General features: G+C 70.7%; 209 protein-coding genes, 1 tRNA gene and 1 pseudogene (2 of these 211 cut by a window edge). 89 read left to right on the top strand and 122 right to left on the bottom strand.

Annotation, left to right across the window (positions count from 1 at the left end):
* Positions 1-79: the beginning of a class II aldolase/adducin family protein gene (locus tag DOO78_RS00510; RefSeq protein ID WP_111467787.1), read on the bottom strand. The gene continues 716 nt to the left of window position 1, outside the view; the window shows 79 of its 795 coding nt (coding positions 1-79); the start codon lies at positions 77-79; its stop codon lies off the left edge, out of view.
* 138 nt (positions 80-217) lie between these two features.
* Between DOO78_RS00510 and DOO78_RS00515 the strand changes: the two genes are divergently transcribed.
* Together DOO78_RS00515 and DOO78_RS00520 are read left to right on the top strand one after the other, a co-directional pair.
* Positions 218-1,234 carry a TauD/TfdA family dioxygenase gene (locus DOO78_RS00515; RefSeq protein ID WP_111467788.1) on the top strand — a complete coding sequence of 339 codons (1,017 nt, stop codon included), beginning with the start codon at positions 218-220 and terminating at the stop codon, positions 1,232-1,234.
* Positions 1,235-1,504: 270 nt separating this feature from the next.
* Positions 1,505-1,879, top strand: a complete 375-nt coding sequence (locus DOO78_RS00520; protein ID WP_111467789.1) for a hypothetical protein — start codon at positions 1,505-1,507, stop codon at positions 1,877-1,879.
* Positions 1,880-1,888: 9 nt separating this feature from the next.
* On the opposite strand, the gene DOO78_RS00525 is transcribed toward DOO78_RS00520, so the two are convergent.
* A complete protein-coding gene (locus DOO78_RS00525) occupies positions 1,889-3,025 on the bottom strand; it encodes a CaiB/BaiF CoA transferase family protein (RefSeq protein WP_111467790.1) in 1,137 nt (378 codons plus the stop codon).
* Positions 3,026-3,196: 171 nt separating this feature from the next.
* On the opposite strand from DOO78_RS00525, the gene DOO78_RS00530 reads away from it, so the two are divergent.
* Together DOO78_RS00530 and DOO78_RS00535 are read left to right on the top strand one after the other, a co-directional pair.
* Complete coding sequence (locus DOO78_RS00530; protein ID WP_111467791.1) at positions 3,197-4,336, top strand: patatin-like phospholipase family protein; 1,140 nt, start codon at positions 3,197-3,199, stop codon at positions 4,334-4,336.
* Between the two features lie 384 nt (positions 4,337-4,720).
* Positions 4,721-4,797, top strand: a tRNA-Arg gene (locus DOO78_RS00535).
* A gap of 451 nt (positions 4,798-5,248) precedes the next feature.
* Here DOO78_RS00535 and DOO78_RS00540 read toward each other — a convergent pair.
* Positions 5,249-5,974 (bottom strand): integrase arm-type DNA-binding domain-containing protein, encoded by a 726-nt coding sequence (locus DOO78_RS00540; protein ID WP_111467792.1) that lies wholly within the window; start codon positions 5,972-5,974, stop codon positions 5,249-5,251.
* Between the two features lie 331 nt (positions 5,975-6,305).
* Between DOO78_RS00540 and DOO78_RS00545 the strand changes: the two genes are divergently transcribed.
* Positions 6,306-7,267 (top strand): IS630 family transposase gene (locus DOO78_RS00545; protein WP_111467793.1). Its coding sequence is split into 2 segments (ribosomal slippage): positions 6,306-6,657 and positions 6,657-7,267, totalling 963 coding nucleotides; the frame shifts between segments, so codons are not numbered across the junction.
* Positions 7,268-7,319: 52 nt separating this feature from the next.
* On the opposite strand, the gene rnk is transcribed toward DOO78_RS00545, so the two are convergent.
* The 13 genes from rnk to kdpF form a co-directional block, all read right to left on the bottom strand.
* Positions 7,320-7,748 (bottom strand): nucleoside diphosphate kinase regulator, encoded by a 429-nt coding sequence (gene rnk / locus DOO78_RS00550; RefSeq protein ID WP_111467794.1) that lies wholly within the window; start codon positions 7,746-7,748, stop codon positions 7,320-7,322.
* A 1,019-nt stretch (positions 7,749-8,767) separates the two neighbouring features.
* On the bottom strand, positions 8,768-8,980 hold the full coding sequence (locus DOO78_RS27020; protein WP_128079975.1) for a hypothetical protein: 213 nt from the start codon (positions 8,978-8,980) through the stop codon (positions 8,768-8,770).
* A 90-nt stretch (positions 8,981-9,070) separates the two neighbouring features.
* Positions 9,071-9,724 carry a LysR family substrate-binding domain-containing protein gene (locus DOO78_RS28555; protein WP_111467796.1) on the bottom strand — a complete coding sequence of 218 codons (654 nt, stop codon included), beginning with the start codon at positions 9,722-9,724 and terminating at the stop codon, positions 9,071-9,073.
* A gap of 353 nt (positions 9,725-10,077) precedes the next feature.
* Positions 10,078-10,206, bottom strand: coding sequence for a hypothetical protein (locus DOO78_RS28345; RefSeq protein WP_275298328.1), 129 nt, complete (start codon positions 10,204-10,206; stop codon positions 10,078-10,080).
* A gap of 30 nt (positions 10,207-10,236) precedes the next feature.
* On the bottom strand, positions 10,237-10,641 hold the full coding sequence (locus DOO78_RS27025) for a hypothetical protein (RefSeq protein ID WP_128079976.1): 405 nt from the start codon (positions 10,639-10,641) through the stop codon (positions 10,237-10,239).
* Positions 10,642-10,775: 134 nt separating this feature from the next.
* Positions 10,776-11,744 carry a magnesium and cobalt transport protein CorA gene (locus tag DOO78_RS00565; protein WP_111467797.1) on the bottom strand — a complete coding sequence of 323 codons (969 nt, stop codon included), beginning with the start codon at positions 11,742-11,744 and terminating at the stop codon, positions 10,776-10,778.
* A gap of 467 nt (positions 11,745-12,211) precedes the next feature.
* Entirely contained in the window at positions 12,212-12,964 is a 753-nt protein-coding gene (locus DOO78_RS00570) for a SpoIIAA family protein (protein WP_111467798.1), read from the bottom strand.
* Between the two features lie 44 nt (positions 12,965-13,008).
* Positions 13,009-13,728, bottom strand: coding sequence for a response regulator (locus DOO78_RS00575; protein WP_099957415.1), 720 nt, complete (start codon positions 13,726-13,728; stop codon positions 13,009-13,011).
* The gene (locus tag DOO78_RS00580; RefSeq protein WP_111467799.1) at positions 13,700-16,390 is read right to left on the bottom strand and encodes a sensor histidine kinase; all 2,691 of its coding nucleotides are present in this window, start codon (positions 16,388-16,390) and stop codon (positions 13,700-13,702) included. Before DOO78_RS00580 ends, DOO78_RS00575 begins: the two co-directional genes overlap by 29 nt.
* Positions 16,391-16,427: 37 nt before the next feature.
* Positions 16,428-18,512: a potassium-transporting ATPase subunit KdpB gene (kdpB, locus tag DOO78_RS00585; RefSeq protein WP_099957417.1), complete on the bottom strand. Its 2,085-nt coding sequence runs from the start codon at positions 18,510-18,512 to the stop codon at positions 16,428-16,430.
* Positions 18,513-18,527: 15 nt separating this feature from the next.
* Positions 18,528-19,208, bottom strand: a complete 681-nt coding sequence (gene kdpC / locus DOO78_RS00590) for a potassium-transporting ATPase subunit KdpC (RefSeq protein ID WP_111467800.1) — start codon at positions 19,206-19,208, stop codon at positions 18,528-18,530.
* A gap of 10 nt (positions 19,209-19,218) precedes the next feature.
* Complete coding sequence (gene kdpA, locus DOO78_RS00595) at positions 19,219-20,922, bottom strand: potassium-transporting ATPase subunit KdpA (RefSeq protein WP_111467801.1); 1,704 nt, start codon at positions 20,920-20,922, stop codon at positions 19,219-19,221.
* A gap of 130 nt (positions 20,923-21,052) precedes the next feature.
* The gene (kdpF, locus tag DOO78_RS00600) at positions 21,053-21,148 is read right to left on the bottom strand and encodes a K(+)-transporting ATPase subunit F (protein ID WP_206289431.1); all 96 of its coding nucleotides are present in this window, start codon (positions 21,146-21,148) and stop codon (positions 21,053-21,055) included.
* A 502-nt stretch (positions 21,149-21,650) separates the two neighbouring features.
* Here kdpF and DOO78_RS00605 point away from each other — a divergent pair.
* Entirely contained in the window at positions 21,651-22,547 is an 897-nt protein-coding gene (locus tag DOO78_RS00605; protein WP_111467802.1) for a LysR family transcriptional regulator, read from the top strand.
* Positions 22,548-22,726: 179 nt separating this feature from the next.
* Positions 22,727-23,965, top strand: coding sequence for an outer membrane beta-barrel protein (locus tag DOO78_RS00610; protein ID WP_111467803.1), 1,239 nt, complete (start codon positions 22,727-22,729; stop codon positions 23,963-23,965).
* 370 nt (positions 23,966-24,335) lie between these two features.
* Here DOO78_RS00610 and DOO78_RS00615 read toward each other — a convergent pair whose 3' ends face one another.
* The 33 genes from DOO78_RS00615 to DOO78_RS00770 form a co-directional block, all read right to left on the bottom strand.
* On the bottom strand, positions 24,336-24,560 hold the full coding sequence (locus DOO78_RS00615) for a DUF2274 domain-containing protein (RefSeq protein WP_099957423.1): 225 nt from the start codon (positions 24,558-24,560) through the stop codon (positions 24,336-24,338).
* A gap of 2 nt (positions 24,561-24,562) precedes the next feature.
* On the bottom strand, positions 24,563-25,783 hold the full coding sequence (locus DOO78_RS00620) for a TrbI/VirB10 family protein (protein ID WP_111467804.1): 1,221 nt from the start codon (positions 25,781-25,783) through the stop codon (positions 24,563-24,565).
* Positions 25,780-26,829 (bottom strand): P-type conjugative transfer protein TrbG, encoded by a 1,050-nt coding sequence (gene trbG, locus DOO78_RS00625; protein WP_111467805.1) that lies wholly within the window; start codon positions 26,827-26,829, stop codon positions 25,780-25,782. Before trbG ends, DOO78_RS00620 begins: the two co-directional genes overlap by 4 nt.
* The gene (gene trbF / locus DOO78_RS00630) at positions 26,826-27,509 is read right to left on the bottom strand and encodes a conjugal transfer protein TrbF (RefSeq protein ID WP_111467806.1); all 684 of its coding nucleotides are present in this window, start codon (positions 27,507-27,509) and stop codon (positions 26,826-26,828) included. The genes trbG and trbF overlap by 4 nt, the downstream gene beginning before the upstream one ends.
* Positions 27,509-28,864, bottom strand: coding sequence for a P-type conjugative transfer protein TrbL (trbL, locus tag DOO78_RS00635; RefSeq protein ID WP_111467807.1), 1,356 nt, complete (start codon positions 28,862-28,864; stop codon positions 27,509-27,511). Before trbL ends, trbF begins: the two co-directional genes overlap by 1 nt.
* Positions 28,865-28,868: 4 nt before the next feature.
* Positions 28,869-29,258, bottom strand: a complete 390-nt coding sequence (gene trbK-alt, locus DOO78_RS00640; RefSeq protein WP_099957428.1) for a putative entry exclusion protein TrbK-alt — start codon at positions 29,256-29,258, stop codon at positions 28,869-28,871.
* A 10-nt stretch (positions 29,259-29,268) separates the two neighbouring features.
* Entirely contained in the window at positions 29,269-30,045 is a 777-nt protein-coding gene (gene trbJ, locus DOO78_RS00645) for a P-type conjugative transfer protein TrbJ (protein WP_099957429.1), read from the bottom strand.
* Positions 30,042-32,498 carry a conjugal transfer protein TrbE gene (gene trbE / locus DOO78_RS00650; protein ID WP_111467808.1) on the bottom strand — a complete coding sequence of 819 codons (2,457 nt, stop codon included), beginning with the start codon at positions 32,496-32,498 and terminating at the stop codon, positions 30,042-30,044. The genes trbJ and trbE overlap by 4 nt, the downstream gene beginning before the upstream one ends.
* A 12-nt stretch (positions 32,499-32,510) precedes the next feature.
* Positions 32,511-32,792 carry a VirB3 family type IV secretion system protein gene (locus DOO78_RS00655; protein WP_099957431.1) on the bottom strand — a complete coding sequence of 94 codons (282 nt, stop codon included), beginning with the start codon at positions 32,790-32,792 and terminating at the stop codon, positions 32,511-32,513.
* Positions 32,792-33,124 (bottom strand): TrbC/VirB2 family protein, encoded by a 333-nt coding sequence (locus DOO78_RS00660; RefSeq protein WP_111467809.1) that lies wholly within the window; start codon positions 33,122-33,124, stop codon positions 32,792-32,794. Before DOO78_RS00660 ends, DOO78_RS00655 begins: the two co-directional genes overlap by 1 nt.
* Positions 33,121-34,056 carry a P-type conjugative transfer ATPase TrbB gene (gene trbB / locus DOO78_RS00665; protein ID WP_341538222.1) on the bottom strand — a complete coding sequence of 312 codons (936 nt, stop codon included), beginning with the start codon at positions 34,054-34,056 and terminating at the stop codon, positions 33,121-33,123. Before trbB ends, DOO78_RS00660 begins: the two co-directional genes overlap by 4 nt.
* A gap of 217 nt (positions 34,057-34,273) precedes the next feature.
* On the bottom strand, positions 34,274-34,708 hold the full coding sequence (locus DOO78_RS00670; protein WP_111467811.1) for a CopG family transcriptional regulator: 435 nt from the start codon (positions 34,706-34,708) through the stop codon (positions 34,274-34,276).
* 9 nt (positions 34,709-34,717) lie between these two features.
* Entirely contained in the window at positions 34,718-36,706 is a 1,989-nt protein-coding gene (locus DOO78_RS00675; protein WP_111467812.1) for a conjugal transfer protein TraG, read from the bottom strand.
* A 26-nt stretch (positions 36,707-36,732) separates the two neighbouring features.
* Positions 36,733-38,472: a relaxase/mobilization nuclease domain-containing protein gene (locus DOO78_RS00680; protein WP_111468214.1), complete on the bottom strand. Its 1,740-nt coding sequence runs from the start codon at positions 38,470-38,472 to the stop codon at positions 36,733-36,735.
* Between the two features lie 244 nt (positions 38,473-38,716).
* Positions 38,717-39,478, bottom strand: coding sequence for a lytic transglycosylase domain-containing protein (locus DOO78_RS00685; RefSeq protein WP_111467813.1), 762 nt, complete (start codon positions 39,476-39,478; stop codon positions 38,717-38,719).
* A 3-nt stretch (positions 39,479-39,481) separates the two neighbouring features.
* Positions 39,482-39,829: a DUF736 domain-containing protein gene (locus DOO78_RS00690; RefSeq protein WP_111467814.1), complete on the bottom strand. Its 348-nt coding sequence runs from the start codon at positions 39,827-39,829 to the stop codon at positions 39,482-39,484.
* 46 nt (positions 39,830-39,875) lie between these two features.
* On the bottom strand, positions 39,876-40,421 hold the full coding sequence (locus DOO78_RS00695; protein WP_099957439.1) for a S26 family signal peptidase: 546 nt from the start codon (positions 40,419-40,421) through the stop codon (positions 39,876-39,878).
* Positions 40,418-40,939 carry a DUF2840 domain-containing protein gene (locus tag DOO78_RS00700; RefSeq protein ID WP_111467815.1) on the bottom strand — a complete coding sequence of 174 codons (522 nt, stop codon included), beginning with the start codon at positions 40,937-40,939 and terminating at the stop codon, positions 40,418-40,420. The genes DOO78_RS00695 and DOO78_RS00700 overlap by 4 nt, the downstream gene beginning before the upstream one ends.
* Entirely contained in the window at positions 40,936-41,190 is a 255-nt protein-coding gene (locus DOO78_RS00705; protein ID WP_099957441.1) for a ribbon-helix-helix protein, read from the bottom strand. Before DOO78_RS00705 ends, DOO78_RS00700 begins: the two co-directional genes overlap by 4 nt.
* A complete protein-coding gene (gene parA / locus DOO78_RS00710) occupies positions 41,187-41,825 on the bottom strand; it encodes a ParA family partition ATPase (RefSeq protein ID WP_037455276.1) in 639 nt (212 codons plus the stop codon). Before parA ends, DOO78_RS00705 begins: the two co-directional genes overlap by 4 nt.
* A 208-nt stretch (positions 41,826-42,033) precedes the next feature.
* Positions 42,034-42,924, bottom strand: a complete 891-nt coding sequence (locus DOO78_RS00715) for a replication initiator protein A (protein ID WP_099957443.1) — start codon at positions 42,922-42,924, stop codon at positions 42,034-42,036.
* 9 nt (positions 42,925-42,933) lie between these two features.
* The gene (locus tag DOO78_RS00720; protein ID WP_099957444.1) at positions 42,934-43,212 is read right to left on the bottom strand and encodes a helix-turn-helix transcriptional regulator; all 279 of its coding nucleotides are present in this window, start codon (positions 43,210-43,212) and stop codon (positions 42,934-42,936) included.
* Between the two features lie 178 nt (positions 43,213-43,390).
* On the bottom strand, positions 43,391-43,933 hold the full coding sequence (locus DOO78_RS00725; RefSeq protein WP_207802738.1) for a DUF2285 domain-containing protein: 543 nt from the start codon (positions 43,931-43,933) through the stop codon (positions 43,391-43,393).
* Positions 43,821-44,273, bottom strand: a complete 453-nt coding sequence (locus DOO78_RS28010; protein ID WP_338068027.1) for a transcriptional regulator domain-containing protein — start codon at positions 44,271-44,273, stop codon at positions 43,821-43,823. Before DOO78_RS28010 ends, DOO78_RS00725 begins: the two co-directional genes overlap by 113 nt.
* Before the next feature lie 8 nt (positions 44,274-44,281).
* Positions 44,282-44,548, bottom strand: a complete 267-nt coding sequence (locus tag DOO78_RS00735; RefSeq protein ID WP_099957446.1) for a DNA -binding domain-containing protein — start codon at positions 44,546-44,548, stop codon at positions 44,282-44,284.
* Between the two features lie 120 nt (positions 44,549-44,668).
* Positions 44,669-44,911 carry a helix-turn-helix domain-containing protein gene (locus DOO78_RS00740; RefSeq protein WP_099957447.1) on the bottom strand — a complete coding sequence of 81 codons (243 nt, stop codon included), beginning with the start codon at positions 44,909-44,911 and terminating at the stop codon, positions 44,669-44,671.
* 185 nt (positions 44,912-45,096) lie between these two features.
* Complete coding sequence (locus tag DOO78_RS00745; protein ID WP_099957448.1) at positions 45,097-45,423, bottom strand: DUF736 domain-containing protein; 327 nt, start codon at positions 45,421-45,423, stop codon at positions 45,097-45,099.
* A gap of 563 nt (positions 45,424-45,986) precedes the next feature.
* Positions 45,987-46,430 carry a hypothetical protein gene (locus DOO78_RS00750; RefSeq protein WP_111467816.1) on the bottom strand — a complete coding sequence of 148 codons (444 nt, stop codon included), beginning with the start codon at positions 46,428-46,430 and terminating at the stop codon, positions 45,987-45,989.
* Positions 46,431-46,571: 141 nt separating this feature from the next.
* Positions 46,572-46,736 carry a hypothetical protein gene (locus DOO78_RS27275; protein ID WP_164712595.1) on the bottom strand — a complete coding sequence of 55 codons (165 nt, stop codon included), beginning with the start codon at positions 46,734-46,736 and terminating at the stop codon, positions 46,572-46,574.
* A gap of 283 nt (positions 46,737-47,019) precedes the next feature.
* On the bottom strand, positions 47,020-47,565 hold the full coding sequence (locus tag DOO78_RS00755) for a hypothetical protein (RefSeq protein WP_207802739.1): 546 nt from the start codon (positions 47,563-47,565) through the stop codon (positions 47,020-47,022).
* A gap of 43 nt (positions 47,566-47,608) precedes the next feature.
* The gene (locus DOO78_RS00760; RefSeq protein ID WP_099957450.1) at positions 47,609-48,532 is read right to left on the bottom strand and encodes a DUF2493 domain-containing protein; all 924 of its coding nucleotides are present in this window, start codon (positions 48,530-48,532) and stop codon (positions 47,609-47,611) included.
* Between the two features lie 307 nt (positions 48,533-48,839).
* On the bottom strand, positions 48,840-49,874 hold the full coding sequence (locus DOO78_RS00765; RefSeq protein WP_111467817.1) for a DUF7146 domain-containing protein: 1,035 nt from the start codon (positions 49,872-49,874) through the stop codon (positions 48,840-48,842).
* Entirely contained in the window at positions 49,874-54,199 is a 4,326-nt protein-coding gene (locus DOO78_RS00770; RefSeq protein ID WP_111467818.1) for a strawberry notch-like NTP hydrolase domain-containing protein, read from the bottom strand. The genes DOO78_RS00765 and DOO78_RS00770 overlap by 1 nt, the downstream gene beginning before the upstream one ends.
* Before the next feature lie 231 nt (positions 54,200-54,430).
* Here DOO78_RS00770 and DOO78_RS00775 point away from each other — a divergent pair, with 231 nt between their 5' ends.
* Positions 54,431-54,790, top strand: a complete 360-nt coding sequence (locus DOO78_RS00775) for a hypothetical protein (RefSeq protein ID WP_099957453.1) — start codon at positions 54,431-54,433, stop codon at positions 54,788-54,790.
* Positions 54,791-54,819: 29 nt separating this feature from the next.
* On the opposite strand, the gene DOO78_RS00780 is transcribed toward DOO78_RS00775, so the two are convergent.
* The 4 genes from DOO78_RS00780 to DOO78_RS00795 form a co-directional block, all read right to left on the bottom strand.
* Complete coding sequence (locus DOO78_RS00780) at positions 54,820-55,044, bottom strand: DUF6117 family protein (RefSeq protein ID WP_099957454.1); 225 nt, start codon at positions 55,042-55,044, stop codon at positions 54,820-54,822.
* Complete coding sequence (locus DOO78_RS00785) at positions 55,041-55,454, bottom strand: hypothetical protein (protein WP_099957455.1); 414 nt, start codon at positions 55,452-55,454, stop codon at positions 55,041-55,043. Before DOO78_RS00785 ends, DOO78_RS00780 begins: the two co-directional genes overlap by 4 nt.
* A 68-nt stretch (positions 55,455-55,522) precedes the next feature.
* Entirely contained in the window at positions 55,523-55,741 is a 219-nt protein-coding gene (locus DOO78_RS00790) for a hypothetical protein (RefSeq protein ID WP_099957456.1), read from the bottom strand.
* A 59-nt stretch (positions 55,742-55,800) separates the two neighbouring features.
* Positions 55,801-57,939 carry a ParB/RepB/Spo0J family partition protein gene (locus tag DOO78_RS00795; RefSeq protein ID WP_111467819.1) on the bottom strand — a complete coding sequence of 713 codons (2,139 nt, stop codon included), beginning with the start codon at positions 57,937-57,939 and terminating at the stop codon, positions 55,801-55,803.
* Between the two features lie 267 nt (positions 57,940-58,206).
* Here DOO78_RS00795 and DOO78_RS00800 point away from each other — a divergent pair, with 267 nt between their 5' ends.
* A complete protein-coding gene (locus DOO78_RS00800) occupies positions 58,207-58,500 on the top strand; it encodes a hypothetical protein (protein WP_099957458.1) in 294 nt (97 codons plus the stop codon).
* 40 nt (positions 58,501-58,540) lie between these two features.
* Here DOO78_RS00800 and DOO78_RS00805 read toward each other — a convergent pair whose 3' ends face one another.
* Together DOO78_RS00805 and DOO78_RS00810 are read right to left on the bottom strand one after the other, a co-directional pair.
* On the bottom strand, positions 58,541-58,921 hold the full coding sequence (locus DOO78_RS00805; RefSeq protein WP_099957459.1) for a DUF2958 domain-containing protein: 381 nt from the start codon (positions 58,919-58,921) through the stop codon (positions 58,541-58,543).
* A complete protein-coding gene (locus DOO78_RS00810; protein ID WP_111467820.1) occupies positions 58,918-59,877 on the bottom strand; it encodes an ArdC family protein in 960 nt (319 codons plus the stop codon). The genes DOO78_RS00805 and DOO78_RS00810 overlap by 4 nt, the downstream gene beginning before the upstream one ends.
* Positions 59,878-60,146: 269 nt before the next feature.
* On the opposite strand from DOO78_RS00810, the gene DOO78_RS00815 reads away from it, so the two are divergent.
* Complete coding sequence (locus DOO78_RS00815; protein ID WP_207802741.1) at positions 60,147-62,012, top strand: bifunctional diguanylate cyclase/phosphodiesterase; 1,866 nt, start codon at positions 60,147-60,149, stop codon at positions 62,010-62,012.
* A 21-nt stretch (positions 62,013-62,033) separates the two neighbouring features.
* Here DOO78_RS00815 and DOO78_RS00820 read toward each other — a convergent pair whose 3' ends face one another.
* The 6 genes from DOO78_RS00820 to DOO78_RS00845 all read right to left on the bottom strand — a co-directional run bounded on the left by DOO78_RS00820 (position 62,034) and on the right by DOO78_RS00845 (position 70,079).
* Complete coding sequence (locus DOO78_RS00820; protein ID WP_111467821.1) at positions 62,034-65,306, bottom strand: error-prone DNA polymerase; 3,273 nt, start codon at positions 65,304-65,306, stop codon at positions 62,034-62,036.
* On the bottom strand, positions 65,303-66,823 hold the full coding sequence (locus DOO78_RS00825; RefSeq protein WP_111467822.1) for a Y-family DNA polymerase: 1,521 nt from the start codon (positions 66,821-66,823) through the stop codon (positions 65,303-65,305). The genes DOO78_RS00820 and DOO78_RS00825 overlap by 4 nt, the downstream gene beginning before the upstream one ends.
* A complete protein-coding gene (locus DOO78_RS00830) occupies positions 66,738-67,490 on the bottom strand; it encodes an ImuA family protein (protein ID WP_111467823.1) in 753 nt (250 codons plus the stop codon). The genes DOO78_RS00825 and DOO78_RS00830 overlap by 86 nt, the downstream gene beginning before the upstream one ends.
* Before the next feature lie 139 nt (positions 67,491-67,629).
* Positions 67,630-68,208, bottom strand: coding sequence for a PIN domain-containing protein (locus DOO78_RS00835; RefSeq protein WP_111467824.1), 579 nt, complete (start codon positions 68,206-68,208; stop codon positions 67,630-67,632).
* Complete coding sequence (locus tag DOO78_RS00840; RefSeq protein ID WP_111467825.1) at positions 68,198-68,644, bottom strand: MerR family transcriptional regulator; 447 nt, start codon at positions 68,642-68,644, stop codon at positions 68,198-68,200. Before DOO78_RS00840 ends, DOO78_RS00835 begins: the two co-directional genes overlap by 11 nt.
* A 73-nt stretch (positions 68,645-68,717) precedes the next feature.
* Positions 68,718-70,079 carry a tyrosine-type recombinase/integrase gene (locus DOO78_RS00845; RefSeq protein WP_111467826.1) on the bottom strand — a complete coding sequence of 454 codons (1,362 nt, stop codon included), beginning with the start codon at positions 70,077-70,079 and terminating at the stop codon, positions 68,718-68,720.
* Positions 70,080-70,567: 488 nt separating this feature from the next.
* Here DOO78_RS00845 and DOO78_RS00850 point away from each other — a divergent pair, with 488 nt between their 5' ends.
* A complete protein-coding gene (locus DOO78_RS00850; protein WP_111467827.1) occupies positions 70,568-71,614 on the top strand; it encodes a pyridoxamine 5'-phosphate oxidase family protein in 1,047 nt (348 codons plus the stop codon).
* 14 nt (positions 71,615-71,628) lie between these two features.
* On the opposite strand, the gene DOO78_RS00855 is transcribed toward DOO78_RS00850, so the two are convergent.
* Positions 71,629-72,054 (bottom strand): cupin domain-containing protein, encoded by a 426-nt coding sequence (locus DOO78_RS00855; protein WP_165838654.1) that lies wholly within the window; start codon positions 72,052-72,054, stop codon positions 71,629-71,631.
* A gap of 218 nt (positions 72,055-72,272) precedes the next feature.
* Between DOO78_RS00855 and DOO78_RS00860 the strand changes: the two genes are divergently transcribed.
* The 21 genes from DOO78_RS00860 to DOO78_RS00955 all read left to right on the top strand — a co-directional run bounded on the left by DOO78_RS00860 (position 72,273) and on the right by DOO78_RS00955 (position 91,746).
* Complete coding sequence (locus DOO78_RS00860; protein ID WP_111467829.1) at positions 72,273-74,450, top strand: TonB-dependent siderophore receptor; 2,178 nt, start codon at positions 72,273-72,275, stop codon at positions 74,448-74,450.
* 5 nt (positions 74,451-74,455) lie between these two features.
* The gene (locus DOO78_RS00865) at positions 74,456-74,728 is read left to right on the top strand and encodes an iron transporter (protein WP_111467830.1); all 273 of its coding nucleotides are present in this window, start codon (positions 74,456-74,458) and stop codon (positions 74,726-74,728) included.
* Between the two features lie 20 nt (positions 74,729-74,748).
* On the top strand, positions 74,749-76,269 hold the full coding sequence (locus DOO78_RS27805) for a PepSY-associated TM helix domain-containing protein (protein ID WP_207802743.1): 1,521 nt from the start codon (positions 74,749-74,751) through the stop codon (positions 76,267-76,269).
* An 8-nt stretch (positions 76,270-76,277) separates the two neighbouring features.
* Positions 76,278-76,586 carry a DUF3325 domain-containing protein gene (locus DOO78_RS00875; RefSeq protein ID WP_207802744.1) on the top strand — a complete coding sequence of 103 codons (309 nt, stop codon included), beginning with the start codon at positions 76,278-76,280 and terminating at the stop codon, positions 76,584-76,586.
* Positions 76,587-76,677: 91 nt separating this feature from the next.
* Entirely contained in the window at positions 76,678-76,980 is a 303-nt protein-coding gene (locus DOO78_RS00880) for a FeoA family protein (protein WP_111467833.1), read from the top strand.
* 10 nt (positions 76,981-76,990) lie between these two features.
* A complete protein-coding gene (gene feoB, locus DOO78_RS00885) occupies positions 76,991-78,907 on the top strand; it encodes a ferrous iron transport protein B (RefSeq protein WP_111467834.1) in 1,917 nt (638 codons plus the stop codon).
* 132 nt (positions 78,908-79,039) lie between these two features.
* Positions 79,040-80,236, top strand: a complete 1,197-nt coding sequence (locus DOO78_RS00890; RefSeq protein ID WP_207802745.1) for a PepSY-associated TM helix domain-containing protein — start codon at positions 79,040-79,042, stop codon at positions 80,234-80,236.
* Entirely contained in the window at positions 80,233-80,406 is a 174-nt protein-coding gene (locus DOO78_RS27285) for a hypothetical protein (protein ID WP_165838655.1), read from the top strand. The genes DOO78_RS00890 and DOO78_RS27285 overlap by 4 nt, the downstream gene beginning before the upstream one ends.
* Before the next feature lie 382 nt (positions 80,407-80,788).
* Entirely contained in the window at positions 80,789-81,319 is a 531-nt protein-coding gene (locus tag DOO78_RS00895) for a hypothetical protein (RefSeq protein ID WP_111467835.1), read from the top strand.
* A 13-nt stretch (positions 81,320-81,332) separates the two neighbouring features.
* A complete protein-coding gene (locus DOO78_RS00900; protein ID WP_111467836.1) occupies positions 81,333-81,578 on the top strand; it encodes a hypothetical protein in 246 nt (81 codons plus the stop codon).
* A 93-nt stretch (positions 81,579-81,671) separates the two neighbouring features.
* The gene (locus tag DOO78_RS00905; protein WP_111467837.1) at positions 81,672-82,211 is read left to right on the top strand and encodes a hypothetical protein; all 540 of its coding nucleotides are present in this window, start codon (positions 81,672-81,674) and stop codon (positions 82,209-82,211) included.
* An 86-nt stretch (positions 82,212-82,297) separates the two neighbouring features.
* On the top strand, positions 82,298-82,528 hold the full coding sequence (locus DOO78_RS00910; RefSeq protein WP_111467838.1) for a hemin uptake protein HemP: 231 nt from the start codon (positions 82,298-82,300) through the stop codon (positions 82,526-82,528).
* 185 nt (positions 82,529-82,713) lie between these two features.
* Positions 82,714-85,008, top strand: a complete 2,295-nt coding sequence (locus tag DOO78_RS00915; protein ID WP_111467839.1) for a TonB-dependent hemoglobin/transferrin/lactoferrin family receptor — start codon at positions 82,714-82,716, stop codon at positions 85,006-85,008.
* Positions 85,009-85,031: 23 nt separating this feature from the next.
* Positions 85,032-86,066 carry a hemin-degrading factor gene (locus DOO78_RS00920; protein WP_111467840.1) on the top strand — a complete coding sequence of 345 codons (1,035 nt, stop codon included), beginning with the start codon at positions 85,032-85,034 and terminating at the stop codon, positions 86,064-86,066.
* The gene (locus tag DOO78_RS00925) at positions 86,063-86,956 is read left to right on the top strand and encodes a heme/hemin ABC transporter substrate-binding protein (RefSeq protein ID WP_165838656.1); all 894 of its coding nucleotides are present in this window, start codon (positions 86,063-86,065) and stop codon (positions 86,954-86,956) included. The genes DOO78_RS00920 and DOO78_RS00925 overlap by 4 nt, the downstream gene beginning before the upstream one ends.
* 168 nt (positions 86,957-87,124) lie before the next feature.
* A complete protein-coding gene (locus tag DOO78_RS00930) occupies positions 87,125-88,210 on the top strand; it encodes a FecCD family ABC transporter permease (RefSeq protein ID WP_111467841.1) in 1,086 nt (361 codons plus the stop codon).
* A complete protein-coding gene (locus tag DOO78_RS00935) occupies positions 88,207-88,995 on the top strand; it encodes a heme ABC transporter ATP-binding protein (RefSeq protein WP_111467842.1) in 789 nt (262 codons plus the stop codon). Before DOO78_RS00930 ends, DOO78_RS00935 begins: the two co-directional genes overlap by 4 nt.
* A gap of 183 nt (positions 88,996-89,178) precedes the next feature.
* Complete coding sequence (locus tag DOO78_RS00940) at positions 89,179-89,631, top strand: Tat pathway signal protein (protein ID WP_111467843.1); 453 nt, start codon at positions 89,179-89,181, stop codon at positions 89,629-89,631.
* 11 nt (positions 89,632-89,642) lie between these two features.
* The gene (locus DOO78_RS00945; RefSeq protein ID WP_111467844.1) at positions 89,643-90,365 is read left to right on the top strand and encodes a MotA/TolQ/ExbB proton channel family protein; all 723 of its coding nucleotides are present in this window, start codon (positions 89,643-89,645) and stop codon (positions 90,363-90,365) included.
* 11 nt (positions 90,366-90,376) lie between these two features.
* Positions 90,377-90,823: a protein TolR gene (gene tolR, locus DOO78_RS00950; RefSeq protein ID WP_111468218.1), complete on the top strand. Its 447-nt coding sequence runs from the start codon at positions 90,377-90,379 to the stop codon at positions 90,821-90,823.
* A 50-nt stretch (positions 90,824-90,873) separates the two neighbouring features.
* Positions 90,874-91,746, top strand: a complete 873-nt coding sequence (locus DOO78_RS00955; protein WP_111467845.1) for a TonB family protein — start codon at positions 90,874-90,876, stop codon at positions 91,744-91,746.
* Between the two features lie 153 nt (positions 91,747-91,899).
* On the opposite strand, the gene DOO78_RS00960 is transcribed toward DOO78_RS00955, so the two are convergent.
* Positions 91,900-92,928, bottom strand: coding sequence for an amidohydrolase family protein (locus DOO78_RS00960; RefSeq protein ID WP_111467846.1), 1,029 nt, complete (start codon positions 92,926-92,928; stop codon positions 91,900-91,902).
* A 128-nt stretch (positions 92,929-93,056) separates the two neighbouring features.
* Here DOO78_RS00960 and DOO78_RS00965 point away from each other — a divergent pair, with 128 nt between their 5' ends.
* A complete protein-coding gene (locus tag DOO78_RS00965; RefSeq protein WP_111468219.1) occupies positions 93,057-94,193 on the top strand; it encodes a CaiB/BaiF CoA transferase family protein in 1,137 nt (378 codons plus the stop codon).
* Between the two features lie 58 nt (positions 94,194-94,251).
* On the opposite strand, the gene DOO78_RS00970 is transcribed toward DOO78_RS00965, so the two are convergent.
* Both DOO78_RS00970 and DOO78_RS28350 read right to left on the bottom strand, forming a co-directional pair.
* Positions 94,252-95,136 carry an alpha/beta hydrolase gene (locus DOO78_RS00970; protein WP_165838657.1) on the bottom strand — a complete coding sequence of 295 codons (885 nt, stop codon included), beginning with the start codon at positions 95,134-95,136 and terminating at the stop codon, positions 94,252-94,254.
* A gap of 263 nt (positions 95,137-95,399) precedes the next feature.
* Positions 95,400-96,248: a peptidoglycan-binding domain-containing protein gene (locus DOO78_RS28350; protein WP_111467848.1), complete on the bottom strand. Its 849-nt coding sequence runs from the start codon at positions 96,246-96,248 to the stop codon at positions 95,400-95,402.
* Between the two features lie 264 nt (positions 96,249-96,512).
* Here DOO78_RS28350 and murJ point away from each other — a divergent pair, with 264 nt between their 5' ends.
* The 3 genes from murJ to DOO78_RS00990 all read left to right on the top strand — a co-directional run bounded on the left by murJ (position 96,513) and on the right by DOO78_RS00990 (position 101,409).
* The gene (gene murJ, locus DOO78_RS00980; protein WP_111467849.1) at positions 96,513-98,075 is read left to right on the top strand and encodes a murein biosynthesis integral membrane protein MurJ; all 1,563 of its coding nucleotides are present in this window, start codon (positions 96,513-96,515) and stop codon (positions 98,073-98,075) included.
* An 84-nt stretch (positions 98,076-98,159) separates the two neighbouring features.
* Positions 98,160-99,161, top strand: coding sequence for a tryptophan--tRNA ligase (trpS, locus tag DOO78_RS00985; protein ID WP_111467850.1), 1,002 nt, complete (start codon positions 98,160-98,162; stop codon positions 99,159-99,161).
* Positions 99,162-99,594: 433 nt separating this feature from the next.
* Positions 99,595-101,409: an ABC transporter ATP-binding protein gene (locus tag DOO78_RS00990; RefSeq protein WP_111467851.1), complete on the top strand. Its 1,815-nt coding sequence runs from the start codon at positions 99,595-99,597 to the stop codon at positions 101,407-101,409.
* A 23-nt stretch (positions 101,410-101,432) separates the two neighbouring features.
* Here the strand turns inward: DOO78_RS00990 and DOO78_RS00995 are convergent, their stop codons facing one another.
* The 8 genes from DOO78_RS00995 to DOO78_RS01030 form a co-directional block, all read right to left on the bottom strand.
* Positions 101,433-102,161, bottom strand: a complete 729-nt coding sequence (locus DOO78_RS00995; protein ID WP_111467852.1) for a M48 family metallopeptidase — start codon at positions 102,159-102,161, stop codon at positions 101,433-101,435.
* A 135-nt stretch (positions 102,162-102,296) separates the two neighbouring features.
* Positions 102,297-102,638, bottom strand: a complete 342-nt coding sequence (locus DOO78_RS01000) for a cupin domain-containing protein (RefSeq protein WP_111467853.1) — start codon at positions 102,636-102,638, stop codon at positions 102,297-102,299.
* The gene (locus tag DOO78_RS01005; protein WP_165838658.1) at positions 102,635-103,573 is read right to left on the bottom strand and encodes a dihydrodipicolinate synthase family protein; all 939 of its coding nucleotides are present in this window, start codon (positions 103,571-103,573) and stop codon (positions 102,635-102,637) included. The genes DOO78_RS01000 and DOO78_RS01005 overlap by 4 nt, the downstream gene beginning before the upstream one ends.
* 78 nt (positions 103,574-103,651) lie before the next feature.
* Positions 103,652-104,380: a CPBP family intramembrane glutamic endopeptidase gene (locus DOO78_RS01010; RefSeq protein WP_111467855.1), complete on the bottom strand. Its 729-nt coding sequence runs from the start codon at positions 104,378-104,380 to the stop codon at positions 103,652-103,654.
* A complete protein-coding gene (locus DOO78_RS01015) occupies positions 104,377-104,814 on the bottom strand; it encodes a YcgN family cysteine cluster protein (protein ID WP_408887556.1) in 438 nt (145 codons plus the stop codon). Before DOO78_RS01015 ends, DOO78_RS01010 begins: the two co-directional genes overlap by 4 nt.
* 148 nt (positions 104,815-104,962) lie before the next feature.
* Positions 104,963-105,778, bottom strand: coding sequence for a lipid-binding SYLF domain-containing protein (locus DOO78_RS01020; RefSeq protein WP_111467857.1), 816 nt, complete (start codon positions 105,776-105,778; stop codon positions 104,963-104,965).
* A gap of 141 nt (positions 105,779-105,919) precedes the next feature.
* The gene (locus DOO78_RS01025) at positions 105,920-106,558 is read right to left on the bottom strand and encodes a histidine phosphatase family protein (RefSeq protein ID WP_111467858.1); all 639 of its coding nucleotides are present in this window, start codon (positions 106,556-106,558) and stop codon (positions 105,920-105,922) included.
* 47 nt (positions 106,559-106,605) lie between these two features.
* Positions 106,606-107,577, bottom strand: coding sequence for a Bug family tripartite tricarboxylate transporter substrate binding protein (locus tag DOO78_RS01030; RefSeq protein WP_111467859.1), 972 nt, complete (start codon positions 107,575-107,577; stop codon positions 106,606-106,608).
* Positions 107,578-107,677: 100 nt separating this feature from the next.
* Here DOO78_RS01030 and DOO78_RS01035 point away from each other — a divergent pair, with 100 nt between their 5' ends.
* Positions 107,678-108,721, top strand: coding sequence for a TauD/TfdA family dioxygenase (locus tag DOO78_RS01035; protein ID WP_111467860.1), 1,044 nt, complete (start codon positions 107,678-107,680; stop codon positions 108,719-108,721).
* A 78-nt stretch (positions 108,722-108,799) separates the two neighbouring features.
* Here DOO78_RS01035 and DOO78_RS01040 read toward each other — a convergent pair whose 3' ends face one another.
* From DOO78_RS01040 to DOO78_RS01065, 6 genes are read right to left on the bottom strand one after another with little or no spacing between them, the layout of a single operon-like run.
* Positions 108,800-109,723, bottom strand: a complete 924-nt coding sequence (locus DOO78_RS01040; RefSeq protein ID WP_111467861.1) for an allantoinase PuuE — start codon at positions 109,721-109,723, stop codon at positions 108,800-108,802.
* Positions 109,724-109,746: 23 nt separating this feature from the next.
* A complete protein-coding gene (locus DOO78_RS01045; RefSeq protein WP_111467862.1) occupies positions 109,747-110,220 on the bottom strand; it encodes an ureidoglycolate lyase in 474 nt (157 codons plus the stop codon).
* 4 nt (positions 110,221-110,224) lie between these two features.
* The gene (locus DOO78_RS01050) at positions 110,225-111,046 is read right to left on the bottom strand and encodes an ABC transporter permease (protein WP_111468220.1); all 822 of its coding nucleotides are present in this window, start codon (positions 111,044-111,046) and stop codon (positions 110,225-110,227) included.
* On the bottom strand, positions 111,039-111,938 hold the full coding sequence (locus DOO78_RS01055; RefSeq protein ID WP_243634291.1) for an ABC transporter permease: 900 nt from the start codon (positions 111,936-111,938) through the stop codon (positions 111,039-111,041). The genes DOO78_RS01050 and DOO78_RS01055 overlap by 8 nt, the downstream gene beginning before the upstream one ends.
* Positions 111,935-112,969 carry an extracellular solute-binding protein gene (locus tag DOO78_RS01060; RefSeq protein ID WP_111467863.1) on the bottom strand — a complete coding sequence of 345 codons (1,035 nt, stop codon included), beginning with the start codon at positions 112,967-112,969 and terminating at the stop codon, positions 111,935-111,937. Before DOO78_RS01060 ends, DOO78_RS01055 begins: the two co-directional genes overlap by 4 nt.
* Before the next feature lies 1 nt (position 112,970).
* Positions 112,971-114,095 carry an ABC transporter ATP-binding protein gene (locus tag DOO78_RS01065; protein WP_207802746.1) on the bottom strand — a complete coding sequence of 375 codons (1,125 nt, stop codon included), beginning with the start codon at positions 114,093-114,095 and terminating at the stop codon, positions 112,971-112,973.
* A gap of 126 nt (positions 114,096-114,221) precedes the next feature.
* Here DOO78_RS01065 and DOO78_RS01070 point away from each other — a divergent pair, with 126 nt between their 5' ends.
* The 11 genes from DOO78_RS01070 (at position 114,222) to DOO78_RS01115 (ending at position 122,439) form a co-directional block, all read left to right on the top strand.
* Positions 114,222-115,136 (top strand): urease accessory protein UreD, encoded by a 915-nt coding sequence (locus tag DOO78_RS01070; protein ID WP_111467864.1) that lies wholly within the window; start codon positions 114,222-114,224, stop codon positions 115,134-115,136.
* Between the two features lie 42 nt (positions 115,137-115,178).
* Positions 115,179-115,481 carry an urease subunit gamma gene (locus tag DOO78_RS01075; RefSeq protein ID WP_111467865.1) on the top strand — a complete coding sequence of 101 codons (303 nt, stop codon included), beginning with the start codon at positions 115,179-115,181 and terminating at the stop codon, positions 115,479-115,481.
* On the top strand, positions 115,478-115,783 hold the full coding sequence (locus DOO78_RS01080) for an urease subunit beta (protein ID WP_111467866.1): 306 nt from the start codon (positions 115,478-115,480) through the stop codon (positions 115,781-115,783). Before DOO78_RS01075 ends, DOO78_RS01080 begins: the two co-directional genes overlap by 4 nt.
* Positions 115,783-117,495, top strand: coding sequence for an urease subunit alpha (gene ureC, locus DOO78_RS01085; protein ID WP_111467867.1), 1,713 nt, complete (start codon positions 115,783-115,785; stop codon positions 117,493-117,495). The genes DOO78_RS01080 and ureC overlap by 1 nt, the downstream gene beginning before the upstream one ends.
* 12 nt (positions 117,496-117,507) lie before the next feature.
* Positions 117,508-118,119 carry a hypothetical protein gene (locus DOO78_RS27030; RefSeq protein ID WP_128079978.1) on the top strand — a complete coding sequence of 204 codons (612 nt, stop codon included), beginning with the start codon at positions 117,508-117,510 and terminating at the stop codon, positions 118,117-118,119.
* A 32-nt stretch (positions 118,120-118,151) separates the two neighbouring features.
* A complete protein-coding gene (gene ureE, locus DOO78_RS01090) occupies positions 118,152-118,661 on the top strand; it encodes an urease accessory protein UreE (protein WP_341538223.1) in 510 nt (169 codons plus the stop codon).
* The gene (locus tag DOO78_RS01095) at positions 118,639-119,352 is read left to right on the top strand and encodes an urease accessory protein UreF (protein WP_111467869.1); all 714 of its coding nucleotides are present in this window, start codon (positions 118,639-118,641) and stop codon (positions 119,350-119,352) included. The genes ureE and DOO78_RS01095 overlap by 23 nt, the downstream gene beginning before the upstream one ends.
* Positions 119,349-119,972: an urease accessory protein UreG gene (gene ureG, locus DOO78_RS01100; protein WP_111467870.1), complete on the top strand. Its 624-nt coding sequence runs from the start codon at positions 119,349-119,351 to the stop codon at positions 119,970-119,972. The genes DOO78_RS01095 and ureG overlap by 4 nt, the downstream gene beginning before the upstream one ends.
* Positions 119,969-120,520 (top strand): HupE/UreJ family protein, encoded by a 552-nt coding sequence (locus tag DOO78_RS01105; RefSeq protein WP_207802748.1) that lies wholly within the window; start codon positions 119,969-119,971, stop codon positions 120,518-120,520. Before ureG ends, DOO78_RS01105 begins: the two co-directional genes overlap by 4 nt.
* 191 nt (positions 120,521-120,711) lie before the next feature.
* The gene (locus tag DOO78_RS01110) at positions 120,712-121,146 is read left to right on the top strand and encodes a hypothetical protein (RefSeq protein ID WP_128079979.1); all 435 of its coding nucleotides are present in this window, start codon (positions 120,712-120,714) and stop codon (positions 121,144-121,146) included.
* Positions 121,147-121,209: 63 nt separating this feature from the next.
* A complete protein-coding gene (locus tag DOO78_RS01115) occupies positions 121,210-122,439 on the top strand; it encodes an MFS transporter (protein ID WP_207802750.1) in 1,230 nt (409 codons plus the stop codon).
* A 39-nt stretch (positions 122,440-122,478) separates the two neighbouring features.
* Here the strand turns inward: DOO78_RS01115 and cynS are convergent, their stop codons facing one another.
* The 8 genes from cynS to gnd form a co-directional block, all read right to left on the bottom strand.
* Positions 122,479-122,925, bottom strand: a complete 447-nt coding sequence (gene cynS / locus DOO78_RS01120; protein ID WP_111467872.1) for a cyanase — start codon at positions 122,923-122,925, stop codon at positions 122,479-122,481.
* Positions 122,926-123,011: 86 nt separating this feature from the next.
* Positions 123,012-123,974 carry a Bug family tripartite tricarboxylate transporter substrate binding protein gene (locus DOO78_RS01125; RefSeq protein WP_111467873.1) on the bottom strand — a complete coding sequence of 321 codons (963 nt, stop codon included), beginning with the start codon at positions 123,972-123,974 and terminating at the stop codon, positions 123,012-123,014.
* Positions 123,974-124,423 carry an acyl-CoA thioesterase gene (locus DOO78_RS01130; RefSeq protein ID WP_165838659.1) on the bottom strand — a complete coding sequence of 150 codons (450 nt, stop codon included), beginning with the start codon at positions 124,421-124,423 and terminating at the stop codon, positions 123,974-123,976. The genes DOO78_RS01125 and DOO78_RS01130 overlap by 1 nt, the downstream gene beginning before the upstream one ends.
* A 64-nt stretch (positions 124,424-124,487) precedes the next feature.
* Positions 124,488-125,195: a ribonuclease activity regulator RraA gene (locus tag DOO78_RS01135; protein ID WP_111467875.1), complete on the bottom strand. Its 708-nt coding sequence runs from the start codon at positions 125,193-125,195 to the stop codon at positions 124,488-124,490.
* Between the two features lie 97 nt (positions 125,196-125,292).
* Positions 125,293-126,543, bottom strand: a complete 1,251-nt coding sequence (locus DOO78_RS01140) for a glycosyltransferase family 61 protein (RefSeq protein ID WP_165838660.1) — start codon at positions 126,541-126,543, stop codon at positions 125,293-125,295.
* Between the two features lie 320 nt (positions 126,544-126,863).
* A complete protein-coding gene (locus DOO78_RS01145) occupies positions 126,864-127,892 on the bottom strand; it encodes a glycosyltransferase family 4 protein (protein WP_128079980.1) in 1,029 nt (342 codons plus the stop codon).
* 40 nt (positions 127,893-127,932) lie between these two features.
* On the bottom strand, positions 127,933-128,439 hold the full coding sequence (locus DOO78_RS01150; protein ID WP_111467878.1) for a gluconokinase: 507 nt from the start codon (positions 128,437-128,439) through the stop codon (positions 127,933-127,935).
* Positions 128,440-128,449: 10 nt separating this feature from the next.
* Positions 128,450-129,442, bottom strand: a complete 993-nt coding sequence (gnd, locus tag DOO78_RS01155) for a phosphogluconate dehydrogenase (NAD(+)-dependent, decarboxylating) (protein ID WP_111467879.1) — start codon at positions 129,440-129,442, stop codon at positions 128,450-128,452.
* A gap of 142 nt (positions 129,443-129,584) precedes the next feature.
* Between gnd and DOO78_RS01160 the strand changes: the two genes are divergently transcribed.
* Entirely contained in the window at positions 129,585-130,973 is a 1,389-nt protein-coding gene (locus DOO78_RS01160; RefSeq protein WP_111467880.1) for an FAD binding domain-containing protein, read from the top strand.
* A gap of 29 nt (positions 130,974-131,002) precedes the next feature.
* On the top strand, positions 131,003-133,255 hold the full coding sequence (xdhB, locus tag DOO78_RS01165) for a xanthine dehydrogenase molybdopterin binding subunit (RefSeq protein WP_111467881.1): 2,253 nt from the start codon (positions 131,003-131,005) through the stop codon (positions 133,253-133,255).
* Between the two features lie 159 nt (positions 133,256-133,414).
* Here the strand turns inward: xdhB and DOO78_RS01170 are convergent, their stop codons facing one another.
* Positions 133,415-136,177 carry a [protein-PII] uridylyltransferase gene (locus tag DOO78_RS01170; protein WP_243634293.1) on the bottom strand — a complete coding sequence of 921 codons (2,763 nt, stop codon included), beginning with the start codon at positions 136,175-136,177 and terminating at the stop codon, positions 133,415-133,417.
* A gap of 83 nt (positions 136,178-136,260) precedes the next feature.
* Entirely contained in the window at positions 136,261-139,005 is a 2,745-nt protein-coding gene (gene mutS, locus DOO78_RS01175) for a DNA mismatch repair protein MutS (protein ID WP_111467883.1), read from the bottom strand.
* Between the two features lie 192 nt (positions 139,006-139,197).
* Between mutS and DOO78_RS01180 the strand changes: the two genes are divergently transcribed.
* The 3 genes from DOO78_RS01180 to DOO78_RS01190 are packed head-to-tail and all read left to right on the top strand — an operon-like array spanning position 139,198 to position 142,315.
* Entirely contained in the window at positions 139,198-141,510 is a 2,313-nt protein-coding gene (locus DOO78_RS01180; protein WP_111467884.1) for an NADP-dependent malic enzyme, read from the top strand.
* A gap of 32 nt (positions 141,511-141,542) precedes the next feature.
* Complete coding sequence (locus DOO78_RS01185; protein WP_111467885.1) at positions 141,543-142,007, top strand: DUF488 domain-containing protein; 465 nt, start codon at positions 141,543-141,545, stop codon at positions 142,005-142,007.
* 14 nt (positions 142,008-142,021) lie between these two features.
* Complete coding sequence (locus DOO78_RS01190) at positions 142,022-142,315, top strand: hypothetical protein (protein ID WP_111467886.1); 294 nt, start codon at positions 142,022-142,024, stop codon at positions 142,313-142,315.
* A 185-nt stretch (positions 142,316-142,500) separates the two neighbouring features.
* On the opposite strand, the gene DOO78_RS01195 is transcribed toward DOO78_RS01190, so the two are convergent.
* From DOO78_RS01195 to DOO78_RS01215, 5 genes are all read right to left on the bottom strand, one after another.
* Positions 142,501-143,535 carry an SAM-dependent methyltransferase gene (locus DOO78_RS01195; protein ID WP_111467887.1) on the bottom strand — a complete coding sequence of 345 codons (1,035 nt, stop codon included), beginning with the start codon at positions 143,533-143,535 and terminating at the stop codon, positions 142,501-142,503.
* Between the two features lie 211 nt (positions 143,536-143,746).
* Positions 143,747-144,715: a Bug family tripartite tricarboxylate transporter substrate binding protein gene (locus DOO78_RS01200; protein WP_111467888.1), complete on the bottom strand. Its 969-nt coding sequence runs from the start codon at positions 144,713-144,715 to the stop codon at positions 143,747-143,749.
* A gap of 213 nt (positions 144,716-144,928) precedes the next feature.
* Positions 144,929-145,840 (bottom strand): AEC family transporter, encoded by a 912-nt coding sequence (locus DOO78_RS01205; protein ID WP_111467889.1) that lies wholly within the window; start codon positions 145,838-145,840, stop codon positions 144,929-144,931.
* 161 nt (positions 145,841-146,001) lie between these two features.
* On the bottom strand, positions 146,002-146,493 hold the full coding sequence (locus DOO78_RS01210; protein WP_111467890.1) for a hypothetical protein: 492 nt from the start codon (positions 146,491-146,493) through the stop codon (positions 146,002-146,004).
* Positions 146,494-146,562: 69 nt separating this feature from the next.
* The gene (locus DOO78_RS01215; RefSeq protein ID WP_243634294.1) at positions 146,563-147,003 is read right to left on the bottom strand and encodes a bactofilin family protein; all 441 of its coding nucleotides are present in this window, start codon (positions 147,001-147,003) and stop codon (positions 146,563-146,565) included.
* 13 nt (positions 147,004-147,016) lie between these two features.
* On the opposite strand from DOO78_RS01215, the gene DOO78_RS27290 reads away from it, so the two are divergent.
* Complete coding sequence (locus DOO78_RS27290; protein WP_165838640.1) at positions 147,017-147,229, top strand: hypothetical protein; 213 nt, start codon at positions 147,017-147,019, stop codon at positions 147,227-147,229.
* Positions 147,230-147,354: 125 nt separating this feature from the next.
* On the opposite strand, the gene DOO78_RS01220 is transcribed toward DOO78_RS27290, so the two are convergent.
* Positions 147,355-147,972, bottom strand: coding sequence for an EI24 domain-containing protein (locus tag DOO78_RS01220; protein ID WP_243634295.1), 618 nt, complete (start codon positions 147,970-147,972; stop codon positions 147,355-147,357).
* A 228-nt stretch (positions 147,973-148,200) separates the two neighbouring features.
* Between DOO78_RS01220 and DOO78_RS01225 the strand changes: the two genes are divergently transcribed.
* The 5 genes from DOO78_RS01225 to DOO78_RS01245 all read left to right on the top strand — a co-directional run bounded on the left by DOO78_RS01225 (position 148,201) and on the right by DOO78_RS01245 (position 155,222).
* The gene (locus tag DOO78_RS01225; protein ID WP_111467892.1) at positions 148,201-149,217 is read left to right on the top strand and encodes an adenosine kinase; all 1,017 of its coding nucleotides are present in this window, start codon (positions 148,201-148,203) and stop codon (positions 149,215-149,217) included.
* 190 nt (positions 149,218-149,407) lie between these two features.
* Positions 149,408-151,237, top strand: coding sequence for a translational GTPase TypA (gene typA / locus DOO78_RS01230; protein ID WP_111467893.1), 1,830 nt, complete (start codon positions 149,408-149,410; stop codon positions 151,235-151,237).
* Positions 151,238-151,529: 292 nt separating this feature from the next.
* Complete coding sequence (locus DOO78_RS01235) at positions 151,530-152,735, top strand: HPP family protein (protein WP_111467894.1); 1,206 nt, start codon at positions 151,530-151,532, stop codon at positions 152,733-152,735.
* Positions 152,736-152,829: 94 nt separating this feature from the next.
* Positions 152,830-153,804 (top strand): NAD(P)H-dependent flavin oxidoreductase, encoded by a 975-nt coding sequence (locus tag DOO78_RS01240; protein ID WP_207802751.1) that lies wholly within the window; start codon positions 152,830-152,832, stop codon positions 153,802-153,804.
* Positions 153,801-155,222: an amidase gene (locus tag DOO78_RS01245; RefSeq protein WP_111467895.1), complete on the top strand. Its 1,422-nt coding sequence runs from the start codon at positions 153,801-153,803 to the stop codon at positions 155,220-155,222. The genes DOO78_RS01240 and DOO78_RS01245 overlap by 4 nt, the downstream gene beginning before the upstream one ends.
* Before the next feature lie 14 nt (positions 155,223-155,236).
* On the opposite strand, the gene DOO78_RS01250 is transcribed toward DOO78_RS01245, so the two are convergent.
* From DOO78_RS01250 to phnC, 5 genes are all read right to left on the bottom strand, one after another.
* Positions 155,237-156,253, bottom strand: a complete 1,017-nt coding sequence (locus DOO78_RS01250; RefSeq protein ID WP_165838661.1) for a Bug family tripartite tricarboxylate transporter substrate binding protein — start codon at positions 156,251-156,253, stop codon at positions 155,237-155,239.
* Positions 156,254-156,395: 142 nt separating this feature from the next.
* Complete coding sequence (phnE, locus tag DOO78_RS01255; protein WP_111467897.1) at positions 156,396-157,232, bottom strand: phosphonate ABC transporter, permease protein PhnE; 837 nt, start codon at positions 157,230-157,232, stop codon at positions 156,396-156,398.
* Positions 157,229-158,113 carry a phosphonate ABC transporter, permease protein PhnE gene (gene phnE / locus DOO78_RS01260; RefSeq protein ID WP_111467898.1) on the bottom strand — a complete coding sequence of 295 codons (885 nt, stop codon included), beginning with the start codon at positions 158,111-158,113 and terminating at the stop codon, positions 157,229-157,231. The genes phnE (DOO78_RS01255) and phnE (DOO78_RS01260) overlap by 4 nt, the downstream gene beginning before the upstream one ends.
* Positions 158,110-159,141, bottom strand: a complete 1,032-nt coding sequence (phnD, locus tag DOO78_RS01265) for a phosphate/phosphite/phosphonate ABC transporter substrate-binding protein (protein ID WP_111467899.1) — start codon at positions 159,139-159,141, stop codon at positions 158,110-158,112. The genes phnE (DOO78_RS01260) and phnD overlap by 4 nt, the downstream gene beginning before the upstream one ends.
* Before the next feature lie 32 nt (positions 159,142-159,173).
* Positions 159,174-159,974 carry a phosphonate ABC transporter ATP-binding protein gene (gene phnC, locus DOO78_RS01270; RefSeq protein WP_111467900.1) on the bottom strand — a complete coding sequence of 267 codons (801 nt, stop codon included), beginning with the start codon at positions 159,972-159,974 and terminating at the stop codon, positions 159,174-159,176.
* 234 nt (positions 159,975-160,208) lie between these two features.
* On the opposite strand from phnC, the gene DOO78_RS01275 reads away from it, so the two are divergent.
* From DOO78_RS01275 to DOO78_RS01310, 8 genes are all read left to right on the top strand, one after another.
* A complete protein-coding gene (locus DOO78_RS01275) occupies positions 160,209-161,354 on the top strand; it encodes a trypsin-like peptidase domain-containing protein (protein WP_111467901.1) in 1,146 nt (381 codons plus the stop codon).
* Positions 161,355-161,796: 442 nt separating this feature from the next.
* Positions 161,797-162,477 carry a winged helix-turn-helix domain-containing protein gene (locus tag DOO78_RS01280; protein ID WP_111467902.1) on the top strand — a complete coding sequence of 227 codons (681 nt, stop codon included), beginning with the start codon at positions 161,797-161,799 and terminating at the stop codon, positions 162,475-162,477.
* Positions 162,478-162,490: 13 nt separating this feature from the next.
* Complete coding sequence (locus DOO78_RS01285; protein ID WP_243634296.1) at positions 162,491-163,966, top strand: HAMP domain-containing sensor histidine kinase; 1,476 nt, start codon at positions 162,491-162,493, stop codon at positions 163,964-163,966.
* Between the two features lie 59 nt (positions 163,967-164,025).
* A complete protein-coding gene (locus DOO78_RS01290) occupies positions 164,026-164,286 on the top strand; it encodes a hypothetical protein (RefSeq protein WP_111467903.1) in 261 nt (86 codons plus the stop codon).
* 179 nt (positions 164,287-164,465) lie between these two features.
* Entirely contained in the window at positions 164,466-165,257 is a 792-nt protein-coding gene (locus DOO78_RS01295) for an enoyl-CoA hydratase/isomerase family protein (RefSeq protein WP_111467904.1), read from the top strand.
* A gap of 15 nt (positions 165,258-165,272) precedes the next feature.
* On the top strand, positions 165,273-166,163 hold the full coding sequence (locus tag DOO78_RS01300) for an amidohydrolase family protein (RefSeq protein ID WP_111467905.1): 891 nt from the start codon (positions 165,273-165,275) through the stop codon (positions 166,161-166,163).
* 28 nt (positions 166,164-166,191) lie between these two features.
* Positions 166,192-166,968 carry a class II aldolase/adducin family protein gene (locus DOO78_RS01305; RefSeq protein ID WP_207802752.1) on the top strand — a complete coding sequence of 259 codons (777 nt, stop codon included), beginning with the start codon at positions 166,192-166,194 and terminating at the stop codon, positions 166,966-166,968.
* 19 nt (positions 166,969-166,987) lie between these two features.
* On the top strand, positions 166,988-167,998 hold the full coding sequence (locus tag DOO78_RS01310) for a D-2-hydroxyacid dehydrogenase (RefSeq protein ID WP_111467907.1): 1,011 nt from the start codon (positions 166,988-166,990) through the stop codon (positions 167,996-167,998).
* 147 nt (positions 167,999-168,145) lie between these two features.
* On the opposite strand, the gene DOO78_RS01315 is transcribed toward DOO78_RS01310, so the two are convergent.
* The 3 genes from DOO78_RS01315 to DOO78_RS01325 form a co-directional block, all read right to left on the bottom strand.
* A complete protein-coding gene (locus DOO78_RS01315) occupies positions 168,146-169,840 on the bottom strand; it encodes a peroxidase family protein (protein ID WP_165838662.1) in 1,695 nt (564 codons plus the stop codon).
* Between the two features lie 163 nt (positions 169,841-170,003).
* A complete protein-coding gene (locus DOO78_RS01320; protein WP_111467909.1) occupies positions 170,004-172,022 on the bottom strand; it encodes a DUF4139 domain-containing protein in 2,019 nt (672 codons plus the stop codon).
* Between the two features lie 29 nt (positions 172,023-172,051).
* The gene (locus tag DOO78_RS01325; protein ID WP_165838663.1) at positions 172,052-173,191 is read right to left on the bottom strand and encodes a YbfB/YjiJ family MFS transporter; all 1,140 of its coding nucleotides are present in this window, start codon (positions 173,189-173,191) and stop codon (positions 172,052-172,054) included.
* Positions 173,192-173,380: 189 nt separating this feature from the next.
* Here DOO78_RS01325 and DOO78_RS01330 point away from each other — a divergent pair, with 189 nt between their 5' ends.
* Positions 173,381-174,538, top strand: coding sequence for a sensor histidine kinase (locus DOO78_RS01330; protein ID WP_165838664.1), 1,158 nt, complete (start codon positions 173,381-173,383; stop codon positions 174,536-174,538).
* 62 nt (positions 174,539-174,600) lie between these two features.
* Entirely contained in the window at positions 174,601-175,068 is a 468-nt protein-coding gene (locus DOO78_RS01335; RefSeq protein ID WP_165838665.1) for a DNA-binding transcriptional response regulator, read from the top strand.
* 247 nt (positions 175,069-175,315) lie between these two features.
* Here the strand turns inward: DOO78_RS01335 and fdxA are convergent, their stop codons facing one another.
* The 3 genes and pseudogenes from fdxA to DOO78_RS01350 all read right to left on the bottom strand — a co-directional run.
* A complete protein-coding gene (gene fdxA, locus DOO78_RS01340) occupies positions 175,316-175,648 on the bottom strand; it encodes a ferredoxin FdxA (protein ID WP_111467913.1) in 333 nt (110 codons plus the stop codon).
* A 95-nt stretch (positions 175,649-175,743) separates the two neighbouring features.
* A complete protein-coding gene (locus DOO78_RS01345) occupies positions 175,744-176,061 on the bottom strand; it encodes an RNA-binding S4 domain-containing protein (RefSeq protein WP_111467914.1) in 318 nt (105 codons plus the stop codon).
* Between the two features lie 736 nt (positions 176,062-176,797).
* Positions 176,798-179,272: pseudogene (locus DOO78_RS01350) on the bottom strand (helicase-related protein); the annotation flags it as partial.
* 256 nt (positions 179,273-179,528) lie between these two features.
* Here DOO78_RS01350 and DOO78_RS01355 point away from each other — a divergent pair.
* From DOO78_RS01355 to DOO78_RS01370, 4 genes are all read left to right on the top strand, one after another.
* Positions 179,529-180,683 carry an MFS transporter gene (locus tag DOO78_RS01355; protein WP_111467916.1) on the top strand — a complete coding sequence of 385 codons (1,155 nt, stop codon included), beginning with the start codon at positions 179,529-179,531 and terminating at the stop codon, positions 180,681-180,683.
* Between the two features lie 76 nt (positions 180,684-180,759).
* Positions 180,760-181,989 carry an SAM-dependent methyltransferase gene (locus DOO78_RS01360; RefSeq protein WP_111467917.1) on the top strand — a complete coding sequence of 410 codons (1,230 nt, stop codon included), beginning with the start codon at positions 180,760-180,762 and terminating at the stop codon, positions 181,987-181,989.
* Between the two features lie 405 nt (positions 181,990-182,394).
* Positions 182,395-185,103: an Ig-like domain-containing protein gene (locus DOO78_RS01365; RefSeq protein ID WP_111467918.1), complete on the top strand. Its 2,709-nt coding sequence runs from the start codon at positions 182,395-182,397 to the stop codon at positions 185,101-185,103.
* Positions 185,104-185,405: 302 nt separating this feature from the next.
* Positions 185,406-186,923 carry a replicative DNA helicase gene (locus tag DOO78_RS01370; protein ID WP_111467919.1) on the top strand — a complete coding sequence of 506 codons (1,518 nt, stop codon included), beginning with the start codon at positions 185,406-185,408 and terminating at the stop codon, positions 186,921-186,923.
* 67 nt (positions 186,924-186,990) lie between these two features.
* On the opposite strand, the gene DOO78_RS01375 is transcribed toward DOO78_RS01370, so the two are convergent.
* Positions 186,991-187,584 (bottom strand): hypothetical protein, encoded by a 594-nt coding sequence (locus tag DOO78_RS01375; RefSeq protein WP_128079981.1) that lies wholly within the window; start codon positions 187,582-187,584, stop codon positions 186,991-186,993.
* Positions 187,585-187,866: 282 nt separating this feature from the next.
* Between DOO78_RS01375 and alr the strand changes: the two genes are divergently transcribed.
* The 4 genes from alr to DOO78_RS01395 are packed head-to-tail and all read left to right on the top strand — an operon-like array spanning position 187,867 to position 190,932.
* Entirely contained in the window at positions 187,867-188,937 is a 1,071-nt protein-coding gene (gene alr / locus DOO78_RS01380) for an alanine racemase (RefSeq protein WP_111467921.1), read from the top strand.
* Positions 188,937-189,725 carry an MlaE family ABC transporter permease gene (locus tag DOO78_RS01385; RefSeq protein WP_111467922.1) on the top strand — a complete coding sequence of 263 codons (789 nt, stop codon included), beginning with the start codon at positions 188,937-188,939 and terminating at the stop codon, positions 189,723-189,725. Before alr ends, DOO78_RS01385 begins: the two co-directional genes overlap by 1 nt.
* 5 nt (positions 189,726-189,730) lie before the next feature.
* On the top strand, positions 189,731-190,543 hold the full coding sequence (locus tag DOO78_RS01390) for an ABC transporter ATP-binding protein (protein WP_111467923.1): 813 nt from the start codon (positions 189,731-189,733) through the stop codon (positions 190,541-190,543).
* A gap of 5 nt (positions 190,544-190,548) precedes the next feature.
* Complete coding sequence (locus tag DOO78_RS01395) at positions 190,549-190,932, top strand: hypothetical protein (protein WP_111467924.1); 384 nt, start codon at positions 190,549-190,551, stop codon at positions 190,930-190,932.
* 7 nt (positions 190,933-190,939) lie between these two features.
* Here DOO78_RS01395 and hrpB read toward each other — a convergent pair whose 3' ends face one another.
* Together hrpB and DOO78_RS01405 are read right to left on the bottom strand one after the other, a co-directional pair.
* Positions 190,940-193,456: an ATP-dependent helicase HrpB gene (hrpB, locus tag DOO78_RS01400; RefSeq protein WP_111467925.1), complete on the bottom strand. Its 2,517-nt coding sequence runs from the start codon at positions 193,454-193,456 to the stop codon at positions 190,940-190,942.
* Positions 193,457-193,528: 72 nt separating this feature from the next.
* The gene (locus DOO78_RS01405; protein WP_111467926.1) at positions 193,529-193,846 is read right to left on the bottom strand and encodes a hypothetical protein; all 318 of its coding nucleotides are present in this window, start codon (positions 193,844-193,846) and stop codon (positions 193,529-193,531) included.
* Between the two features lie 234 nt (positions 193,847-194,080).
* On the opposite strand from DOO78_RS01405, the gene DOO78_RS01410 reads away from it, so the two are divergent.
* The 11 genes from DOO78_RS01410 to DOO78_RS01460 all read left to right on the top strand — a co-directional run bounded on the left by DOO78_RS01410 (position 194,081) and on the right by DOO78_RS01460 (position 206,893).
* A complete protein-coding gene (locus DOO78_RS01410; protein WP_111467927.1) occupies positions 194,081-196,198 on the top strand; it encodes a protein-disulfide reductase DsbD family protein in 2,118 nt (705 codons plus the stop codon).
* A 72-nt stretch (positions 196,199-196,270) separates the two neighbouring features.
* Positions 196,271-197,212, top strand: coding sequence for a lysophospholipid acyltransferase family protein (locus DOO78_RS01415; RefSeq protein ID WP_111467928.1), 942 nt, complete (start codon positions 196,271-196,273; stop codon positions 197,210-197,212).
* A 209-nt stretch (positions 197,213-197,421) separates the two neighbouring features.
* Positions 197,422-198,819 (top strand): tRNA (N6-isopentenyl adenosine(37)-C2)-methylthiotransferase MiaB, encoded by a 1,398-nt coding sequence (gene miaB, locus DOO78_RS01420; RefSeq protein WP_111467929.1) that lies wholly within the window; start codon positions 197,422-197,424, stop codon positions 198,817-198,819.
* Positions 198,816-199,952 (top strand): PhoH family protein, encoded by a 1,137-nt coding sequence (locus tag DOO78_RS01425; RefSeq protein ID WP_111467930.1) that lies wholly within the window; start codon positions 198,816-198,818, stop codon positions 199,950-199,952. The genes miaB and DOO78_RS01425 overlap by 4 nt, the downstream gene beginning before the upstream one ends.
* Before the next feature lie 46 nt (positions 199,953-199,998).
* The gene (ybeY, locus tag DOO78_RS01430) at positions 199,999-200,520 is read left to right on the top strand and encodes an rRNA maturation RNase YbeY (RefSeq protein ID WP_243634298.1); all 522 of its coding nucleotides are present in this window, start codon (positions 199,999-200,001) and stop codon (positions 200,518-200,520) included.
* The gene (locus tag DOO78_RS01435; RefSeq protein WP_111467932.1) at positions 200,517-201,434 is read left to right on the top strand and encodes a hemolysin family protein; all 918 of its coding nucleotides are present in this window, start codon (positions 200,517-200,519) and stop codon (positions 201,432-201,434) included. Before ybeY ends, DOO78_RS01435 begins: the two co-directional genes overlap by 4 nt.
* Positions 201,435-201,494: 60 nt before the next feature.
* On the top strand, positions 201,495-201,932 hold the full coding sequence (locus DOO78_RS01440; RefSeq protein ID WP_111467933.1) for a hypothetical protein: 438 nt from the start codon (positions 201,495-201,497) through the stop codon (positions 201,930-201,932).
* A 169-nt stretch (positions 201,933-202,101) separates the two neighbouring features.
* Positions 202,102-204,489 carry a hybrid sensor histidine kinase/response regulator gene (locus DOO78_RS01445; RefSeq protein WP_111467934.1) on the top strand — a complete coding sequence of 796 codons (2,388 nt, stop codon included), beginning with the start codon at positions 202,102-202,104 and terminating at the stop codon, positions 204,487-204,489.
* Between the two features lie 47 nt (positions 204,490-204,536).
* On the top strand, positions 204,537-205,247 hold the full coding sequence (locus DOO78_RS01450; RefSeq protein ID WP_111467935.1) for an endonuclease III domain-containing protein: 711 nt from the start codon (positions 204,537-204,539) through the stop codon (positions 205,245-205,247).
* Positions 205,248-205,302: 55 nt separating this feature from the next.
* The gene (locus DOO78_RS01455) at positions 205,303-205,902 is read left to right on the top strand and encodes a class I SAM-dependent methyltransferase (protein WP_111467936.1); all 600 of its coding nucleotides are present in this window, start codon (positions 205,303-205,305) and stop codon (positions 205,900-205,902) included.
* A 103-nt stretch (positions 205,903-206,005) separates the two neighbouring features.
* The gene (locus tag DOO78_RS01460; protein WP_111467937.1) at positions 206,006-206,893 is read left to right on the top strand and encodes a TauD/TfdA dioxygenase family protein; all 888 of its coding nucleotides are present in this window, start codon (positions 206,006-206,008) and stop codon (positions 206,891-206,893) included.
* Between the two features lie 162 nt (positions 206,894-207,055).
* On the opposite strand, the gene DOO78_RS01465 is transcribed toward DOO78_RS01460, so the two are convergent.
* The 10 genes from DOO78_RS01465 to radA all read right to left on the bottom strand — a co-directional run bounded on the left by DOO78_RS01465 (position 207,056) and on the right by radA (position 218,669).
* Positions 207,056-207,807 (bottom strand): IS5 family transposase gene (locus DOO78_RS01465; RefSeq protein ID WP_111467938.1). Its coding sequence is split into 2 segments (ribosomal slippage): positions 207,056-207,477 and positions 207,477-207,807, totalling 753 coding nucleotides; the frame shifts between segments, so codons are not numbered across the junction.
* A 54-nt stretch (positions 207,808-207,861) separates the two neighbouring features.
* Positions 207,862-209,550, bottom strand: coding sequence for a N,N-dimethylformamidase beta subunit family domain-containing protein (locus DOO78_RS01470; RefSeq protein ID WP_111467939.1), 1,689 nt, complete (start codon positions 209,548-209,550; stop codon positions 207,862-207,864).
* 58 nt (positions 209,551-209,608) lie between these two features.
* Positions 209,609-211,207: an ABC transporter substrate-binding protein gene (locus tag DOO78_RS01475; RefSeq protein ID WP_111467940.1), complete on the bottom strand. Its 1,599-nt coding sequence runs from the start codon at positions 211,205-211,207 to the stop codon at positions 209,609-209,611.
* A gap of 159 nt (positions 211,208-211,366) precedes the next feature.
* Positions 211,367-212,353, bottom strand: coding sequence for an NAD(P)H-dependent glycerol-3-phosphate dehydrogenase (locus DOO78_RS01480; RefSeq protein WP_111468227.1), 987 nt, complete (start codon positions 212,351-212,353; stop codon positions 211,367-211,369).
* Positions 212,350-213,177: a 23S rRNA (adenine(2030)-N(6))-methyltransferase RlmJ gene (locus DOO78_RS01485; RefSeq protein WP_111467941.1), complete on the bottom strand. Its 828-nt coding sequence runs from the start codon at positions 213,175-213,177 to the stop codon at positions 212,350-212,352. Before DOO78_RS01485 ends, DOO78_RS01480 begins: the two co-directional genes overlap by 4 nt.
* Positions 213,178-213,188: 11 nt before the next feature.
* Positions 213,189-213,905, bottom strand: coding sequence for an SDR family NAD(P)-dependent oxidoreductase (locus tag DOO78_RS01490; RefSeq protein ID WP_111467942.1), 717 nt, complete (start codon positions 213,903-213,905; stop codon positions 213,189-213,191).
* On the bottom strand, positions 213,902-215,383 hold the full coding sequence (gene purF / locus DOO78_RS01495) for an amidophosphoribosyltransferase (RefSeq protein ID WP_111467943.1): 1,482 nt from the start codon (positions 215,381-215,383) through the stop codon (positions 213,902-213,904). The genes DOO78_RS01490 and purF overlap by 4 nt, the downstream gene beginning before the upstream one ends.
* Positions 215,384-215,390: 7 nt before the next feature.
* Complete coding sequence (locus DOO78_RS01500; protein WP_111467944.1) at positions 215,391-215,951, bottom strand: CvpA family protein; 561 nt, start codon at positions 215,949-215,951, stop codon at positions 215,391-215,393.
* 208 nt (positions 215,952-216,159) lie between these two features.
* Positions 216,160-217,086: a Bug family tripartite tricarboxylate transporter substrate binding protein gene (locus DOO78_RS01505; RefSeq protein WP_165838666.1), complete on the bottom strand. Its 927-nt coding sequence runs from the start codon at positions 217,084-217,086 to the stop codon at positions 216,160-216,162.
* Positions 217,087-217,211: 125 nt separating this feature from the next.
* The gene (radA, locus tag DOO78_RS01510) at positions 217,212-218,669 is read right to left on the bottom strand and encodes a DNA repair protein RadA (protein ID WP_111467946.1); all 1,458 of its coding nucleotides are present in this window, start codon (positions 218,667-218,669) and stop codon (positions 217,212-217,214) included.
* 133 nt (positions 218,670-218,802) lie between these two features.
* Between radA and DOO78_RS01515 the strand changes: the two genes are divergently transcribed.
* Positions 218,803-219,378 carry a tyrosine phosphatase family protein gene (locus tag DOO78_RS01515; protein ID WP_111467947.1) on the top strand — a complete coding sequence of 192 codons (576 nt, stop codon included), beginning with the start codon at positions 218,803-218,805 and terminating at the stop codon, positions 219,376-219,378.
* A 13-nt stretch (positions 219,379-219,391) separates the two neighbouring features.
* On the opposite strand, the gene DOO78_RS01520 is transcribed toward DOO78_RS01515, so the two are convergent.
* From DOO78_RS01520 to DOO78_RS01530, 3 genes are all read right to left on the bottom strand, one after another.
* Positions 219,392-221,581 carry a TonB-dependent siderophore receptor gene (locus DOO78_RS01520; protein ID WP_165838667.1) on the bottom strand — a complete coding sequence of 730 codons (2,190 nt, stop codon included), beginning with the start codon at positions 221,579-221,581 and terminating at the stop codon, positions 219,392-219,394.
* Positions 221,582-221,978: 397 nt separating this feature from the next.
* Positions 221,979-222,866: a TauD/TfdA dioxygenase family protein gene (locus tag DOO78_RS01525; protein WP_111467949.1), complete on the bottom strand. Its 888-nt coding sequence runs from the start codon at positions 222,864-222,866 to the stop codon at positions 221,979-221,981.
* A gap of 101 nt (positions 222,867-222,967) precedes the next feature.
* Positions 222,968-224,194, bottom strand: the 3' portion of a protein-coding gene (locus DOO78_RS01530; RefSeq protein WP_111467950.1) for an ABC transporter substrate-binding protein. Its footprint extends 108 nt past the window's final position; only the last 1,227 of its 1,335 coding nucleotides appear in the window; its start codon lies beyond the right edge, outside the window; the stop codon is at positions 222,968-222,970.

Genomic DNA, 224,194 nt, shown 5'->3' on the forward strand with positions numbered 1-224,194 from the left:
GGTCGAGCCGGGCCTGCCATTCGGCATCCGAGACGGAGGCGCGGATCGGGGCGATCCGCAGCGCGGCCTGCGACGTCATTCTCGGACCCTCCAGAGGCTTGCTTGCCGCCATTCAACCAGCCTTCCCGGAGGCTGCGAAGGGGGCGCCGCGAGAGGGGCGCGCGGGTTGCGCGGGGCGGGGAAGGGGCGGAAGCTGCCGCCAGAGGGAACGCATGCCATGACCGAACTCCTTCCCGTCACCGATGCCAGCGCCTGGCGCGGCGCCGAGATCGCCGGCGATCCCGGCTGGATCGACAGCCTGACCGCGGCCGAGGTGGAGGAGCTGGCGGCGGCGCTGCGCGGCGTGCAGGCGCGCGGCCTCGCCACCACCGCCATCACCCGGGCCGATTTCCCGCTGCCGGGGCTGGCGCCGCGCCTCGCCGCCTGGCTGCGCGAGGCGCAGACCGGCCGTGGCTTCTTCCTGCTGCGCGGCCTGCCGGCGGAGCGCTTCACCGAGGCGGAGCGGGAGGCGATCTTCTGGGGCCTCGGCACGCATCTCGGCACCGCGGTGTCGCAGAACTCGCATGGCGAGATGCTCGGCCATGTCTTCAACCAGGGCCGGGTCTACGGCTCGGCCAATACCCGCGGCTACCAGACCAAGGCGCGGCTGGATTTCCACACCGACCGCTGCGACCTGGTCGGGCTGCTCTGCCAGCGGCGGGCGAAATCCGGCGGCCTGTCCTCGGTGGTCAGCACCATGGCGGTGCATAACGAGATCCTGCGCCGGCGGCCGGACCTGCTGCCGATCCTCTATCACGGCTTCCACTATGCGGAGCGCGAGGCGGCGGACAATCCCTCGGGCGTGACGCCGCAGCCGATCCCGGTCTTCAGCCGGCACCAGGGCGTGCTCTCCTGCCGCTTCATCCGCAACCCGATCGAGACCGGGGCGCAGCGCCGCGGCGTGCCGCTGACCGCGGACGAGCAGGCGGCGCTGGAGACGATGTCGGAGCTCTCGGCGCGGCCGGACATGCGGCTCGACATGATGCTCGAGCCCGGCGAGATGCAGTTCTGCAACAACTACGTCACGACGCATGCCCGCACCGAGTTCGAGGATTGGCCGGAGCCGGAGCGGCGGCGGCTGATGGTGCGGCTCTGGCTGACGGTCACGCCGCGCCGGCCGTTGGCGCCCGATTTCGGCGAGCATGACGGCATCCCGGCGCGGCTGGCGCCGGAGACGGCGCCGCTGCCGGTGTGATGGCCGTGCGCATCGATGGCGCCACATCGATGCCCTCGGACGCCGGCGCCGCCTCCGGCGGCCTGGCTTCGCGGCAATAGGCCGCGGCGCCCATTCGGGCGCTCGGCCGGCCCTGCCGACCGCAAGCCAGGACTGATGCAAGCCGCCCCCGGCGCCATCCGTTGCGGCGGATGGTTATCAACAGGAAAGTCCGGCGCCGCGCGGCGCGGGCCTTGGGCGCCGGAATCGTTGCTCCTAGCCTGACGGGCGGAAGGCGGGGGGAGGGGCGGCATGACGGGCCGGGAGGAGGAGGTCCGCGACGATGGCTTGGCATCGCCCGCGCAGCCCGAACCCTATGTCAGCCCGGGGGAGGTCTTCGCGCGGGAATACCGCGCGGCGCGCGACTATTTCGAGATCGTGCCGCCCTTCTGCATCCAGGCGGAGGAGGACGGCAGCTACACGCTGCACCGCAAGGCCTTCCAATTCACGGCCCATGGCGGCGCCGCGGCGGCGACCCTCTGGGTGCCGGTCTCGCGTCACCCCGATCTGGAGGAGGCCGAGCGGCGCCTGCGGCATGTCTGCGGGCCGAAGCTCTACTACGACGGCAAGGGCCGCATCACCGGCGCGCCGCCGAGCTTCCAGGACTGGCTGGCGATGCCGCGCTGAGGCGCGGCCTCAGCGCCCCTTCGGCAGCGGCGCGCCGAGCGCGGCATTCGCCTCGCCCAGCGCCGGCGCCCCCTGCCGCACCGGCGGCCGCTCGCCATCGAAGGAGACCGGCAGGCCCACCCCCTCCAGCCCATAGCCCGGCATGGGCTGCATGATGCCGAGCGCCGCCGTCTGCGGATGCGCCACGACGGCGGCGAGGTCGTGGATCGGCGAGCAGGGGATGCCGGCGGCCTCCAGCGCCTCGCTCCACGCCTCGCTGCCGCGTCGGCGCATCTCCGCCTCCAGCAGCGGCAGCAGGATCTCGCGATGGGCGATGCGGTCGGCATTGGTGCGGAAGCGCGGGTCGCTGCCCCATTCCGGATGCCCGAGGACGGCGGCGAATTTGGCGAAGAGCCGGTCATTCGCCGCCGCCACGACGATCTCGCCATCCGCCGTGTCGAAAGCCTGGAAGACGATGAGCTTCGGGTTGCCCGTGCGGTGGCGCGGCGGCTGCCGCCTGCTCTCGTTGAAGCCGGCGACGTGCTGCGCCATCCAGCCGAGCCCGGTCTCGAAGAGCGAGGTGTCGACGGTGCAGCCCTCGCCCGTCTGGTGCCGGCGCTGCAGGGCGGCGAGGCAGCCGAGCGCCGCCCAGACGCCGGTGCCGAGATCGAGCACCTGCATGCCGACCCGGGCCGGCGGCGCCTCGGCCAGGCCGTTGACGCTGAACATGCCGGCGAAGGCCTGCACGATCGGCTCGTAGCCCGGCTTCAGCGCCATCGGCCCCTTGGCGCCGAAGGCGTGCAGGGAGCAGTAGATCAGCCGCGGGTTCAGCGCCCGCACCGCCTCGGCGCCGAGGCCGAACCCCTCCAGCGAGCCGGGGCGCATGTTCTGGATGAAGATGTCCTGGCCGCGCAGGAATTCCCGCAGCCAGGCCTGCGCCGCCTTGTCCTTCAGGTCGAGGGCGATGCTGCGCTTGTTGCGGTTCACCGCATGGAAGCTGCAGGCGATGCCGGCATGGAAGGGCGGGCCCCAGCCACGGGCGTCGTCGCCCTCGGGCCGCTCGACCTTCACCACCTCGGCGCCGAGCATGGCCAGGATCTCGCTGGCATAGGGGCCGGCCAGGTTCTGGCCGATCTCGAGCACCTTCACGCCCTGCAGCGGCAGCATGCCGGTCGTTCCTCCCCGATCGTCAGCGGCAGGCTCGGCCCGGCGGCCGCCCCGGTCAAGCGGCGGCCCGGCGCCTGCGCCGGTGCCTGGCCACGCCGTTCGTGGCATAGGAAGCCCGATGCAGCCGCGGGCGGCCACCGTCCGGCCCCGGGCTCCCGATGGAGGACCACCATGCCCGTCACCCCGATCGAGCACTGTGCCTTCGCGCGGATCGCGCTCGTGCTGCAGGGCGGCGGCGCGCTCGGCTCCTACCAGGCCGGGGTGTACCAGGCGCTGCACGAGGCGGGTCTGGAGCCGGACTGGCTGGCCGGCGTCTCCATCGGCGCCATCAACGCCACGATCATCGCCGGCAACCGCCGGGAGGACCGGCTGCCGCGGCTGCGGGAGTTCTGGGACCGGGTGACCCGGCGGCGGGCGCTGCCCGTGGTCTCGGAAGGCGACGACCTGCGGCGGCTGCGCAGCGTGCAGAGCGCCCTCGCCACCCTGGCCCTCGGCACGCCCGGCTTCTTCCGCCCGAACCCGATCAACCCCTGGCTGGCCCCGCGCGGCGCGCCGGAGGCCCTCGCCTTCTACGACACGGCGCCGCTGCGGGAGACCCTGGCGGATCTGGTGGACTGGTCGATGCTGGCCGAGGCGGGCGGGCATCCGCGGCTGGCGGTCGGGACCGTCAACATCCTGAGCGGCAATTTCCAGTATTTCGACACCGCCCGGACGGCGCTGACGCCGGCGCATGTGATGGCCTCGGGCGCCCTGCCGCCGGGCCTGCCGCCGGTGCGGATCGGCGGCGACTGGTACTGGGATGGCGGCCTCGTCTCCAACACCCCGTTGCAACACCTGCTCGAGGACGAGATGGACGACCGCAACACGCTGGTCTTCCAGGTGGATCTCTTCCCCGCCCGCGGCCCCTTGCCGCGCGACATGGAGGAGGTGCTGGGGCGCGAGAAGGACATCCGCTACTCCTCCCGCACCCGCATGAACACCGATGCCTATACCCGGCTGCGGCGCTGGCAGCTCCAGCTCAAGCGCGCCCTGGAGCGGGTGCCGGAGGCGGGCCTGACCGAGGAGGACCGGGCCATGCGGGCCCGCCTGGCGCGGCTGCCGCGGCTGGCGATCCTGCAGATGGTCTATCAGGCCAAGGCCTATGAGGGGCAGGCCAAGGATTACGAGTTCGGCTACGACACGATGCGCGACCATTGGCAGAGCGGCTACGAGGACACGCAGCGGACACTGGAGCGGCGGCAATGGCTGGAGCTGCCGCCGGAGGATCCGGGCATCGTCACCCATGACGTGCATCGGGACGATGCGCCCTGACCGGTGCCGGGGCCGCCACTGCGCAACTGCCTCGCGGAGGGGGCTTCCTTTAGGCGGCGAGCCGGGCTAGGAAGCGGCCAACGGACCCGTAGCTCAGCTGGATAGAGCGTTGCCCTCCGAAGGCTGATGTCAAGGGGAGCGTGGGGCGGAATTTCGAAGGAAGGGAAGAGAAAGCAAGGGGTTAGAGGAAACATAAAGCCCCTTGGAGATGGCCGATTTTGTCGCGTAAGCACCGCGTAAGCAGGCAGCGGGTTAAAATTGGCGGAAGATGGATACGTTGGCGGGCGCATGCGCGGCAGCTAGACGATCGATCTGAGAAGTGAGTTGAATGTCGCCGAATCCGTTGACCTCTGAAGGTCGGTCGGGCTAGGCGCTACAGTGATTGCACCCGTAGCTCAGCTGGATAGAGTGTCGGCCTCCGAAGCCGAAGGTCACAGGTTCGAATCCTGTCGGGTGCGCCAAGTACCGCCGTTAGCCGCCACGTTACGCCAAAGCCGCACTCCGGTGTCTGACCAAAATGGCAGATGTGCAAGTGGGTTAGTCGCGGCGGTTGGCGGGCTCCGAGTTCAATCGAAGCGGTACAGGGTAACGCCCTCGGTCGCATCCTCTAGGCTCTCCCCAGCCGCACGTCGTGCGGCGGCACCATTCGGGTCCACAGTGCTTGGCGGCTCTGACCGCAGTCCATCGATCAGAAACTCATATACGGCTTGGCCATCCGTTTGCGCGCTGTCGAAGAACTCTGCCAATATCCGCCTACCCACTAGCTCGAGTTTTAGGATGGCATGCCCCTGCGCTGGCATAGCTTCGATTTTGTAGGTGTTTGCGGCTTCCGGGCGCCGCCTCGGGTAGGTGGGGCTAATCTGACGCTCCGCCCGAGTATGGCGATCGATAACGGTGAACGGACCGTCTAGATCATCCTCGCCTAGAGCCGAGCGTTTGATACTCGGCGTCGCTGAGACGACGGCTACGAATATTATCTTTTGGCCGTCGAACCCCGTGCGCGGGATTGGCTTCTATAATTCCTGCCTCGACGGCGTAGGTCAGTATGCCGCTGAGAAGTCCGACAGTACGTGAGGCTGCTCCCACACCGCCTCGCACGATGGACTTGCCCCGCAATTTTCCTGTCTTGAAACTGCCGTTGGTTTTACCGGCTATGACATCCTTCAACACCTTATTGATATCCGCCTTGGTGAGGTCTTTCACCCGCCGCGTCCCGACCAACGGAATGATGTGACGGCGGATTCGACCGACGTCGCTGACGATGGTTGTCGGCTTCTTCGGGCGTCCACCCTTGCCCATAATCAAGCCGGCGTTCAGGTCCTCGAGATAGCGCCCGCACAGCTCCTTGACCGTTATGGCTTTATGATTGAGTTGCCGCTGTTCAGACGGATCTTCGCCACGCGCGATCTTGCCGAAGAGAACCCTTGCCTCGTGGCGCGCAAGCTCGGGCGTCCAGAAGCCATGCAACCCGATGGTGAATCGGCGGGAGCGGCCGGCGAACCTATAATGAATGACATAGCTGCGCTTGCCGGATGGATATATCCGAAGATCGAGGCCAGGCAGTTCGGTGTCCCAGATGAAGTAATCCGTCTCCCGCGCCTTGGCGGAGTCCGCGTTACGTTTTGTGAGTTTTGGCATGTGTGGCGAGCGGCTTTCCCTTGGCGAACGCGCCAAGGAAGCGCCGGGAATGGGGAGCAACGAAGTGTCCCTTACCCAATCAGAATCGTTGGCGAGATTCGCATTTAGTGTCAGCGTTTTAGACGGGATCGCGCGATCGCACTAACCCCAGGAGCCTGACTACATCCCCTCCGAAGGTGGAGGCCACACGTTCGAATCGTGTCGGGTGCGCCACGCCCCTCAGGGCTGGCGCAATGGGTTAGAGCGAAGCTCCCCAGTGTCGGCTAGAGCCATTCCCGGCGGTGTTGCGACGGGATAGTGGCTGGTGCGTTGACCAGTGAAGGAGCCAGCGATGCCTTCACCCTTGTCTATCGATCTGCGCGAGCGCGTCGTGGCGGCCGTGGTAGAGGGCGCTTCGTTTCATCGGGCGGCGGCGCGGTTCGGGGTGAGCGTGTCGAGCGCCAGCCGCTGGTCGCAGCGGTTTGCGCAGCAGGGCAACGTCGTCCCCAAACCGACGCACAGCGACGACAGCTTGCCGGCGATCGAGGCGCATGCGGATCTGATCCTCTCCCTCGACGAGGCACGGCCCGAACTCTTCCTGCGCGAGTTGCGCGACGCCCTGGCCGAGCAGGGCGTGCAGACCAGCACGAGCGGACTGTCCCGCTTCTTCGCCCGCCACGGCATCACCCGCAAAAAGGGGCGCTGTACGCAGCTGAGCAGGAGCGGGCCGACGTGAAGGCGGCGCGTGAGGCGTGGTTCGCGGCTCAGCCCGACCTCGATCCCGACAAGCTCGTCTTCCTCGACGAGACGGCGGCCGCCACCAACATGGCCCGCCACTACGGCCGCGCCCCGCGCGGCGAGCGCTGCCGGCTGCTCGTACCGCAGGGCCATTATAAAATGACCACCGTCACCGCCGCTCTGCGCACCACCGGCCTGTGCGCCCTCGATCTCGCGGATGGCGCCACCAACGGCCAGCGCTTTCGCGACTACGTCGCCAACCGCCTCGTCCCGGTGCTGCGGCCCGGCGACACCGTGATCCTCGACAACCTGCAAGCTCACAAGGTCAGCGGCATCCGCGAGCGGGTCGAGTCGGTCGGCGCGCGGCTACTCTACCTTCCGCCCTACAGCCCCGAGTTCAACCCGATCGAACAGATCTTCGCCAAGCTGAAAGGGCTGCTGCAGACCGCAGCCGCCCGCACCGTGCCTGACCTATGGGACGCCATCCGGCGGGCCTTCAGCCGCTTCACCCCAGACGAGTGCCGTAACTGCCTCGCAGCCGCCGGCTACGACGACGACTTGGCCATCGCTACGTAAGCGGGAACGGCTCTAAGACGGAAAGATTTCAGGCAGGTTCGTAAGTCCGCGATCAGCGACTTTTTGCTGTCGTGTCTCGTGCCGGTTGGATCACCTTTACGACGCTCAGCGTGCGTTCGTGTCCATCGCGATCTGGCCAGAGTATTGAGTCACCTTCGCGCAAGCCAATGAGCCCGGCGCCGACAGGAGTGATTACGGAGATCCGGTTCGCAGCAATATCGGCCTCGGCAGGGTAGACAAGTTCGACGGTACGACGGGTGCTGGTTGCCTGATCGACAAACTCGACCGTCGAACGCATGGTAACGACGTCAGGAGGAATGTCCTCGGCGGTGTGAATCCTGGCGCGTTCGATCTCGGCCATCAACAGGCGGCTAACATCTGACTGGCGGGCGTGGGCACGCATTCCGAGATCGGACAGCGCATCGGCTTCGGTGTCGATCATATGAATGGGAGGGCGCGCGGCAGCTTTAACAAGGGTCATGACGAAGGCTCGTAGTGTGAGGGTTGCGAACGCTGGCGAGGCGTGGCGGATCGGGCTATGCCCTTACCCCGAACCCAGCACGCGAACGTCCGGACCCGGGGCTAACAGCCCGACATGAGCTGGCACCCGCGATTGCAGAATCGGACGTGAGCCTTCGACGCTTGCATAACCAGGCGACCATGGGCTGCGGCCCTAGCCCCGTCAATCGCCCCGCGAGCCTCAGAGCGATGTGTTACGTAACCCGGTGAACCCGATTTGGCTGAGAACGGCGAGCGCACGGCCTTAGCTGACCAGCATTCTGAGTGCCGCGGAGCTGATCAGCATCAGGAGCAACATCGCGAAGACGTGATCCCACATGCAGAGGCTCGTACGCGAAACTGGCTGTCGCGTGACCAGCGCCACCCCAACGAGAACGAGCGCGGATGCAGCAAACATTAAATGCACGAAGAACAGGAAAAGAAAGGGCGGCCGATGATCGAGCGCAAAGGTTGGTGCGCAGAGTAGGAGGATCAATCCGACTTGCCCGCAAAACGCGCGGAGGTGTAACCGCGAGCGGCTATCCTGCTCACGCAACAACCTCATCCACCGGAATCGCGTGACCGCTTCCCACATGGTCGGCGAGTGCCCTATCATTGCTCCAAGGCTCGCCGGTCACGGCCGCGCGAGGCCAATGCAACGAACGGTAGCTCGACCGACATCAGGATGGCGTATGATCGGGCCAAACCGCGCAAATATTGCGTTAGGGCAGATTAGCTTCGTCTAAGATCTCCGCTTTCAGTCTTTCTCGTCCTGAGATCCTTTAAGCCGACCTCGATCTCCAGCTAGAGGTTCTTGTGGAGCCTCGGTTACCGACCGATCTTTGGCTTTGTTGATGAGCCGAGACTTAGAGAGCGTGTCGAGCTTCGCCATTATGCCTCGTGTGACTTGGCGTCGCCGTACGAACAACGCCACCAGCGACACGAGCAAAGCGAAGCGCGCGAGCATGAGGATCCAGTCGCCGACATCAGCGTGAAAGCTGTTCAACGCCATGGACGGCGACCAAGGAAGGAGCGCCCGCTTCGTTTCCCCGGGATCAGAACGTAGATGATCCCGAGCGCAAGAAACCAAAGCAAGGCGACCGCGCGCAACGGCGTCGCGGCCGCTGGTATATGATGAGCCGCCACGAGCAGGCCGATCAGGCCTGAGACGCCGATGATCTTAACGGCCGCGGAAAGAATGGTGAGGGGCGGCATCCTACAGCACCCTGGGCGAGGTCGGTGCAAAAGCCCTGATGAGCTGAAGGAAGCTCAGGCGGCGGCGCGCAGCATGGGTTGACGGGGCGATCACTCAAACGCTCCTTGACGGCCTTCGGCCTGGACATAGGCGAGCAGAACTGAGGCCTCTGGCGAGAGGGTCTCCGGCCGCCATATTGCGTAGACCGCAGCGTGAGGCTCCGGAGCGCTGATCGGTCGGTAGATGACGCCGGGATAATAAACGCCTAGTGCGCAAGAGCGTGTCAGCGCGATCCCGAACCCCAATCCTACGAGATGCATAAGAGTGTCGCGATGGACCTGGGTTGGAATGATCAACCGTGGCCGGCCTTCGAGTATTGTCGCTATTTCGTTCGCCGTGCGGATGACGCGCGTTTCATCGATCGCCATCAGAAACGTTTCGCATCTGAGTGCTTCGCGACGAAGGGCGTGGTGACCGGCGAGCCGATGACCCTCCGGCAAGGCCACTACGATCGTCTCGTTCCAGCAGTGCTCGGACACGATGGACGCTTTATTTACCCGCTCTTGTATGAAAGCGACGTTAATTGTTCCGCGCGCAACTTGATCGGCGATATCGTCGCCGTTACCCTCGACAAAACGTACATCTATTGCTGGTTCTGTTTTTTGAGCCGAGCGAGCACGTTTCGAAGTGGGCCATAGCTCAGGGAGGCGTCCAGTCCGATCCGAAGCGATGCCGATGTGCTGCCGCCGGTGAAATGACTGCAAGCGTCGCGCAGGCTATGTGAGAGCATCTTTTGAGGCCCACCGGAAGGGGCGGACAACTTGAGAAAGCGGCGACTTTTGCTTGGCTCAAACGTTGTAGGGCGTGTTCCAACTGGTCTATCCATACGTGGAATGCCTTCGGCTTTTTCGCTCGCGGGGACCGGCGGTCGGCGCTCCGGGCGAAGCAACAGGCGTGCTGCAATCAAGAGCGCGGCCAAGAAGATGATGAAGACGGACGCGCCAGACATTGGTCATTCCGTGAAACCGAGCGGACGGTCAATCGAAGCCGCGACGTTGATCGAAGTTCGCTTGCTCTCAGGTTGATCGCGGCTGCTCCAATCATTTTTGCGATTTTTTCAGGCGGAGCGTTCCTCCGATCCGCGGTCTTTTGTTGCTTTGCGCCTGTCCCGGCGGCTCGCCAGAAACAGCTTTACGCGGAGGTAGATGTTCAACCACAGCAACCCGCCGATGATGAGCAGAAGCATCAGGAGGCCTTCTGGATTCATCATTGTGCCTCATCGTGCTCCCCGCAGCAGAACATGGTTGCTGGCGCGCTGCGGGCGCGGAGACACCGATGATGGATTGGCGGGCGCCACGGTCCATCTCATTGCGTGCGAGGCCTCCTCGGAGGGAATGTGGAGAGGTGTCGCCGGGGAGCGCCTCGGTAGCTCGATCTGATCAAAGATGTGGCGACCGAGCACGAGCAAGGCGCTGCCCGCGCTCATGCCGACGAAGCCCAACGCCGCCAGAAGCATCTCAAAGGGCGTGGCTTCATGCAGCGGAAGCGCATGGACAAGTGCGTACAGGCGGCTCAACGCAAGTGCGGCAATGATCACGCCCAGCAAGCCCGCTAGTCGTAACCCTGCATTCCTTGCATCAGTTGCTGCGATTGGCATGCCGCCCTCCATGGTGGCGGCCATCCAACTAAAGGCACGATCATAAAGATTCGAGATCAGATTTTCGGGCTAGACGTAAAGATGGTGTATATATTCGCCTTACTTCCTAAGTCGGCAGCCATGAGGTATGCCGCGTCTTTGGCCTTAAGTAGTGTGGGCTATAGCCATCCAGTTTTTCGGAAGCGCCGGTATAGTGTCAGGCATATCACGGCGATGATCGACATAACCGCAGGGTAGCCATAGACGGAATGCAACTCGGGCATATGCTCGAAGTTCATCCCGTAAATGCCAGCCAAGGCAGTCGGCACGGCCAGGATCGCCGCCCATGCTGCCAGTTGGCGGGTGATGGCGCCAGTGCGTTGTTGCTCCATCAGATTGCTGAACTCGAAAACGGAAGTCAGCACCTCGCGGAGACCAGTGTTCATCGTCTCCACCCGCCGCACGTGATCCAGCACATCTCCGAAATAGTGGCGAGCCTCGGCATCGATGCAAGGATGGTTGGTCTGAGCTAACTTACGGGCCACCTCCTCCATGGGTATCAGGATGTGTCCAAAGCGAGTGAGCTGACGCCGAAGCGTGAATATTCGGGCGATCTCGGTTCGACCCAAGAAGGCGTCGAGGGTGTGCTGCTCCATAGCCGAGACTTCTTCCTCGAGCGACTCGACCAGTGGAATGTACCCGTCGACGATGAAATCCAGCACTGCGTGCAACACATAGTCCGTGCCTTGGCCGAGGAGATCTGGCGACTCTTCCAGGTGCTTGCGCAGCGGAAGGTGTGATCGGGTTGAGCCTTGCCGCACCGTGATGATGTGACTGTGACCGAGGAACACGGCGGTCTGTCCGTAGGCAATGACGCCGTCGTCCAGTTGCGCGGTGCGCGCGATCAGGAACAACTGATCGCCGTAGATATCGACCTTCGGCAACTGGCCGTCTTTGAGCGAGTCTTCTACCGCGAGTGGGTGAAGCTTGTAGAGGGCCTGTAACGCCATGACGTCCTCCGCGCATGGGTCCGACAAGCCTATCCAAACGAACTCGGAGCGATCCGTCGGGCAATCAACCCGTTCGCCGATGTCGACTTCGCGAACCCGACGACCGTCGCGGTAGAGATACGCTGCGATGACTGGCATCAGTCCTCTTTCTGTATGAGGAGGTGCGGCCCGAGCTTAGTCGCCTGACCTGCAGTCGTCATCGCGATGACCGGCGATTGTGTGCGGCTACAGCGCTTGTGACGTCGGGCTGATTGGCTCGCCGTGGTTCTAAGCGGCGCAGACATTGCGGTCGATGCCGGCTTGGGGAGCACCTCTGGTCGGGGCTTGACCTCGCTCTCGGCGGCCGGCGGTAAAATCATGTTCGACAGATTGGATGACTCGCCTCGACGTCTCGCGCAGCCAACTCGCGGCGCGTTGCATATCGCGCGGCGAGATCGAGATGAAGTCTCTTGACCGCTACATCTGAAGCGTTGGCTGCTAACTCCAGTTCCTGTGCCGCCCGGCGGGCGAAATATGCTTCGTCCGATACCGGATCGACGCTCCTCGCGTTGGTGCTCCGGACCGAGGAAGCAGTCTCCGATGGGCTGGCGGGGACGGGCTCTTCTTCAGCCGCCATGGCGACGCAGCCAGGCCCGTGCAGCCTCTTCGTCGCCAGCGGCGAAATGACGGGCTTCCATCTTGAGCAGCGGATCGAAGAGGTTGGTGAGGCGACTTATCCAGTCGGGCCCGCCGACGAGCGCATATCGCTCGATATGGCGTAACAGCCCGATCTTCAGTTCGAGCAGCCTCGTATCAACGAGCAGCGACGGCTCGAAGCCGTCATAGTGACGGACGATGCCGAGGAGGCGGCGACCGCCCCCGCCGCTGAACGCGGCCGAAAGCCTCTCGGCGAGATTGCGCGCATCCGCGCTGGTGATGCGCCCGTCGATCTCGAAGGTGAAAATATCGGAATCACCGTTCTCTAAGACCCGCAGGCTTTCAGGATGCGCGCAATCGACGTCACCGCGAACCCAGGCGAGGGCGTGCTCCCGACGATCGGGCGTATAGGACTGATACCTGACATAGGGCAGCAAGGCGTTTTCGATCCGGGCGGCGTTACGGATCCAAGCCTGGTCGCTGACGATGGCGATCCGTCCGAATTGTCTGAGCCGTGCCAAGTAGCGGAACGCATTGCCAAGATCGCTACGCCACGCCTCCGAGGACATGCCCTTGAAGTTGCGGACTTCCGCGAAGACATGGACGGTGTCGCCGCGCTCAAGCGCCGTATCAAGCTGCCGCATGGCGGTTTCGACGTCAGCTTTCTCGATACGGCCGTCGGTGGCCAACTCGATGACAGTTTCATTCTGATTTTCGGCCATGATCTGGTCCTTGCGGATTGTCGGATTGATCCGGTTGTTCAGGGTCAGCTATGACGTGCCTCGGCGGCCTCCAGGCCGGACAAGCGATATCCGACCTGCAATTCCGTCAGGAGGTGCTGGGGCTGCGACGGCTCCTCTTCGAGCTTTTGCCTGAGCTGCGCCATGTAGATGCGGAGGTAATGGGCGCGTTCCGAGTATCCGGGACCCCACACCTCCATAAGCAGTTGGCGGTGGGTTAGCACCTTGCCGTGGCCACGGACCAACGCCGTCAGAAGTCGAAACTCGTTGGGCGTGAGATGGACGGGTATGCCCGCGCGCGCAACTTCGTGCGTGGCAAGATTGATGGTGACCGACCCGAACTTGGCTACGGGCGACGCTGCGCCGCCGTTCGATACGGTGCCGGCGCGCCGCAGTTGTGCCCGCACTCGCGCCAGGAGTTCGGGCACGCCAAACGGCTTGACCAGATAGTCGTCGGCGCCGGCGTCAAGCGCCTCCACCTTTTCGGTTTCCTGCTCGCGCGCGGAGAGTACGAGAACGGGCGCTGACATCCAGCCGCGCACTTCCCGGATCAGCGTCTTGCCGTCGCCGTCGGGTAGTCCGAGATCGACGATCATCAGGTCGGGCTTGCGACTGCCCGCATTCAGCCGCGCCTCTTCGGCCGTCGCCGTCTCGAAGACATTCATGCCCTCTTTTTCCAGCGCCATGCGGATAAAGCGCCGAATATCGGCTTCGTCTTCAACGATCAGAATGCGCGGCTTGATCATGGATCGGTTCACTTTCGATCGCAGGCGGCGTCCCAAGCGGCAGTCGTATCTCGAACGCGGCTCCGTTTGGTTTGCGCTGTTCGGCTCGGATGCTTCCGCCGTGAGCCGTGATGATACTGCGGCAGAGCGCGAGCCCCAATCCAACGCCGGCGACCGACGACTCCTTCTGCCCACGCGCGAACGGCTCGAAGAGCATTTCCGGATCCCGCACGGGGAGCCCGGGGCCATTATCTTCAACGATAAGATACATGGTGTCCGCCGTAGCACCGGCCCGAACGTTTATCGTGCTATCGCGCGGGGTATACTTGGCGGCGTTGTCGAACAGATTGATCAGAACGCGCTCGATGAGCGTGGCATCGGCCTCTATGAGCGGAAGATCCGCCGGCAGATTGGTGCGAACCTTGCGAGGTTCGAGGATCGCGCGCGATTGTAACACGGCGCTGCCGACGATCTCGCTCAAGGAATTCCATTCCTTGTTGAGCCGCACGCCTTCGCTTTGCATGCGTGCCAGGTCGAGCAGGTTGGCAACGAGGCGCTTGAGCTCGTCAGCCTGAACCCGGATCGAGCGCGCCAGGTCACTGCGATCTTCGACTGGAAGCTCTTTGCGATGCTCGAGCGTCTCGGCCAGGCCGCGGATCGCGGTCAGCGGCGTCTTGAGGTCGTGCGATACGGCCGACAGCAGCGCGTTGCGGAGCTTCTCACCCTCCATCCGGACCAGGGTTTCCTGTGCGACTTCCATGAAGTGGATGCGCTCGAGCGTGAGGCCAATGGTCGAGCAGCAGGCATCAAGCAGACGGCGATCGTCCGGATCGTCGGGCAGCGGCGCGCCGACCGGCACGACCGCCAGCACTCCGCGCATGGCCATCGACGCTTTCAGGGGAAGGTACAGGGCGTGGGCGGCGCTCAAGGTCTGAGTGCCAAGGCCCGCTTGCTGTCCATGATCGAAAGCCCATTGTGCGGTCGATGTATCGACAAGGCCGGGGTCCTCGGTAGGCATCAAGCGCTCGTTCTTGTCGGGAACCAGGAGGATGATCCGCGCTTCGAACAGTGGTGTCAGCGCTTCCCGGCAAATTGCGACAACTTGGTCTATCTTGATCGCGCTTGAGAGGTCGCGGGCGATCCTGGCCAAGGCCGACGCCCTTCGTTCTCCGGCGCGGGCTACACGAGCTTCCGATCGGAGCCGCGCCGCGAGTTGGCTGATCACGACTGCGACTACCGTCATAAGCGCGAAAGTGAATATGTATTGCGTGTCGGTGACCGCGAACGAGAGCTTCGGCTCGACGAAGAAGAAGTCAAAGCAGCCTACCGAAAGCAGGGACGCCCACGCCCCAGCGAGGCGGCCGAGTCGCAAGGCGATGAACACGGTCGTCACCAGGAAAAGCATGACGACATTGGAAAGATCGAAAAAGCCTACGAGCTGGGAGGCGAGGAAGGTCGCCGCGCCGCATGCGAGCGTGGCGATGCCAAGCGCCGCGATCTGCGTCTGCGGCTCCTCCGGTATCCAACGAACTCGGCGGGTCGCCCGGACTTCGTCAACGCTCAGCAGCAGGAGCCCAATTTCCGGATTGGCGCGGGCAAGCCGTTCCTGCAATCGGCGTTTGAACGTAAATATGCGTCGGCGAGCTGTGTTTCCGATGATTAGCTTGGTGGCGTTGCGCTTTCGAGCATAGTCGAGGATCGCCTCGGTAATGTCTTGGCCAGGGACATTTGCAAATTCCGCGCCGGCTGATTGGGCCGTCTTCGCGATGACGAGCAGCGCCTCGCGGGATCGCGCGTCATTATTTTGATAGGGCTGATCGACGTGGACGACGATCCATTTGGCCTGAAGCCGCTGGGCGAGGCGCCCGGCTTCACGGACGAGCTTTTCCTGGGACCGATCCGCGCTGACGCAGACCATGAGCAATTCCTGCGTCGGCCAGACCGTCTTGATCGCGTGCGAGACGCGGTAGGTCCGGACATCGGCGTTGACCCGGTCGGCGACGCGGCGGAGCGCAAGCTCGCGTAGCGCGATCAGATTGCCGCGGCGGAAGAAGTTCTGACGCGCGCGCTCGATTGACACGGGCAAGTAGACCTTGCCGGCGTTCATGCGGGCGAGCAGATCGTCCGGCGGCAGGTCGACCAGCACGACATCGGTCGCGGAATCGAAAATGCGATCGGGAACGGTTTCACGGACGCGAATGCCGATAATGCCGCCGACGATGTCGTTGAGGCTGTCGAGGTGCTGTACGTTGAGCGCGGTGTAGACATCGACGCCGGCGTCGAGCAGCTCTTCGACATCTTGCCACCGCTTGGCATGGCGGCTGCCGGCGACGTTCGTGTGGGCAAGCTCGTCGACCACCAGCAGCTTGTAGTCGGACGCCAGGGCGCCATCGAGATCGAACTCGGTGACAGGCCTGCCATTACCCGGCAACGTCTTGCGCGGGAGAATGGCAAAGCCGTCGATCAGCGCCTCGGTTTCCTTGCGGCCGTGCGTCTCGACGATGCCGATCCCGACCCGCACGCCCTCATCCTGAGCCTGCCGCGCCGCTTGAAGCATCGCAAAGGTCTTCCCCACCCCAGCGCAGGCCCCGAAGAAAATCTTGAGTTGTCCGCGTTTGGAGTGCTCTGCGTTACCTCTTACGGCCTCCAGAAGAGCGTCCGGATCAGGTCGCTGATCGTTCATCGTCTACTGCCTCACGCCAGTGCCGCACGCCGTTCGTCTAAAAGAACGGCGTGAGCACGAGGTCGATGAGCTTTATACCTATAAATGGCACGATAATCCCGCCTAATCCGTAGATGAGCAGGTTGCGACCGAGAAGCCGCGCCGCCGGTTCGGCGCGATACTTCACCCCGCGTAGGGCGAGCGGGATTAGCACGACGATGATCAGCGCGTTGAAGATGACCGCAGAGAGAATCGCCGAGGCTGGGCTGTGCAGTCCCATCACGTTGAGCGCGGCGAGCGGCGGATAGGTCGCGACGAAGGCGGCGGGAATGATCGCGAAATACTTGGCCAGGTCGTTTGCGACGCTAAAGGTCGTGAGCGCGCCGCGCGTCATGATCATCTGCTTGCCGACTTCGACGACGCGCAGCAGCTTGGTTGGGTTGCTGTCGAGATCGACCATATTGCCGGCTTCCTTGGCCGCCTGCGTACCGCTGTTCATCGCGACGGCGACATCGGCTTGGGCGAGCGCGGGCGCGTCGTTGGTGCCGTCGCCGGTCATCGCGACGAGCCGTCCCTCAGCCTGGTACTGACGAATAAGCCGGAGCTTGTCCTCCGGCGTCGCCTCAGCCAAGTAATCGTCGACGCCGGCTTCGGCCGCGATGGTCGCTGCCGTCAACTGGTTGTCGCCGGTGATCATCACGGTCTTGATGCCCATCGCGCGAAGCTCGGCGAAGCGCTCCTTGATCCCGCCTTTGATGATGTCCTTGAGCTCGATCACGCCCAGGACATTGGTTCCGTCGCTAACGACGAGCGGTGTGCTGCCGCGGCGAGAAACTTCTTCGACGGTCGTGGTCACTTCCTTGGGGAAGACACCGCCCATCGCCTCGACATGGGCGCGGATCGCACTGGCCGCACCTTTCCGGATCTGGCGGCCGTCGATGTTGATGCCGCTCATTCGGGTTTGCGCGGTGAAACCGATTGTCTCCGCGCCCTGAAGCTCGCGGCCGCGGATGCCGAAAGCGTTTTTGGCCAGGATCACGATAGAGCGCCCTTCGGGCGTCTCGTCGGCAAGGGATGCGAGCTGCGCCGCGTCGGCCAGCGCGGGCTCTTTGATGCCGGGCGCGGGATGAAACTTCGTCGCCTCGCGATTGCCGAGCGTGATCGTGCCGGTCTTGTCGAGGAGGAGGACGTCGACATCACCCGCCGCCTCGATCGCGCGGCCAGAGGTGGCCAGCACATTGGCCTTCATCATCCGGCTCATACCGGCGATGCCCACGGCTGAGAGCAGTGCTCCGATCGTCGTCGGGATGAGGCAAACGAGAAGCGCAATGAGCACCGTGATCGTCACCACCGTGCCCGAGCCGTTGATGATCGTGCTGAAGCTAGAGAACGGCAGGAGGGTGACGCAGACGAGCAGGAAGATGATCGTGAGTGCCACCAATAGGATCGTCAGTGCGATCTCGTTGGGTGTCTTGCCACGCTTAGCGCCTTCGACCATCGCGATCATGCGATCGAGGAAGGCCTCGCCCGGCTTGGCAGTGACCTCGACAACAATCCAGTCCGAAAGCACGCGTGTGCCGCCCGTCACGGATGCGAAGTCGCCGCCTGCCTCGCGGATTACGGGGGCGGACTCGCCGGTGATTGCGGACTCATCCACCGAAGCTGCGCCTTGCAGCACTTCGCCGTCGGCCGGGATGATCTCGCCGGCCTCGACAAGCACGTATGCTCCCACACCCAATTCGTCGCTCGCCTGAGGCCAGGATTCGGCGTCACGTCGCGGCTCCTTGAGCATCCGAGCGAGAACGCGCTGGCGGGTGGCGCGCAGCGCATCGGCCTGCGCCTTGCCGCGCCCTTCCGCCATGGCCTCGGCAGCGTTGGCGAAAAGGACCGTGAACCAAAGCCATGCGGCGATCGCGAAGATGAAGGGAGCGGACGCCTCGCCCTTGCCGGTCACGGCCTGAATGAAAAGCAAAGTTGTGACGATGCTGCCGAGAAACACGACGAACATCACCGGGTTCTTGATCTGAACGCGCGGTGACAGCTTCTTGAAGGCTTCCGCGGCCACTGATGCCCACGGCACTTGCTTGACGTTTCCGCCGAGGACGGCGGCGCTCTGCGCCGTAGGAGTCTCTAGATCGGACATGATGCCACCTCGGTTTTATTGGGCAGCCGGACGGGCCGGCGCGGCAGCCGCGTCGAGCGCGAGATTGAGTGCAAGGACATTGACGCGTGGGTCGCCGAACAGACCGAACTGCGGTCGATCGACATTCTCATTGATCAGCGCCAGGACGCGGTCCACCGCCACCCCTCGGGCGCGAGCGACCCGCTGCGCCTGGATGTTGGCGTTGGCGATCGAGATATGCGGGTCGAGACCTGAGCCGGACGCGGTCACCGCGTCGACCGGAACGGCGGCGTTGGCCGCCAGTCCGTTCTCCTGACGGTAGGCGATGGCGCGCTGTTCGACCGCGGTGAGGAGCTTCTTGCTGAGGACACCCTGGTTGCTCGCGGCGCTGGCTCCAGCGTTATACGGCTGGTCGACCGTCTTGGAGGGGTCCTGCGGGTCGGGACCCGACGTGGCGCTTGGCCGACTATGGAAATATTCCGGGCGGGCGAAATATTGTCCGATCTGGCGAGACCCGATGGCCTGCCCGTTTCTCTCGATCAGGCTTCCCTGAGCCTGGCTCGGGAAGAGCAGATTGGCGACGCCGGTTGTCGCCAGCGGATAGGCCAGACCTGTCACCACCATGAATAGCAGGGCTGAAACGAGCACCGGCCGGGCGATGCCCTTGAAGGCGGAGGTGGCAGAGAGGTCGGCGGATGTCGATTGATCGTTGTGCATGGCGATGTCCTCAGAATGTCGTGCCAGACAGCATCAGCAGATGCTCGACGATCGGGCCGAGCGCGAGCGCGGGGAGGAAGGTCAGACCCCCGACCACCAACACCACGAACACGAGAAGCCCTGTGAACAGCGGCGTTGCGGTCGAGAGCGTCCCTGGGCCAGCCGGCACCGTCGTCTTCGCCGCCATCACGCCCGCGACCGCCAGCATCGGCAGCAAGGTCAGATAGCGCCCGACCAGCATCGCGAGCCCAATGGTTGTGTTGAAGAAGGGCGTGTTGGCGTTGAAGCCGGCGAAGGCCGAACCGTTGTTGGCGGTGCCCGAGGTATAGGCGTAGAGCACTTCGCTGAAACCGTGGGGCCCCATGTTGGCCAGACTGTCGACGGTGGAGGGCATGACGCATGCGAGCGCCGTGAAACCGAGGATGCTGAAGGCATGGGCCAGAACAGCCAGCATCACGAACTTCATCTCGCGCGCCTCGACCTTCTTGCCGAGGAATTCGGGCGTTCGCCCGATCATCATGCCGACCAGGAAGACGGTCAGAATTGCATAGGTGACGAGATTGATGAGGCCGACGCCATCGCCGCCGAACACGTTGTTGAGCATCATCTGGGCGATCGGGACGAGGCCGCCAAGCGGCGTCAGCGAGGCGTGCATCGAGTCGACCGATCCCGTCGTCGCCGCCGTCGTGGTGGTCACGAACAGGCTGGTCTGCGCGATGCCGAAGCGAAGTTCCTTACCCTCCATGTTGCCGCCGCCGAGCGTTGCGGTCTGCGCCTGATCAATTCCCAGCGGCGAGAGCATCGGATTGCCCGCATGCTCGGCGCCGTAGACCAGCGCTAGGAAACCGAGGAACATGACGAAGAAGGCGGCGAAGAACGACCAACCCTGCTTGCGGTTGGCGATCATCGATCCGAAGACGTAGGTCAGGGCCGACGGGATCAACAACATGCTCAGGATGTGCAGCGTGTTGGTGAGCGGTGTCGGGTTTTCAAACGGATGCGCGGCGTTCATGCCGAAGAAGCCACCGCCGTTGGTGCCGATGTGCTTGATGGTCTCGAGACTGGCCACCGGCCCGATGATGAGTTGCTGGCGAGCGCCTTCGAGCGTCGTGACCACCGTGTCGGCCGTCAGCGTCTGCGGCATGCCCTGCCACACATAGATGAGCGCAAGGACGAAGCAGAACGGGAGCAGCAGGCGGTAGGTGACGCGCGTGAAGTCGACCCAATAATTGCCGATGTCGCCGGCGCTCTTGCGGCTAAGGCCCCGGATGAAGCCGCCCGCGGCGGCAACGCCGGTCGCGGCGCTGACGGTCATCAGGAAGGTGATGACCGCCATCTGCGACAGGTTCGAGAGGCTCGTTTCGCCAGAATAGGCCTGCCAGTTGGTATTGGTGATGAACGAGGCGACGGTGTTGAACGCGAGGTCGGGTGTCTGCGAAGAGCGACCGAGCGAATCGCCGGGCAGAAGTTGCTGGATACGCAAAATCAGGTAGCCGAGCAGCATCATGGCGGCGTTGCTGAGGAGCAGCACCGCGCCATAGCGTTTCCAAGACATCGGCTCGGCGGGATCGACTCCCAGCAACCGGTAGGTGCCGCGCTCGATAATATTGTGTCCAGGCGCGGTGAAGATGCGCTTGAGCCACGGGCCAGTCACAAAGACGAGGCCCGTCATGATCGCCAGAACGACGATGAATTGATTCAGATCGTATCCCATCAGAGCCCCCTCAAATTCGATCGAGGGCCACGATGAACCCTGCTGTGATTGCGAAGAATCCGAGCGTTACCGCTACGAAGATGAGGTCGCCCATATTTGCCACCTGCCGGTTAGAATGGATCGTTGATGCTCAGAAGCGCTCAGGCTTCATGAGGGCGTAGAAAAGGTAGATGAAGAGGCCGACCGCGCAGGCGCCGGCCAGACCAATCATGAGGGTTTCGGTCACGAGGATTCTCCAAACAGCGCGACGACGCCGAAAGATCGTCTCTGCGTGCGCGAGCGCGGACGCACGCGGCTCAGTAGACGCGCAGATCTCGGCTTCTCGGCCAGAAAGTTGCTGAGCATTTTGGCTGCAGCTCCAGTTTAGTGTCAGTCTGCGGGACGCCTTTAAGACGTTGCACGTAAAGGCGGCGCTGAGTTTTTACGCCCGTGTATAAGGATGGCGTAAGGAAGCATGTCACAGCTACCGCCTGCGACGCTTCTTGGCCGGTCATGAATAGATGAATGCGAGTGAAGTAGAGTAGGCTTTCGAACTGGCGAATGAGGGCTGCGTCTTACGCGGTCTTTGCGGTCGCCCCCGAAACTCTACGCGATCCTTATGTCACGCGGGGTAAGCAGCTTCCTATAGCATCGCGTTCGACTCGACGCGTTCCAATCACAGGTAACGCCGAGATGCGCTGTAGCTTCCATCCCCGCCAACATCGCTGCACAGCTCGGCCCCTCCGGCGGTGAAGGCATTTGAGCTAGAACTTAGGCACATACGATACGTTGTGACGGCCGCCCGGTTTGGAAGCTTTCGCAAGGCATCCTCACGCCTTGGGGTGCGGGAGTCGACGATCAGTCGACAGGTCAGAAACTTGGAGGACGGGCTGGGCTCCAGCCTATTTCTTCGCAAGAGGTCGGGCGTTTCGCTAACGCAAGCTGGCTCGATTTTTGTCGAGCATGCCCAAGCCGCGCTGAACGAGATTGATCGCGCGGTAGGCGATGTCGGCACGATAGGTCGCGGCAGGTCCGGTACGGTTCGCGTCGGCCTGTCATCCCCGCTCGCAACCGGGTTTCTCGGGGAGCTCCTTATTCGCTTTTGTCGGCAGCATGAAGCGGTGCAGCTTGAGTTTGTGGAAGGCACACATACACAGCTCTTCGAGGACCTGGAGCGCGGCAATCTCGATATCGCGTTCATGGCCGCGCCGCTTGACACTGGAAGCCTCGCCACCAAACGGCTGTGGAGCGAGGATGTGTTCGTCGTCTTGCCGGAGAGTGATGCACTCACGAAGAAGAGCGAAATCGCGTGGAGTGACATCCGGCTGAAGCAGTTCCTGGTGACCGAAGCTACGCCGGGACGCGATATCGAAGCGTTCGTTTTCCGGCACCTCTCCTCTATTGGATATTCGCCACGGATACAGCGTGACCGGGTGTCGTCACAGACCCTGATGCAGTTGGTTGCGATTGGCAGGGGCATCTCGATAGCAAGCCAATCGGTCGCGGAGACGGCGTTCCCCGGCATCACCTATCGGAGGCTCGAAGGTTGTGCGGTGCCCTTCTCGGCGGTCTGGTCGACCGAGAACGACAACCCGCCCTTTCGTCGGCTGCTGAGCTTGACGTCCGGGCAAGCAGCTACTGCATAATGGTCGAAGCCGCCGTTCCTGAGTTCCATTACCGCCAGGCGGTCTAAGCGGCGTCAAACAGTGCCGATCCCTCCCAAATATATATGCGATCCTTACGTCCCAGCGTCAGATAAAGCGCCGACTTTATACGCGTAAAATTAGTGCTTCGCTGCATCTGCCCAATCAAATGGGGATGCAATATGCCCGGACCTGCCGATTTCTCTGCTATTCGCAAGTCGACGCCGCGACACAAACGGTGGTTGACATCGCCCTCGACCCTGGCTCTTGGAGTGGCGTGCGCTACGTTCTTCGGCGCGAGCGCGGCATATGCAGATCCGGTTCCGGCACCCAGTTTTGCTGGCCCCCTCGTCCCTAATCCTGACGCCATCGCGCTTGAGGCAGGACCGTTCGGTCAGGTTCTGGTGTCGGGCCAAGTGACGGGCATCGGCGTCGCGCAGACCAATGCAACGCACGCCGGCGGGATCGGCAACCGCGATGGCTTCGTCGATATCAGCAACGCGCAAGTCCAGTTTCAAACGACCCGGGGCCCGCTACAGTTCTATGTTCAGACGGGCATTTACTCCATCCCTTCGCTGGGTACGTCTTACCTGAAGGCGACCGAAGCGACAGAACAGCTTTTTGGTCCGGTTCCGGTGGCGTACGCGAAAGCGGTGATATCGCCCGAACTATCCGTGTCTGCCGGATTACTGCCGACGATGGTCGGCGCGGAGTCGACGTTCACCTTCCAAAACGTCAATATCGAGCGCGGCTTGCTGTGGAATCAGGAGCCGGCCATCAGCCGCGGCGTCCAAGTGAACTACGCCAAGGGAGCCGTCAGTGCGGCGGTCTCGCTTAACGACGGCTACTTTTCGGGAAAGCTGAACTGGCTCTCGGGCACGCTTTCCTACGCGTTTGATTCCTCGAATTCGCTGAGCTTCGTCGGCGCTGGTGCGCTATCGCGTAATGACAAATCCTCCTTCGCGACGCCTTTGGCGCAGAACAATAGCAGCATTTTCAATCTCATTTACACCCATACGAGCGGTCCGCTCACGCTGACGCCGTATCTCCAATACAGCCACGTTGGCCGCGATGATCAGCTCGGCATCAATCGTTCCGCCGATACCTACGGCGGGGCGCTGCTCGTTAAATACGCGATCGACAAGGAGTGGTCGCTCGGCGCGCGGGCTGAGTATCTGAAGACTAGCGGGGGAAGATGCGGATCGGACGCGTCGTGTGCGCCAACGAACTTGCTTTATGGTCCCGGAAGCAGTGCCTGGTCGCTGACCTTAACGCCGACTTATCAGAAAGGCATATTCTTCGCGCGAGGAGAGGTGTCGTACACTCGGATCGGGAACCTCGAGGCGGGCTTTGGCTTCGGTCGTGACTTCGATCGACGCGATCAGCTGCGCGCGCTGATCGAGACAGGCATACTTTTTTGAAGGCCGCACCGCGCTATCGCGCACGTGCGAGCTGATCGATGGGACCCGCGAACGCATAGTTGGCGCGATGATGGCAGCGAGCATTCATGATGCCGCATCTAGACGCGGAGTCGCGCCTGACGCTTCGGCGCTTCGCTACAAAACTCTGCGTCTCCTCTACTATTGGGCTATACGGCCGGGCGCATTATTTCCCAATGGTGTCGCTCGTGCTCTCGCTTTACTCGATCTGTAGCGCCGTCTTTGCAATCACGCTCCGTGAGAAATTCCTGAGGCGTGATGGGTTCAACCATTGGGACGAGGCGCTGTGGCTGCTTTTGGTTAGCACCGCTGTTCGCGTCATACACGGAATATACTGATGGGGTCGTCCCCGTCAGTCCGGAGCTGACTTCCTGGCGGCTGTGAACGCGCGATCGGTCGCGATGAAACGCTGCAACATCGGCGCTATGAGCTTGATCGGATCTGAAATGGTTTGCCCCTGTTCGCGCCCCAGGACCTCCGCGTAGAGCACCAAGTCGCGATGCAGCGAGGCCGGCAGTTCGAGCGACACCTTAACAGCCTTGTCTTCCAAGAGCGCGCCAAGCTTGAGCTTCGCCATGATCACCCTCCATATGGTTCGAGTACCAGATCCCGCGTCACGATCACCCTGACCGGGAAGCCCGGCCGGATCGTGAGCGTCGGAGCGACGTTAAGCTGGCGGCGAACGATCTGCTGACCGGCATCGTTGATCGTGTCCTGGCCACCATTGCGGATGGCTCGCAGCAGCCGGTCTTGATCATCGACGGCGAGTTCAGCACCGACGTTGAGGAGTGTGGACAGACCAGCGGCCCTGGCGAGATCCCACCAGTGGTAGTCCACGCCATCTTGAAGGCCGGCAAATCCTTGGGAGTCAGCTCCGGGTTGGCGTTCTAGCACGATCGAACGACCGTTCGGGAAAATCAGCCGGTTCCAGACCAAGAGCACGCGGCTCTGTCCGAATTGCACGCTGTTGTCGTACTGGCCCACGACGCGCGTGCCCTGCGGCACGAGAAGGATTCGCCCGGTCGGGCTGTCGTAGATGTTCTCGGTGACCTGCGCCGTGATCTGTCCAGGTAGATCGGAACGAATTCCGGTGATGAGCGCAGCCGAGATGACGGCGCCGGCTTGCAGAACGTTCGGAGACAGCGGCGCGACGACTCGATCGGGCGCCACCGTCCTGCGATCGGGCGCGGCATTGAGGAAGGCGTTCTGACGATCCTGGGCCGAAGGCGTTGCCGGCGGCGGCGCGAGCCCGAGGCTGGCGAGGTTTGGCGTCGGCGGAGGCACGACGGCCGGCGTTGTTGCGGGGGCACCGACGCGGGACTCCGACCCGGAGAACAGCCGGCTGGTCCGGGCGGTTTCGATTTCCTGAAGGCGCCGCTGCTCCTCTTGACTAAGCCCGGGATTCGGAGTCGCGATGCCAGGGGCCGGAACAGGCTGTCCGCCGTTCGCCGGGCTGAGCATCGGCCGGCCGAGATCGCCGGGAAGCGGTGGACCGAGCCGAGGAACACCGCTGTAATCGCGCGGCAGGCCCGCGAGCCCGTCAGCCGTCGAGCGATTCTCGGTCGAGTAGAGTTCCTCATTGGGTCGGCCGCTGTCGCGGGTTTGAAGCGCGTAGATCAAGGCGCCACCGAGGCCGAGGCTCGCGACGAGGCCCACGCCAGCCAGGACCTTGCGCGATAGCCGGGTGACGCGGGGTGGATCCGCGCGCAGCCGCATCGGCGCCGCGCTGGCCGGTTCGCCGGTCAACGGCTGCGCGTCGTCGTTGGGCGCATCCTCATTCCGGAGAGGGTTCTCGCTCACGAAGTCGGCCTCCCGTCGGTGCGTGTGATGCGAACGCGCCGCTGCCGATCGCCGGAACCAAATCGCAGTTCAGCGGCGGCGAAGAGGCGGTCGACGATCATGTGGTGCCCGCGCACGCGGTAGTTAACCAACTCTGAGGTGTCGCCTTCCGCGCCAACGACGAAGAGAGGCGGCATTTCGCCCTGACCGATGCCGCGGGGAAACTCGATGAAGACCTGGCGACCATCATCGAAAGCGCGCAAGGGACGCCAGGGTGCCCGATCACCTTCGATCGCATAGCGGAAGTTGACGTTGGCAAGATCGACACCGCTCGCCACAGGCTGCGCCGCCTGGGCCTCGGCGTTCTGCCGGCGCAGCGCAATGAGCTGGTCCTGCGGGTACTGCCAGGAGACCGATGCCATATAGGTGCGCTCGGTCGACCGAAGCTCCATGTGGTACGTGCGCATGTTGGTGTTGATGACGAGGTTGGTCATCAGTTCGGCGCGCGTTGGCTTCACCAGGATATGGATCTGCCGCGTCGCACCCGCGCCGCTCTCGGTGTCGCCGATGATCCAGCGCACGGTGTCGCCGGCGGCGACGGGGCCGGAGCCGACGAGCTGCTCGCCCGGCTGCAACGCGATATCGGTGATCTGACCGACGGCGGTATAGACCTGATAGAGTGCGCCTTGGGTGAAGGGATAGACCTGCATCGAATTGATGAAGCCATCGCGCACCGGCTGAATGCGCGCGGCGGCGTTGGCCTGGTTCACTCGCGCCGTCGGATCAGCGGGCTCGGCCGGACGCCGCGATGGCTCGACGCGCTGCAACTGGCCGGGCAGCGGCAGCGGGCGCGGCAGCTCGACCACGGTGACAGGTGCAGGCGGATCGATAGTCTGCACGGCGGGAGCCGCGTTGTCGTAGGAAATCTCGGGCGGCGGCGTGGTGGTGGCGCAGCCAGCGAGGGCAGTCGTCGCCAGCAGGATCGCCGGGATTGCGGCTCTGCGGAGAGCCGGAAATGCGAGACTGTGTGAAGCCGGGTTTCCGGCTTTACGGAAAGACGGCTTCATTGCCCAAGCTCCCGTGACCAATTTATTGCGTTGACGTAGATGCCGAGCGGGTTCGCTCGGAGGCGATCGGCGTTGCGGGGGATCTGGACCACGATCGTCAGGATCGCGGTCCAGCGCGTGGTCTCGGCGAGTTGGCCGTTTTCGTAGCGGCGCTCGACCCAGGCAACGCGAAAGCTGTCGGGTGACGCGCGAATGACGCTGGAGACATCGACGGCGATCTGCTGACGGCCTACCTTTGCGAACGGGTCGTTCGACCGCGCGTAGTCGTTCAGGGCTGCAGCGCCGCGGTCGGTCGTGAAATCGTAAGCTCGTAGCCAGTTTTGGCGGACGATGATGGCGTCCGCGGGAATCGATCGGACCTGCTCGATGAAGCGCGCGAGGTGAAAGGCGATTTGCGGATCGGTCGGACGATAGTCCGCCTGAGCGGGGGAAACCGCTTGCGCCTGGCCGAGCCGGTCGACTTGGACCACCCAGGGCACGATGGTCCCGCGGGCTGACTGTACGACGAGCGCGGTGGCGAATCCGGCTGACAGGAGCAACGAGCCAAACGCCATCAATCGCCAATTTTTGGCCTGGATGCGTGATGCGCCGATGCGCTCGTCCCAAACTTGGGCGGCGCGCTGATAAGGCGTCTCCGGCTCGGGGGCCTTGCCGTAATGGGTAGAGGGTCGTTTGAACATCAGCGATCGCCTTCGGACAGGTTGACGGACGAGCCACCGCCATGTGCGTCGCCTGAGCGAACGGCATGGGCTGTGGCCTGCGCGGCGTGGGTCATGTGTTGGGAGCGCCGCATGCGTTGCGCCCAGGCCGGAGCGCCGCCAGCGCGCGCGGGCGCTGCTCCGTCGCCGGCGGCATCACCGCCGATCGAGCCCATGGTGGAAGTTCCGCCTGTGGCTTCGAATGCCGCCTTGCCGCCAGCGCTGAAGCTGGAACGCATGCTTTCGGCAGCGCGCGACGCGGCACGGCGCAGCGGCGACACGGCGGCGCTGCCGCCGGCGCGGGCGACCCCGCCGAGCCCGGAAGCGACGCCGGCTGCACCGGACTGTCCGGCTGCGCCAAGGCTGTATGCGGTCGATGCGCCACCCGCGAGCGCGGCGCCGCCCCGGGCGGCGGCGGCGGCGCCACCAGCCAGTGCGGCACCGCCGGATGCGGCCGCGCCGACGGCGCCGGCGCCGAGAGCGACCATGCCACCGGCGGCAAGGCCCGTCCCGACGGCGGCGCCGGCGCTGAGTTGAGGACCGCCTGAGACGATCCCGCTGGCGATGCCGGGACCGAAGATGCCAAGACCGAGTAGCGACAGAGCGGCCAGCACGATCGCCATCGCTTCATCAATCGAGGGGTTCTGGCCGCCGAAACCGGACGTGAATTCGGAGAAGAGCGTCGAGCCGATGCCGATGATGACGGCCAGCACCAAGACCTTGATCCCGGACGAGATCACGTTGCCAAGCACGCGCTCGGCCATGAAGGCCGATTTGCCGAACAGGCCGAACGGGATCAGCACGAAGCCGGCGAGCGTTGTCAGCTTGAACTCGATGAGCGTGACGAAGAGCTGGATGGCGAGGATGAAGAAGGCGAGAAGCACCAGCGCCCAGGCCAGGAACATGCAGGCGATCTGGATGAAGTTCTCGAAGAACGACCAGTAGCCCATCAAGCTGGAAATGGAATCGAGCAGCGGCCGGCCGGCGTCCAGACCCGTCTGTGCGACCTTGCCCGGACGCAAGAGATCGGCCGTGGTGAAGCCTGTTCCACTGGCTTTGAGGCCGAGGCCCGCGAAGCTTTCGAAGATGATGCGGGCGAGGTTGTTCCAGTTGCCGATGATGTAGGCGAAGACACCGACGAACAGCGTCTTTTTGACCAGCCTGGCCAAAATGTCGTCGTCGGCGCCCCAGCTCCAGAACAGCGCGGCCAGCGTCACGTCGATCACGATCAACGTGGTCGCAATGAACGCGACCTCGCCGCTGAGCAGTCCGAAACCGCTGTCGATGTAGCGGGTGAAGACCTCGAGGAAATGGTCGATAACGCCGGTGTTGCCCATGACGTTACCGAGCCTCGTCGAGCTGTGGGGTGAGGCTTGGCGCGGCGGCCGGCGGCATCGGAGGGTTGCGCTCATCAGGCTGAGGGGTGAGGCTCTCTCGCGGCGCGGACGGCATGTCCGGCAAACGCTCGGCCGGGCGGGCACCGGGCGCGAGGAAGCGGTTTCGGTTCTCGGCCCATGCGCGGCGGCACGCCGGATCGCGCGGTCCGTCTTCGCCGAGCGCCTGGCAGCGGATCAGGGCGTCGCGCAGCGGATCGACCCGCGCTTGAACGGCGCGGCCTGACGACCAAGACGCTGGCGCCTCCTCTTTCCGCGTCATCTCGATCGCGGTCGCGGTGATCGCGACGGCGACGAATACCGCCGCGCCGATCCTAGCGAGCATCTTGCCGTCCATGGCCGCGGTCTCAGTTGCCGTTCGGGAACATGCGGGCGTTGCCCGGCTGGTAGCCGTTGCCAGGCGTCAGGAAGCGACGGCGTTGCTCACGACCCTGCTCGGCCGCGGCCGCACGCTCGGCCTCGGACAGACTCTGCGCACGGCCGTTGGCGGCCACGACCGCGGTGAGGTCGGCAAGCTGCTGCGCCTGCAGGGCGAGAAGCTGGTTGCCGGCCTGGGTCGCCTGCAGCGCACCGGTCGCGCCCTGGCTCTGCCCGACAAGCGCGGACATCTCGCTACGGTTGGTGTCGATGTTGCCGACAACGCCGGCCTGGACCCGCATGGCGTCCTGCAAGCCGCCGACGGTGTTCTGCCAGCGTTCACGCGCCTGCGCGACAAGCGCCTGATCGGAAGCCGACATCGATGCATTTCCGTAGGTGGTCTGGAACGCGCGATCGATTTGCTGGACGTTGAGGGCGATGCCCTGCGCCTGTTGCAGGAGCTGCTGCGTGCGCTGTACCGATTGCTGAAGCTGCTGAAGCGACGAGTATGGCAGGCTCGCAAGGTTGCGGGCCTGATTGATCAGCATTGTCGCTTCGTTCTGAAGCTGCGTGATCTGCTGGTTGACCTGCTGGAGCGTCCGCGCAGCCGTCAGCACATTCTGCGCGTAGTTCGTCGGATCGTAGACGATGCCGCCGAATTGGGCCGCCGCTGGCGTGCTGATAAAGAGCGAGATAGCGACTGGTGTCGCAGCGATGATCGTGGCGAAACGCAGTGCGCGAGAGCGCGAACGGAATGAGCGTGTCATGAGAATACCTCCTGATGGGCTTGGGGGATGACGTTGGTGAGGTTGGGAATGAGATCGGCAGCCCAGGCGAGCCGGCTCGAGATCAGCCATTCGGAGAGGAAGCCGTCGGTGCCGCTTCGCGCGTAAACCTCGGCGATCAGCGCTTGGTGCTGCTTGGATGAGGCTGCGCACAGCGCCAGCGCGACATCGGATAGTCCGAGCTCGAACAGGCGGTTGCCGCGCCGCGACTGGCAGTAATAGTCGCGCTTTGGCATCGCGCGGGCGAGGATCTCGATCTGCCGGTCATTGAGACCGAAGCGGCGATAGATGGCGGTAATCTGCGGCTCGATCGCGCGCTCGTTAGGCAGAAGGATGCGTGTCTGGCAGCTCTCGATGATCGCCGGTGCAATCGCCGAGCCGTCGATGTCGGAGAGCGACTGGGTGGCGAAGATGACGCTGGCGTTCTTCTTGCGCAGCGTCTTCAGCCATTCGCGGAGCTGGCCGGCGAATCCCTCATCGTCGAGCGCAAGCCAGCCTTCATCGACGATCAGGAGCGTCGGCCGTCCGTCGAGGCGGTCCTCGATGCGGTGAAAGAGATAGGCGAGCACGGCGGCGGCGGCGCCGGTTCCGATCAGTCCTTCAGTCTCGAAGGCTTGTACGTCTGCCTCGCCGAGATGTTCGGACTCGGCATCGAGAAGACGACCATAGGGGCCGCCGACACAATAGGGTCGCAGCGCCTGCTTCAGGTCGTTGGACTGGAGCAGGACGGACAAGCCCGTCAGCGTGCGCTCCGCAACTGGCGCAGACGCCAGCGAGGAGAGCGCCGACCAGAGATGCTCCTTGACCTCGGGGGTAACCGGCACGCTCTCGCGCCCCAGGATCGCGATCAGCCAGTCGGAGGCCCAGGCCCGCTCGGTGACATCGTCGATCCGGGCGAGCGGCTGAAGGGACACGCTGTCTTCAGCGCCTTCGGTAAGCCCACCGCCAAGATCGTGCCAGTCGCCGCGCATGGCGAGCGCGGCGGCGCGGATCGATCCGCCAAAGTCGAAGGCGAAGACCTGTGATTGCGCATAGCGCCGGAATTGCAGTGCCATCAGCGCCAGCAGCACGGATTTACCGGCGCCGGTCGGGCCGACGATCAGCGTATGGCCGACGTCGCCGACATGGATCGAAAGCCGGAACGGGGTCGAGCCTTCGGTTCTGCCGTAAAGCAGTGGGGGTGCATCGAAGTGCTCGTCCCGTTCCGGTCCCGCCCACACCGCTGACAGCGGGATCATGTGGGCGAGATTGAGTGTGCTGATGGGGGGCTGGCGGACATTGGCGTAGACATGGCCGGGCAAGGAGCCGAGCCAGGCGTCTACGGCATTGATGGTCTCCGCCATCGCGGTGAAATCGCGCCCCTGAACGACCTTCTCGACCAGCCGCAGCTTCTCGGCGGCGATGCGCGGATCGTCGTCCCATACGGTGATGGTGGCGGTGACATAGGCTTGGCCGGCATAGTCGGCGCCGAGTTCCTGCAGCGCCATGTCGGCGTCGGCCGCCTTGTTGGCCGCATCGGTGTCGACGAGCGCCGAGGCTTCGTTAGTCATCACCTCCTTGAGAATGGCGGCGATGGACTTGCGCTTCGCGAACCATTGCCGACGGATCTTGGTCAGCAGCTTGGTCGCATCGGTCTTGTCGAGAAGGATGGCCCGCGTCGACCAGCGATAGGGAAAGGCCAACCGGTTCAACTCGTCGAGAATGCCGGGCGTCGTCGCGGTCGGGAAACCGACGATGGTGAGGATGCGCAGGTGCGTTTGCCCGAGGCGAGGTTCGAGTCCGCCGGTCAGCGGTTGATCGGCCAGAAGAGCGTCGAGATACATCGGCGTCTCAGGGACGCGGACACGATGACGCTTCGTCGAGATGGTCGAATGTAGATAGGTGAGTGTTTCGGCGTCATCGAGCCACGCGCATTCCGGCATGAAGGCGTCGATCAGATTCAAGATACGATCGGTACGATCGACGAAACCGCGCAGCACTTCGCGCGCGTTGACGCCGCCGTGGTCGCGACCCTCGTATAGCCATGCTTCGGCACGCGCCGCGTCTTCGGCCGGCGGCAGATAGAGGAAGGTGAGGAAATAGCTGGACTCGAAGTGCGCGCCTGCTTCCTCGAAGTCGGCCTTGCGTTCGGCGTCGACCAGCGCAGAGGCGCTGTCGGCGAACAGGCTGGAGGGATAGGTTGCGGCGTCGTGGCGTTGCGCTTCGACGAAGATGGCCCAGCCGGAGCCGAGACGTCGGAAAGCGTTGTTGAGCCGGCCCGCGACTGCGACCAGCTCGGCCGGCACGGCGCTGTCGAGGTCAGGACCGCGGAAGCGCGCAGTACGCTGCAGGCTACCATCCTTGTTGAGGACGACGCCTTCTCCGACCAGGGCGACCCAAGGCAGGAAATCGGCAAGCCGCGTATTGCGATTGCGATATTCGGCAAGGTTCATCATCGCGTCGTTCCCTCAGACCGACAGGTGACCGGGGACGCGCAGATGCTTGCGCACGACGTCGACGAACTGCGGATCGCGTTTGGCCGCCCAAACCGCCGCGAAATGCCCCACAGCCCAAAGCCCGAGGCCGACTAGCCATAGGCGAAGGCCGAGGCCGAGCGCGGCCGCCAGCGTGCCGTTGAGGATGGCGAGCGAACGCGGCGCGCCGCCGAGCAGGATGTGCTCGGTCAGCGCCCGGTGTACGGGAACGGAGAAGCCCGGCAGCTCGCCGCCATGATCCGCGCCGTCAGCCATCAGACGAGCGCCCCGCCGCCAAACGAGAAGAACGACAGGAAGAAGCTCGACGCCGCGAACGCGATCGACAGGCCGAACACGATCTGGATCAGCTTGCGGGCGCCGCCCGACGTGTCGCCGAACGCGAGCGTCAGACCAGTGATGATGATGATCATAACGGCGATGATTTTCGCGACCGGCCCCTCGATCGATTCGAGGATTTTTTGAAGCGGCGCCTCCCAGGGCATGGACGAGCCCGAAGCGTGGGCGGCGGGTGCCAAAGCGAGCGAAAGAAAAATCATGCACGCCGCTGAGGCGATGTGCTGGCGGATACGCAAAGCGGGTTTGATCATGACGGGTCTCCTGCGGAGGGCTGGCTTGCGGGGGTGATGCGGTAGTCGCCCTCAGGGCCGAGACCTTCGACGCGGGCGAGTTCGGCCAGGCGACGCGAGGCGCCGCGGCCGGAGAGCACGGCCACCAGATCGATCGTCTCGGCGATCAGCGCGCGCGGGACGGTGACGACTGCTTCCTGGATTAGTTGTTCGAGACGCCGCAGCGCTCCGATCGCGGTGCCGGCATGGATCGTTCCGACGCCGCCTGGGTGCCCGGTGCCCCATGCCTTCAACAGGTCGAGTGCTTCGGCGCCGCGGACCTCGCCGATCGGAATGCGATCCGGCCGTAGGCGGAGCGAAGAGCGGACCAGATCGGAGAGCGAGGCGACGCCGTCCGTCGTCCGCATCGCCACCAGATTGGGCGCAGCGCATTGCAGCTCGCGCGTATCTTCGATCAGGACCACGCGATCCGAGGTCTTCGAGACCTCGGCGAGCAGAGCGTTGGTGAGCGTGGTTTTGCCGGTCGAGGTGCCGCCGGCTACGAGAATGTTGCGCCTGTCGGCCACGGCCTGACGGAGGGTTTCGGCCTGACCAGCCGACATGATCCCGGCCGCCACATAGTCGTCCAGGGTGAACACCGCGACGGCGGGCTTGCGGATCGCGAAGGCCGGCGCGGAAACCACCGGGGGCAACAGCCCTTCGAACCGCTCTCCTGTTTCGGGCAGCTCGGCCGAAACGCGCGGAGCGCCGGGATGCACCTCGGCGCCGACATGATGCGCGACCAGGCGAATGATGCGCTCGCCATCGGCGGGGGACAGTCGTTCACCCGTATCGGAAAGACCTTCCGACAGCCGGTCGACCCAGAGCCGCCCATCGGGGTTGAGCATCACCTCGACGATCGCGGGATCTTCCAGAAACGTGGCGATCGCAGACCCGAGGGCTGTGCGCAGCATTCGCGCACCGCGAAGAATCGCTTCCGATTTCTGGTGAGTTGCCGCCACGTCGTCCCCGTTCTCTTGCGGGTCCGCGATGTGCGGCCCTGGATCGGGGATGAGTAGAAGAGGCAGAAATCATGGCCTGACAACAACCGTCGCATGGCCGTCGTACTGTGGCGTACAAAGACAGGAGAACGGCGGAACGCCCGAATACTTGCGGCGCGCGCGTCGATGATTATTCCGCGTCGCGCGCGGGCGGGATGTCTTCCGAAATCTCCTGTCTGAGCTTCGGTCCTGTCGCGAGTCGACGGCCGAGCGCGGTCACGAAGGCTTCGTAGCGCTCCGCCGCCTTCGCACGCGCCGCAACCTGGGCCGGCTCGGGCAACGGCGGATTGGACGTCAGCCAGAAACGGATGAACACGGCGAGCGTTTCGACCGATATGCCGAGATCGCGCTCCATGCGCGCCATTCGCCGGTCGAGCTGATCGAGCCGCTTTGTGGTCGCTGCTTCCTGCCGTTCCGCGGCGTCTGGCGAAAGGAAGGATGCGATGCCGGCCTCGGCAACCAGCGACAGCGAGAGATCGCGTCGAGCTGCATGGGCCGCCAGTGCTTTCATCACGTCCGGGTCGAGATAGACGGAAAGGCGCTGCTTCTTCGGCGGCTTGCTCACGGGCGCCTCCTACAACTCGATGCCGTCGCCCGGATCGAGCGAGGCTTGGCGAGCGACCTGGCGCATGGTCTGGGTCATGCGGCTGAGGCGCGCGGCGTCCTCCTCGACTTCATCGCGAGGGTCTATCTCGAACTCGTTCTCGATTACCGGCTTGCGCTCGACCGTCTTGGTGCGGCTCAGCTCAGGCTGGTGCCGACGCTCCGAATCCGTTGGGTCATCATCATCGCCTGCATCCTCCACGGCGACGGCCGTGTTCAACACCGGACGTTCGGGCAAAGCCAGCGTGCTCCAGTCGTCGGCCCTCGCGGTTGTCGGCTTGGTGAGTGCAGGTGGCGTCAGGATGCGTTCCTGAAATCTGCTGTCCTCATAGTAGCGCGCCTTCTTGGCGCGGATCGGTGGAATGCCGGCGATCATGACGATCTCGTCCGACGGCGGTAGCTGCATGATCTCGCCCGGCGTGAGCAGTTGCCGTGCGGTCTCCGAGCGCGACACCATCATATGGCCGAGCCAGGGCGAGAGCCGGTGGCCGGCATAGTTCTTCATCGCCTTCATCTCGGTGGCGGTGCCGAGCGCATCGGAAACGCGTTTGGCGGTGCGCTCGTCATTGGTCGCGAAGCTGACCCGAACATGGCAGTTGTCGAGGATCGAGTTGTTCGGGCCGTAGGCCTTCTCGATCTGGTTCAGCGATTGCGCAATGAGGAAGGCCTTCAGGCCATAGCCTGCCATGAAGGCAAGCGCGCTCTCGAAGAAGTCCAAGCGCCCGAGCGCGGGAAACTCGTCGAGCATCAGGAGTAGACGATGGCGCTGGCCCTTGGCGTGCAGGTCCTCGGTCAACCGGCGCCCGACTTGATTCAGGATGAGACGGATGAGCGGCTTGGTCCGGTTGATGTCAGAAGGCGGCACCACGAGGTAGAGCGTGGTCGGATGCTTGCCGCCTACCATGTCGGCGATGCGCCAATCGCAGCGGCGGGTGACCTCGGCGACGACGGGATCGCGATACAGGCCCAAGAAGGACATCGCGGTCGACAGCACGCCTGATCGCTCGTTGTCGGACTTGTTGAGCAACTCGCGCGCCGCGCTGGCGATCACCGGATGCGGGCCGGCCTCGCCGAGATGGGCGGTCTTCATCATCGCCGCGAGGGTCGACTCGATCGGGCGTTTCGGATCGGACAGGAAGGCGGCGACGCCGGCCAAGGTCTTGTCGGCCTCGGCATAGAGGACGTGCAGGATCGCGCCGACCAAAAGCGCGTGCGACGTCTTCTCCCAGTGGTTCCGCTTCTCGAGCGAGCCTTCCGGGTCGACCAGAATGTCGGCGATGTTCTGCACGTCGCGCACCTCCCACTCGCCGCGGCGCACCTCGAGCAACGGGTTGTAGGCCGCCGACTTCGCATTCGTCGGATCGAAGAGCAGCACGCGGCCATGCCGAGCGCGATAGCCGGCGGTGAGCGTCCAGTTCTCGCCCTTGATGTCGTGGACGATCGCCGAGCCTGGCCAGGTCAAGAGCGAGGGCACCACCAGGCCCACGCCCTTGCCGGAACGCGTCGGCGCGAAGCACAGCACATGCTCGGGGCCGTCATGTCGAAGATAGTCGCGCTCGTGTTTGCCGAGCACGACGCCATCCGGACCGAGCAGGCCCGCGGCCTTCACCTCTTCCGGCCGCGCCCAGCGGGCCGAGCCATAGGTCTCGACGTTTTTCGCTTCGCGTGCCCGCCACACCGACATGCCGATCGCGACGGCGATGGAGATGAAGCCACCCGATGCGGCGATATAGGCGCCCTCGACGAAGATCGGCGGCGCATAGGCGTCGTAGAAATACCACCACCAGAAGAAGGCGGGCGGATAGTAGATCGGCCAGCCCGCCAGTTCGAACCAGGGCAGTCCGAGCTGAGGCTGGAACCCGAGACGATAGGCCGTCCATTGTGTCGCGCCCCAGGTCGTCATCAACACGATCAGGAAGACGGTGAGGATCTGACCCCAGAGGATTTTCGTCGCCGACATGGCGGGGCACTCCTTTCTTGGTTGGGCTACATGCCGAGGCCGCGATTGCGACCGAAGCTCCAGTCGACGCCGCCGCCGCCGCGCGAGACGCCGGAGACGTGCTGGCCAAGCTGACGTTCGAGAGAGGGCGACCAGGGCACGAGCTGGAAGCCGAGGCCGTCGTCGATCATGGCGAAGCGGCCCGACGCGAGCGCGAAGCGCTGGCGATAGGTGCCTGCCACATACTCGCCCGTTCCGGCCTTCGAGAATGGCCGGCCGGTCTCGGCCGCGAGCTTCTCCCCCAGCGCTTCGACCTCGCGCTGGCGCAAGGTTTCGATCAGCCCCGGCGAAAAGCTGACGCCGCGCGTCTGACGCTCGGCAAGCCCCTCGGCGATAAGATGGTCGGCGCGCCGGTCCATCGCCTGGCGCACCTCCGCGCCGAAGCCGCCGCCGCCGAGCGCTACCGGCTCGCGGGCGATGGCCTGCCGGTCGAGCCAGGTGGCGCCGGTTGCATGAACTTGCCGCTCGATATCGAGATCCGAGCGAACGGCGAGCGCGACACGCCGGCGGCCCAGCGCGTCGTCGAACTTGCGCAGCTCGACGATCGAACCCGGTGAGCTGTCCCCGGCGGCGTCGAGATCGGCAAGCTTGATGTGGTGGGTGCGCCCGTCGGTGCCGTCGACCACGGCATAGGCCGTGCCCTTCAGCTCGTCATCGAGGCCGCGGTCGACCAGCCGGCCGATGACCGGATCGTCAATGCTCTCGCCGGCGAGCACATAGCTCGCGGCGCCGCGCTCGATGCCGCGTTCGGTTAGGCCGCGGTGGATGCGCTTGATGATGTCGCCGCGCTCGCCAAGCGCGCGCAGCGTCTTCTCGGCATTCTCCGATACGACCCACTGGCCGGGACCGATCTGATCGGCGAGGCCGAGTGTCTCCAGCTTGCGCAGCCGACCGACCTTCAGCGCGTGGAATTCGTCTGGCTGCCGATCGGGATGTGGGGCGAGGTCGGCGACGCCCGTGCGATAGCTGTCGCGGGCGATCTGGCGATCGAGATCGGTCCAGCGTTCCGCCTCGACCTGACGCCCCAGGTTGCGCCGGATCTCCTGCTCGGTGCGCGGCCCCAACTCCTGGGTGACGAGATCCTGCGCGCGGGCGCGGATGCCCTCCTTGATGTAATCGCGGGAGATAACGAGGTCCTGGCCGTCATCGGTGCGCCCTCGCAGGATGATTTGGACGTGGGGGTTGTCGGTGTTCCAGTGATCGACGCCGACCCAGTCGAGCTTGGTGCCGAGGTCCTTCTCCATCTGACCCATCAGCTCGCGCGCGAAGGTCTTGAGGTCGCTCATCTCGGTCGCGTCCTCCGGTGAGACGATGAACCGGAAGTGATGCCGATCGTCCTGGGTGCGCTCGGCGAAAGCCTTCGGATCCGCGTCCTCGGTCTCAGGGCCGAACAGGTGCGCCTTCTCCCCATCCCGGGTGACGCCCTCGCGGCGGAGATAGCTGAGGTGTGCGGAGAGCGGCGCGGCCCGCGCGCTATGACGGACGACGCGTGTCTTGATGACGACGTTGCGCGACCGGCTCGTGAGCAGCCGATTGGCCTGCACCGTCGCGCGCTGCCCGCGTCCGAACCGCGAGCGATTGCCCTTGCTGATCTGGCCGGAGCGCGAGACGCGTCCACCGGCCCGCTGTGCGGCGGCAAGCGCCTGGGCAATAAAGGGCCGCGCCTGCTGTGCGCGGGTCGAACGGATGCGGCCAGGTCGGATGCGGAAATCGTCGTCGCCGCTCATGGCCGAGGCCCCGCACATCGCGCAAACGCGCGGAAAGCCTTGGCAAAATGGCGAATGCGCAGGCTGCGCCGATTAGGCGCACCTCGCGCGAATGTGCCATAAGCCTCTGAAAACACACGACCGCACCAAGCCGCACATCGCCGGCTTTTATCTCGCCATCGTGCGGTTGTGCTGACTGCTCCTCCTCTCCAGACCGCCTTTCGCCCGCCAGAGCACGCCACAATGCGAAAGGGTGCGAACGCGGTCATCGCGGGCCACCGGGGACATTGCGCGCGACGAAAAGGCCATCGGTGAGCGCAGCCACCGGGCCTTCATCGCGCTCCGGGGCTGCCGCCGTGGTGGCGTCTGGCTCGCGCTCAGTCTGCAAAGGAACGGCAGACGCCCTGCCGGACGACTGCACGACGAAGAGCGGCGCCCGCGTCCAAGCCAGCGGATCGGCGGCCGCCACCGTGACGGGGCCTACGAGTTCACCGCCGCCGACAACGGGGGCAAGCGTCGCGACATAGGCGCGCGTTTCAGCCGGCAATGGGCGGCCGGCGAGATACTCTTCGTACCGGCCGGGACCGGCGTTGTAGGCCGCCAGAAAGCCGGGCGAACCGTAGCGGTCGTGCATCTCACGCAGATACGCAGCGCCTGCCAGAATGTTGTCGCGTGGGTCGTAGGGATTGCCGCCGAGCCGATGGCGGACGCGCAGGTCGGCCCATGTGGCAGGCATGATCTGCATCAGGCCCATCGCGCCCGCCGGGGAGATGGCGCGCACATCGCCGGCGCTTTCGGCGCGCATGACGGCGCGTATCCACGCTTCTGGAACGCCGAACCTCTGCGCCGCCTCCGCGATGAAAGCGCCAAAGGGATCGCTGCGCGATGGCCGCTCGGCGGGCGCTTGCTGTGCGTAGGCAGTGCTCGCACCCGGCGCGGCGAGGATCAGGCCGGAAAGGAGAAGGAAGGCTGCGCGTCGGAGGATGATCCTCCCTCCGACGGCAGGCTGACGGCGCGCGGCGGGCATCGTTCAGTCCCGCTCGCCGCGCTTCGGCGGGCGGTTCCAGTGCAGGCCCCAGGCGGACTTGTCGTCGGCCGACTGGAACAGGTTGGCGCGGATCGGATGTTCAAAGGTCGGATCGTCGAGTTGCAGCGATACGTACTCGCCAGCTTTCTCGCCGGTGCGCTTCCAGCCGGCGCCGATCTCCGCGCCGGTCTCGTTGCTGTTGGTGTCGAGCACATGGACGCGGAAGTCTGGCGCCTTCTCCGCATCGGACGGTTCGGCCGCGACGATAATGATGTCTTGGTGTAGAGACAGCGTCGTCAGGTGGCCGATGAAGCCGTCATTTTCGCGTATGAATTGACCGACCACGGGCATGGGTCGTCTCCTTCAGATTGCGGTGGACAGGGTCATGGGCGCGCCGTCACCGCGTCGGCGCGCGCCAGACGAAGCGGCCATCGCCGTCCTCGTCGGTGTAGAGAGGGGTGGCCCGGCCGATCACGGCGGAGGCCGGAAGCGGGCCGAAATAGCGACCGTCGAGGCTGTCGCGGACTTGCCAGTTCATCAGGAACAGTTCGCCGGCCGCGACCGAGCGGCAGCCCTGCCACACCGGGAGCGGGCGACCGCGACGATCGCGATCGAGCGCGTCGCCCATCGGCACGCCGTCGACGGTGATGGCGAGCCCGGTCCGGCAAACGCGCTGACCTGGGACCGCGGCGACGCGCTTCAAGAGCGGCACGCCGCGCGGCAGGTAGCCGCCATCGGACAGGAAGGTTGCGAGCGGCTCGGGCGCGTCTACGGCCACCAGATCGGTCACGTCGACCGCGCCCACATCGCCGATCGTGTAGAAGCCGACCGGCGTGCTGGCGGACGCGTTCCAGATCAGGCGCGGCGCGAACGAAGCGATCGAAGCTACGCCGATAAGCGAGACGGCCGCCGTCGTGATGACGGCGTAGGAGAGCCGGGTCATGCGCCGATCCTCCGACGCAGGAGAAAGGCGCGATGCTGGCGCGGACCATAGGCGCGCGGCGTTTCGCCAACGGTCATTCGGTTATGGACGTGGCGCCAATGGTCGGGCGAAACGTCGATCGGATCGATGCCGCGCGCCTCGATGGCGTCGATGAGCTGGAGCATGCGCTCAACCTTCGGCCAGCCATCGACATGCAGCAGGACCTCTGCGCCCGGCGTGACCGTCGGAACGGTCTGGCACGCTGCGCCGCGTTCAACCGTGCGCAGGATGTTGAGCCGCGAGAGAACGGTGCCATGCTCGTTCGCCGCCCAGCGCACGAGCGCGAAGACGCTGCCGGGAGGGAAGAAAAGGATGCGGCGGCGGCGATCGAGGATCTGCTCGCGCCGCTCTCGGCCGAAGCGGACCCAGTGCTCCGTCTGCTTCTCGATCCAGACGAGTTCGACCTCAGTGAACGCTTCGGGCGGCGGCTCGGCGGCAGCACGGCCGACGCGCGCTGGCGCGGCGACAAGGCCGGTCATTGTCCTTCTCCTGACGGGGGTGGGAATTCGCGCTCGAACAGCGCGCGCAGCATGTCGGCGACGGTCTGGCCGCGCTGAAAGGCGGCAATCTTGATGCGGCCGCGCATGTCGGCGGTGACGTCTATCGTCAGCCGGGCCGAGTAGTCCTCGGCGGGCTGACCGCGGGCGGCGTGGCGATCGGGCGCCTTGATCCAGCTTTCGGGATCGGCGGGACGCGCTGCAAAGCTGCGCTTTGGGGACCGTTCGCTCATGCGCCGATCCTCGCGACTTCCGCCGCGAGCGCGGCGATCTCGCGCGCGCCAGGACAATCCTCGTCCTGCTCGGCGGCGAGCCGGCCGGTCTGCACGACGTCGGCGAAGACGATGCGTTGGCCGATCGTGGTCGAGAGTAAGGGCGGGTCGTGATCCGCGAGCGTCTCGGCGGTCTCACGTGCCAGCACCGTGCGGGCCGCGCAGCGGTTCAGCACGAAGCGGGCGGCGAGCTGCGGCCGATATATGCGCGCCTCGCCGAGCAGCGCGAGCATTTCGGCGGAGGCCCAGCCGTCGAGCGGCGACGGCTGCACCGGGATCAGCACGAGGTCGGCCGCGAGCAGCGCCGAGCGCATCAACCCGGCAACGCGCGGTGGACCGTCGATGACGACGTGGTCGGCGTCGCGGGCCAACTCCGGCGCTTCACGGTGGAGCGTGTCGCGGGCCAGGCCCACGACACCGAACAGCCGCTCCAGCCCCTCCCGGCTGCGCTGCTGCGACCAGTCGAGCGCCGAACCCTGGGGGTCGGCGTCTATCAGCGTGACACGCTGTCCACGGCGAGCCCATTCACCAGCCAGGTGGAGGGCGAGCGTGGTTTTTCCGACCCCGCCTTTCTGGTTGAGCAACGCGACGATCATGACGGTCTCCCGGCGATCGGGGACTCGTCCACAGCGGCCGAAAAGCGCGGTCGCGTTAGAAAGATTCCGTAGGAATCTAGGTTAGATAAGTTACGGGGCTCGCAAGCTGCTGATTCAGCGCGAGGATTCGGCGATTTCGGTCCCCGATAGCACGAGAGTCCGGTCCCCGATGGCACGAGAGTGCCGGTCCCTGATAGCACGAGACGATTCACAGCTTATCCCCAGGGTGAGGTTTGGTCCGGCGACGACGACGCGGGATGCCGAGGGCATCCGGATCGGTCGGCACGAAGGAGAGGATTTCCGGCCCGCCGAGGCATTGCTCGATGGTCAGGCGGTAGCCTGGCAGCGGTTGGCGGCGGACGATGTCGCGAAGGTCGTAGGCGAAGTGCTTGAGTGGCGAGAGGCTGCCCGACTTGGCGTGGAGATGCGGGAAATCGAAGCTCCAGCCGAACTCCTGCTTGCCGCCGTGCTTGCGCACGAGGCGGTACAGCCAGCGCTCCAGGCCTCCCGTCAGACCGAAATAATTGCGGTCGATCGTCAGCACGAGCGCGTCGTCGAGGACGGCGGCGTAGAACCAATCGGGCACGATCAGCTCGAGGCCGAGCGGCCGGCCGCGATGGTCGGCGCGCTCCTTCCATTCGTTGATCCAGGAGAAGCGGTGCATCCGCCGCTCGGTCGGCTGGCGGATCGAGGTCGCTACCGTCGTCGACTGAAGTCGGTCGAGCGCAGCCTTGAGGCGGTCGTAGTCGCGCAGCGACACGCCGCGGCCGATGAAGTTGAGGATTTCGTAGGGAGTGGTCGCCATGAGGCGTGACGGCTGCAAGCCGACGTCCCGCGCCTCGACGATCTGCGAGGCGGCCCAGATCAGGACGTCGGCATCCCAGATTGTCGCCATGCCGTGCTCGGCGACGGCTTCGACGCGGATCTTGACCGATCCCGCCTTGAAGTCGATCGGCGCCAGGCGCTTCGACTTGGCGAGCGAAAAGAACGGATAGGCCATGAGATCCTGCGCGTCGCGGGGCGCGAGATCGCCCGGCAGCGCCCGGAACAGATCGAGTTGCGCGCGCTCGCCGCTGTGATGCTGATGACGGGGCGACATGCGACCGTCTCAGCGCAGTGTGCGGCCTACGGCGAGCGACGCGGCCTTCTGGGGCTTGGCGGGTGGAACGTTTCCGCTCGGATCGGAGGTCGAGGTGACGAGACCGCGATCTGCCCAGGCTTGAAGGTCGTTTATGGAATAAACGACGCGGCCACCCAACTTGCGATAGGTTGGACCAGTGCCATACGTACGGTGCTTTTCAAGGGTGCGCTCTGATAGGCCCAAGAAGCGCGCTGCTTCCTCGGTCCGCAGGTATCGTGGCGGTAGATTGGCGGCTTCCTCGCCCATGATCGAACCTCCGTGCTCTCGCGGCGGCCGCTACGGATGAGCGGCGGCTTGCGGGTACGGTGGCGAAAGAAGGCCGGTCAGTTGTCGTGGAGAGTTGGGGGGAGCCTAATTCCCACACCGTGATCGCATCGTCCGAGGCCGGCGGTCTGCGGCGCGCCGCATAGCGGGCTGACGCCGGTTAGTCGCGGCGGCGGCGATGCCGGAGAAGTTTACGGTAACCACCCTCGATCATGCGTCTAGCTTCGCGTAGCAGAGACATGATTGCATGTCGGCGCGACGAGGCTTGCCATTCGTCGCGGCTGACATCGTCGATATCGAAGATCACCTTCGCGATCGACTGTTGCGTGGCGCCATAGCGGAATCCGTCGAATGCCTGGAGCATTCTGCGAGCTCTCGCACGTTGCTGGGCTGTCAATCGCGTGTCTGGCGGCACGGCGCGATGATGAAGCGTCGCGAGCAGGCGTTCAACCGACTCCAGACGGTCGAAGCCGGTGATGTCGAGCGGGATGACCGCAACCAGCGGTGTGATCGTCGCCGCATCGCCGATCTGGATGAGCTGGAGCGATGGGGCGCCAGCGTCATGTACTCTGAAATCTGCGCCGACTGCATCAGATGCAAGCGGCGGCGGTAATATCGCCGCTGTGCTCGTCGTCGTCGCGAGAAGGTCCGGCGCCGTGTCGAGAATAACAGTGCTGGTATCGTCCGTAGGCGACCAGAGCACGGCAGCGGCCGGCGGCGGATCCAGCGGATCGACGGGGAAATCGCAACCCCCAACGAAGTCGGAAGTCTTCTAGATCTTGTTCGGGAGAGAGGTCTCGATGGAGGAGCGCCGTGAAGTCACGGTCGTAGGCGTCATTGCGCCGAAGCCACTCCCAAGCAAGATCAGAAGCGCTCAGTCTATCGACGTGATCGTAATTTGCCGAGGCTCGCCACTGAGAGGGATCCGGCGTCACAGCTTTGCTCCTCATCGTCTTCCGATCGAGTTCGGACTGACAATGATTACCGTGAGTTGCGTTGCGCGGAAGTCCAGGTTGAAGCAACAGGTGTTGCTCCCGAGGCATCGCGGGCGCTAACGGGCAAGGCTCTCTCTCGCGACTTCGCGGTAGCCGTGCTCGGACATCCAGCGCGCCCGTGCGAGGTGTGTCGCATGAACGCGACGGCAACGCTCCGGATCAGCGTCAGGATCGAGGCCGAACAACGTGCGAGTGGCTTCTCTCCAGTCGGCTCCGTCGCGCCATGAATCGATCAGGCGCAGGTACAAGGCCATATGCGCCCGGTCGTACGGCGTGAGAGCCGATCCCGTTGGTGCTTCATCCTTGAAGTCGTGCGTCGTCACCGCATCCCCCTGCTGTCCGGAATATCCACTGTGGAGGGATTTGTTAACGATGATCTGACGCCGTTACGAATGCAAGCCGTGTCGCCGGACAATCGCGTCACGGGGGCGATATGCCAATATTCAGCGTCGAACCTGGTGATCGACAAGCATGACCCCTACGCCTTGGTCGGAGCTCAAGAAGACGATCCCGTCTCGTTCCAAGGCCCGTCTCACCTCGTCGCGCGTGCTTTCGTAGATCCCGAGATTGCTCTCGGATTCCAGTCGCTTGAGTGCGGTGAGGGATACACGGGCCTTGTCCGCGAGCGTCTCCTGTGTCCAACCCAGCAAAGCGCGTGCGGCCCGCGATTGTCGGGCGGTGATCATGCATGATCACCTCCCACTCGGACCTACGCGCACGCCAGAACTACGACTATAATAGTCGCTTCATAGCGATATTTCCACCTGAATCGCGCTCTCGGGCCTGCCAGGGAGGCGCTTTCGCGGTGACTGATTCGGTCGCCCTGGACGCCGAAGGCCCCGGCCTTTCGGCCGGGGCCTTGCGCCGGGCGTCAGTCCCCCCGGCGCCCGTTGGGGCGGGACCAGATCAGCGAGAAGGTGTCGCTGTCCTCGTCGTCGAAGAGGTTGGCGTAGATCGGGGCGTTGAAGCTCGGATCGTCCAGCTTGAGGCCCAGGTAGTCGCGGCCCTCGTTGGAGCGCTTGGACCAGGCGGCGCCGATCTCGGCGCGGCCGACCAGGACCCGGTGGCTGGGGGCGTTCTCGCCGGTGGCGCGCTGGTCCGGGACGATGCGGACGTTCTTGGCCTGGACGCTGAGGGTAACGATTTCGCCGGTGAACTCGTTCGAGCCGGTCTTCTTGAAGGTGCCGATGGTCGCCATTGTAAGTCTCCGTTTTCCGTTCCCGAGCCCGCACCATTGCGGCCTCGATGGCGATCGGTTGGCCGGAGGCGATCGACGGCGCACCCCGAAGGGGCTTGACAGCTAAGGAGGGCTTTCTTGTCTCGCGAGGAATGACGGCGCAGCCGGCAGGGGAAGAAAGTTTGACGCGGCTGTTGCGTCATAGGCGATCGAGGCGAAGCCGGCCTTCGGCCAGATCAGGCCATGAGAGAGGCCGTTTGGAGCGGTCGCGTGACGGGCAGAAAGGGAGAGATGGCGCCCCGCCGCTGCCGCCAAGATGACATCGCCGCGAACCTCACCGGCGAGCTGTCGTCCTCTGTCCGGGCCGATCACGGCATCCTGACCCGGCCTGCCTCCGGCGGAAGTCCCCGCATCAACGAATCTCGGTTTCCGCTACGACGGCTGACGCTTCGCCAGCGCACGCCGTGGGTCGCTCTCAGGGCCGAACGACGATCCGCTTTCCAAGCCCCGCAACCGCCCACTCTCCTGACGGGGACGCCTGCCCCGATCGTCGCCCTGGTCCGCACCATGAGGCATGGGTGACGTCAGGCCCGCGCAAGGTCTCGGCTGGTGGGGCCGCTGGCCTTTGCCATTCCTGCGACCCGGGCAAAGGCCGTGATGCCAACGGCGATGGCCCCGATGACGGAGAAAGTGATCTGCCAAACGTCCGAGGGCATCAGGTGCTTCACGATGCCATGGGTGGCGTGGAAGCCCGCGACGGCGGCGGGTGCGACGAATACGATGGCGACGCCGAGCTTCAGCCACATCGGCCTTGCGAAGGTGATGAGGAGCTGCCCGACCGCGAACGTGACGGCCGCGGCGACCATGCCGACGAGGATCGCGCCGGCAATGCCGGCGCCGGTGCCGTTGGCCCAGGCGCCTGCGGCGAAGCCGACGAAGGCCGGCAGCGCAAAGACGGCCAGCGTGAACAACAGCCAGCAAAGCCCGCCTATGGCCGCGACAGATGCGAGTATTGCGAGGATGATCATAGTGGTGGCCTCCGTGCCAAAAGGTCTGACGGTTGCGCCTGCCACCACCACCACGGCGCGACCGCACTATAGCTTAAGATCGAGTGCGCCGGGAGCGGAAATCCCGGGGGACTTCCGCTTCGGCGGACGGGGTTGCCCCGGTCAGGCAAAAGGATCGATCTCATGGACAATCGCTGCGGCGTCGCCGTCATATTCGCTGGCGAGCGTGACTGAATGGGTGCCGTCGCCGGCCTGGAAGATGACGATAGCGGCCATCAGCGAGGTGGCGAGGCTGAAGGCGAAGGCGTTCGCTTGCTTGAGGGACATCGATCCGGCTCCTGTTTCGAGCGGAGGACCATCCCCCGCTGACAGGCGCCCGAAGTGTCGGACTGGTCGCTGCAATCACCGCGCAGGCGCAGCCGCAGCGGCGGCATGCTCGCATAGCCGACCCTTTACGGGTTGATGGCGCCAAGCGACCAGTCTGACCAAGGATCAGCGCATAAAAGCGGGTGTGGTGCTCGGCGTCGGGAGCCGGTCCTGTCCCGTCAGTCGGGCAGCACTTGCATTCGCCATGCCGGGGCGTCGCCAATATCGCGGTAGGCATAGTTGATCAGGTCGCGCACCAGCTCGAGCAGTCCAACGACCGGCAGCCGTCGAATTGATCGCCATGGGCCATGCCGTTGCGCCGCTGGCTCAGGCTGGGCTTCGCCTCGCCGGTGACGAACCCGATCGCGGTGCCCCCGGTGCGGACGATCATCGGAATGTGCGTGTCGGTCAGGCCGTCGGAATCCACCACGTGCTTCAGCAGCGTCGCGAAGGTGCGGCCATTCTTCGGGATCTGGCCGCCGTACCGGTCCATCGTGGCGAGTGCGAGGGCGATCAGCGCCGCAAGTTCGCCGGCTTTCAGCACGTCGCGGTCGACCCATCCCAGGAGGTAGAGTATCTGCGCGCGCGCGAACTTCGCGCGCACGATGTCCGGAATGCGCTCGTCGATGCTGAGCCCGACGATGAATTTCCGCCATGTCTGCGGATCGTCGAACTGAAGGAACCCGCCGGGCATTCCCGGCGACGGCCAGGGAATGATGAGCGGTTCGGTGCGCGCCGGAAGATCCAGGTCGAGCTTCAGAGGCTTTTCCTTCGTGATATTCGGCCGCATAACAATACTCGTGATCGGCAAGTATTGCGAAGTCTGACGGCGCTCACGCGCCGCCGAACTTCCAGACCGGGATTCCGAGCTTCTTCGCCTTGTCGGCCAGGTTGTCGTTGATGCCCGTGCCCGGGAAGTGCATCACGCCCTTCGGCACGATCTCCAGCATCTCGTCGTTGCGCTTGAACGGCGCTGCGCGGCCATGCTTCGTCCAGTCGGGCGCGAAGCCGATCTGTGGGACGTTGCGGTTCTTCGCCCAGAGCGAGGCGATCTTCTCAGCGCCCTTCGGCGACTTGCCGTGTACCAGCACCATGTCGGAGTGCTTCTCAAGCACCTGGTCGAGCTTGGCCCAGATGAGCCGGTGATCGTTGAAGTCGAGCCCGCCGGTGAGGACGATCTTCGGGCCGGGAGGAAGAAGGACCTCCTGATCGGCACGCTTTTTCGCCATCAGGAAGTCGCGGCTGTCGATCATCGCCGAGGTGAGATTGCGATGGTTGACCTTCGATCCGCTGCGCGGAAGCCAGGGCTTGCCGACGTGCCGTTCGTAGTGTTCGGCGGCCTGGTCGCGCATCAGCTCGAAGGCGGCCTGGCGCTCGATGAGCGTTTTGCCCTCGGCGATCTGGCGCTCGAGTTCGACCGACTTCACCTCGCTGCCGTCCTGTTCTCGCTGCGAGCGCTTTTGAGCCTGCTCGTTATCGTCGAGCTCGCGTGCGATCCGTTCGGTGGCGCGATGGAAAACGTTGACGGTCGACCAGAGGAGATCGTCGAGATCGGGTTCGAGGCGTGTGTCTTCCAGCGTGACGATCAGCGCGTCGAAGATGTCGGCGACGGCGCCCGCGACCGCGTTGCCGTCCGGAAGAAGCCGCTGGTCCGGTTCATCGGCGAAGGGCCGGTAGCCGTGGAGCTGCAATTCGTTGAGAACATGGTCGGTGGGTGAGGATTCGTGGTGGGGTTCGAAGTCGTCGTGGTCGTCCATGGGATGCTCCGTCGTTAGGACCGCGACCGTCGCGGCCTTCATGGCGACGAAGCCCACCGGCGGGCCGGCCCTGCACCCGGAGCGCAGCGCAGGGCCGGAGCGTCAGCGGAGGATGGCGAAGGCCGGCTATTTTGCCTCGCGATGGAAAGGCGCGGCACGCGCCGCCGGAAAATAGTCGGCCGCCGCCATTGCCGGGCCGGCCCGACTGTGGGCCGATCGCCCTCTCGAAGGCCGAGGCGCGGTCCTCTCAATTGTATGGGGCATCCGGACGGGTATGGCGGCATCGCCGCCACCCTCCTCCTGCCGGCTATGCCGCCAGACCCATGAAGCGCGCCACGTCCTGCGGCCCGATCTGCATCCGGGTCTGGCTTCTGAGCGCATCGATGCCGAGGGTGCGGAGATCCTCGTTGAAGTCGCCGCGTTGGGGCGAGATCACGATCGCCTCGATCCCGGCCGCGTTCGCCCGTTCGACCAGGCTGTCGCGCGCACCGTCACCGGCTGGATCGTCGTCGCGCAGGATATAGAGCCGCCGCAGCGTGTCCGGGAACAGGATGGCGGCGAGATGGGCTGCGGAGAGCGCCGCCAGCATCGGCATGTCGGGCAAGACTTGCCTGACCGACAGGACGGTCTCGATGCCTTCGCCGGCCGCCATGACTTCGCCGCCCGTGCCAAAGCGAACCGCGTTGCCGAGAAGATCGCCCATCGCACGCCTCGGTGTGTCGAGCGGCGCCTTGTCGCGGCGTCGTGGGTCGAGCCAGGTCCGATGCGCCCCGGTGATCTTGCTGCCAAGGTCTGTGACGGCGGCCATCATCGCCGGCCAGGTCTCGGTCGGAGAATGCTCGTCGGGCCGATAATAGCAGCGCGGGTGGAAGCGCAGATTTCCGGTTCCGCGTAAATCCGTAATGCCGCGTTCGCGTAAGTACGACTGTACGAGCGTGCCCGTGATCGGCTGCGACATGCCGAACAGGCGGCGGGCCGCCTCGGGCGATCCGTGCGGCGCAGGCGCCTGACGCGGGTTTGCCGGCATCGGCTCGGGCGGCGGCATGCTGAGGAAGGTCCGTGCCTCGTCGGCGACATCCTTGAAGTCGATGAGGCCGCAGCTCTCCCGGATCACGTCGAGAAGATCGCCATGCTCGCCGGTCGCGGCGTCGGTCCATTTGCCGGCCGGACCTTTCGGTGAGTCCTTGAGCCGCACATACATCGAGCGGCCGGGCGTGTTGCGCACGTCGCCGACCAGCCAGTAGCGCCCCTCGCGCCGCCCGCTGGAGAGGTAATGGCGGCACACCGCCTCAGCCTGCCGGCCGAGACGCTGCGCGAGATCGGAAGCGTCGTGACGCGACATCACGCGGCCTCCCGTTCGGAGATGCGCGCCACCGGATAAGTGTCGAGCAGCTTGGTGAGTATGCTCACGCCGCTGGCGTCAGCCGGCACGAAGAAGCGCAGCTTCCAGGAGATGATCTCGCTGAACAGGCCATAGGCCCGCAGCCGCTCGCGCATCGCCTCGGTGAAGCCGGTCAGCTCCAGGCGATAGGCGCTCATAACGCGGGCGCGGCGAAGCTGGAGGCCCTCGGCCAAATCGAGGATCGTGCGCCCCTCCATCAGCGCGGCGAAAGCATGTTCCGGGCTCAACGTGCTCGCCCCCTGCGAGGTGGCGTTCGCAGCCCAGGCCGGCGAGACGCGGCGGCCGATAATGCGCTCGCCTGCATCGGTCTGAAGCCGGTAGACCCGGGTCGACTCGTCCGGCAGGCGCTTCCAGATCGGCAGCAGCAGGCCGGCGACGATGTGGATCGTGCTGTCGGAGAAGTCCGGGATGTCGGCAAGCTCGGTCTCCCAAGCCGCTGCGAAGCGATCGGGATCGGCTTCCTCCCAGTGGCTTTCGTCCATCATACGCAGCGGCGCATAATGCTGCTCCATCGGCCGGATCAGGCAGACACGGCGTTCGATCTCGCCATCGTCGAGCATCATCGACGGGGCCGGCATCTGGACCCCGGCCCGGCCGGAGCGACCGTTGACCAAGAGCCGCGCGCGCGGATCGGAGAGATGGTCGAGCGCAGCGGCCAGCGTGACGGGTCGGTTACGCTCCCGGCGCGTGATGGTCAGGAGCCGCGTCTCCGCGCCGGTGCCGGGATGGACGTGGATCACCTGACTGTCGGTGACCACGAAGCTCTCGGCCTGCAGCGTCTCCAGCCCGACGTCATAGTGACCGCTGCGGATCGCGCCCTCGATCTTCGCCGTCAGGAGCTGCTCGAAGGCGGTGAACAGGATGCCCTGCAACTCGATGGTGAGCGCCAGCAGCCGGTTGAGGAAAGTGGTGATCGGCGGCAGCTCGTCCTTGATGCCGTTGTCGTCCATCAGCTTGAGGCCGGTGGCGGTTTCGAAGCGATCGAGCGAGCATCCCTCGACCTTGCCGCGCACGAGCAGCAGGTAGAGCTGGCGCAGCGCATCGCGCGCGTAGTGGGATTCGAGATTGTCCTCGGGCCGGAACAGGCCCTGGCCGCCGGTCTGGCGCTGGCCGCGCGTGATGGCGCCGAGCGTGTCGAGCCGCCGCGCGATGGTCGAGAGGAAGCGCTTCTCGGCTTTCACGTCGGTGGCGATCGGTCGGAACAGTGGTGGCTGGGCCTGATTGGTCCGGTTGGTGCGGCCGAGCCCCTGGATCGCCGCGTCGGCCTTCCAGCCAGGCTCCAGCAGATAGTGGACGCGCAGGCGCTGGTTTCGGACAGCGAGGTCCGCGTGATAGCTGCGGCCGGTGCCGCCGGCGTCGCTAAAAACGAGGATACGCTTGTCGTCGTCCATGAACGAGGCCGCCTCGGCGAGATTGGCGGAGGCCGCCCGGTTCTCGACGGCGAGCCGATCGCCCTTGCGCACGACGCGCCGCGAGCGGCCGGTCACCTCGGCGACAACGTCCGTGCCGAAACGCTGGACGATCTGGTCGAGCGCACCAGGAACCGGCGGTAGCGATGCGAGCCGTTCGATCAGTTCGTCACGCCGGGCGACAGCCTCGCGGCTCTCGACGGGTTGACCGTCGCGATAGACCGGCCGCGACGACAGGTTGCCCTCGCTGTCGGAAAACGGCTCGTAGAGCTGTACCGGGAACGAATGGGCGAGATAGTCGAGGACATATTCGCGCGGTGTGATGTCGACGCGGACGTCGCCCCATTCCTCGGTCGGGATCTCGGCCAGGCGTCGTTCCATCAGGGCCTCGCCGGTGGAGACGATCTGGATGACGGCGGAATGGCCGGCCGCTAGGTCCTGCTCGATCGAGCGGACCAGCGTCGGCGTCTTCATACTGGTCAGCAGATGGCCGAAGAAGCGCTGCTTGGCGCTCTCGAAGGCCGAGCGCGCGGCCGACTTCGCCTGCCGGTTCAGCGTACCGCTGTCGCCGGTGATGTTGGCGGCCTGCATCGCCGCATCGAGATGATTGTGGATGATGGCGAAGGCGCCAGCATAGGCATCGTAGATGCGCGTCTGCTCGGGGGTGAGCTGGTGTTCGACCAGTTCGTATTCGACGCCGTCATAGGAGAGCGAGCGCGCCGTGTAGAGGCCGAGCGCGCGCAGGTCGCGGGCCAGCACCTCCATCGCCGCAACGCCGCCATTGTCGACGGCCTCGACGAATTCGGCCCGGTTGGCGAAGGGGAAATCCTCACCGCCCCACAGGCCGAGGCGCTGGGCATAGGCGAGATTGTGGACGGTGGTGGCGCCGGTCGCCGAGACGTAGACGACGCGGGCGTTCGGGAGCGCGTGCTGGAGCCGAAGGCCCGCACGGCCTTGCTGCGACGGGGCGACGTCACCCCGTTCTCCTTTGCCGCCACCGGCGTTCTGCATCGCGTGGGACTCGTCGAAAATGACCACTCCATCAAAGTCGGAGCCCAACCATTCGACGATCTGCTTGACCCGCGAAAGCTTCTCGCCGCGGTCGTCGGACCGTAGCGTGGCATAGGTGGTGAATAGGACGCCTTCGGGCAGCCGGATCGACGTACCCTGAGGGAAGCGCGACAGCGGCGTGACCAGCAAGCGTTCCATGCCGAGCGCCGACCAGTCGCGCTGGGCGTCTTCGAGCAGCTTGTCGGACTTGGAGATCCAGACTGCCTTGCGGCGGCCCTGGAGCCAGTTATCGAGGATGATGCCGGCGGACTGGCGGCCCTTGCCGGCGCCGGTGCCGTCGCCGAGCATGAAGCCACGGCGGAAGCGGACGGCGTTCGGGGCATCGTCCGGCGCGGCGGTGACGAGATCGCCAGTCTCGTCCACGGTCCAGCCCCCGGCGAGATATTCGCAATGGGCCTCGCCGGCATAGATCACCGTCTCGAGCTGGGCGTCGGAGAGGATGCCGTCGGCGACGATCGGCGCCGGCAGCATCGGCCGGTAGCTCGGCTGCGGCGGCGCGACCGAGGCCATGGCAGCGGACTGCACGAGCTTGGTCGGGTGCGGCTGTGCGCCGTCGATGCGGATCGACTGGAGCGCATAGGTCTCGTAGATCGAGTCTGACAGGCGGCCGCTCTCCGGCGGCGTCCAGTCAATGGTCTCATAGGCAAGCGGCACGCCTTCGGGCTGGGCGATGAGACGGGCGCGCTGGGCCGTCTCCGCACGCGCGAGATAGCCTCGCACCGTGCGCGGCGTGTTGGCCGGTGTCGCGGCGGAACGCGCGATCGGGACCGGCAGGCGGCCGGGAAGCTGCGCTTCGATCCAGCCGAGCAGCGTCGCGACATCGGGTGCGATGCCGGCGGAATCCGGGAAATGCTCAGGGTCCTCGGCCGGCACCTTGTCGATGACGGTCAGGCGGGTCTCGATGGTCGTGCCGTGCTTGGCATAGACCGAGCCGGCGATCGCAGCGGTGAACACGACGCGGCCGCGTCCCTGCAGGCGCACGAAGGCGTCCCGCCAGGCTGGAAGCTCCGGCGAGAAGTTGGCGCCGGTGATGGCGACCAGCCGCCCGCCATCGGCGAGACGGGCGAGCGCCGAGGAGATATGCCGATAGGCGGCGTCGGCAACGCGCCCGGAGACGTTCGCCATCACCGAGAATGGCGGGTTCATGATGACGACGCTCGGCATGGCGGCGGGATCGAGATGGTCGTCGATCTGGGCGGCGTCGAAGCGCGTCACGGGCGTGGCCGGAAAAAGAGAGGTGAGAAGATCGGCGCGGGTCTCTGCCAGCTCGTTAAGGATGAGCGATGCGCCCGCGGTCTCGGCGAGGACGCCAAGCAGCCCGGTGCCGGCGGACGGCTCCAGCACGCGGTCGGCCGGGGTCAATATTGCCGCCGTCAGCGCCGCAAGACCGAGCGGGATCGGCGTCGAGAATTGCTGGAGGGCCTGCGCCTCCTCTGAACGGCGCGTGTGCGTCGGCAGCAGTCCGACGATCTTGGTTAGGGCGGAGAGCCGTGAAGCCGGCGGCCCAGCTTTGCGGAAAAGCGTCTTTCCGTATTTGCGTAGGAACAGGACGGTCGCGACCTCGCAGGCGTCATAGGCGGCTTTCCAGTCCCACGCGCCGGCTGTGTCGGACGCGCCGAAGGCGTCGTCCATGGCGCTGCGCAGCATGGCGGCATCGACGGTGCGGCCCTGTTCGAGGTGGGAGAGGATGCGTTCGGCGGCGGCGAGGATGGCGGCGGCCGGCGGCGCGGAGGAGCCAAGCGGAAGCGAAGCCGCCTCGGCGGCGGGGATCGGAGCATGGAGCATCGGGAGAACCTCGGAGAGCGGGACAAGGGCAAGCCGGCCCGGCGCTCTCTCTCGACCGGACGGGCTCAAACCCGTCCCGGCCACCCTCTCACTCTGGCGCGGCCGGAACCCGACCTGTCGCACCGGCTTCCGGCGGTGCGGATGGGGCGCTAAGCTCTCGTAGGAAAACAAGCCGCGGCGCCTCGCACCATTCGCGCGTGCCGCGCCGGCTGAGTGAGCATCGGAGGCGAGATGAAGGGCAGTGCGATTGGCATCCTCGGCGCGGCCTGTCTGGCTGTCGGCTTCGGTGCGGGCTTCGTGCTCAGGCCGGTGATCTCGCCGGTCACTGCATCTCCGGCCGTCGCCGCCGGCGTCGCACAGCCGAGCGAGGACGAAGCGACCGCGGCCGTGCGGCGCCATCGCCTGTTCACGGGCACGTCGCTGGCGAACGCGACGCTGAAGCTCGGCGATTGCTCGCCGGGTGGGGTCGGTCCGGGCGTGACCTGCATGACGCAGATCGTGCTCGATCCGACCAGGCCGAACGCGAGCCCGCAAAACCGGCCAATCGGATTTGCCCGCGTCAACGGGCAGTGGGAAGTTGCGGTCTGGTAGCGGCGTGCGAGGACATTGAGCGCGCTCACCTATGTCGACGCGTCCGGCGGGCTGTAGATTTCGAAAGGATTGCCATCGGCGAGATGGCCGAACGGTGTGAAGACGAACTCGTCGTCATCGCGGCCGACGGCGCAGATCACGTAGCGCGGTTCGCCGGTTGCTAAGTCGGTGCATTCCATCAGCGCCAGGTCTCCGCTGTTCGCGGCACGCAGCAGCGTCTGGAAGTTTGCGCGGGCATAGGCGGGGATGCTCATCGCGCGCCTCCCTCGGAAAGCCGGTCGGCGAGCCAGCGGCCGGTGCTCGTCCATGCGATCGTCTCGCCGGTGGCGAGATCGAGCACATGGGCGCCGCCCGAGAAGCCGTCGATTACGGGAGTGGAAGCGATGCCGGCCCATTGGAACCCCCAGCGGCCGGTCAATCCGAAGGTCTCGGCGCAGCGCGTCACGAAGGTGATCGCAAGCTGCTGATCTGCGGTGCCGGGATCGCGCAGCCAGAGCTGCGACGCACCGTGATCGGGTGTCACCGACAGATGAAACGGCTCGGCCGGCGGGTCCTCGCGGCCGTTCTCGGCCATTAAGGCGGCGTAGATGTCGAAAGCCCGGGCGACATTAGCGGAGGTGCCGACGTCGAGCAGGCAGGAATAGCGGGTGAAGAAAGCGGTCATAGCGGGCTCCGGAAACGAAAAGAGCCCGGCGCTCGGGCCGGGCTCGGAGTGGGTTCGGGGTGGTGCGGCTAGTAGCCGAACTGCCAGGATGGCCATGCTTGGCCGTCGTCGGCGGCGCGGATGGCGTCGGCGAGATAAGCGGGATCGCCTTCGACGACGACGGGGTCGCGCACCGGGGATTCGTCGATGATCGTCACGCGGCCGACGATCCCGTCCTCGATCTCGACAAGCACGGGAACGAGGTACTGGAAGACGACGCGGCGGGGCGACGGGTCGGATCGCGACATGGCGATGCTCCTTCGATCTGAGAAAGGACCGGAGCGGCCGAAGCCGCTCCGGGTGCTCGTCATTCGGCTGCGACAAGGTGCGGTTCGTCGTCGTTGGCCTCCGCCGTGACGTCCTCGTCGTCGCCGGCGAGGAATGCGGGCAGCGCCGCATCGTCGTCCTCGCCGCCAGCCTCGACCTCCGGCGTGGACGCCTCGGCATCGTCGATCGGGCGCAGCGGCTCGGGCAGCCAGCCGGTCTCGGCGAGCAGCCGCTCCGCCTCCTTGGCCATGTCGCCCTTCTTCAGGTGGTCGATGAGCTGCGCGGCCTGCTCGCCGACGCCCTCGCGAACCGCCTGCAGGATGCGGGGCTTGGTGACACGGTTGAGGTAGTTGCCGAAGGTCGGGCGCCAGCCGGCCTCCACCAGATCGAGCCCCGTCGCCTTAGTCAGGCGGTCCGCCTGGGCGAGCCGCATGTCGAGCGTGTGCTGCGACACGCCGCCGGCGCTGTGCGGGTTCGGCCGCTCATAGAGCGCGTTGACGCCGTAGCTGACGCAATGCGCCAGCAGCGCCATCCGGCTGGCGTCGTCCAGGCCCGCGAGCCAGTCCCACAGGGCATCGTCGTCCTTCGGGATGTCGCCGGCCCAGGCGGCGTGACGGTCCTGCACCGCGCGGGCGGACGGGCTGTCCTTCAGCCCATCGTCCTGCGCCGGGAAGAAGACGTGCTTCACCCCGGCCTCCATGGCGCCCGTATACATGCGGGTCATGAAGGTGTCCGACACCAGCTTGTGGAGCAGCGCGGTCATGGCGACGTGCGGGTTCTCCGCGACGGCGTTGCGCAGCGCCAGCGTGCGATAGGCCGTCAGCTCGATGATCAGGCGCTCGGGGAGCGGCTTGATCGCGTCGTCCTCGTCGTCGTCCGCCTCGACGGGCTGGCCGCCGATCGTGATGACGGCGCGCTGCACGGCCGGCGCACCCGGCTCGCTCGCGCGGCCTTCGGTCTCGCCCCCGTCGGCCCCGATGTCGGGTTCGGGAACCTCGTCTTCGGCCCGGACATAGCCGCGATCGATGGCGATGCTGCCATCGTGGGCGATGCTGATGAACACGCCCGCGCGGGCGATGTCGTCGGCCTCGAATCGCACGGGACGGGTTTCGAAGACCGACAGCGCCGTCTCGATCTCGCCGAGCCGCTGGTCGATCTCGTCGGGCAGCTCGTCGGCGCCTTCATATTCCGCCTCGAGCTTCTGGTATTCGGCGTTGAGCGCCTCGATCGTGGCCTGTTCCTCGGCAGTCAGGTCCAGCGGTTCGCCCTGCAGCTCGCGCAGGCCGCGCGTAGCGTCATAGGGGAAGCCGACCGCGACCTCGATCCACTTCCAGCCCTCGGCGGCGATCGTCTCGGCCGTCGCCTTCAGCTTTTCGCCGACCAGCCGATCGAGCAACGCCGCATCCTGCAGCCAGCCGCCATCGTCGGACTGGAACAGATCGCGCATGACGATGCCGCCTGCCAGCTCATAGGCCTCGACGCCGACGAAGACGGCACGCTTGTCCGAGGCGCGCACCGTCGTCTCGGTCAGCATGCGGCGGATCTGATACGGCTCCTTCGACCAGGCGTCCTTGATCGCGTCCCAGACCTTTTCCTGGCGGGCGTGGTCGTCAGTGACGGTGAAGGCCATGAGCTGGTCGAGCGTCATGCCGTCCTCCGCATAGACCTCATGCAAGGTGGGCGATGCGGCCGCGAGGCGCAGGCGCTGCTTGACCACCTGCACTGGCACGAAGAGCGCTGCGGCGATCTCCTCCTCGGTCTTGCCCTTCACCCGCATGTCCTGGAAGGCGCGGAACTGGTCCAGCGGGTGGAGCGGCGCGCGGTCGATGTTCTCGACCAGCGAGACTTCCTCGGCCAGGACCCCGTCGTCGCGCTTGCGCACGACGCACGGCACCGGCGCGATCTTGGCGAGGCGCTTCTGCTTGACCAGCAGCTCCAGCGCGCGGAAGCGGCGGCCGCCGGCCGGCACCTCGAACATGCCGGTCTCCTGGCCCTCGGCATCGACCACGGGGATGACGCTGAGGCTCTGGATGAGGCCGCGACGCGCGATCGAGGCCGCCAGGTCCTCGATCGAGACACCGGCCTTCACGCGCCGGACGTTGGACTGGCTGAGCACCAGCTTGTTGAAGGGGATGTCGCGCGAGGACGACAGGACGATCTTCTGAATTGCAGTAGCCATCGGGATTACTCCGCGACGGGCGGCCGAGAACCTCTCTCGACCTCCAACCCGTCACGAAAATCCGGTCCTCCCTCTCACTCTCTTCTGGCCGTCGCCCCGGGGCGCGGCGACCGGGCCGATCTGGATGCGTTCGCCGCGCAAAGCCTCTGGCATTGACAAAAGACGACTATAATAGTCGCCCTTGGCGGTGTGGCTGGAGAGGAAGACACGCGCGCCAGGTTCGCGTGTGTCCGGATCGCCCGGCGCTCGGGGCGATCGGAGGAAACGATGAACACGGCGGTGAAGGACGGCGCGCGGACGCCGTGGCGCGATTGGCTGGCGATGCTCGGCCGCAGGCGATCACGGCCGAGATTGTCGAAGGTCGAGCGCGCGCTGATCGGCGCCAACGGCAAGGCCCTGACGATGCTGGCGACCGCGCTGCAGGCGCGCGGCCATCTCGACGTCCGGGAGTTCTCCGAGCTGCTCGGCATTTTCAGCGTCGTGGTCGGCGAGGATGACGACCTGGAAGGCATGATCCTCGCCGTCTGGGCGGGCCTGCTGAAGGACAGCGTCTCGTCGTAAACGAGAGAAGCCGCAAAGCCGCAGGCCCGCCTCCACGGATTTACGCCTTTACGGATGGTTCGGGCCTCGCGCGGTGGACGGCGTGAAGCACGCGTTCGGCCGCGCGGATGCCGCCGGTTCGACGGGCCGCTTCGGCCCAGGCCGAGATCGGATAAAGGCCCTCGAACAGGATGTCGCGCTCGATGCCGAGGCCCATCGGCAGGCGCACGGCGATCATTTCGGCGAGGCTGAAGGAGCCGAGTTCGGGGTCGCCGAGATCGGCCAGGCCGAACAAGGTGTCGCCGTCCTCGTCAAGTTCGGTCGCCAGCCAGACGCCTTCGCCGAGCGGGTTGAAGAATTTGACCACGGGGATGTGGTCGGCGTCGCGGTTCCGGCCGTTGGCTAGGAGCTGCTCGCGCAGCTCTTCCGTCAGGAGGATCATGCGGCCCTCCTGTCGATCGCGGGTTCGGCCGACAGCGCGGCCCCGTCGGCCGGCACGAAGCCGAGCAGCCAATCGGCGGCTTTGCTCGCCTGGCTGGCGGCGCGGACGATGGCGCGATTGTCCTCGCGCAGCACCTCCAGCCAGGAGCCGATGTAATCGGCGTGCCGTACGGTCGGCACGATGCCGAGCGAGGCGCAGCAGAAGGCGGCGTTCATTTCGGCGACCAGCTCCTCGAACGCGTATTTCTTGGTGCCGAAGCCGCCGGTCATGTCGCGGCCGAGACGGGACGGATGGCCTGTGGCGTGACCCAGCTCGTGCAGCGCGGTGCGGTGCCAGTTGATCGGTTCAAAATAGGCCTGGGGCGGCGGGACCTGCACATAGTCGAGCGCCGGCACATAGAAGGCGCGATTGCCGCCGATGCGGAAATCGATGCCGGTGGCGCGGATCAGCGCCTCGACCTGCGGCTCGATCAGGCCTGGCGCCGGTGGCGGCGCGACAATCGCGACATCCTCCGGCAGGCCCTCGCACTGCGCGGCGTTGAACACCGTGAAGCGCTTCAGGAACGGGATCGCCTGGGCCTCGTCGCCGGTCTCGCGGGCGCGCCGCTTCTCGTCGTCGGGCACGAAGCGGTCGGCATAGACGACGGTCGTGCCGCGCTCGCCCTTGCGGACATTGCCGCCGAGCGCCAGCGCCTGGCGGAAGGTGAGCCAGCTCTGGCCGGCAAAGCCGTGCTCGATGACGGCGCCCCAGAGGATCAGCACATTGATCCCCGAATAATGCCGGCCGGTGGCGGCGTTCCTCGGCATGGCGAGCGGCGCCTTCGCCGCGGCGGTCCCCCAAGGCTGGACCCAGGGTACGCGGCCGGCCTCCAGCTCGCCGATGATCTTACCGGTGATTTCGTCGTAAAGGCTCGTCCGGTCCTGGCCGGCGCGAGCGGGTGCGGCTTTTCTGGACATCGCGGATCTCCGCGACGGGCGCCGGAAGCTCTCTCCCAGCTCTCAACCCGTCACGGCAAAGCCGGTCCGCACTCTCGCTCTATAGGGGGCGTTGCGGGGTGTCCCCGCAGAAGGGGTCGGCCGAGACCAAAGGCTCGGCCGCAGGGGAAGGCTTTCCCCTCCAGCGAGGATTACCTCCATGTTTATCTTTGGGTAAGCCGAACTTCACATCTAGCGACTATTATAGTCGCATCCCTAAGTGTCAGTTGAGTTGGGCGACGACCGTGTTGTTGCATATCCAGAACAAGATATTGCGGATGATCGCCAACAGCGAACCTGTGGCTGACACGGCGCGCGAACTCTGTGCCGAGATAGAGACACTGATGTCTGGCGTGATCTGCTCGATCCTGACGGTCGATCAAGCCGGACTTTTGCATCCGCTCGCGGCACCGAGTTTGCCTGCGGACTATTCTTCTGCGTTGGATGGGATGATGGTCGGCCCGGAGGTCGGGTCCTGCGGCGCGGCTGCTTATCTGCGCGAACCCGTCATCATTGAGGATATCCGACGTGATCCGCGCTGCGCCCGCTCCATGGGACTCATAGAAGGCCTTGGCGTGAGCGGATGCTGGTCCTTCCCTGTCGTGAACGCGGGCGGCGACGCCATTGCCGTCATCGGCTTTTACAGCGAGCAAGCGCGCTCGCCGAACGCTTCTGAGCGCGCGCTGGCGGAAGCCTGCGTCGATCTCTGTGGTCTTGCGCTTCAGCGGCATGAGCGAGCGGTCGACCGCGAGCGCCGCGCGAACATAGACGCGCTGACCGGACTGCCCAATCGTTCGGCCTACAACGGCGCGATGGCGCAGATTCCGTGTGACGTCCCGGGGGCCTGGGCCCTCTTCATTATCGACCTCGATAATCTGAAGATCGTAAACGACACGTTCGGCCACCTGGCCGGTGATGCGCTCATCAAGGCGGCGGGGACCCGGATCGCGCGGGCGATGGCGCCCGATGTCAGCTTCCGGCTGGGCGGCGATGAATTCGCCGTCATCATTCAGAACCCCGGCTCGCTCGCCGATCTGAATGCGGCGGCGGAACGCGTGCTGACAGAATTGGAGCGCAGCGCCGATTGCGAGGGGCATGCCGTGGCGCCTCGCGCGACGATCGGCGGTGCCGTCCTCGGTGCCTCCGAACGGACTGCCGTGGCGGTCAACGAGGCCGCGGATTTCGCGCTCTATCACGCCAAGGAGACCGGTCGCGGCGGGTTTGTGCGCTACTGGCCGGGGATCGGTACGCGGATCACGCGGCGTCGTGACGCGATACGCGATGTGGCCGATGCGCTCGCCGATGAGCGCATGGAAACGCACTACCAGCCTATTGTCGCTCTCGATACGGGCGAGATCGTCGGGCTCGAGGCGCTCTGTCGCATGCGCACCGTGGCGGGTGAACTCGTAAGTGCCCTCGCTTTTCGCGAAGCGACCAGTGACGCCCATATCGCTGCGGAGCTTACGCAACGTGTTGCGGTAACAGTTGCGCGGGACATCGCATTCTGGCGGGATCAGGGTCTGCTCGTCCAGCAGGTCGGACTCAATGTTTCGACTGCCGATTTCTACACGGGCAGCCTGGCTCAGAAACTCGAAGATGCCTTTGGTCGTGCTGGCGTGTCGCTCGGCGGCTTGGTCGTCGAAGTGAGTGAGGATGCTTGCATCGGGCGAAGTGATCGCGTCGTAACGCGAGAGATAGAGGCGTTGCGCGCCGCCGGCGTCCGCGTCGCGCTTGATGACTTTGGAACGGGACATGCGTCGCTGACGCATTTGCTGAACGTGCCGGTCGACATCATCAAGATCGATCAGGCCTTCATCGGCCGACTATGGCCGGACGATCCAAGCATGGTGATCGTCGAGGGGTTAATCGATATCGCGCGGCAGCTCGGCATTGAGATCGTGGCCGAGGGGATCGAAACAGAAGTTCAGGCGAGCCAGCTTTGGTCGATGGGCTGCAAGGTCGGGCAAGGCTTTGCGTTTGCCCGTGCGGCAGACCGCGACGCGACGTCGGCGTTGCTACGCCGCCATGCGAGCGGCTGTGAAGGTGCGACGCCGATCTTCGCCCGAAGTCCGTTGGATGCTTCGACCAGTCGTTTACGAACAGTGCGCAGCGCTTGAGCGCGGGAGGCTCGGCGCAGCCTAGCGGAAATCGCGCGTTTTGACTTTGATCGTGTCGATGTGAAGGTCGGGGATGTAGATATCTCGGGTCCGAAGCCCCTTTGGCGGTAGGCCGCGCGGGTCAGGCGTCGGTGAGCCGTGGTGAAACTCGTCCCCGCGACCATGTGGCAGCGGAAAGGCCGTGTCGCGCTCGCCCACGCTGACCAGTTCGGCGGAGAGATCGGTCAGCCTCTGGGCGACAAGGTGGACCACTTCACCCTCGCGCTGGACGCGCCCCCGGATCGCGATCATGCCGGCTGACAGGATGGTCCGGCGGTTCTGCTCGAAAACTTTAGGCCAGACGACGAGATTGGCGATGCCGCTCTCGTCTTCTAGCGTGATGAACATGACGCCCTTCGCGCTGCCGGGCCGCTGCCGCACCAGCACGATGCCGGCCGCCTCCAGCCATCGGCCGTCCTTTGCGTCCATCGCCTCTTGGCAGGAGACCATACGACGGCGGCGCAGCTCCGGCCGCAGGAACGAGACCGGATGGTCGCGCAGCGAAAGGCTGACATGGCGATAGTCCTCGACCACTTCGCCGCCGGCTGTCATCGGGCGCAGGATGACGGCCGGCTCGGCGACCTCGGGCACGATCTCCGCTTCGCGGGCCGACGCGGCGGCGAAGAGCGGCAGCGGCTCGTCGCGCAGAGCCTTGATCGCCCACAGGGCTTCACGCCGCGCAAGAGCGAACGGCTGGCGAAAACCGTCGGCTTCGGCGATCTGCGTGAGCGCCGCGACGGGTACGCCGGCCCGGCGCCACAGATCGTCGATGGAGACGAAGGGCTGGTCCGCCCTGGCCGTGACGATCGCCGCGCCGTGAGCGTTGGCGAGCCCTTTGACCATGCGCAGACCAAGGCGAACGGCGAACCGCTCCTCGCTGCCGGTGGGCTCGAGTGTGCAGTCCCATCGGGAGGCGTTGGCGCAGACCGGACGGATCTCGACGCCGTGATCGCGCGCGTCGCGGACGATCTGAGCCGGTGCATAGAAGCCCATGGGCTGGCTGTTCAGCAGCGCGGCGCAGAAGATTTCCGGGTGCCAGCATTTCAGCCAGGCCGAGGCGTAAGCGATCAGCGCAAAAGAGGCTGCGTGGCTTTCCGGAAATCCGTAACTGCCGAAGCCCTCAAGCTGCTTGAAGGTCTGCTCGGCGAACTCGGCCTCGTAGCCGTTGGTGACCATGCCGGCGATGAGTTTGTCGCGGAAATGCGAGACGCCGCCGGTGAATTTGAAGGTGGCCATCGACTTGCGAAGCATATCGGCCTCGCCGGGCGTGAAGCCGGCGCATTCGATGGCGACCCGCATCGCCTGCTCCTGAAAGAGCGGCACGCCGAGCGTCTTGCCGAGCACCTTCTCCAGTTCGGGCTTCGGATAGTGTACGGGCTCAAGGCCCTCCCGGCGACGAAGATAGGGATGCACCATATCGCCTTGAATCGGGCCGGGCCTGACGATCGCGACCTGGACGACGAGATCGTAATAGGTGCGCGGCTTCAGGCGCGGCAGCATCGACATCTGCGCCCGGCTCTCGATCTGGAAGGTGCCGAGCGTGTCGGCCTTGCGGATCATCGCGTAGGTGCGCGGGTCCTCGGCCGGAATGGAGGCGAGATCGAGATTGACGCCCTTGTGCTCAGCCAGAAGGTCCAGCCCCTTCTTCATGCAGGCCAGCATCCCAAGCGCCAGGACGTCGACCTTCATGAACTTCAGGGCGTCGATGTCATCCTTATCCCATTCGATGACCTGCCGGTCCTTCATCGCGGCCGGCTCGATCGGCACGAGGTCATCGAGCCTATCATGGGTTAAAACGAAGCCGCCAGGATGCTGGCTGAGATGGCGCGGCGCGCCCATGAGTTGGCGCGCGAGATCGAGCGTCAGGCGAAGGCGGCGATCGGCAAGATTGAGGTTCAGCTCTTCGACGTGCTTCTGTTCGACGCCTTCCTCCGACCAGGCCCAGACCTGAGACGACAGGGTGCCGATCAGATCCTCGGGCAGGCCTAGCGCCTTGCCGACATCCCGTAGCGCGCCCTTGGTGCGATAGCGGATGACAGTCGAACAGAGCGCGGCGTGGTCGCGGCCGTAGGTGTCGAACACCCATTGCATGACGATCTCACGCCGCTCATGCTCGAAATCGACGTCGATGTCGGGCGGCTCGCGCCGTTCCTCGCTGACGAAGCGTTCGAAGAGAAGGTCGTTGCGGCCGGGATCGATCGACGTGATGCCGAGGACGTAGCAGACTGCGGAGTTGGCGGCTGATCCGCGGCCTTGGCAAAGGATGTCCTTTGAGCGGGCGAAGCGGACGATCGAATTCACGGTCAGGAAATACGGCGCGTAGTCGAGCTTCTCGATCAGCCGCAGCTCATGCTGAAGCGCGGCAGCCACGCTGTCAGGCACGCCCTCCGGATAACGCTCGGCGGCGCCTTCCCAAGTGAGCTTTGCCAGCGTCTCCTGCGGCGTGAGTGCCGGATCGTCACGCTCCTCGGGATATTGATAGGCCAGCTCGTCGAGATTGAAACGGCATCGGTCGGCGATCTGCAGGGTTCTGGCAAGCGCCTCGGGGTAGCGGCCGAAGAGACGGTGCATCTCCTCGGGCGGCTTGATGTAGCGATCGGCGTGACGCTCCCGGCGGTCGCCGATCGTGTCGATCGTGACGTTGTGCCGAATGCAGGTGACGACGTCCTGAAGGATGCGGCGGGCGGGCTCGTGGAAGAGGACGTCGTTCGTCACCACGGTCGCGACCCGCATCTGGGCGGCCAGGTTCGACAGCTCGTGAAGGCGGAGCTGGTCGTTGGGCCGACGGCGCAGCGTCAGTGCCAGGTAGGCCCGATCGCCGAACGCATCGCGCAGGCGGCGCAGCCGAAGGCCGCATTCCTCATCGGCGAGATCCGGCACGAGCACGGCGATCAAGCCTTCGCCGTAGGCGACGAGGTCCTGCCATTCGAGCACGCACTTCGCCTTTCCGCCGCGCCGCTTGCCGAGCGACAGCAGCCGGCAGAGTCGGGAATAAGCTGATCGGTCGGTTGGATAGACCAGCACCGACATGCCGTCGCTGAGGTCGAGACGGCAGCCGACAATCAAGCGAACCCCGGTTGTCTTCGCCGCTTCATGAGCCCGGACGATGCCGGCGAGCGAATTCCGGTCCACCACGGCCAGGGCTTCGATCCCGGCAAGCGCGGCCTGGGCGAACAGCTCCTCGCAAGACGAGGCCCCCCGCAGAAAGCTGAAATGCGAGGTGACCTGAAGTTCAACGTAGCCGGGCTGGCTCATCCGAAGACCCCGTGAATGAACCAGCGGTGCGAGCCTGTGGCGGTGTCCTCGCCGTCGCCGGCGCGAAACAGCCAGTAGCGTTCGCCGGCGTCGTCCTCGACCCGGAAATAGTCGCGGACGGCGGCCAGCTCAGCATCACGCTTCCACCATTCGCCGAAGACACGCTCAGGTCCGTCGCCGCGCCGAAGGCGGCGGCGGATTCCGCGCCAGGTGAACGACACCGGCGGATGGTCGGGGAGCAGCGCCACGGTCTCGACCGGCTCGGGTGCCGGGAGGAGGCGCGACGGTCTCGGCCAATGACCGGGCCAACCCGCTCCCGTGTCGGCCGCCATCGCCGGGATACGACAGACAGACCGTTCCGGAACGTCGCTGGCGACGGGGGCAAGCCGATAGAGGGCGCGCTCGCCAACGCGGTTCATCAAGGTGTCGATGAGATCGGAGACGTCCGGGGTGCTCTCCTCGACCAGCGAACTGACGATCTGCTTGCGTTCGAGCGGCTCGGCGACGCTTGCGGCAAGCGTCATCACCTCGATGCCGAAGCCGGGCGAGATGGTCTCGATCTTGTCGCACAGAAGGCGCGTCAGCCGCTTCGCGTCGCGCACCGGCGTGGCCATGCCGACCCGCACCGCCTGGGCCCGGCTATCGACGCGGTGGCAGATGAGATCGAGCCTGCGTGCGCCAAGCCCGCTTTCCTCAAGGCGTTCGCAGAGCTGCGCAACAAGCTTGCCGATGTAACGGGCGATTGTCTCGGCTGCGCCGATCGGCTCGGCGAAGGCGCGGCGCACCTCGATGAGATCGGCAGGCCGAACCGGCTCAATGAGTTCGGCCGCAATGCCCAAGGCCTGGTCCAAGCGTCGGCCGAGTTCCGGGCCGAAGCGAAGCGTGAGCGGCGCGCGCGGCTGCGCCAGAAGATCGCCGACCGTTCGGAAGCCGAGCGTGCGCAGCGCCGCGACGGTGGAGGCCGGAATGCGTAACGCCTCAAGCGGCAACCGCTCCAAGACGGACGGGCCATGCCCCTCGGGCGCGATGACAACCGGCTGCGCTGAAAATCGGGCCAGCGCATGGGCCGCTCCCCAGGTGTCGGCGATCGCGCCTCTCGCGAAGATCCCGGACATGGCGAGGCGCCCGATCAAGCCGTCCAGCATGACAGTCTCGCCCCCGTGGAGATGATCAGCGCCGGTCGAGTCGATGATGAGGCCGTCGGGCGGATCGGGGGCGACGATCGGTGCATAGCGGAGAAGCCACACCGCGAGACGCTCAAGCGCCTCGGCGTCGGCAGCGGGATCGGCATCCTGCACGATGAGGCCAGGCACCAGCACTTGCGCCTTGGTGACGGGCATGCCGGCGCGCAGGCCGGTGGCCTGGGCCGCTGCATCCGCCGCCAGCACCACCCGCCTGTTCCCGTCGCGGCCAATCAGGACGAGCGGCGCCTCAGCCGGAGGCGCCGCGTCGCCAGCCTTCCGCCGCAGCCTGTCCGTGGACCAGCTCGGCAGGAAGAGCGAGACGACCCGTGTCATCGCACGCCTCCAACTCGAAATCTGCACTTTCGCCCGCTCGCGCGCGGATGAGTTCAACCAGCCAGCGGGCGCGGCCCACGCCGGGAACGGGTAGCGGCGTTGAGGGCATTACGGAGACGCGCCAGCGCGTCATCGCAGAGGTCGGTTGGCCGAAATCCGTCGCCTCTGTCTGTCGCCGCCAGCGCCGCAAAGCGATCCCGAGCGAGCCGGCGCCTTCGGCCGCCAGTTGCAGCCGTCTTGATGCTGTCATCGAAAGGCGGGCGACCTCGCCGATGACGGCCCCGAGGCCGCCGTGGCGCAATCCTTCTTCCATGCAGGCGAGGACGGTCTTGTCGTCCCCAGCTTCGAGGTAGATGACGCGGTCGCTCGCGAGCCCTGCCTGGGCAATGGCGGGCGCGAATAGGTCGGCACGCGTGATACACCAGAGGATTTTGCCTTTGGTGCGGGCCGCGAGGCCCGCGCTGAAGGAAGCCGCTGCGGCTCCGTCGACCGCTCCGTTGCCGCCGCCGGCTATTTCATGCAGCGCGCCGAGGGCAAGGCCGCCGCCGGGGAGTCGCGAATCCACCTCGGTGATCCCGAAAGGAAGGACCGATTTGGCGCGCCGGCTCCGGCCTTCGATCTTCTCGATCTGCGCGCGCAGGGACTCTATGGCGGGCTGGGGCCGCAAGTGCGTTCTTGACCTCCGAAGGCGGTGTAGTCATGTTCGCTATTTGTTCTGATTTTCGGGTCGTAGAGTCAAGAATGATTCTGCGGTCTTGCCAGCGCGGCGATAACGTGAAGCGGAGCTTCCGAGCCCCGGCGGGGGATCAGGCCAGGTGCGCTTTGCGGCGCCGCAGGATGGGAGCGAACTCGGCCAGCCCCTGCCGTTCGAGAATGTCTATGAATTCCGCAATGGATGGCGTCGTGCGTCTGAGGTTTTCGCGCGCTCTCGCGATACTACTGAGAAGGGCTTTCGGATAGGCTCGGTGCAGGGCCGAAAGGAAGGCGTCGGGCGACACAGCGGCGATTCCGTGAGGGGCGATCTGCGAAGCGGGGAAATCCTTCAGGTTCCAAGTGACGATCGTCTCGGCACCGCCAGCGATCGCGGCCGCAAGCACATGCCGGTCATCCGGATCGGGCAAGGAAAGGCTCGGAATCAGGCTCCGATGGTTGGCGACATTGGCGTCAGGCAGGACGGCTTTCATCATGTCGCGGGTGTTCTCGAAGCGCGTAACCGGCGTGCTGGGGGAATTGGCGGCCAGATTGCGTATCCATTCCGCGTGAATGTCGTCGGTCCAGCGCGCGGCGACTAAGCCATCGAAGGCGCACTGGATCAGGACATTGCGCAGATGGAAGGGATAAAGGACGCAGGCGTCGTAGACCGCGATGGGCGGTCTAGAGGCCATGGTTGACGACAAGATCCTCTGTGTCTTCGGCCAAGGCGTCCATCGCCTTCTGGCGAGCGTCCAGCATCTCCTTCAAGGCCAGCACGTCCTTCAGCGATGCCCGGCGGTGCTTTCCGACATAGCGGAACGGCAGATCGCCGATGTCCATCCGATGGACGACGAGCGGACGCGAGATGCCTAGGATCACCGATGCGTCGGTCGGGCTCAGCTCTTGATCTTCCGTGAGCACGGCGACCCTCTCGCCGTTCAGCAGGCGAGACAGCAGCGTCTCGACGGCGCTGATGGCGGCCGGCGGAAGGGACAGGGTCTGCTCCCGTCCATCGCGACGCCGCACATGCACCTCCACGTGATCGCCCTCTGCCAAGGATGGCAGAGGCGTCACGGTCTTGCGGTCGCGGTCGGACAAACCGGCGAACTGCACCACTTGGCTGGCCATGATCGTGTCTCCTGACCAGCCAATATAAGGGTTGCGGGGCTTAACTGCAATAACTGAAACCCCCATCGCGCGATCAAACTGCAAGCAACTGCTCCGAGTCCTCGGCCGTGTCCTGTTCGGTAGCGGCGGCCTTCTGCAGGAACCGCGCGAGGGCGGCTTTCCGGGAGTCGCGGTCCAGGGCGTAGGCCGTCTGTTTGAACTCGATCCCATCCAGAAGCCCCTGAATGTAGCCCGAGATAGTGTCGGCGGCCATGATGAGCGCGGTATCGAGCGTATGGATGTAGTTGCTCGTGACCGATCCCTTCGCATGCCCGACCAGCGCGGCGATCGTGACTTCGGTGAAGCCGAGATCGTTGGCGATACTGGCGAAGCTGTGCCGCAGGACGTGTGGCGTGATGTCGGCGAGCGCGGTGTCCGCGAATATCTGCTCCCAATGGTTAGGGAAGCTCCCGAACGCATTGTCATCACCCTGGCCGGGAAAGACGTAGGTGCCGGCCTGCTCCTTCCGGCGGTTTTCGAGATACTCCACGACTGGCAAGCCGATCGGACGGATCGAGCTTCCTTCCTTACTGTCGATCAGCCGGAGACAGCTTGAATCGGTGTCAGCCTCGCTCCAAGCCAAGGTGATCATCTCGGTCCGACGGCATCCGGTGAGCGCGAGCTGCCGGATGATGTCGACCGACAACTCATACTTCTCGTTCTCAGCAGCCTTGGTCAGGATGTCGCCGAGCAGGCGATATTCGGCCTCGGTCAAGCGCCGTCCGCGCACATTGTCCTTCGGGCGCCGGACGCCGTGGACGGGATTGAGGTCGATGATGCCTGCTTCAACCGCGTAGGTGAGGATGCCGCCGAACAGTCCGATCGTCCGGGTAGCCGTTCCGGCACCGCCGCGTACGATGGCGCGGCCGCGGAGCTTCTTCGTCTTGACGCTGCAGCGGGTCTTGCCGGCCATGATGTCTTTCAGGGCTTTCGTGATGTCGGCCTTCACGAGGTCCTTGACCCGTCGAGTGCCGAGCAAGGGCACGATGTGGCGTTCGATGCGTCCTGTATCCGAGAGGATCGTGCTCGCCTTCTTTGGCCGGCCACCCTTACCCAGGATGAGGCCAGCCTTGAGATCAGCGACGTAGAGGTCGCACAGCTCCTTGACGGTGATCGCCTTGTTGTCGAGCTGCTTCTCCTCGGCGGGATCTTCACCCTGAGCGATGCGGCCTAGTTGGACCTTCGCTTCCTGGCGCGCGCGCTCGGGCGTCCAGATGCCATGCAAACCGATGGTGAACCGACGCGAACGCTTGCCGAGGCGATACTGGATGACGTAGCTGCGCTTGCCCGACGTGAAGACGCGGAGGCCGAAGCCGGGGAGTTCGTCGTCCCAGATGACGTAATCTTTGGAGCGGCTTTCAGCGGCGTCAACGACCCTTTTGGTGAGCTTAGACATGGGCTTTCTCCGACCCGACAGCGCTCTCTCGCGTAAGCATCACGTAAGCAAGCGGGCGAAAACTGTGGCGAGACAGAGCGTACCTCCGGCGGAGGCCGAAATCAAATTCTTTAGCGATTACAGGGAGATAGGCGGCCATCGGCGGCTCCTGGCGTTTATTGGCGGAGCCAGCGATAATCCTCCGAAGGCAAAGGTCGTACGTTCGAATCGTATCGGGTCCGCCAATCTTCTCAATATATTAGGCTGGGTCGGCCAGGGAGTTGCCTGGCCTTGGCCGGTAGGCGCGCTGGCTTGTGCCGTGATCTGCCCGCCTCGCGGTGCCGATGACCCCCCCTTCCTACAAGCCCGATGACGCGCTGAAGGGCGCCACCGCCGCTCGTGCCGGCAACGGACCGGGCTCGCCTGACGCGGAACTTAGTTGAGAATCATTCGCAACTTCTCTAAGCCGGGCGGCAGGACGAACCCCCGCAGCGGAGGAGAGGCGATCCATGACCGGCACGGCAGGACCGATCCAGGATGACGCGGCCGCCGCCGCGACCGCCATCGACACCGTCGCCGCGTTGGAAGGCGTCCTCGGCAAGACGCCGCCGCCGATGCACCTGAAGGTCATCGACCATCTCGACGAGGGCGCCCGGCGCTGGATCGCCGCATCGCCGCTGCTCTTCGCCGGCTTCGGCGACGCCGCCACGCTCGCCATCACCCTCGGCGGCGGCGCGCCGGGCTTCGCCGGCACCGAGGCCCGGATGCTGCGCCTGCCGCTCGCGGCGCTCGACGAGCCGGGGCTGGCGCGGCCGGGAGCCGGCTTCGGCGCGCTTTTCCTCGCGCCGGGCCTCGGCGAAACCCTGCGCGCCAACGGCCGCGTCGCCGGGATCGAGGGCGGCGAGGCCCGGATCGCGGTCGAGGAATGCTACGTCCATTGCGCCAAGGCGCTGATCCGCTCGGCCTTCTGGTCCGCGGCACGGCTCGATGCGGCGCCCGGGGAGCCCGCTGCCTTCGCCGCCGCCAGCCGGTTCATGGCGCTGGCGACGATCGATCCCGGCGGCCATGCCGATCTCAGCCCGAAGGGCGATCCGGCCACGCGGCTGGCGCGGCTGGAGGGCGACGCGCTGTGGTTCCCGGACCGGCCCGGCAACCGACGCACCGACAGCTTCCGCAACATCATCGCCCAGCCGCGCATCGCGGCCGCGCTGCTCCTCCCCGGCTCCGACCGCGTCCTGATCCTCGGCGGCCGGGCGCGGCTGAGCACGGAGGCGGCGGCGCGGGACGGCTTCGCCGTGGAGGGCAAGGTGCCGCCGCTCGTCACCCGCGTCGAGCTCGCCGGCCTCGCCCTGCGCCGGAGCGCCGCGCTCGAACGCGCCGCCCTCTGGCCCGTCGCGGCACCGGTCGAGGGGATCGATCCGGTGGCGATGTTCACGGCGCATGTGCGGCTCAACCGGGACAAGGGCCTGGCGGCCCGGCTCGCCGGTGCCGTCGTCTCCATCCCCGGGCTGATGCGGAAGGGGTTGGAGAAGGACTACAAATCCAACCTCTACTGAGCGCCGCGCCGGCCTCAGCCCTCCGGCGCCACCGCGACGGAGCGGTACTCCGCCTCCTCCACCGGCTCCAGCCAGGTGGTGTTGTCGGGACCGTCGGTCTCGACGAAGGAGATATGCGCGAAGAGCTGGCCCGCGATGGCGCCATGCCAATGCACGATCCCCGGCGGCACCACGGCGACGTCGCCGGCGCGCAGCCACCGCGGCGGCTTGCCCTTCACCTGCACCATGCCGGTGCCATGCGTCGCCACCAGCACCTGCCGCGTCTTGTGGTGATGCCAGTTGGTGCGCGCCCCGGGGGTGAAGGTCACCAGGGTGGCGCTGGTCCGCGACGGCGCCTCGGGCGTCGCCAGGGAATCCTGCAGCACCGTCCCGGTGAAGCTGGCGGCCGGGGCGGGTTTCGTCGTCCGGCCCGCGGCCGGGCGTATCGTCACGTCGTCCATGGCGTATCTCCCTTTGGGGTCTTGCGGCCCCGTTGCTGTCTGGCGCCGATGTTGCGCGGCCACCCTGGCCGTCGTGCCACATCGGTCGGAAAAACAAAGATGTGTGCCATCAATGACTTGATGCGAATGCATCTCAATCGCATAGACGGTTAGCCAAATCGAGACCAGATCACCCGCGATCCCTGGCGAACCGGGACGTGGGATACCGGGAGCCGATCATGCGCCTCATCCACGCCAGGGCCCGGCTTGTCCTGCCCGCTATCGCCGTGCTCGCCACCGGCCTGCCCGCCAAGGCCCAGGATGCGGCCGCCCCCAATGCCAGCCCCGGCGCCGCCCCCAGCCTCACCCTGCCCACGCTCGAGGTGCAGGAGCGGTCGGAAACCGCCACCGGCCCGGTGCGCGGCTTCGTCGCGCGGCAGAACCTCAGCGGCACCAAGACCGATACCCCGCTGCTGGAGACGCCGCAATCCGTCTCCGTCATCACCCGCGACCAGATGGATGCGAGGGCGGTGCAGGACACCCAGCAGGCGCTGCGCTACGCGCCCGGGGTCTTCGCCGAGCCCTATGGCAGCGACATCCGCTACGGCTGGAGCACGGTGCGCGGCTATTCGCTGCAGGGCGCGCAATTCCTCGACGGCATGCGGCTGCCCTTCGGCACCTACGCCATCCCGCAGGTCGAGCCCTGGGGCCTCGAGCGGCTCGAGCTGCTGCGCGGCCCCGCCTCGGTGCTCTACGGCCAGATCCCGCCGGGCGGCATGCTGAACATGATCAGCCGCCGGCCGACCGATGTCCCGACGCATGAGGTGCAGCTGCAGACCGGCAGCTTCGGCCGGCTGCAGGGCGCCTTCGATCTCGGCGGACCGATCGATAAGGAGGGCAAGTTCCTCTACCGCTTCACCGGCCTGGCGCGTGATTCCGACAGCCAGTCGGACGAGGTGCGCGACCGCCGGCTCTTCCTCGCGCCGAGCCTCACCTGGCGCATCAGCCCCGATACTAGCCTGACGCTGCTCTCCTACTGGCAGCGCGACGATTCCGGCGTGCAGCAATTCCTGCCCGTCCAGGGCACGCTGCGTTCGAACCCCTATGGCAGCATCCCAATCAACCGCTTCGTGGGCGAGAAGAACGCGAACAATTTCGACCGCGACCAGTGGGGCGTCGGCTACGCCTTCTCGCACCGGATCGACGACCGCTTCACCCTCCGGCAGAACCTGCGCTACTCGCGCATCGATTTCGACATGACCGTGCTGCGCGGCCTCGGCCTGCAGACGGATCTGCGGACGCTCAACCGCACGACCGTCGCCATCCGCGACCATGTCGATGCCTTCACCATGGACAACCAGGGCGAGGCGCGCCTGCGGACCGGTCCGGTCGACCACACCATCCTCGCCGGCCTCGATTTCCGCCACTCCTCCACCGATTACGGCTTCGGCCGGGTCGCCGCGCCCTCGCTCGACATCTTCAATCCCGTCTATGGCCGCGCCTTCACCCTGCCGACCAGCTACAACGTGACCCGCACCTTCGCCAGCCAGGACCAGGTCGGCCTCTATGTCCAGGACCAGGCGCGGCTCGGCCGCTGGCTGCTGACGGTGAGCGGCCGGCAGGACTGGGTGGACAGCAACACCGAGAACCGCCTGACCAACCGGCAGACGCCGCAGAGCGACAGCGCCACCACCGGCCGCGTCGGGCTCAACTACCTCTTCGATTTCGGCCTCGCGCCCTATGTCTCCTGGTCGCAATCCTTCCAGCCGCAGATCGGCACGGATGCCTCCGCCACCCCCTTCCGTCCGACGCGGGGCGAGCAGTGGGAGGTCGGGCTGCGCTACCAGCCGCCCAGCATTAACGCCTCCGTCAGCCTCGCCGCCTATACGGGCACGCTGGAGAACGTCCTGACGACGGATCCCGCGAACAGCTTCTTCCAGGTGCAGACCGGCGAGGCACGGGTGCGCGGCATCGAGATCGAGGGCGTCGCCGGCCTGGCGCGCGGGCTGAGCGCGCTGGCCAGCTACACCTACACCGACAGCAAGGTGACGAAGACGACCATCGCCGCCAACCGCGACAACCGCCTGCCGCTGACGCCCGAGCACACCGCCGCGCTCTGGCTCGACTACACCTTCCCCGAGGGGCCGCTCGCCGGGCTCGGCATCGCCGGCGGCGCCCGCTATGTCAGTGGTGCCTATGGCGACGCCGCCAACCTCTACGAAACGCCGACCGCGACCCTGTTCGACGCCGCCATCCGCTACGATCTCGGCCGGCTGGCGCCCGGCCTCGCCGGCACCCGGCTGGCGGTCAACGCCACCAATCTCGGCGACAAGCGGCTCGTCACCTGCGCCTCCAACACGGATTGCTTCTTCGCCGCGCGCCGGACCATCCTGGCGACGCTGAGCCACCGGTGGTGAGGGGCATGGCGAGGCCGATCGACATCATCGGGCGCGTCCTCGCCGCGCTGCTCGGCGGCTATGCGCTCTCCTATGCCGTCTCGGGGGCGCTGGCGCTGCTGCTGCCGGTGCCGCGGCCGGATGCGGTCTACATCTCCGGCATGCTGGCCTATCTGCCGATGACCTTCGCCGTGCTCTGGGCCTTCGCCGCGCGCACGGCGCTGCGCGCCTGGGCCTGGCTGCTCGCCCTCGCCGCGCCGCCGGCGGCCGTCCTCCTGCTCGGCTGGCCGCGGCCATGAAGGCGGGCTTCCGGCAGTCCATGGCCTGGCTGCATACCTGGGCCGGCCTGTTCCTCGGCTGGCTGCTCTTCGCCATCTTCCTGACCGGCACGCTCTCCGTCTTCGCGCATGAGATCACCGAATGGATGCGGCCGGAGCTGCGCCAGGCCGGCGCCGCGCCGCAGGCCGAGGCCATCGCCCGCGCCCAGGCGGCGCTGGAGCGGGAGGCGCCGCACGCGCCGCTCTGGCAGATCGTCCTGCCGCATGCGGAGGACGAGCCGGTCGAGATCCGCTGGCGGCAGGGCGGCCGGCGCGAGACCCGCTTCGTCGACGCGGCGACCGGCGGGATCGTGCCGGTGCGCGAGACCGAGGGCGGCGAGTTCTTCGTCGCCTTCCACTACTGCCTGCTGTCGCGGCCGGCCGGCATCTGGGTCGTCGCCGCGGTGAGCATCGGGATGCTGGCCCTGCTGCTCAGCGGCGTCATCATCCACAAGCGGATCTTCCGCGACTTCTTCACCTTCCGCCCGGCCGCCCGCGCCCCGCACCGCGCCTGGCTCGACGCGCACAATGTCTGCGGCGTCCTCGCTTTGCCCTTCCACCTGATGATCACCTATACCGGCCTGGCGATCATGTTCAGCGTCACCATGCCGGTCGGGCTGCAGGTCTTCTACGGCGGTTCGCCGGGCAAGCTGCGGGCCGATATCGTGACGCCCTTCGAGCGGCCCGTTGCGCGGCAGCCGGCGCCGCTGCTGCCGCTGGCCTCGCTGGTGCCGCCGGCGGAGGCCATCTTCGGCCCGGGGCGCGTGGAGCTGCTGACGGTCTACAACCCGGGCGACGCGAATGCCGTCGTCGATGCTTTCCGCCGCTTCGACGACCAGATCGCTGCCGTCGCCGACCATGCCGCCTTCGAGGGCACGACCGGCCGGCCGATCGGCATCCAGACCGCGTGGAACCCCTCCGCCCTGGTCTGGCGCAGCATGGTCGGGCTGCACCTGGCGCAATTCGGCGGTCCGGCGATGCGCTGGCTGTACTTCCTCTCCGGCCTCGCCGGCTCCGCCATGATCGCCACCGGGCTGGTGATGTTCACCGTCAAGCGCGCCGTCCGCCACGGCGCCGCCACGGGCTTCGACGCGGCGGTGGCGCGGATCAACGTGGCGACCGTGGCCGGCGTCGTCGTCGCCTGCATCGCCTATCTCTGGCTCAACCGCTTGTTGCCGGCCGGGATGGCGGGGCGCGAGGCCTGGGAGATGGGCCTGCTGCTGCCGATCTGGCTCGCCACGCTGCTGCACGCGGCGCTGCGACCGCCGCCCCAGGGCTGGCGGGAGCAATTCGGCCTCGCCGCGCTGCTCTGCCTCGCCCTGCCGCTGCTCGACCTCGCCACCGGGGGCGGGCCCTTCCAGCACGGCCTGGCGGCGCCCGGCCCGACGGAGGCGGTCGATCTCACCGCCTTCGGCTGCGGCCTCGGCCTCGCCTGGCTGGTGCGGCACCTGGCGCAGCGCCCGGCCGGCGCCGGGCGGGCCTCCCCGACACGGCCGGCTGCCCTGCCGAGCCGGGCCCGGTAATGCCGGCCATGCTGCTCTGGGCCTTCGCCGGTCTCGCGGCGCTGTGCTTTGCCATGGACCGGCACCATCGCCAGGTGCTGGACCGGGCGCCGTCCCCGGGCCTGCGGCTGGCGCTGCGGCTGCTCGGGGGCGGCGGCCTGCTCCTCGCCCTGCTCGCCGCCGCGGCGCATTGGGGCTGGGGCATGGGCGTGGTCGCCTGGTTCGGCGCCCTCTCGGTGGGGGGCTTCGTCGTCGTGCTGCTCCTGCCCTATGCGCCACGTCGCCTTGCGCTGCTCGCCCTGCTCGCGCCCCTGCTGGCGGCGTGGCTCGGCATCTGACCGGAGAGGTCAGACGCTTCGGGCCGGACCGGCCGTTGACTTGCAACCGCGGGCCATTCGCATCTAGATGGCCGCCGCCCCGAGGGACCGGATGACCGAGATTGCCGCGCCTGCCGCCGTATCCGACCACGAGGCAGGAACCGCCTGCCTCGGCGCGGCGGCCGTTGGCTTCCGCGGGACCATCCGCGGCATCCGCGTGCCCGACGATGCCCATCTGCCGCGGGCCGAGCTCGAGCGACGCCTGCTGGAACTTGGCTTCATCGAGGGGGCGCGGGTCGAGATCCTGCACCAGGGGTTGTTCGGCCGCGACCCGATCGCGGTGCGCGTGAACGGCATGACGGTCGCCCTGCGCCGGCGCGAGGCCTCGGCCATCCTGGTCGACGCCAGCTTGTGACGGATTCCGCATGAACCAGGTCACCCAGATCCAGCAACCGCTCCGGGTTGCGCTGGTCGGGAACCCCAACTCCGGCAAGACGGCGCTGTTCAACGCCCTCACCGGCAGCCGGCAGCGCGTGGCGAATTATGCCGGCGTCACGGTCGAGCGGAAGGAGGGCGGCTTCACCACGCCCGGCGGCCGGCGGATCAGCATGCTCGACCTGCCCGGCACCTATTCGCTGCGCGCCCGCAGCCCGGACGAGGCGGTGACGCGCGACACCATCCTCGGCGCCCAGGCCGGCGAGAGGATGCCCGACCTGCTGGTCTGCGTGCTGGATGCGACCAACCCGCGCCTCTCGCTGCGGCTGGTGCTGGAGCTGAAGCGGACCGGGCGGCCGATGCTGCTCGCGCTCAACATGTTCGACATCGCCCGCCACCGCGGCATCGAGATCGATATCGAGGGGCTCTCGGCGGCGCTCGGCCTGCCGGTCGTCACCTCGGTCGCGGTGCGGCGGACCGGCACCGAGGCGCTGCTGGCGAAGCTCGACGCGCTCGCCCCGCCGGCCTCGCCGGCCGCCGACCAGGCGAGCCATGCCTGGACCCCGCCGGATGCGGCCGAGCTGCGCGCCCTGCAACGCGAGGCGGACCGCATCCTCGCCGCGACCGTGCGGCTGCCGCGCCGGCCGGACACGCTGACCAACCGGCTGGATGCGGTGCTGCTGCACCCGGTGGCCGGGCTGCTGATCCTGCTGGCCGTCCTGTTCCTGATGTTCCAGGCGGTGTTCAGCTGGGCCGAGCCGGCGATGGATCTGATCGAGGCGGGGTTCGAGGCGCTCGGCGGCGCGACCGATGCCCTGCTGCCGGACACGGGCGCCCTCGGCCTGCTGCGCAGCTTCCTGCATGACGGGCTGATCTCGGGCGTCGGCAGCGTGCTGGTCTTCCTGCCGCAGATCCTGATCCTGTTCCTCTTCATCCTCCTGCTGGAGGATTTCGGCTACATGGCGCGGGCCGCCTTCCTGATGGACCGCATCATGGGCGGCGCCGGGCTGCATGGCCGCGCCTTCATCCCGCTGCTCTCCTCCTTCGCCTGCGCCATCCCCGGCATCATGGCGACGCGCGTCATCGACAGCCGGCGCGACCGGCTGGCGACCATCCTGGTCGCGCCGCTGATGACCTGCTCGGCGCGCATCCCGGTCTACACGCTGATCATCGGCGCCTTCATCCCGAACCGGCCGGTCGGGGAGGGGCTCCTCGGCTGGGTCGGGCTGCAGGGGCTGGTGATGTTCGGCCTCTACGCCCTCGGCATCGTCAGCGCGCTCGGCATGTCCTTCGTGTTCCGCCGGCTGTTCTGGCGGCGCACCCCGACCGAGCCCTTCATGCTCGAGCTGCCGGACTACAAGCTGCCGCGCCCGCGCAACATCGCCCTCGGCCTCTGGCAGCGGGCCGTCGCCTTCCTCCGCCGCGCCGGCACCATCATCCTGGCGATGATGATCGTGGTCTGGTTCCTCGCCTCGGTGCCGCCGGCGCCGGAGGATGCGACCGAGCCGGCGATCGACTACAGCCTCGCCGCCATGATCGGCCGGACGGTCGAGCCGGTCTTCGCCCCGATCGGCTTCAACTGGCAGATCAGCATGGCGCTGATCCCCGGCATGGCGGCGCGCGAGGTGGCGGTCGCCTCGCTCGGCACCGTCTATGCGGTGGCCGATTCCGAGGAGGAGCCGACGCAGCTCGGCGAGGCGCTGTCCTCGCGCTGGAGCCTCGCCACGGCGCTCGCCTTCCTCGCCTGGTACGTCTTCGCCCCGCAATGCGTGGCGACGCTCGGCGTCATCCGGCGGGAGACCAACAGCCGCGCCTGGATGTGGGTGAGCTTCGGCTACATGATCGCGCTCGCCTATCTCGCCGCCTTCGTCACCTATCAGGGGGCCCGGCTGCTCGGCCTCGGCTGAGCCCCCGGGCCGCCCTGCCGGGATCGTGAAGGCGCCCGGCGGGGCCGCCGCCGCCCCGGCCGGCCATCATGGCTTGAAACTGCGAATCGCTCGCAATAGCCATGGCCTGTCCGTCGTGGAGAGTGCCGAGCCTTGCCAGACCCGATCCGCAGCGAGGCCCATCCGGCCGCGCGCAGGGCCGCCGCGCCGGTGGGCGCCATCGCCCCGGGGCAGCTTCGGCGCGCCGGGGCGGCCCGCTCCGGCCTCCGCACCTGGTCGCGGCTCCACACCTGGTCGAGCCTGGTCTGCACCCTCTTCCTGCTGCTGCTCTGCCTGACCGGCCTGCCCCTGATCTTCCACGAGGAGATCGGCCACTGGACCGGCAGTGAGGTGGAGGCCCCGGCGATGCCGTCCGGCACGCCGCGCGCCGATCTCGATGCCGTGGTCGCGGCGGCGATGGCGCAGCGGCCGGGGGAGGTGGTGCAGTACCTCATCTGGGAGGAGGACCCGGACATCCTCCGCCTCAGCATGGCGCCGAGCCCGACCGCGCCGCCCACCGCCCTGACCACCGTGCTGGTGGATGCCCGCACCGCCCGGGTGCTGGCCGAGCCGCGCGACCGCGAGGGCTTCCTCTACTGGATGCTGCGGCTGCACGCCGATCTCTTCCTCGGCATCCCCGGCAAGCTCTTCCTTGGCGTCATGGGGCTGCTCTTCGTGCTCGCCATCGTCTCGGGCGCCGTGCTCTACGGGCCCTTCGCCCGGCATGGCCGCTTCGGCACGGTGCGCCGCGGCCGCAGCGCGCGGCTCCGCTGGCTCGACCTGCACAACATCCTCGGCGTGGTGACGCTGAGCTGGGCGCTGGTGGTGGGGGCGACCGGCGTGGTGAACACCCTCGCCGAGCAGGTGATCGCGCTCTGGCGGATCGACCAGCTCGCCGAGATGATCGCGCCCTGGAAGGGGCAGCCGCCGGTGGCGGCGCCGGGCTCCGTGCAGGCGGCGGTCACCGCGGCGATGGCGGCGGCGCCCGGGCAGGAGCCCTTCTTCGTCGCCTGGCCGCAGACCATGTTCACCAGCCCGCATCACTACGGCGTCTTCCTGCGCGGCGACCGGCCGGTGACGCACCGCCTGCTCACCCCGGCCCTGGTCGATGCCGAGACCGGCCGCCTCGCCGCCCTGCGCGCGCCGCCCTGGTACGTGCAGGCGCTGCTGCTGTCGCAGCCGCTGCATTTCGGGGATTACGGCGGGATGCCGCTGAAGCTCGCCTGGGGGGTGCTCGATCTCGTGACGATCGTCGTGCTCGGCAGCGGGCTCTGGCTCTGGCTGCGGCGCCGGCGGGAGGGGCGGGCGTGAGGCGGCGGGTCTGGCGGGCGCCGGCGATCCTCGCCCTGGTCTCGGGCGCCGCGCTGGTCGCGGGCCTGCTCGGCGATGGCGTCTGGGATGCGGTGGCGAGCCTCGGCCTGCTGCTGCCGCTGCCCGCCGCCTGGTGGTCGGGGCGGCGCGGGCGCCTGGACAACCCATAGGCCTGCCCCGCGGGCAGGCGCCTGCGCGGGCTGGCATCCGGCCCTGAACACATCCTCCCCAGGCCGGATCGCGGCGGGGCGCGAACGCCCGGGCGCGCGAATCTGCCCGCGGCGAAGGGCCTGCACGGGCTGTCTCCGGCCCTGAACATCGGTCCTCCCCCGGCCGCGCCACCCCCGCCCGCCGGCATGGGCGGGGCCAGCAGGCCGGCCGCGGCGGGTTGCGGCATCCGTGCTCCGGACAAGGTGACATCGCCGGCGGCCCCTGCGCGGCCGCGCCCAGGGGGTGCGGCGGCCGGTGCCGCGTTGCAACGCGCATAGAATGCAGTTGCGACGCATTCTCAATTGGCTTAGCACTGGGTCGTCCCCTCACCGGAGACCGAGCATGGGCCATGTCACTTCCTTCGCGCCTAGGGTCCTTCGCGGCTACCCGACGGTCGTCGCCGCGCTCGAGGAGCCGGAGGCCCTGGTGCTGCGCAGCCTGCGCTGCTGGGTGGTGGAGCTGCGGCGCGCCGCCGAGCCGCTGCCCCGGCTGCACCGGATGCTGAGCGCCGTGGGCGCCCCGGATGCGGCCGCCTCCATCGACATGCTGATGCATGTGGTCGCCCGCACCGCCCTTCGCCCCGTCGGCATCGGCTGCCCCTGCTGCCCGGACCTCGCGCCCGACGAGCAGCGGCTGCTGCACGCGGCGCGGCTGGCGCAGGGCTGGGAGGCGCGCCTCGCCGAGGAGGTGCTGCGCGACGACCTGCTCACCCCGGAGGGCGCGTCCTTCGCGCAGGGGCCGCTCGTCGGGCTCGGCCGGGTCCTGGGCCGCGCCGGGCTGCGGCTTCGCCCGCGCTCCCTGACCGGCCTCGCCGAGGCGATCCATGCCGGCGCCAGCCCCTGGATGCCGCCGAGCACCGCCACAATCCACTGAGAAGGCCCTGAGAATGCTGTGTCACCGCTCCCTTGGCACCGCCACCCTGGTCACGCTCATGGCGGCGGACCGGCCGGAGAGCCCGGTCGCCGCCGCGCCCGCCGGCTTCGAGTCCCTCGACGAATGCGAGGCCTGGAGCTGGCAGGCCCTGCGCTCGGATGGCGCGGCGCGCCGCCAGGCGGCCGCCCAGCGCCGCGCCGCACCGGCGCGGGAGGCCGCGATGGCCGGGCCGCGCCGCGGCTGCGGCTCGGGCGGCTGACCGCCGGGCGGCGCCCCGCCGCGCCGCCACCGCGGACGGCCCGACCATGGCGAGCCCGCCAGGCTCCGCCCTTCCCAGAACCGAAAGAGCCCCATGCCCCAGCCCCAGCATCTCGGCTTCCACCAGGAGCGCGCCCTGGGTGACCTCGGCCAGGAGGAGCGCTTCGTCGTCGCCGCCCTGCGCGCCTGGTCGGCCGGCCGGCATCCCGCCGACCTGCCGGTCGCCGATGCCGGGGCGTCCGACATGGCCACGCCCGATTGGCGGTCGCTCTTCGGCAAGGCCGGCATCGCCCCGGTCGGCGCCTATGGCTTCGACCAGCTCCTCTGCGTGCTGATGCGCCGCAGCCCGCAGCCGCCGGAGATCAAGGCATGCCGCTGCCAGCAGGTGAGCGCCGATGAGGAGACGCTGCTGGCGCTGGTCGGCACCCTGCAATGCGGCGATGTCTTCGGCTCGGTCGGGGCGCTCTGCACCTGGCTGCCGGAGACGACGCTCTCCCTCGCGCTGCGCGGCGGCCAGAGCTTCGCCGAGCAGCTCCTGGCGGCCGATATCGTGCTGCCGGGTGGCCCGGCTTGCCTGCCGGAGCCGATGGAGGCCCGCAATGCGCCCTGGTTGAACGGCCCAGGGCCTATATGATGCGAATGCGAGTCACTTGCAAAATCGGGTTGAAAGCGTTCTGATAGAGGGCGTCGTGGCACGCCCGACCAAGCTGGAGACGAAGGATGTCTGGCAGGATCCCGGAATTCGCGCCCCGTCGTGCCCCCGTGCCGGGGGCCGAGCAGGCTGTCGCGCGCCCGCCGCGTTGGGCGGCCAGCGGCCCCGCCGTGGCGCAGGCGCCCGCCGTCAGGAGCGCCGACCTGCTCGGCGGCGGCCGCGAGCTCGTCATCTGGCACGGCAGCGAGGCCTATCTGTTGCGGCTCACCGCCAACAACAAGCTGCTCCTGACCAAGTAGGGCGGGGCGCGCCCGGGCAGGCCGGCCCGGGCGCGGAACCCCGTTCGCCCCCGGACCAGCAGCGGCGGCGTGCCCGAACGGCGCGCCCCACCCAATCTGCCCGCCAGGCCCGCCCGCCCGCCGCCTCCCCGGATGCGGCGCGGCGACGCCAGCCAGGCCCAGCGACCCCATCGGATGTGCCTGGCATGCCGCGACCGCCCCGCTTCCCGCTTCCCCCTGCCACGCTGCTCGGCGGCGCCCTGGCGCTCGCCCTCGGCCCGGCCGTGGCGCAAACCGCGCCCGGGACCGTGGTGCAGACCGCGCCCGGGACCGTGACGCAGGCCGTGCCCGAGTCCGTGGCGGAGGCGCCGGGGGAGGCCATCGCCCTGCCGCCGATCTCGGTCACCGCCACGCGCGGGCCGCGTCCGGTGGACGAGGTGCCGGCCACCGTCACCATCATCGAGTCCGAGCAGCTCGAGCGGCAGAACGCCAACCGGCCGCAGGACATCATCCGCTACGAGCCGGGGATCTCCTTCGGCAACCAGCCGGGCCGCACCGGCGGCACCAATTTCGTCATCCGCGGCATCGGCGAGAACCGCGTCCGCGTGCAGGTGGACGGCATCCGGGTGCCCGACTTCCCCGGCAGCAATGCCGGCGCCGGCACCTTCACCCGCGACTTCGTCGATCTCGAGAGCGTCAAGCGCGTCGAGATCCTGCGCGGCCCGGCCTCGGCGCTCTACGGCTCGGACGCGATCGGCGGCGTCGTCGCCTACACGCTGAAGGACCCGCGCGACTACCTCGCCGAGACCAATGCCAACACCTTCCTCAGCGGCCGCTTCGGCTACAACGGCGCCGACCGCAGCTTCACCGAGACGCTGACCGGCGCCGCCCGCGCCGGCAATGTCGAGGCGCTGCTGCTCTACACCCGGCGCGACGGGCACGAGTTGAGGCCGAACGGCTCGCTGAAGCCCAACCCGCAGGACTACTACGTCAACAACATCCTCGGCCGGCTGATCTGGCGCGGCCAGAACGACGACGCGCTGCGCCTGACCGGCGAGTTCTTCGAGCGCATCACCGACACCAACGTCCTCACCGACCGCAGCGTGACGCCAGGCGCCGGCGGCGGCCCCTCGACCGCGGTGCTCGACAGCCGCGGTGACGACCGCTCCTTCCGCGGCCGCCTCAGCCTCGACTACGTGCGCGAGCTGCCGCTCGGCTTCGTCGACCGGCTGGAGACGCGCGCCTGGTGGACGCGGCTGGAGCGGACCGAGGAGACGACGCAGTACCGCAGCAGCTTCGTCGGCCTCGTCCCGCCGGCCCTGCCGAACCGCCTGCGCTGGTCGGATTTCCGCTTCGAGGAGGAGATCTTCGGCGGCGAGGTGCAGGCCAGCTCGCGCCTCGCCCTGCTCGGCCTCGAGCACCGGCTGACCTATGGCGCGACGCTGGAGCATATCGCGGTCAGCCGGCCGCGCGACCGCACCGAGACCAACCTGACGACCGGCGCGATCAGCACCACCGTCGCGGGCGAGACCTTCCCCAACAAGAATTTCCCCGACACCGACATCCTGCAGGGCGGCGTCTACCTGCAGGACGAGGTGGCGATCGGCCGCGTCGCCGTGACCCCGGCGCTGCGGCTCGACTACTACCAGCTCCGGCCGAATCCGGACCAGGCCTTCGCCAATTCCGCCGCCTCCGCCGCGGCGGAGCAGGTGCGCAACCTCGACCGCCTCGCCCTCTCGCCCAAGCTCGGCGCCGTCTGGCGGCTCGACCAGGTGCTCTCCGTCTTCGGCCAGTATGCGCATGGCTTCCGGGCGCCGCCCTACGACAACGCCAATTTCGGCTTCACCAACCGCGTCTTCGGCTACCAGATCCTGCCGGCGGTCAACCTCAAGCCGGAGACCAGCGACGGCGTCGAGGCGGGGCTGCGCGGCCGCTGGGCGGATGGCAGCTTCTTCCAGGTCTCCGGCTTCTGGAACCAGTACAGCGACTTCATCGACACCGCCGTCGTCGGGCGCACCGGCGGGCTGATCCAGTACCAGTACCGCAACCTCTCCTCGGTGACGATCTGGGGCTTCGAGGCCAGCGGGCTCTGGCAGTTCGCCCCGCGCTGGGCGTTGCGCGGCAGCGCCGCCTTCGCGCATGGCGAGAACAACGACACGAACCGGCCGATCGACAGCGTGGATCCGGCGCGCTTCGTCAGCGGCCTCGCCTGGCAGCATCCGAACGGGCTCGGCGCCGAGGCCATCGCCACCTACGCGCTGCGCCACAGCCGGGTGAGCGGCGGCAGCTACTACAAGGCGCCGGGCTATGCCGTGCTCGACCTCGCGGCGCATTACGACCTCCGGCCGCACCTCACCATCAATGCCGGGCTGTTCAACGTCTTCGACCAGAAATACTTCAACACCCAGGACGTGATCGGCCTGGCCGCCAACAACCCCAGCCGCGACCTCTACGCCCAGCCGGGCCGCTATGCCGCGGTGAACATGATCCTGCGCTGGTGACCCCCGTCCGATGGGAGGCGTGCATGACCGCCCTGGCTGAACGCTATGCCGCCCTGGCCGCGGAGGGCCGGCCGCCCCGGGCCCGCGACGCCGCGCGCCGCCTCGGCACCACGGAGGCGGCCCTGGTCGCCTGCGGCGCCACCGGGCCGGTGGTGTCGCTGCGGCCGGACTGGCCGGCGCTGATCGGCGCCCTGCCGCGGCTCGGCCGGGTGATGGCGCTGACCCGCAACGAGCATGCGGTGCATGAGCGGCACGGCACCTACCGCGAGGTCTCGTCCGGCCCCGGGCACATCCTGGTGCTCGGCCCGGAGATCGACCTGCGGCTGTTCCCCGGCCGTTGGGCGCATGGCTTCGCCCTGGCCGGCGAGCGGCCCTCGATCCAGATCTTCGACCGAGACGGCGAGGCGGCGCACAAGGTCTTCGCCGTCCCCGGCGAGACCGACATGGCGGCCTGGGGACGGCTGGTCGCCGCCTTCACCGCCAGCGGCCTCGCCCCGCCGCTGCTGCAGGCCCCGCCGGCGCCGCCGCCGGCCACCGAGACGCTGGTCGATGCCGTGGCGCTGCGCGCCGACTGGCTGGCGCTGCGCGACACGCATGATTTCGTCCGGCTGCTGCGCGCCCACCGGGCGACGCGGCGGCAGGCGCTGGCGCTCGCCGGCGAGGACCTGGCGCTGCGCCTCGAGCCGGGCGCGGCGGTCGCGGCCTTGCAGCGTGCCGCCGAGCGCGCGGTGCCGATCATGGTCTTCGTCAGCAACCGCTCGGCCATCCAGATCCATACCGGCCTGGTCCGGCGGCTGCTGCCCTCGCCGGGCGGGTGGTTCAACGTGCTGGACCCGGCCTTCAACCTGCACCTGCGCGAGAGCGCGATCGCCGCGGCCTGGCGCGTGGTGAAGCCGACGGAGGATGGCGCGGTGACCAGCATCGAGCTGTTCGACAAGGAGGGTGGGCTGATCCTGCAGCTCTTCGGCGCCCGCAAGCCCGGCCTGCCCGAGCAGGCCGCCTGGCGCGAGCTCGCCGCGGAGCTGGCCGACGGCGCGGCGCGGGAGACGGCGGCGTGATCCGCCGCCGCGCGCTGCTGCCGCTCGCCGCGGCGGTGGCGGGGCCCGGCCGGGCCAGGGCGGTGCAGGCCGGAGGCTATGGCCGCATCGCCTGCGCCGGCAGCGCGCTCACCGAGACGGTCTGCGCCCTCGGCCAGGGCGGCCGGCTGGTCGCGGTGGACAGCTCCTCCGGCTTCCCGGCGGCGGAGACGGCGCGGCTGCCGCGCATCGGCTATTACCGCGCCCTGCCGACCGAGGGGCTGGTCTCGCTCGCGCCCGACCTGGTGCTGCTCTCGAGCGATGCCGGCCCGCCCGGGGTGATCGCGGTGCTGCGCGAGGCGGGGCTGCCGATCCGGGTGATCGAGGATGGGGTGGGGCCGGGCGCGGCGGAGGCCAAGGCCCGGGCGGTGGCGGCGGCGATCGGCGTCGATGGGGAGCGGCTCGCCGACGCCATCGCCGCCGACTGGGCGGCGCTGGACGCGCCGATCGCCGCGCTGCCGCGGCCGCGGGTGCTGTTCGTGCTCTCCCTGTCGCGCGGCGCGCCGTTGGTCGGCGGCAGGGACACCCATGCCGATGCCGCCATCGCCGCCGCCGGCGGGGTGAATTGCGCGCATGAGATCTGGTCCGGCTACCGCCCGCTCGCGGCCGAGAGCGCGGCGGGCCTGGCGCCGGATGTGGTGCTGATGATGCAGCAATCCCTGGCCGAGGCGGGCGGCGTCGCCGAGGTCGCCGCCGCGCCGGCGATCGCGGTGACGCCGGCCGGGCAGGCCGGCCGGATCATCGGCATGGACGGTCCCTACCTGATGAATTTCGGTCCCCGCGCGGCGCATAGCCGGCGCGACCTGGCGCTGCGGCTGCATCCGGGCCTGGCCCTGCCGCCGCTGCCGGCGCGGCCCTGGATCGGGGGGTGATGCCGGCGGCATGCATGCGTCGTTCACGCCGAGCGCCCGGAGGGGCGCCGCGGGTCGCGCCTGCCGGCGGGACGACGCCGCGACGCCGGGCGCGCCGGCGATCTGCGCCCGGCGCCGAGGGGACCGCCACTGGGGGCCGATGATGGGTCACCGGCAACGGCCGCTGGCATGAGCGCGGGCGCCTGCGACCTGCCGGCGCCGCGGCCGGCCGATCTGCTGCCCCGGGTCCTGCTCGGCGGCGGGGCGCTGCTGCTCGCGGCGCTGCTCGCCGGCCTGCTGCTCGGCCCGGCTGTCGTTTCCCCCGCCGGGCTGCTGGCGACCGTGCTGGACCGGCTCGGCCTGGCGCCGCTGCCCGCCGAATACGCCCGCGAGGCGGCGGTGCTGATGGTGGTGCGGGCGCCGCGCGTGCTGCTCGCGGCGCTGATCGGCGGCGGCCTGGCCAGCGCCGGGGCGGTGATGCAGGGGCTGTTCCGCAACCCGCTGGCCGATCCGGGTCTGATCGGCGTCTCCTCCGGCGCCGCGCTGGCGGTGGTCGCGGCCATCGTGCTCGGCCCGGCGGTCTTCGGCAGCGCGGCGGGGCGGCTCGGCCTCTGGCTGCAGCCGGTCGCGGCCTTCGGCGGCGGGCTGGTCGCGGTCGCGGTCGTCGCCCGGCTCGGCACGCGGCAGGGGGTGATCGGGGTCGCCACGCTGCTGCTCGCCGGCGTCGCCGTCGCGGCGCTCTGCAACGCGCTGCTCGGCATGCTGATCTTCGGCGCCGAGGACCGGCAGGTGCGGGACGTGAATTTCTGGCTGCTCGGCAGCCTGGCCGGGGCGCGCTGGCCGCAGCTCCCGATCGTCGCCCTGCTGGTCCTGCTGCCGGCGCTCGGGCTGCTCGGCCTGGCGCGGCCGCTCGACGCGCTGGCGCTCGGCGAGCGGGAGGCCTTCCATCTCGGCGTGCCGGTCGAGCGGGTGAAGCGGCTCGCGATCGTGCTGGCGGCCGTCGCCGCCTCGGGCGGCGTCGCCTTCTCCGGGCTGATCGGCTTCATCGGCCTCGTGGTGCCGCATCTGGTGCGGCTCGGCCTCGGCGCGGGGCACCGGGTGGTGCTGCCTGGCAGCACCCTGCTGGGCGCCGCGGTGCTGGTGCTGGCCGACCTCGCGGCGCGCAGCCTCGCCGCCCCGGCCGAACTGCCGGTCGGCGTGGTCACCGCGCTGCTCGGCGCCCCCTTCTTCCTGTGGCTGCTGCGCCGCCGGGCGGCGATGGGGGAGGACGCATGATCGAGGCCGAGGCGCTGACGGTGCGCGCCCCCGGCGGCCGGGCCCTGCTGCGGGAGGTCTCGCTCGGCGTCGCGCCGGGCGAGGTGATGGCGGTGGTCGGGCCGAACGGCGCCGGCAAGTCCACCCTGCTGCGGGCGCTGACGGGCGAGCTGCGCCCCGCCGCCGGCCGCGCCGCCTTCGCCGGCCGGGCGCTGCGCGACTGGCCGCCCCGGGCGCTGGCGCAGCGCCGCGCCGTGGTCAGCCAGCGGGTGGCGCTGGCCTTCCCGCTGACCGTTGTCGAGGTGGTGGCGATCGGCCGCCTGCCCTGGCTCGGCACGCCCGAGGCGGCGCGCGACGAGGCGGCGATCGGCGCCGCGCTGCGCCGGGCCGGCGTCGCGGCGCTGGCCGGGCGCAGCTATGCGACGCTCTCGGGCGGCGAGCAGCAGCGGGTGCAGCTCGCCCGCGCCCTGGCCCAACTCGACGGCGCCCCGCCGCCGGCGGCGCTGCTGCTCGACGAGCCGACGGCGAGCCTCGATGCCGGCCATCGCGCCGCGCTGCTCGGCCTGCTGCGCGACCTCGCCGCGGCCGGGACCGCGGTGCTGGTCGTGCTGCACGACCTGAACGAGGCGGGCTTCGTCGCCGACCGCGTCGCCGTCCTGCAGGCCGGCGGCTGCGTCGGGCTCGGCCCGCCCTCCGAGGTGCTGGACCCGGGGCTGCTGCGGCGGGTCTACGGGCTGCCCTTCCGGCGGCTGGTCGATGGCGCGCTGCTGCCGGATTTCGCGGCGGCCCGGAGTGCCGCGCCATGAGACCCGTCGCACCCGCCGGCACCCGGCCAGGCGCCGTTGCGATGGCGTTTGCCACGTGCCGCAGCACAACGCGCCAGCCTGTGATCGCCGATCTGCGATCCCGGCGTTGCCCACGGGCCGTCGCTGGCGCAGTGTCCGCCTGAAATTGCAAATCATTTGCGTATTCTGGAGCAACCGGCCCCGATGACCCTGCCTTCCATCCGCGGCCTCTGCGGGCTCGCGGCCCTGGCGGCCTTGCTGGTCCTGCCAGGTCTCCGCCCGGCCGCCGCGCGGTCCGATGCCGCCCCGGCGCTGCGTCTCGAGCTCAACCGCCTCGAGGCGCGGGACGGCGGCGCATGCCGGATCTGGATGGTGTTGAACAACGGCCAGGGCGAGGGGCTGGACCCGGTGCGGCTCGACCTCGTGCTGTTCGGCCGCAACGGCGTGGTGGCCCGGCGGCTCGCCGTCGATGTCGGCCCGCTGCCGGCCGGGCGCACCGTGGTGCGGATCTTCGACCTCGCCGGGCAGGCCTGCGACGGCATCGGCCAGGTGCTGCTGAACGACGTGCTGGCCTGCGGCGCCGAGCCCGGACGCAATGCCTGCATCGAGCAGGCGGTCCTCGCCTCGCGCGTCGACGGCGTGGCCTTCCAGAAATAGGGGCCGAGCCAATGGATCCGACCGCCGCCCCGCCGCTGATGCCGGACCTCCCGCCGGTGCACGACCTCTCCCCGCTGGCCCTGTTCCTGCAAGCCGACCCGGTGGTGAAGGGGGTGATGCTGCTGCTCGCCCTGGCCTCCCTCGCCTGCTGGACGATCATCATCGAGAAGCTGTTCGTGCTGATCCGGCTGCGGCGGGAGACGCGGGCGCTCGCCGCCATGGCCGGCGTCGACCGGCTGCCGGCCAGCCCGCCCGAGCGCGCCGATCTCGGCACCGCGGCGCTGCATGCCGGCCTGCCGGAATGGCGCCAGGGCCAGGGCGCGCGCGAGACCGATGGCGAGTTCCGCGCCCGCATCGACCTCGCCATGCGCAAGGCGGTCGGGCGCATGCTGTCGCGCTCCGAGGCGGGGCTGCAGATGCTCGCCACCACCGGCGCCGTCGCGCCCTTCATCGGGCTGTTCGGCACCGTCTGGGGCATCATGAACAGCTTCTCCGGCATCGCCGCGAGCAACGACACCAGCCTCGCCGTGGTGGCGCCCGGCATCGCCGAGGCGCTGTTCGCCACCGCGATCGGCCTCGTCGCCGCCATCCCGGCGGTGATCGCCTACAACCGTCTCTCCGCCGCCCTGGCCGGCATCCGGAGCGAGGCGCTGAGCGCGGCGACCGATCTCGCCTATCGCCTCAGCCGCGGCGAGCCGGGCGAGGCGCGGGCACGGCTGCGGCCGGCGGAGTAGCCGCGGTGGCGATGCAGATCGACAGCGGCGCCGGCGAGGAGGGCGCGGTCCGGCCGATGTCGGACATCAACGTCACGCCGCTGGTCGATGTGATGCTGGTGCTGCTGATCGTCTTCATGGTGGCGGCGCCGATGATGATGGTCGGCGTGCCGGTGCAGCTTCCCAAGACCTCCGCCGCCCGCGTCGCGCAGACCGCGCCGCCCATCGTGGTGACCGTCGCGCGCGAGGGGCATGTCTTCCTGCGCCAGGAGGAGGTGCCGGAGGGCGAGCTCACCGAGCGCCTGAAGGCGATGCGCGCCGATGCCCCGGCCGAGGCGCCGGTCTATGTCCGCGGCGACCGCAACGTGCCCTATGGCGAGGTGATGCGGGTGATGGGCCGGGTCACCCAGGCCGGCATCTCCAAGGTCTCCCTCATCGCCGAGGCCGAGGCGGGCGCCCCGGCCATGCGCGCCCGCTGAGAGCCTTGCCGGAAGCCCCCTTCCGGAGCGTTCCGGCGCTCACCGCCCCGATGCCGCAGCCGCCGCGCGCGGCGCCGCGCTGGCTGGCCGCGGCCGCCCTCGCGCTCGCGCTGCATGGGGCGGCCTTCGTGACGCTGGTCTGGGTGATGCCGCCGCCGGAGACGCCGCCGGTGATGGTGGAGGGGCTCGAGGTCACGCCGCTGCCCGAGCCGGTGGCGGAGCAGCCGCAGGAGACGCCGGAGCCGCCCGCCGAGCCGGTGCAGGCGGCCGAGCCGCCGCCGGAGCCGGTGACGACCCCGCCGCCGCCCGACGCCGCGCCGCCACCGCCGCCCGAGACGGTGCAGGCGGAGCCGCCGCCCGAGACGCAACCGCCGCCGCCGCCGGAGCCGCTCGCCGCCGTCGAGCCGGAGCCCATGCCCACGGAGCCGCCGCCGGAGATGGTGGAGTCCGCCGAGCCCGAGCCGGTCGTGGCCGAGACCCCGCCCATGCCGCCGCCGCCACCCCCGCCGCCACCGCGGCCGCGGCCGACGCATGTGGAGCCGCGCCCGCAGCCCGCGGCGCCGAGCCCGCCGGTTGCCGCGGCGCCGGCGCCGGCAGCGGCCCCGCCGCCGGCCGCCGCGGCGCGGCCCGCCGGACCGCCGCCGAGCTATATCGGCGCGCTGCTCGCCGCGCTAAACCGGCACAAGCAGTACCCGACCTCCGCCCGGCTGCGGCGTGCCGAGGGGGTGGTGATGCTGCGCTTCGCCATGCGCCGCGACGGGACGGTGATGCGCTGGCGGGTGGAGCGCAGCTCCGGCCATCCGGATCTGGACGAGGCGGTGGGCGTGATGGTCAACGCCGCCTCGCCGCTGCCGGCGCCGCCGCCCGATCTGCCGGGCGACCCGGTGGAGCTGGTGGTGCCGGTCCGCTTCTCGCTGCGCTGAGGGGGCCAGGCGGAAGGCGGCCTTCAGGACGGCCGCCGCCCCAATCGTTGCCCGTTGCCCTGCCGCGGCTTCGCCGCGGCAGGCTGCGACGCATCGGGGATCAGGTGCGAATCCCGGGGCCCCCTGGAAGCCGCACAGCGGCTTACTGGGGATCTAGAGGCGGTAGAAACGTCGCGCCGTGCCGCTGAACAGCGCCTCCTTCTCATCGGCCGAGGCGCCGGCCGCGAGCTTCTTGCAGGCATTCCAGAAGACGCCGTAGCCGTAGCTGCCCTTGTCCACCGGGAAGTTGCTCTCGAACATGCAGCGCTCGGCGCCGAAGAGGGCGATCGTGGTGTCGATCCACGGCTTCCAGGCCGCCGCCAGCGTGTCGGAGGAGGGCGGCTCGGCGGCCTCCTCGAAGCCGAATCCGTTGATGCGCATGCCGAGGCCGCCGAGCTTCACGCAGACATTGGGGCAGGTGGCGAGCTCGGCCATCGCCGCGCGCCAGGCGCGGAACACCTCCTCCTTCTGCCCGGCATAGCCGCGGATGCCGAGCGGCCCGCCGACATGGTCGAGCACGATCGGCGTCTCCGGGAAGGCGCGGGCCAGCGCCGTCAGGTCGGGGATCTGCGGATGGTAGAGCCAGGCATCGAAGGAGAGGCCGAGCGGCGCGAGCTGGGCGAAGCCGGCGCGGAAATCCTCGCGGAAGAGGATGTCCTTCGGCGGCGTATAGGCCGGGTTCATGATCGCCGGGTCGGGGTCCCAGGCGGTGATGTGGCGGATGCCGCGGAAGCGGTCGCCGCCGGCGCGGAGATGCGCCTCCAGCACCTCGCGCGCCGCGGCGCCGATCTGCAGGTTCACATGGCCGACGATGCCCTCGCAGACCCGGGTCGCGCCGTAGCCGCCCGAGGCGCTCATCGCCGCGACGCCGTTGACGAACTCCGTCTCGCCGACCGGCTTCATCGCCTCCGGCCCCTCGGCGCGGTGCATGGCGCGGCACTGCACGAAGACGGTGCCGGCGATGCTGTGGCCCTGGTTGGTGTCGGCCAGCAGGTCGGGCAGCAGGTAGCGCCAGTCCGGCCGGTCCCAGAGATGGTGATGCGGGTCGATGATCGGCAGGTCGGGCTCGAGCGCCGGCTCGCTGCGGCGGGCGAGCCAGTCCTCGCGGACCGGGACGTAGTGGGCGAAGGCGTTGCTGCTCATTGGCGCGGTCCCTGGACGTTCTCCGCCGGCAGCTTACGCCCTCCCCCGTCCGGCGCCAGCCGCGCCGCCGGGTGGCTTCGCCGATCGCCGATCCGGTCTATCCTGGCCGCCACGGCATGGAGGAGATGATGGCACTTCCCTTGGACGGCGTGCGGGTGATCGAGGTCGGGCAGGCGCTCGCCGGGCCGCTGGCCGGCGTGATCCTGGCCGATATGGGCGCCGAGGTGATCAAGATCGAGAAGCCGGATGGCGGCGACGATGCCCGCATCTGGGGCCCGCCCTTCGGGCCGGATGGCGAGACCAGCCTCTACTTCCACAGCCAGAACCGCAACAAGCGCAGCGTGGTGCTGGACCTGAAGGCGCCGGCCGATGTCGCGGCGCTGCACCGGCTCTGCGAGAGCGCCGACATCCTGATCCAGAACCTGCGGCCCGGCGTGGTGGATGAGATCGGCATCGGGCCGGAGGCGATGCTCGAGCGGCATCCGCGGCTCATCTACTGCTCGATCTGGGCCTTCGGCTATCAGGGGCCGATGCGGCTGAAGCCGGGCTTCGACCCGCTGCTGCAGGCCTATGGCGGCATGATGAGCATGACCGGCCGGCCGGAGGACCCGCCGACCTTCTGCGGCGCCTCGATCAACGACAAGGCGACCGGCCTGTTCTGCACCATCGGCGCCCTGGCGGCGCTGCGCCAGCGCGACCGCACCGGCCGCGGCTGCCTCGTCGACACCTCGCTCTTCGAGACGGCGGTGTTCTGGGTGGAGGGGCAGGTGAACCAGCACATCGCCACCGGCGACGTGCCGAAGCGGCACGGCACCGGCGCGGCGGTGATCGTTCCCTACCAGGTCTTCGAGACCGCCGACCGGCCGCTCTGCCTCGCCGCCGGCAACGACCGGCTCTGGGCGCGCTGCGCCAAGGTGCTCGGCCATCCCGAATGGGCCGAGGACGAGCGCTTCGCCCGCAGCCGCAATCGGGTGAAGCACCGGGCCACGCTGGTGCCGATGATCGCCGAGGTGCTGCGCGGCCGCGACCGCGCCCATTGGATCGCCGGGCTGGAAGCGGCGGGCGTGCCCTGCGCGCCGGTGAACGATATCGGTGAGGTGGCGGCGAGCGCGCAATTCGCGGCGGTCGACATCATGCAGACGCTGCCCGGCAGCGGCGTGCAGGTGGTGGGGCTGCCGATCAATTTCGACCGGACGCGGCCGCTCTCCGCCCGGCCGGCGCCGGCGCTCGGCGAGCATACGCGGGAGATCCTCGACCGGGACTGACCCCGATCCGTCGGCAGGGGGCTGCAACGGCGGTCGCGCCGGGAGCGCCGCCGCCGCGTCAGGTTCCGATGCCGGCATCCAGCCGCGGCGAGAAGGCGTCGAGGAAGCGCCGCACCGCCGCGGCGCCGCGCCCGGCCGGGTCGTTGCCGAGCACCGGATGGCCGGCGCCCGGCAGCAGCAGGAACTCGGCCGGGCCACCGGCCGCGGCGGCCACGCGCCGCCCGTGCTCCGGCGGAATCAGGTCATCCGCCTCGCCATGCAGCACCAGCAGCGGCACGCGCACCTCGGGCAGGCAGGCCATGCTGTCGAAGCGGTGCCGCAGCAGGGCGCGGGCCGGCAGCCAGCGATACATCGCGGCGGCGAGGTCGGCGATCGAGGTATAGGGCGCGTCCAGCACCACGGCGCGAACCGGCCGCTCCTTCGCCATCCGGACGGCGACGCCCGAGCCGATGCTCTCGCCGCAGAGGATCGGCGCCCGCTCGCCCCAGCAGGCGGCCACCCAGTCGAGATGCGCGCGCGCGTCCTCGAGGAAGCCGGTCTCAGAGGGCGCGCCGGGATTGCCGGCATAGCCGCGGTACTCGGCCAGCACCATGCCGTAGCCGGCCTCGGCGAAGGGGGCGAGCAGGGCCGAGCGGTCCGCCGCATTGCCGACATTGCCGTGGAACACCACCAGCACCGGGTAGCCGGGGAGCGGCGGCGCGGCCCAGAAATGCAGCGTGAGCCCATCCGCGGTGCGGAGCCGCTCGGGCCGGAAGCGGCAGGCGGCGAGGTGCTGCGGCACCGGGCCGAGGGGCCGCGCATCGGGGCGGAAGATCAGCCGCTCCTGCCGGCCCCAGACCACCGCGACCGCGCAGAGCCAGACCAGGGTCGACAGGCCGGCGATGGCCAGCAGCGCCTGCAGCAGCGGGGCAGGGGAGAAAGCCGACGATGCATCGAGGGGCACGCGCGCGGACCTCCTGCCCGCGGGCGAGGCATGGCGGGCGCGCATTCCGGCGGCCCGCCTGCCGGCATCCCCGCGCGGGCGGGCGGCGGTGCCTGGCTCGTCCCGGAACGATGCCGGCACCCGCATCGTTCTGGCGATGCAATTGCATTTGATGCCTGCCGCGCGAAGCCCGACCTGCGGCCCGCAGGGCCGGGCGCCGCGCCGCGTGGCGCGACGGTGATGAAACCTTCGCGCTCGGTATGAGGCGGGCCTTGGCCGCCGGATCAGCGGGCCGCGCCGAGCAGCGCGCCGAGCTGCGTCTCCGTGAGCACGCCCGTCGCCGCCTCGCCGCGGCTTTCCTGGAAGGCCTGCACTGCCGCCACGGTCCGGGGGCCGGGGACCCCGTCCGGCGTGCCGACGCGAAAGCCGCGCGCACCCAGCGCCTCCTGCACCCGCACCAGGGTCACCTCGGTCAGCACGAACTGCCAGTCGCGGGCCTCGCGGCTGAAGCCGCCGAGGCGCCGCAGCAGGCCGGCGGCGGCACTCTCCGGCGCCGGCGCGGGTTCCAGCCGGGCGCAGCTCGCCTCCGGCTGCCGCCAGCTCCGCCAGGGCGGCAGCCCGTCCTCCTTCGGCCCGGCCAGGCGGAGGATATCCGTCGTGCGGTCCTCGGGCCGGAACATCTCGGTGGTCCCCTCGCCGCCGAGCGGCGCGCCGCGGAGCCGCAGGCCCAGCCCGACCGCCCGCACCGCCAGCGGGCCGGTATTGGCCAGGTCGACGCAGAGCGCCGGCTCGCCCGCCGCCCAGCGCTCGCCCGGGCGGGTCGAGAGCCGCAGGTAACGTTGCCGGTACTCGGCCGCGAGGGCCTCGCCGAGCGCGGCCCGCGTCTCGGCCGCGAAGGCCTCCGCCTCCCGGCTGCGGCGCGCCGCGGCCTCGGCCATGGGGTCCGCGGCCGCCGCGCCGGCCTCCTGCAGCGCCTGCACCGCCTCCCGCGCCGCCCGGGCCTCGCGGACCGCCTGCTGGAAGGCGGCCTCGGCGGCGGGGCGCGGCAGCGGCTCGGCCAGGGCCAGGCCGGGGAGGGCGAGCAACAGCAGCGCTAGGGCGGCGCGCGCGGGGAAGGGCCCCGGTTTCGGCATCCTGCCTCACCTCCGGCAAGCGAGTGGCATCGGGCGACTGGAACAATCCTGCATCGAATTGTCTGACCGAAGCCCTAACCGGCATTCACTCCCTGGCAGGGGTTCGGCGCTCTAAAGCCCCGGCTTTCAGGGTCTTTTCCGCGCCCGGATGGGGAATCCGCCCGTCATGCCACGCCCGGGGCGCCGGCCCGGCCGCCCCGGCCTCGCCGCGCTTCGGCGGCAGGAGTGTTCCCAGCCGGGCCGGTGCCGGGGTAGAGGGCGCGCATGCTCAAGGGTGTCCTCACCGTCGGCGGCTGGACCATGGCCAGCCGCGTCCTCGGCTTCGCGCGCGACATGCTGATCGCCTCCCGGCTCGGCGCCGGGCCGATGGCGGATGCCTTCTTCGTCGCCCTCAAGCTGCCGAACCTGTTCCGTCGGCTGTTCGGCGAGGGCGCCTTCAACGCCGCCTTCGTCCCCGCCTTCGCCGGCACCCTGGCGGTCCAGGGGCCGCGCGTGGCGCAGCAGCTCGCCGAGCGGATGGCGGCGCTGATGACGCTCTGGCTGTCGCTGCTGGTGGTGCTCGGCATCCTCGCCATGCCGCAGCTGATGACGGTGCTGGCGCCGGGCTTCACCGACGACCCGGCGAAATTCGCCCTCGCCGTCGAGCTGACGCGGATCACCTTTCCCTATCTGCTGCTGATCTGCCTCACCGCCCTGGTCTCCGGCGTGCTGAACGGGCTGGACCGCTTCGCCGCCGCGGCGGCGGCGCCGATCTTCTTCAACCTGCTCTCCATGGCCGCGCTCATCGTGCTGGCGCCCTATGTGGCGACGCCGGCGCATGCGCTGGCCTGGGGGGTGACGGCCTCGGGCGCGGTGCAGCTCGGCCTCGTGCTCTGGGCCTGCGCCCGGGCCGGCATGGCGCTGCATTTCCTGCGCCTGCCCTCGCTGGCGCCGGAGGTGCAGCAGGTGCTGAAGCGGATGATCCCAGGGATCATCGGTGCCGGCGTCACCCAGCTCAACCTCGCGGTCGATGTCATCATCGCCAGCTTCCTGCCGGCCGGCGCCGTCTCCTATCTCTATTATGCCGACCGCGTGGGGCAGCTGCCGCTCGGGGTCATCGGGGCCGCGGTCGGGACGGCGATGCTGCCGCTGCTCTCGCGCCAGGTGCGGGCGGGCGAGACGCTCTCGGCGCATCGCACCATGAACCGCGCCATGGAGATGTCGCTGCTGCTCTGCCTGCCGGCCGCGGCCGGGCAGGCGGCGGCGGCCTGGCCGATCGTCGAGGTGCTGTTCCAGCGCGGCGCCTTTGGCCCGGTGGAGGCGAGCAAGACCGCCGCCGCGCTCGCCGCCTATGCCATCGGCCTGCCGGCCTATGTGCTGGTGAAGGTCTATGCCCCCGGCTTCTTCGCCCGCGGCGACACGGCGACGCCGGTGAAGGTGGGCTTCGCCGCGGTGGCGTTGAACCTGGCGCTCAACCTCGTCCTGACCCGCTATCTCAGCCATGTCGGGGTGGCGCTGGCGACCGCGCTCTCCGCCTGGTTCAATGCCGGCATGCTGGGCTGGCTGCTGAACCGGCGCGGCCAGATGATCCTCGACCGGCGGCTGCGCCATGCCGTGCCGCGCCTGCTGCTGGCGGCCGCGCTGATGGCGGCGGCGATCCTCGGGCTGGAGCGGCTGCTCTTCCCGGCCGCCGGGCTGCTGCGCTTCCTGGCGCTGGCGGCGCTGGTCGGCGCCGGGGGCGCGGTCTATTTCGCGGCGGCGCAGCTGCTCGGCGCCATACGGCTGCAGGAGCTGCGCGGGATGCTGCGGCGGCGGCGCAAATTGCCGGCGACGGCCGGCGCCACCTGACCCCGCCGGCCGGGCTCCGGCTTGACCCGCCGGCCCTTTGGGGCAATCACGCCTTCCCTCCCAACCGCGATGGTCTCCACCCCCATGCAGCGCGTCTTCTCGGGCATCCAGCCCTCCGGCATCCCGACCCTCGGCAACTACCTGGGCGCCATCCGCAATTGGGTGCCGCTGCAGGACACGCATGACGCGATCTATTGCGTGGTCGATCTGCACGCCATCACCGTCTGGCAGGACCCGAAGGCGCTGCAGACCCAGACGCGGGAGATGGCGGCGACGCTGATCGCCTGCGGCCTCGACCCGAAGCGCTGCATCCTCTTCCTGCAGAGCCATGTGCACGCGCATGCCCGGCTGGCCTGGATCTTCAACTGCGTCGCCCGGCTCGGCTGGCTGAACCGGATGACCCAGTTCAAGGACAAGGCCGGCAAGGACCGCGAGGCGGCGAGCGCCGGGCTCTATGTCTATCCGAACCTGATGGCGGCCGACATCCTGGCCTACAAGGCCACGCTGGTGCCGGTCGGCGACGACCAGAAGCAGCATCTCGAGCTAGCCAATGACATCGCGGAGAAGTTCAACCACGATTACGGCGTGCCGGACTTCTTCCCGCGCATCGAGCCGCTGATCCAGGGCGTCGCCGCCCGGGTCATGTCGCTGCGCGACGGCACGAAGAAGATGTCGAAGTCGGACCCTTCCGACCAGTCGCGCATCAATCTGAGCGACGACCACGACGCCATCGCGCTGAAGATCCGCCGCGCCAAGACCGACCCCGAGCCGCTGCCCGAGCATGTCTCCGGCCTGGAGGCGCGGCCCGAGGCGCGCAACCTGGTCGGCATCCTCGCCGCCGTCACCGGCACCCTGCCGGAGAACGTGCTGCGCGAGCATGGCGGCAAGGGCTTCGGCAGCTTCAAGGAGGTGCTGGTCGAGGCACTGGTGGCGCATCTGGCGCCGATCCAGGCCGAGACGCGGCGGCTGCTGGACGATCCGGCGGCGCTGGAGGCGCTGCTCCGGCAGGGCGCCGAGCGGGCGGCGGCCATCGCCGAGCCGATCGTCGCCGAGGCGGAGCGGGTGGTCGGCTTCCTGCCGCGCTGACTTTATCCCCGCGGCGCCGCGGGGGGACGGCTTCGGCGCAGGCCCGAGATGCGTCACGCCCTGCCTCGGCGAAGCCACGGCAGGGCAACGGGCGGCGCATCGGCTGGCATGCGCCGCACGCGGCGCGGCGGATTCTGCTTGCGCCTGCCGCTGCCCCGCGCCTACCCTACCGGTCCGGCCGGTGCGAGGACAGGAGGGCAGGCATGGATATCGCTTATCGTCTGCAGATGCCTCCGCCATCGCGGCAGGACCGGGCCGGCATCCGTGATCACGGGTATCTGGCCGGCCTTCGCGCGCGCCGGTAGGTCTGCCGCGGCTTAGGCCGCCGACCTCTCCATCCTTTTCCCCATAGCGGGTCTGGACCCTGCGCCGCGGGCTTGCGTCCGCCTGGCCGGTCCTGCCCGTCGTCAGCGCCGCTCCCGGGGCGGCTGGGATGCCGATCGTGACCGCTCAGACCCCTCGGCGCGCGGAGCCCTTCCGCGCCGTCCTCGCCTTCCTGGCGCGCCGGACGCTGCGCCATCCCCTCCTGCTGGCCGCCGTGCTGGCCGGCATGCTCCTGGCCACCCTGGCCGATGTCCTGGTGCCGCTCTATGCCGGCCGTCTGGTCGATGCGCTGGCGCAGGCCGACGAGGCCGGGCGCGAAGTGGCGCTCGGGGAGGCGCTGCGCGCGCTCGGCATGCTCGCCCTGCTGGGGCTGGCCGTGCTGGGCGGCCGGACCGGGGCCATCCTCGCCATCATCGCGCTGTCGCTGCGCCTCATGTCCGCCGCCGGTGCCGAGGCCTTCCAGCGCGTGCAGCGCTTCTCCGCCGACTGGCATGCCAACAGCTTCGCCGGCTCGACGGTGCGCCGGATCAGCCGCGGCATGTGGGCGATCGACACGGTGAACGACACCATCCTGATCGCCCTGTTGCCCTCCGCCATCATGCTGCTGGGCGCGACGTTGCTGCTCGGCTGGCGCTGGCCGCTGATGGGGGCGCTGGTGGCGGCGGGCGGGCTGATCTACGTGGCGCAGACCGTGTTCCTCTCGCTGCGCTGGGTGGCGCCGGCCGCGCGCCTGTCCAACGCCTGGGACACGCGGCTCGGCGGCGCCATGGCGGATGCGGTCGGCGCCAATGCGGTGGTCAAGGCCTTCGGCGCCGAGGCGCGGGAGGATGCGCGGCTCGGCTGGCTGCTCGGCAAGTGGCGCCGCCGGACCGCGCGGAGCTGGCATCGCGGCACCGCCTCCGAGGCAGCGCAGATCGTCACCCTGACGCTGCTGCGAACCGCCATCATCGGCGCCGCGCTCTGGCTCTGGTGGCGCGGCGAGGCCAGCGCGGGCGACCTCACCACCGTGCTGACCATGTTCTTCCTGGTGCAGGGCTATCTGCGCGATGTCGGCTACCACATCAGCAACCTCCAGCGCGGGGTGAACGAGATGGAGGAGATGGTGGCGCTGCACGCGACGCCGCTCGGCGTCGAGGACGCGCCCGGCGCCCGGCCGCTCACCGTCACCGGCGGGGCGATCGCCTTCGAGCATGTCACCTTCCGCTATGGGGGGCATGCGGTGCCGCTCTACCAGGATCTCACCCTGCGCATCCGGGCGGGCGAGAGCATCGGCCTGGTCGGCCCCTCCGGCTCGGGCAAGACCACGCTGGTCAAGCTGATCCAGCGGCTGCACGACGTGACCACGGGGCGGATCAGCATCGATGGCCAGGATGTGCGCGGCGCCACCCAGGCCTCGCTGCGGGCGCAGATCGCCATCGTGCAGCAGGAGCCGGTGCTGTTCCACCGCTCGATCGGCGAGAACATCGCCTATGGCCGACCGGGCGCGACGATGGCCGAGATCCGCCGCGCCGCCGTGCTGGCCAATGCCGACGACTTCATCCAGCGCCTGCCGCGGGGCTACGGCACGCTTGTCGGGGAGCGGGGGGTGAAGCTCTCGGGCGGCGAGCGGCAGCGGGTGGCGCTGGCCCGCGCCTTCCTCGCCGATGCGCCGATCTTGATCCTGGACGAGGCCACCTCGGCCCTGGACTCGGAGAGCGAGGCGGCGATCCAGGAGGCGATGGGGCGGCTGCTGCGGGGCCGCACCGCCATCGTCATCGCCCACCGGCTCTCCACCGTGCGGGCGATGGACCGCATCCTGGTCTTCGACCGGGGGCGGGTGGTGGAGGAAGGCAGCCATGCGGCGCTGGTCGCGCGGCCGGGCGGCCTCTATCGCCGGCTCTTCGAGCGGCAGGCATCGGCGCCGATGGTCGGGGCGGCGGAGTGATCCCGGGCTGCGGGAGGGCCCGCTCAGCCCACCCGCAGCAGCGCCGGCCCGTTCTGCCGCAGCCACTCCACCGCCGCGTCGCGGTGGGGCGTGAGGCGCTCGACCTGCGCCCAGAAGCGCGGCGAGTGGTTCAGCTCCTTCAGATGCGCCACCTCATGCGCCACGACATAGTCGAGCACCCAGTCGGGGGCCATCACCAGGCGCCAGGAGAAGGCGAGGGTGCCGTCCGGGGCGCAGGAGCCCCAGCGGCTGCGGGTGTCCTTCAGCCGGATGCTGCGGGGGGCGACGCCGAGCAGCGCGGCATGGCCGGCCGCCAGCACCCGGATCCGCCGCTGCGCCTCCGCCTTCAGGAAGGCGGCGAGCTGGGCGGCGACCTTCGCCTCCGGCCCGCCGACCAGGAGGGCGCCGGCCGCGAGGGAGACGCCCTCCGTCCCCGGATCGTGGCGGATGACGTGCCGCACCCCGCCGAGCGGCACCTCCGAGCCGGGGGCGAGGGGGATATGCGGGGCGAGGGCGGTCAGGCGCTCGCGCACCCAGGCGGCATGGGTCGCCAGCAGCGCCATGCCGGCGCGGCGATGGGCGCGTGGCGGCAGGGTCACCACCACCTCCCCGGCCCGGGCATCGATGCGAAGGCTGACCCGGCGGGCGCGGCTGGACCGGCGCCAGCGCACCGGGCAGGCCATGGTCTGGGACTCCGCCCCGCCCGGGGGGCTGCCGGGCAGGGCGACGGTCTCCGCTTCGGTCTGATCCATGGCCTGGAAGATGCGGCCGCCGAGGGGTCGGGTTCAACGGCTTGACATGGATCGTTGCGGAATGAACGAACGCTCTCCGGCCTGATGGCGGGCCTGGGGCCGCAACGTTCTGAGGCCACCAGCTTCGTTCCGGCGTCAGCCGGGCAACGACTTCAGCTCCGTCTCGACGAAGGAGAGAGGTGCGCTGCCGGCATTGACCACATTGTGCTCCGCTCCCGCATTGCGGCTGTAGGATTGGCCGGCCTTCAACTCCGCCGTCATGGTCTCCCCGCCGGGCAGCTCCAGCAACAGGGTACCGTCGGTCACCGGCACGACCACATAGAGCCAGCCATGCCGGTGCCAGCCGGTCTCGGCACCCGGGTTGAAGTCCCAGCGGGTGACCTTCACGTGCTCATTGTCGAGCTGCACCGTGCCGGTCGCCGGCTCGCGGCAGCGGAGCGGGCCGCCATCCTGCGGCAGGCCGGAGGTCGCGCTCATGCCGCCCGCCGCGCCGGGGTGAGGCCCGGCAGGGGCAGGGCGCCGGCGGCCTGCCAGGCGGCCCAGACCGCATCGCCCTGCTCGCGGGTGAGCGGCAGATGCGGCGGGCGGATGGTGCGCCAGCCCTCCTGGCCGGTCGAGCGGGCGATGATCTCCCGCAGCCCGGGGATCAGCGGCACCGAGGTCGCCGCCCGGCGGGTCGCGGTCAGCACGGCCTGGGCCGCATCCGCCTCCGGCCCGGTCCGCTTCGCATAGACGATGCCGCCCCAATGGCTGTTGCCGTTGGAGGCGGCGGTGATGCAGCCGGCGCCGCCCTCGGCCAGGATCCGCTGCAGGTATTCGTCGGAGCCCGAATAGACTTCGAAGCCGTCGCCGGCGAAGGCGTCGATCATCGCCTTCATGTTGGCGTAGTCGCCGCTCGAATCCTTCACGCCGCGGATGGCGCCGGGATAGGCCTTCAGCAGCCGCTCGATCAGGGCGAGGCTGAAGGGCACCGCCGATTGCTGCGGGAAGTTGTAGAGGTAGAGCGCGATGCCGCCGCCGGTGCGCTGCAGCACCTCCGAGAAATAGGCGAAGAGCCCGTCATCGGAGGGGGATTTGTAGTAGAAGGGCGGCAGCACCAGCACGCCGCGGCAGCCCTGGGCCCGGGCGTGCAGCGTCAGCTCCACCGTGTCGGTCAGGTTGGCCGTGCCGGTGCCGGGCATCATCGCGGCGGCGGGAATGCCATGCGCGACCAGCCCCTCCAGCACCTGCTTGCGCTCCTGCAGGCCGAGGCTGTTGGCCTCGCCGGTGGTGCCAAGCACGCCGAGGCCGTTGCAGCCATGCGCCAGCAGCCAGGCGGCATGCGTCGCCATCAGCGCCGGATCGGGCGAGAGATCCGGCGCCAGGGCGGTGAGAACGGCGGCGTTCACGCCGCCGAAAAGGGCATCCTGCATTCGCGCATCCTTGCATGCCGGCATCGCGGCCTTCGTCGCGCGCCGGCGCGGTGGCGTCAACCGGGCGGCGCACCGCCCTCAGCCGAGGCCCGCCTGCAGGCTGGCGCTCACCGCGACGCCGCAATTCCAGGCCGCGTGCATCGCCACGCAGAGCCCGGGCGAGCCGCTGCGCTGCCGCGCCCAGCCGAGCAGCAGGGCGAGCGGCAGCAGCGCCAGCATGCCGCCCGGACCGCGCAGATGCGCCAGGATCCAGAGCCCGCCGGTGACCAGCCCCCGCGTCGCGGCGGGACGGCAGGCCAGCCGGCGCCAGAGCCAATGGCGGAAGGCGAGCTCCTCGGCCAGCGGCGCCAGGCCGACCATGACGCCGAGGACGAACAGGCTGGTCGCCAGGGCGAGGCCGGGATGCGCTTGGCTCTCGCGCAGGACCGCGGCCGCCTGCGCGGCGCCCTGCGGCGTGGGCAGCGGCGCCGGGTCTGGCCAGGCGAGGCGTGTCAGCGCCGCGCCCGCCAGCAGGCAGAGCAGCACCAGGCCGAGCCGCGCGGGGCCGCCGAGCCGCCGCTCCGGCGGCACCGGGGGCAGGCGGCGCAGCCCGCGCCAGGCGGCGCCGAGCCAGACGAGCTGGCCGGCCGCGACCCCGGCGAAGACGGCCAGCACGCCGCCGGTCAGCGGCGGGGCGTCCAGCCGCTGCAAAGCCAGCCGGGCGAGCTGCGAGACCAGCAGCGCCGCCAGCAGGGTGGCCAGGAGCCAGAGGAACCAGGCGCCGACGATCCGCCGGATCGGCTCCGGCGGCGTCGGCCAGGCGGTCACGAGGTTTCCGGCGGCGTGGCGCGCTTGCTGCGCGGCGTCTGCCCCGGCCAGCGCACGATATGGTCCTCGAAGGCGCCGGCATCGCGCTCGCGGACCGCCCGGCCGCGCACCGAGACGCCGGCCTTGTGCACCGTCTCGGGATCGCCCGAGACCAGCGGGTGCCACCAGGCGAGGTCTTGGCCCTCCGCCACCAGGCGATAGGCGCAGGTCGGCGGCAGCCAGTCGATCTCGCGCAGCCGGCGGGGCGTGAGCTTGACGCAGTCCGGCACCCAGGCCTGGCGGTTCGGGTAATCGGCGCAGCGGCAGGTGGGGATGTTCAGCAGCCGGCAGGCGACGTTGGTGAAGGCGATCTCGTCGGTCTCGTCGTCGCGCAGCTTGTGCAGGCAGCAGCGGCCGCAGCCGTCGCAGAGGCTTTCCCATTCGGCGCGCGTCATGCGCTCGAGCGGCTTGGTCTTCCAGAACGGCTTGGGATCGGACACGGGCCCAGATTAGGGCAGATCGCCGCGGGGTGCGAACCGGGGCTGCCGCCACCGCCGGTCGCGGGCGGTGGCGGGCCAGGGCGTCAGCGCCGGGGGCCGCGCCTCAGCGCAAGGGCGGCAGGGTGGATTGCTGCACCGGGCCGCTGCCGAGCGTCTGGCCCGGCGTGATGCCGGCCGGGTTGGCATCGGCCGGGGCGGGAGCCGCCGCCGCGGCGCTGCCGCCCGGGCTGCCGAAGCGCATCAGCGCCGCCCGCAGCGGGTCCGCGCCGGGGTTGTAGACCCGCATGGCGACGACGATCTCGCGCGGCCCCACCTCCTGGCGGTAATAGGCGCGGTTCCACTCGCTGCGGGCCGAGAGCAGGGAGCCCTCCAGGGTCAGGCCGGCGAAGAGGCCACGGGCCCGGGCGAAGGCGACGATGTCGCCGCCGACCGCCGCGGTGGTCGCGCCCGAGACCGAGCCGCCGACGGTGGCGACGGCGATGGAGGCATCGGCGCCGAGCTTGAGCTGGCTGTCCAGCACCGCGTTCAGCGCCCGCTGGTTCATGATCAGCATCAGCACCTGCGCGTCCTGGATGCCGGCCTGCAGGCCGAAGCTGCCGGAGCCGATGCTGTAGAAGGCCGGCGAGGACCAGGAGCCGGCGGCGTCGCGGCCGAGCAGGACGCAGCCGCCGCCCTCGCCGCCGAAGAAGAAGCCGGCGCGGAAGAGGCGCGGACAGATCATGGCGGCGCGGGCGCGGCGCAGCAGGCTCTGGGCGTTGAGCTTGTCATTGCCATCGCCCAGGATCTCCTGGACTGAGAGGGTGGCGCGGTCGACCAGCGCCTGCTCCTCCCCCGCCGTCGGGGTGCCGCCGGCACAGCCGGATAGGACAGCCAGCGTCAGCCCCAACGCCGCCAGCCGCCGCGTGATCAGACGCCGCATGAAATCCCCCTGACAACCCACTGGAATTGGCATGACGTTACCGGGTTAGCCTGGCCTGTCCAAGGGCCGTGAGCCCGGCGCTGCAGCCGCCGCCGCCGATTCTGCCGGCAGGGCGGCGGGCCGGCCCCCCGGCCTGGGGGCTCATTCCCAGTCGGGCGGGATCCAGGGTTCCTCGTTCACCGCGGCGATGCGCCAATCCGCCCCGACCCGCTCCAGCCGCGTCAGGCCGAGGTTGCGGATGGAGAAGGCCAGCGCCTGATGCCCGGTCAGGCCGAGCGCATGGGCGAGGGAGGCGCGGATCGAACCGCCATGGGCGACGACGACCACATCGCCGCCGGCATGCGCCGCCGCCAGGCGCTCGAGCGCCGCGCCGACCCGCGCCTGCAGATCGGCGAAGCTCTCGCCGCCCGGCGGCGTCTCCTCGGCGGCATGCGGCCAGAAGGGGTGCGGCGCGTGCCGCAGCCGGGCCGCCAGTTCCTCATGCGCGATGCCCTGCCATTCGCCGAGATGCTGCTCCGCCAGGTCGGGCTCGATCTCCAGCGCCTGCTCGGGATAGCCGGCGGCGAAGATGGCGGCGGCGGTGGCGCGGGTGCGGGCGAGGTTGGTGACCACCCAATGCGCCGGCCGCGGCAGGCGGAAGGCGAGCCAGCGATAGAGCGCCGCCTCCTGCCGCAGGGCGAGGTCGCAGAGGGCGACGTCCATGCTGCCGTAGAAGGTGGCGCGCGCCGTGGGCTCGACGAGGGCGTGGCGGATGAGGAAGAGACGAGTCGGGTCGGTCACGCCGGCGGTGTAGCAGGGCCGCGCCCGGCGCCATAGCGGCTGGCGCGCTACTCCACCCGGATGCCCTGGGCGCGGATGATCGCGCCCCAGCGCTCCCGTTCCGCCGTCACCCGCCGGGCGAAGGCGCCGGGCTCGTTGGGCAGGCTGATCAGCCCCTGGGCGGCGAGGAATTGCTGCGTCTCCGGCAGCGCCGCGACGCGGGTGTACTCGGCATGTAGCCGCTGCAGTACCGGCGCCGGCGTGCCGGCGGGCGCGATCACCGCATACCAGGTGGAGACATCGATATCGGGATAGCCGGATTCCATCAGCGTCGGCACCTCCGGCAGCTGCGGCACCCGCACCGGCGTGGTGACGGCGAGCGCCCGCACGGCGCCGGAGCGGATCTGCGGCAGCATCAGCGGCAGGGTGTCGAACATCGCCTGGATGTCGCCGCGCATCATGGCCGGCAGGCTCTCATTGGTGCCGCGGAAGGGCACGTGCTCCATGGCGATGCCGTCGCGCTGGCGGAACATCTCGAAGATCAGGTGCTGCGCCGTGCCGACGCCGACGCTGGCATAGTTCGAGCGGTCCGGCCGGGCGCGCACCCAGGCGATGAACTCCGCCACGCTCCGCACCGGCACGTCGTTCGCCACCACCAGCACCAGGGGTGAGGCGGCGAACATCACCACCGGCACCAGGTCCCGCCCGGCATCGTAGGGGATGTCCTTGAACAGGTGCGGGAAGATGGTGAGCGGGCCGAGATTGCCCATGCCGATGGTGTAGCCATCGGGCGCGGCGCGGGCGACCTCGGCAACGCCGATGCGGCCGCCGGCGCCGGCCTTGAAGTCGTTGACGATGGGCTGGCCGAGGGCGCGCGAGACCGGGTCGTTGAAGGCGCGCGCGATCAGGTCGTTCAGCCCGCCCGGCGGCCAGGGCACGATGAAGCGGACCGGGCGGTCGGGCCAGGGGGCGGATGCGGCGGGCTGCGCCCGCGCGGCGAGCGGCAGGGCGAGGGCGGCGAGCAGGGCACGGCGATTCATCCCCGCATCCTGCGGGGCGCGGCGGCGGCTGCCAAGCGGGAGCGGAACGAGACAAGGCCCGGTGCGGGCGCTATCCTAGCGCCGAGGAGGCCCTGCCCGCATGACGCCCGAGACACTCTCCCCGATCGGTGGCCGCGCTGCCTGGACCGGCGCCGAACTGGCGCAGGATACCGGCTGGATCATGCCGCTGCCGCCGGCCGCGACGCAGGAGATCGACGCCGCACTGGCCGGCCTTGGCGAACGGGCGCCGCCGCGCTTCGCCGCCGCCGACTTCCCGCTGCCGGAGACCGCCGGCTTCCTGGCGCGCGTCGCCGAGGAACTGGAGCATGGCCGCGGCCTGGTGCGGCTGACCGGCCTCGACCCCGCGCGCTACGCGCCGGCCGATCTGAAGCGCGTCTTCTGGGGGCTGATGTGCCATCTCGGCACGCCGCTGCCGCAGAACACCACCGGCGAGATCCTGGCCGAGGTGAAGGACGAGACCGGCAGCGGCGCCGCGGTCTCGGCCGGCACGGCGCGGGCGCGCAGCCGCTCCACCGGCCCGCTGCGCTGGCACACCGACAAATGCGACCTGCTGGCGCTGCTCTGCGCCTCCAACGGCATCGCCGGCGGCGTCTCGCGCATCGTCTCCACGGTCGCCATCCAGGATGCCATGGCGGCGCGCTGCCCGGATCTGCTGGCGGTGCTCTACGAGGATGTCTGGCGCGCCCGCCCGGCCGATGAGGAGGGCGAGGGCATGGCGTCGCGGCCCTTCCCGATGCCGGTCTTCGCCCGTGGCCCGAAGGGCGACTTCACCAGCCAGTACAGCCGCACCTATGTCGAGCTGGCCCAGGGCCAGCCCGGCGTGCCGCCGCTGACCGAGCGGCAGGTGGCGGCGATGGACAGGCTGGCGGCGATCGCCGACGAGCTCTGCATCGAGATGCCCTTCGAGCCGGGGCAGATCCAGCTCATGAACCAGCACGTCACCTATCACGGCCGCACCGCCTATGCGGATGGCGCCGGCGGCAAGCGCAACCTGCTGCGCATCTGGCTGGCGAGCCCGCTGAGCCGCGCGCTGCCGGCGGGCCATGCCGGGCAGTGGGGCGATGTGCGGGCCGGCGCGCTGCGGGGCGGCGCCATGCCGGGACGGAGCGCGCTGGCGGCCTAGCATTCCCCACGACGTCGCTGCGCGCCGTCGCGGGGGCCCCGGTGATGCCTTTCGAAGCCGAAGGGCACCAGGGCGGCGCTACTCGTTCAGGCCCTTGCCCGGATAGGGGTGGGTGGCGATCCAGTGGCGGGCGATATCGGCCCGCCGCGTGATCCAGACATCCGGGCGCTTCAGCATGTGGTCGAGCAGCCGCTGCAAGCCGGCGGCACGGGCCGGATGGCCGATCAGGCGCATATGCAGCCCGACCGACATCATCTTCGGCGTCTTCGCCCCCTCCTCGTAGAGCATGTCGAAGGCGTCGCGGATGAAGGCGAACCACTCGTCGCTGGTGCCGACCCAGCCGGCATATTTGCCGTCGTTGTTGGTCAGCGAGTAGGGGATGACAAGCTGCGGCCGGCCCTCCACCGTCACCCAGAAGGGCAGCTCGTCGCCATAGTAGTCGCTGTCATAGAGGAAGCCGCCATGCTCGACGACCAGGCGGCGGGTGTTCTCGCTCGGCCCGTAGCGGCAATACCAGCCCTCCGGCTTGCGGCCGGTCATGCGCTCGATGCTGGCGACGGCGCGGGCGATGTGCTCACGCTCCGTCGCCTCGTCCAGCTCGAAATGCTTCACCCAGCGCCAGCCATGCGAGCAGATGTCGTAGCCCGCCGCGCGGATCGCCGCCGAGGCCTCGGGGTTCGCCTCCAGCGCCAGGCCGCAGCCGAAGATGGTGAGCGGCAGGCCGCGTTCCTGGAACAGCCGATGCAGCCGCCAGAAGCCGACGCGCGAGCCGTATTCGAACATGCCCTCGGCGGCAAGGTCGCGGCCGGATTTGAGCTGATTCAGCCCGTGCGATTCCGTCAGCCCGGTCTCGGTGACGCCATCCCCCAAGGCGAAGGAGGGCTCGGAGCCTTCCTCGTAGTTGATGACGAAATTCACCGCCAGCCGGGCGCCATCGGGCCAGCGCGGGTCCGGCGGGTTCGCCCCGTAGCCACGGAAATCGCGCCGTACCTCGTAACCCATGCCTCTCCCCCTCCTCGACCGCGCTAAACTTCCACGCCGAATTCCGGCACCTCGACGAATTCCTCGTCGCCCTTGCTGCCGTCCCGCCACATGACGATGACGAAGCGCGCCTCGCGGTCCAGCACCGTGAAGGGGTGGTGCCAGACATTGGCGCCGTAGGTGACGCCCTGGTCGGGCCGGGCGAGGAAGGCGCGGGCGCGCGCCATGTCCGGCCCGCCGCCGGCGGCATGCGGCGCGACGATCGCGAGCCAGCGCCCGCCCTCCTGCGGGATGAAGGATTGCGAGGAGAATTCGTGCCGCTCCATCGTGGTGGAGCGCAGCGGCAGCGCCGTCAGCGGCGCCTTCACGGTCAGCGAGATGCTCGGCCGCGCCTTGGGCCGCAGATTGGCCAGCGCATCCTCGAAATAGGTGCGGCCCGGAATCCGCGGGCATTCGATCACCTCGCCGAAGGGCAGGAAGGCGGCGGAGGTCAGGGGTTCGGCCTTCAGGAACATCATGGTGTCAGCCCCGCATGCGGCGCGTCAGGCCGGTGAACCGCTCCATCACCAGCATCAGCAGGAAGGCCGCGAGCACGAGCGTGCCGGAGACGGCGGCCACCCGGACATCGAGGGTGCTCTCCATCATGCCCCACATCCGGATCGGCAGCATGTCCGTCCGGGCCGAGGAGAGGAAGAGGGAAACCGGCACGTTGTCGACCGAGGCCATGAAGGCGAGGAAGGCGCCGGCGGCGATGCCGGGGGCGATCAGCGGCAGGGTGATGCGGCGGAAGCCGTGCAGCGGGCTGGCGCCGAGGCTGAGCGAGGCATCCAGCAGCGCCGGGTCGAGCTGCGAGAGGGAGGCGCCGACGGTGCGCAGCACGAAGGGCGCGACGACCACCAGATGCCCGGCGATGATCAGCTCGAGCGAGGGGCGGAAGCCGAGCAGGGTGAAGTACATCAGCGCCGCCAGGCCGAAGGCGAGGCCGGGCAGCACCAGCGGCGACATCAGGAAGGCATCGGCCGCCCGCCCGGCGCGCCCGGCCAGGCGGGAGAGGCCGAGCGCCGCCGCCGTGCCGAGCAGCGTGGCGAGGCCGGCCGAGACGAGCGCCACCTGCAGCGTGTTGCCGGCGGCGCGGTGGATCTGCCGCGACCGGCCGGCATCCAGCAGCAGCGCGTACCAGCGGATCGAGAAGCCCTCCGGCGGGAAGCGGATGGAGCGGCTGTCGGTGAAGGAGGTGGCGAGCACCACCAGCACCGGCCCGACCAGGATGAGCAGGGCGAGCACCGCCAGCCCGCCCATGACGAGGCCGTAGGAGATCTCGCTGGCATTCCGGCGCCTAGCCATGCGCATGCCCCGCGGCGACGCGGCCGGCATAGGCGATCACCGCGATGACCGCCGAGACCGAGACGAGAAGGGCGATCGCGGCCGTCGCGGCGAAGGGCCAGTTGGCCACCACCATGGCCTGCTGCCAGATCATCGCCGGCAGATAGACCAGCCGCCCGCCGCCGATGACCGACTGGCTGATGAAGGCGGTGGTCGAGGAGGCGAAGACCAGCAGGCAGCCGGCGGCGAGCCCGGGCGCCGCGAGCGGCAGGATGACGCGGAACAGCGTCCGCCAGGGCGAGGCGCCGAGCGAGGCGGAGGCATCGAGCAGCCGCGGGTCGATCCGGGCCATGACGGAGAGCAGCGGCAGCAGGAGGAGGGGCATCTCGATCTGGGTGAGGGAGATCACCAGGCCAAGCTCCGTCTGCAGCAGCCGCAACGGCTCGGCGGCCAGGCCGAGGCCGAGCACGAGTTGGTTCACCACCCCCTCCCGCCCCAGGATGACGATCCAGGCGAAGGTGCGGACGACCACGCTGGTCAGCAGCGGCATGACCGCGACGAAGAGCAGCACCCGCTGCCAGCGCGGCGAGGCGCCGCGGTAGAGCAGGGCGAAGGGGAAGCCGAGCAGGGTGGTCGCGACGACGGATTTCAGCCCGAGCAGCAGCGTGTCGGCCACCACCTTCCAGTGGAAGCCGTCGAGCAGGAAGCGCCGCCACTGGTCGAGGCCCCAGCGCGTCATCCGCTCATCGGCATAGAAGGAGACGGCGACGAGCATGAGCAGCGGCGCGACGAAGAAGGCGGCATAGGCGAGGCCGAGCGGCGCCGCCAACCCCCAGGGGGTGAGGCGGCGGGCGCGGGCCGGCGCGGCGGCCCGGCCGGCCGGCGCCGCCGCCAGGGCCGCCGCGCCGCTCACTTCGCCATCTCGCGGTTGAAGCGCTCGATCCAGCCGCCCCGCAGCGGGTTGATCTTCGCCCAGTCATGCGTGACGAACCCCGACATCTCGTCGAGGCTCTTCATCGGCAGGTTGGGCGAGAGAGGGACGTCCTTGTTCACCGGTACCAGATTGGCCGGCGGCCTGGTCAGCGCCTCCTGCACCGGCGCGCTGAGCACGGTGTCGATATACTTGTAAGCCGCCTCGACATTCTCACTGCCCTTGGCGATGTGCAGGGTGGTGAAGAAGGCGACGGCGCCCGTCCTCGGCGTGGCGAATTCGATGTCGACGCCGCGGTCCTTCAGCGCCATCACCGTCTGGGTGTTGGTGTACATGACATCGCACTGGCCCTGCTGGAACAGGCCCGGCATCGCCGCCGGGGTGCCGACGGCGGCGATCTTCGGCAGCACCTTCTTCAGCTCGGCCAGCGCCGGCTCGACATTGGTCTCGCTGCCGCCGAAAACCTTGGCCAGCTCGATCAGGCTGACCGTGCCGAAGGTGGTGCCGAAGCCGGTGAGGCCGAGGCGGGAGACCCAGGGCTCCTTCAGCAGGTCGTCCCAGCCGCCGGGCTTCGGCACCTTCTTCGGGTTGTAGGCGATGCCGACCACCTGCGCGGCGCAGCCCGCGCCCCACTGGTCGACGAGCTGCGGCGGCAGCTTGGGCAGGGTCGTCAGCTTCTTGCCGTCGAAGGGCTCGAACATGCCGCGCTCGATGGCGGTGATGCGCGGGCCGGGGTCGAGCACGAAGGCATCGAAGGGCGGGGCGCCGCGCGAGGCGGCGAATTTGGCGATCTGGTCGACGGCGAAGAGCGCCTGGAACTCGACCTCGACGCCCTTGGTCTTCAGCGCGGCCGGAGCGACGATCTCGCGGAAGCTGTCGTCCCAGATGCCGGGATAGGTGGTGGCGACCAGGCTGCCGCCCTTCTGCGCGCGCAGCGGGCGCGGCATCACCAAGGGCGCGGCCAGCGCCGCGGCGCCGGCCAGCAGGGCACGGCGCGGGAAAGCCAGGGACATCTCAATCCTCCTCGGGATCGGGGCGTGGGAAAAGGGCCGGGCGGGCGCCGGGGGCGAGGCCGCAATGGGCCCGCTCGCCGAGCGCCCGGATGGCGCCGAGGCGCGGCTCGGTCAGCCGCAGCGCGGTGCCGTCCGCCAGCCGCGCCTCGCGGATCGCCTGGCCGCCCAGCGGCAGGGCGAGGCCGAGCGCGACCGGGAAGCGGCCGGGGCCGGGGCTCTCGTGCAGGACGAGCTGCTCCGGCCGCACCGTCAGCAGCGCCGGGCCGGGCGGCGATTCCCCCGGCAGCGTGAGCGCCGTGCCGTCGCCGAGGCGCAGCGCGACCATCCCGTCCGCCGCGCCCTCCACGATGCAGGGCAGGCGGTTGGTGGTGCCGATGAAGCCGGCGACGAAGAGGCTCTGCGGCGCGTCATAGATCTCGACCGGCGTGCCGAGCTGCTCGATCCGGCCGCGCCGCATCACCGCGATCCGGTCGGCGACGCTCATCGCCTCGTCCTGGTCATGGGTGACCAGGATGGCCGTCAGGCCCAGTTGCCGCTGCAGCCGCTTGATCTCGATCTGCATGTCGAGGCGGAGCGAGCGGTCGAGCGCGGCGAAGGGCTCGTCGAGCAGCAGGATCGAGGGCTCGATGGCCAGCGCCCGGGCCAGCGCCACGCGCTGCTGCTGGCCGCCGGAAAGCTGGCCCGGCCGCCGGTCGCGCAGCGGGCCGAGCTGCACCATCTCCAGCAGCTCGGCGACGCGCGGGCCGATGCGGGCGCGGGGCTCGCCGCGCGCCCGCAGCCCGTAGGCGACGTTCTCCGCCACCGACATATGCGGGAACAGCGCGTAATTCTGGAAGACGATGCCGACCCGGCGGCGGTTGGGCGGCAGGTCGTCGATGGCCGCGCCGTCGATCAGCACCTGCCCGGCATCCTGCCGCACGAAGCCGGCGACGGTGCGCAGCAGTGTCGTCTTGCCGCAGCCCGAGGGGCCGAGCAGCGCCAGCACCTCGCCCGCCTGCACCGAGAGATCGACGGCATCGAGCGCGGTGAAGGCGCCGTAGCGCACGCCGAGCCCGAGCACGTCGAGGGTATGGCCGCGCAGGGAGGCCGCTGGGCCAGGGGCCGGCGGGATGGGGCGAAACAGCACTGGCGTCTCCGTTCGGGATGACGGCGACGCAACCCGCATGCCAGCGCATGGCCAGGCCGTCCGGCGCCGGGGCCGCGATGCCGGCGCCGGACCCTGTTCAATCTCGGGGCAGGATGCCTGCGCCGCATGCATCGGCCGGGGTGGTTCCGCCCCGTCGCGCCGCATGCCATGGTCCGGCCGATGCCGCGCGACACCCCGGCCCCGCCCAGCCGTCACCAGCGTGCCGACGGCGCCTTCGAGCTGGTCTTCGGCACCGCGCCGCGCGGCGGCCAGCCGGCGACGGTGCTGCGGCATCTCTACCAGCAGGCGCCGCTGCGCCTGCTCTTCCCCCGTCCCGAGCCGGGGGAGCCGCCGCTCGCCGCGCTGCTCAACTGCGCCGGCGGCCTCGCGGGCGGCGATTCGCTGCGCCAGGCGGTGCGGCTGGAGGCCGGGGCCACTGCCACCCTCTGCACCGCGGCGGCGGAGAAGGTCTATCGCAGCCTCGGCCCGGAGACGCGGATCGAGAGCCATCTCGCCCTCGGCCCCGGGGCACGGCTGGAATACCTGCCGCAGGAGACGATCCTTTTCGACGGGGCGCGGCTGGACCGGCGGATGCGCGCCGAGCTCGCGCCCGGGGCGGTGCTGCTGGCCGCCGAGATGCTGGTCTTCGGCCGCGCCGCCCGCGGCGAGCGGCTGGCGACGGGGATGCTGCGCGACCGCTGGCGGCTGCACGGGCCGGACGGGGCGCTGCTCTGGGCCGATGCCCTGGCCCTGGATGACGGGATGCCGCCGGCCGCGGAGGATCCCTTCGGCTTCGCCGGGGCGGAGGCGACGGCCATGCTGCTGCTGGCCGGCGGCGAGGCCGAGGCCGGCCGCGCGCTGCTGCGCGATCTCCCCGCGCTGGCGCCCGGCGCCGCCACCCTGCCGCGGCCCGGCCTGCTGCTGGCCCGCTGGCTCGGTCCCGCCACGGCGGTGCGGGCGGCGCTCGCCGCGGCGATCCCGGCGCTGCGCGCCCTGGCGCTCGGCCTGCCGCCGCGCCTGCCGCGGCTCTGGACGACATGAGCGGCCGCACCGCATGATCCCGCACCACGCCCGAGGCCCTGCATGAACCTGACGCCCCGCGAGAAGGACAAGCTGCTGATCGCCATGGCCGCGCAGGTGGCGCGCCGGCGGTTGGAGCGCGGCGTGAAGCTCAACCACCCGGAAGCCGTCGCGCTGATCACCGATTTCGTGGTCGAGGGCGCGCGCGACGGCCGCAGCGTGGCCGAGCTGATGCGCGACGGCGCCACGGTCGTCAGCCGCGCCCAGGTGATGGAGGGGATCGCCGAGATGATCCACGAGATCCAGGTGGAAGCGACCTTCCCCGACGGCACCAAGCTCGTCACCGTGCACGAGCCGATCCGATGATCCCGGGCGAGGTGTTTCCCGCCGCCGGCGAGATCGAGCTGAATGCCGGCCGCGATTCCATCGCATTGGAGGTGGCGAATACCGGCGACCGGCCGGTGCAGGTCGGCAGCCATTACCATTTCGCCGAGACCAACCCGGCGCTGGATTTCGACCGGGCGCAGGCCCGCGGCCGGCGGCTCGACATCCCGGCCGGCACCGCGGTGCGCTTCGAGCCGGGGCAGAGCCGGCAGGTGCGCCTCGTCGCCCTGGCCGGCGCCCGGCTGGTGCACGGCTTCCGCGGCGAGACGGAAGGACAGGTCTGATGCCCGCACGCCTCTCCCGCGCCGCCTATGCCGGCATGTATGGCCCGACCACCGGGGACCGGGTGCGGCTGGCCGATACCGACCTCGTCATCGAGGTCGAGCGCGACTTCACCCTCTATGGCGAGGAGGTGAAGTTCGGCGGCGGCAAGGTGATCCGCGACGGCATGGGCCAGTCGCAGGTGACGCGCGCCGGCGGCGCGATGGACACCGTCATCACCAATGCCCTGATCCTCGACCATACGGGTATCGTGAAGGCGGATGTCGGGCTGAAGGACGGGCGCATCGCCGCCATCGGCAAGGCCGGCAACCCGGACACCCAGCCGGGCGTCACCATCATCATCGGCCCGGGCACCGAGATCATCGCCGGCGAGGGGCGGATCCTCACCGCCGGCGGGCTCGACGTGCATATCCATTTCATCTGCCCGCAGCAGGTGGAGGAGGCGCTGGCCGCCGGCATCACCACCCTGTTCGGCGGCGGCACCGGCCCGGCGCATGGCACGCTGGCGACGACCGCGACGCCGGGGCCCTGGCACATGGCGCGCATGCTGCAGGCGGCCGAGGGGCTGCCGGTCAATCTCGGCTTCCTCGGCAAGGGCAATGCCGCGCTGCCGGCGGCGCTGGAGGAGCAGATCCTGGCCGGCGCCTGCGGCCTCAAGCTGCACGAGGATTGGGGCACGACCCCGAAGGCGATCGACACCTGCCTTGCCGTCGCCGATGCGCTCGACGTGCAGGTGGCGATCCACACCGACACGCTGAACGAGAGCGGCTTCGTCGAGAGCACGATCAAGGCGATCGGCGGCCGCACCATCCAGGCCTTCCACACCGAGGGCGCGGGCGGCGGCCATGCGCCGGACATCCTGCGGGTGGTGGGCGAGCCGAATTTCCTGCCGAGCTCGACCAACCCGACCATGCCCTACACGGTGAACACCGTGGACGAGCATCTCGACATGCTCATGGTCTGCCACCACCTCGACCCGCGCATCCCGGAGGACGTGGCCTTCGCCGAGAGCCGCATCCGGCGCGAGACCATCGCGGCGGAGGATATCCTGCACGACCTCGGCGCCATCAGCATGATGTCCTCGGACAGCCAGGCGATGGGGCGGGTCGGCGAGGTGATCATCCGCACCTGGCAGACCGCGCACAAGATGAAGCAGCAGCGCGGCCGGCTGGAGGCGGAGACGGGCGACAACGACAACATCCGCGCCCGCCGCTACATCGCCAAGTACACGATCAACCCGGCCATCGCGCAGGGGATCGCGGCGCATGTCGGCAGCGTGGGACCGGGCAAGCTGGCCGATCTCGTGCTCTGGTCGCCCGCCTTCTTCGGGGTGAAGCCGGACCTGGTGCTGAAATGCGGCAGCATCGCCATGGCGCCGATGGGCGACCCCAACGCCTCCATCCCGACGCCGCAGCCGGTGCATTACCGGCCGATGTTCGCGCAATTCGGCGCGGCGATGCAGGCGAGCAGCGTCACCTTCGTCTCCCGCGCCGCGCTGGAGGGCGGGATCGGCGAGCGGCTCGGGTTGCGCAAGCCGCTGCTCGCGGTGGCGAATACGCGGGGCGGCATCGGCAAGCGCGACATGGTGCTGAACGATGCCCTGCCGCGGATCGAGGTGGACCCGGAGACCTACGAGGTCCGCGCCGATGGCGAGCTGCTGGTCTGCGAGCCGGCGAAGCTGCTGCCCATGGCGCAGCGCTATTTTCTTTTTTGAAGCCGAACAAGCATGAGCGACTTCCTGACAGCCTTAGAGCAAAAGCGACGCCAACCACAAACCGGCGGCTTTAATTGTTTCGGAGATGTTTTGGAAAAGCTGGGGCGGGAGATTGCTCGTTTGAAGGAAGCTGCAACGGAGACTGACTACAGGGATCATGCCTTCAACTGCATAATTACTGCAAATCACTTGATAGATTGGGCCGCAGCAGACATCATTGCTGAATGGAATTTGTCTTTTGTTGACAACACAATGAAAACTCAGAATAAGAGGAAGATAAAAAAAGGAATCACAGAAAGAATGAGGAAATATTTTGCTGAAGGGCGGGTTATTAACACTATTGCAAATTCGCAGAAGCATGCAGGCAGAGATTCTAAAAACGATGATATAAATACTTTTCTTTGGACATTGACACCCGGGGCTGCTTTTGGAAATGTGGAAAATATTTTTAAAATAAACAATTTAATGCAATTTGAGGTCAAAATTTTGCATGATGCTGAAAAATGCGTAGATTTACTATGTTTACTTGAGCGTATTTTTGCTACATGGCCTATCGTATACAAAGAAGTTCTCGAGGACAATATCCTGCTGAATTCTATGGCTGGTGTTACTCGTGGTCAATAGATATGGTTACTGACCTTCCCCGCGCCACGCAGGTGCTGCCCCAAGGCGGCTGGGTGGAACGCACCGCGAAGCATGTCGTCACCCTCGATTTCGACGACCGCTTCCGCCGTCGCCGGCGCTATGCGGCCGAGGATGGCTTCGCCTTCCTGCTCGATCTCGATACGGCGGTGGCGCTGCGCGACGGCGACGGGCTGCTGCTGGAGGAGGGCGGCGTCATCCTGGTCCGCGCCGCGCCGGAGCCGCTGGTGGAGGTGCGGGCGGCGACGCCGGAGCGGCTGCTGCGCTTCGCCTGGCATCTCGGCAACCGGCACCTGCCGACCGAGATCCAGGCGGAGCGGCTGCTGATCCGCGACGACCATGTCATCACCGCCATGCTGCGCGGCCTCGGCGCCACGCTGCGGCGGGTGGACGCGCCCTTCAACCCGGAGGGCGGCGCCTATGGCGAGCACAACCGCCAGCCCGGCCATCACCATCATCACCACGGCGATGGGCACCAGGACCACGCCCATGACGGCTGCGATGGCCACCACCATCACGACTAAGGCCGGTGGGCTGGACGCCGGGGCGCTGCACCGGCTGCTCGCCTGGCTCTCCCCCGCCTATCCGGTCGGCGGCTTCAGCTACAGCCATGGGCTGGAGATGGCGGTGGAGGAGGGGCGGGTGACGGACCGCGGCGGCCTCACCGCCTATGTCACCACCGTGCTGCGCGCCGGCGCCGGGCGGATCGACGGCGCGCTGCTGGCCGCGGCCTGGCGGGCGGCGGCGGCGGATGACGCGGCGCGGCTGGATGAGGTCGCCCAGCTCGCCGCCGCCTGGCGCGGCACGGCGGAGACGGCGCTGGAGGCCCTGGCGCAGGGCGCCGCCTTCACCGCGGTGACGCGGACCGCCTGGCCGGAGCCGCGCTTCGCCGGCTTCGTCGCGCGGCATCCCCGGGCGCTGACGCATGCCGTGGCCTTCGGCGCCGCCGCCGGCTTCCAGGGCGTGCCGCTGCGCCCGGCGCTGGCCGGCTGGCTGGCCGGCTTCGCCGCCAACCTGGTCTCGGCCGGGGTGCGGCTGGTCCCGCTCGGCCAGACCGACGGGCAGGTGGCGACCGCGGCGCTGCTGCCGGTGGTGGAGACGGCGGCCGATGCCGCCCTCGCCGCCGATCCCGAGACGCTCGGCACCGCCGCGCCGCTGCTCGACCTCCTCTCCATGCGCCACGAGACGCAATATACGAGGCTGTTCCGATCATGAGCGGACCATTCAGGGTGGGGATCGGCGGCCCCGTCGGCTCCGGCAAGACGGCGCTGACCGAGCGGCTCTGCCGGCATCTGCGGGCGAGCCACGACATCGCCGTCATCACCAACGACATCTACACGCGCGAGGATGCCGAATTCCTCACCCGCGCCGGGGCGCTGGAGCCGGCGCGCATCGCCGGCGTCGAGACCGGCGGCTGCCCGCACACCGCCATCCGCGAGGATGCCTCGATCAACCTCGCCGCGGTGCAGGACATGGTGGAGCGCTTCCCGGCGCTCGAGGTGCTGTTCATCGAATCCGGCGGCGACAACCTCGCCGCCACCTTCAGCCCGGAGCTGGCCGACCTGACGATCTACGTCATCGACGTCTCGGCCGGCGACAAGATCCCGCGCAAGGGCGGGCCGGGCATCACCCGCAGCGACCTGCTGGTGATCAACAAGATCGACCTGGCGCCGCTGGTCGGCGCCGATCTCTCGGTCATGGACCGCGACGCCCGCCGCATGCGCGGGCCGCGGCCGTTCATCTTCACCAATCTCAAGGAGGACAGGGGCGTGGCGGAGATCGTGGAGTTCATCCTGGCGCAGGGCGGCATCCCGGGGCGGGAGCGCGCGGCATGAACCGGCTTGGCATGACCCCATCCGGCAAGGCCCTGGCCGCCCTGGCGCTGCCCCTGCTGGCGCCGCTGCCGGCCCTCGCCCATCCCGGCCATGCCGAGGATCTCGGCCTGCTGGCCGGGATGCTGCACCCGCTGAGTGGCATGGATCACCTGCTGGCCATGCTGATGGTCGGGCTCTGGGCCGGGCTGCAGGGCGGCCGGGCGCGGCTGGCGCTGCCCGCCGCCTTCCTCCTGGCGATGCTGGCGGGCTTCGGCCTGGGCGCCGCCGGGCTGGTGGTGCCGGGGATGGAGGCTGGCATCCTCGCCTCGGTCATCCTGCTGGTGGCCCTGGCGGCGCTGGCGGTGCCGCTGCCCCTGCCGCTCGCCGCCGGCATCACCGCCCTGGCCGGGCTGCTGCATGGCCAGGCGCATGGCGCCGAAGGCCTGGCGATGCCGGGCTTCGTGCTCGGCTTCCTGCTGGTGACGGCAGCGCTGATCGGTGCCGGCCTGGGTTTCGCCGCGCTGCTGCAGCGGATCGGCTTCGGCAGCGGCCTGCGCCGCGCCGCTTGAGGCAAGGGCAGCTAGCCGGCCGGGACGGTTCCGCGGCGCGGGCCTGGGCGGGGCAGGGCCGCGTCCGGGCCCGGCGCGGCGCTGTCCCGGCCCGGCGCCCCGCCCTGGTTTCGCCCCTGCGCCGCCTGGCCTGGCTGCTCGGCGCCGCCTCCGGCTGTCTCGCGGCCTGCGACGTGGCGGATGATGTCGTCGTGCGGCGCGCGCGCATCCAGCTCGTCGGGCTCTCGGCGAATGATCTGCGGCTCTGCGCCGGGCCGCCGAACCGCACCCTCGCCGGCGATGGCGACCTGCAATACTGGGCCTATGACCGCACGGCGACGACGAGCGAAGTGATGGTCACCACGCTCGCCCTCGGGTTCAACCTCACGCGGCAGGGCGAATGCAGCGCCGTGTTCGAGTTGGCCGGGGGCCATGTGCGGCGCATCGCCTTCCCGCGCGCCGTCGGCGGCCGCGTCTCGCCCTATTCCGCCTGTGTGCCGCTGGTGCAGGAATGCTACGTCATGCGGCGGGGCGGCGCGATCGGCCCTGCCGTCCCCGCCGTGGCCCCCGAGCCTGAGCCCGGGCCCGAGCCGGTGCCTGGCATCGACGGGTCGGTGCCAGGCCAGGAATGGCGGCCGTTCCCCTAACTGCGCGTGGTTGTCCGGTGTGCGGCCCATCGGCGCTCGTTCCATGCCCATCGGAGGACCAGGATGGACCGGCCTGACCGCCTGTATGCGCAGATCGGCACGCTGATCGCGGCAACCAGTGCCGTGCAATTGGCGAACGGCTTCTTCGGCACGGTCGTCGCGCTGCGCGTCGCCGAGGATGTCGCCGGCGGGCTCGCCGGGCTGGTGCTGAGCGCCTATTTCGCCGGCTTCACCCTCGGCGCGATGCGCAGCACGCCGATCATCCTGCGCCTCGGGCATATCCGCGCCTATGCCGCCTTCGCCGGCATCGTCGTCGCGGCCACCGCGGTGATGCCGATCTGGCCCGGCGCCCTGGCCTGGGCGGTCCTGCGGGCGCTGGTCGGCTTCGGCTGCGCCGGCATCTTCGTCACGACCGAGAGCTGGCTGCACGCGAAGGCGCCGGCCAGCATTCGCGGCCGGGTCTTCTCGACCTACATGGTCGGCACCTTCGTCGCGCTCGCCGCGGGGCAGCTGTTGATCGCCCGCGCCCCGGTCGACTCCTTCGTCGCCTTCAACATCATCGTCGCGCTCTTCGCCGCGGCGCTCGCCATGGTGAGCGCGACGCGGGCGGAGCCGCCGCGGGCGAGCGCGACCGCCCCCCTCGGCTATGGCGCGCTGTGGCGCGCCGCGCCGGTCGCGGTGACGGGCTGCGCCCTGTCGGGGCTGCTCAGCGCCGCCTTCTTCGCCCTCGCCCCGGCCTGGATGCAGGGCGAGGGCATCGAGCGAACCACCATCGCGCTCTTCATGCTCGCCGCGGTGCTGGGCGGCCTTGCCTTCCAGATCCCGGTCGGCCGGCTCTCGGACCGCTTCGACCGCCGCCTGGTCCTGGGGGCGCTCAGCCTCCTCTTCGCGGTGACGGTGGTGCTGCTATCGGTCCTGCCGCACCGGCTCGGCGTGGTGCTTCCCGCCGCCGCGCTGCTCGGCGGGGCGATGTCGACGCTCTATCCCGTCTGCGTGGCGCATGCCCATGACCGCATGCCGGCCGATCGCGTGGTCGCGGTCAGCGCCAACCTGATCCTGATCAGCGGCATCGGCTCGGTCATCGGCCCGCTGCTCGGGTCGGCGGCCATGGCCTGGCTCGGCCTCGACGGGCTGCTCTACGGCATGGCGGCGGTGGCGCTGGCGATCGGCGCGGTCGCGGTGCTGACGAGCCTGGGACGGGCGGCACCGGCGCGCTTGGCGCGACCCTTCGCCATCCTTGCCCCGGATGCCTCGCCGCTGGCGCACGACCCCACCGAGGGGGCGGCGCGATAGGCGCCCCGCCCGCCCTTCGTGCCGGCCCGCGGCGCGGCGTCAGTACCGCTTGTAGGGCAGGAACTTGCCGGACAGGGTGATCTTCACCCGGTCGCCCTTCTGGTCCGGCTGGCGTTCCAGCGCCATGTCGAAGTCGATCGCCGACATGATGCCGTCGCCGAACTCCTCCTGGATCATCTCCTTCCAGCTCGTGCCATAGACCAGGATCAGCTCGTAGAAGCGGTAGATCAGCGGGTCGGTCGGCGGCATGGGCTGGGCGCCGCGATAGGGGATCTCGCAGAGCAGCGCCGCCTCCTCCTCGTCGAGGCCGAGCAGCTCGGCGATGCCCTTGGCCTGGGCCGGCTCGGCGCTCATCTGGCCCATGCACAGGGCGCAGGTCCAGACCGGGCTCATGCCGATGCGGGCGGCGATCTCGGCCCATGTGAGGCCATTCGCCCGTTTCAGGCCCAGGATCTTGCGGCCGAGCGCGGTCTTCGGATCGTTCATGCGGGCCCCTCCTCGGGTTCGGTGGCGAGGCGGCGTGGCAATGGCCGTGCCAGCGCCGGCGCCGCGGGCCGGGCGCCGGCCGGTCGTCACTCCAGCCGGATGCCCGCCTGCCGGATCACCTCGCCCCATTTCCGGTGCTCGGCCAGGATATGCGCGCGATAGGCCTCGGGCGTGCCGGGGAGCGGCGTCCCGCCGAGCTCGGCCAGCCGCCGCGCCGCCTCCGGCGTGCCCAGCATCCGCACCAGCGCGGCATTCGCCGTGGCGATGATCGCTGGCGGCGTCTCCCGCGGCGCCAGCAGCCCGAACCAGGCGGTGACCTCGTAGCCCGGCAGGGTCTCGGCGATGGCCGGGATCTCCGGCGCGCCGGACCAGCGTTGCCGGCTGGTCACGCCGATGGCCGTCAGCGTTCCGGCGCGGATATGCGGCAGGATGGAGGGCAGGTTGTCGACGCCCCAGGCGATGCGGCCGGGCAGCAGGTCGCCCAGCATCGGCGTGCTGCCGCGATAGGAGACGTGGTCGCCCTCGATCCCCGCCTGCATCCGGAAGAGCTCGGCGGCGAGATGGGTGCTGCCGCCGATGCTGGTCTCGCCATAGGCGAGGCGCCGCTGCTTGGCCAGCGCGATCAGCCCGGCCGCATCGCCGATGCCGAGCGAGGGATGCGCCGCCACCAGGTTCGGCACCTCGGTGACCAACGAGATCGGCGCGAAATCGGCGATGCCGTCATAGCCGGGGTTCGGGTAGAGATGGGCATTGATCGCCTGGGTGCCGGGCGAGCCCAGCAGCAGGGTGTAGCCATCCGGCTGGGCGCGGGCGACGGCGGCGGCGCCGATATTGCCGCCGGCGCCGGAGCGGTTCTCGACGACAAAGCCCTGCCCGAGCGCCTCCTGCAGCCAGGCGGCGGTGAGGCGGGCGAAGATGTCGACGGTGCCGCCGGGCGGGAAGGGGGCGATGATGCGGACGGGGCGCTCCGGCCAGCGCCCCTGGGCCCGGGCCGGCAGCGGCGAGGCGAGGCCCGCGCCGAGCGCGGCGAGCAGCGGGCGGCGGCGCATCACGCGCTCTCCTCCGCCGCTTCCCCGATGGGGGCGAGGGCCGCGAAGCCGGCGCGCAGCGCGGCGGGAATGGGCGCCGGCCGGCGCGTGGCCGGGTCCAGCATCACCATGACGGCGCGCGAGGTGGCGAAGCAGGCGCCCTCGCGGAACAGCCCCTGCTCGACGGTGAGGCTGCTGCCGCCGAGCCGCGTCACCGCGGTGCCGATGCGCACCCGGCCGGGGAAATGGATCTCGGCCCGGTAGTCGATCTCGACCCGGGCGACGACCATGCGCACCGGGCTGCTCTCCGGCGGGCCGGCGATGGCGCGCATGACCTCGACCCGGCCGGCCTCGCAGAAGGCGCCGATGGCGCCGTTGTTGACATGGCCATTCATGTCCGTGTCGGCGATCCGCAGCTTCTCCTCCGTCCAGAAGGGGAAGCGTGCGGGCGCGGGCGGCGGCGGCGGCATGGGCGGGAATCCTCCGGATTTGGGCCCGAGGCTCCCGGCCGCACCGCCGCGCGTCAAGCCGGGCTCAGCGCTTCTTCTCGGCCTCGTAGCGCGCCTTGTTCTCGGCATTCGGCGGATAGAGGCCGGGCAGCTTCTCGCCCTGCTCGACCTTGCCGACGATCCAGGCCTCCAGCCGCTCCTGCTCGGTGCCGCCGGCCAGCACCTCGTCGAGGAAGGCGGCGGGGATGCAGACGGCGCCGTCATCGTCGACGACGATGATGTCGCCCGGGAAGACGGCGACGCCGCCGCAGCCGATCGGCTCCTGCCAGCCGACGAAGGTGAGGCCGGCGACCGAGGGCGGCGCGGCGCCGCCGCGGCACCAGACCGGCATGCCGGTGCCGACCACGCCGGCGACGTCGCGCACGCAGCCATCGGTGACGAGGGCGGCGACGCCGCGCTTCCGCAGCCGGGCGCAGAGGATGTCGCCGAAGATGCCGGCATCCGCGACGCCCATGGCATCGGCGACGGCGATGACGCCCTCCGGCATGTCCTCGATCGCGGCGCGGGTGGAGCGGGGGGAGGACCAGCTCTCGGGCGTCGCCAGGTCCTCGCGCGCCGGGACGAAGCGCAGCGTGAAGGCGGGGCCGACGAGGCGCTTGCCCTTGGCGGTCGGGGTGAAGGGCTGCGGCCCGCGCATCCAGATGTTGCGCAGGCCCTTCTTGAGCAGAAGGGTGGTGATGGTGGCGGTGGAGATGGTCTCCAGCGTCGCGCGGGCGGTGGGGTCGAGGGACATGCGGCGCTCCTGCCCGTTGGTCCCTCTGGATTAGCCTCGTTGCCCGGGTCACACCAGGGGGTTGGAGACGCCTGCTGACGGATGCCGACAGGCGCCCTCAGCCAGCCTCGTGGTCTTCCAGCATCTGGGTGAAGAGTTGAAGGTCCACTTCGAAGGAGGAGGCGAAACCCTCCGAAGGGTTGTCAGAAGTGCCATGTAGACAGAAATACTGACCCTTCTTGTGGGAGCATAAGTCGTAGAAAAAATCGTCCTGCATGTGCTCCGGAGCCAAGCCCAGGAAGCGGATACCGCGCGGGGAGAAGGCCAGATTGGTGCATTCCGCACCGAGGACCCCTACGATATGGCTGGCACGCGAGAATGTCTGCACCTGCGCGGCCAGGCTCATGAGTCCAGGGGTGGTGACGACATAGCCGCGTTGCTCCACCATGCGAAGGACCGCATCCTCGTTGCGCAGCTTCCGACGGGCCCCATCGGGGCGCCTGACATACAGTTTCTCCGGTTGAGGTGCGGGCGTGGCCGTCGCCAGGAGCCGCCGTCCCAACTCTTCGAGGGCCGTGATAACCACTGGCGCCTTCACCCATGGCTGCACAGTGAGTGGCAGGGGATAAATGAGGTCCTTGACGAATTGCGGCCTCGGGCCTGGCCAGACAAGCTGTTCTTCCGTGATGCCATAGGCGGCGAGAGAGTCCGCATAGACCTTGCGCATCGCCGGCGCCGCGGCGGTCAGCAGAAAGCGGCATCGGGTCAGGTCAACCAGCCCTTCCAGCAAGCTCAGTCGCGGCAGGCTTTCCACCAACCAGTGCCCGTAATTGCTGTCCCAGCGCTGTTTCAGCAGGACATAGGTGCCATCCGGCAAGGGCTCGCTGCCGCGATAGTCCGGCTTCGCCTCATAGAGGCCGGCCTCGTCCGTCAGGACGAAATCATCGATATCCTTGGCGTGATGCGCGTTGATAAGGCTTTCGCGGACGATCGTGCTGCCATCAATGACGATGGTGCCGACGCCGGTGACAGTCGCGTCGCGCAGCCTGACGACCTGTGCAGGCGGAGGAACCACCTCTTCGGTCAGGTGCGGCTTCATGAGATCGGCAATCCAGCAGACCACTGGTCCCTTGATCACCGGTGTGATGCGACGGTAGCGGCCGCCATTGGATTGTTCGGCCAGCAAAGAGCCGCATTCCGTGGCCGGCCGTGAGGTGAAGCGCTGAGTATGCTGGATTGCAGACAAACTGGACGACAAGGAGCTTGCTTCCTCCATTGCCTCGGCGGCCTGGGGCCGGGCCGAGCTGACGCCACGAAGCAGCGCGGGCAGCGCGATCTTCGCCACCACTGTCCATACGATGGGCGCCATCGTGTTCGGCAGGCTCGCCCAGTCGCGTTGGCGTACCCGTTGCATTGCGCCACGAGCTTAACCGATCCTTGCTGGGTCTGGAGCAGATCCCGATCAGTGGGCTCACCTGATCGGGTGAAGATGCTCTGAAAACAATAGTCTGGGGCACGTCCCCTGAACCGGTGTTCAGGGGACGTGCCCTAGGTTATGGCGAACGCCCAACCAGCCGAACCCTGCAATGCCGGCTGCGGGTCCGAAATGCGATAACTGAGCGATGATGCCGGCGTTGGAGCAGGCCAGAACAGATCACGATCATGCATGCTCGACTGGTGGGGATCTGTCTAGCCCGCCGCCATCTCCGCCACATGCCGCGCGGCTTCCAGCAGGCGATGCGCGCCATGCTCGCGCTGGGCGAAGCGGCGTCCGTCCTCGCCGAATTGCCGCAGGGTGCCCGGGTCGCTGAGCAGGCTGGCGACGGTCGTGCCCAACTCGTCGGTGCCGACGAGACGGACTCCAGTGCCATCGCCGAACCGTCCCTGGATGGCTGCGGCATGCGCGACCACCGGCGTGCCGCAGGCGAGGGATTCGATCAGCGCGCGGGGAACGCCCTCCCAGAGCGAGGGATGCACCATGAGGCGTGCCCGTCCGAGCTGCGCCAGCACATCGGCGTTCGGCAGCGCGCCGAGGAAGCGGATGCGGTCATGCCCCGCCGCCGCGGCGGCCACCTCGCCCAGCGTCTCGCCGCCGCCGACCAGGGCGATGCTGAAACGGCCGAAGAAGGGGCGCAGCGCGATCTGGTTCTTCCGCGCCTCGAAGCTGCCGACATTGATGATGTCGTAATGCGGCGCCTGGTCCTGGCGCTCGGCATGCACCCGGTCGGCGACCGTCCAATCGACGAATTTCGGCAGGATCCGGCAGGCGATTCCCGTCCCGGCCGCGGCCCTGACCGCCGCCACCTGGCTCCCGCTCTCCGCGAACACGAAGCGGGCCGCCGCGAGTTCCGGCTCCACGGCATTGCCCCCGAGGATGAAGCCGATCTTCGGGCGGGGGTGCGTCAGGGCCGCGAGGACGAATGCGACGATGTCGTAGCCGATCCCCTTGAAGACGATGGCATCCGGCGCATCCGTCGTCAGCGCGCCGCGCAGGGCGGTGGAGACGGCGCGGTGCGGCGCGGCGGCGCGGTCATCGGCCGGGAAATAGACAAGCGGGACAAGGCCGGCGAACATGTCGCGCCTGACGGTGCCCCCATCGGACATCCGATAGACCGCGGCGTCATGCCCCTGCCGAGCGAGTTCCCGCGCGATCACCGCCTCCCGGATTTCGCCGAACAGGTCCGAAGCCGGATGCGACAGGACGATTCGGATTTTCATGGGGCCGGCGCGATGGGGAATTCTTATGACGCGGCAATCTTCATAACAGCTTGTTAATCGCTGCCTCCACCAGGACCTCCGGCGCCGCCTCCACCGACAGCTCGATCACCCCCTCCGCCGCCTCCGGCGTCTCGAGCGTGGCGAACTGGCTCGCCATCAGGCTCGGCGGCATGAAGTGCCCGGCCCGCGCCGCCTGCCGCGCGCCGATCAGCGCCGGATCGCCCACCAGGTGCAGCAGCCGCAAGGCCGGCCGTCCGGCCCGCAGCCGCGCGCGGTAGATCCGCTTCAGCGCCGAGCAGGTGACGACGCCGCCCGCCCCGGCGGCGCCCCGCGCATCCACCCAGGCGCCGATCGCATCCAGCCAGGGCCAGCGATCGTCATCGGTGAGCGCCTCGCCGCGGCTCATCTTGGCGATGTTGGCGGGCGGGTGGAAGGAATCGGCATCGGCGAAGGCGACATCCAGCCGCGCCGCCAGCAGCGTGCCCACCGTGCTCTTGCCGGCCCCGGAGACGCCCATCACCAGGACCAGCGGCTTCGCCCCTGCCATGCGCGCCGCCTCAGCCCTTCGCCTCCGGCGGCTTCGGCGGCTCGAGATGCCCGCCGAAGCCCTTGCGCTGGGCCGAGAGCACCTTGCCGGAGAAGCGCGCCTCGTCGCGGCTGGCGAAGCGGGCATAGAGCGCGGCCGAGAGCACCGGCGCCGAGACCGCCGTCTCCACCGCCGCCTGCACCGTCCAGCGGCCCTCGCCGCTGTCGCTGACATGGCCGGAGAAGCCGGCGAGCTCCGGATCGCCGGCCAGGGCCTGCGCCGTCAGGTCGAGCAGCCAGCTCGCCACCACGCTGCCGCGGCGCCAGGCCTCGGTGATGTCGGCGAGGTTGAGGCTGAGGCGCTGGTCCGGCGGCAGGGCCTCGCTATCGGCATGCTTCAGGATGTCGAGCCCTTCGGCGAAGGCCTGCATCATCCCGTATTCGATGCCGTTATGGACCATCTTGGTGAAATGCCCGGCGCCGTTCGGCCCGGCATGCACATAGCCCTGCTCCGGCCGCGGGTCGCCCGTCCTTCCCGGCGTCGGCGCCGCCGCCGCCTTGCCCGGCACCAGCGCGGCGAAGATCGGGTCCAGCCGCCGCACCACCTCGGCCTCGCCGCCGATCATCAGGCTGTAGCCGCGCTCCAGCCCCCAGACGCCGCCCGAGGTGCCGATATCGAGGAAATGCAACCCCTTCGCGCGCAGCAGGGCGCCGCGGCGGACGCCATCCTTCCAGAAGCTGTTGCCGCCATCGATCAGCACGTCGCCCGGTGCCAGCAGCCCGGCCAGGGTCAGCAGCGCCGCCTCGGTCGCCTCGCCCGCCGGCAGCATCACCCAGACCGCGCGCGGCGGGGCGAGGGCGGCGACCAGCGCCTCCAGATCCGCCACCGCCTGCGCACCCTCGGCCGCCAGCGCCTGGCCGGGGGCCGGGTCGCGGTCGAAGGCGACGCAGGCATGGCCCGCCCGCAGCAGCCGCCGCACGATGTTGCCGCCCATCCGGCCGAGGCCGACCATGCCAAGCTGCACCCGGTGATCCTTTCCGCAACGGTGGCGAGGAAACGGTTGTGTAGCCCCGGCCGGGCGGCGGGGGAACGCTGGCCGGCACCCCCGCCGGGCAGGAGCCGGCCCGGAAAATGCATTATGCTCCGCCCATGGACATCCCCGGCCCATGAGCGACCGCATCGGCTTCCTGCTCAACGGCGCGCCGGTCCGCCTCCCGGCCGGCACCTCGCCGACCATGACCCTGCTCGACTGGCTGCGCGGCCAGGCCAGCCTCACCGGCACCAAGGAAGGCTGCGCCGAGGGCGATTGCGGCGCCTGCACGGTGGTGCTGGAGGCGGCCGATGGCAGCCGGGCGCCGATCAATGCCTGCCTCGCCATGCTCGGCCAGATGCATGGCAGGGCGATCCGCACCGTCGAGGGGCTGCGGCAGCCCGGCCTCGGCCCGCACCCCGTGCAGCACCGCCTGGCCGAGGCGGATGCCACGCAATGCGGCTTCTGCACCCCCGGCATCGTCATGGCCGCCTGGGCCCATACGCGCGAGGGCGGCGACCCGCATGAGGCGCTGGCGGGCAATCTCTGCCGCTGCACCGGCTACCGGCCGATCCTCGACGCCCTGACCGGGATGGCGGATGACGGCGCGCCGCCGCCCGTTCTGCCGCCCCCCGAGGCCGCCTGCTTCACCGCCGAGGGACAGGTCTTCCACCGCCCGGCGAGCCTCGCCGAGCTGCTGCGGCTGCGGGCGGCGCATCCCGCGGCGCTGCTGCTGGCCGGCGGCACCGATCTCGGCCTGCTGGCGAGCGAGCACCGCCAGCGCCCGCCGGCCATCATCGCGCTCGATGCCGTGCCGGAGCTGCAGGCCTGCGCCGAGGATGCGGCCGGGCTCACCATCGGCGCGGCGCTGCCCTATGCGCGGCTGCTGCCCCTGCTCACCGGCGGGCTGGCGCCCTTCGCCGCCCTGCTGCGGCGGCTCGGCTCGCGGCAGATCCGCAGCCTCGGCACGCTCGGCGGCAATCTCGGCACCGCCTCGCCCATCGGCGATGCCCTGCCGGCGCTGCTGGCGCTCGGGGCGCGGCTGCATCTCGCCTCGGTCCGTGGCGAGCGGGAGATGCCGGTCGAGGATTTCCTCGCCGGCTATCGCCGCACCGCCCTGGCGCCGGAGGAGGTGATCCGCGCCATCCGCCTGCCGCGCCCCGCCGCGGGCGAGGTGCTGGCCTGCGAGAAGCTCTCGAAGCGCCACGACCAGGACATCGCCGCGGTGAGCGGCGCCTTCCTGCTGCGCGTCGAGGACGGGCGCATCGCTTCGGTGCGGCTGGCCTTCGGCGGCATGGGGCCGATGGCGGCGCGCGCCCGGGCGGCGGAGGCGGCGCTGACGGGGGCATCCCTGGCCCCGGCGGCCTTCGAAGCGGCGGCGGCGGCGCTGGCGCAGGACGTGGCGCCGCTCTCCGATGCCCGCGGCAGCGCTGGCTACCGGCTGGCGGCGGCGCAGGGCCTGCTGCGCCGGCTCTACTGGCGCCTCGCCCGCCCCGACCTACCGCTCGAGGTGCAGGCGCTGTGAACGCGCCTGGGGGCGGCCCGGCGCGCGGCATGGGGGCGGCGCTGCGCCAGGACAGCGCGCTGAAGCACGCGACCGGCGAGGCCCGCTTCCTCGACGACCTGCCCGAGCCGCCCGGCCTGCTGCACGCCGCCCTTGCCCTCTCGCCCATCGCGCATGGCCGGCTGCTGGCGCTCGATCCCGGCCCGGCGCTGGCCCTGCCCGGCGTCGTCGCGGTGCTGCGGCCGGGCGACATCCCCGGCCGCAACGACATCGCCGCCGCCGGCAGCAACGAGCCGCTGCTGGCCGAGGGCATGGTCCTGCATGCCGGGCAGCCGCTGGCCATCGTCGTCGGCGCGACGCGCGACGCCGCCCTGGCCGGCGCCGCGGCGCTGCGGCCGGAGATCGCGCCCCTGCTGGCGATCCTCAGCCTCGAGGAGGCGATCGCCCGCGAGGCCTGGGTGCTGCCGCCGCAGGAGATCCGTCGCGGCGACGCGGCCGCCGCCCTGGCCGCCGCGCCGCATCGCTGCCACGGCGAATTCCGCGTCGGCGGGCAGGAGCATTTCTACCTCGAGGGCCAGATCGCCCTCGCCCTGCCGGGGGAGGATGGCGAGATGACCATCCAGTCCTCCACCCAGCACCCGACCGAGGTGCAGCACATCGCCGCCCGGGTGCTGGGCTGCCCCTTCAACCGCATCACCGTGGCGACGCGGCGCATGGGCGGCGGCTTCGGCGGCAAGGAGAGCAATGCGAGCTGGGTCGCCGCCGCCGCGGCGCTGGCGGCCCGCGCCACCGGCCGGCCGGTGAAGCTCCGCCTGCCGCGCAAGGCGGACATGGCGGCGACCGGCAAGCGCCACCCCTTCCTCTATCGCTGGCAGGCCGGCTTCGCCGAGGATGGCCGCATCCTGGCGCTGGAGGCGGTGCTGGCCGCCGATGCCGGCCACAGCCTCGACCTCACCGCCGGCGTCATCTTCCGCGCCATCACCCATGCGCTCGGCTGCTGCGACGTGCCGGATGTGGCGCTGCGGGCCCTGGCCTGCCGCACCAACACCGTCAGCAACACCGCCTTCCGCGGCTTCGGCGGGCCGCAGGGGGCGCTGCTGATCGAGGATGTGGTGCATCGCGTGGCCGCCGCGCGCGGCCTGCCGCCCGAGGATGTGCGGGCGCGCAATTTCGCCGGCGGCGGGAATGGCGCCGAGACGCCCTATGGTCAGGCGCTGGAGGGGGCGCTGATCCGCCGCGTCTGGGCCGAGGCGCGGCGGGATGCCGGCTGGGACGAGAAGCGGCGGGAGATCGCGGCCTTCAACGCGGCGCATCCAACGCTGCGCCGCGGCCTCGGCAGCATGGTGCTCGCCTTCGGCATCTCCTTCGGCCAGATGCACATGAACCAGGCCGGCGCGCTGGTGCATGTCTACACCGACGGCTCGATCCGCCTGAACCATGGCGGCACGGAGATGGGGCAGGGGCTGTTCATCAAGGTGGCGCAGGTGGTGGCCAGCGTCTTCGGCGTCGATGTCGGGCGCATCGCCGTCTCCGCCACCAGCACGGCGGAGGTGCCGAACACCTCCCCCACCGCGGCGAGCACGGGCAGCGACCTCAATGGCTGGGCGGCGCATGCGGCGGCGAGCGCGATCCGCGCCCGCATGGCGGCGGTGGCGGCGGCGGAATGGGGGGTGCCGGTGGAGGCGGTCGCCTTCGCCGAGGGCCAGGTGACGGCCGGCGGCAACCGCGCCATGGAATTCGGCGCCCTGGCGCAACTCGCCTACATGCAGCGGGTCTCGCTCTCGGCGACCGGCTTCTACCGCACGCCCGACATCCACTGGGACCGCGCGACCATGCGCGGCGAGCCCTTCTTCTACTTCTCCTATGGCGCGGCCGTGGCGGAGGTGGCGGTGGATCTGCTGACCGGCGAGCATCGCTGCCTGGCGGCGCATCTGGTGCAGGATTGCGGCCGCAGCCTCAACCCGGCGGTCGATCTCGGCCAGGTGGAGGGCGCCTTCGTCCAGGGGCTCGGCTGGCTGACCTGCGAGGAGCTGTGGTGGGATGCCGCGGGGCGGCTGCGCACCCTCGGCCCCTCCACCTACAAGATCCCCGGCAGCCGCGAGGTGCCGCCGGTGCTGCGGGTGCGGCTGCTGGAGGGGGCGCCGGCGCGCTCGGAGACCATCTTCCGCTCGAAGGCGGTGGGCGAGCCGCCGCTGCTGCTGGCGACGGCGGTGTGGAATGCGCTGAAGGACGCGATCGGCACCGACCATCTGGACGCGCCGGCGACGCCGGAGCGGGTGCTGCGGGCGATCCGCGGGGGCTAGCTGCTAGCGACGGGACCACGGCCTGAAGGACGGCTGTCGGGACACGCGTCGCCCGTTGCCCTGGCGCGGCTTTGCCGCGACAGGCTGTGCCGGAATTCGGGCGTTGGGTGAATCCCCGGGCCCCCCCACGACGCCGCGCAGCGGTTTCGTGGGGAACTCCTAGGCCCGGTCGGCGGCGGCGCGCGGCGCCGGCAGCACCGCGCCGCCGCCCTCGCCCGGCGGCGCCAGCGCCGCCTCCATCGCCAGCCGCAGCGTGGCCAGCTTGCGCTCGTTCTCCACTTTCAGGCCGAACACGTCCTTCACGTAGAAGACGTCCACCGCCCGCACGCCATAGGTGGTGATGTGCGCCGAGGCGATCTGCAGCCCCTGGTCGCTGATCGCCGCCGTCACGTCATGCAGCAGGCCCGGCCGGTCGCGGCCATTCACCTCGATGACGGTATGGGTATTGGAGGCGTGGTTGTCGAAGACCACGCGGGGCGGGACGGTGACGGCGCGCAGCCGCGCCGGCTCCCGCCGCACCTTGCGGATCTCGTCGCGCAGCCGCAGCCGGCCGGACAGCGCCTGCTCGATCAGCACCGAGAGCTTGGCCAGCCGGTGCGGCGCGTCGAAGGCGCCGCCGGCCGCGTCCTGCACCCAGAAGGTGTCGAGCGCCATGCCGTTGGTCAGCGTGTGGATGCGGGCATCGACGATGGAGGCGCCGGCGACGGCGAGCGCGCCGGCGATGCGGCTGAACAGGCCCGGATGGTCGGCGGCATAGACGGTGATCTCGGTCACCGCCCGGCTCTCCAGCACCCGGGTCTTGACCGTCAGCGGCGCCTTGCACGCCTCCGCCTCGCGGATCAGCGCGGCGTGGCGGGCATGCGTCTCGGCATCGAAGGAGAGCCAGTAGCCGGGATAGCCGAGGCCGAGGAAATGCTCGCGGTCGGCGGCCGGCCAGCCCGCCAGCATGGCCGCCGCCGCCTCCCGCGCCCGGGCGACGCGGACATCGCGCTCGGGCACCGAGAGGCCGCCGGCCAGCACCTCGGCCACGCGCCAGTAGACCTCGCGCAGCAGGGTCGCCTTCCAGCCGTTCCAGACCTTCGGCCCGACCGCCCGCATGTCGCAGACCGTCAGCACCAGCAGCAGCCGCAGCCGCTCGGGCGACTGCACCAGGTCGGCGATGTCGAGGATGGTCTTCGGATCCTCGATGTCGCGCTTGAAGGCGGTCTGGCTGATCAGCAGGTGGTGCAGCACCAGCCAGGAGACGGTCTCGGTCTCCTCCGGCGTCAGGCCCAGCTTGGGGCCGAGCTCGGTGGCGATGCGGGCGCCGAGCTCGGAATGGTCGCCGCCGCGGCCCTTGGCGATGTCGTGCAGCAGCGTCGCCATGTAGAGGGCGCGGCGCGACTGCAGCTGGCTGATCAGCTCGGAGGCGACCGGCGCCGCCTCGGCCAGCTCGCCGCGCTCGACCTGCTGCAGCACCCCGATCGCCTCGATGGTGTGCTCGTCCACCGTGTAGACATGGTAGGTGTCGAACTGCATCAGCCCGACGATGCGGCCCCAGTCGGGGATGAAGCGGGTGAGGAAGCCGGTCTCGTTCATCAGCCGCAGCCAGGTGGCGGCGTCGCGGCCGGCGAGCAGGTCGAGGAAGAGGGTGTTCGCCTCCTCCGTGCCGCGCAGCGCCGTGGCGTGATGGGCGTTGCGGATCAGGGCGCGGATGGCGAGGGGGTGGATCTCCAGCTTGCGGTCCCGCGCCGCCTTCAGGATCCTGAGCATCAGGATCGGCTCGCGGGAGAAGTCGCGGTTCGGCGGCGCCGCCACCAGCTTGCCGTCGGCGAAGGCGAGCCCGGCCTCGGCCAGCGCCGCATCGCCCTGCCGCCGGGTGGCCGGCGGGCCGAGCGAGGCCCGCTCGATCGCCGGCTCCAGCACCCGGGTCAGGCGGAGCACGTCGCGCACCGTCAGGAACAGGTGCTTCATGAAGCGCTCGACGCCGTCCTGCCGGCCGCGCGGCGTGTAGCCCATGCGGGCGCCGACCACCGGCTGGAAGTCGAAGGTCAGCCGGTCCTCGGCCCGGCCGGCGACGTAGTGCAGGTGGAAGCGGACGGTCCAGAGGAAGTCCCAGGCGCGGCGGATGGCGCGCGCCTCGTGCTCGGTCAGCAGCCCGCCGCCGGGGCTTTCCGGGCCCACCAGGTCCGGCATGCGCTGGGTGTTGAAGGCGTAGCGGGCGAGCCAGTAGAGGGTCTGCAGGTCGCGCAGCCCGCCGCGCCCCTCCTTGATGTTCGGCTCCACCAGATAGGGGCTGTCGCCGTAGCGGGCGTGCCGGGCGGCGCGCTCGGCCCGCTTGGCGGCGAGGAAGGGGCCGAGGCCGCGCTGGCCGCGCATGCGGGCGAAGGCCTCGGTGAAGCGGTCGAAGATCGGCCGCTCGCCGGCGAGGAAGCGCGCATCGACCAGGGCGGTCATGATGGTCGCGTCCTTGGTGCTCTCGTCGAGGCAGTCGCCGATGCTGCGGGTGGCGTGCCCGACCTTCAGCCCGAGATCCCAGAGCAGGTAGAGCACGAACTCCACCACCCGCTGCGCCCGCGGGCCGGCCGGCTGGTCGGAGAGGAAGAGCAGGTCGATATCGGAATAGGGCGCCAGCACGCCGCGGCCATAGCCGCCGGTCGCCACCAGGGCGAAGGGCGCCTCGGCCAGCTCCGCCGCTCCGCGCGCCGGCACCATGGCCAGGGCGTAGTGGTGGATCGCCAGCATCAGCCCGTCGCTCAGCGCCGCCAGCCAGCGGGCGGCGGCGAGGCCGGAGAGCTCATGCGCCTCGAAGCTGTCCTGCACCGTGCCCTGGATGCGGCCGAGATGCCGCCGCAGCGTGTCGAGCGCATCCTCCCGGCGGATCGGTCCGCCGCCGGCTTCCCCCGTCAGCTCGGCGATCAGGTCCGGGATGACACTCGGCATCTCGGCCAGCACCGGATGGCGCTGGGCGTTGGCCCGGGCGGGAAGAGCGGAGGCGGCGGTCATTCCCACCAGAGTAGCCGCACTCAGCCGCCGGGGACAGCACCAACCAATAGGCTTTTCAGGTGATACAGCGCATCCTGCGCATCCCGTGGCGACAGCGTATCGGGATCGAGCGCGGCGAGCGCGGCCAGGACGGGATGGCCGGCGGCAGGCTCCGTGACCGGCGCCGGCGCCGAGGCGCCAGCGCCGGCCGCGGCGGGGCGCGCGAAAAGCGGCAGCTCGTCCGAGAGCGGGTCGAGGCCCTTCGCGCGCGCCTCCAGCGCCGCCAGCACCTGCGCCGCGCGCGCCAGCACCGGGCGCGGGATGCCGGCGAGCTTCGCCACATGCAGGCCCCAGGACCGCTCGGCGGTGCCGGGGGCGACGCTGTGCAGGAAGACCACCTCGCCTTTCCATTCCTTCGCACGCATCGTCGCCGGCGCCAGCTCCGGCAGCTTGCCGGCCAGCGCGGTCAGCTCGTGGAAATGCGTGGCGAAGATGGTGCGGCAGCGGGTGCGGTCGTGCAGCGCCTCCAGCGCCGCCCAGGCGATGGCGAGCCCGTCCCAGGTCGCGGTGCCGCGCCCCACCTCGTCGAGCACCACCAGGCTGCGCGGCCCGGCGAGGTTCAGGATCGCCGCCGTCTCCGCCATCTCCACCATGAAGGTGGAGCGGCCGCCGGCCAGGTCGTCCGAAGCGCCGACGCGCGAGAAGAGCCGGTCCACCAGGCCGAGCCGGGCGCTCTCGGCCGGCACGAAGAGGCCGGCCTGGGCGAGCACCGCGATCAGCGCGTTCTGCCGCAGGAAGGTCGACTTGCCGGCCATGTTCGGCCCGGTGAGCAGGCAGATCCGCTGGCCCGGCGAGAGGTCGCAGTCATTGGGGACGAAGGCCGGCCCGCGGCTGCGCGCCAGCGCCGCCGCGACCACCGGGTGGCGGCCTGCGACGATGCGGAACTCCGGCCGCGCCGTGATCTCCGGCCGGCACCAGCCGCCCTCGGCGGCGAGCTCGGCGGCGCCGGCCTGCAGGTCGAGCTCGGCCAGCGCCGCCGCCGCCCCGGCGATGCCCGGTGCCGCGGCGAGGCAGCGGTCGCGCAGATGCCGCGCGATCGCCCGCTCGCGCCGGGCCGCCCCCTCCGCCGCCTCGGACAGGCGGCGGTCGAGCGCGGCGAGGGCGGCGCAGGTGAAGCGCACGCCATTGGCCATGGTCTGGCGGTGGATCGGGGCGAAATCGCCGGTGGCGCCGGCGGGCGGGCTGCGCAGCAGCGCCTCCCCGGCGGCGGCGGGCAGCTCGGCCAGATAGCCGAATTGCTGGTGGTGGCGGACCTTGACGCTCGCCACCCCCCAGGCCTGGGCGAGGTCGAGCTGCAGCGCCGCGATGGCGCCGCGGGCGTCGTCGCGCAGCCGCCGCAGCCCGTCGAGCTCGCCGTCATAGCCCGGCGCCACGATGCCCGGATCCTCCAGCCGCGCCGGCAGCGTCTCGGCCAGGGCCCGGGCGAGCTCGGGCGAGGGGTCGGCGGCCGGGCGCAGCGCCGCGGCGCAGCCGCCGAGCAGGGGCGGGATGGCGACCGGCGCGTCCAGCCCCGCGACGCTCCCCTGGAGGCTCCCCTGGGGCGACCGCGCCAGGGCCTCGGCGATGGCGGCGGCGCGCGCCAGCCCGTCGCGGATCGCCGCCAGGTCGCGCGGCGCGAAGCGGTCGAGCGCCAGCCGGCCGAGGGCGCGGGCCATGTCCGGCGCGCCCTTCAGCGCCGCCCGGATCGCCGCCCGCAGCGCCGGCGCGGCCAGCAGCGCCGCCACCGCGTCGTGCCGCGCCGCGATCGGCTCCGGCTCGGCCAGCGGGCAGCCGAGCCGGTGGGCCAGCAGCCGCGCCCCGGCGGCGGTCACCGTGCGGTCGACGGCGGCGAGCAGGCAATCGCGCGCCCCGCCGCGCTCGCTGCGCAGGATCTCGAGGCTGCGGCGGGTGGCGGCATCCATCTGCAGCACGCCGCGCTCGCCGCGCGGCACGGGATGCGCGAGATGCGGCAGGGCGCGGCCGGCCTCGCCCTTTTGGGTGGCGCGGACATAGTCGAGCGCCATCGCCGCCGCCGCCGCCTCGGCCGGCGAGAAGCTGCCGAAGCCCTCCAGCGTGGCGACGCCGAAGGCCTCGGCGAGCCGCCGGGCGCCGTCGCGCGGCGGGCTCGCCTCCACCGCGCCGGGGAGCGTCGCGGCGAGCGCGGCCGGCGCCAGCACCTCGGCCGGCTCCAGCCGGGCCAGCAGCGCCGGCAGCTCGGCCGCCGCCAGCGCCTCGGTCTCGAAGGCGCCGGTCGAGAGGTCGAGCCAGGCGGCGCCGAGCCGCTCGCCCGCCGGCTCCGCCTCCGGCGCCAGCGCCAGCAGCCAGGCCGGCCGCGCCGCCTCCAGCAGCGTCTCCTCGGTGACGGTGCCCGGGGTGACGAGGCGCACCACCTCGCGCCGCACCGCGCTCGCCTTCCGCCGCTTCGCCGCCTCCGGCGTCTCCATCTGCTCGGCGATGGCGACCCGGAAGCCGCGGCGGATCAGCCGCGCCAGGTAGCCCTCATGGCTGTGCGCCGGCACGCCGCACATCGGGATGCGGCCGCCCTGGTGCTCGCCGCGATAGGTCAGCGCGATGTCGAGCGCCCCGGCGGCCGCCTCGGCATCGGCGAAGAACATCTCGTAGAAATCGCCCATGCGGAAGAAGAGCAGCGCATCGGGATGCGCCGCCTTCAGGCCGAACCACTGCGCCATGGCGGGCGAGGCGCCCTCGGCGCTGGGCAGCCGGGTGGAATCGGGGGCCTGGTCCATGCCGGTCTCTACCGCGTCCGGCGCGCCCGCGGCAGCCCCGGGGGCGGGTCTTTCGTTGGCCGGGGGCAACGGCGCTTCGCGGCGGCGAAGCACCCGCCTTCACGGCGGCGGCACGGGCTGCCTTAATGTCCGCATGGGGGAGAGGCGCCACGGCCCCCGGGTGACCGGCCGGCGAGCGAGAGGAAACGATCCATGGATGATTCACCCAAGGCCGGACTGGCCGGCGCGCTCGCCGATGGCCGCACCGCCCGCGTCACGCCGGAGGAGGCGCTGGCGCTGCATGCCGAGGGGCGGCCGGGCAAGCTCGAGATCCGCCTGACCAAGCCGCTGATCACCGCCCGCGACCTCTCCCTCGCCTACAGCCCGGGCGTCGCCGAGCCCTGCCTGCACATCCACCGCGACCCGAAGCTCGCCTATGACTACACGGCCAAGGGGAATTTCGTGGCCGTGATCTCGAACGGCACGGCGGTGCTCGGCCTCGGCAATCTCGGCGCGCTGGCCTCGAAGCCGGTGATGGAGGGCAAGGTGGCGCTGTTCAAGCGCTTCGCCGATGTCGACGGCATCGATCTCTGCCTCGACACCGAGGATGCCGACGAGTTCGTCAACGCCGTCCGCTTCCTCGGTCCCTCCTTCGGCGGCATCAACCTCGAGGACATCAAGGCGCCCGAGTGCTTCGTCATCGAGCAGCGGCTGCGCGAGGTGATGGACATCCCGGTCTTCCACGACGACCAGCACGGCACGGCGATCGTCGCCGCCGCCGGGCTGATCAACGCCGCGCACCTGACCGGGCGCGACCTCGCCGAGACGCGGCTGGTCATCAACGGCGCCGGCTCGGCCGCCATCGCCTGCGCCGAGCTGCTGCGGGCCATGGGGATGCGGCCCGAGAACATCATCATGTGCGACACCAAGGGCGTGCTCTGGCGGGGCCGCACCGAGGGCATGAACCAGTGGAAGTCGGCGCATGCGGTGGAGACCCGGGCGCGGACGCTGAGCCAGGCGCTGGAGGGCGCCGACGTCTTCTTCGGCCTCTCGGTCAAGGGCGCGGTGACGCAGGAGATGGTCCGCGCCATGGCCGACCGGCCGATCATCTTCGCCATGGCCAATCCCGACCCGGAGATCACGCCGGAGGAGGCGCGGGCGGCGCGGCCGGACTGCATCGTGGCGACCGGGCGCTCGGACTACCCGAACCAGGTCAACAATGTCCTCGGCTTCCCCTTCATCTTCCGCGGCGCCCTCGATGTCCGGGCGAGCACCATCAACGATGCGATGAAGATCGCCGCCGCCCGGGCGCTGGCCCTGCTGGCGCGCGAGGACGTGCCGGAGGAGGTGGGCTCGGCCGGGGCGGGCAAGTCGCTGCGCTTCGGCCCGGAATACATCATCCCGAACGCCTTCGACCCGCGGCTCATCAGCCGCGTCCCGGTCGCCGTCGCCAAGGCGGCGATCGACAGCGGCGTGGCGCGTCGGCCGATCCCCGACCTGCAGCGCTACGCCCGCAGCCTCGCCGGCCGGCTGGACCCGACGGCCAATGCGCTCGAGCTCATCACCGAGCGGGTGCGGGCCAACCCGAAGACAGTCGTCTTCGCCGAGGGCGAGGAGGAGAAGGTCATCCGCGCCGCCATCGCCTTCCAGCAGGCGGGCTACGGCACGCCGGTGCTGGTCGGGCGGGAGGACCGCATCCAGGCGACGACGCGCGCCCTCGGCCTGCCCCTGCCGGAGGGCATCGTCATCCGCAACGCCCGGCTGTCGGACAGCAACCGGCGCTACGCCGAGTTCCTCTACCGCCGGCAGCAGCGGCACGGCTTCCTGTTCCGCGACTGCCAGCGCCTGGTCAACCAGGACCGCAACGTCTTCGCCGCCTGCATGGTGGCGACGGGCGATGCCGATGCGCTGGTCACCGGCGTCACCCGCAGCTACTCGGTGGCGCTCGAGGGCATCACCACGGTGATCGACCCGGTGCCGGGCAGCGTCATGTTCGGCCTGACCCTGCTGCTGGCCCGCGTCTCCGGCACGGTGGTCGTCGCCGACACCGCGATCCACGAGCGGCCGGACGCCGCGACGCTGGCCGAGATCGCCACCCAGTCCGCCGCCGCGGCGCGCCGGCTCGGGCACGAGCCGCGGGTCGCCTTCCTCTCCTTCTCGACCTTCGGCGACCCCAAGGGCTCCATCCCCGGCAGCATCCGCGAGGCGGTGAAGCTGCTCGACGAGCGGCAGGTGGATTTCGAGTATGACGGCGAGATGGCGGCCGATGTCGCGCTGAACCCGGCCCTCCGGGCGCATCTCTATCCCTTCTGCCGGCTGACCGGCCCGGCGAACGTGCTGGTGATGCCCGGGCTGCACGCCGCCCATATCCTCACCAAGGCGGTGCCGCACCTGACCAGCGGCACGGCGATCGGGCCGCTGCTCATGGGGCTCTCGAAGCCGGTGCAGATCGTGCCGGTCGATGCCGGGGTCGGGCAGCTCCTCGACATGGCCTGCCTCGCGGCGCATGCCGCCTCGGCGCGCTGACCGGCCCGCGCCGCGAACCTCTCGGGTCCGCCATGCCGGAGCAGCCTCTCTTCACCATCGGCTATGAGGGCGCCACCCCCGACCGGCTGATCGAGTCCCTGCGCGAGGCCGGGGTGACCACCCTGGTCGATGTCCGGGAGCTGGCGAACAGCCGCCGGCCCGGATTCGCCAAGCGCGCCCTGTCGCAATCGCTGGAGGCGGCCGGCATCGGCTATCGGCACATGCGCGCCCTCGGCACCCCGGCCGAGGGGCGGGCCGCCGTCCGGGCGGGGCGCTATGGCGAGATGCGGCGGATCTTCGGGGCAAGGCTGGCGGGCACCGAGGCGCAGGCGGCGCTCGGGGATCTGGCCGCCTCGGCGCGGGCGGGGCGGGTCTGCCTGCTCTGCCTGGAGCGGGATCCGGCGCAGTGCCATCGCACGCTGGTTGCAGAAGCTGTTGCAAGCCATGGTGGGTTTGCCATTGTCCACCTCAGCGCGGCCGGCGCCCTCCCGGCCTGACCAGGGGGAGACGCATGGCCCTGAGCCTGATCCTGCACGACCTCGCCGCCCTCGAATCGGAGGACGAGACGCGCTTCTTCGAGGCGATCTTCCAGATTGCGCCGGAGCACTGGCGCCTATCGGCCGGGGCCACCCTGCTCGAGACCGGGGTATCGCCGAGCTACCTGCGCGACCACCTGCTGCGGGCGCTGCCCGAGCCATTGCGGAGCATGACGCAGCTCCTGGTCACCCGGGTCTCCGCCGACGCGGCCTGGAACGGCCTGCCCACGGTGGGCGAGCAATGGCTGAAGGACGCCCTCGCGCCCTGAGGCCGCAGTCCCCGGCCCAGGGCGCCGGCCCCCCTCAGCCACGCATGTAGCGCCGCTCCGGACGGTAATGCAGGTAGCGGTGCAGGCGGTGGCGGAGGCGACGAAGGAGGCGCTGCAACATCGGCCGGCGGTCCATGGTTCCCCGGTTGAGGGCCTACCGATAACAGCGTGGAATTGCGGAATAGTTACGGCACCCGTTGCCCCGCGACGACCACGATTCCCACCGAGGTCGCGGGGTAGCCGGCGATCGAGAGCCGCAGATGCGGCGGCGAGATCGGGCCGAGCGGTACGCGGCCCTCCTCGAAGGGCGGGACATCGACGAACTGGTCCATCACGCCGATCGGGTGCCGGTCGTCGAGCGGCAGCATGCGGTGGCCGCGCGCCGCCAGCCGGGCGGCCAGCGCCTCGAGATGCCGGCGCTGGAACAGCACGGTGCTGCCGCGGTCGGGCGTCGAGGCCTCCGGGTCGAGGTTCAGCTCGGTGGTGTGCACCGCGACGCCGCCCGGGCGCAGGCAGCGCATCGCCGTCTCGACGAAGGCGAGCCCCGCCTCGTGCGAGCCGAGATGCTCCATCGAGCAGGCCGACCAGACGATGTCGCGGCTGCCGTCCAGCAGCGCTTCCGGCAGCTCGGCCATGTCGGCGCTGCGGAAGCTGACCAGCCGGTCGAAGGCGGCGCGGTCCGAGAGATGCGGCCGGAAGAGCCGGTCTGTGCCGGCGCCGTGCTGGCCGGTGGCGATCCAGTCCTGCGCCCGCATGTCCTCGGCGGCGATGTCGGTCGCCAGCACCTCGACCCCATGGGAGGCGAGGATGGCCGGCAGCGGCTCCTCGCCCACCGCGAAGCCGATGGCGCGCCGGCCGGGTGCCAGCAGGCCGGCCTCCCAGAGCACCTGGAGGATGTAGCAATCCTCCCAGAGCTTGCGGTGGTAGAAGGGCGTGGTGCCGAGCGCCCGGCACCAGTGCCGCACCCAGGGGCCCTCGATATCGGCCTGCCGGCAGGTGCGGCTGGTCAGGCCGGCCGACGCCGGGGCCTCCGGCAGCGCCACCGCCGGCCCGGCCAGGCCGGCGGCGTAGTGGCGCTGCACCAGGTCGTTGCCCAGCACCTTCACGCTCCAGCGGAGCATCTCCGCCTCGCGGGTCTGCAGCCTCAGCCACTCGGCCGGAGGGTTGAGGTTGCCGCGGCGCCGGGCGCGGGCGAGGGAGCGGAACAGGCTGAGCGGCATGCCCCCGCATGTGCCGCAGCCGGGTTACCAACAAAATGAGCGCGCCCCGCCGCCTGCGCCAGGCCGGCCTGCATCGATGCCGGCCCGCGGCTCATGCCGCGACGCCAGGCGGCGCGGCGGCGCGGCGCCCGGCGTTCGGGGGACAGGAAGGCGAAACCGTCCTGCCTTCGGCATGCGGGCCTCGATGGGGCGCCATCGAGGCCCTCCAGCCTCACCCGTCGAGCCGGATGCCGAGCTCGCGGATCAGCGGCCGCCACTCGGCGTTCTCGCGGGCGACGAATTGCTGGAACTCCGCCGGGCTCCAGGGCGCGCTCTCGATGCCGAGATCGCGGTAGCGGGCCTGCACGTCATCGGCGGCGACGCCGGCCTGCAACGCCTCGGCGAGCCGCGCCACGATTGGCGCCGGGACGCCGGTGGGCACGCTCATGCCCTGCCAGCCATAGGCGACGGCATTGGCATGGCCGAGCTCGCGCAGCGTCGGCACGTCGGGCGCGCGCGGGCTGCGCGCCTCGGAGAAGCAGCAGAGCGTCTTCACCTTGCCGGTGGCGATGAAGGGGATGCCGGAGGCGCAGTCGATCACCACGCTGTCCACATTGCCGGCGAGCAGGTCCTGCATCGCCGCCGGGCCGCCGCGATAGGGGACGTGCGTCGCCTCCAACCCGGTGCGGCGCTTGACCATCTCCATCGCCAGGTGATGCGGCGAGGCCACGGCCGGGGAGCCGTAATTCGGCACGCGGATCTTCGAGCGGGCGAGGAAATCGGCGAAATCCCGCACCGGGTCGTCCGGACGGACCACGATGAAGAGCGGGAAGCGGCCGATGAAGCCGACGCCCTGGAAATCCTTGTCCGGGTCGTAGGGCAGCCGGCTGTAGAGCGCCGGGTTGTAGACCAGGATGCCGTTGTCGACATGCAGCAGCGTGTATCCATCCGGGGCACCGCGGGCGACCGCCTCGCTGGCCACCACGGCGCCGCCGCCGGGCCGGTTCTCGACCACCACGTTCTGGCCGAGGCGGCCGCCGATATGGCCGCCGATCAGCCGCGCGAAGGTGTCGCTGGCGCCGCCCGGCGGGTAGCCGACCACCCAGCGCAGCGGCCGGTCCGGCCAGGCCTGCGCCCGCGCCGTGCCGGCGGCCAGTGCCGCCGCCCCTGTTCCCGAAAGCAGTCCACGCCGTCCCAGCATCGCATTCGCCCTGCATCGCCAGCGCCCCCCGGCTGCCGCCCGCCGCGCCCCGGCGGGGCGGGCGGCGCGGGCCGGCGGGGCCATGGCCTGATCCAAGCAAGATCCACGCCCGGAGCGTGATCGCCTGAGGTGGACGCACCGCAGGCGTGAAGCACGCGATCAAGCAACGACCTGGATCCGCTGTTCGCATCTACCGGAAAGCCTGGCCTCCCGTCACGAGGCGAGAATGAGGATCCACAGCGGCAGGGTGATCACCGCCAGCAGGTGCTCGAGCGTGGTCAGCGCCGCCATCAGCGGCGCGTCGCCGCCCATGGCGCGGGCCATGACGTAGCTCGTCGTCGCCGTCGGCAGCGCCATGAAGGTCAGCGCCGAGGCCAGGGGGAGGGGATCGAGGCCGAAGGCATGGCCGAGCCCGAGCACCATGGCCGGCACCAGCGCCAGCTTGATGACCGAGGTTGCGAGCTGCAGCCCGAGTCGGTCGCGCAGCGCGCCGGCGGTGAGCGCCGCCCCGACGCAGAGCAGGCCGAGCGCGACGGAGGCCTGGCCGAGCGTCCGGGCCAGGGGCGCGAGGCCGCGCGGCAGGCCGCCGAGGGCGGCGAGCAGGAAGCCGGCGAGGCAGGCCAGCAGCAGCGGGTTCAGGGCGAGCTGCCGCAGCGCCCGCGCCGCGGAGAAGCCGCCGCCCCGGCCGAGCGCGAAGGCGAGGGTCGTCAGCAGCTGCGCGAAGGGCACGATGAGCCCGGTGGTGATGGCGCCGAGCGAGGTGCCCGCGGCGCCGAACAGGCTGCCGGTGACGGCGAAGCCCATCAGGTTGTTGAAGCGGATGCCGCCCTGGACGACCGAGGTCATCGCCGGGTGGTCGACCCGCGCCAGCCGCGCCAGGCCGAGGCTCAGCGCCGCGCCGCCGAGCAGGGAGAGCCAGATGGCCCCCGCCATGCCGCCGATCGGCAGGCTCGCCAGGTCGACCGCGGCGATCGCCGAGCAGAGCAGGGCCGGCATCAGCACCCAGAAGACCAGCCGCTCGATCCCGGCCCAGACCGCCTCCTCCCGCAGCAGGTGGCGGCGCAGCAGGGCGCCGAGCAGCAGCAGCCCGAAGGGCGGCACGAAGACGTCGAGATAGAGGGACAAGGACCGGCGCCGCGATGCTCGATTCGGGGGGGGAGGCGGATTGGGACCGCTCGCGGCGGCCGCGTCTACAGCGGATTGCGGCCAATCCGGCGGCGCGGCGGCCGCGGGGCGCCGGGCCACGACCGGGGGCCCGCCCCTCCGCGCGCCGCCCCCGTGCCGTCTCAGGGCATCGGCCGGCCCGCGAGCTCGGCGAGGCAGGCGGCCTCGGTGCGCGGCGTCGCGCCGCTCGCCCGCGCCGCGGCATGCGCCACGCCGAGACCGTCGCCGGCCGGATAGAGCACGAGGTCGAGGGCGCAGGCCGGGCCGGCATAGAGCCAGACCTCGGCGCCGCCCTCCGCGCGGATGAGCGAGGGCTCGCCGAGCCAGCGGCGCAGCAGCGCCGGCGGGGCGCCGAGGAGCTGGGCCGCGGCGGTCGGGGCCGGGCCGCTGGCCGCGGCTGGCAGGGCGGGCATCGCCGCCGGGCTGGTGGCTGCGGTCAGGCTGACGGGGCGCGGGGCGGGCTGGGCCGGGATGCCCTGCGGCGCCAGGGCGGCCAGGCTGGCCTGGCTGCTCTCGAGGGCGTGGCGCAGCGCCTCGGCCTCGCGCTCGCCGGACGTGGCGCAGGCCGCGGCCGGGAGCAGGAGCAGCAGGCGGAGCCAGGGCGTGATCGCCATGCTCGGGCCGTGCCGAGGGTTGGGGCGGGGGCGGGCCGGCAGGAACCGCCCGCCATCGGCCCGGGCTGGTCAGGCCTCGGCCGGCGCCGGGATCACCGGGGCGGGCACCGCGGCGCGCGGCGCGGCGGCGGCCTGGGCCTCGGTCAGCATCTCCATCTGGCCGGAGACCTGGCCGCCCTCCTCGACCGAGAGCTTGCGGCAGCGCGCGGTGCCGTTGACCTTGCCGCTGGCGCGGATGACCAGGCTGTTGCGGGCGGTGATGGTGCCGTCGAAGAGGCCGGCGATCTCCGCGTCCTCGACCTGCAGCTCGCCCTTGCAGATGCCGGACTGGGCGACGAAGAGCTCGCTTGCCTGGATCATCTGGCTCTCGACCGTGCCCTCGACCACCAGGCGCTCGGCATCGGTGACGGTGCCCTGCAGGCTGATGCCGCGACCGACGACCAGGGTGCGGCGCTCGCCGGCCTCGCCGCGTAGCGGCGGCCGGGACGGCACGCCGACCGCAGGCCCCACGGGCGCGGGACGGATGCCGACGCTCGGCGTGGCGGGCGTGGCGGTCGGCTTCGGAGCCATGGACATGCTGGGCGAGTCCTTCAATGCGGGACGGAAAGGCGGCACGCCGATATCGGAATCCTTGGCGGCCGGGATCGTCGCCGGCGTCGGTTCGGCGGCCGGCACCGCCGGTCCCTCGTCACGTTTGCGGCCGAAGATGGCCATGCTGCCCCCCTTCAGAGCATGAGCGAACCAAGCGTCCGGGCGGTCCGGCGCGGCGTGTCGCGCAAGGTCCCCGGCTACCATGCAGGCTCGTGGTAACACAACCGAGAGATCGCATTTCCGAGAGGATTTTTTCCCGGCTATTTCCAGTCAACCACGTTGCAGGAGATGCGTCATCGCCGCCGTGCCGAGAACCGGCACGAGGAGGTTCACGACCGGCACCAGGGCAAGCGTCGCCAGCACCGCGCCGAGGCCGAGCACCTGCCACTCCCGGCTGCGCCGCAGCCTCCGCGCCGCCTCCACCGTCATGCGCCGCTGCGCCACCCCCTCGAACAGCCCGTGGCCGAGGGCGACGGTCGAGATCAGCCAGAAGGCCGCCGCCCCGAAGGGCGGCGCGAAGAGGGCGAGCGGCAGCGCGAGCAGCGAGAGCGCCGCCATCACCAGGCCGAGCTTGAGGTTGAAGCCGATCTGGGCGCCGAGCGTGGCGCCTTCGGCCGGCGGCAGGCTGGGGTAGTAGCGCCGCTCCACCGCCGCCGCCACCGGATCGAGGAACAGGCCGGAGATCGCCAGCATGGCGGGGATGAAGAGCCAGTAGGCCAGCCCCAGCGTGAGCAGCCCGCCGAAGGTCGCGGCGGCGGTGGCCAGCCAGCCCGTGCCGCCGGCCAGCGCGCCAGTGCCCCAGGCGGCGAGGAGGGCGAGGCCGGCGAAGACCGCGACCGCGCCGAACAGCCCCTTGGCGAGAGGGGCGAGGAAGGCGGGGTCCGACATCTGCCGGAGCGTCAGCGTGCAGGCAGCCAGCATCATCCCATCCAGCGATGGCCCAGGCGGGGGCCCGGGCGGGGGCCCAGGCAGCGAGACCCAGGCGGCGAAACCCAGGCGGCGGTTGCCGCCACGCGGCGTTGCGGGGTATCCGCCCGCCTCAGAGTCAGCAAGGGCCGGCCATCAGGGGCCAGCCCGGGCCGCAACGCCCGCCAGCCCCATGAGGTCGCGACCGAGATGAGCGAACCCAGCCTCGATATCCTCGGCATCGGCAATGCCATCGTCGATGTGCTCGCCCGGGCGGAGGATGCCTTCCTCGAGTCGCGCAACCTGGTCAAGGGCGCGATGCGCCTGGTCGGGGCGGAGGAGGCGGAGGCGCTCTACGCCGCCATGGGCCCGGGCACCGAAAGCTCGGGCGGCTCGGCCGGCAACACCTGCGCCGTCGCCGCGGCGCTCGGCGCCCGGGTCGGCTTCCTCGGCAAGGTGGCCGACGACCAGCTCGGCCGGGTCTTCGCGCATGACATCCGCGCCGCCGGCGTGCATTTCCCGACCGCCCCGCTCGTGGGCGGCGCCCCGACCGCGCGCTGCCTGATCCTGGTCACGCCGGATGCGCAGCGCACCATGAACACCTATCTTGGCGCCTGCGTCGACTTCTCCGCCGCCGATGTCGACGAGGCCGAGGTGGCGCGCGCCCGGGTCCTCTACATGGAGGGCTACCTGTTCGACCCGCCGGCGGCGCAGGCCGCCTTCATGGAGGCGGCCCGGATCGCCCACCGGCATGGCCGGAAGGTGGCCCTCAGCCTCTCCGACGCCTTCTGCGTCGAGCGGCACCGCCAAGCCTTCCGCCGCCTGGTGCGCGAGGAGGTGGACATCCTCTTCGCCAACGAGAGCGAACTCCTCTCCCTCTACGAGACCGAGGATTTCGAGACGGCGGCGGCGCTGGCCGCCGAGGAGGTGGGGCTCGCCGCACTCACCCGCAGCGCGCTCGGCAGCCTCGTCGTCGCCGGGGCGGAGCGGCACGCGGTCGCCGCGGTGCCGGCGCGGGTGGTCGACACCACCGGCGCCGGCGACGCCTATGCCGCCGGCTTCCTCGCCGCCTATGCCCGCGACCTTCCCCTGGCGGAGTGCGGCCGCTGGGGCTCGGCCGCCGCGGCCGAGATCATCTCGCATTTCGGGGCCCGGCCGCAGGGCGACCTCAAGGCCCTGATCCTGGCCGGCCCGGGGAATCGCCCCGTCTCCTCGGTGCTGGGCTGAGGCGGGCGGGCACCCGGCCGCCGCCCCGCGCTCAGATGGCGGCTGCCCTGCGGCATTAAGGCTCGCATTTCCGGCGGCCTCGCCCTATCTGTGCGGCGCAACATGCCGCCCTGCTGCGCCGCCCGAGCCGATCGCCCCTGCGACCGGGGCGCGTCGTTTCGCGTTGCGGCACCCAGGGACATGACCCCGCATGGAACTCCGTAACGTCGCGATCATCGCGCATGTCGACCATGGCAAGACAACGCTGGTCGACAACCTCCTGAAGCAGGCCGGCGCCTTCCGCGCCAACCAGCAGGTGGCCGAGCGGGCGCTCGACCGCAACGACCTGGAGCGCGAGCGCGGCATCACCATCCTCGCCAAGTCCACCGCCGTCGAGTGGAAGGGCGTGAAGATCAACATCGTCGACACCCCCGGCCACGCCGATTTCGGCGGCGAGGTGGAGCGCATCCTCTCCATGGTGGACGGCGCCATCGTGCTCTGCGACGCCGCCGAGGGGCCGCTGCCGCAGACCAAATTCGTGCTGACCAAGGCGCTGGCGCGGGGGCTGAAGCCCATCGTCGTCATCAACAAGGTGGACCGCCAGGACGCCCGCGCGGACGAGGTCCACAACGAGGTCTTCGACCTCTTCGCCGCCCTCGGCGCGAGCGACGAGCAGCTCGACTTCCACACCATGTTCGCCTCGGGCCGGCAGGGCTGGGCGGATATGAGCATGGACGGGCCGCGCAAGGACCTCTCGGCGCTGTTCGACCTGATCCTCTCGCATGTGCCGGCGCCGAAGGTCGAGCTCGACAAGCCCTTCGCGATGAATGCGAGCATCCTGGAGAGCGACAATTTCCTCGGCCGCATCCTCACCGGCCGCGTCGAGCAGGGCGTGGCGCGGCTCAACATGCCGGTGCGTGTGCTGCGCCAGGACGGCACGGTGGTGGAGAGCGGCCGGCTGACCAAGCTGATGACCTTCTCCGGCCTCGAGCGCGTGCCGGTCGAGGAGGTGCAGGCGGGCGACATCATCGCCATCGCCGGCCTCTCGGACGCGACCATCCCGGACACCATCGCCGCCCCCGAGGTGACCGAGCCGCTGCCGGCCATCCCGGTCGATCCGCCGACCCTCGCCATGACCTTCCGCATCAATGACGGCCCGCTCGGCGGCCGCGAGGGCAAGAAGGTCACCTCCCGCCAGATCCGCGACCGTCTCTTCAAGGAGACGGAGGGCAATGTCGCGATCAAGGTGAAGGACAGCGAGGAGGCGGACAGCTTCGAGGTCGCCGGCCGCGGCGAGCTGCAGCTCGGCGTGCTGATCGAGCAGATGCGGCGCGAGGGCTTCGAGCTGACCATCGGCCGCCCGCGCGTGCTGACCCGCGAGAACCCGGAGACCGGCGCCCGCGAGGAGCCCTATGAGGAGGCGCTGATCGACGTGGACGAGGCCTATTCCGGCGTCGTCGTCGAGAAGATGTCGCTGCGCAAGGGCCAGATGCAGGACATGCGGCCCTCGGGCGGCGGCAAGGTGCGGCTGACCTTCCTCATCCCCTCGCGCGGCCTCATCGGCTACCACGGGGAGTTCATGACCGACACCCGCGGCACCGGCATGATGAACCGGCTGTTCCACGGCTACGGCCCCTGGGCCGGGACGATCGAGGGCCGGCGCAACGGCAGCCTGATCTCCAACTCGGATGGCGAGGCGGTGCAGTACGCGCTGTTCTACCTGCAGGAGCGCGGCACGCTCTTCGTCGATCCGGGCGTGAAGGTCTATGTCGGCATGATCCTCGGCGAGCACTCTCGGGACAACGACCTGGAAGTGAACCCGATCAAGGAGAAGAAGCTCACCAACATCCGCGCCGCCGGCAAGGACGAGGCGCTGCTGCTGACGCCGCCGCGGCGGATGAGCCTCGAGCAGGCCATCGCCTATATCGAGGATGACGAGCTGGTGGAGGTGACGCCGGGCGCCATCCGGCTGCGCAAGCGCCATCTCGACCCGCATGAGCGCAAGAAGCATGCGCGCCGGGCGGAGAGCGAGGCGGCGTAAGAGCTTCCCGCGAGACCGCTTCGTGGTTCTGCGGGCGTCGCAGCGGATTCGAAGGGGCGGGGGCCGCAGGGCTCCCGTCTTTTTTGCATCCCCCTTGTCCGTCGCGAGCCCCATGACCGCCATCCCGCTTCGAGTTCCCCCGCATGCCCTCCGGCCGCATCCCTGACAGCCGCCGCCTGGACCATGATCCCTTCACTCGGGTTCGCGGATCATGGTCCAGGCCCTTGTTTGATCGCGTGATCCACGCTTTCGGTGAGTCCACCTCAATCGATCACGCTCCAGCGCCGCGGCCATGATCGGCTTCCTGCGCGCCCTGCTGCCGGCGCCGATGCGGATCAGCTGGCTGGAACGGCTGCGCGCCTGCGGCGGCGCGCTGCTCGGCCTGCTGGCCGCCGGTTTCGCCACGCGGCTGCTGGTCGGCGCCGGCGGACCCCTGCCGCTGCTGCTCGCCCCGATGGGCGCCTCCGCCGTGCTGCTCTTCGGCGTGCCGGCCAGCCCGTTGGCGCAGCCCTGGCCGGTGCTGGCGGGCAATGTGGTCTCGGCGGGAATCGGCATCCTCTGCGCTGGCTGGATCCCCGACCCGCTGGTCGCCGCCCCGGTGGCGGTGGCCACGGCGATCGGCGCCATGCTGGCGCTGCGCTGCCTGCATCCGCCGGGCGGCGCGGTCGCCCTGCTGACCGCGACGGGCGGCCCGGCCATCCAGGCCGCGGGCTGGGGCTTCGCCCTCAACCCGGTGGGCGTCAATTCGGCCCTGCTGGTCCTGGCTGCCATCGCCTTCAACACCCTGGCGGGGCGGCGCTATCCGCATGCGCCGCAGGCCGCGCCCGGCCACCAGACCCGCGACCCCGAGCCGGCGCAGCGGCTGGGCTTCAGCACCGTCGATCTGGACGCCGTGCTGCGGCGCCACGACCAGGTGCTGGACATCGCCCGCGACGACCTGGAAAGCCTGTTCCGCGAGGCGGAGATGGCTGCCTATCATCGTCGCCTGGGCGAGATCACCTGCGCCGACATCATATCGCGCGACGTCGTCGCGGTGGAGTTCGGCACGCCCCTGCAGGAGGCCTGGACGCTGCTGCGGCGGCACCGGGTCAGCGCCCTGCCGGTGCTGGACCGGGCGCGGCGGGTGATCGGCATCGTCACCCTGGCGGATTTCGTGAAGCATGCCGATCTCGACCGGCTGGACGGGCTGCGGGACCGGCTGCGCCGCTTCCTGCGGCCGGCGCCGGGCGTCTTCTCCGAGAAGCCGGAGGTCGTGGGCCAGATCATGGCCGCGCCGGTCCGCACCATCCCGATGGACACGCATGTCGTCGCGCTGGTGCCGGTGATGGCGGGCGGCCTGCACCAAGTGCCGATCATCGACCGGGAGCGCCGCCTGGTTGGCATGGTGGCGCAGTCCGACCTGGTCGCCGCGCTGTATCACGGCCGGCTGGCCGAGGCGGAGGCGCCGCCCGCCCGCCCCTTCGCGCGCATCGGGCCGGGGCTGCGCGGCGCCGGCTGAGCCGCCGCGCCGGCCGTTGTCCTGCCGCGGCGCGGTTTTGTGGGCGAGTTCCGGCAGGCGCTACACTCGCCGGGAAGCAGCCGCGCGAGCCCCCATGCCCGACACCCCGCCCGCCATCCGCACCCGCGTCACCGAGCTTCTCGGCATCCGCTACCCGATCGTCCAGGGCGGCCTCGCCCGCGTCGCCACCGCGCCGCTCGCCGCCGCCGTCTCGAATGCCGGCGGGCTTGGGCAGATCGCCACGGCCGGGCTCGACGGGCCGGCGGCGCTGCGGGCCGAGATCCGCCGCTGCCGGGCGCTGACCGACCAGCCCTTCGCGGTGAATTTCCCGATCGGCCGGCAGGATATCTGGCCGGGGCTGGAGGCGGCGCTGGAGGAGGGGGTGCGCATCATCGCGCTCACCGCCGGCAACCCCGCCCCCTATCTCCGCCGCTGCCAGGAGGCGGGGGCGAAGACCCTGGTGCTCACCGCCGGGCCGGAGCTGGCGCGGAAGGCCGAGGCGGCCGGGGCCGACATGGTGGCGACGGTCGGCTATGAGGGCGGCGGCCATATCGGCCGCTCGGACGAGACGACGCTGGTCATGGTCCCGCGCACGGTCGCGGCGGTGAAGATCCCGGTGCTCGCCTCGGGCGGCATCGCCACCGGGGCCGGGCTGCTGGCGGCGCTCGCCCTCGGCGCCGAGGGGGTCGAGATGGGCACCCGCTTCGTCGCCACCGCCGAGGCGCAGGCGCATGACGCCTACAAGCAGGCCCTCGCCGGGGCCGCGCCGGGCGACACCATGATCATCAAGCGCACGCTCGGCATGCCGGGCCGGGTGCTGCGCAGCGCCCATGCCGAGGCCATCCTCGCCGCCGAGACCGCCGGCGCCCCGAAGGAGGAGGTCGTCGGCATGATCCTCGGCGCGCTGAACGCCCGCGGCACCGACGAGGGCGATCTCGAGGGCAGCTATGTCTGGGCCGGGCAATGCGTCGGGCTGTTCGATCAGGTCGAGCCGGCGGGCGAGGTCGTGCGCCGCATGGCGGCGGAGGCGGCCGAGGGCCTCGCCCGGCTGCGGGGCATCGTCGCATGAGCGACCCGGCGCTGCTCCCGGCCACGGCGCTGGCCGGGCTCTTCGCCCGCCGCGCCCTCTCCCCGGTCGAGGCGCTGGAGGCGGTGCTCGCCCGCATCGCGGCGCTGAACCCGCGGCTGAACGCCATCGTCGCGCTCGACGAGGCCGGCGCCCGGACCGCGGCGCGGGCCAGCGAGGCGCGCTGGCGCGACGGCCTGCCGCTCTCGCCGCTTGATGGCGTGCCGCTGACGGTGAAGGACAACATCGCCATGGCCGGGCTGCCCTGCGCCTGGGGCAGCCCGCTCTTCCGGGATGTCGCGCCGGTGCGGGACGAGCTGCCGGTGGCGCGCGCCCGGGCCGGCGGCCTGGTCCTGCTCGGCAAGACCAACGTCCCGGAATTCACCCTGCAGGGCTATACCGACAACACGCTGTTCGGCCCGACGCGCAACCCCTGGAACCCGGCGCTGACGCCGGGCGGTTCCTCCGGCGGGGCGGTCGCCGCCGTCGCGGCCGGGCTCGGGCCGCTCGCCCTCGGCACCGATGGCGGCGGCTCGATCCGCCGGCCGGCCTCGCATACCAGCCTCATCGGGCTGAAGCCCTCGCCGGGGCGGGTGCCGCGCTGCGACGGGCTGCCGGCCATCCTGCTCGATCTCGAGCAGATCGGGCCGATCGCCCGCACCACCGCCGATCTGGTCGCGCTGCTCGCCCTGCTGGCGCCGGGCGATGCGCGCGACCCGGCGAGCCGCGCCCTGCCGGGCTTCGCGGTGCCGCCCGCCGTGGCGCCGCAGCGCATCCTCTTCGTGCCGCGCTTCGGCGCCAACCCGGTCGATCCGGAGATCGCCACCAGCACCGCCATCGCCGCCGCGCGGCTCGGCGCGCTCGGGCATATGGTGGAGGAGGGCGAGGCGCCCTTCACCACCGAGGAATTGGCGGCGCTGTTCGGCCCCATCGGCCAGGCCGGCCTCGCCTGGCTGCTGGCGGCGCGGGGCGGCGCGCCGGAGGCGCCGATGCTGCGCGAGATGGCGGCGGCCGGCCGCGACCTGCCGGCGACGGCGCTCTTCGCCGCGCTCGACGGCATCGCCGGCTTCCGCCGCCGCATGGCCGGGTTCTTCCAGGCCTGGGACCTGATCCTGACCCCCGCCGCCGCGGCGCTGCCCTGGCCGGCGGATCAGGTGGCGCCGCCGGTCATCGACGGCCAGCCGGTTGGGCCGCGCGGCCATGCGGTCTTCACCAATTTCGCCAACCTGGCCGGGCTGCCGGGCCTCGCCCTGCCCTGCCAGCCGGCCGAGAACGGGTTGCCCATCGGCTTCCAGCTCGTCGGCCCGGCGGGGTCGGATGGGCTGCTCTGCGCCCTGGCGGCGCAGTGGGAGGCGGCGCAGCCCTGGGCGGATCGCTGGTCGGCGCTGCCCCCCGAGATCGCCGATCCGCGCAACGCCTGAGCGCGGCCCGGCGTCTACTCCACCGTGATGTTCGCGGTGCGGATCACCGTGCCCCAGCGCTCGGTCTCGGCGCGCAGGAAGGCGCCGGTCGCAGCCGGGTCGCGGCCCTCCACCACGAAGCCGAGATCCTGCAGCCGGGCCGCCATCGCCGGCTCCCGCACGATGCGGCCGACCTCGGCGGAGAGGCGTGCGACGAGCTCGGCCGGCGTGCCGGCGGGCGCGAGCAGCATGCACCAGGAGCTGACGACGAAATCCGGGACGCCGCCCTCGATCACGGTCGGCAGCTCCGGCGCGAAGGCGGTGCGCGCGGCCGCGGCGATGCCGAGCGGGCGGATGGTGCCGGCCTCGAATTGCGACTTCAGCGTCGAGTAGGTGTCGAAGAGCAGGCCGATATTGCCGGACATCAGGTCCTGCAGCGCCGGCTGGGTGCCGCGATAGGGGATGTGCTCCATCTGCACGCCGGTGTCGATCTTCAGCAGCTCCATCGCCAGATGCGCCGTCGCGCCGATGCCGCTCGAGCCGTAATTGACCTTCCCGGGATTCTTGCGGGCGTAGTCCAGGTAGTCGCGCAGGGTCTTGCCGGCGATCTTGGTGCTGCCGGCAAGGACCAGCGGCGCCGTCACCATCAGGGAGAGCGGCGCGAAGCTGGCGATCGGGTCGAAGGGCATCTTCCCCGCCTGCAGCGTCGCATTCGCCGCATGCGCCGGCAGCACCGTCACCAGCGTGTAGCCATCGGGCGGGCTGGCGGCCGCGGCGGCGGCGCCGACGATGCTGTTGGCCCCGGGCCGGTTCTCCACCACCACGGGCTGGCCGAGCGCCTTGCCCAGCGGCTCGGCGACGAGGCGGGTGGCGATGTCGGTGGTGCCGCCCGGCGTGTAGGGGACGATGATGCGCAGCGGCCGGTCCGGATAGCCGGCGGCGCGGGCGGGCCACGGGGCGGCGAGCGCCCCCATGCCGAGCGCCCCCATGCCGAGCGCCATGGCCGTGCGGCGGGAAAGCGGCCGCGGCATCGGGTTCGTCGTCCTGGTCATGGTGCTTCCTCGTCCTCCGTCCCGCTCCATCCGCCCACCCGGGTCACGGATCATGGCCAGGGGCCGGCGTTTGATCGCGCGATCCGCCTCCCGGCGAACCCGCCCCAGGCGAACACGCTCTATCGCGGTTCCGGCGCGGCGCCTACCGGCCGGCGCCGCCGATCAGCCGCCGCCGCAGCCGCGCCGAGAGCCCGTCGATGGCGGCGACGATGACGATCATCAGCAGGATGATGAAGGCCACCTCGTCCCAGGCGCGGACCCGGATGCGCTCGGCGATCTGCAACCCGATGCCGCCCGCCCCGACCACGCCGAGGATGGCCGCCGCCCGGGTGTTGCTCTCGAAGAAGTACAGCGCCTGGGCCAGCATCACCGGCAGCACCTGCGGCAGCACGCCGAAGCGCAGCCGCTCCGCCCAGCCGCCGCCGGCCGCCGCGACGCCCTCGACCTGCCGGCGCTCCACCGCCTCGATCGCCTCGGCATAGAGCTTGGCCAGCACCGCGATATCGGCGGTGGCGATGGCCAGCACCCCGGCCAGCGGCCCGAGCCCGACCGCCCGCACATAGGCCAGCGCCCAGATGAGCTGGTCGATGCCGCGGAAGCCGTCGAAGAGCCGCCGGATGGAGAAGCGCAGCAGCGTCGCGGTCACCAGGTTGCGGGCGCCGAGGACGCCGAGCGGCAGGGCGAGCAGCGCCGCCGCGACGGTGCCGAGCAGCGCCATGGCGACGCTCTCGGCCAGCCCCCGCAGGATGTCGCCCCAGAGCGCGCCGGGCGAGGGCGGCAGCATCAGCCGCAGGATGGTGGCGAGGCCCGAGAGCCCCTGCCAGAGCCGCGCCGGGGTGAAGCCGAACAGCGCCAGCGCCCAGCCAAGCCAGGCCAGGCAGGCGGCGGCGCCGAGCGCCCGCAGCAGGCGCCGGCGCAGCGGCGGCGCGAAGGCCTCCGGCAGCCGGGCGCGCCAGGCGGCGGTCTCCGCATCGCTCACCGCGGCGCCCCGATCAGGCGGTGGCGCAGCCGCTCGGAGAGCAGGTCGATGGCGGCGACGCAGAGGAGGATGAGCACCACGATGGCGCTGATCTCCTCATAGTAGTTCTGCGCGATGACGGTGTAGAGCTCCTGGCCGATGCCGCCGCCGCCGACGAAGCCGATGACGCTGGCGGCGCGCAGGTTGATCTCGAAGCGCAGCAGGGCGTAGCTCAACAGGTTCGGCGCCACCTGCGGCAGCACCGCGAAGCGGCAGGCCTGGGCCCAGGAGCCGCCGGCGGCGCGCGCCGCCTCGAAGCCGCCGGTCCCGGCATTCTCGATCGCCTCGGCGAAGAGCTTGCCGAGCGTGCCGGCGGTGTGCAGCGCGATCGCCAGGATGCCGGCCAGCGGCCCGACGCCGAAGGCCCAGACGAGGATCAGCGCGAAGACGATCTCCGGCACCGTCCGCATCGCCTCTAGCCCGCGCCGCGCGAGCTGGCGGGGCAGCATCCCGGCGCCGAGGTTGCGCGCCGCCGGGAAGGCGAGCAGCAGCGCCGCCGCGGCGCCCATCAGCGTCGCCAGCGCCGCCATGTTGGCGGTTTCGAAGAGCAGCCAGGACCAGGAATCGAGGCGGTAGAACCAGGCGGCGAGGCTGCCCTCGGTGTCGCTGCCGGCGAACAGAACCGGCCAGCGCAGGGTGGGCAGGATCTTGCCGAAATACTCGCCCACCCGCGGCAGGCCGGCGGCGAGGGTTGCCGGCCGCACCTCGCTCACCCAGGCGGCAACTAGCAGGCAGGCCAGCAGCAGGGCGAGGCCGAGCAGCGTCCGGTCGCGGCGGGCGCGCCGCGCCGCCCGCCAGGCCGCCTCGGCCCCGGCGAGCGCCGCCGCGGTGGTTGCGCTCAGTTGCGGCGCCGGCGCTCCGCCGCCTCCTGCCTGCGCATCTCGATCATGAAGACGTAGTCCTGATGCGTGACCTCGCGGTAGCCGGCGCCGCCGCCGCGCTCGATCTGCCGGTAGATCGCCGGATGCGCCTTGGGCAGGGCGAGGTGGAACAGCCGCATATCCTCCTTGAAGCCCGCCGGCAGCACGCTGCGCACGGTCTGCGGCCCGTTGATGATCGGGTCGGAGGTCCAGATCACCCGCATCTGGTGCATGTCGAGCAGGCCCTTCTCGACCATCGCCCGCAAGGTGCCGCGGGTGTAGCCGGCATTCACCTCGCCCTGGCCGGAGGCCCAGGTGACGGCGGCGTCGTACTGCTTCTGCACCACGGCGATCACCGCCTGCTCATGCCCGCCGGCGAAGCCGGTGCGGCCGAAATACTGCTCGGGATTGATGCCCTGGCGGCGCAGCGCGAAGCGCGGGATGAGGTAGCCGCTGGCGGAGTTGGGGTCGGACCAGGCCATCGCCTTGCCCCGCATGTCGGCGAGCGAGGTGATGCCGCTATCGGCCCGCGCCAGCATCACCGCGACATAGCTGATCGAGCCGTCCGCCTCCTCGGTGGTCAGCAGCGGCTCGACGCCGCCATTGGTCTCGATCCAGGCGGCGGCATAGGCGGCCGGGGACATGTTGGCGATGTCGAGTTGCTGCGCGCCGAAGGCCTGGATCACCCCGGCATAGTCGCTGGCCGGGTAGAGCCGGGCGGGCAGCTTGAAGGTCGCCTCCAGCAGCGCCCGGTAGTCCTCGAACCGGCCCAGCCGGTCGGCCTCGTTCTCGCCGCCGAGCAGGCCGATGCGGAGCTGCTTCATCTGCGCCCCCCAATCCCGCGGCCCGGCGGCGGGGAAGGCGATGTCGGGATCGGCGCTGCGCCGTGCCCGCGGCGGCTGGCCCTGGGCCTGACCCTGGCCCTGGCCCAAAGCGCGGCTGGTCGTCAGGGCGAGGGGTGCGACCAGGGAGGCGGCCAGGGGGACGACCAGGGCGCGGCGCGTGGGCATGCCGGGGGATCCTTTCGGGAGGCGCCGAGCGATCATGCCATCGCCGGCCGGGCCGCGGCAGCCTCGGACTCGGCGGCGAGGTCGGCCTCCGGGAGGCCGTAGACCGCTTGCAGGCGCGCCGCGTCGAGCGCCTCCGGCGGGCCGTCGAAGACGATGCGGCCGGCCTGCATGGCGACGATCCGGTCGCAATAGGCGCGGGCCGTCTCGAGATGGTGCAGGTTGACGAGCACGGTGAGGCCCTCGGCGCGGTTCGCCTGCCGCAGCGCCTGCATCACCAGCCGGGCATTGGCCGGATCGAGCGAGGCGATCGGCTCGTCGGCGAGGATCAGGCGCGGCGCCTGCAGCAGGGCGCGGCAGAGCGCGACGCGCTGCTGCTGTCCGCCCGAGAGCGTCTCCGCCCGTTGCAGCGCCAGGCCCAGCAGGTCGAAGCGCTCCAGCATGGCGAGCGCCCGCGCCCGCTCCTCGGCGGGGAAGCCGCCGGTCAGCAGCAGCCGGGCGCGGCCGAGCCCGTGCTGATAGGCCAGCCGCCCGAGCAGCGCGTTGGTGAGCACGTCGAGCCGCTGCACCAGGTTGAATTGCTGGAAGACCATGGCGCAGTTGCGCCGCCAGCGGCGCAGCGCCCGGCCGCGCAGGGCGGTCACGTCCGTCCCGTCGCACAGGATGCGGCCGGCGCTCGGCTCGACCAGCCGGTTCAGCAGCCGCAGCAGCGTGGACTTGCCGGCGCCGGAGCGGCCGATGATGCCGAGCATCTGCCCGGCGGGCACGGCGAGGCTGACCGCATCCACCGCGACCGTCGCGCCGAAGCGCCGCGTCAGCCCCTGCAATTCCAGCATCGCGCCTCCGGTTCCGGATCGCCGCGGCGTGGGCGACTCCGGCGCATCGCCCCGGGGCCGCTTATAGCAATCGGCCGGCCTCCTGGCCGGGGGAAGGGGCCATCGTGCCGATATCGCAGTGATTCGCCTGTTACGTGAATTGCGCCAAGGGCCGGCTCCGCGCCAGCCTGGACGGGGCGATTGCCTGGACGGGGCGATTGAAGGAACGCATCCAACCGCCCAGGATTATCGTCCATGCGCCCCGTCCCGCGGGACCTGGCGTGCCCAGACTCGAGGATCGCCATCCTGTCTTCCGCCTCGCTGCCGCGCCGCCGGCTCGGCCTGCTTGCCACCACCCTGGTGCTGGCGGGCCCCCTGCTGCCGCTTTCGGCCTGCGCGCCGCATCCCGCCGCGGCGCAGCGCGGCCTGATCCCGGATTTCGCCGACCTCGCCGAGCGGGTGCAGCCGGCCGTCGTCAACATCGCCGTCACCTCCGAGCAGCGGGCCGAGATCCCGCCCGAGCTCCGCGGCACGCCCTTCGAGCGCTATTTCCGGGACCGCATGCGCAACCGCCGGCAGGAGGTGCAGGGCGCCGGATCAGGCTTCGTCATCGACCCGGCCGGCTACATCGTCACCAACAACCATGTCGTCGGCAATGCCAGCAAGGTGGTGGTGGCGTTGCAGGACGGCTCGGAGCTGCAGGCCCGCGTCGTCGGCACCGACGACCTGACCGACCTCGCCCTGCTGAAGGTCGACCCGCGCGGGCCGATGACCAGCGTCTCCTGGGGCTCCTCGGCGGCCGCCCGGGTCGGCTCCTGGGTGCTGGCGGCGGGCAACCCCTTCGGCCTTGGCGGCACCGTCACCGCCGGCATCATCTCCGCCCGCGGCCGGGAGATCGGCGCCGGGCCCTTCGACGACTTCATCCAGACCGATGCGGCGATCAACCCGGGCAATTCCGGCGGCCCGCTGTTCAACGCCGCCGGCGAGGTGATCGGCATCAACACGGCCATCTACTCGCCCTCCGGCGCCTCCGCCGGCATCGGCTTCGCCACCCCCTCGGACCTGGCGCGGCCGGTGATCGAGCAGCTCCGCCGCGACGGCCGGGTGGAGCGGGGCTGGCTCGGGGTCTCGGTGCAGGACCTGCTGGGGGAGGACGGGCGGAGCGGGCGCCGCGGCGTGCTGATCGCGGGCGTCGAGCGCAACAGCCCCGCCAGCCGCGCCGGGCTGCGGCAGAACGACATCGTCATCGCCATCAACGGGGAGCGGATCGAGACCTCCCGCGCCCTGGTGCGCACCGTCGCGGCGGTGCCGCCCGGCCAGACCCTGCGCCTGACCCTGGTGCGGGAGGGGCGGGAGCGCGAGTTGCCGGTCCAGGTGGGGCGGCGGCCCGGAGCCGGCTAGGGCGTGATCGCTCGAGCTAGAGCAGATCCCGATTAGGGGGACGCACCTAACCGGGTGAAGATGCTCTGAAAACAAAAGCCTAGGGTGCTTCCCCTGAACCGGTGTTCAGGGGAAGCACCCTGGACTCACCGGAAAGCGTGACTCACGCGATCAAAGACACGGCCTGGAGCATGGCCCGCGAACCGGGGTGAGCGGATCGTGGTCCAGGACGGGCAGGCCGGCGGCAACAAAGCCCTGGCATCCCGGTGCCGTTATCCGCAGGATTCCGGCACCGGGGCGCCAGGGCCCGGCCGGCCAGGGAATGATAAGCCGCGGGCCCGCGGCCGGTCAGCATGGTGCAGAATCAATCTGCCCGGCAAATGGCCGCAAGGTGGTTCAGGGGCAGGAAGGGTGCGACAGCCGCGGGCACGCTCCCGGCGCGCCGGACAGGGACGGGAAGACGATGCGGATACTGCTGGTCGAGGACGATGCCGAGGTCGCGCGCTTCGTGCGCAAGGGCCTGCAGGAGGCCGGCCATACGGTGGAGCATGCGACCAATGGCCGCGACGGGCTGTTCCTCGCGGCCTCCGAGCAATTCGACATGCTGGTGCTCGACCGCATGCTGCCGGGGGGCGTGGATGGCGTCCGCCTGGTCGAGACGCTGCGCAGCCAGGGCAACCGCACCCCGGTGCTGTTCCTCTCTGCGCTCTCGGCGGTGGATGAGCGGGTGAAGGGGCTGAAGGCCGGCGGCGACGACTACCTCACCAAGCCCTTCGCCTTCGCCGAGCTGCTGGCGCGGGTCGAGGCGCTGGGCCGCCGCCCCTCGGTGGATGCGCCGGCGACCAAGCTGCGGGTCGCCGATCTCGAGCTCGACCTGCTCTCGCGCACCGTCACCCGGGCGGGCAAGCGCATCGACGTGCAGCCGCGCGAATTCCGCCTGCTCGAGCACCTGATGCGGCATGCCGGGCAGGTGGTGACGCGGACCATGCTGCTCGAGAAGGTCTGGGACTACCATTTCGACCCCCAGACCAACGTCATCGACGTGCATGTCTCGCGGCTGCGGCAGAAGCTCGACAAGGGGTTCGACCGGCCGCTGATCCACACCGTCCGCAACGCCGGCTACATGATCCGGGCCGAGCCCTGAGCCGGGCCCGCGGGTGAGCGACCCGTCCCTCCCGGCCGGGCGGCTCCCCCTGCCGCGGCGCCTCGGCGGCGGCGGCAAGCCGGCCGGGCTGTCGGGCGCGCCGAGCCTCGCCCTCGGGCCGCCGCGGCTGCTGAAGAGCGCCGGCTTCCGCTTCGCCACCCTCTTCGCCGCCATGTTCGCCATCGCCGCGATCGCGCTCGTCGCCGTGCTGTGGTGGGCGACGGCCGGCGCGCTGGACCGGCAGACCGATGCGGCGGTCCGCGCCGATGCGATCGCGCTGGCCGAACGCTGGCGCGAGGCCGGCACCTCGGGGCTGGCCGAGGCGATCGAGGAACGGCTCGCGGTCGATGTCGAGAACGAGTCGATCTACCTCCTCATGGATGCCGAGGGGACGCGGCGCATCGCCGGCAACCTCGATGGCTGGCCCCGTGGCCAGACCGATGGCGTGCCCTGGTTCCGCACCCGGGTGATCCATGACGGGCTCGCGGTGGATGCGCGGCTGCACCGGCTGGAACTGCCGGGGCTGCGGCTGCTGGTCGGGCGCGACGAGACCGAGCGCAGCGAGCTGCGCCGGCTGCTCACCGAGGGGGTGGTCTGGGCCTCCGGCGCCGTCCTCGTCTTCGCCCTGATGGGCGCCTGGCTGATCCGCCACGCGCTGCAGGCCCGGATGGGACCGGTCTTCGCCACCACCGCCGCCATCGCCGGCGGCGACCTCGCCTCGCGTGTCACCCTGTCCGGCCGCGGCGACGAGTTCGACCGGCTGGCCCAGACGCTGAACGCCATGCTCGACCGCATCGCCTCCCTGATGGAGGGGGTGCGCGGCGTCTCGGACGCCATCGCGCACGACCTGCGCACGCCGATCGCCCGCGCCCGGGCCAAGCTGGAGGACGCGCTGGCGACCTCGGCGGATGGCGAATCGCTGCGGGCCGTGGTGGAGCAGGGCATCGCCGATCTCGACGGCATCAGCCGCATCTTCCAGGCGCTGCTGCGCATCGCCGAGGCGGAGGCCGGGGCCCGCCGCGCCGCCTTCGCGCCCTTCGACCTGGCGCCTGTCCTGGCGGATGCCGCCGAGATCTACGAGGCGACCGCCGAGGCGCGCGGCCAGCGGATGCTGACCGACCTGCCGGAACGGCTCGACCTGGTGGGCGACCGCGACCTGCTGCTGCAGGCGGTGGCGAACCTGCTCGACAACGCCATCAAATTCACCCCGCCCGGCGGCACCGTGCAGCTTGCCGCCCGCCGGACGCCGGAGGGCATCGAGGTGACGGTGGCCGATAACGGGCCGGGCCTCGCGCCGGAGGACCGGGCGCATGCCGGCGAGCGCTTCTTCCGTGCCGACAAGGCGCGGGCGACCCCCGGCTCCGGCCTCGGCCTCTCCCTCGTCCGCGCCGTCGCGCATCTGCATGGCGGCGAGGTCCTGCTGGAGGATGCGGCGCCGGCCCGGCCGCAGCCGGGGCTTCGGGCGGTGGTGCGGCTGCCGCGGGCATGACCGAAGCGTCATGTTATGCCCACGGTTTCTTGAGCAGGCAGGCGGCACTGTCCGCGACGATGTCCTCCGTCCTGGTCCCGCCCGCGCTGCTGCTGTCGCTCGTCCTGCCGGCTGCGGCGGAACCGAGCCCGCGCGTGACCACCGACACGGCCGAGTACTGCACCAGCCTGGTCGCCCGGCTGGCCGGGCTGCCGGCGGCGAAGCAGGAGCCCTCGCGCTCGCTCGCCGCCGAGGGCGAGCGGCTCTGCGGCAGCGGCCATGTCCGCACCGGCATCGCCAAGCTGCGCCGCGCGGTGCGGGCGGCGATGGCCACGCCCTGAGGCCGGGCCTCCCGCCAAGGACACTCGTGGACGCGGCGGAGCTGGATGACGGTGGCCTGGCCGACGACAGGCCGGCGCGCCGTCCGGGAGCCGGTGCGGCCGCGACGCGCCCCGGCCGGGGCCGGCTTGAGGCGGGTCCGGGCCAAGCCTAAGCTCGCCGCAGTCCCGGGGGAAGCGATGTGAGCGAATTGCTGTTCGAGAGGCAGGGCGGCGTCGCCGTCATCACCCTCAACCGGCCCGACAGCGGCAATGCCTTCACCCTCGAGATGCTGGCCGACTGGGAGCGGGCGCTGCGCGAATGCATCGCCGACGCCGCCATCCGCGCCGTGGTCCTGACCGGCGCCGGCCGCATCTTCTGCTCGGGCGGCGACGTCAAGCGCATGGCCCGCAACGCCGCCGCGGGGCAGGGGCCCTGGGACCGGTCGAAATACCTGACCGACCATGTCCACCGCATCCCGCTGACGGTGCTGGAGCTCGACAAGCCCTATCTCGTCGCGGTGAACGGCGCGGCGACCGGCGCCGGCATGGACATGGCGCTGATGGGCGACCTGCGCTTCGCCGCCGAGAGCGCGCGCTTCGCCGAGAGCTACATCAAGGTCGGCTTCGTCGCCGGCGATGGCGGCGCCTGGATGCTGCCGCGGCTGATCGGCACGCCGAAGGCGCTCGAGATGCTCTGGACCGGCGATTTCGTCGCGGCCGCGGAGGCGGAGCGGATCGGCCTGGTGAACAAGGTGCTGCCGGATGCCGAGTTGCTGCCGCACACCATGGCGGTGGCCGAGCGCCTGGCCAGCGGCCCGACGGTCGCCATCCGGCTGATGAAGCGCATGGTGCGCCAGGGCGCCGCCAGCAGCTTCCCCGAGGCGCTCGCCTTTGCCGCGAGCTGCGTCGGCGTGGTCAGCGGCACCGAGGACTACCGGGAGGCGACCGCCGCCTTCGCCGAGAAGCGCAAGCCGGCCTTCCAGGGCCGCTGAGGGCGCGCCGCGACCATGACCCGCCCCTGCCTGCCCTACCTGCCCCCCGGCCGGCGCCCGGGCTTCGCCGTGCCGCCCGGCGCCTGCGACAGCCATGTGCATGTCTTCGGCCCCCATGACCGCTTCCCGCTGGCGGCCGACCGCAGCTACACGCCGATCGAGGCGCCGGTGGAGGCCTTCCTCGCGCATCTCGACGGGCTCGGCTTCGCGCGCGGCGTCATCGTCACGGCGAGCGCCCAGGGGACCGACAACGCGGCGATGCTGGACGCGCTGCGGCGCCACCCCGATCGCTTCCGCGGCGTCGCCGTGCTGCCGCCGGAGACCGACGACCGGACCCTCGATGCGATGACCGCGGCCGGGGTGCGCGGGCTGCGGCTCAACCTGCTGCGCGGCGCGGGCGGCGAGCGCACCTACCGCAACGGCGTCGGCCTGGAGAGCCTGGAGGCGCTCGGCCCGCGGCTGCGCGAGCGCGGCTGGCACCTGCAGATCTGGATCCATGCCCGCGACCTGGCCGAGGCCCTGCCGGCGCTGGAGCGGCACGGCATGGAGCTCGTCATCGACCATATGGGCCGCATCTCGACCCGCGAGGACACACCGGAGCATCCCGGCTTCCGCCTGCTCTGCGAGTTGCTGCGCGACGGGCGGGCCTGGACCAAGATCTCGGGCGCCGACCGGATCACCGGCGGCGAGGCGCCCTGGTCCGCGGCCGATCCCTATGCCCGGGCGCTGCTGGCGGCGAATGCCGCGCGCTGCGTCTGGGGCACGGACTGGCCGCACATCGCCTATTTCGACCGGCCGATGTCCGAGGATGCGGCATTGGCCGACAAGCTCGCCGAGTGGTGCCCGGACGCCGCCATGCTGCGGGCGGTGCTGGTGGACAACCCGGCCAGGCTCTACGGCTTCTGACGGAAGGAAAGTCCCGATGCTCGATGGAATGACCTGGCGCGTCCCCTCCCTGCGCCACAAGGTGAGCCCGGAGGAGTGGCAGGCGCGCGTCGACCTCGCCGCCTGCTACCGGCTGGTCGACCTCTACCAGATGAGCGACCTGATCGCGAACCACGTCTCCGTCCGCGTGCCGGGCGAGGACGCCTTCCTGATCAACGCCTATGGCCTGCTCTACGAGGAGATCACCGCCTCCTCGCTGATGAAGATCGACTATGACGGCAACGTGCTGCTGGCGCCGGACTTCCCCGGCGGGCAGCAATACGGCGTCAACCGCGCCGGCTTCGTCATCCATTCGGCGATCCACCGGGCGCGGCACGACCTCGCCTGCGTCGCCCATACCCATACCTGGGCGGGGATGGCGGTCTCGACGCTGGAATGCGGGCTGCTGCCGAACACCCAGACCAGCATGCGCTTCGCCCATGTCAGCTACCACGACTTCAACGGCGTGGTGCTCGACCTGTCGGAGCAGGAGCGGCTGGTGCGCGACCTTGGCGACAACAACGCCATGATCCTGCGCAACCACGGCCTGCTGACGGTCGGCCGCACCATCCCGGAGGCCTTCAACGCGCTGCATCGCCTCGAGCTCTCCTGCAAGACGCAGATCGCGGCGATGTCCTGCAACAGCCCGATGGTCGCCGTGCCGCCCGAGGTGGTCGAGAAGACCTACATGAACTACCAGCCGCATGTCCGCCGGCCCTTCGGCGTGCTCGACTGGCCGGCGCTGCTGCGCAAGCTCGACCGCATCGATCCGAGCTACCGCGACTGAGCGGGGCGAGACGGCTGCCATGGCCGGCGCGGCGCCCGGCATCCTGCTCTCGGATGTCGCGGCGGCGCGGCACGGCGCGCGCATCCGCGCCGCGGCGCCGGCCGCCCGGCTGATCCCGGTGCCGCCGGAGGGGCCGATGCCGGAGGCGGCCGGGGCGGAGATCGGCTTCGTCACCCGCGACCTCTTCCTCGGCGGCACCCGGCACCGGCTGAACCCGCGCTTCCTTCGCTTCACCGACTTCCTGCAGACGGTGCCGAGCCTGCGCTGGGTGCAGACCTTCTCCGCCGGCACCGATATGGCGGTCTACCAGGCCATGCTCGGGCGCGGGCTGCTGCTGACCAACAGCGCCGGGGCGAGCGCGACCACGGTGGCGCAGACCGCGATCGCCGGGCTGCTCGCCCTCGCCCGGCAATTCCCGCGCGTGCTGGAGGCGCAGCGCCGCCGGGCCTGGGAGCCGCTCTACGGCGCCGCCGAGCCGCGCGCCTTCGAGGGGCAGACCGCCCTCGTCATCGGCACCGGCCCGATCGGGCAGGAGATCGGCCGGCTCTGCCGCGCCTTCGGCCTGCGGGCGGTGGGCGTCCGGCGCGACCCGGAGGCCGGCCTGCCGCCTGGCTTCGACGCCGTCGCCGGTTTCGCCGATCTGCCGGACCGGCTGCCGCAGGCCGATTGGCTGCTGCTCGCCTGTCCCCTCACCACGACGACGCGCGGGCTGATCGACGCGGCGGCGCTCGCCCGTCTGCCGCCGGGGGCGCAACTGGTGAATGTCTCGCGCGGCGGCGTGGTGGCGGAGGCGGCGCTGCTCGCGGCGCTGCGGGAGGGCCGGCTCGCCGGCGCCTTCCTCGATGTCTTCGAGGCCGAGCCGCTGCTGCCCGACAGCCCCTTCTGGGCGCTGCCGAACGTCATCGTCTCGCCGCACAGCGCCGCCGCCTCGGATGGGCTGCCGGAGCGGGTGGCGGCGATCTTCTGCGACAACCTCCGCCGCTGGCTCGCCGGCGCGCCGCTCGCCAACCTGGCGCGGCCAGTGGCCTGAGACCGGGCGCAACCCTCCGGCTTGCCTGGGCCTTCGCGCCGCCGCGCCATCAGGCGCGCCTGATGGCGCGACGCGCGGCGCCCATGCGGGCGCTCGGCCCTGCGGGCCGCAGGCCAGCACGTCGTGCGACGGGTATGAGCCCTCGCTTCAACGCAGCGCGAAGCCGATCATCCGGCCGAGGGTCAGTGGCTTGCCGCCGGTGACCGCATCCAGCGGCCGGAAGCCGCGCCGGCTGTGCAGGAAGGAGGTGGGGTCGAGCCAGAGCAGGCCGATCAGCGTCTCGGCGACGATCCGGCTGCCCACCGGGCCGAGATGCTGCCCGCCCATCGCCGCGCCGTCGCGCTGCGGCTCGCTGGCGCCGTAATACTCGGCCTCGCGCAGCACGTAGTACCAGAGCGGCGCATGGCTCCGGAGCGGCGCGCCCGGCGGGTCCACCCAGTCCCTGCGCACCGCCCGCCGCGCCTTCGCCGTGCTGGCCAATGCGTCGCGGATCTCGGCATCGCCCGCCGGCGGCGGCACGAAGGAGCCGGCGCCCCAGAGGATGTCGTCCGGCAGCGGCGCGATGCCGAGCGCCTGCGCCACCGCCTGGCCGGAGGGCAGGCGCAGCAATTGGCCGCGCTTGAGGTTGCGGAAGGCGAGGTTGCCGAGGATCGAGGCCGGGCTGCCGGGCGGCGTCGCCGCGTTGAAGAACTCCGGCAGGTCCTGCAGCGGCTCGGCGAGCAGCGCGTCGATGCGGTAGGAAGGCTGCGGCAGCACCGCCGGCTTGCCGCCCACCCGCACGCCGCCCGCGACGCCCTCGACATCGTCGAGGAAGAAGGACCAGTCGATGCCCCAGAAGGCCGGCAGGGTGCCGGGGAAGCCGTTCAGGTTCTCCGTCCCGCGCGGATCGCGGCTGAAGGTCGGGATGCGCTCCTTCGCCGGGTCGCCGCCCTCCTTGCGGGCGAGCACCACCTTGTTCAGCGAGTAGCTCGGCCGCACCATGGAGTGCCCGAAGCGATAGGCGGCGCCGGAGAATTCCAGCGGCATGTAGGGGTATTTCGCCTCCTGCTGCAGGTAGTGCTGCAGCCGCGGCGTGCCGCCCGGGTTCAGCACCTCCGCGACCATGCCCGGCGAGCAGATCCGCTGCAGGAAGTCGTGCACCACGACCCATTGGTAGTGCCAGCGGAGGATGGTCGCGGCGGCGGCGAAGCGCGCCTCGGGCGTCGAGCGGTCGGCGCCGAAGGCATCGAGCAGCGCGTCATCCGTCACCACCTTGTTGTGGAAGGCGATGAAGGCGCCGTGGATCTGGCTGACGATCTTGTTCTCGTCGTTGCGCTTGTCGCCGAGGATCGCCGTGCCGTCCGGCAGGCGCAGGATGTCGAGGCGGGTGTTGACCGGCGCCAGCGCCTCGGCATTGACCTGCGCGCCGAGGCGCAGCCGCAGCCCGTCGCGCTCGTAGAGATAGGGCTGGTCCGCCGGGCCGCGGCCATAGACGCTGTCGAGGTCGAGCGCCGGCGAGCGGAAATCGGCGAGCGCCTCCGGATCGACCTGCGCGGCGCCGAGCGGCGTCGGGTCGAAGGTGATGTCGTGATCGACGAACTGGCCGAAATAGGTGTAGCCGGCCGGGATCGCCGCATTCTCGTCGACCGGCTCGCGCTCGGTGATCGGCGCGCCGGGATCCTGCTTGACCATCGCCTGCGCCAGCGCCGCCAGCCCCGGCTCGGGCAGCGAGGGGCAGGGCGGCAGGTCGAACATCGGGCCGAAGCGGCCGAAGGGCAGGCCGGGCGTCGCGCCGGCCGCGAGGCCGCGGATGGTCGCCGCATGGGCCGAGGAACCGGGTCTCGGTGTCGTAGGCTCCGCCATGATCGAACCCTCCCTGCGCGGCATGGGGCCGCGGGGGCGGAGGCGATCACGGCGGCTGGCCGGGACTCAATCGAAATGCATGCCCAGGAAACCGTCTCGTGCCCGGGCAATGCCGGCGCGCACGGGCGGGCACCCGCCCGGTGAGCTGGCGCACGGCGGGCGTTCAGCCCGTGCGCGCGCGCACGGCCTGCGCCGCGCGCTGCCACGCCTCCCAGGCGGCATCCGCCGCGCTGCCGGCGCGCCCGGCGGCGAGGCTCGCCGCGTTGAGCTGCCGCCGCGCCTCCTCCTTCGCTGGGCCGCTGCGGTCCTCGACCGCGGCCCGGGCCCGGTCCAGCGCCGCCTCCGCCAGCACGGCGCCGCGGATGGCGCCGCGCGCCGTCTCCAGCAGGCGGCGCGCCTCGGCCAGCGCCGCGACCAGCCCGGCGAGCTGGTCGCGGCCGGGCGCCTCGGCCGGCAGGCGTTGCAGCACGGCCTGCAGGCTCTCCAGGCTGCCGGGGCCGCCGGGCAGGCGGCGCAGCCCCTGCTCGAGATCGAGGCCGCGCCAGGGCAGCAGCCCGGGATCGCCGAGGCCGGGGTCCCAGAGCGGCACCTCCTGCCGCGCCTCCCGCTCCCAGGCGAAGCGCAACGTCACCGGCCGGCCCTCCAGCAGGCTCTCCGTGCGCAGGCCGAAATCGCCCTCGGCCGCGACGGGGAAGCGCGGCGTCGCGCCCGGCCGGCGCGGCAGGTCGATCACCATCCGGCCGCTGGCGCCGCCGGGATCGACCGCCAGCGCCACCTCCTCGCGCTGCGCCAGCCCCACCTCCACCAGGTTGCGCCGGAAGGCGATGCGCACCGGCTGCTCGCTGCCCGCCTCGGCGCGCGAGAGCTGCAGGTCGCGGTCGCTGGCGAAGGCGAGGAGCCGCTGTTCCGCCGGTGCCACGGCCCGCAGCTCGGCATCGCCGAGCCAGCGTCCGTCCGCGTCATACAGGGCGGCGAGCCCGTCCGGCAGCACATGGCCGCTGGCATTGCCGAGCCGCACCGCGTTCAGCGGATGCCGCGCCGCGAGGTCCTGCACCCACCAGAGCCGCTCCGCCGGCAGCCGCGCATCGAGGAAGGGCAGGTTGGCCGTCTCGCCGCCGCGAATGGTGACGGGGTTGGGCAGGGTGAAGGCGATGCGCCCCGGCGAGGCCTCCGCCATGGCCTCGGCGAGCGCCGCCACCGGCGCGGCCGCCGCGGCGGCGGGCGCGGCGCGGCGCTCGAAGCGCTTCGCATCGGCCATCGCCTCGGCCAGCGGGGCAGGCGGCGCCGGCCGCGGGCCGGTATCCGGCTCCACCGTGACCGGGGCCGCGCCGCGCACCGGCAGCACCGGCCGCGCCAGCTGCAACGGCGTGTAGAGGGGCTGCGCGAAGGCGGCGGGATTGCCGGAGACCAGGGCGAGCTGCACGCCCTCCCAGTCGGCGCCCGAATGGTTCTCCACCACCGCCCAGCCCTGCAGCCGCGCCTCGCCCGTGCCGCCTTCGGGCAGCACCAGCCGCCAGGAGGGCTTCCAGAGCGGCGCCGCCGTCACATAGGTGAGCCCGACCCGGCGTGGCGCGGTGGCGCCCGCGAGGCGGATGGAGAGGCGCCGCATATCGGCGCTGCGGCTGGTGGCGAGGGCCTCCGTGGCGCGGGCGAGCTGGGCGGCGAGGGCGGGATCGGCGAGGCGGAGCTGCTCGCCCTCGCGCAGCAGCAGCAGGCGCAGCCCCGCCTCCGTCAGCAAGGTCACGCGCAGCCCGGCCTCGCCCTCCTCGGCATCGAGCAGCCGGCCGGTCGCCTCGCCCGCCACCACCGCCTGGCCGCGCAGCGCCCGCATCAGGCTGGCGCGGTCGGCGAAATCCTCCGGGCGCAGCGGCAGGCCGCGGAAGGCCTCGGCGGCGAGGTCCTGCGCCGCCAGCCGCACCTCCTGCACCTGCCCCGCGGGGTCGCGCAGCAGCAGGGATTTCAGCAGGTCGTCCACCGCCGCGAGCGGGGCGTCGAGCGTGATGGCGGCCTCGGCCGCCAGCTCGCCCTCGCGCTCGACCTGCATCAGCCCGGCATTGGAGAGGGTGACGCGCCGCACCGGCAGCTCGGCCGCGAAGCTGGGCCGGGGGAGGATGGGCCAGAGGAGGATGGGCCAGGGGAGGATGGGCAGGGCGAGGATGGGCAGGAGCAGGGTGATGCGCATGCGGGCCTCCTGGCGAAGCGTGGTTTCCGTCATGGCGCCGCCGGCCGGGCCTGCCGGGCCAGCGCCGCCGCGGCGGCGAAGGCGGCGAGCGAGAAGCCGAGCCCGGCGCCGAAGACCGCCACGTGGCTCTCCCCCGTCGCGGCGAAGAGGGCGGCGAGGGCGAAGCCCACCGCCGTCTGCACCACCGCGAAGGCCGCCGTGCACTGCACCCAGAGGCCGGTCGCCCGGGCGCCCGCGATCTCCCGCGTCACCCCGAGCGTCACCGCCGTGACGCCGACCGCGGCGAAGCCCGCCAGCGCCGCCGCCGGCAGCACCAGTGGCGCATAGGGCGGCAGGGCGAGGGCCAGCGCCAGGACCTGCACCAGCAGCCAGAGCCGGAGCGTCGGCCGGCCGCCGAGGCGGTCCGCCACCCGCCCGCTTAGCACCCCGCCGGCGATGCCGGCGAGGCCGAAGACCAGCCAGAGCAGGGCGCCGATGCCGATGCCGAGGCCGCGGCCGCGGGCGGCGAGATCGGCCAGGTAGACCATGGGCGGCACCATCCCGGCGCCGTGCAGCCCGTAGAGCAGCAGCAGCAGCCGGGCGCGCGGCGGCGCCTCCGCCGCGACGCCCCGCATCGCCATGTCCGGCCAGCGCGGATGCGCGAAGCCCCAGAGCAGCAGGACGAGGCCGCCGAGGCCGAGCCAGGTGGCGGCCAGCCCGGCCGGCAGCAGCGCCGGCACGGCCAGCGCGCCGACGGCGATGCCGAGCCCGACCCCGGCGATGACCATGCCGCCGGCCGCGCCGCGCCGCTGCGGCGGCACCGAGGCCTGGGTCGCCGGGCCGGCCAGCGCCATCAGCAGCCCGCCGGCGACGCCGGCCAGGGTCCGCCAGGCGAGGAACCAGGGAAAGCCGCCATTCCAGGCGCAGGCGGCCAGCGACAGCACGATCAGCGCCATGCCGGCATCGAGCGTGCCCGGCACGCCGAGCCGCCGGCCGGCGGCGCGGCCGAGCAGCGTGCCGATCAGGTAGCCGAGCAGCGCCGCGGCGCCGAGGGTTCCCGCCTCGCCGCCGGTGACCCAGCCCTGGCCGACCATGGCGGGGAAGAGCGGCACATAGGCGAAGCGGGCGAGGCCGTTGCCCGAGGCGGTGGCGGCGGCGCCGGCCAGGGCATGGCGAAGGAAGGAGGACACGATCCGACCCTAATGCAGATCGATGCCGCCGCCGAATGCCGACCCTCCCTCCGCCTGTCGTTCCCGCCATGGATCGGGGCCGGCCCAGGGCCGTTCCGCGCACCCATCGGTCGCGCGCCTTGCCACGATCGGGGGGCCATCGCCGTCATGTTTCCGGAACTGGCACGCGGTACCCGCTGTTTCAGCAGCATGTCTGATGCCACCCAGCGCTGCGAAGCCAGGCTGCTCGCGCAGCAGACCGCGCTTGCGCGTTTCGGGGAGCGGGCGCTGCAATCGGAGGACCTGGAGGAAATCCTGCACGAGGCCTGCCGGCTGGTCGCCGAGGGTCTCGATACCGGCCTCGCCAAGGTGCTGGAGCTGCAGGGCGACGGCCGCACCCTGGTGATGCGGGCCGGTGTCGGCTGGCGGCCGGGCCTGATCGGCGCGCTGGCGCTGCGGGCCGAGGCGGGGACGCTGGAAGCGCTGCTGCTCGAGACCGAGATGCCGGTGGTCGCCGCCGACTGCGCGACCGATGGCCGCTTCGCCCTGCCCGGCTTCATGCAGGAGCATGGCGTGCGCGCGGTGGTGAACGTCGTCGTCGCCGGCGCCGACGGCAAGCGGCCCTATGGCATCCTCGAGGTCGACAGCCGCGAGGCGCGGCGCTTCACCGAGGACGAGGTCGCCTTCCTGCAATCCTACGCCAACATGCTGGCCGCCGCGGTCGGGCGGCTGCGCGCCGGCGACGAGTTGCGCGCCAGGACCAGCGAGGTCGAGCGCCTGTTCCGCGAGTTGCAGCACCGCGTCAAGAACAACCTTCAGGTCATCATCGGCCTGATGCAGCTGCAGGCGCGCCGCGCCGGCACGCCGGAGACGCTGGAGGCGCTCCGGGTGGTGCGCCAGCGCGTCGATGCCCTCCGGCTGCTGCACGACAAATTCTACTTTGCCGGCGATGTCGACCGGGTCGATCTCGGCGCCTATCTCAGCGAGTTGGCCGGCACGCTGCTGCGCTTCCACGAGGACGGGCAGCGGCAGGTCCGCCTCGTGCTGGAGATGCGCTCCCAATTCGTTCCGCCGGAACAGGCGGCGCCGCTCGGCCTGATCGCGCACGAGTTCGTCGCCAACAGCCTCAAGCACGCCTTCGACGGGACCGAGGGCAGCATCGGCCTCCGGCTGGAGCCGGCGCGGGGCGGCGAGGTGCGGCTGACCCTCTGGGACGACGGCCGCGGCCTGTCCGGCGCCCCCTCCGCCGGCACCGGGATGCGACTGATGGACCGCTTGGCGCAGCAGCTCTCGGCGCGCATCATATGGGCGGGCAGCGGGCGCGGGACGCGGCTCACCCTTCTGTTCCGTCCGCTCCCGGCACGGTGAAGTCCTCACGACCTCAGGCTTCGGTAACCATTGCTCATCCAGATTCTTTTGCTGGCATAGCGATGCCGGCACCGCTCTACCGAGGCATGATGGACGTGCAAGCAGGGGCGCCCCTGGCGCTGGTCGTGGAAGACGAGGCGCTATTGGCCCTCGAAATGGAAGACCTTCTGATCAACGAAGGGTTCGATACGCTCATCGTCGGCTCGGCGGCCGGCATGGCGACGGTCTCCGCGGCCGCAATCACGGTGGCGGTGGTCAATCTGCGCCTCAACGGGCAGCTCGTCGGCTACGGGATCATCCAGGACCTGCGGCGGCAATGCCCGAACCTGCCGGTGGTGGTGGTCACGGGCTACGACGCCGATGCGCCGCAGGCCAATCTGCGCGGCCTCGGCTGGCCGACGGTGCGGCTGCAGAAGCCGCAGCATGGCGACCGGCTGATCCCGGCGGTGCGGGACGTGCTGCGGCAGGCCTCGCAGGGGCTGCGGCCGGTGGGCGGACGGCGGGAGGTCGACCGGGCCGCCGGGGCCTGAGGCCGCGCCGGAGGCTGGAGCAGACCCCGTTCGGGCGGAACCACGCGAACGGGTGAAGGTGCTCTGAAAACAAAGGGCTAGAGCAGATCCCGATCAGGTGGACTCACCTGATCGGGTGAAGATGCTCTGAAAACAATAGTCTGGGGCGCTTCCCGTGGACGCATGGGAACGGAAAATGCTCTGGGGCCCGGCCCGGTCCCTGGCGGCGCCGCGTCGGGCCTCGTCCGTCAGGCGCCGCCGGCCGTCCTCAGGGCGTGCCCGGCTCGGCGCTGAAGAGCTCGCGCTTGCCCGGCTTGTCCTTCCACTCATCGGCATCGGCCGGCGGCTCACCCTTGCGGGTGATGTTCGGCCATTGCCCCGCATAGGTCCGGTTCAACTCGGCATACTCCACCGCCCGGTCGTCGCTGTCCGGCACGATGGCCTCGGCGGGGCATTCCGGCTCGCACACGCCGCAATCGATGCACTCGTCCGGGTGGATCACCAGCATGTTCTCGCCGACATAGAAGCAGTCCACCGGACAGACTTCCACGCAGTCCATGTACTTGCACTTGATGCAGTTCTCGAGAACGACATAGGTCACGGCTGACTGATCCCTCGCGCCCGGCGATGCGCCGGCGCAGAAATGGACCGCGGTGGCCGGGATGGCAAGGCGCGGGGGCTCCACCCTGCTGCGGGTCAGCCCTGCGGCGACGGGGGCGATGGCGCGGAGAGATCCTCGAACAGCCCCCGCGCCTCGCTCGCCGGGCCGCGCCGGTCGCCGAGCGCCAGCACCCGCCAGATCCGCACCACGCCGCGCTCCGGCGAGCCGAGCGCGAGCGTCAGCACATCACCGGGGCGCAGCCGGGCATGCGGCTTGTCCGTGGGCTGGCGATTGATGCGGACGCCGCCGGCCTCGACCATCCGGCTGCAGGCGGCGCGGGTCTTGGCGACCCGCGCGCACCAGAGCCATTTGTCGAGCCGTTGCCAGTCGCGGTCCTCCCCGCCCTCGGCCACCGCCTGCGCCTTCCCCGCCCCGGGACGGTCAGCTCTGCTGCAGCTTCAGGCGGGCGAGCACGGCGAAGGGCGAGTCCGGATCCGGACCCGCCGGCTCGGCCGGCTTGCCGCGCGGCAGGGCCTCGGCCCGGTCCCCCCGATCCGGGCGCGGCCCCCGCGGGCCGCGATCCTCCTCGCGCCGGTCCGGCCGTGGGCCACGTGGCGGCCCGCCGGGACCGCGGTCGCGGTTCTGGAAGGGCTTGCCGCCGAAGCCGCCGCGCGAGACCTCCAGCCTACCCGGACCCTTGCGCAGCTCGGGCGGGATGGGTGGACCGTAGAAGATCATGGCGGCGCTGGTCGGCGGCGGCAGCGGCGCCTCCGGCATCGCGGCGGGGCGTGCCTCGCGCGGCGGGCGCTGGTCGCGGTCCCGCCGCGGCGGGCGGTCCTGCCAGGCGCGCGGCTCCTGCCGGTCGCGGGGCGGCTGCCCCTCCCGGCCGGCCCGCGCCTCCTGCCGCTCGCGCGGCGGCCGCGCCGGGCCGCGCTCCTCGCGCGGGCCTTCCCGCACCCCATCGCGCGCTCCGTCCCGGGGCCCGTCCCTTTGGCCCTCGCGCCGGGGCGGGCGCTGGCCTTCCCGCCGCGGCGGCCCCTCGGGACGTCCCTCCGGACGCCCCTCTGGGCGTCCCTCGGGGCGCGCCCCCTGGCCGTGCCGCGGGCCGCGATGCGGATGGTGGTGCTGCGGCCGCGGCTGGGCGACGCGCAGCGGCATCGGCGGGCCATACTCGTTCTCGGCGAGCGGCGGCGGCTCGAGCAGCCGGAAGCCGAGCGCCGTCAGCGCCGGCGCCAGCGTATCCGCCTTGACGCCGAGCCGGCTGGCGAGGTCGGGCGGCGGCGGCGCCGGGGCGCGGCGGGTCAGGAAGCCGAGCTCGGCCGCGATCCGCTCCGCCACGTCGAGCCGCAGCAGCACCGAGCCGGCGGGCAGCCAGCCCATGGCCTGGGCGAAGCCGGGCGGCCAGCCGGCGGGCGGCGGCGCCTCCGCGGACGGGGCCGCCTCGCCCTCCGCCGGCTCGCGCAGATGCAGCGCGACCAGGCCGGGGGCCGGCAGCGCCGGCGTATCGATGTTGCGCGACATCGCCCAGAGCTGGGCGCGCAGCGCCATGGCGCGCGGCTTCAACGCCTCCGGCACGAAGAGGGCGAAGCGGCCGGCGCGCACCCCAATCGCCTTCAGCTTCTGCCGCAGCTCCTGGCCCACCGAGGCATTGGTGTTGCCGGGAACCAGGCCGAGATGCTCGCGGAGCTGGTAGGCGGGGCCACGCAGCGCCCCCTCGGCCTCGGCCTTGGTCTCGATGGTCGCGAGGATGGCCAACTCCTTGCCGACCAGCCCCTCCACCCATTTCGCCAGCCGCGCCCGCACCCGCTCGCGCTGGGCGCCGTCGAGGAACTCGCTCGCCAGCACCTCGACCTGCGGCTTGCCCGGCTCGGCGCCGGGGCGCAGCCGGGCGATCTCGGCCGGCTCGGCGCCCGGGCTGGTCCAGGTGACGCGATGGGTGGGGGTGAGGGCGAAGACCTCGTCCTTCGCCGTCTCCACCGCGGCGACCCGGCGCGGCATCTCCTCGCGCAGCGCCCGGCGGGCGGCGCGGAGCACCAGCTTGCGCTCCTCCTCCGTCGCGCCCTCGGCCTCGGGGTGGAAGAGGAAGCCGGCGATGCGGCCGACCGGATGCCCCTCCACCACCACCTCGCCCTGGCGGGTCACGGCGGAGAGCACATCCTCCTCGGTGTCGTCGAGGCTGCGGATGAGATGCGCCGCCCGGCGGTCGACGAAGCGGGCGGTCAGGCGCTCGTGCAGGGCATCCGAGACCGCGTCTTCGGCGCGGCGCGCCTCGGCCTGGACGCTCGCGGCGTCGCGGGTCCAGTCGGCGCGGGCGGCGATGTAGGACCAGACGCGGATATTGGCGAGCCGCGCCATCAGCGTGTCGAGGTCGCCCTCGGTGTTGCCGCATTGGGCGATCTGCCCGGCCACCCACTCGTCCGGCAGGGCGCCGTCCTCGGCCAGGTGCCGGAAGATGCGGCCGCAGAGCCGGACATGGGTGTCGTCCGCGAGCTTGCGGAAATCCGGCACCTGGCAGGCTTCCCAGAGCAGGCGGACGCGGCTGCGCCCCTGCGCCAGGCGCCGCACCTCCTCCTCCCGGGCGAGATGGGAGAGGGTGACGAAATCATCCGCGTCATGGCCGCGGGCCAGGCCGGGGAGGGGCGGCGGCGCCGAGAGGCTGCCGAGCAGCGCGTCGATGCCGCTGAAGTCGAGCTCCGCGTTGCGCCAGGCCAGCGTCTGCAGCGTCTCGAAATTGTGGTTCTCGATCTTCTCGACGATCTCCTCCGGCAGGGGCGGGCAGTCGCCCGTGGTGCCGAAGGTGCCGTCGCGCATGCCGCGCCCGGCCCGGCCGGCGATCTGCGCCGCCTCCTGCGCCGTCAGCATGCGGGCGGCGTGGCCGTCGAATTTCTGCAGGGCGGCGAAGGCGACATGGTCGACATCCATGTTCAGCCCCATCCCGATGGCGTCCGTCGCCACCAGGAAATCGACCTCCCGGTTCTGGTAGAGCGCCACCTGGGCGTTGCGGGTGCGCGGCGAGAGACGCCCCATCACCACGGCGCAGCCGCCGCGGCGGCGGCGGATCGCCTCGGCGATCGAATAGACCTCGGCGGCCGAGAAGGCGACGACGGCGCTGCGCGGCGGCAGGCGGGTGAGCTTCGCCGGGCCGGCATGGGAGAGCTGGGAGAGGCGCGGCCGGGTCTCGATCTCGGCCTGCGGCACCAGGCGCTGCAGCAGCGGGCGGATGGTCTCGGCGCCCATGAACATGGTCTCGACCATGCCGCGGGCGTTCAGCAGCCGGTCGGTGAAGACATGGCCGCGATCGGGATCGGCGCAGAGCTGGATCTCGTCCACCGCGACGAATTCCACCCGGCGGTCGAGCGGCATGGCCTCCACCGTGCAGGCGAACCACTTCGCCTCCGGCGGGACGATCTTCTCCTCCCCCGTGATCAGGGCGACGTGGCGCTCGCCCTTGGCGGCGACCATGCGGTCGTAATTCTCGCGCGCCAGCAGGCGCAGCGGGAAGCCGATGATGCCGCTGCTGTGGGCCAGCAGGCGGGTGATGGCCAGATGCGTCTTGCCGGTGTTGGTGGGGCCCAACACGGCCTTGACCCGGGCATCGAACATGGGGGTGTGGGGGTCGGGCATGCGGGCCCATGCATGGGCCGGATGCGCGCGATTTGCAACCGTGAGGGGCGGGTGTCAGGAGGCGCCAGGGCAGGGCGCATAGGGCAGGGCGCGCAGGGGAGGCAGGGGTGCCGGGATCGCGGGGACCGTTTGGCAGGGCCGGTGGCGGCGGGGGCGCCAGGGATGGTGCGCGGGCGCTCGTGCCCCCGCCGGGCGCCGGAGGCCGCGCGGGCCGGCGGCCCCGGCCCGGCCGGCCTCCCCGGGCCGCCTGAGCCCGATGTCGGTCCCCCTCCGCTTCGCCCTGCTCTTCGCCGCGCAATTCGCCGCGGTGGGCGTGCTGATGCCCTTCCTGCCGGCGGTGCTCGCCGCGCAGGGCCTGTCGCCGCAGCAGATCGCCCTGCTGCTGGCCGGCGCCTCGGCGGTGCGGCTGCTCGCCGCCCCGGCGGTCGGCCGCGGCGCCGACGGCGCCGGCGATGCCCGCGGCGTGCTGATGCTGGCCGCGTCGCTGACGAGCCTCGCCGTGACCGGCTTCGCCCTCGCCGAGGGCTTCGCGGCGCTGCTCCTGGTTGCGCTGCTCCATGCGCTGGTGAATGCGCCGGTCGTGCCGCTGACCGATGCGCTCTGCCTCGGCGCGGCGCGCGAGCGGGGCTTCGACTACGGGCGGGTGCGCTCGGCCGGCTCGCTCTCCTTCATCCTGGCGGCGGTGGCGGCCGGCCAGGCGGTCGGGCTGCTCGGCGTGACGAGCGTGATCTGGCTGGCCTCGGCCTGCCTGGCGCTCACCGTCCTCGCCGCGCGCGGCCTGCCGGCGTTGCGGGCCGGCCGGCGGGACGGCGGCGGCTTCCGCGCCCCCTTCGCCTCGGCGGGCTTCCGCCGGCTGCTGCCGGTCTCGGCCCTGATCCAGGGCAGCCATGCCCTCTATTACGGCTTCGGGACGCTGCACTGGCAGGCGGCCGGCCTCTCGCCCGGGACCATCGGCCTGCTCTGGGCGGAAGGCGTGGTGGCCGAGGTCGCGCTCTTCCTCTGGGGGCGGCCGCTGGTGGAGAGGCTGGGGCCCTCCGGCCTGGCGATGCTCGCGGCCGCGGCCGGGATGCTGCGCTGGAGCGTCACCGCCGAGACCACCTGGCTGCCGGCGCTCGCCGCCGTGCAGCTGCTGCACGCCGCGACCTTCGGGGCGCAGCACCTGGCGGCGATGCGCGTGCTGGCCGGGCTGCCGCCGGCCCAGGCGGCGACGGCGCAGACCTTGCATGCCTCGCTCGGCGTCGGCCTTGCCTCGGGTCTGCTGACCTTCGCCTCGGGGCCGCTCTACGCGGCGCTGGGCGGCCAGGGATTCTGGGTGATGGCCGGACTCTGCGCCCTGGCGCTTCCCCTGGCCTGGCGACTTGCGCCCGCGACGCAGGGTGCGACGATGCGCAGGGTCCTGACGCGTCGATGACCGCAACCTGCCTGTCCTCCCGGCGAGCCTGTGGTCCCGGGCGGGGCCGCAGCCCGCGGCGGGGGAGCCTCGGAGCATGCTTCTCGATTTCATTCTGCGCCGCCTGATCCGGACCGGGCGCCTCACGGTCCACGCGGCCGATGGAACGGTCCGGCATTACGGCCCGGACGCCGCCCCGGCCGCGGGCATGGCCCTGCGGAGCCCGGCGGCGGCGCGCCGGCTGGGGCGCAATCCCGCCCTCGCGCTTGGCGAGCTCTACATGGAGGGCGCGCTCGAACCGGTCGACTGCAGCCTGTATGCCTTGCTCGAGCTGCTGGTGGCCAATGTCTGGTCCGAGGAAACCTCGACCCTCGAGCGGTTGCTCACCCAGTCGCGCACGCTGCACCGGCAATTGGCGCAGTTCAACCCGGCCCGGCGGGCGCGGCGCAACGTGGCCCATCACTACGACCTGGACGGGCGGCTGTTCAGCCTCTTCCTCGACCGCGACCGGCAATATTCCTGCGCCTATTGGCGGACCGGCGAGGAGACGCTGGAGGCGGCGCAGGCGGCGAAGAAGCGGCACATCGCCGCCAAGCTGAAGCTCGACCGGCCGGGGCTCGAGGTGCTCGACATCGGCTCGGGCTGGGGCGGCATGGCGCTGACCCTGGCGCGGGACTGGGGCGCGCGGGTCACCGGCATCACCCTCTCCGAGGAGCAACTCGCCTATTCCCGGGCGCGGGCGGAGGCGGAGGGGCTGGCCGACCGGGTGCGCTTCGAGCTGATGGACTACCGCACCTGGCGCCGCCCGGTGGACCGGGTGGTCTCGGTCGGCATGTTCGAGCATGTCGGGCTGCCCGACTATCGCCGCTTCTTCCGGCAGGTGAGGGAGACGCTGACGCCGGACGGGGTGGCGCTGATCCACGCCATCGGCCGGTCGAGCGGCCCGGGCCTGACCAATGCCTGGGTGCTGAAATACATCTTCCCCGGCTCCTACTGCCCGGCGCTGTCGGAGGTGCTGCCGGCGATCGAGCAATCCGGCCTCTGGGCGACCGATATCGAGATCCTGCGGCTGCACTACGCCATCACGCTGCGGGAATGGCGGCGCCGCTTCGCCGCCAACCGCGACACCATCCAGGCCCTCTACGACGAGCGCTTCTGCCGCATGTGGGAGTTCTACCTGGCGCTCTGCGAGCTGGCCTTCCGCCGCAGCGACCACATGAACTGGCAGATCCAGCTGACCCGGGAGCGGGAGGCGCTGCCGCTCACCCGCGACTGGATGGTCGAGGCGGAACGGGCCAGGGAGAGGGCCGGCCCGGGGAGCGCCTGAGCGCCCGCGACAGGGCGCCGGGTGGGTGAAGCGGTTTCTGGATTAGTGTCGAAATCGATCCGGAATGGCCCTCACGGGCGGCGATCGGCACCGCGAGGGCCGGCGCCTCGTCCGGATGATCCAAATTATCGTTTCTGATTACGAAAAATTCCTGTTAAGGGTTTGTTTGCAACAACGTTGTCGCGAGGAAATGGCCGTTTCACCCGCTATGGGCCTTTTTTGTTCCGTACTCGGAACAAAATCCGGAGCGCCAGGGATCTGGCTGCGGGGGCCAGGACCCCCGGCGATGCCGCCCTGACGACGCCCAGGACCCGCCGCGTCCCGCCCCCCAATCCCCCCTGACCGCCGGACCGGCCCGGTTCCGGCCCCCATCCGCCATCACCGCATCCAAGAGAGGACCAGCCCATGTCTCCACAGCCCCTCGGCACCTCGGGCGACGACACCGCCGCCTTCAACGCCGCCAATGCCGGCATCCGCTACGAGGCGGAGGACGGCAACGACCGCGTCACCGGCTCGCGCTACGCCGACAGCATCGATGGCGGGACCGGCTACGACGCCATCGATGGCGGCGCCGGGGATGACACCATCCGCGGCGGCGAGGGCGTCGATCGCGTGAAGGGCGGGACCGGCAACGACACCTTCCTGTTCCTCGCCGGCGACCTCGTCGCCAATCCGGGCGCCGTCGCCACGCCGCTCGGCAATGTGGACTGCATCATCGACTTCGCCGGAGCCGGCAGCGTCTCCGGCGGCGAGCAGGACACGATCCTGCTGAGCGGCTTCTCCACCGGCGCCAGGCTGGTGTTCGACCACTATGCCGCGGACCGCGTGCCGACGAACGGGACCTACAGCCTGGTCGAGAACCAGGCGATGCAATACTACCGCGTGGTGGACCCGCTCGCCCCGGCCAACGACGGCTGGCTCCTGGTGAAGATGCAGGACGGCGTCAACCATCTCGGCGCCGGCGATTACGCCTTCACCGATCCGGTCTACCAGGCGCCCACCAATATCGCGCTCGCCGCCGGCAGCGTGGCCGAGAATGCCGCCGGCGCGGTCATCGGCGCCCTGACGGTGACCGACCCGGATGTCGGCGACCACATCACCTTCGCCGTCTCCGACAACCGCTTCGAGGTGGTGGCGGGGGCGCTGAAGCTGAAGGACGGCCTCTCGCTCGACTACGAGGCCACGCCCTCGGTCGCCCTCGACATCACCGCGACCGATGCGGGCGGGCTGTCGTTGACGCGATCCTTCACCATCGCCGTGGCCAATGTCCAGGAGCCGGTCGTCGCGACGGGCGAGCACTACGCCACCAACGAGGACAAGGCGCTGACGGTGGCGGCGGGGGCCGGTCTGCTGGCCAATGACAGCGCCGGCGACGGGCCGGTGCACCTGGCCGCCGGGACCTATGCCACGGCCGCCGGGGGCAGCATCGCCATCCAGGCGAACGGGGCCTTCGTCTACACGCCGAAGGCCAATTTCCACGGCGCGGACAGCGTCACCTACACCGTCCTCGACCCCGATGGCGACGGCGCCCAGGCCACCGCCAGCTTCACGGTCGCCGCGGTGCAGGACCCGGTGGCGCGCATCTCGCTCAGCACCGTGGCGAGCGGCACCGGCGGCTTCAAGATCCTCGGCGAGGCGGATGCCGACAATGCCGGGCGCGCCGTCTCGGCGGCCGGCGACGTGAACGGCGACGGCTATGCCGACGTCATCATCGGCGCGCCCTACAACGACAGCGACGGCACCACCGACAACGGCGCCGCCTATGTGGTCTACGGCAAGGCGGTCGGCGCCACGGTGGACCTCGACGACATCGCCGCCGACCCCTCGATCGGCTTCAAGATCCTCGGCGAGGCAAACACCGATATCGCCGGCTACGCCGTCGCCGGCGGCGGGGACGTGAACCATGACGGCTATGCCGACCTGATCATCGGTTCGCATCTGAACGACAGCGACGGCACCTCCGGCAATGGCGGCGTCTATGTGGTCTTCGGCGGCCCGACCCACGGGACGGTGAACCTCGACAGCATCGCCACCGGCACCTCCAGCCTCGGCTTCAAGATCCTCGGCGAGAAGTACCTGGACTATGCCGGCCGCTCGGTGGCGAATGCCGGGGACGTGAACGGCGACGGCAAGGCCGATATCGTCCTCGGCGCCTACAAGAACGACAGCGACGGCAGCACCGACAACGGCGCCGCCTATGTGGTGTTCGGCAAGGCCACCGGCAGCACGGTCGATCTCGACGACGTGGCGACCGGCACCTCCAGCCTCGGCTTCAAGATCCTCGGCGAGTCGAACAACGACTGGGCCGGCCTCGCGGTGGGCGGCGCGGGCGACGTGAACGGCGACGGCAAGGCCGACGTCGTCATCGGCGCCCACTACAACGACGGCAACGGCAAGACCGACAACGGCGCCGCCTATGTGGTGTTCGGCAAGGCCACCAGCGCCACGGTCGATCTCGACGACGTGGCGACCGGCACCTCCAGCCTCGGCTTCAAGATCATCGGCGAGCTGGCCGAGGATCATGCCGGGCTTTCGGTGGCCATCGCGGGCGACGTGAACGGCGACGGCCTCGCCGACCTCATCGTCGGCGCGCCCAGCCATGACGGCAACGGCAAGACCGACAGTGGCAGCGTCTATGTGGTGTTCGGCAAGGCGGGGGGCGCCGCGGTGAAGCTCGCCGACATCGCCGCCGGCAACTCCGCGCTCGGCTTCAAGATCATCGGCGAGAAGAGCAACGACGCCGCCGGCAACTCCGTCTCGGCGGCCGGGGACCTGAATGGCGACGGCCTGGCCGATATCCTCATCGGCGCGCCGCAGAACACCACCAACGGCCATGCCCAGAGCGGCGCCGCCTATGTGGTGTTCGGCAAGGCGGATGGCGCCGCGGTGAAGCTCGCCGACCTCGCCAACGGCACCTCCGCCCTCGGCTTCAAGCTCCTCGGCGAGGCGACCGAGGACTATGCCGGCGACACCACCGCCGTCTCGGCGGCCGGCGACGTGAACAAGGACGGCTATGCCGACCTGATCGTCGGCGCCGCCTACAACGACAGCGACGGCAGCACCGACAACGGCGCCGCCTATATCATCTATGGCCGGGCCGACTGGCTGATCTGAGCGGCCGGGGGGGAGGGGCGGCCTGCCCCTCCCGTGCCGGGGCGGGGCGGGGCCGCATCCGCCCCGGTTCGCGCCGGGGGGCTGCGGCCTGGCGCATGGCCGCGATGCCGTGCGGCCGGGGCCGGCAAGGGTCCTGGGGCCTCGGGGCCGGCCGCATCCATGATGTGGCCATCCATCCGGCGGAGACCCGGGGCGGGGGTGGCGTGGCGCCGCCGTCACGGCGGGGTGCGTCGCGCGTCCGTCCCCGTTATCCACAGCTATCCCCACGATCCACAGGGGGCGTCCCGCGCTAGAGTCGCCGCATGAACACCCTCGAACAGCCGTCCTTCATGCCCACCGGCGGGCTGCTCGGCCTCTCGCAGCGCATCCCCCCCTCCAACCTGCAGGCCGAGCAGGCGCTGCTCGGGGCGCTGCTGGCGAACAACAAGGCCTATGAGCGGGTCTCGGAGTTCCTGGCGCCGGAACATTTCGCCGATCCGGTGCATGGCCGCATCTTCCGCGCCATCCAGCGCCGGATCGAGGCCGGGCAGCTCGCCGATGTCGTGACCCTGCGGCCGGAATTCGAGCATTCCGGCCTGCTCGACGAGGTTGGCGGCCCGGCCTATCTGGCGCAGCTCCTCTCCGCCATGGTCGGCATCATCAATGCCGGCGAATACGGCCGCATCGTGCATGACTGCTGGCTGCGCCGGCAGCTCGTGGATGTGGGCGAGGAGGTGGTGAACCGCGCCTTCGGGGCGGAGGCCGAGCTTTCCGCCAAGGAGCAGCTCGAGGCCGCCGAGCAGCGGCTCTTCGACCTGGCGAAGGATGGCGGCTCGGATGGCGGCTTCGTCACCTTCGAGCGGGCGCTGACCGATGCGGTGCTGCTGGCCGAGAAGGCCTTCTCCACCCCCGGCGGCGTCTCCGGCCTGCCGAGCGGGCTGCGCGACCTCGATGCCAAGACCGGCGGGCTGCACGGCTCCGACCTGCTGATCATCGCCGGCCGCCCGGCCATGGGCAAGACGGCGCTCGCCACCAAGATCGCCTTCGGCGCCGCCCAGGCGCTGGTGCGGGAGGCGATGGAGAAGGGGGAGGGCGTGCAGCCGCGCGGCACGGTCGCCGTCTTCTCCCTCGAGATGAGCGCCGACCAGCTCGCCACCCGCCTGCTGTCGGAGAGCGCGCGGATCTCGGGCGACCGCATCCGCCGCGGCGACATCTCGCAGCGCGACTTCGACCGCTTCGTCGAGGTCAGCCGCGAGCTCGCCACCCTGCCGCTGGTGATCGACGACACGCCGGCCATCACCATCTCGGCGCTGCGCACCCGCTGCCGGCGCCTCAAGCGCACCCGCGGGCTGGAGCTGGTGGTGGTGGACTACCTGCAGCTCATGCGCCCCGCGGCGGGGACCCGGCCCGAGAGCCGGGTGCTGGAGATCTCCATGATCACCCAGGGGCTGAAGGCCATCGCCAAGGAGCTCTCGGTGCCGGTCATCGCCCTCTCCCAGCTCTCCCGGCAGGTGGAGCAGCGCGAGGACAAGCGGCCGCAGCTTTCCGACCTGCGCGAATCCGGCTCCATCGAGCAGGACGCCGACATGGTGATGTTCGTCTACCGCGACGAGTACTACCTGTCGCAGCGCGCGCCGAAGGAACTCACCTACGACAACGCCGCCAAATACGAGGAGGCGCTGACCAAGTGGCAGGCCGACATGGAGGGTGCGCACAACAAGGCGGAGCTGATCATCGCCAAGCAGCGGCACGGCCCGACCGGCACGGTGAAGCTGTTCTTCGAGAGCGAGTTCACCCGCTTCGGCGATCTCGACCAGGTGCATGGGCCGGAAACGCATTAAGGCAGGCGCATTGAGGCCACCCACGGGGCCTGCCGGCCCCGTGCCGCGCGGCCGGGGCCGGATGGCGTCAGTCGCGCGGGCGGCCCGGCAGCGTCATCTGCTGCGCCGCGCGCAGGAAGGCCTCCTGCCCGGCCAGGAAGGCATCGAAGCCGCTGCGCAGCAATTGCTGCTGCGCCGCGATCATTCCCACCGGATCGGCGAGGCGCAGCAGCTCCTGCCCGATCCGAAGCTGCAGGCGCAGCGTGTCGTTGAAGAGGCCGGCGATGGCCCGCGGCATCTCCTGCAGCGCCGCCGTCGCCTCGGCGGGCTGCGGCAAGGCCTGTGTCATCCGCTCCGTGCCCTCGCGCAGCGCCTCGGCGGCCTGCCGGCCGCTCGCGGCCGCGATGGTGACGCCCTCGCTGCCGGCCTCGGCGGCGCGCTCCAGGGCCTCGGACGCCAGCGCGCCACCCTGGCGGGCCGCCTCCACCTGTTGCTCGACAACGGTTCGCACGGCCTCGGCCACCACGGCATCCGCCTTCGGCGCACCGTCCGCCATGGCCTCCGCGGCCTGGCCGGCCCGGCGCACCGGCTCGCCGCTCGCCTGCGCCGCGGCCCGCCGGCGGCCCTGCGATGGGGTGGCGCGGGTCTCCGGTCGGGAGGGCGGGGTCCTGTGCTGAGCCATGGCTCGATTCCTTCCTGCCTGCCGCGGGTGGCAGCCCGTATTGGAATGGGTTCGATCCGGAACGTCGAAGAGTGCCGCGCAGCAATACGAGGTATGATTGGGTACTCGCGGCTGCAACACCTTGTCCAGGTTGCAGTTGCACCGCAACATGAAGAATAATTCATCTAATGGGGCGCTCCCGGCTTCCATCCGCCGGGGCTTGCCCTGGCGGTCGGCACGGTCCATGCCCTCCTGCCCGACGGCGCGACCCCCGCCGGCGCAGCAACCATCCAGGGTGAGCCGATGCAGGCGGTGCTGACCGTCGATCTCGACGCCGTGGCCGCGAATTGGCGCCTGCTGCGGGACCGCGCGGCGCCGGGCCGCGTCGCCGGCGTGGTGAAGGCGGATGCCTATGGCCTCGGCGCCGCCGCGGTCGGCCGGGCGCTGGTCGCGGCAGGGTGCCGGGATTTCTTCGTCGCGCATCTCGCCGAGGGCATGGCGCTGCGGGCGGCGATCGGGCCGGGGCCCTCGATCGCCGTGCTGAACGGCTTCGCCCCCGGCCGGGACGAGGATGCCGGGCTGCTGCCGGTGCTGAACGGGCTCGGCGACGTCGCGGCCTGGGCCGCTGCCGCCGCGGTGGCGGGCAGGCAACTTCCCGTGCTGCTGCACGTCGATACCGGGATGGCGCGGCTTGGCCTGCCGCCGGCCGAGCTCGAGGCCCTGGCCGCCGATCCGACGCGCCTGACGGGGCTTGCCTTGCAGGCCGTCATGACCCACCTCGCCTGCGCCGACGCGCCGGAGCACCCGCTGAATGCCGAGCAATCCGCCCGCTTCGCCGCCATCCGCGCCCGGCTGCCCGCCGCGCCGGCCAGCTTCGCCAATTCCTCCGGCCTCTTCCTCGGGCCTGGCTTCGCCTCCGACCTCGCCCGGCCCGGCTGCGCCCTTTACGGCATCAACCCGACGCCCGGCCGGCCCAACCCGATGCGGCAGGCCGTGACGCTGGCCGCGCCGGTGCTGCAGGTGCGCGAGGTGCCGGCCGGCACGCCGGTCGGCTATGGTGCGGGCTGGGCGGCGCCGCGGCCGAGCCGGATCGCCACCGTTGCCGCGGGTTATGCCGATGGCTACCTTCGCAGCCTGTCCGGGCGCGCCGTCGGCATGGTCCGCGGGCGTCCGGCGCCCCTGGTCGGCCGGGTGTCCATGGACCTCATCACCTTCGACGTGACCGATCTGCCCGCGCTGCAACCGGGCGAGATGGTGCAGCTCATCGGCCCCGGCAACACGCCGGACGAAGTCGCCGAGCGGGCCGGCACCATCGGCTACGAGATCCTCACCGGCCTTGGCGGACGCTATCGCCGCGACTATCGCGCTGCCTGATGGACACCTTCCTGCTCGATCCGCTGGCCGCGCTCGGCCGCGCCACCTTCGCCCTCTGCCGCACGGTCGGCAACGTCACCCTCTTCGCGCTGGCGGGGCTGAGCCATGTGGTCCGGCCGCCCTATTACGGCCGGATGTTCTGGCGCGCCTTCATCGAGATCGCCTGGTTCTCCCTGCCGGTCGTCGCGCTCACCGCGCTGTTCACCGGCATGGTGCTGGCGCTGCAGAGCTATACCGGCTTCGCCCGCTTCAACGCGCAATCGGCCATCGCCAGCGTCGTCGTCATATCGCTCACGCGCGAGCTGGGGCCGGTGCTCGCCTCGCTGATGGTGGCGGGGCGGATCGGCGCCAGCTTCGCCGCCGAGATCGGCACCATGCGGGTGACGGACCAGATCGACGCGCTGACCACGCTCTCGACCGATCCGATGAAGTACCTGGTGGCGCCGCGGCTGCTGGCGGCCATCATCGCCCTGCCGCTGCTGGTGCTGGTGGCGGATATCCTCGGCGTCATGGGCGGCTGGCTGATCGGCACCTACAAGCTCGGCTTCGTCTCCGCCGCCTATCTGAAATCCACCTTCGACTACCTGCAGGCGGAGGACGTGATCTCGGGCCTGGTGAAGGCGAGCGTCTTCGGCTTCGTCATCGCGTTGATGGGCACCTGGTGCGGCTACAACTCGAAGGGCGGCGCGCAGGGCGTCGGCGGCGCCACCACCACGGCCGTCGTCGCCTCCTCCATCCTCATCCTGGCGCTCGACTACGTGCTGACCGAGGCGTTCTTCGCGCGATGAGGGACATGGCCGACCCGGCGACCCGCCCCGCCGACCGTCCCGCCGCCTCTGGCGTGCCGAAGATCCGCATGCGCGGGGTGCGGAAGGCCTTCGGCGCCAAGCAGGTGCTCGACGGCGTCGATCTCGACATCGCCGCCGGGCGGTCCATGGTGATCCTCGGCGGCTCGGGCAGCGGCAAGTCGGTGACGATCAAGTGCATCCTCGGCCTGATCCAGCCGGATGCCGGGCTGATCGAGGTGGACGGCAAGGACGTGCTGCATATGTCCCGCGCCGAGCGCGAGGCGCTCGGCGACCGCATCGGCATGCTGTTCCAGAACGGCGCACTGTTCGACAGCCTGCCGGTCTGGGAGAATGTCTGCTTCAAGCTGCTGGCGCAGAACCGCATCACCCGCGCCCAAGCGCGCGACAAGGCGGCGGAGGTGCTGGCGCAGGTCGGGCTCGACGGCTCGGTGGGCGACCTCTCGCCGGCCGAGCTCTCGGGCGGCATGCAGAAGCGCGTGGCGCTGGCCCGTGCCATCGCGGCGCGGCCCGACATCATCTTCTTCGACGAGCCGACCACCGGGCTCGACCCGATCATGGGCGCGGTGATCGACGGGCTGATCGTCGATTGCGTGAAGCGGCTGGGGGCGACGGCGGTCTCCATCACCCATGACATGGCGAGCGCGCGCCGCATCGGCGACGACGCCGCCATGCTCTACCGGGGCAAGATCGTCTGGACCGGCCCGGCCGGCACGCTCGGCCATAGCGGCAATGCCATGGTCGACCAGTTCGCCAATGGCGAGCGCGAAGGGCCGATCCATATGGAGCTGCGGCGGTAGGGCGGATGGCGGGCCGCGCCGCCTCCCGGCTGGCGACCCGGCTGGGGGCGGGCCTGCTGCTGGCCGGCTGCGCCATGGGCACGCGGCCGGAGCCAGGCCCGGAGGGCGGCCATCCCGCGCTCCGCTTCGCCCGCGACGTCCATCTCCCCGGCGCGCTCGGCAACGACTGGTCCTTCCCCGCCGGCTCGGTGCTGGTGGGGGACCGGCGACGGGTGGCCGATGACGAATTGCTCTATTGCGGCCCGATGGTGATCCGCGACCTGCGCACCGAGACGCGCCCGACCTGCGTCATCCGCCGCGGCGACACGCTGTTCATCAATGCCGACCGGCTGCAGGTCGGCTTCGAGCGGCATCTCCCCAGCGGGGTGCTGGAAGAGATCCGGCCCTGAGCCGGGCTCAGCCCCTCGGTCCGCGCTCCGGCCTGGGCGTCGCCAGGGCCGGGTCCTCCGGCCAGTCGTGCTTCGGATAGCGCCCGCGCATATCCTTGCGGGCATCCCGCCAGCCGCCCTTCCAGAACCCCGCCAGATCGCCGGTGACGGCGATCGGCCGCCCGGCCGGGGAGAGCAGCGCCACCTGCAGCGGCACCCGCCCGCCGGCGAGCGGCGGTAGGCCCGCCAGCCCGTAGAGATGCTGCGCCCGCGCCTCCAGCGTCGGCACCTCGCCGGCATAGTCGATGGCGGCGCTGCGCCCGGCCAGCAGGGGCAGGCGCGGCGGCAACGCAGCATCGAGGCGCCGCCGCTGCTCCCAATCCAGCGCCTGCAGCAGCAGGTCGGGCAGGTTCAGCCCGGCCAGCTCCGAGAGCTTCGTCATCCCGTGCAGATGCGGCGCCAGCCAGTCCTGCACCGTGGCGATCAGCGCGGCATCGGCCAAATCGGGCCAGCCCGTCTCCCCGGCCCGGCGCATCCAGCCGACCCGTGCCTGCACCTGCCGCGCGGCTCCGCTCCAGGGCAGGTCGCGCAGCCCGCGCTCGGCGACGGCGGCGGCGAGGGCGGCCGCCGTTGCCGCCGGATCGGCCTGCGGCAGGGTCGTCTCCTCCAGCACCAGCGGCCCGAAGCGCAGCCGGCGGCGGGCGAGCACGGCGCCGGCCCGGGCATCGAAGGCGGCGCCCTCCTCCCGCACGAAGCGCTCGGGGAAGCGCGCCTCCAGCGCCGCGCGGTCGAGCGGCGCGGCCATGCGGATGCGCGCCTCCGTCCCCAGCAATTCGAGATCGGCGACGGCCAGCAGCGGCGCCTTGGTCAGCGGGTCGGTCGCCGGCAGCCGCGCGCCCTGGCCCGATGCGAGGCGGAAGGCGCCGGCCATGACGCCGCGCCGGGCGGCGATGCGGTCGGGGAAGCCGGCGGCGAGCAGGGCGCCAGCATCGCCCTCGGGCGGCGTCGAGCCATGCACGCCCAGCCGCCGCCGGTGCAGCGCCGCGGCGCGGCGGATGCGCTGCACCGCGCCCCGGTCGGCCTCCGCGTGGTCGCCGCCATGCAGCAGGTCGAGCCGCAGGGTGATGTCGGCCGGTACCTCCCGCCGGTCGGGGCCGCGCGACGGGCCGCGGCGGATCGGGTCGCGCTCCTCCAGCAGGGCGGCGAGGTCGGCGGCCAGCGCCTTCTCGCCCTCGCTGCCGGCCGCGGCCAGCATGCGGGCGAGGCGGGGATGGGTGCCAAGCCGGGCCATGCGGCGGCCGATGGCGGTGACCTTGCCCGCCGCATCCAGCGCGTCGAGATCGGCGAGCAGCGCCCGGGCGGCGGCGAGCGCGCCGGCGGGCGGCGGGTCGAGCCAGGCGAGGTCCCCCGACGCCGCGCCCCAGGCGGCGAGGTCGAGGGCGAGGCCCGACAGCTCCTCCTCCAGGATCGCCGGCCGGTCCTGCGGCGCCAGGCCGCGATGCAGCGCCTCGGACCAGAGCCGGATGGCGACGCCCGGCGCGGTGCGGCCGGCGCGGCCGGCCCGCTGCTCGGCCGCCGCCCGGCTGATCCGGACGGTGGCGAGGCGCGCCAGCCCGGTCGCCGGATCGAGCCGCGGGGTGCGGCGGAAGCCGCCATCGACCACGATGCGCACGCCGGGGACGGTCAGCGAGGTCTCGGCGATCGAGGTCGCCAGCACCACCTTGCGGCGCGGATCCGGTCCCGGGAGCGGGTTCAGCGCCCGGTCCTGCTCGGCCGGCGGCATCTCGCCATGCAGCGGCAGCACCTCCGCCTCGACGCCGCCGAGCCGCTCGGCGGTGCGGCGGATCTCGCCCCAGCCGGGGAGGAAGGCGAGGACGTCGCCCGGATGCGCCCGCAGCGCCTCGCGGATCGCCCCGGCCATGGCCTCGGGCAGGTCGCGGGGGTCGCGCAGGTCGCGCGGCCGGTGCTCGATGGCGACGGGAAAGGCGCGGCCGAGGCTCTCGATGCGCGGCGCCGGCCCCGCCGGCCCGCCCATCAGCCCGGCGAAGGCGCCGCCATCGAGCGTCGCCGACATCGCCAGCAGCCGCAGCTCCGGCCGCAGGGCGCGTTGCAGGTCGAGGCAGAGGGCGAGGGCGAGGTCGGTGTCGAGGTTGCGCTCATGCGCCTCGTCGAACAGGACGCCGGCGACGCCCTCGAGCCCCGGATCGGATTGCAGCCGGCGGACCAGCAACCCCTCCGTCACCACCTCGATGCGGGTGGCGGCGGAGACGGCGCGCTCCAGCCGGGTGGCGAGGCCGATGGTCCCGCCGGGCGCCGCTTCGCCCAGCAGCTCGGCCATGCGCCGCGCCGCCGCCCGGGCGGCGACCCGGCGCGGCTCCAGCACCAGCAGCCTCCCGCCGGCGGCCCAGGGCTCCTCGCGCAGCACCAGCGGCACCAGGGTGGTCTTGCCGGCGCCCGGCGGGGCGATGAGCAGGGCGTTCGGCCCCCGGCGCAGCGCGGCGGTGAGCGCCGGCAGCGCCTCGGTCACCGGGAGGTCGGGCAGCATGCCGGGGCTTATACCGAGGGCGCCGGCGTTTGCCACCATCGGGCCGGCGGCAGCCTTCCTCCGGACGGAGGCTCAGCCCTCCTCCTCGTCCGCCTCGCCCTCCTCGGTCTCGTCGAGCTGGACGAGGAAGACGGCGAACTCCTCCTCGTCCTGGCCGTCGCCGCCATCGCGGGCCTCGGCCAGGCCCTCCTGCCAGCGGGTCGCCTCCTCGGCGCCGGCGGCGCGCACCAGCAGCTCGGACTGGCCGTCCCAGAGCGGCTCGCCCCCGGCCTCGAACTCCTGCAGGTCCGGCCCGATCAGGGTGGCGACCAGCTCCTCGGCCGCCTCCGGGCTCTGCTCGTGGAAGACGAGGACCGGGCGGCCGGCGACCTCGACGGTGAAGAGGGCCATGGGTGGTTCTCCTGTCCTGCCGGCAGGGCGGCGACGCGCCGGCCCCACGGGCCTGTGCCTGGGCCAGCGGCCCCGTGGAAACGCGGTAGCGGCAGGCGGCCCCGGGAGTTCCGGACCGGGCGCCAGGGTTCCGCCCTCGGAACGGCCTGCGGGCGGCGACGGGAGGGAAGGAACCGCCGCGCGCCGCGCATCGGCGGCTTTGGCTGGCGGCCGATCGGGTCTATTCCCTCCGGCATGGCCCGCCTGCTGCCCGTTGCCCTGTTGGCTGCCCTGCTGGCGCTGCTCGCCCCGCCCGCCCGGGCGGAGGAGAGCGCGCCCATCCGCTCGCCGCAGGGCACCGCGACCCTGGTGGCGGCCGCCGCGGCCGTGGCGCCGGGGGAGGCGGTGGATCTCGGCCTGCGCCTGCGCCTGGCGCCGGGCTGGCATGGCTATTGGCGCAATCCCGGCGATGCCGGGGCGCCGCCGGAGATCCGGCTGCTCGCCCCGGCCGGCGCCGAGGCCGGCCCGATCCGCTGGCCGGCGCCCGCGCGCATCCCGACCGGCCCGCTGGTGAGCTTCGGCTACGAGGGCGAGGTCCTGCTGCCCTTCCGCGCCAGCATCCCGGCCGATCTGGCGCCGGGCGAGAGGCTCACCCTCGAGGCCGAGGCGAATTGGCTGGTCTGCGCCGAGCTCTGCATCCCGGAGGAGGGGCGGTTCCGCCTCAGCCTGCCGGTCGAGGCCAGCCCCCGCACCGATGGCCGCCTCGCCCCGCTCTTCGCCGCGGCCGAGGCGGCGGCGCCGCGCCCCTCGCCCTGGCCGGCCGAGGCGGTGCTGCAGGGCCGCGGCGGCAGCCTCACCCTGACCGGCGAGGCGCTGGGGCCGGGGAGCGTGAAGGAGGCCTTCTTCTTCCCGGCCGAAGGCGGGCTGCTCGACAACGCCGCGCCGCAGCCGCTGACGCTCGGGCCCGGCCGCCTGACGATCGCCCTTGGCCGGCCGGAGGGGGCGCCGATGCCGGCCAGCCTCGAGGGCGTCCTGGTCCTGACCGATGCCGGCGGGCAGCGCTCGGCCTATGCCATCGCGGCCCCGGTCGGCGCCGCGCCCGCCGCGGGAGAGGCGGCGCTGCCGCTCGGCCGGGCGCTGCTCTCGGCCTTCCTCGGCGGGCTGATCCTGAACCTGATGCCCTGCGTCTTCCCGATCCTCGCCATGAAGGCGATGGCGCTGGCCCGCCTCTCCGGCGCGGCGCGGGCGGAGGTGCGGGCGCATGCCGCGAGCTACACGCTCGGCGTGCTGGCGAGCTTCCTGGTGCTGGCCGGGCTGCTGATCGGGCTGCGCGCCGCAGGCATCGCCGCCGGCTGGGGCTTCCAGTTCACCGCGCCCGTCTTCGTCGCGGCGCTGGCCTGGCTGATCCTCGCGGTCGGGCTCAACCTCTCGGGCGTCTATGCCATCGCCGGACCGGCCGGGGCCGGCGCCGGGCTGGCGGCGCGGGGCGGCCATGCCGGCAGCTTCATGACCGGCGTGCTGGCGGTGCTGGTCGCCACCCCCTGCACCGCGCCCTTCATGGCGGCGGCCGTCGGCACCGCGCTGGCCCTGCCGGCGCCGCAGACGCTGGCCGTCTTCGCCGCGCTCGGCCTCGGCCTCGCCGCGCCCTATGCGCTGCTCGGCCTCGTCCCCGGCCTCGCCGGGCGGCTGCCGCGCCCGGGCGCCTGGATGGAGCGGCTGCGCCAGGGCCTCGCCTTCCCGATGTATGGCGCGGCGGCCTGGCTCGCCTGGGTGCTGGCGCAGCAGGCCGGGCCGGACGGGCTGGCGCTGCTGCTGGCGGGCGCGGTGCTGATCGGCTTCGCCGCCTGGGCGCTCGGCGCGGCGCAACGCGGCGCCGGCCGCGGCCGCTGGGCCGGGCGGGCGCTGGCCGGCGCCGCGGCGCTCGCGGCCCTGGCCCTGCTGCCGGGCCTCGCCGCGGCGCCGCCGCCCGCCGCCGCGGCCGAGGCGGGGGCCGAGCCCTGGTCGGCGGGGCGGGTGGCGGCGTTGCAGGCCGAGGGGCGGCCGGTCTTCGTCAACCTCACCGCCGCCTGGTGCATCACCTGCAAGGTCAACGAGCAGCTCGTGCTGCGCTCCGGCCCGGTGCAGGCGGCCTTCGCCGCGCGCAACCTCGCCTATCTCAAGGGCGACTGGACCAATGGCGACGCGGCGATCGGGGCGCTGCTGCGCGCGCATGGGCGGGAGGGCGTGCCGCTCTACCTGCTCTACCCCGCCGGTGGCGGCGCGCCGGCGGTGCTGCCGCAGCTGCTCACCGAAGGCGTCGTCCTGCAGGCCCTGGATGGGGCGGCCCAAGGTGGGGCAGCCCTGGGTGGGATGATCCTGGGCGGCGCGGGCTGAGCGCAGCCGTCACGGCCCTGTCGCGGCCGTGTCATTGCCGCGTCCCGAACCCCGGGGTATCGCGGGGGGATCATGGATGCCGTGGCCCGCGCCTCCGCCCCGATCGACGCCCTGCGCCCCCGCCGCCTGCGGCGGCGCAAGCCGCTGCGCTTCCGCAACGGGCTGCCGGGCGGGCGGCTCTTCGACGTCTTCGCCGACCGGCCGCTCGGCGGCCGCCTCCGGGCGGCGCGGCGGCTCACGCTGCTGGCGCTCTGGACGCTGCTCTGCCTGCCGATCCAGGCGGTGCTGATCCTGTTGCCCGGATCGGCCAAGATCGGCTTCGCCCGGCTCTACCACGCGGTGCTGTCGCGGCTGATCGGGCTGCGGGTGCAGGTGATCGGCGCGCCCTGCCGGGACGGGCCGGTGCTCTTCGTCTCCAACCACTCCTCCTGGCTCGACATCCCGGTGCTCGGCGGCGTGCTGCCGGCGGCCTTCGTGGCGAAGTCGGAGGTCGGCACCTGGCCGGTGATCCGCACCATCGCGCATCTCGGCCGCACCGTCTTCGTCAGCCGCAGCCGCGGCACCACCGCGCGCGAGGCGCAGGCGATGCGCGACCGCATGGCGGCGGGCGGCAGCCTGATCCTCTTCCCCGAGGGCACCAGCAACGACGGCACGCGGGAGCTGCCCTTCCGCACCTCCTTCTTCGCCATCGCCGAGGGGGCGCGGCGCATCCAGCCGGTCTCGGTGGTCTATGACCGGCTCGGCGGCTTGCCCGCCTGCCGGCGCGACCGCCCGCATTTCGCCTGGTACGGCGACATGGACATCGCCAGCCATTTCTGGCGGCTCGCCCGGCGCAGCGGCGCCCGGGTGACGGTGGTGCTGCACGAGCCCTTCCCGCCGGGCCGCCTGCCCAACCGCAAGGCGCTGGCCTCGGAGACGCAACGGATCGTGCGCGAGGGCGCCGAGCGGCTGCGGCAGAACCGGCCGGTGGTGCCGATCGCGCCGCCCGCGGCGCCGGGCGCCGCCGGCCCATGAGCGAAACCATCGCTTGACCCGGGAGGCCCGACTGGCGGAGGCTCGGCGCGTGAGACGATTCGCGCCGCCGCATCGATCGCCCCATCGGTCCCCCCTCTCCCGGCCCGTGCCGGGGCGCATGGGCGCTTGACCCGGCCTCGCGCCTTGCGCATCTGCCCCGCGGATCCCGGCACCCCCCTTGCGCCGGGACGGCGGAGTTTGTTCCCGGCATGAGCACGACCACCCCCCGGAAGCGTCTCTTCATCCGGACCTGGGGCTGCCAGATGAATGTCTATGACAGCGCCCGGATGGCCGATGTCCTGGCGCCGCTCGGCTATGCCCCGGCCGAGGCGCCGGAGGGGGCCGACATGGTCATCCTCAACACCTGCCACATCCGCGAGAAGGCGACGGAGAAGCTGTTCTCCGAGCTCGGCCGGCTGCGCGAGGCGAAGCAGGCCCGCCGCGCCGGCGGCGCCGACATGGTGCTGGCCGTCGCCGGCTGCGTCGCCCAGGCCGAGGGCGCCGAGATCACCGCCCGCGCCCCCTGGGTCGACATCGTGCTCGGGCCGCAGACCTATCACCGCCTGCCGGAGATGGTGGCCCGCGCCAGCCGCGCCGCCGGGGCGGTGATCGAGACCGACTTCCCGGCCGAGGACAAGTTCGACCACCTGCCGGAGACCGTGGCGCCGCAGGCGGTGACGGCCTTCCTCACGGTGCAGGAGGGCTGCGACAAATTCTGCGCCTTCTGCGTCGTCCCCTATACCCGCGGCGCCGAGTTCTCCCGCCCCGTGGCGCAGGTGCTGGCCGAGGCGCGGCGGCTGGTCGCGGCCGGGGCGCGCGAGGTCACGCTGCTCGGGCAGAACGTCAACTCCTATCACGGCGAGGGGCCGGACGGCCGGGACTGGGGCCTCGGCCGGCTGCTGCGGGCGCTGTCGGAGATCCCCGGCCTGCTGCGGCTGCGCTACACCACCAGCCACCCGCGCGACATGGATGACGACCTGGTCGCGGCGCATCGCGACCTGCCGCAGCTCATGCCCTTCCTGCACCTGCCGGTGCAGAGCGGCAGCGACCGGGTGCTGGCGGCGATGAACCGCGGCCACAGCGCGGCGGAGTTCCTGCGCATCGTCGACCGGCTGCGGGCGGCGCGGCCGGACCTCGCCCTCTCCTCCGACTTCATCGCCGGCCATCCCGGCGAGACGCCGGCGGATTTCGAGCGGACGCTCGACCTCGTCCGCCGCGTCGGCTTCGCCCAGGCCTTCAGCTTCAAATATTCGCCGCGGCCTGGAACGCCGGCCGCCGGCGCGCCACATCAGGTTGCGGAGCCAGAAAAGGACGCGCGGTTGCAGGCCTTGCAGGCGCTGCTCAGGGATCAGCAGGACGCGTTCAACCGCTCGCGCGTCGGCATGACCTTTCCCGTGCTCTTCACCGGCCCCGGCCGCCATCCCGGCCAGGTCGCCGGGCGCACCCCCTGGCTGCAACCCCTGCACCTGACCGGACCGCTCGCGCTCATCGGGCGCGAGGCGCCCGTGACGGTGCTGGCCGCGCATCCGAACTCGCTCTCCGGCCTGCTGGCGGCCGGGGCGGCGTCGAGCCCTGTCCAGCCCGAAGAGGAGCCTGCGCCCGCTTGAACACCGCCGCCATCGCCCTCCGGCCCGGGGAACGGGGCGCGCCGCCGCGCCCGCTTCCCTCCACCCCCGAACAGCGCAGCGTCCTGCTGCAGTTCGACGACAACGCCCTGCTCCCCCTGCTGTACGGGGAACACGACCGCCACCTGGCGCGGATCGAGCAGCGGCTCGGGGTACGGCTCGGCTCCCGTGGCAACCGGCTGACCATCGCCGGGCCGCCGGAGCGGACGGAGGTGGCCGAAGCGGCGCTGCGGGCGCTCTGGCGGCGGCTGGAGCAGGGGCAGGGGGTGTCGGTGGCGGATGTCGAGGCGGCGCTGCGCATGGCCGAGGGCGAGGCGGAGAACGATCCGCGCCTGCCGCTGCAGGACATCCCGCAGATCCGCACCCGCAAGGCCGCCATCGCGCCGCGCAGCCCGGCCCAGGCGGCCTATATCGACATGCTGGCGCGGCACGAGATGGTCTTCGGCGTCGGCCCGGCCGGCACCGGCAAGACCTATCTCGCCGTGGCGCAGGGCGTGGCGCTGCTGCAGGCGGGGCGGGTGGACCGCATCGTCCTCTCCCGCCCGGCGGTGGAGGCGGGCGAGCGGCTCGGCTTCCTCCCCGGCGACATGAAGGAAAAGGTGGACCCCTATCTCCGTCCCCTCTATGACGCGCTGCACGACATGCTGCCGGCGGAACAGGTGGTCCGCCGCATCGCGTCCGGGGAGATCGAGATCGCGCCGCTCGCCTTCATGCGCGGGCGCACGCTGGCGCATTGCTTCGCCATCCTCGACGAGGCGCAGAACACCACGCCGGCGCAGATGAAGATGTTCCTCACCCGCATGGGCGAGGGGACGCGGATGGTGATCACCGGCGATCCGACCCAGGTCGATCTGCCGGCGGGTCAGAAGAGCGGGCTGGCCGAGGCGCTGCGCATCCTGGATGGGGTGCCGGGCATCGGCACCGCCCGCTTCGATGAGCGGGACGTCGTGCGCCACCCGCTGGTGGCGCGCATCGTCGCGGCCTATGGCCGCGCGGACGCCGTATCGGCCTATGGCCGCGCCGATGCAGCCTCCGCTCAGGGGCGGACCGAGGGCCAGGCGGGGGAGCCGCCGGGCCGTCGGGGGAAGAAGGATCAGGATGGAACCGGGAAGTAGACCTCCTGGCCCGGCGGGGGAGCCCTCCCTCGCCGATGCCGGGATCATGCAGGACGACGAAGACCCCCACCCGCCGCTGGCGGTGGAGGTCGTGCTGGCCGAGCCGGCCTGGCGGCGCCTGGTGCCGCGGGCCGAGATCCTCGCCCGCCGGGCCGTGGCCGCGGCGCTGCGCGAGAGCGGGGCCTCGGGCAGCGTCAGCGTCCTGCTCGCTGATGACCGCGCGCTGAAGCGCCTGAATGGCGAGCATCGCGGCAAGGACAAGCCGACCAACGTGCTGAGCTTCCCCGGCTTCGGCGAGCATCTCGGCGACATCGCCCTGGCGCTCGGCGTGGTGCGGCGGGAGGCGCGGGCGGCCGGCCGCCGGCCGGCGGCGCATCTCGCGCATCTGGTGGCGCATGGTGCCCTGCACCTCATCGGCCACGACCACCTGGTCGCCGGCGAGGCCCGGCGGATGGAGCGGGCCGAGGCGCGCGCCATGCATCGGCTGCGGCTGCCCAATCCCTGGCGTCCCGATGGCGGGCGCTCCGAGCCCCGGCGCCCGGATCTGCGGCACGAGGTGCCGGCATGAGCCTGAGCAACGGCGAGATGCGCGAGCACCACCGGCAGGGCCTGCTCTGGCGGCTGCAAGGGCTGCTGCGCAAGCGCGAGGCCGAGAGCGTGCGCGACCGCATGGAGGAGCTCATCGAGGAGCGCGAGGAATCGCGCCGCGAGGGCGACGGCCGTGCCGAGCGCGACGAGTTCAGCGCCCAGGAGCGGGCGGTGCTCGGCAACGTCCTCAGGCTGCGCGACAAGACCGCCGACGACGTCATGGTGCCCCGCGCCGACATCATGGCCATGCCGGAGGATTCCACGCTGGAGCAGGCGGTCCGCCTGATCCAGCGCGACGGCCACAGCCGCTACCCGGTCTATCGCGGCCAGCTCGACGAGATCGTCGGCATGGTCCACATCAAGGACGTCTTCGCCGCGGTGGGACGGGAGGACTCCTTCGACCTCAAGGCCATCCTCCGCAAGCCGCTCTTCACCGTCCCCTCGGTGCCGGTGCTCGACCTGCTGCTGCAGATGCGCACGGCGCGCATCCACATGGCGCTGGTGGTGGACGAGTATGGCGGCATCGACGGGCTGGTGACGATCGAGGATCTGGTCGAGACCATCACCGGCGACATCTCCGACGAGCATGACGAGGACGTGTCGCCGCAGATGGTCGAGAAGCCGGACGGCACCATCGAGGTCGATGCCCGGATGCCGATCGCCGGCTTCGAGCAGACGCTCGGCTCGGTGCTGACCGAGGAGGAGCGGGCGGCCGACATCGACACGGTGGGCGGCCTGGTCTTCACCCTCGCCGGGCGGGTGCCGGCGAAGGGCGAGCTGGTCTCGCATTCCTCGGGGCTCGAATTCCGGGTGCTCGAGGCCGATCCCCGGCGCATCCGCCGCGTCCGCGTGCGGCGGCCGGGGGCACAGCCGGCGCGGCAGGCGGCGGAATAGCGCGGGGAACGTTTCCGCACCTGCGCGCTTCACCGATCAGGCGAAGGGCGAGGGCAAGCCATGGCGTTCAAGGGCAAGCCGCCGGGCAGCGGGTCCGGCGAGATGTCGCGGCGGACCCAGGCGCTGCGGCCGGACATCGCCCTCGAGCCACGCGAGGCGGCCAAGGCGCGGGCGCTCCGCCGCCAGGGCGAGGCGCCGGCGGCCATCGCCGCGCGCTTCGGCGTTCCGGTCGAGGAGGTGGAGAAGGCGCTCGTGCAGATGCGCAGCCGCCGGCCGGAGAGCACGCGCGGCACGCTGAACGTCACCCTCGCCGCGCATCGCTTCGTCCTGGCCGAGCGGCAGGGCGAGGAGCCGCTCTGGCAGACGATGGACCGGCTGGTGGACGAGCTGATCCGGCTCCGCCAGGCAGCCCGGCCCGCCGCGCCGCGGACGCGGCGCGAGGCGGGGCGTCCGGACGATCTGCTGCCCGGCCTGCTGCCCGATCCGCGCCCGAACTGACCACGCCGAGTCGGGGCCCGCTGGCCCGCCGCGCGCCGGATCACCGCCGGCGTCGCGGCCGAATAGTGTGGGTGCGACGCGCATCAGACTTTGTGGCGAGTTGCTGAGGGATTATAAGCGCACGGGTTGTTGATCCCGCCGGTTGAGGCAGGGCGGTCGGAGAACGGGCATGGATACAGTCCTCGCGGGCGGAGCCCAGCCCAGCCCGCCGCCGGTCTGGGGCGCCCCGGCGCCTGCCGATCTCGGCACCTGCCGGGTGCTGGCGGACGTGCTCGACAGCCTCGATATCGGCCTGTGCCTGTTCGACGCGCAGGACCGCACGCTGCTCTGGAACCGCACCTTCCTGCGCCTCTTCCCCGAACATGCCGGGCATGTCGCGGTGGGCGAGCCCTATGCGGCCAATCTGCGGCGCTTCTACGCCGTTCGGCTGCGGCCGGAGGAGCGCCACACCATGGACCAGTGCGTGGCGGAGGGAATCGCCCGCCACCGCGTGCAGACCCAGCCCTTCATCTTCGAGCATCGCGGGCAATGGGTGCGCGTCGCCTCGCAGCCGCTGCCGGGACTCGGCCGCATCCGGATCTGGACGCCGATCGCCCCGCCCGTCGATGCCAGGGCCGCCATGCCCGACCCGGCCGACCATGTGCTGCGCGAGGTCATGCCCTTCACCGCCGAGAACGGGGACGGCGTGACGGTGCTCGGCGCCGATGGGCGGATCATGGCGGCGAATGGCCGCTTCGTCCGGCTCTTCGGCCTCTCCGGCACCGCGGAGGCGGTCGGCCGGACCCATGCCGAGCTCTATGCCGAAGCCTGGCGGCGCCTGCCGGAGGAGGAGCGCGTCGCGGCCGCCGCCCTGCAGACCCTCGCCGAGGGCGAGCGCTTCGCCGGCGCCCCCTTCGAGCTGCCGCTGCCGGGCGGGGCCTGGGTGCGCGTGCTGCAGCAGCGGCTGCTCGACGGCACGGTGGTCAGCACCTTCGCCGACATCTCCGCCATGAAGACCCTGCAGCGGCAGCTCAACGATGCCCGAGAAGCGGCGGAGCTGGCGAACCGCGCCAAGGATGGCTTCCTGGCCACGGTGAGCCACGAGCTGCGGACGCCGATGAACGGCATCCTCGGCATGCTCGACGTGCTCGATGACGGAAGGCTCGGCCCGGATCAGGCGGAACGGCTGCAACTGGCCCGCCATTCGGCCGAGGCGCTGCTCGGCCTGCTCGACGACATCCTCACCTTCTCGCGGCTCGAGGCCGGCCATGTGGCGGCGGAGTGGTTGCCGGTCAGCCTGCCGCGGATCGTCGAGACGGTCGCGGGCCTCATGCGCTCGCGGGCGGTGCAGAAGGGGCTCACGCTCGCCTGGCGCATCGACCCGCGGATCCCCGCGGCGGTGCTCTGCGACGCCGCCAACCTGCGGCAGATCCTGCTGAACCTGATCGGCAACGCGATCAAATTCACCGATCAGGGCGCGGTGGAGGTTACCGTCCGCTGCGACGAGATGCTCTCGCCGTCCCGGCTGCGCCTGGAATTCCTGGTCGAGGACACGGGCATCGGCATCCCGGCGGCCGCCCTCGACGCCATCTTCGAGCCCTTCGTCCAGGCCGACAGCGGCATCGCCCGGCGCTTCGGCGGCACCGGCCTCGGCCTGGCCATCTGCCGCCGCCTGGTCCACGCCATGGGGGGCGAGATCACCGTCTCCAGCACCGAGGGGCAGGGCAGCTGCTTCCGCTTCAGCCTCGTCTGCGAGGCGGTGGCGGAGGCCGGCCTCGCCGTCCCCCTCGGCGCCGCCCCCGGGGCGCCGGGCAGCCAGGGCCAGGCGCTGCCGCGGCTGCACGTCCTCGTCGTCGACGACCATCCGATCAACCGCGAGATCGCCAAGCTGCATCTCGAGCATCTGGGCATGAGCGTGGTCACCGCCCCCGGCGGCCGGGAGGCCGTCGCCGCCTGCGCCGACCGGTTCGACGTGATCCTCATGGATCTGGAGATGCCCTGCATGGATGGCTTCGCCACGGTGGCGGCCATCCGCGCCGGCGTCGGGGCCAGCGCCGTGGCGCCGGTGATCGCCGTCACCGCGCATGCCGGCGAGGAGCACCGCACGCGCTGCCGCGAGGCCGGCATGCAGGCCTTCCTAGCCAAGCCGATCCGCGCCGAGCAGCTCAAGGAGGCGATCGCCGCGGTGCTCGGCGGGCGCCCGCCGACCGCCTCCGCGCATCGCAGCCCGCCGGCGCCGGCCGCCGCCGAGATCCTCGACCAGGAGCGGGTCGCCTCGCTGCGCACGCATATCCCGCCGCCGACCTGGGCGCAGCTTCTGGCCGAGTTCGAGGCGAATGCCCGCGAGGCGATGGCCGCCCTCGCCAGCGCAGCCGAGCAGGGCGGGGACCACCGGCTGACCGCGCATGGGTTGAAGGGCACGGCCTGGAATTTCGGCGCCCGCCGCCTCGGCAACCTGGCCGCCAGCCTCGAGGGCGCGAGCGGCGCGCAGCTGCGCTCCTGCCTGGCGGAGCTGGGCACGACCCTCGAAGCCACCCTGATCGCCCTGCGGGCCGGGCGCGACGCCGCCGCGAAATAGCGCGGCGCCCGCGGCCGACCCGAGCCCCTCTCGGGCGTTGGGGAGCCATGCCCCGTGCCCATGCCGCCACCAGCCCGCCTTCGGCCGCGCCCGCCCGGCCGGACAAGGAGCCCTTCGATATCGACCTCGTCTTCCGCCTGCTGCGCGAGGCGACGGCGGGGCTGCCCAAGGCGGCGATGTTCGCGCTGCGCGACCGCGGCCATGGCTCGCCCTTCGAGCAGCTCGTCGCCGCGCTGATCTCGGCCCGCACCCGGGACGAGACCACCACCCCGGTCTGCCTCCGCCTCTTCGCCCGCGCCCGGACGCCGGAGGCCATGGCGGCGATCCCGGAGCCGGAGCTGGTCGGCCTGCTCGCCGGCGCGACCTTCCCCGAGCCCAAGGCACGCGACATCCTGGCCCTGTCGCGCCGGATCGCCGAGGCGGGCGCGGTCCCCGACACGATGGAGGGGCTGCAGGCGCTGCGCGGCGTCGGGCCGAAGATCGCGGCGCTGACGCTCGGGGTCGGCTTCGGCCGGCCGGCCATCTCGGTCGACATCCATGTCCACCGCATCGTCAACCGCTGGGGCTATGTGGCGACGACGACGCCGGAGCGGACCATGCAGGCGCTCGCGGCCCGCCTGCCGGAGCGCTACTGGATCGAGATCAACGAGCGGCTGGTGCCCTTCGGCAAGGCCATCTGCACCGGGCTCCGGCCGCGCTGCGGCACCTGCCTGCTGCTGCGGCAATGCCGGCAGGTGGGCGTCGTCCGCCCCGGCTGAGGCATCCGATGGCCGCCGCTGCCGTTGGAAAGGGCAGCAGCAGGAGGGGAGGCGGATGCCGCATTTCACGGAAGACTGGTTCAGCGGCCACATCCCCTACTGGGAGCGGCTGTTCTTCGAGGAGCTCGGCTGGCGGCCGGAGACGCCGCGGCGGGTGGTGGAGATCGGCAGCTTCGAGGGGCGCTCGACCCTCTGGTTCCTCGCCAACCTGCTGCGGCACCCGGAGAGCCGGCTCACCTGCATCGACACCTTCGCCGGCGGCGCCGAGCACGACGCGGCGCAGACCACCGGCCTGTTCGAGCGCTTCCAGGCCAACCTCGCCGCCTCCGGCGCGGCCGCGAAGGCCGAGGTGCTGCGCTGCGACTCCGCCACCGGGCTGCTGACGCTGCTCGGGCGCGGCGGGGAGGCGCCCGACCTGATCTATATCGACGGCTCGCACGAGGCGCCGGACGTGCTGACCGACCTGGTGCTCGCCTTCCGCCTCGCCCCTGAGGGCGGGGTGATCCTGTGCGACGACTATCTCTGGCCGCATCCGGACGTGCTGCGCAGCCCGAAGCTGGCGATCGACGCCTTCACCACCATCCATCGCAATCAGATCGAGTTCCTCGACGGGCCGCACCGGGCGCAGCTCGGCTTCCGCAAGCGCCTGGGATGACAAGCGCGGCCCTAGCCGCTTCCAGATGGTCGTTGCGCGGGGCATGGCATAAGATGGGTCCGGCAGAACGGGGCGCAGCCCCCGGCGTCCAGGGAACCCAGCCATGACCCTCAGCATCCGCCCCGCCAATCCCAGCCGCCCGGATTTCGTCGGCGAGGTGGCGGGCGTCGATATCCGCCGCGGCGTCACCCCGGCCGAGGCCGCGGCGATCGAGGCGGCGATGGACCGGTATGGCGTGCTGGTCTTCCACGACCAGGAGATCGACGACCAGCAGCAGATCGCCTTCTCCCGGCATTTCGGCCCGCTGGAGCTGGCGACCGGCGACCTCGTGCAGGGCGAGCAGCGCCGCCTCTCGATGGAGGTGAACGACATCTCCAACCTGCACCGCGACGGCAGCGTCATGGCGCGCGACGACCGCAAGCGGCTGTTCAGCCTCGGCAACATGCTCTGGCACAGCGACAGCAGCTTCAAGGCGACGCCGGCCAAGTACTCCCTGCTCTCGGCCCGCGTCATCCCGGGCGCCGGCGGCAATACCGAGTTCGCCGACATGCGCGCCGCCTGGGAGGCGCTCGATGCCGAGACCAAGGCGCTGGTGCGCGACCTGGTCACCGAGCACAGCCAGATCTTCTCCCGTGGCATCCTCGGCTTCACCGACTTCACCGAGGCGGAGCGGGCGAAATGGGCGCCGGTGCCGCAGCGCCTGGTGCGCCGGCACCCGCGCACCGGGCGGCTCTCGCTCTTCCTCTCCTCGCATGCCGGGGCGATCCAGGGCTGGCCGGTGCCGGAGGCGCGGGCCCTGCTGCGCGACCTGACCGAGCATGCGACGCAGCGGGAGTTCGTGCATGCGCATGTCTGGCGGCCGCATGACCTAGTGATGTGGGACAACCGCGTCACCATGCACCGGGCCCGCCGCTACGATTCCAGCCAGGTCCGCGACCTGCACCGCACCACCGTCGCCGACATGGCGCCGACGCTGGAGCAGGCGGCCTGATGCTGGCGGGCCGGGCGGCCTGCCCGGCCCCGAAGGCCTAAGCGGATCCCGATCAGGTGAGTCCACCTGATCGGGACTGCTCTAGATATTTGTTTTTACGAGCATCTTCACCTGTCCGGATGAGGTCATCGGGACAGGATCTGCTCTAGGGTCTGTTGAGATTTATCGTGAGTGGATGACGGCGGAGGCGAGGTAGACCATGGCCGCGAAGCTTTGGTCGGTTTTTTCGCTGCGCATGGCGATGCGTTTGAAGTCCTTGAGCTTGCCGAAGAAGTTCTCGATCAGGTGACGCCATTTGTAGACCTCCTGGTCGACGTCGCGGGGGATGGCGCGGCGGGGATGCTGAGCGATCACGGCCTTGGCGCCGCGGGCGTCGAGCTCGGCGATGATCGAGTTGCTGTCGAATGCCATGTCGGCGATCAGGGCATCGAAGTCGATGCCCTCGATCAGCGGCGGCACGCCGACCGTGTCGAAGCGGTGGCCGGGCAGCAGAACGAAGCGCACCAGGTTCCCGAGTGCATCGCAGAGCGCCAGGATCTTGGTCGTCATGCCGCCTTTCGAGCGGCCGATGGCCTGGCTCTGAGTCCCCCTTTTGCGCCCTGCCCGTGGCGGTGGACCTTCACGATGGTCGCGTCGACCATGGCGTATTCGAGATCCGGCTCATCGGAGCAGGCGTCGAACAGCCGCTGGAACACATCGGCGCGCACCCAGTCTCGGAAGCGGACATAGACCGAGTTCCACTTGCCAAAGATCGGCGGCAGGTCGCGCCAGGGGCTACCGGTCCGCGCAATCCACAACACCGCCTCGACAAACAACCGGTTGTCGGAACCGCTCCGCCCGCGATCGCCGGGCTTGCCCAGGCAGTGCGGTGCCATCTTCGCCCATTGGGCGTCAGTCAGGACAAATCGCTCCATCCAGAGCTTGAATCACATCCTGACCCGAGCGCAAATCACAAATCTCAACAGACCCTAGTCCCCGGCCGGCCCGGGCGGGGCGGCCGCCCCGAAGCGGTCGAGCACGGTGCGGGTGATCTGCTGCGTATAGGCGCAGCCCCGCTTGAGGCCCATCACCCATTCGCAGCTCGCGGCGGTCAGCACCTCGCCCTTGCCGCGGCGCATGGCCACCATCATCCCCGATCCGTGGTAGGACCTGGCCAGCGTCCCGGCATCGGCGACGCCGTGGATCATCTCGGCCTTCTCGTACCAGTCATGCGCGCCGACATAGGCGCGCAGCGTGTAGCTCTCGAGCGGCGCCTCGGCCATCACGGCCGGCGTCATGGCCAGGATCTCGACGCTGTCGGGCGTGCCGTCCCTGCCCGTCGGATAGGGCAGGCCGTCGCGGAAGGTGTAGTCGACGCCATCCACCTCATAGCCGAAGATGCGCGCCTCGGCCCCGAAGATGTCGCCATAGGTCAGGTCGGTGCCGGCGAAGGCCCAGTGCTCCGGCCGGTAGACGGTGAAGCCCCGGCTGCCGCGCGGGGTGAAGCGGCCCCAATTCGCGTAGGTGCCGCCCAGCCCGTTCACCCCGACGGTGGTGGCGCCCGGCCAGCCGACATGCCGGTCCTCCCAGGCGCTGGTGAGCCGCGCGTCGTCGCCGGTGGCGCGGATGGGGTCGGCCTTGGGCGCGTTGCTCTTGTAGCAGACCTGGCGCCGCCCCTCCTCCTCCAGCCGGACCTGCCAGGTGAAGTTGGCGCCGAACCGGGCCAGATGGCCGCCGCGCTCGACATAGTCCTCGATGGCCAGGCGCATCTCCCGCGTCCAGTACTCGTCGTGGCCGACGATGACGACGCAGGCATAGCCCTCCAGCAGCGCGGGGCGGAGGTGCAGGTCGGTCTGGGTGATGGTGTCGAGCGCATAGCCCTCGCGCTCGGCCCAGAGGACGAAGTGCCGGTCGTACTGCGCCCAGCCGGTGGCAGCGTAGTAGTAGCTGAAGCCGTTCGCGTAGGACCATTCCTTGAAGTCGTAGCGGAGCGGGGTCATGGGCTCGGCGACCGTGGCGCAGATGCGCGGCGCGTTCTCCGGCAGCTTCACCAGGCCGCGGGTCCAGGGGCGCTGCAGGCTCAGCCGCGGCGACATGGCGTTGCGCGCCGGGCCGTGGCTGCCGCCATAGTGGTTCGCCCCGCCCCAGTCGTTGTAGGCGGTGTAGGTGCAGGTCGGCAGCACATGCAGCAGCCGCCCGGGATGCAGGCCGGGCCGGGGGCGGACGACGAAGAAATGGTGCTGCACGAAGCGGCCGCCCTGCTGCCGGGCGACGCTGGATTCGACCAGGTAGAAGCCCGAGGCCAGGTCCTCGGGCAAGGTCCAGCGATGCAGCACCGGCCAGTTGCAGCCGGCTTCGTAGGCATCGGCGGGCATCGGGGTGGCCCGTCCCGGCAGGCCCTCCTGCCGATGCACGATCGCGGGCTTCAGCCCGTCGCGCGTGACCTCGATCGTCCAGCTCTCCGCGTTGGTGCTGCCGTGGAACTGCACCGTCTCGCCCGGCGCATAGGAGATGGCGTCGGTGTAGACATGGATCTCGTGCCAGTCCGGGTCCCCGCGCGGGGCCTCGAAGGGGCGCATCTCCTGCCAGTGGTGGTCCCCGGCGGTGGGATAGATGTGGCGCGGGCCGACATTGACGGTGCTGTCGGGCCGGGCGGTGGGGTCGTCATAGAGCGGCATGGCGGTCCTGGTGCACGGCGTTCGGCAAGGGCTGGCGGAGGGGCTGGCGGCGCCGCGGTCAGGACTTCTTCAGGTTGAAGAAGAGCGGGAAGCCTTCGATGATGTCGGTGACGTTGCTGCGGAAGGCGGTGGGCGGCGTATAGGCGCCGGTCGGCAGGTAGGGGATGTCCTCGAAGGCCTGGAGCTGGATCTGCTCGGTGAGGCGCTTCTGCTCGGCCAGGCCCTCGGCGGCGAGGAACTGGTCGCGCAGCGCCTCGATCTTCGGCAGGTCGGGCCAGCCGGAGGTGCCGGCCTTGCCGGGCCCGCGGACATAGGATTGCGTCGCCGGGTTCAGCGCGATGATGCCGGGGATGTAGTTGCACCAGGCGCTCCAGCCGCCCTTGTCGAGCCCCTCCCGGTTGCTCATCACCCGGGTGGCGACCGAGCCCCAGTCGGAGGCCTGGTAGTCGAGGTTGAGGCCGGTGCGGCGGAACATGTCGCCGGCGATCTCGCTCATCGCATTCAGCGAGGAGAGGTCGGTCGGCACCGCCAGCACAACCCGCTCGCCCCGGTAGCCGGCGGCGTCGAGGTTGCGCTTCACCTTGTCGTAGTCCGGCGCCCCCGCCATCGTCTGCAGCCCGGCCTCGGTCGCCAGCGCGGTACCCGGCAGGAAGAAGCCGCAGCGGTCGTTCCAGAGCGAGCGGTCGTCGCCGATCACCGCCGTCATGTAGTCGGTCTGGTTGATGGCCGGCAGGAAGGCGCGGCGGATGGCCGGGTTGTCGAAGGGCGGTTGCAGGTGGTTGAAGCGGATCATGCCCATCAGCCCGGCCTTGTCCTTCACCTCCACCCGCAGGTTGCGCAGGCGCTTCAGCCGCGGCAGCAGGTCGGCGGTCGGCACCTCCCACCAGTCCACCTCGCCCTGCTGCAGCGCGGCGCCGGCGGTGGCGGCGTCGGGGATGGTGTGCCATTCGACGCGGTCGACATGCACCACCTTGCCGCCGGCCAGGAAGCTCGCCGGCTCGTTGCGCGGCGCGTAGCCGGCGAAGCGCTCGTAGACGGCGCGCGAGCCGACCATGCGCTCGCCCGGCACCCAGCGGAACGGGCCGCTGCCGACGATCTCCGTCACCTGCACGGAGGGCGGGTTCCGGGCGAAGCGCTCCGGCATCACCGGGCAGTAGGAGGAGGGCTTGGCGAGCGCCGTGGCCAGGAGCGGGAAGGGCTTCCTGAGCCTGACCAGGAAGATCCGGTCCGAGACCACCACCATCTCGTTGGTGATGGCGCGGATGTTCTGGCCCAGCACGTCGGCCCTGGTCCAGCGCTCGATGCTGGCCACGGCGTCCCGCGCCAGGATCGGGGCGCCGTCATGGAAGCGGGTGCCCTCGCGCAGCGTGATGCGCCAGGTCAGCCCGTCATCCTCGACGGCATGGCCCTCGACGAGCTGCGGCCGCGCGGCATAGCTGCTGTCCAGGCCGTAGAGCTGGTCATAGACCATCATGCCGTGGTTGCGCGTCACTAGCGCCGTGTTGAACACCGGATCGAGCAGCGTCAGGTCCGATTGCGGGACGAACCGGAGCACCGTGGTCGCCCCGGGCGTTCCCTGCGCACGCACGGCGCCGGGCAGCGCCAGGGCCGAGGATGACGCGCCGGCCGCCAGGGCCAGGAGATCGCGACGCTTCATGAGGAGCCTCCACCTTGCGCGTGGAGTGTGCGGCATGCCTCCCGGCATCGCCAAATTCGCCCGCCGCGCGACGGCGACGGACCAGAGCGGATCCCGATCGGGTGGCCTCACCTGATCGGGTGAAGATCCTCTGAAAACAAGCGTCTAGCGCGCCGCGGCCTATTCGTCCCGCCGCGGCCGGGCCAGCAGGTGCTCCACCGCCGCCGCCAGGGTCAGCCGCTCCGCCAGCAGCGCCGCCACCGCCTCGCAGATCGGCAGCTCGACGCCGACCGAGGCCGCCCGGGCGATGATGGCCGGGGCGGTGGCGACCCCCTCCGTCACCCCGGAGCGCTCGGCCAGCACCTCGGCCAGGCGCCGGCCGCGCCCGAGGGCGATGCCGAGCGAGGTGTTGCGGCTGGACGGGCCGGTCGCCGTCAGCAGCAGGTCGCCGAGGCCCGACAGGCCCGCCGCCGTCTCTGCCCGGCCGCCGAGCGCGACGGCGAGGCGGGACAGCTCCGCCAGGCCGCGCGTCACCAGCGCCGCCCGGGCATTCTCGCCGAGCCCGGCGCCGATCACCGCCCCGGCGGCGATGGCGATCACGTTCTTCGCCGCGCCGCCGACCTGCACGCCGACCGGGTCGTCGGAGCCGTAGAGGCGGAAGCCAGGCGTCGCCAGCAGCCCGGCCAGCCGCTCGCGCAGCGCCGGCGTGGCGCTGGCGATCACCGCCGCGGCGGGCAGGCCGGCGGCGACCTCATGCGCGAAATTCGGCCCCGAGAGCACCGCCGCCGCCTGGCCCGGCCGCGCCGCCGCCACCACCTCCAGCGGCAGGCGGAGGCTCGTCTGCTCCACCCCCTTGGCGGCGAGCAGCAGCGGCGGCAGGGCGGGCGGCAGGCTGGCGAGCACGGCGCCCAGATGCTGCGCCGGCACGGCGAGGATCGCTGCCGCCGCCCCGGCCAGGGCCGTTGCCGCATCGGCGGTGACGGCGAGGCCGGCGGGCAGGGCGATGCCGGGCAGGTAGCGGGCATTCTCCCGCGCCGCCGCGATCGCCGCCGCCCGCCCGGCATCGCGCGCCCAGAGCGCCACAGCATGTCCGGCCCCGGCGGCCTGGATGGCGAGCGCCGTGCCCCAGGCGCCGGCGCCGAGGACGGCGAGCTTCGGCACCGCTATTCCCCGGCCAGGCGGGTCATCGCCCAGCCCTCGCCCGGCTCCCGCTCGCCCAGCCGCTCCAGCAGGGTGGCGAGGATCGCGCCCCCCTCCGCCTCGAAATGCCAGGGCGGGTTGGCGACCAGCAGGCCGCAGCCGTTCAGCCGCTGCGGATCCGTCGGCTCGCGCAGCCAGAGCTCGGCGGCGACGAGGTCGCGCAGCCCCGCCTCGCGCAGCGCGGCGTGGAAGGCGCGCACCGGGGCGCGGTGCTTGATCGGGTACCAGCAGGCCTGGATGCCGGCGCGGAAGCGCTGCGCGACGAGCGCGATGCCCTGCGCCAGCCGGGCGAACTCCCCCTCCTGTTCGAAGGGCGGATCGACCAGCACCAGGCCGCGCCGCTCCAGGAAGGGGGTGAGCGCCTTCAGCGCCTCCCAGCCGTCGCGGTGATGCACCGCCACCTGCCGGTCGGCGCGGAAGGCGGCGCGCAGCGCGGCATGGTCCTCGGGGTGCAGCTCGCAGGCCAGCAGCCGGTCGCCCGGCCGCAGCAGGGCGCGGATCAGGGCGGGCGAGCCGGGATAGCGGGCGGGCGCCCCGGCGGCGCGGACCAGCCCGACATAATCGGCCAGCGGCCCGGCCTCGATGTCGAGCAGCCGGCCGATGCCGCGGCGCCATTCCCCGGTGCGCTCGGCCGCGCTCGCCGCCAGGTCGTAGGACCCGATGCCGGCATGGGTATCGAGCGCCGCGAAGGGCTTGTCCTTGGCCGCCAGGGCCCGCAGCAGCCAGACCAGCAGCGCGTGCTTCATGCAGTCGGCGAAATTGCCGGCATGGAAGGCGTGGCGGTAATTCATGGCGGGCGGCCTCAGCCGCCCCGGCGGATGACCGCGCCGTTCCGCGTCTCGCCCGGCAGGCAGAGGGCGGCGATCTCGGGCGCCAGATCGGCGGGCTGCGGCAGGCGGGACTGGTCCTCGCCCGGCATCGCCACCATGCGCAGCCTCGTGGCGACCGGGCCGGGATCGAAGAGGTTCACCCGCAGCGGGGTGTTGGCGACCTCGGCCGCCCAGCTCCGCGCCAGGTGCTCCTGCCCCGCCTTGCCGAAGCCGTAGAGGCCCCAATAGGCGCGCGGCTCGGCCACCACGGCATCGGTGAGGAAGACGGCGCGGCCGGCCGGTGCGGCGCGCAGCGGCGGATCGGCGCTGCGGATCAGCCGCCAGGCGGCCGAGAGGTTCACCGCCACCGCCTCCTGCCAGTCGCGCGGCATGATATGCGCGGTCGGCGTCAGCTTGGCGAGCAGGCCCGCGGCATGCACCAGGATGTCGAGCCGGCCGAAGCGCTGGGCGATGGAGGGGCCGACCATGTCGAGCTTCTCGCCGTCCCGGATCAGGTCGAGCGGGAAGAGGGTGGACTGGCCGCCGAGGCTTCGGATGGCGTCGTCCACCTCCTCCAGCGCGCCCTGGGTGCGGGCGGTCAGCACGCAATGCGCGCCGAGCCGGGCGAGCTCGATCGCCGTCGCGGCGCCGAGGCCGCGCGAGGCGCCGGTGACGAGGGCGACGTGGCCGGCGAGGGGGCGGTCCATCATCCCGCCTGCAGCAGCGAGAGCTGCCGGGCGTTGTTGTCCTGCGTATCGGTCAGGGCGATCGCGTAGTCGCCGGTGAAGCAGGCGTCGCAATAGCCTGGCTTCTCCGGGTTGCGCCCCGGCCGGCCGAGGGCGCGGTAGAGCCCGTCGAGGGAGATGAAGGCGAGGCTGTCGACGCCGATGATGCGCGCCATCTCCTCGAGGTCGTGCTGGGCCGCCAGCAGCTTGCCGCGCTCCGGCGTGTCGATGCCGTAGAAGCAGCTATGCGTGGTCGGCGGCGAGGAGATGCGCATATGCACCTCGGTCGCGCCGGCCTGGCGGACCATCTCGACGATCTTGCGGCTGGTGGTGCCGCGGACGATGGAATCGTCCACCAGGATCACCCGCCGCCCCTCCAGCATCGGCCGGTTGGCGCTGTGCTTCAGCTTGACCCCGAGATTGCGGATCTGGTCGGTCGGCTCGATGAAGGTGCGGCCGACATAGTGGTTGCGGATGATCCCGAGCTCGAAGGGGATGCCGCTTTCGAGCGAATAGCCCATGGCCGCCGGCACGCCGCTGTCGGGCACCGGCACCACGACATCGGCCGGCACGCCGCTCTCGCGCGCCAGCTCGGCGCCGATCCGCTTGCGGGTGTCGTAGACCGGCGTGCCCTCGACCACCGAATCCGGCCGGGCGAAGTAGATGTACTCGAAGATGCAGAACCGCTCGGCATGCTTGCCGAAGGGCTTGATGCTGTGCACGCCCTGGGTGTCGATGACGATGATCTCGCCCGGGTCGATGTCCCGCACGAATTCGGCGCCGACGATGTCGAGGGCGCAGGTCTCGGAGGAGAGCACCCAGGAGGGCGCGCCGCCGCCCTCGCCGCCCAGCCGGCCGAGCACCAGGGGGCGGACGCCGAGCGGGTCGCGCGCCCCGATCAGCGCGCCGTTGTGCAGCGCGACCAGGCTGTAGGCCCCCTGCACCTGGCGCAGCGCGTCGATCAGCCGGTCCACCACGGTGGAGTAGAGGCTGATGGCGATGAGGTGGATGAAGACCTCGCTGTCCGTCGTGCTCTGGAACAGGCAGCCGCGGCCGACCAGGCTGCGGCGGAGGCCAAGCGCGTTGGTCAGGTTGCCGTTATGGGCGACGGCGAAGCCGCCGAAGGCGAAGTCGGCATAGAGCGGCTGGACGTTGCGCAGCGCCGTCTCGCCGGTCGTCGCGTAGCGGTTGTGGCCGACCGCGGCGCGGCCGCGCAGCTGGGCCATCACCTTGGCGTCCGAGAAGATGTCGCCGACCAAGCCCTGGCCCTTATGGGCATGGAAGATGCCGCCCTCGTCGAGGGCGACGATGCCGGCCGCCTCCTGCCCCCGGTGCTGCAGGGCATGCAGGCCGAGGGCGGTGAGGGCGGCGGCGTCGGCGGCGTTCCAGACGCCGAAGACGCCGCATTCCTCGTGGAACTTGTCCTCGTCGGAGGACCAGGGGCGGTTGGACAATTCGGTCATGGGGCCCTCACGTCCGGTTCCGCGCCGGCGGTCGCATCAGCTCGTCCTGGGTCGGCGCGCGGCGATCCGGCGGGGCGGCGACGCGGGGCCGGTATTCGGGTGGCAGCCGGGCCACCAGCCATTGCGCGCCATCGATGACCAGGGGCAGCGACCGGGCATCCCGGACCGCCTCCGGCCAGCGATCGGTCGCCGGCAGGACCATGCCGCCGAGGATATAGGCAAGGATGACCAGGAAGGCACCCCGCAGCAGGCCGAAGACCAGGCCGAGCGCCCGGTCGGTGCCGCCCAGCATGGAATCCTGCACGAAGCGGGCGATGAAGCTGATGATGATCTTGAGGATGACCAGCACGACGAGGAAGACGCCGCCGGCGGCCAGCGCATCGGCCAGCCAGGGCGGCTCGACCGTGCCCTGCAGCAGCGGCGCCGTCACCGGGCGCAGGGCCAGCGCCAGGGCCGCGGCGCCGATCCAGGCGCCGACGCCGAGCACTTCCTGCACAAGCCCTCGCAAATAGGCGAGCAACGCCGAGACGGCGAGCACCGCCAGCACCACACCGTCGACCCAGGTCATCGTGCCAGCGGTATAGCGGCGTGCCCGCCGCGGTGTCCACGCATGGCGGCATGGGCTGGCCCGGGCCGGCGGCATGGCTGCGATGCCGCCCCGGCGCCGCTGGCCCTCCGACGGCGCTGGGCCGCGCCCGCCCGAGGCTACGCGGCTGCCGGGGAGGCGCCCCCGGGGAAGCCCCTGCGGAAGCCCCCTGCGGCCGCATCCGGGACCGTCAGCCGGGCCGGAGCCCCGCCCGCTCCGCCGCATCGCGGGTCCAGGCGCCCTCCTGGCGGAGGAAGGCGGCGAAGCCCTCCGGCGAGGCCTCGGCCGGCGCCGCCATCTCGCTGCCCATCTCCGCGAAGCGCTGCCGGAGGCCGGGATCGGCCACGGCGGCGGCCGCGGCGCCGGCGAGCGCCCGCAGCACCGCGGGCGGCGTCCCCGCCGGGGCGACGAGGCCGAGATAGGCGGCGGCCCGGAACCCGGCGACGCCCGCCTCCTCGAAGCTCGGCACCTCCGGCACCACCGGCAGCCGCCCGGCCGAGCCGGTGGCGAGAATGCGCACCGCGCCCTCCCGGTGCAGCGGCAGGGCGGTCGAGATCTCGGTCATGCCGGCCTGGATCGTGCCGGCGATGAGGTCCGGCGCCATGGCGCCGCCGCTGCCATAGGGCACGTGCTGCAGGCCGGCGCCGGTCGCGGCGTTGAAGCTGGCGATGGCGAGGTGCGAGGTGCTGCCGGTGCCGGAGGAGCCGCAGCTGATGCTGCCCGGCGCGGCGCGGCCCTGGGCGATCAGCGCGGCCAGCGTCCGGGCCGGCACGTCGCGGTGCACGGCGAGCACGTTCGGCGTGCGCACCAGCAGGGCGATGGGCGTGAAGTCGCGCCCCGGGTCGTAGCCGAGATTGGCCTGGATCACCGGGTTGACGGTGAGGGGGCCGTTCGAGCCGAGCAGGATCGCGTAGCCGTCCGGCCGGGCGCGGGCGAATTGCGTGGCGGCGACGTTGCCGGCGGCGCCGGCCCGGTTCTCCACCACCACCGGCTGGCCCAGCCGCTCCGCCAGCAGCGGCGCGACGACGCGGGCGACGGTGTCGGAATTGCCGCCGGGCGCGAAGGGGACGATCAGCCGGACCGGGCGGTCCGGAAAGCCGGGCTGGGCCCGGGCCAAGGCGGGCAGGAGGAGTCCGGGCAGGGACAGCAAGGCACGGCGGGAGGGGACCATGGCGCTTCCTCGGCAGGTCGTTGCGGCGAGGATGGCCTTGGCGGCGGCGCCGGGCCAGTCCGCCGGCCGCGTCAACCGGCCTCGGCCTCGCCCGCGACCCTGGCCGGCGCGCCGCGCCCCCCGGCGGGCGGCTTCTGCCGGCGCTCGGCCTTGGCCGCGAAGGGCGCCACCAGATCGGCGATATGGCCGATCTCGGCGAGCCGCAGCCCGTCGAGCGCCACCGGCGCCCGGCCGCCGCGGGCGAGGCGGCGCGGCAGCACCGCCCCGGCGAAGCCGAGCTTCTGCGCCTCGCGCAGCCGCGCCTCGGCCTGCGCCACCTGGCGGATCTCGCCCGAGAGGCCGACCTCGCCGAAATAGACCGTGCCGGGATCGGTCGGCCGGTCGGTGGCGGCCGAGACCAGCGCCGCGGCGACGGCGAGGTCGGCCGCCGGCTCGGCGATGCGCAACCCGCCGGCGATGTTGAGATAGACGTCATTCATGCCGAGGGTCATGCCGCAACGCGCCTCCAGCACCGCCATCAGCATGGCCAGCCGCCCGGCATCCCAGCCCACCACCTGCCGCCGCGGGCTGCCGCCGGCCGAGGGGGCGAGCAGCGCCTGCACCTCGACCAGCACCGGCCGCGTGCCCTCGATGCCGGCGAAGACCGCCGAGCCGGCGACGTTGCCGCGCCGCTCGGCGAGGAAGAGCGCCGAGGGGTTCGGCACCTCGACCAGCCCGCGCTCGGTCATCTCGAAGACGCCGATCTCGTCGGTCGCGCCGAAGCGGTTCTTCACCGCCCGCAAGATGCGGAACTGATGGCCGCGATCGCCTTCGAAATAGAGCGTGGCATCGACCATGTGCTCCAGCACCCGCGGGCCGGCGAGCATGCCCTCCTTCGTCACATGCCCGACCAGCACCAGGGCGAAGCCGCGGCTCTTGGCCAGGCGGATCAGCTCGGCGGCGCAGGCGCGCACCTGGGCGACCGTGCCCGGTGCGGAATCGAGCGCGTCCAGCCACAGCGTCTGGATGGAATCGATGACGACGAGGGCGGCCTCGTCCTCATCCTCCAGGCTGGCGGCGATGTCGCGCAGCGCCGTCGCGGCGGCCAGCGCCAGCGGCGCGCCCTCCAGCCCGAGCCGCAGCGCCCGCAGCCGCACCTGCGCCACCGCCTCCTCGCCGCTGATGTAGAGGGCGCGCCGCCCGGCCCCGGCGATGCGCGCCGCCGCCTGCAGCAGGATGGTCGATTTGCCGATGCCGGGATCGCCGCCGACCAGCACCGCCGAGGCCGGGACCAGCCCGCCGCCCAGCACCCGGTCGAGCTCGGCGAGGCCGGTCGGGATGCGCGGCGGCGGCGCCGTCTCCCCCTCCAGCCCGACGAAGGCGACCCGCTTGCCGCCGCCGGCCCGCGCCGCCGGGCCGGGGCCACGGGCGGCGGGGGCCGCTTCCTCCTGCAGGGTGTTCCACTCGCCGCAGGCATCGCAGCGGCCCTGCCATTTCGGGAAGACGGCGCCGCAGGCCTGACAGACGAAGCGGTTGCGGTCCTTGGCCAAGCGGGCGGTCCCTCCGATGGGTCACTATAGGTACGAAACGTGAACGGACAGCATAGCCTCGGCCCGGCGCCACGTCACCCATTTCACCCGCCGGACCCTGGACCCGCCGCGCCACCGGACCCACACTGGCGGCATGGACACGCATTTCCCCTTCGGCCTCACCGTCTGCGGCATCGAGGAGCTGGGCGGCCATTGCGAGACGGGGGTGAGCCATGTGCTCTCCATCCTCGACCCCGACTGGCCGGTGCCGGAGGCCTTCGGCCAGTTCGGCGAGCACGCCAAGCTCGAGCTCCGCTTCCATGACGTCATCGAGCCGGCGGCAGGCGTCATCCCGCCGGGCGAGGCGGATGTGCGGGCGATCCTCGCCTTCGGCCGCGACCTCGAGGCGGAGGCGGCCTCGCGCCTGCTGGTGCATTGCCATGCCGGCATCTCGCGCTCGACCGCGGCCATGGCGCTGATGCTGGCGCAGGCGCGGCCGGCGCTGCCGGCCGAGACCATCCTGCAGGGCATCCTCGGCATCCGCGAGAAGGCCTGGCCGAACCTCCGCATCCTCGAGCTGGGCGACGCCATGCTGGGGCGGGAGGGCGCGCTGCCCGCGGCGGCGGCGGCGCTCTACCGGCACCAGCTGGCGATCCGCCCGCATCTCGCCGGCATCATGCGCAATGCCGGCCGCGGGCGGGAGGTGGATGCCGCGGAGGCGGAGGGCTGACCGCCCAGCCCCCTCACCAACGATAGGCGAGGGTGGCGTAGACCGCCCGGCCGACGCCGTAGCTGCAGGACGTGGCGTAGCAGGCGGCGAAGTAGTGCTCGTCGCCGAGATTGGTGCCCGTGACCGTCAGCCGCCATTGCCGGTACTCCGCCCGCAGCATGGCGTCGAACAGCGTGTAGGACGGCGCGTGGAAGATCGGGCTGGTCGCGGTCGGCGCGTTGTTCGCCATGATGTTGCCGACATAGCGGAGGCCAGCGCCGAAGCCGAGCGTCAGCTCGTCGGTCACCTTGTAGCTGTAGTCGCCCCAGAGCGAGGCCATGTGGTTCGGCACGGTGCCGAGGCGGCGGCCGAGATTGTTGGTGGTGCTCTTCGTCACCTCGGTGTCCTGCGCCGTGAAGGCGCCGATGACGCTGAGCCCGTCGGTGACCGCGACGCGCGCCTCCAGCTCCAGCCCGCGCGACCGCGCCTCGCCGGTCTGGATGGAGTACTGCGTAAAGAACGGGTCGGTGGTGGTGACGTTCTGCTGCGTCAGCTCGAACAGCGCGGCGGAGAACAGGCTCTGGGTGCCGGGCGGCTGGTACTTCACCCCGACCTCCACCTGGTCGCCGGTGGTCGGCTTGAAGGTGCCGCCGCCGCGCTGCGGCGCCATGGTCCCGAGCGTCGGCAGGAAGGAGGTGGCGTAGCTGACATAGGGCGAGACGCCGATCGGCGAGGCGTAGAGCAGCGCCACGCGGCCGGTGAAGGCGCTGTCGTCCTGGGAGCTGGAGGCCTTGCTGAGCTTGTTCTGCGTGTCGACGCTCGCCCAGTCCTGCCGGCCGGTCAGCGTCAGGATCCAGTTGTCCCAGCGGATCTGGTCCTGCAGGTAGAGGCCGAGCTGGTTCTGCACCTGGTTGTTGAGCGTGGTGCTGGTGGCGCCGAGGGGCAGGGTCGGCATGTAGCCATAGACCGGCGCATAGACATCGAGCCGCGTCGCCGCCGCCGTCCAGGTGCGGTTGGCCACGCGCTGCCAGCGATAGTCGAGGCCGAGCAGCGCCGTGTGCTGCAGCGGGCCGGTGGCGAAGCGCGCCTCGGCCTGGTTGTCGAGCGTCAGGGATTGCGCGATCGGCACCTGGTAGGAGGCGACGCGGTTGACGGTGCGCCACTGGTTCGCCGGGCCGAGGCCGCTCGCATAGATCGACTTGTAGTCGAGATCGACATAGGTGTAGCGCAGGTTCTGCCGCAGCGTGACGGCCTCGGTCAGCCGGTGCTCGACCTGGTAGCCGAGGCCGAGCTGGGTCTTGCGGTAGGTGTCCCAGCCCGGCTCGCCGGTGATGCGGCCGCGCGGGATGGTGCCGTTCGGGTTGTAGAGGGCGGTGCCCTGCGGCGGCAGCCACTGGCCGGTGACGCCGTTGTTGTCGTGCAGGTAGCTCGCCTGCAGGACCACCGAGGTGTCCTTGGTCGGCTGCCAGCGCAGCGAGGGCGCGATGTAGATGCGGTCGTCCTTGGTGGCGTCGAACTCGGTATCGGCGTTGCGCACCAGCCCGACCATGCGCCAGAGCAGCCCGTCGCCGCTGCCGACCCGGCCGCCGACATCCCACATGCCCTGGATGCGGCCGAAGCTGCCGCCCTGCAGCGCGACCTGGTTCACCTGGCCGAGATAGGGCGTCTTGCTGACGGCGTTGACGATGCCGCCGAGATTGGCCTGGCCGTAGAGCGCCGAGCTGGTGCCGCGCAGCAGCTCGATCCGCTCCATCCCCCAGGGCTCGATGCGGAAGCTCTGCGCCGTGACCGGCGCCGGCACCCGCATGCCGTCGAGATAGACATCGGCCGGGAAGCCGCGGACGGTGAAGTACTCGCCGCGGTAATCCGTGCCGCTGACGAAGGCTCCGGGGCTGTAGCGCAGCGCCTCGTTGATCGAGCCGATGTTGAGCGCCTCGATCTGGTCGCTGGTGATGACGGAGACGGATTGCGGCGTCTCGATCAGCGGCGTGTCGGTCTTGGTGCCGCTGGCGCTGCGCTGCGCGACATAGCCCTGCACCGGGCCGCGCGCCGTCTCGGCCGGGGCGGCATGGCCTTCGATCGAGAGGGTCGGCAGGGTGATCGGGTCGCCGGGGGCGGCTCCCTGGGCGGTGGCGGCCTGCGGCGCGGCCAGGAGTCCCGCGAGGAGTAGCCAGCCGCCGCGGGGCGGCGCGACGAGCGGGTCGTGCCGGGGAGTGTCTGCCATCGAACTGTTCCGGTTGCTTGATCGACCGGGTCGTAGTAATAATGAGAATGAATCGCAATATGGCGTTCGACTGACGAGGCCGTCATGCTGCATCCACGGCGCACACTGTGTCATGGCTGCAACATGCCGGCGGCGACGCCACCGGCCGCGGGCGCGGGCGCGGCGCGCATTGGCAGGCCCCGCCCCGGGCCCGCCTTCACGCCATGCCGGCGCCACGGCAGGCGGCGGACGACGGGCCGGCCATCATCCGGCATCGCGGGCCGGCATCGTCCCCAGGGCGCCTCCCGTGAACGCCGGTCCACGGGAAGCGCCCTGGGCTAATGGTTTCAGATCATCTTCACCCGTCCGAGTGTGTCCACTCGAACGGGATCTGCTCCAGCGTCGGGACCCTGTCGGCTCAGGCCGCCATGCGCTGCTCGAGCGTCGGCGCCACATCCGTCAGGGTGACGCGCCGCATGTCGCGCGGATGGATATGGTCGTCGAAGGGGCGGGCGCGGTGCATGGTGGTGCGGTTGTCCCACATCAGCAGGTCCCACGGCCGCCACTTGTGCGAATAGACGAATTGCCGCTGGGTGGCGAACTCGGTCAGGTTGCGGATCATCATCATCGCCTCCGGCCGCGGCATGCCGAGCACCTGGCCGATATGCGAGGAGAGGTAGAGGGAGTGCCGGTCCGAGCCGGGATGGTAGCGCACGAGGCGCTGCCGCACCGGGGCGAAGGCCAGCTTCTCCTCCTCGGTGTAGTCGTCGAAGCCCATCGAGGCGCGCGAGAAGATCAGGCTGTGCTCGGTGACGAGGTCGCGGAGCTTCGCCTGGGTCTTCTCCGGCAGCGCGTCCCAGGCGGCGCGCATGTCGGCGACCTCGGTCTCGCCGCCCTCGGGCGGCACCACCCGGCCATGCAGCATGGAGTACTTCGCCGGCGTCGCCTTGAAACTGCTGTCGCTGTGCCAGAGCTGGTTGCCGAGGTTGAACATCCGCCGCCGGTCATCCGCGGCGAGCAGGTTGCCGTTGACGTCGAGATTGGAGATGTCCGCCATCCGGTTGTGCTTCAGGCGGTGCTTGTGCATGTCGACCGTGGCGCGCGACCCCTCCAGCGGGCCGAGCGCCTCGCCGAAGGCCATCTGCTGGTCGTCGTCGATCCGCTGGTCGCGGAAGACCAGCACGGCGTACTCGTCCATGGCCCGGTCGATCTCGGCGCAGAGCTCGGGGCCCGGCGTCTCGCGCAGATCGAGGCCCTGCACCTCGGCGGCGAAGAGGGGGTGCAGGGGCGTCAGGTGCAGGGCCATGGCAGATCCTCCGGCTGATATGTCAGGCCCGACATTAGGTCTCCGGGGATGGATTTGGTCAAGTGACCATGCCATCCCCGGGCCAGGGGGCGACCTGCCGCTCAGGTGTTGCGGTAGTACCGCTTCGCCCGCCGCTCCGCCTCCCGCGCCGCGGCCTCCGGCGTCGCCTGGCCGGAGGCGACGGCGGCGCACATCTGCACCAGCACGTAATCGGCGGCGACGGCGCCCGAGGCCTGGCTGATCGGGCCGCGATAGCCGCTCCAGAAGCGGTTCTCCATAGCGTCGCGGAAGACCGTGTTCTTCGGGTCGGCGGTCCAGACGGTGCTCGCCGCATAGGCCTTCAGCGGATGCGCCCAGTAGCCGAGCGAGCCCTGCATCCAGGGCTCGTACTGCTCGGACTCCATCATGAAGGCGAGGAAGGCCTTGGCGGCCTTCGGATAGCGGGTGTGCCGGAAGACCATGGCGTTCATCACCGTCGAGGTCTGCGGCGCCACGGTCGCGCGGCCCTTCGGCATCAGCGCGTGCTGCGTGTCCTCGGCGATGGCGCGGGTGCCGGGGTCGTTCTTCAGGGTGAAGTAGAGCGAGACGCCGTTCGAGGTGAGGAAGATCTCCTGCGCCGAGAAGGCGCGGTTGTTGGAGGGGTCGAGCCAGGAGAGCGTGCCGGCCGCGAAGGCCGGGTACAGCGCCTGCAGGTATTGCAGCGCCTCCACGGTTTCCTTGCTGTTGATGGCGACCTTGCCCTCCTCGTCGACCAGATAGGCACCGTGCGACCAGAGCAACCACTGCGCGAAGGCGTTGCCGTCGCCCACCGCGTTGCCGAGCGCGAAGCCGATCGGCTTGTTGTTCTTCTTCATCGCCAGGCAGAGCTTGAGGAAGCCGTCATGGTCCTCGGGGATGCGCTCGAACCCGGCCTCCTTCACCGCCGAGGCCCGGTAGACGCAGGGGCCCATGTTCCCGCCGATGGGGATGCCGATCCAGGTCTCCGTGTTGTGCCGCTTGCCGTATTTCTCGGCGAGGAAGGCCCAGCCGCCATAGCGTTTCCCGAGATACTCGGCGACGTCGCTGAGCTCGACCACCTTCTCGGCATAGATGTGCGGGTCGTCCGACCAGCCGATGACGACATCCGGCCCGGTGCCGGTATTGGCGACGACCGCGGTCTGCGGCCGGATATCCTCCCAGCCGACGAAATCCACCCGCACCGGGACGTTGAACTTGTCCTGGAAGCGCTGGGCATTGGCGCGGAAGATGGTCTCGTCCGGCTCGACGAAGCGGGCGGGGCGGATGATCCGCAGGCTGGCCCCCGGCTCCGGCGTCACCGCGAAGGGGGG

This window comes from Roseicella frigidaeris, from assembly GCF_003258945.1.
GTDB classification, from domain to species: Bacteria; Pseudomonadota; Alphaproteobacteria; order Acetobacterales; family Acetobacteraceae; genus Paracraurococcus; species Paracraurococcus frigidaeris.

What these genes read in the sequence shown, in the direction of transcription:
- DOO78_RS00850 (WP_111467827.1), top strand. Translation starts at nt 70,568, where the DNA reads ATGACCGGCACGGCAGGACCGATCCAGGATGACGCGGCCGCCGCCGCG.
- DOO78_RS01190 (WP_111467886.1), top strand. Translation starts at nt 142,022, where the DNA reads ATGGCCCTGAGCCTGATCCTGCACGACCTCGCCGCCCTCGAATCGGAG.
- DOO78_RS00530 (WP_111467791.1), top strand. Translation starts at nt 3,197, where the DNA reads ATGCCCGTCACCCCGATCGAGCACTGTGCCTTCGCGCGGATCGCGCTC.
- DOO78_RS00905 (WP_111467837.1), top strand. Translation starts at nt 81,672, where the DNA reads ATGCCCCAGCCCCAGCATCTCGGCTTCCACCAGGAGCGCGCCCTGGGT.
- DOO78_RS28010 (WP_338068027.1), bottom strand. Translation starts at nt 44,273, where the DNA reads ATGCCTCGGGAGCAACACCTGTTGCTTCAACCTGGACTTCCGCGCAAC.
- alr (WP_111467921.1), top strand. Translation starts at nt 187,867, where the DNA reads ATGCAGGCGGTGCTGACCGTCGATCTCGACGCCGTGGCCGCGAATTGG.
- DOO78_RS01195 (WP_111467887.1), bottom strand. Translation starts at nt 143,535, where the DNA reads ATGCCGCTCAGCCTGTTCCGCTCCCTCGCCCGCGCCCGGCGCCGCGGC.
- DOO78_RS00755 (WP_207802739.1), bottom strand. Translation starts at nt 47,565, where the DNA reads ATGCGGCCGAATATCACGAAGGAAAAGCCTCTGAAGCTCGACCTGGAT.
- DOO78_RS01080 (WP_111467866.1), top strand. Translation starts at nt 115,478, where the DNA reads ATGATCCCGGGCGAGGTGTTTCCCGCCGCCGGCGAGATCGAGCTGAAT.
- trbL (WP_111467807.1), bottom strand. Translation starts at nt 28,864, where the DNA reads ATGGGCAACACCGGCGTTATCGACCATTTCCTCGAGGTCTTCACCCGC.
- DOO78_RS01445 (WP_111467934.1), top strand. Translation starts at nt 202,102, where the DNA reads ATGGATACAGTCCTCGCGGGCGGAGCCCAGCCCAGCCCGCCGCCGGTC.
- DOO78_RS28345 (WP_275298328.1), bottom strand. Translation starts at nt 10,206, where the DNA reads ATGCTTCTGCTCATCATCGGCGGGTTGCTGTGGTTGAACATCTACCTC.
- typA (WP_111467893.1), top strand. Translation starts at nt 149,408, where the DNA reads ATGGAACTCCGTAACGTCGCGATCATCGCGCATGTCGACCATGGCAAG.
- DOO78_RS01250 (WP_165838661.1), bottom strand. Translation starts at nt 156,253, where the DNA reads ATGACCAGGACGACGAACCCGATGCCGCGGCCGCTTTCCCGCCGCACG.
- DOO78_RS00805 (WP_099957459.1), bottom strand. Translation starts at nt 58,921, where the DNA reads ATGATCCTCCTGACGGAAGAGCTGCGCGAGCAGCTCCTAGCCAACGGC.
- DOO78_RS00515 (WP_111467788.1), top strand. Translation starts at nt 218, where the DNA reads ATGACCGAACTCCTTCCCGTCACCGATGCCAGCGCCTGGCGCGGCGCC.
- DOO78_RS00720 (WP_099957444.1), bottom strand. Translation starts at nt 43,212, where the DNA reads ATGGGCGAGGAAGCCGCCAATCTACCGCCACGATACCTGCGGACCGAG.
- rnk (WP_111467794.1), bottom strand. Translation starts at nt 7,748, where the DNA reads ATGACCCTTGTTAAAGCTGCCGCGCGCCCTCCCATTCATATGATCGAC.
- DOO78_RS01470 (WP_111467939.1), bottom strand. Translation starts at nt 209,550, where the DNA reads ATGCCGCTCTATGACGACCCCACCGCCCGGCCCGACAGCACCGTCAAT.
- DOO78_RS00660 (WP_111467809.1), bottom strand. Translation starts at nt 33,124, where the DNA reads ATGATCAAACCCGCTTTGCGTATCCGCCAGCACATCGCCTCAGCGGCG.
- DOO78_RS01315 (WP_165838662.1), bottom strand. Translation starts at nt 169,840, where the DNA reads ATGGCGGAGCCTACGACACCGAGACCCGGTTCCTCGGCCCATGCGGCG.
- ureC (WP_111467867.1), top strand. Translation starts at nt 115,783, where the DNA reads ATGCCCGCACGCCTCTCCCGCGCCGCCTATGCCGGCATGTATGGCCCG.
- trbK-alt (WP_099957428.1), bottom strand. Translation starts at nt 29,258, where the DNA reads ATGGACGGCAAGATGCTCGCTAGGATCGGCGCGGCGGTATTCGTCGCC.
- DOO78_RS01365 (WP_111467918.1), top strand. Translation starts at nt 182,395, where the DNA reads ATGTCTCCACAGCCCCTCGGCACCTCGGGCGACGACACCGCCGCCTTC.
- DOO78_RS01275 (WP_111467901.1), top strand. Translation starts at nt 160,209, where the DNA reads ATGCGCCCCGTCCCGCGGGACCTGGCGTGCCCAGACTCGAGGATCGCC.
- DOO78_RS00855 (WP_165838654.1), bottom strand. Translation starts at nt 72,054, where the DNA reads ATGGACGACGTGACGATACGCCCGGCCGCGGGCCGGACGACGAAACCC.
- DOO78_RS00790 (WP_099957456.1), bottom strand. Translation starts at nt 55,741, where the DNA reads ATGTCGCGATCCGACCCGTCGCCCCGCCGCGTCGTCTTCCAGTACCTC.
- DOO78_RS00565 (WP_111467797.1), bottom strand. Translation starts at nt 11,744, where the DNA reads ATGCCAGTCATCGCAGCGTATCTCTACCGCGACGGTCGTCGGGTTCGC.
- DOO78_RS01300 (WP_111467905.1), top strand. Translation starts at nt 165,273, where the DNA reads ATGACCCGCCCCTGCCTGCCCTACCTGCCCCCCGGCCGGCGCCCGGGC.
- DOO78_RS28350 (WP_111467848.1), bottom strand. Translation starts at nt 96,248, where the DNA reads ATGCCGAAACCGGGGCCCTTCCCCGCGCGCGCCGCCCTAGCGCTGCTG.
- DOO78_RS00575 (WP_099957415.1), bottom strand. Translation starts at nt 13,728, where the DNA reads ATGATCAAGCCGCGCATTCTGATCGTTGAAGACGAAGCCGATATTCGG.
- DOO78_RS00930 (WP_111467841.1), top strand. Translation starts at nt 87,125, where the DNA reads ATGAGCGCGGGCGCCTGCGACCTGCCGGCGCCGCGGCCGGCCGATCTG.
- DOO78_RS01440 (WP_111467933.1), top strand. Translation starts at nt 201,495, where the DNA reads ATGGCGTTCAAGGGCAAGCCGCCGGGCAGCGGGTCCGGCGAGATGTCG.
- trbB (WP_341538222.1), bottom strand. Translation starts at nt 34,056, where the DNA reads ATGCTGCGCACAGCCCTCGGGTCTGCGATCGCCACGTTTCTGGAAGAT.
- DOO78_RS01335 (WP_165838665.1), top strand. Translation starts at nt 174,601, where the DNA reads ATGCCGGCACCGCTCTACCGAGGCATGATGGACGTGCAAGCAGGGGCG.
- DOO78_RS00935 (WP_111467842.1), top strand. Translation starts at nt 88,207, where the DNA reads ATGATCGAGGCCGAGGCGCTGACGGTGCGCGCCCCCGGCGGCCGGGCC.
- DOO78_RS27290 (WP_165838640.1), top strand. Translation starts at nt 147,017, where the DNA reads ATGCCGACGCTCGGCGTGGCGGGCGTGGCGGTCGGCTTCGGAGCCATG.
- DOO78_RS01455 (WP_111467936.1), top strand. Translation starts at nt 205,303, where the DNA reads ATGCCGCATTTCACGGAAGACTGGTTCAGCGGCCACATCCCCTACTGG.
- DOO78_RS01405 (WP_111467926.1), bottom strand. Translation starts at nt 193,846, where the DNA reads ATGGCCCTCTTCACCGTCGAGGTCGCCGGCCGCCCGGTCCTCGTCTTC.
- DOO78_RS00840 (WP_111467825.1), bottom strand. Translation starts at nt 68,644, where the DNA reads ATGGCCAGCCAAGTGGTGCAGTTCGCCGGTTTGTCCGACCGCGACCGC.
- DOO78_RS01290 (WP_111467903.1), top strand. Translation starts at nt 164,026, where the DNA reads ATGTCCTCCGTCCTGGTCCCGCCCGCGCTGCTGCTGTCGCTCGTCCTG.
- DOO78_RS01310 (WP_111467907.1), top strand. Translation starts at nt 166,988, where the DNA reads ATGGCCGGCGCGGCGCCCGGCATCCTGCTCTCGGATGTCGCGGCGGCG.
- tolR (WP_111468218.1), top strand. Translation starts at nt 90,377, where the DNA reads ATGCAGATCGACAGCGGCGCCGGCGAGGAGGGCGCGGTCCGGCCGATG.
- trbJ (WP_099957429.1), bottom strand. Translation starts at nt 30,045, where the DNA reads ATGACACGCTCATTCCGTTCGCGCTCTCGCGCACTGCGTTTCGCCACG.
- DOO78_RS00780 (WP_099957454.1), bottom strand. Translation starts at nt 55,044, where the DNA reads ATGAGCATCCCCGCCTATGCCCGCGCAAACTTCCAGACGCTGCTGCGT.
- DOO78_RS00880 (WP_111467833.1), top strand. Translation starts at nt 76,678, where the DNA reads ATGACCGAGATTGCCGCGCCTGCCGCCGTATCCGACCACGAGGCAGGA.
- DOO78_RS00990 (WP_111467851.1), top strand. Translation starts at nt 99,595, where the DNA reads ATGCCGATCGTGACCGCTCAGACCCCTCGGCGCGCGGAGCCCTTCCGC.
- DOO78_RS01030 (WP_111467859.1), bottom strand. Translation starts at nt 107,577, where the DNA reads ATGAATCGCCGTGCCCTGCTCGCCGCCCTCGCCCTGCCGCTCGCCGCG.
- DOO78_RS00520 (WP_111467789.1), top strand. Translation starts at nt 1,505, where the DNA reads ATGACGGGCCGGGAGGAGGAGGTCCGCGACGATGGCTTGGCATCGCCC.
- ureG (WP_111467870.1), top strand. Translation starts at nt 119,349, where the DNA reads ATGAGCGGACCATTCAGGGTGGGGATCGGCGGCCCCGTCGGCTCCGGC.
- DOO78_RS27805 (WP_207802743.1), top strand. Translation starts at nt 74,749, where the DNA reads ATGGCCTGGCTGCATACCTGGGCCGGCCTGTTCCTCGGCTGGCTGCTC.
- trbG (WP_111467805.1), bottom strand. Translation starts at nt 26,829, where the DNA reads ATGAAGCCGTCTTTCCGTAAAGCCGGAAACCCGGCTTCACACAGTCTC.
- DOO78_RS00685 (WP_111467813.1), bottom strand. Translation starts at nt 39,478, where the DNA reads ATGCCCGCCGCGCGCCGTCAGCCTGCCGTCGGAGGGAGGATCATCCTC.
- xdhB (WP_111467881.1), top strand. Translation starts at nt 131,003, where the DNA reads ATGGGGGCGGCGCTGCGCCAGGACAGCGCGCTGAAGCACGCGACCGGC.
- DOO78_RS00955 (WP_111467845.1), top strand. Translation starts at nt 90,874, where the DNA reads ATGCCGCAGCCGCCGCGCGCGGCGCCGCGCTGGCTGGCCGCGGCCGCC.
- DOO78_RS00580 (WP_111467799.1), bottom strand. Translation starts at nt 16,390, where the DNA reads ATGAACGATCAGCGACCTGATCCGGACGCTCTTCTGGAGGCCGTAAGA.
- DOO78_RS01015 (WP_408887556.1), bottom strand. Translation starts at nt 104,814, where the DNA reads ATGACGCGCGCCGAATGGGAAAGCCTCTGCGACGGCTGCGGCCGCTGC.
- DOO78_RS00845 (WP_111467826.1), bottom strand. Translation starts at nt 70,079, where the DNA reads ATGTCTAAGCTCACCAAAAGGGTCGTTGACGCCGCTGAAAGCCGCTCC.
- feoB (WP_111467834.1), top strand. Translation starts at nt 76,991, where the DNA reads ATGAACCAGGTCACCCAGATCCAGCAACCGCTCCGGGTTGCGCTGGTC.
- DOO78_RS00525 (WP_111467790.1), bottom strand. Translation starts at nt 3,025, where the DNA reads ATGCTGCCGCTGCAGGGCGTGAAGGTGCTCGAGATCGGCCAGAACCTG.
- DOO78_RS00740 (WP_099957447.1), bottom strand. Translation starts at nt 44,911, where the DNA reads ATGATCACCGCCCGACAATCGCGGGCCGCACGCGCTTTGCTGGGTTGG.
- DOO78_RS00810 (WP_111467820.1), bottom strand. Translation starts at nt 59,877, where the DNA reads ATGTCCAGAAAAGCCGCACCCGCTCGCGCCGGCCAGGACCGGACGAGC.
- DOO78_RS01170 (WP_243634293.1), bottom strand. Translation starts at nt 136,177, where the DNA reads ATGCCGAGTGTCATCCCGGACCTGATCGCCGAGCTGACGGGGGAAGCC.
- DOO78_RS01475 (WP_111467940.1), bottom strand. Translation starts at nt 211,207, where the DNA reads ATGAAGCGTCGCGATCTCCTGGCCCTGGCGGCCGGCGCGTCATCCTCG.
- DOO78_RS00775 (WP_099957453.1), top strand. Translation starts at nt 54,431, where the DNA reads ATGAAGGGCAGTGCGATTGGCATCCTCGGCGCGGCCTGTCTGGCTGTC.
- DOO78_RS01460 (WP_111467937.1), top strand. Translation starts at nt 206,006, where the DNA reads ATGACCCTCAGCATCCGCCCCGCCAATCCCAGCCGCCCGGATTTCGTC.
- DOO78_RS00760 (WP_099957450.1), bottom strand. Translation starts at nt 48,532, where the DNA reads ATGGACGACCACGACGACTTCGAACCCCACCACGAATCCTCACCCACC.
- DOO78_RS01035 (WP_111467860.1), top strand. Translation starts at nt 107,678, where the DNA reads ATGACGCCCGAGACACTCTCCCCGATCGGTGGCCGCGCTGCCTGGACC.
- DOO78_RS01045 (WP_111467862.1), bottom strand. Translation starts at nt 110,220, where the DNA reads ATGATGTTCCTGAAGGCCGAACCCCTGACCTCCGCCGCCTTCCTGCCC.
- ybeY (WP_243634298.1), top strand. Translation starts at nt 199,999, where the DNA reads ATGCAGGACGACGAAGACCCCCACCCGCCGCTGGCGGTGGAGGTCGTG.
- miaB (WP_111467929.1), top strand. Translation starts at nt 197,422, where the DNA reads ATGAGCACGACCACCCCCCGGAAGCGTCTCTTCATCCGGACCTGGGGC.
- DOO78_RS00960 (WP_111467846.1), bottom strand. Translation starts at nt 92,928, where the DNA reads ATGAGCAGCAACGCCTTCGCCCACTACGTCCCGGTCCGCGAGGACTGG.
- DOO78_RS01320 (WP_111467909.1), bottom strand. Translation starts at nt 172,022, where the DNA reads ATGCGCATCACCCTGCTCCTGCCCATCCTCGCCCTGCCCATCCTCCCC.
- DOO78_RS01515 (WP_111467947.1), top strand. Translation starts at nt 218,803, where the DNA reads ATGGACACGCATTTCCCCTTCGGCCTCACCGTCTGCGGCATCGAGGAG.
- DOO78_RS27020 (WP_128079975.1), bottom strand. Translation starts at nt 8,980, where the DNA reads ATGCCGCCCCTCACCATTCTTTCCGCGGCCGTTAAGATCATCGGCGTC.
- cynS (WP_111467872.1), bottom strand. Translation starts at nt 122,925, where the DNA reads ATGAACGATCCGAAGACCGCGCTCGGCCGCAAGATCCTGGGCCTGAAA.
- DOO78_RS00900 (WP_111467836.1), top strand. Translation starts at nt 81,333, where the DNA reads ATGCTGTGTCACCGCTCCCTTGGCACCGCCACCCTGGTCACGCTCATG.
- DOO78_RS01185 (WP_111467885.1), top strand. Translation starts at nt 141,543, where the DNA reads ATGCCGGAGCAGCCTCTCTTCACCATCGGCTATGAGGGCGCCACCCCC.
- DOO78_RS00540 (WP_111467792.1), bottom strand. Translation starts at nt 5,974, where the DNA reads ATGCCAAAACTCACAAAACGTAACGCGGACTCCGCCAAGGCGCGGGAG.
- DOO78_RS01020 (WP_111467857.1), bottom strand. Translation starts at nt 105,778, where the DNA reads ATGCGGCGTCTGATCACGCGGCGGCTGGCGGCGTTGGGGCTGACGCTG.
- DOO78_RS27030 (WP_128079978.1), top strand. Translation starts at nt 117,508, where the DNA reads ATGAGCGACTTCCTGACAGCCTTAGAGCAAAAGCGACGCCAACCACAA.
- DOO78_RS00795 (WP_111467819.1), bottom strand. Translation starts at nt 57,939, where the DNA reads ATGGCTACTGCAATTCAGAAGATCGTCCTGTCGTCCTCGCGCGACATC.
- DOO78_RS01280 (WP_111467902.1), top strand. Translation starts at nt 161,797, where the DNA reads ATGCGGATACTGCTGGTCGAGGACGATGCCGAGGTCGCGCGCTTCGTG.
- DOO78_RS00770 (WP_111467818.1), bottom strand. Translation starts at nt 54,199, where the DNA reads ATGCTCCATGCTCCGATCCCCGCCGCCGAGGCGGCTTCGCTTCCGCTT.
- DOO78_RS01225 (WP_111467892.1), top strand. Translation starts at nt 148,201, where the DNA reads ATGAGCGAACCCAGCCTCGATATCCTCGGCATCGGCAATGCCATCGTC.
- DOO78_RS01060 (WP_111467863.1), bottom strand. Translation starts at nt 112,969, where the DNA reads ATGTCCCTGGCTTTCCCGCGCCGTGCCCTGCTGGCCGGCGCCGCGGCG.
- DOO78_RS01395 (WP_111467924.1), top strand. Translation starts at nt 190,549, where the DNA reads ATGGCGGGCCGCGCCGCCTCCCGGCTGGCGACCCGGCTGGGGGCGGGC.
- murJ (WP_111467849.1), top strand. Translation starts at nt 96,513, where the DNA reads ATGCTCAAGGGTGTCCTCACCGTCGGCGGCTGGACCATGGCCAGCCGC.
- trpS (WP_111467850.1), top strand. Translation starts at nt 98,160, where the DNA reads ATGCAGCGCGTCTTCTCGGGCATCCAGCCCTCCGGCATCCCGACCCTC.
- DOO78_RS01485 (WP_111467941.1), bottom strand. Translation starts at nt 213,177, where the DNA reads ATGAATTACCGCCACGCCTTCCATGCCGGCAATTTCGCCGACTGCATG.
- DOO78_RS01095 (WP_111467869.1), top strand. Translation starts at nt 118,639, where the DNA reads ATGGCCACCACCATCACGACTAAGGCCGGTGGGCTGGACGCCGGGGCG.
- DOO78_RS01240 (WP_207802751.1), top strand. Translation starts at nt 152,830, where the DNA reads ATGCCCGACACCCCGCCCGCCATCCGCACCCGCGTCACCGAGCTTCTC.
- DOO78_RS01330 (WP_165838664.1), top strand. Translation starts at nt 173,381, where the DNA reads ATGTCTGATGCCACCCAGCGCTGCGAAGCCAGGCTGCTCGCGCAGCAG.
- phnD (WP_111467899.1), bottom strand. Translation starts at nt 159,141, where the DNA reads ATGCCCACGCGCCGCGCCCTGGTCGTCCCCCTGGCCGCCTCCCTGGTC.
- DOO78_RS00920 (WP_111467840.1), top strand. Translation starts at nt 85,032, where the DNA reads ATGACCGCCCTGGCTGAACGCTATGCCGCCCTGGCCGCGGAGGGCCGG.
- DOO78_RS01105 (WP_207802748.1), top strand. Translation starts at nt 119,969, where the DNA reads ATGAACCGGCTTGGCATGACCCCATCCGGCAAGGCCCTGGCCGCCCTG.
- DOO78_RS00765 (WP_111467817.1), bottom strand. Translation starts at nt 49,874, where the DNA reads ATGTCGCGTCACGACGCTTCCGATCTCGCGCAGCGTCTCGGCCGGCAG.
- trbE (WP_111467808.1), bottom strand. Translation starts at nt 32,498, where the DNA reads ATGATGAACCTTGCCGAATATCGCAATCGCAATACGCGGCTTGCCGAT.
- DOO78_RS00745 (WP_099957448.1), bottom strand. Translation starts at nt 45,423, where the DNA reads ATGGCGACCATCGGCACCTTCAAGAAGACCGGCTCGAACGAGTTCACC.
- DOO78_RS01305 (WP_207802752.1), top strand. Translation starts at nt 166,192, where the DNA reads ATGACCTGGCGCGTCCCCTCCCTGCGCCACAAGGTGAGCCCGGAGGAG.
- DOO78_RS01375 (WP_128079981.1), bottom strand. Translation starts at nt 187,584, where the DNA reads ATGGCTCAGCACAGGACCCCGCCCTCCCGACCGGAGACCCGCGCCACC.
- DOO78_RS01235 (WP_111467894.1), top strand. Translation starts at nt 151,530, where the DNA reads ATGATCGGCTTCCTGCGCGCCCTGCTGCCGGCGCCGATGCGGATCAGC.
- DOO78_RS01220 (WP_243634295.1), bottom strand. Translation starts at nt 147,972, where the DNA reads ATGTCGGACCCCGCCTTCCTCGCCCCTCTCGCCAAGGGGCTGTTCGGC.
- DOO78_RS00715 (WP_099957443.1), bottom strand. Translation starts at nt 42,924, where the DNA reads ATGTCGCCCCGTCATCAGCATCACAGCGGCGAGCGCGCGCAACTCGAT.
- DOO78_RS00695 (WP_099957439.1), bottom strand. Translation starts at nt 40,421, where the DNA reads ATGACCCGGCTCTCCTACGCCGTCATCACGACGGCGGCCGTCTCGCTT.
- DOO78_RS00680 (WP_111468214.1), bottom strand. Translation starts at nt 38,472, where the DNA reads ATGAGCGGCGACGACGATTTCCGCATCCGACCTGGCCGCATCCGTTCG.
- DOO78_RS00865 (WP_111467830.1), top strand. Translation starts at nt 74,456, where the DNA reads ATGGCGAGGCCGATCGACATCATCGGGCGCGTCCTCGCCGCGCTGCTC.
- DOO78_RS00700 (WP_111467815.1), bottom strand. Translation starts at nt 40,939, where the DNA reads ATGACCGGCCTTGTCGCCGCGCCAGCGCGCGTCGGCCGTGCTGCCGCC.
- DOO78_RS00995 (WP_111467852.1), bottom strand. Translation starts at nt 102,161, where the DNA reads ATGGATCAGACCGAAGCGGAGACCGTCGCCCTGCCCGGCAGCCCCCCG.
- DOO78_RS01520 (WP_165838667.1), bottom strand. Translation starts at nt 221,581, where the DNA reads ATGGCAGACACTCCCCGGCACGACCCGCTCGTCGCGCCGCCCCGCGGC.
- kdpC (WP_111467800.1), bottom strand. Translation starts at nt 19,208, where the DNA reads ATGCACAACGATCAATCGACATCCGCCGACCTCTCTGCCACCTCCGCC.
- DOO78_RS01140 (WP_165838660.1), bottom strand. Translation starts at nt 126,543, where the DNA reads ATGGCGCCCATCGTATGGACAGTGGTGGCGAAGATCGCGCTGCCCGCG.
- DOO78_RS01145 (WP_128079980.1), bottom strand. Translation starts at nt 127,892, where the DNA reads ATGAAAATCCGAATCGTCCTGTCGCATCCGGCTTCGGACCTGTTCGGC.
- DOO78_RS01245 (WP_111467895.1), top strand. Translation starts at nt 153,801, where the DNA reads ATGAGCGACCCGGCGCTGCTCCCGGCCACGGCGCTGGCCGGGCTCTTC.
- kdpB (WP_099957417.1), bottom strand. Translation starts at nt 18,512, where the DNA reads ATGTCCGATCTAGAGACTCCTACGGCGCAGAGCGCCGCCGTCCTCGGC.
- DOO78_RS01385 (WP_111467922.1), top strand. Translation starts at nt 188,937, where the DNA reads ATGGACACCTTCCTGCTCGATCCGCTGGCCGCGCTCGGCCGCGCCACC.
- hrpB (WP_111467925.1), bottom strand. Translation starts at nt 193,456, where the DNA reads ATGCTGCCCGACCTCCCGGTGACCGAGGCGCTGCCGGCGCTCACCGCC.
- DOO78_RS01000 (WP_111467853.1), bottom strand. Translation starts at nt 102,638, where the DNA reads ATGAGCGCGACCTCCGGCCTGCCGCAGGATGGCGGCCCGCTCCGCTGC.
- DOO78_RS01050 (WP_111468220.1), bottom strand. Translation starts at nt 111,046, where the DNA reads ATGGCTAGGCGCCGGAATGCCAGCGAGATCTCCTACGGCCTCGTCATG.
- DOO78_RS01355 (WP_111467916.1), top strand. Translation starts at nt 179,529, where the DNA reads ATGTCGGTCCCCCTCCGCTTCGCCCTGCTCTTCGCCGCGCAATTCGCC.
- DOO78_RS01450 (WP_111467935.1), top strand. Translation starts at nt 204,537, where the DNA reads ATGCCCCGTGCCCATGCCGCCACCAGCCCGCCTTCGGCCGCGCCCGCC.
- DOO78_RS01370 (WP_111467919.1), top strand. Translation starts at nt 185,406, where the DNA reads ATGAACACCCTCGAACAGCCGTCCTTCATGCCCACCGGCGGGCTGCTC.
- DOO78_RS01040 (WP_111467861.1), bottom strand. Translation starts at nt 109,723, where the DNA reads ATGGGTTACGAGGTACGGCGCGATTTCCGTGGCTACGGGGCGAACCCG.
- DOO78_RS00940 (WP_111467843.1), top strand. Translation starts at nt 89,179, where the DNA reads ATGACCCTGCCTTCCATCCGCGGCCTCTGCGGGCTCGCGGCCCTGGCG.
- DOO78_RS00875 (WP_207802744.1), top strand. Translation starts at nt 76,278, where the DNA reads ATGCTGCTCTGGGCCTTCGCCGGTCTCGCGGCGCTGTGCTTTGCCATG.
- DOO78_RS01135 (WP_111467875.1), bottom strand. Translation starts at nt 125,195, where the DNA reads ATGTCCCTCGACCCCACCGCCCGCGCGACGCTGGAGACCATCTCCACC.
- DOO78_RS00820 (WP_111467821.1), bottom strand. Translation starts at nt 65,306, where the DNA reads ATGAGCCAGCCCGGCTACGTTGAACTTCAGGTCACCTCGCATTTCAGC.
- DOO78_RS27025 (WP_128079976.1), bottom strand. Translation starts at nt 10,641, where the DNA reads ATGGCCGCCACCATGGAGGGCGGCATGCCAATCGCAGCAACTGATGCA.
- DOO78_RS01150 (WP_111467878.1), bottom strand. Translation starts at nt 128,439, where the DNA reads ATGGCAGGGGCGAAGCCGCTGGTCCTGGTGATGGGCGTCTCCGGGGCC.
- DOO78_RS27275 (WP_164712595.1), bottom strand. Translation starts at nt 46,736, where the DNA reads ATGTCCCTCAAGCAAGCGAACGCCTTCGCCTTCAGCCTCGCCACCTCG.
- purF (WP_111467943.1), bottom strand. Translation starts at nt 215,383, where the DNA reads ATGACCGAATTGTCCAACCGCCCCTGGTCCTCCGACGAGGACAAGTTC.
- DOO78_RS00675 (WP_111467812.1), bottom strand. Translation starts at nt 36,706, where the DNA reads ATGTCGGCGACGAAAATCCTCTGGGGTCAGATCCTCACCGTCTTCCTG.
- DOO78_RS01005 (WP_165838658.1), bottom strand. Translation starts at nt 103,573, where the DNA reads ATGCAGGATGCCCTTTTCGGCGGCGTGAACGCCGCCGTTCTCACCGCC.
- DOO78_RS00655 (WP_099957431.1), bottom strand. Translation starts at nt 32,792, where the DNA reads ATGGCTGACGGCGCGGATCATGGCGGCGAGCTGCCGGGCTTCTCCGTT.
- phnC (WP_111467900.1), bottom strand. Translation starts at nt 159,974, where the DNA reads ATGCTGGAATTGCAGGGGCTGACGCGGCGCTTCGGCGCGACGGTCGCG.
- DOO78_RS00910 (WP_111467838.1), top strand. Translation starts at nt 82,298, where the DNA reads ATGTCTGGCAGGATCCCGGAATTCGCGCCCCGTCGTGCCCCCGTGCCG.
- DOO78_RS01160 (WP_111467880.1), top strand. Translation starts at nt 129,585, where the DNA reads ATGAGCGACCGCATCGGCTTCCTGCTCAACGGCGCGCCGGTCCGCCTC.
- DOO78_RS00705 (WP_099957441.1), bottom strand. Translation starts at nt 41,190, where the DNA reads ATGAGCGAACGGTCCCCAAAGCGCAGCTTTGCAGCGCGTCCCGCCGAT.
- DOO78_RS00615 (WP_099957423.1), bottom strand. Translation starts at nt 24,560, where the DNA reads ATGGCGAAGCTCAAGCTTGGCGCGCTCTTGGAAGACAAGGCTGTTAAG.
- DOO78_RS01390 (WP_111467923.1), top strand. Translation starts at nt 189,731, where the DNA reads ATGGCCGACCCGGCGACCCGCCCCGCCGACCGTCCCGCCGCCTCTGGC.
- DOO78_RS00690 (WP_111467814.1), bottom strand. Translation starts at nt 39,829, where the DNA reads ATGCCCGTGGTCGGTCAATTCATACGCGAAAATGACGGCTTCATCGGC.
- DOO78_RS01070 (WP_111467864.1), top strand. Translation starts at nt 114,222, where the DNA reads ATGCATCGGCCGGGGTGGTTCCGCCCCGTCGCGCCGCATGCCATGGTC.
- DOO78_RS01075 (WP_111467865.1), top strand. Translation starts at nt 115,179, where the DNA reads ATGAACCTGACGCCCCGCGAGAAGGACAAGCTGCTGATCGCCATGGCC.
- DOO78_RS00750 (WP_111467816.1), bottom strand. Translation starts at nt 46,430, where the DNA reads ATGATCATCCTCGCAATACTCGCATCTGTCGCGGCCATAGGCGGGCTT.
- DOO78_RS01410 (WP_111467927.1), top strand. Translation starts at nt 194,081, where the DNA reads ATGGCCCGCCTGCTGCCCGTTGCCCTGTTGGCTGCCCTGCTGGCGCTG.
- DOO78_RS00915 (WP_111467839.1), top strand. Translation starts at nt 82,714, where the DNA reads ATGCCGCGACCGCCCCGCTTCCCGCTTCCCCCTGCCACGCTGCTCGGC.
- DOO78_RS00610 (WP_111467803.1), top strand. Translation starts at nt 22,727, where the DNA reads ATGCCCGGACCTGCCGATTTCTCTGCTATTCGCAAGTCGACGCCGCGA.
- kdpA (WP_111467801.1), bottom strand. Translation starts at nt 20,922, where the DNA reads ATGGGATACGATCTGAATCAATTCATCGTCGTTCTGGCGATCATGACG.
- DOO78_RS00835 (WP_111467824.1), bottom strand. Translation starts at nt 68,208, where the DNA reads ATGGCCTCTAGACCGCCCATCGCGGTCTACGACGCCTGCGTCCTTTAT.
- DOO78_RS01115 (WP_207802750.1), top strand. Translation starts at nt 121,210, where the DNA reads ATGGACCGGCCTGACCGCCTGTATGCGCAGATCGGCACGCTGATCGCG.
- DOO78_RS00895 (WP_111467835.1), top strand. Translation starts at nt 80,789, where the DNA reads ATGGGCCATGTCACTTCCTTCGCGCCTAGGGTCCTTCGCGGCTACCCG.
- DOO78_RS01125 (WP_111467873.1), bottom strand. Translation starts at nt 123,974, where the DNA reads ATGCGCCGCCGCCCGCTGCTCGCCGCGCTCGGCGCGGGCCTCGCCTCG.
- DOO78_RS01415 (WP_111467928.1), top strand. Translation starts at nt 196,271, where the DNA reads ATGGATGCCGTGGCCCGCGCCTCCGCCCCGATCGACGCCCTGCGCCCC.
- DOO78_RS01360 (WP_111467917.1), top strand. Translation starts at nt 180,760, where the DNA reads ATGCTTCTCGATTTCATTCTGCGCCGCCTGATCCGGACCGGGCGCCTC.
- DOO78_RS00785 (WP_099957455.1), bottom strand. Translation starts at nt 55,454, where the DNA reads ATGACCGCTTTCTTCACCCGCTATTCCTGCCTGCTCGACGTCGGCACC.
- DOO78_RS00860 (WP_111467829.1), top strand. Translation starts at nt 72,273, where the DNA reads ATGCGCCTCATCCACGCCAGGGCCCGGCTTGTCCTGCCCGCTATCGCC.
- DOO78_RS01200 (WP_111467888.1), bottom strand. Translation starts at nt 144,715, where the DNA reads ATGCTGGGACGGCGTGGACTGCTTTCGGGAACAGGGGCGGCGGCACTG.
- mutS (WP_111467883.1), bottom strand. Translation starts at nt 139,005, where the DNA reads ATGGACCAGGCCCCCGATTCCACCCGGCTGCCCAGCGCCGAGGGCGCC.
- DOO78_RS01525 (WP_111467949.1), bottom strand. Translation starts at nt 222,866, where the DNA reads ATGGCCCTGCACCTGACGCCCCTGCACCCCCTCTTCGCCGCCGAGGTG.
- DOO78_RS01210 (WP_111467890.1), bottom strand. Translation starts at nt 146,493, where the DNA reads ATGGCGATCACGCCCTGGCTCCGCCTGCTGCTCCTGCTCCCGGCCGCG.
- DOO78_RS01180 (WP_111467884.1), top strand. Translation starts at nt 139,198, where the DNA reads ATGGATGATTCACCCAAGGCCGGACTGGCCGGCGCGCTCGCCGATGGC.
- parA (WP_037455276.1), bottom strand. Translation starts at nt 41,825, where the DNA reads ATGATCGTCGCGTTGCTCAACCAGAAAGGCGGGGTCGGAAAAACCACG.
- DOO78_RS00570 (WP_111467798.1), bottom strand. Translation starts at nt 12,964, where the DNA reads ATGGCCGAAAATCAGAATGAAACTGTCATCGAGTTGGCCACCGACGGC.
- DOO78_RS01130 (WP_165838659.1), bottom strand. Translation starts at nt 124,423, where the DNA reads ATGCCGCCGCCGCCGCCCGCGCCCGCACGCTTCCCCTTCTGGACGGAG.
- DOO78_RS00945 (WP_111467844.1), top strand. Translation starts at nt 89,643, where the DNA reads ATGGATCCGACCGCCGCCCCGCCGCTGATGCCGGACCTCCCGCCGGTG.
- DOO78_RS01490 (WP_111467942.1), bottom strand. Translation starts at nt 213,905, where the DNA reads ATGATGGACCGCCCCCTCGCCGGCCACGTCGCCCTCGTCACCGGCGCC.
- DOO78_RS00825 (WP_111467822.1), bottom strand. Translation starts at nt 66,823, where the DNA reads ATGACACGGGTCGTCTCGCTCTTCCTGCCGAGCTGGTCCACGGACAGG.
- trbF (WP_111467806.1), bottom strand. Translation starts at nt 27,509, where the DNA reads ATGTTCAAACGACCCTCTACCCATTACGGCAAGGCCCCCGAGCCGGAG.
- DOO78_RS01500 (WP_111467944.1), bottom strand. Translation starts at nt 215,951, where the DNA reads ATGACCTGGGTCGACGGTGTGGTGCTGGCGGTGCTCGCCGTCTCGGCG.
- DOO78_RS01435 (WP_111467932.1), top strand. Translation starts at nt 200,517, where the DNA reads ATGAGCCTGAGCAACGGCGAGATGCGCGAGCACCACCGGCAGGGCCTG.
- DOO78_RS00965 (WP_111468219.1), top strand. Translation starts at nt 93,057, where the DNA reads ATGGCACTTCCCTTGGACGGCGTGCGGGTGATCGAGGTCGGGCAGGCG.
- DOO78_RS00800 (WP_099957458.1), top strand. Translation starts at nt 58,207, where the DNA reads ATGAACACGGCGGTGAAGGACGGCGCGCGGACGCCGTGGCGCGATTGG.